The 225085-nt window shown below is 66.8% G+C and carries 221 protein-coding genes, 8 tRNA genes, 2 other RNA genes, 1 pseudogene and 1 riboswitch (2 of these 233 cut by a window edge); of the genes and pseudogenes, 84 read left to right on the top strand and 148 right to left on the bottom strand.

Annotated features, from left to right (window positions below; all coding sequences use genetic code 11):
- Window positions 1-38: the end of a DNA gyrase/topoisomerase IV subunit A gene (locus JOD62_RS00280; protein WP_204937356.1), read on the top strand. The gene continues 2407 nt to the left of window position 1, outside the view; only the last 38 of its 2445 coding nucleotides appear in the window; the start codon falls outside the window, past its left edge; the stop codon is at window positions 36-38.
- Window positions 39-62: 24 nt separating this feature from the next.
- Here the strand turns inward: JOD62_RS00280 and JOD62_RS00285 are convergent, their stop codons facing one another.
- Together JOD62_RS00285 and JOD62_RS00290 are read right to left on the bottom strand one after the other, a co-directional pair.
- Window positions 63-500 carry a GNAT family N-acetyltransferase gene (locus tag JOD62_RS00285; RefSeq protein WP_204937357.1) on the bottom strand — a complete coding sequence of 146 codons (438 nt, stop codon included), beginning with the start codon at window positions 498-500 and terminating at the stop codon, window positions 63-65.
- Window positions 500-2626 (bottom strand): DNA gyrase/topoisomerase IV subunit B, encoded by a 2127-nt coding sequence (locus JOD62_RS00290; RefSeq protein ID WP_204937358.1) that lies wholly within the window; start codon window positions 2624-2626, stop codon window positions 500-502. The genes JOD62_RS00285 and JOD62_RS00290 overlap by 1 nt, the downstream gene beginning before the upstream one ends.
- Window positions 2627-2807: 181 nt before the next feature.
- Between JOD62_RS00290 and JOD62_RS00295 the strand changes: the two genes are divergently transcribed.
- A complete protein-coding gene (locus JOD62_RS00295) occupies window positions 2808-3026 on the top strand; it encodes a DUF7455 domain-containing protein (RefSeq protein WP_204937359.1) in 219 nt (72 codons plus the stop codon).
- A 23-nt stretch (window positions 3027-3049) separates the two neighbouring features.
- Here the strand turns inward: JOD62_RS00295 and JOD62_RS00300 are convergent, their stop codons facing one another.
- The 6 genes from JOD62_RS00300 to JOD62_RS00325 all read right to left on the bottom strand — a co-directional run bounded on the left by JOD62_RS00300 (window position 3050) and on the right by JOD62_RS00325 (window position 9326).
- A complete protein-coding gene (locus tag JOD62_RS00300; RefSeq protein ID WP_204937360.1) occupies window positions 3050-4108 on the bottom strand; it encodes an alanine racemase in 1059 nt (352 codons plus the stop codon).
- Window positions 4108-4818 carry an alanine racemase C-terminal domain-containing protein gene (locus JOD62_RS00305; RefSeq protein WP_271171570.1) on the bottom strand — a complete coding sequence of 237 codons (711 nt, stop codon included), beginning with the start codon at window positions 4816-4818 and terminating at the stop codon, window positions 4108-4110. Before JOD62_RS00305 ends, JOD62_RS00300 begins: the two co-directional genes overlap by 1 nt.
- A gap of 52 nt (window positions 4819-4870) precedes the next feature.
- Entirely contained in the window at window positions 4871-5647 is a 777-nt protein-coding gene (locus JOD62_RS00310; RefSeq protein WP_204937361.1) for a type 1 glutamine amidotransferase, read from the bottom strand.
- Window positions 5644-6969: a MurT ligase domain-containing protein gene (locus JOD62_RS00315; RefSeq protein ID WP_204937362.1), complete on the bottom strand. Its 1326-nt coding sequence runs from the start codon at window positions 6967-6969 to the stop codon at window positions 5644-5646. Before JOD62_RS00315 ends, JOD62_RS00310 begins: the two co-directional genes overlap by 4 nt.
- Window positions 6962-8224, bottom strand: a complete 1263-nt coding sequence (locus JOD62_RS00320; protein ID WP_204937363.1) for an RNA polymerase sigma factor — start codon at window positions 8222-8224, stop codon at window positions 6962-6964. Before JOD62_RS00320 ends, JOD62_RS00315 begins: the two co-directional genes overlap by 8 nt.
- Before the next feature lie 169 nt (window positions 8225-8393).
- Complete coding sequence (locus JOD62_RS00325; protein WP_204937364.1) at window positions 8394-9326, bottom strand: proteasome assembly chaperone family protein; 933 nt, start codon at window positions 9324-9326, stop codon at window positions 8394-8396.
- Window positions 9327-9444: 118 nt separating this feature from the next.
- Between JOD62_RS00325 and JOD62_RS00330 the strand changes: the two genes are divergently transcribed.
- The 3 genes from JOD62_RS00330 (at window position 9445) to sucB (ending at window position 14098) form a co-directional block, all read left to right on the top strand.
- On the top strand, window positions 9445-10926 hold the full coding sequence (locus JOD62_RS00330) for a leucyl aminopeptidase (protein WP_204937365.1): 1482 nt from the start codon (window positions 9445-9447) through the stop codon (window positions 10924-10926).
- Window positions 10923-12296 carry a dihydrolipoyl dehydrogenase gene (gene lpdA, locus JOD62_RS00335; RefSeq protein WP_204937366.1) on the top strand — a complete coding sequence of 458 codons (1374 nt, stop codon included), beginning with the start codon at window positions 10923-10925 and terminating at the stop codon, window positions 12294-12296. Before JOD62_RS00330 ends, lpdA begins: the two co-directional genes overlap by 4 nt.
- Window positions 12297-12370: 74 nt before the next feature.
- Window positions 12371-14098: a 2-oxoglutarate dehydrogenase, E2 component, dihydrolipoamide succinyltransferase gene (gene sucB, locus JOD62_RS00340; RefSeq protein ID WP_204937367.1), complete on the top strand. Its 1728-nt coding sequence runs from the start codon at window positions 12371-12373 to the stop codon at window positions 14096-14098.
- 12 nt (window positions 14099-14110) lie between these two features.
- Here the strand turns inward: sucB and JOD62_RS00345 are convergent, their stop codons facing one another.
- Window positions 14111-15565: a hypothetical protein gene (locus JOD62_RS00345; protein ID WP_204937368.1), complete on the bottom strand. Its 1455-nt coding sequence runs from the start codon at window positions 15563-15565 to the stop codon at window positions 14111-14113.
- Window positions 15566-15746: 181 nt separating this feature from the next.
- Between JOD62_RS00345 and JOD62_RS00350 the strand changes: the two genes are divergently transcribed.
- Window positions 15747-16454 carry a DUF4191 domain-containing protein gene (locus tag JOD62_RS00350; protein ID WP_204937369.1) on the top strand — a complete coding sequence of 236 codons (708 nt, stop codon included), beginning with the start codon at window positions 15747-15749 and terminating at the stop codon, window positions 16452-16454.
- Window positions 16455-16522: 68 nt separating this feature from the next.
- Here the strand turns inward: JOD62_RS00350 and JOD62_RS00355 are convergent, their stop codons facing one another.
- On the bottom strand, window positions 16523-17707 hold the full coding sequence (locus tag JOD62_RS00355; protein ID WP_204937370.1) for a RimK family alpha-L-glutamate ligase: 1185 nt from the start codon (window positions 17705-17707) through the stop codon (window positions 16523-16525).
- Window positions 17708-17733: 26 nt separating this feature from the next.
- Here JOD62_RS00355 and JOD62_RS00360 point away from each other — a divergent pair, with 26 nt between their 5' ends.
- On the top strand, window positions 17734-18210 hold the full coding sequence (locus tag JOD62_RS00360; protein WP_239526498.1) for an ATP-dependent zinc protease family protein: 477 nt from the start codon (window positions 17734-17736) through the stop codon (window positions 18208-18210).
- Window positions 18211-18232: 22 nt separating this feature from the next.
- Here the strand turns inward: JOD62_RS00360 and JOD62_RS00365 are convergent, their stop codons facing one another.
- On the bottom strand, window positions 18233-18661 hold the full coding sequence (locus tag JOD62_RS00365; protein WP_204937372.1) for an RDD family protein: 429 nt from the start codon (window positions 18659-18661) through the stop codon (window positions 18233-18235).
- A gap of 122 nt (window positions 18662-18783) precedes the next feature.
- Here JOD62_RS00365 and glnA point away from each other — a divergent pair, with 122 nt between their 5' ends.
- On the top strand, window positions 18784-20208 hold the full coding sequence (gene glnA, locus JOD62_RS00370) for a type I glutamate--ammonia ligase (protein WP_204937373.1): 1425 nt from the start codon (window positions 18784-18786) through the stop codon (window positions 20206-20208).
- Window positions 20209-20346: 138 nt separating this feature from the next.
- The gene (locus JOD62_RS00375) at window positions 20347-20742 is read left to right on the top strand and encodes a hypothetical protein (protein ID WP_271171571.1); all 396 of its coding nucleotides are present in this window, start codon (window positions 20347-20349) and stop codon (window positions 20740-20742) included.
- Window positions 20743-20812: 70 nt separating this feature from the next.
- Here the strand turns inward: JOD62_RS00375 and JOD62_RS00380 are convergent, their stop codons facing one another.
- The 5 genes from JOD62_RS00380 to JOD62_RS00400 all read right to left on the bottom strand — a co-directional run bounded on the left by JOD62_RS00380 (window position 20813) and on the right by JOD62_RS00400 (window position 26588).
- Complete coding sequence (locus JOD62_RS00380; protein WP_204937374.1) at window positions 20813-21013, bottom strand: hypothetical protein; 201 nt, start codon at window positions 21011-21013, stop codon at window positions 20813-20815.
- A gap of 65 nt (window positions 21014-21078) precedes the next feature.
- On the bottom strand, window positions 21079-22002 hold the full coding sequence (locus JOD62_RS00385; RefSeq protein WP_204937375.1) for a diacylglycerol/lipid kinase family protein: 924 nt from the start codon (window positions 22000-22002) through the stop codon (window positions 21079-21081).
- A gap of 49 nt (window positions 22003-22051) precedes the next feature.
- Window positions 22052-25027, bottom strand: coding sequence for a bifunctional [glutamine synthetase] adenylyltransferase/[glutamine synthetase]-adenylyl-L-tyrosine phosphorylase (locus tag JOD62_RS00390; protein WP_204937376.1), 2976 nt, complete (start codon window positions 25025-25027; stop codon window positions 22052-22054).
- A 10-nt stretch (window positions 25028-25037) separates the two neighbouring features.
- On the bottom strand, window positions 25038-26375 hold the full coding sequence (locus JOD62_RS00395) for a glutamine synthetase family protein (protein ID WP_204937377.1): 1338 nt from the start codon (window positions 26373-26375) through the stop codon (window positions 25038-25040).
- A 3-nt stretch (window positions 26376-26378) separates the two neighbouring features.
- A complete protein-coding gene (locus JOD62_RS00400; protein ID WP_204937378.1) occupies window positions 26379-26588 on the bottom strand; it encodes an SPOR domain-containing protein in 210 nt (69 codons plus the stop codon).
- Between the two features lie 68 nt (window positions 26589-26656).
- On the opposite strand from JOD62_RS00400, the gene ppgK reads away from it, so the two are divergent.
- Window positions 26657-27400, top strand: a complete 744-nt coding sequence (gene ppgK / locus JOD62_RS00405; protein ID WP_204937379.1) for a polyphosphate--glucose phosphotransferase — start codon at window positions 26657-26659, stop codon at window positions 27398-27400.
- A 182-nt stretch (window positions 27401-27582) separates the two neighbouring features.
- On the opposite strand, the gene JOD62_RS00410 is transcribed toward ppgK, so the two are convergent.
- From JOD62_RS00410 to JOD62_RS00420, 3 genes are all read right to left on the bottom strand, one after another.
- Complete coding sequence (locus JOD62_RS00410) at window positions 27583-28350, bottom strand: class I SAM-dependent methyltransferase (protein WP_204937380.1); 768 nt, start codon at window positions 28348-28350, stop codon at window positions 27583-27585.
- A 327-nt stretch (window positions 28351-28677) separates the two neighbouring features.
- Window positions 28678-29036, bottom strand: an RNA gene (rnpB, locus tag JOD62_RS00415) — RNase P RNA component class A.
- A gap of 14 nt (window positions 29037-29050) precedes the next feature.
- Window positions 29051-30766: a bifunctional 3'-5' exonuclease/DNA polymerase gene (locus tag JOD62_RS00420; RefSeq protein WP_204937381.1), complete on the bottom strand. Its 1716-nt coding sequence runs from the start codon at window positions 30764-30766 to the stop codon at window positions 29051-29053.
- Between the two features lie 220 nt (window positions 30767-30986).
- Between JOD62_RS00420 and JOD62_RS00425 the strand changes: the two genes are divergently transcribed.
- Complete coding sequence (locus JOD62_RS00425; protein WP_204937382.1) at window positions 30987-31826, top strand: aldo/keto reductase; 840 nt, start codon at window positions 30987-30989, stop codon at window positions 31824-31826.
- Window positions 31827-31833: 7 nt separating this feature from the next.
- Here the strand turns inward: JOD62_RS00425 and JOD62_RS00430 are convergent, their stop codons facing one another.
- From JOD62_RS00430 to JOD62_RS00445, 4 genes are all read right to left on the bottom strand, one after another.
- Complete coding sequence (locus JOD62_RS00430) at window positions 31834-32565, bottom strand: zinc ribbon domain-containing protein (protein WP_204937383.1); 732 nt, start codon at window positions 32563-32565, stop codon at window positions 31834-31836.
- Between the two features lie 68 nt (window positions 32566-32633).
- A complete protein-coding gene (locus JOD62_RS00435) occupies window positions 32634-33236 on the bottom strand; it encodes a DUF305 domain-containing protein (protein ID WP_407666018.1) in 603 nt (200 codons plus the stop codon).
- An 84-nt stretch (window positions 33237-33320) separates the two neighbouring features.
- Window positions 33321-33737: a DUF6153 family protein gene (locus tag JOD62_RS00440; RefSeq protein WP_204937384.1), complete on the bottom strand. Its 417-nt coding sequence runs from the start codon at window positions 33735-33737 to the stop codon at window positions 33321-33323.
- Window positions 33738-33793: 56 nt separating this feature from the next.
- Window positions 33794-34192: a YchJ family protein gene (locus tag JOD62_RS00445; RefSeq protein WP_204937385.1), complete on the bottom strand. Its 399-nt coding sequence runs from the start codon at window positions 34190-34192 to the stop codon at window positions 33794-33796.
- A 46-nt stretch (window positions 34193-34238) separates the two neighbouring features.
- Here JOD62_RS00445 and JOD62_RS00450 point away from each other — a divergent pair, with 46 nt between their 5' ends.
- Window positions 34239-36467 carry a heavy metal translocating P-type ATPase gene (locus JOD62_RS00450; protein WP_204937386.1) on the top strand — a complete coding sequence of 743 codons (2229 nt, stop codon included), beginning with the start codon at window positions 34239-34241 and terminating at the stop codon, window positions 36465-36467.
- Here JOD62_RS00450 and JOD62_RS00455 read toward each other — a convergent pair whose 3' ends face one another.
- The 4 genes from JOD62_RS00455 to JOD62_RS00470 form a co-directional block, all read right to left on the bottom strand.
- Window positions 36468-37265 carry a thermonuclease family protein gene (locus JOD62_RS00455; protein WP_204937387.1) on the bottom strand — a complete coding sequence of 266 codons (798 nt, stop codon included), beginning with the start codon at window positions 37263-37265 and terminating at the stop codon, window positions 36468-36470.
- On the bottom strand, window positions 37262-37702 hold the full coding sequence (locus JOD62_RS00460; RefSeq protein WP_204937388.1) for a GNAT family N-acetyltransferase: 441 nt from the start codon (window positions 37700-37702) through the stop codon (window positions 37262-37264). Before JOD62_RS00460 ends, JOD62_RS00455 begins: the two co-directional genes overlap by 4 nt.
- A 53-nt stretch (window positions 37703-37755) precedes the next feature.
- Entirely contained in the window at window positions 37756-38259 is a 504-nt protein-coding gene (locus JOD62_RS00465; protein WP_204937389.1) for a hypothetical protein, read from the bottom strand.
- A 35-nt stretch (window positions 38260-38294) separates the two neighbouring features.
- Window positions 38295-38367 (bottom strand) — tRNA-Val (locus tag JOD62_RS00470).
- 170 nt (window positions 38368-38537) lie between these two features.
- Here JOD62_RS00470 and aceE point away from each other — a divergent pair.
- The 6 genes from aceE to JOD62_RS00500 all read left to right on the top strand — a co-directional run bounded on the left by aceE (window position 38538) and on the right by JOD62_RS00500 (window position 46161).
- Window positions 38538-41261 (top strand): pyruvate dehydrogenase (acetyl-transferring), homodimeric type, encoded by a 2724-nt coding sequence (gene aceE, locus JOD62_RS00475; protein WP_204937390.1) that lies wholly within the window; start codon window positions 38538-38540, stop codon window positions 41259-41261.
- A 6-nt stretch (window positions 41262-41267) separates the two neighbouring features.
- Window positions 41268-42491, top strand: a complete 1224-nt coding sequence (locus JOD62_RS00480) for a PucR family transcriptional regulator (protein ID WP_204937391.1) — start codon at window positions 41268-41270, stop codon at window positions 42489-42491.
- Between the two features lie 91 nt (window positions 42492-42582).
- The gene (locus tag JOD62_RS00485; RefSeq protein ID WP_204937392.1) at window positions 42583-43512 is read left to right on the top strand and encodes an ACP S-malonyltransferase; all 930 of its coding nucleotides are present in this window, start codon (window positions 42583-42585) and stop codon (window positions 43510-43512) included.
- Window positions 43512-44516, top strand: coding sequence for a beta-ketoacyl-ACP synthase III (locus tag JOD62_RS00490; protein WP_204937393.1), 1005 nt, complete (start codon window positions 43512-43514; stop codon window positions 44514-44516). Before JOD62_RS00485 ends, JOD62_RS00490 begins: the two co-directional genes overlap by 1 nt.
- A 70-nt stretch (window positions 44517-44586) precedes the next feature.
- Entirely contained in the window at window positions 44587-44835 is a 249-nt protein-coding gene (locus JOD62_RS00495; protein WP_204937394.1) for an acyl carrier protein, read from the top strand.
- Window positions 44836-44925: 90 nt separating this feature from the next.
- Window positions 44926-46161 (top strand): beta-ketoacyl-[acyl-carrier-protein] synthase family protein, encoded by a 1236-nt coding sequence (locus tag JOD62_RS00500; RefSeq protein ID WP_204937395.1) that lies wholly within the window; start codon window positions 44926-44928, stop codon window positions 46159-46161.
- Between the two features lie 141 nt (window positions 46162-46302).
- On the opposite strand, the gene JOD62_RS00505 is transcribed toward JOD62_RS00500, so the two are convergent.
- Window positions 46303-46821 carry a DUF3145 domain-containing protein gene (locus tag JOD62_RS00505; RefSeq protein ID WP_204937396.1) on the bottom strand — a complete coding sequence of 173 codons (519 nt, stop codon included), beginning with the start codon at window positions 46819-46821 and terminating at the stop codon, window positions 46303-46305.
- 228 nt (window positions 46822-47049) lie between these two features.
- A complete protein-coding gene (locus tag JOD62_RS00510; protein ID WP_204939996.1) occupies window positions 47050-47823 on the bottom strand; it encodes a hypothetical protein in 774 nt (257 codons plus the stop codon).
- A 182-nt stretch (window positions 47824-48005) separates the two neighbouring features.
- Between JOD62_RS00510 and JOD62_RS00515 the strand changes: the two genes are divergently transcribed.
- Both JOD62_RS00515 and JOD62_RS00520 read left to right on the top strand, forming a co-directional pair.
- Window positions 48006-50009 (top strand): DUF262 domain-containing protein, encoded by a 2004-nt coding sequence (locus tag JOD62_RS00515; RefSeq protein WP_204937397.1) that lies wholly within the window; start codon window positions 48006-48008, stop codon window positions 50007-50009.
- Window positions 50010-50038: 29 nt separating this feature from the next.
- Window positions 50039-51286: an alpha/beta fold hydrolase gene (locus JOD62_RS00520; protein ID WP_204937398.1), complete on the top strand. Its 1248-nt coding sequence runs from the start codon at window positions 50039-50041 to the stop codon at window positions 51284-51286.
- A gap of 206 nt (window positions 51287-51492) precedes the next feature.
- Here JOD62_RS00520 and JOD62_RS00525 read toward each other — a convergent pair whose 3' ends face one another.
- Complete coding sequence (locus JOD62_RS00525; RefSeq protein ID WP_204937399.1) at window positions 51493-51750, bottom strand: hypothetical protein; 258 nt, start codon at window positions 51748-51750, stop codon at window positions 51493-51495.
- 282 nt (window positions 51751-52032) lie between these two features.
- On the opposite strand from JOD62_RS00525, the gene JOD62_RS00530 reads away from it, so the two are divergent.
- On the top strand, window positions 52033-52308 hold the full coding sequence (locus JOD62_RS00530) for a hypothetical protein (protein WP_204937400.1): 276 nt from the start codon (window positions 52033-52035) through the stop codon (window positions 52306-52308).
- 85 nt (window positions 52309-52393) lie between these two features.
- Here JOD62_RS00530 and JOD62_RS00535 read toward each other — a convergent pair whose 3' ends face one another.
- From JOD62_RS00535 to JOD62_RS00555, 6 genes are all read right to left on the bottom strand, one after another.
- On the bottom strand, window positions 52394-52714 hold the full coding sequence (locus tag JOD62_RS00535) for a DUF7882 family protein (RefSeq protein WP_204937401.1): 321 nt from the start codon (window positions 52712-52714) through the stop codon (window positions 52394-52396).
- A gap of 292 nt (window positions 52715-53006) precedes the next feature.
- Complete coding sequence (locus tag JOD62_RS14965) at window positions 53007-53132, bottom strand: hypothetical protein (RefSeq protein WP_271171573.1); 126 nt, start codon at window positions 53130-53132, stop codon at window positions 53007-53009.
- A gap of 99 nt (window positions 53133-53231) precedes the next feature.
- Window positions 53232-53387 carry a hypothetical protein gene (locus JOD62_RS00540; RefSeq protein ID WP_204937402.1) on the bottom strand — a complete coding sequence of 52 codons (156 nt, stop codon included), beginning with the start codon at window positions 53385-53387 and terminating at the stop codon, window positions 53232-53234.
- Between the two features lie 153 nt (window positions 53388-53540).
- Window positions 53541-53614: transfer RNA gene (locus JOD62_RS00545), tRNA-Ile, on the bottom strand.
- 13 nt (window positions 53615-53627) lie between these two features.
- The gene (locus JOD62_RS00550) at window positions 53628-54164 is read right to left on the bottom strand and encodes a gamma carbonic anhydrase family protein (RefSeq protein WP_204937403.1); all 537 of its coding nucleotides are present in this window, start codon (window positions 54162-54164) and stop codon (window positions 53628-53630) included.
- Between the two features lie 21 nt (window positions 54165-54185).
- Window positions 54186-56300 (bottom strand): acyltransferase family protein, encoded by a 2115-nt coding sequence (locus JOD62_RS00555; protein WP_204937404.1) that lies wholly within the window; start codon window positions 56298-56300, stop codon window positions 54186-54188.
- A gap of 158 nt (window positions 56301-56458) precedes the next feature.
- Here JOD62_RS00555 and JOD62_RS00560 point away from each other — a divergent pair, with 158 nt between their 5' ends.
- Window positions 56459-56944, top strand: coding sequence for a Dps family protein (locus JOD62_RS00560; protein ID WP_204937405.1), 486 nt, complete (start codon window positions 56459-56461; stop codon window positions 56942-56944).
- 55 nt (window positions 56945-56999) lie between these two features.
- On the opposite strand, the gene JOD62_RS00565 is transcribed toward JOD62_RS00560, so the two are convergent.
- From JOD62_RS00565 to JOD62_RS00600, 8 genes are all read right to left on the bottom strand, one after another.
- Window positions 57000-57665, bottom strand: coding sequence for a response regulator transcription factor (locus tag JOD62_RS00565; RefSeq protein ID WP_271171574.1), 666 nt, complete (start codon window positions 57663-57665; stop codon window positions 57000-57002).
- Window positions 57662-59053, bottom strand: coding sequence for a sensor histidine kinase (locus JOD62_RS00570; protein WP_204937406.1), 1392 nt, complete (start codon window positions 59051-59053; stop codon window positions 57662-57664). Before JOD62_RS00570 ends, JOD62_RS00565 begins: the two co-directional genes overlap by 4 nt.
- 104 nt (window positions 59054-59157) lie before the next feature.
- Window positions 59158-60702: an amidohydrolase gene (locus tag JOD62_RS00575; protein ID WP_204937407.1), complete on the bottom strand. Its 1545-nt coding sequence runs from the start codon at window positions 60700-60702 to the stop codon at window positions 59158-59160.
- Window positions 60699-61340 carry an FMN-binding negative transcriptional regulator gene (locus JOD62_RS00580; protein WP_204937408.1) on the bottom strand — a complete coding sequence of 214 codons (642 nt, stop codon included), beginning with the start codon at window positions 61338-61340 and terminating at the stop codon, window positions 60699-60701. Before JOD62_RS00580 ends, JOD62_RS00575 begins: the two co-directional genes overlap by 4 nt.
- Before the next feature lie 38 nt (window positions 61341-61378).
- Window positions 61379-62869 (bottom strand): alanine/glycine:cation symporter family protein, encoded by a 1491-nt coding sequence (locus JOD62_RS00585; RefSeq protein ID WP_204937409.1) that lies wholly within the window; start codon window positions 62867-62869, stop codon window positions 61379-61381.
- A 112-nt stretch (window positions 62870-62981) separates the two neighbouring features.
- Window positions 62982-63977, bottom strand: a complete 996-nt coding sequence (locus tag JOD62_RS00590; protein WP_204937410.1) for an Fpg/Nei family DNA glycosylase — start codon at window positions 63975-63977, stop codon at window positions 62982-62984.
- Window positions 63977-64465 (bottom strand): ribose-5-phosphate isomerase, encoded by a 489-nt coding sequence (locus JOD62_RS00595; protein ID WP_204937411.1) that lies wholly within the window; start codon window positions 64463-64465, stop codon window positions 63977-63979. Before JOD62_RS00595 ends, JOD62_RS00590 begins: the two co-directional genes overlap by 1 nt.
- Window positions 64466-64501: 36 nt before the next feature.
- Window positions 64502-65698: a ferrochelatase gene (locus tag JOD62_RS00600; protein WP_204937412.1), complete on the bottom strand. Its 1197-nt coding sequence runs from the start codon at window positions 65696-65698 to the stop codon at window positions 64502-64504.
- Between the two features lie 185 nt (window positions 65699-65883).
- Here JOD62_RS00600 and pepN (JOD62_RS00605) point away from each other — a divergent pair, with 185 nt between their 5' ends.
- From pepN (JOD62_RS00605) to JOD62_RS00620, 4 genes are all read left to right on the top strand, one after another.
- A complete protein-coding gene (gene pepN, locus JOD62_RS00605) occupies window positions 65884-68427 on the top strand; it encodes an aminopeptidase N (RefSeq protein ID WP_204937413.1) in 2544 nt (847 codons plus the stop codon).
- A gap of 109 nt (window positions 68428-68536) precedes the next feature.
- Window positions 68537-69754 (top strand): mechanosensitive ion channel family protein, encoded by a 1218-nt coding sequence (locus JOD62_RS00610; protein ID WP_204937414.1) that lies wholly within the window; start codon window positions 68537-68539, stop codon window positions 69752-69754.
- Window positions 69751-70200: a globin gene (locus JOD62_RS00615; protein WP_204937415.1), complete on the top strand. Its 450-nt coding sequence runs from the start codon at window positions 69751-69753 to the stop codon at window positions 70198-70200. The genes JOD62_RS00610 and JOD62_RS00615 overlap by 4 nt, the downstream gene beginning before the upstream one ends.
- Window positions 70197-71861 carry an FAD-binding dehydrogenase gene (locus tag JOD62_RS00620; RefSeq protein ID WP_204937416.1) on the top strand — a complete coding sequence of 555 codons (1665 nt, stop codon included), beginning with the start codon at window positions 70197-70199 and terminating at the stop codon, window positions 71859-71861. Before JOD62_RS00615 ends, JOD62_RS00620 begins: the two co-directional genes overlap by 4 nt.
- Window positions 71862-71889: 28 nt before the next feature.
- On the opposite strand, the gene JOD62_RS00625 is transcribed toward JOD62_RS00620, so the two are convergent.
- Entirely contained in the window at window positions 71890-72549 is a 660-nt protein-coding gene (locus JOD62_RS00625) for a hypothetical protein (RefSeq protein ID WP_204937417.1), read from the bottom strand.
- 49 nt (window positions 72550-72598) lie between these two features.
- Between JOD62_RS00625 and JOD62_RS00630 the strand changes: the two genes are divergently transcribed.
- On the top strand, window positions 72599-73486 hold the full coding sequence (locus JOD62_RS00630; RefSeq protein WP_204937418.1) for an acyl-CoA thioesterase: 888 nt from the start codon (window positions 72599-72601) through the stop codon (window positions 73484-73486).
- Window positions 73487-73519: 33 nt separating this feature from the next.
- On the opposite strand, the gene JOD62_RS00635 is transcribed toward JOD62_RS00630, so the two are convergent.
- The 5 genes from JOD62_RS00635 to msrA form a co-directional block, all read right to left on the bottom strand.
- The gene (locus JOD62_RS00635; protein ID WP_204939998.1) at window positions 73520-74032 is read right to left on the bottom strand and encodes an acyl-CoA thioesterase; all 513 of its coding nucleotides are present in this window, start codon (window positions 74030-74032) and stop codon (window positions 73520-73522) included.
- A 10-nt stretch (window positions 74033-74042) separates the two neighbouring features.
- Window positions 74043-75722, bottom strand: a complete 1680-nt coding sequence (ettA, locus tag JOD62_RS00640; RefSeq protein WP_204937419.1) for an energy-dependent translational throttle protein EttA — start codon at window positions 75720-75722, stop codon at window positions 74043-74045.
- Between the two features lie 50 nt (window positions 75723-75772).
- A complete protein-coding gene (locus JOD62_RS00645) occupies window positions 75773-76294 on the bottom strand; it encodes a DUF6993 domain-containing protein (protein ID WP_271171575.1) in 522 nt (173 codons plus the stop codon).
- A 32-nt stretch (window positions 76295-76326) separates the two neighbouring features.
- Entirely contained in the window at window positions 76327-76854 is a 528-nt protein-coding gene (locus JOD62_RS00650; RefSeq protein ID WP_204937420.1) for a single-stranded DNA-binding protein, read from the bottom strand.
- Between the two features lie 131 nt (window positions 76855-76985).
- Complete coding sequence (gene msrA / locus JOD62_RS00655) at window positions 76986-77510, bottom strand: peptide-methionine (S)-S-oxide reductase MsrA (RefSeq protein ID WP_204937421.1); 525 nt, start codon at window positions 77508-77510, stop codon at window positions 76986-76988.
- 99 nt (window positions 77511-77609) lie between these two features.
- Here msrA and JOD62_RS00660 point away from each other — a divergent pair, with 99 nt between their 5' ends.
- A complete protein-coding gene (locus tag JOD62_RS00660) occupies window positions 77610-77882 on the top strand; it encodes a hypothetical protein (RefSeq protein ID WP_204937422.1) in 273 nt (90 codons plus the stop codon).
- Here the strand turns inward: JOD62_RS00660 and JOD62_RS00665 are convergent.
- The 3 genes from JOD62_RS00665 to orn form a co-directional block, all read right to left on the bottom strand.
- Complete coding sequence (locus tag JOD62_RS00665; protein WP_204937423.1) at window positions 77879-78508, bottom strand: LysE family transporter; 630 nt, start codon at window positions 78506-78508, stop codon at window positions 77879-77881. The genes JOD62_RS00660 and JOD62_RS00665 overlap by 4 nt on opposite strands.
- Window positions 78509-78609: 101 nt before the next feature.
- Window positions 78610-78685, bottom strand: a tRNA-His gene (locus tag JOD62_RS00670).
- A gap of 36 nt (window positions 78686-78721) precedes the next feature.
- Window positions 78722-79348 carry an oligoribonuclease gene (gene orn / locus JOD62_RS00675; protein WP_204937424.1) on the bottom strand — a complete coding sequence of 209 codons (627 nt, stop codon included), beginning with the start codon at window positions 79346-79348 and terminating at the stop codon, window positions 78722-78724.
- 57 nt (window positions 79349-79405) lie between these two features.
- Here orn and JOD62_RS00680 point away from each other — a divergent pair.
- Window positions 79406-79478: transfer RNA gene (locus tag JOD62_RS00680), tRNA-Arg, on the top strand.
- Between the two features lie 6 nt (window positions 79479-79484).
- On the opposite strand, the gene JOD62_RS00685 is transcribed toward JOD62_RS00680, so the two are convergent.
- A complete protein-coding gene (locus JOD62_RS00685) occupies window positions 79485-80516 on the bottom strand; it encodes a serine hydrolase domain-containing protein (protein WP_204937425.1) in 1032 nt (343 codons plus the stop codon).
- A 74-nt stretch (window positions 80517-80590) separates the two neighbouring features.
- Here JOD62_RS00685 and JOD62_RS00690 point away from each other — a divergent pair, with 74 nt between their 5' ends.
- From JOD62_RS00690 to JOD62_RS00715, 6 genes and pseudogenes are all read left to right on the top strand, one after another.
- Window positions 80591-81142, top strand: a complete 552-nt coding sequence (locus JOD62_RS00690) for a PadR family transcriptional regulator (protein ID WP_204937426.1) — start codon at window positions 80591-80593, stop codon at window positions 81140-81142.
- A 133-nt stretch (window positions 81143-81275) separates the two neighbouring features.
- Window positions 81276-81473, top strand: coding sequence for a DUF6458 family protein (locus tag JOD62_RS00695; protein ID WP_204937427.1), 198 nt, complete (start codon window positions 81276-81278; stop codon window positions 81471-81473).
- Window positions 81474-81537: 64 nt separating this feature from the next.
- Window positions 81538-81927, top strand: a pseudogene (locus JOD62_RS00700) (GNAT family N-acetyltransferase); the annotation flags it as partial.
- A gap of 96 nt (window positions 81928-82023) precedes the next feature.
- Window positions 82024-82398 (top strand): metallopeptidase family protein, encoded by a 375-nt coding sequence (locus JOD62_RS00705; RefSeq protein ID WP_204940000.1) that lies wholly within the window; start codon window positions 82024-82026, stop codon window positions 82396-82398.
- Window positions 82395-82703: an ATP-dependent Clp protease adapter ClpS gene (gene clpS / locus JOD62_RS00710; RefSeq protein WP_204937428.1), complete on the top strand. Its 309-nt coding sequence runs from the start codon at window positions 82395-82397 to the stop codon at window positions 82701-82703. Before JOD62_RS00705 ends, clpS begins: the two co-directional genes overlap by 4 nt.
- On the top strand, window positions 82700-83185 hold the full coding sequence (locus tag JOD62_RS00715) for a DUF2017 family protein (protein WP_204937429.1): 486 nt from the start codon (window positions 82700-82702) through the stop codon (window positions 83183-83185). Before clpS ends, JOD62_RS00715 begins: the two co-directional genes overlap by 4 nt.
- A gap of 3 nt (window positions 83186-83188) precedes the next feature.
- Here JOD62_RS00715 and JOD62_RS00720 read toward each other — a convergent pair whose 3' ends face one another.
- The 6 genes from JOD62_RS00720 to gatC all read right to left on the bottom strand — a co-directional run bounded on the left by JOD62_RS00720 (window position 83189) and on the right by gatC (window position 88863).
- Complete coding sequence (locus JOD62_RS00720; protein WP_271171576.1) at window positions 83189-83773, bottom strand: nucleoside/nucleotide kinase family protein; 585 nt, start codon at window positions 83771-83773, stop codon at window positions 83189-83191.
- Window positions 83757-84092, bottom strand: coding sequence for a hypothetical protein (locus JOD62_RS14775; protein ID WP_239526503.1), 336 nt, complete (start codon window positions 84090-84092; stop codon window positions 83757-83759). Before JOD62_RS14775 ends, JOD62_RS00720 begins: the two co-directional genes overlap by 17 nt.
- Before the next feature lie 51 nt (window positions 84093-84143).
- Window positions 84144-85397 carry a DNA polymerase IV gene (gene dinB, locus JOD62_RS00725; protein ID WP_204937431.1) on the bottom strand — a complete coding sequence of 418 codons (1254 nt, stop codon included), beginning with the start codon at window positions 85395-85397 and terminating at the stop codon, window positions 84144-84146.
- 138 nt (window positions 85398-85535) lie between these two features.
- A complete protein-coding gene (gatB, locus tag JOD62_RS00730; protein WP_204937432.1) occupies window positions 85536-87050 on the bottom strand; it encodes an Asp-tRNA(Asn)/Glu-tRNA(Gln) amidotransferase subunit GatB in 1515 nt (504 codons plus the stop codon).
- The gene (gene gatA, locus JOD62_RS00735) at window positions 87050-88567 is read right to left on the bottom strand and encodes an Asp-tRNA(Asn)/Glu-tRNA(Gln) amidotransferase subunit GatA (protein WP_204937433.1); all 1518 of its coding nucleotides are present in this window, start codon (window positions 88565-88567) and stop codon (window positions 87050-87052) included. Before gatA ends, gatB begins: the two co-directional genes overlap by 1 nt.
- Window positions 88564-88863: an Asp-tRNA(Asn)/Glu-tRNA(Gln) amidotransferase subunit GatC gene (gene gatC / locus JOD62_RS00740; protein ID WP_204937434.1), complete on the bottom strand. Its 300-nt coding sequence runs from the start codon at window positions 88861-88863 to the stop codon at window positions 88564-88566. The genes gatA and gatC overlap by 4 nt, the downstream gene beginning before the upstream one ends.
- Before the next feature lie 54 nt (window positions 88864-88917).
- Between gatC and JOD62_RS00745 the strand changes: the two genes are divergently transcribed.
- Together JOD62_RS00745 and JOD62_RS00750 are read left to right on the top strand one after the other, a co-directional pair.
- Window positions 88918-90621 (top strand): long-chain-fatty-acid--CoA ligase, encoded by a 1704-nt coding sequence (locus tag JOD62_RS00745; protein WP_204937435.1) that lies wholly within the window; start codon window positions 88918-88920, stop codon window positions 90619-90621.
- Window positions 90622-90666: 45 nt separating this feature from the next.
- Window positions 90667-92532 carry a DEAD/DEAH box helicase gene (locus JOD62_RS00750; RefSeq protein ID WP_407666019.1) on the top strand — a complete coding sequence of 622 codons (1866 nt, stop codon included), beginning with the start codon at window positions 90667-90669 and terminating at the stop codon, window positions 92530-92532.
- Window positions 92533-92596: 64 nt separating this feature from the next.
- On the opposite strand, the gene JOD62_RS00755 is transcribed toward JOD62_RS00750, so the two are convergent.
- On the bottom strand, window positions 92597-93130 hold the full coding sequence (locus tag JOD62_RS00755) for an AAA family ATPase (RefSeq protein ID WP_204937436.1): 534 nt from the start codon (window positions 93128-93130) through the stop codon (window positions 92597-92599).
- The gene (gene ligA, locus JOD62_RS00760) at window positions 93123-95441 is read right to left on the bottom strand and encodes an NAD-dependent DNA ligase LigA (protein ID WP_204937437.1); all 2319 of its coding nucleotides are present in this window, start codon (window positions 95439-95441) and stop codon (window positions 93123-93125) included. The genes JOD62_RS00755 and ligA overlap by 8 nt, the downstream gene beginning before the upstream one ends.
- 72 nt (window positions 95442-95513) lie before the next feature.
- Between ligA and JOD62_RS00765 the strand changes: the two genes are divergently transcribed.
- Window positions 95514-96362 (top strand): aminoglycoside phosphotransferase family protein, encoded by an 849-nt coding sequence (locus JOD62_RS00765; protein ID WP_204937438.1) that lies wholly within the window; start codon window positions 95514-95516, stop codon window positions 96360-96362.
- Here the strand turns inward: JOD62_RS00765 and mnmA are convergent.
- Window positions 96329-97426: a tRNA 2-thiouridine(34) synthase MnmA gene (mnmA, locus tag JOD62_RS00770; protein WP_204937439.1), complete on the bottom strand. Its 1098-nt coding sequence runs from the start codon at window positions 97424-97426 to the stop codon at window positions 96329-96331. The two genes, JOD62_RS00765 and mnmA, sit on opposite strands and share 34 nt — an antisense overlap.
- A gap of 10 nt (window positions 97427-97436) precedes the next feature.
- The gene (locus JOD62_RS00775; RefSeq protein ID WP_204937440.1) at window positions 97437-98612 is read right to left on the bottom strand and encodes a cysteine desulfurase family protein; all 1176 of its coding nucleotides are present in this window, start codon (window positions 98610-98612) and stop codon (window positions 97437-97439) included.
- A gap of 45 nt (window positions 98613-98657) precedes the next feature.
- Between JOD62_RS00775 and glgX the strand changes: the two genes are divergently transcribed.
- From glgX to glgB, 3 genes are read left to right on the top strand one after another with little or no spacing between them, the layout of a single operon-like run.
- Entirely contained in the window at window positions 98658-100760 is a 2103-nt protein-coding gene (gene glgX, locus JOD62_RS00780; RefSeq protein ID WP_204937441.1) for a glycogen debranching protein GlgX, read from the top strand.
- 51 nt (window positions 100761-100811) lie between these two features.
- Window positions 100812-102893 carry an alpha-1,4-glucan--maltose-1-phosphate maltosyltransferase gene (locus JOD62_RS00785; protein WP_204937442.1) on the top strand — a complete coding sequence of 694 codons (2082 nt, stop codon included), beginning with the start codon at window positions 100812-100814 and terminating at the stop codon, window positions 102891-102893.
- Window positions 102890-105082 carry a 1,4-alpha-glucan branching protein GlgB gene (gene glgB / locus JOD62_RS00790; RefSeq protein WP_204937443.1) on the top strand — a complete coding sequence of 731 codons (2193 nt, stop codon included), beginning with the start codon at window positions 102890-102892 and terminating at the stop codon, window positions 105080-105082. The genes JOD62_RS00785 and glgB overlap by 4 nt, the downstream gene beginning before the upstream one ends.
- A gap of 6 nt (window positions 105083-105088) precedes the next feature.
- Here glgB and JOD62_RS00795 read toward each other — a convergent pair whose 3' ends face one another.
- Both JOD62_RS00795 and JOD62_RS00800 read right to left on the bottom strand, forming a co-directional pair.
- Entirely contained in the window at window positions 105089-106024 is a 936-nt protein-coding gene (locus JOD62_RS00795) for a tetratricopeptide repeat protein (RefSeq protein WP_204937444.1), read from the bottom strand.
- Window positions 106021-107901, bottom strand: coding sequence for a glycosyl transferase (locus tag JOD62_RS00800; protein WP_204937445.1), 1881 nt, complete (start codon window positions 107899-107901; stop codon window positions 106021-106023). Before JOD62_RS00800 ends, JOD62_RS00795 begins: the two co-directional genes overlap by 4 nt.
- A 171-nt stretch (window positions 107902-108072) precedes the next feature.
- On the opposite strand from JOD62_RS00800, the gene JOD62_RS00805 reads away from it, so the two are divergent.
- Window positions 108073-109134, top strand: a complete 1062-nt coding sequence (locus JOD62_RS00805) for an AI-2E family transporter (RefSeq protein WP_204937446.1) — start codon at window positions 108073-108075, stop codon at window positions 109132-109134.
- Here the strand turns inward: JOD62_RS00805 and JOD62_RS00810 are convergent.
- The 9 genes from JOD62_RS00810 to rpsB form a co-directional block, all read right to left on the bottom strand.
- Window positions 109131-109850 carry an alpha/beta hydrolase gene (locus tag JOD62_RS00810; protein WP_204937447.1) on the bottom strand — a complete coding sequence of 240 codons (720 nt, stop codon included), beginning with the start codon at window positions 109848-109850 and terminating at the stop codon, window positions 109131-109133. The genes JOD62_RS00805 and JOD62_RS00810 overlap by 4 nt on opposite strands.
- Window positions 109847-110134 carry a hypothetical protein gene (locus JOD62_RS14780; protein WP_239526505.1) on the bottom strand — a complete coding sequence of 96 codons (288 nt, stop codon included), beginning with the start codon at window positions 110132-110134 and terminating at the stop codon, window positions 109847-109849. Before JOD62_RS14780 ends, JOD62_RS00810 begins: the two co-directional genes overlap by 4 nt.
- Window positions 110135-110146: 12 nt before the next feature.
- Entirely contained in the window at window positions 110147-110827 is a 681-nt protein-coding gene (locus JOD62_RS00815; protein WP_271171577.1) for an aggregation-promoting factor C-terminal-like domain-containing protein, read from the bottom strand.
- Between the two features lie 47 nt (window positions 110828-110874).
- Window positions 110875-111441 (bottom strand): DivIVA domain-containing protein, encoded by a 567-nt coding sequence (locus tag JOD62_RS00820; protein ID WP_204937448.1) that lies wholly within the window; start codon window positions 111439-111441, stop codon window positions 110875-110877.
- 2 nt (window positions 111442-111443) lie between these two features.
- Window positions 111444-112418 carry a phosphatidate cytidylyltransferase gene (locus JOD62_RS00825; protein WP_204937449.1) on the bottom strand — a complete coding sequence of 325 codons (975 nt, stop codon included), beginning with the start codon at window positions 112416-112418 and terminating at the stop codon, window positions 111444-111446.
- A gap of 6 nt (window positions 112419-112424) precedes the next feature.
- Window positions 112425-112979 carry a ribosome recycling factor gene (frr, locus tag JOD62_RS00830; RefSeq protein ID WP_204937450.1) on the bottom strand — a complete coding sequence of 185 codons (555 nt, stop codon included), beginning with the start codon at window positions 112977-112979 and terminating at the stop codon, window positions 112425-112427.
- Between the two features lie 75 nt (window positions 112980-113054).
- Window positions 113055-113771: a UMP kinase gene (gene pyrH / locus JOD62_RS00835; protein WP_204937451.1), complete on the bottom strand. Its 717-nt coding sequence runs from the start codon at window positions 113769-113771 to the stop codon at window positions 113055-113057.
- Between the two features lie 90 nt (window positions 113772-113861).
- On the bottom strand, window positions 113862-114689 hold the full coding sequence (gene tsf, locus JOD62_RS00840; protein WP_204937452.1) for a translation elongation factor Ts: 828 nt from the start codon (window positions 114687-114689) through the stop codon (window positions 113862-113864).
- A 44-nt stretch (window positions 114690-114733) separates the two neighbouring features.
- On the bottom strand, window positions 114734-115558 hold the full coding sequence (rpsB, locus tag JOD62_RS00845; RefSeq protein WP_204937453.1) for a 30S ribosomal protein S2: 825 nt from the start codon (window positions 115556-115558) through the stop codon (window positions 114734-114736).
- 298 nt (window positions 115559-115856) lie between these two features.
- Here rpsB and JOD62_RS00850 point away from each other — a divergent pair, with 298 nt between their 5' ends.
- Complete coding sequence (locus JOD62_RS00850; RefSeq protein ID WP_204937454.1) at window positions 115857-116405, top strand: murein hydrolase activator EnvC family protein; 549 nt, start codon at window positions 115857-115859, stop codon at window positions 116403-116405.
- A gap of 16 nt (window positions 116406-116421) precedes the next feature.
- Here JOD62_RS00850 and JOD62_RS00855 read toward each other — a convergent pair whose 3' ends face one another.
- From JOD62_RS00855 to JOD62_RS00895, 9 genes are all read right to left on the bottom strand, one after another.
- A complete protein-coding gene (locus tag JOD62_RS00855) occupies window positions 116422-117324 on the bottom strand; it encodes a tyrosine recombinase (protein ID WP_204937455.1) in 903 nt (300 codons plus the stop codon).
- A 21-nt stretch (window positions 117325-117345) separates the two neighbouring features.
- The gene (gene dprA, locus JOD62_RS00860) at window positions 117346-118524 is read right to left on the bottom strand and encodes a DNA-processing protein DprA (RefSeq protein ID WP_204937456.1); all 1179 of its coding nucleotides are present in this window, start codon (window positions 118522-118524) and stop codon (window positions 117346-117348) included.
- Window positions 118521-120050, bottom strand: coding sequence for a YifB family Mg chelatase-like AAA ATPase (locus JOD62_RS00865; protein ID WP_204937457.1), 1530 nt, complete (start codon window positions 120048-120050; stop codon window positions 118521-118523). Before JOD62_RS00865 ends, dprA begins: the two co-directional genes overlap by 4 nt.
- On the bottom strand, window positions 120047-120406 hold the full coding sequence (locus JOD62_RS00870; RefSeq protein ID WP_204937458.1) for a YraN family protein: 360 nt from the start codon (window positions 120404-120406) through the stop codon (window positions 120047-120049). The genes JOD62_RS00865 and JOD62_RS00870 overlap by 4 nt, the downstream gene beginning before the upstream one ends.
- Window positions 120407-120507: 101 nt before the next feature.
- The gene (locus tag JOD62_RS00875; protein ID WP_204937459.1) at window positions 120508-120834 is read right to left on the bottom strand and encodes a DUF2469 family protein; all 327 of its coding nucleotides are present in this window, start codon (window positions 120832-120834) and stop codon (window positions 120508-120510) included.
- A gap of 54 nt (window positions 120835-120888) precedes the next feature.
- The gene (locus JOD62_RS00880; RefSeq protein WP_204940003.1) at window positions 120889-121548 is read right to left on the bottom strand and encodes a ribonuclease HII; all 660 of its coding nucleotides are present in this window, start codon (window positions 121546-121548) and stop codon (window positions 120889-120891) included.
- Window positions 121548-122288, bottom strand: a complete 741-nt coding sequence (gene lepB, locus JOD62_RS00885; RefSeq protein WP_204937460.1) for a signal peptidase I — start codon at window positions 122286-122288, stop codon at window positions 121548-121550. The genes JOD62_RS00880 and lepB overlap by 1 nt, the downstream gene beginning before the upstream one ends.
- Window positions 122289-122407: 119 nt before the next feature.
- Window positions 122408-122755, bottom strand: a complete 348-nt coding sequence (gene rplS / locus JOD62_RS00890; protein ID WP_204937461.1) for a 50S ribosomal protein L19 — start codon at window positions 122753-122755, stop codon at window positions 122408-122410.
- 176 nt (window positions 122756-122931) lie between these two features.
- On the bottom strand, window positions 122932-123483 hold the full coding sequence (locus JOD62_RS00895; RefSeq protein WP_204937462.1) for an MFS transporter permease: 552 nt from the start codon (window positions 123481-123483) through the stop codon (window positions 122932-122934).
- Between the two features lie 104 nt (window positions 123484-123587).
- Here JOD62_RS00895 and map point away from each other — a divergent pair, with 104 nt between their 5' ends.
- Window positions 123588-124370 (top strand): type I methionyl aminopeptidase, encoded by a 783-nt coding sequence (gene map, locus JOD62_RS00900; protein ID WP_204937463.1) that lies wholly within the window; start codon window positions 123588-123590, stop codon window positions 124368-124370.
- A 28-nt stretch (window positions 124371-124398) separates the two neighbouring features.
- Here map and trmD read toward each other — a convergent pair whose 3' ends face one another.
- From trmD to rpsP, 4 genes are read right to left on the bottom strand one after another with little or no spacing between them, the layout of a single operon-like run.
- The gene (trmD, locus tag JOD62_RS00905) at window positions 124399-125100 is read right to left on the bottom strand and encodes a tRNA (guanosine(37)-N1)-methyltransferase TrmD (RefSeq protein WP_204937464.1); all 702 of its coding nucleotides are present in this window, start codon (window positions 125098-125100) and stop codon (window positions 124399-124401) included.
- A 14-nt stretch (window positions 125101-125114) separates the two neighbouring features.
- Complete coding sequence (gene rimM / locus JOD62_RS00910) at window positions 125115-125726, bottom strand: ribosome maturation factor RimM (RefSeq protein WP_204937465.1); 612 nt, start codon at window positions 125724-125726, stop codon at window positions 125115-125117.
- Window positions 125726-125956, bottom strand: a complete 231-nt coding sequence (locus tag JOD62_RS00915; RefSeq protein WP_204937466.1) for an RNA-binding protein — start codon at window positions 125954-125956, stop codon at window positions 125726-125728. The genes rimM and JOD62_RS00915 overlap by 1 nt, the downstream gene beginning before the upstream one ends.
- Window positions 125957-125962: 6 nt before the next feature.
- Window positions 125963-126391 carry a 30S ribosomal protein S16 gene (gene rpsP / locus JOD62_RS00920; protein WP_204937467.1) on the bottom strand — a complete coding sequence of 143 codons (429 nt, stop codon included), beginning with the start codon at window positions 126389-126391 and terminating at the stop codon, window positions 125963-125965.
- A 222-nt stretch (window positions 126392-126613) separates the two neighbouring features.
- Here rpsP and JOD62_RS00925 point away from each other — a divergent pair, with 222 nt between their 5' ends.
- Window positions 126614-127753 carry a glutamate--cysteine ligase gene (locus tag JOD62_RS00925; protein ID WP_204937468.1) on the top strand — a complete coding sequence of 380 codons (1140 nt, stop codon included), beginning with the start codon at window positions 126614-126616 and terminating at the stop codon, window positions 127751-127753.
- A gap of 1 nt (window position 127754) precedes the next feature.
- Here the strand turns inward: JOD62_RS00925 and JOD62_RS00930 are convergent, their stop codons facing one another.
- A complete protein-coding gene (locus tag JOD62_RS00930) occupies window positions 127755-128729 on the bottom strand; it encodes a sugar-binding transcriptional regulator (protein WP_204937469.1) in 975 nt (324 codons plus the stop codon).
- 100 nt (window positions 128730-128829) lie between these two features.
- Here JOD62_RS00930 and JOD62_RS00935 point away from each other — a divergent pair, with 100 nt between their 5' ends.
- Window positions 128830-130539 carry a glycerol-3-phosphate dehydrogenase/oxidase gene (locus JOD62_RS00935; protein WP_204937470.1) on the top strand — a complete coding sequence of 570 codons (1710 nt, stop codon included), beginning with the start codon at window positions 128830-128832 and terminating at the stop codon, window positions 130537-130539.
- Window positions 130540-130587: 48 nt separating this feature from the next.
- Window positions 130588-132102, top strand: coding sequence for a glycerol kinase GlpK (gene glpK / locus JOD62_RS00940; protein ID WP_204937471.1), 1515 nt, complete (start codon window positions 130588-130590; stop codon window positions 132100-132102).
- 3 nt (window positions 132103-132105) lie between these two features.
- Here the strand turns inward: glpK and JOD62_RS00945 are convergent, their stop codons facing one another.
- Window positions 132106-132975 (bottom strand): LysR family transcriptional regulator, encoded by an 870-nt coding sequence (locus JOD62_RS00945; protein WP_204937472.1) that lies wholly within the window; start codon window positions 132973-132975, stop codon window positions 132106-132108.
- 78 nt (window positions 132976-133053) lie between these two features.
- Between JOD62_RS00945 and JOD62_RS00950 the strand changes: the two genes are divergently transcribed.
- Complete coding sequence (locus tag JOD62_RS00950; RefSeq protein ID WP_204937473.1) at window positions 133054-133944, top strand: EamA family transporter; 891 nt, start codon at window positions 133054-133056, stop codon at window positions 133942-133944.
- Window position 133945: 1 nt separating this feature from the next.
- Here JOD62_RS00950 and ffh read toward each other — a convergent pair whose 3' ends face one another.
- Window positions 133946-135502 carry a signal recognition particle protein gene (gene ffh, locus JOD62_RS00955; RefSeq protein ID WP_204937474.1) on the bottom strand — a complete coding sequence of 519 codons (1557 nt, stop codon included), beginning with the start codon at window positions 135500-135502 and terminating at the stop codon, window positions 133946-133948.
- A 73-nt stretch (window positions 135503-135575) separates the two neighbouring features.
- Window positions 135576-135683: riboswitch (TPP riboswitch) on the top strand.
- On the opposite strand from ffh, the gene thiC reads away from it, so the two are divergent.
- On the top strand, window positions 135678-137414 hold the full coding sequence (thiC, locus tag JOD62_RS00960) for a phosphomethylpyrimidine synthase ThiC (protein WP_204937475.1): 1737 nt from the start codon (window positions 135678-135680) through the stop codon (window positions 137412-137414). It overlaps the preceding riboswitch by 6 nt.
- 45 nt (window positions 137415-137459) lie before the next feature.
- Here the strand turns inward: thiC and JOD62_RS00965 are convergent, their stop codons facing one another.
- A complete protein-coding gene (locus JOD62_RS00965) occupies window positions 137460-138041 on the bottom strand; it encodes a TetR/AcrR family transcriptional regulator (RefSeq protein ID WP_204937476.1) in 582 nt (193 codons plus the stop codon).
- Window positions 138042-138130: 89 nt separating this feature from the next.
- On the opposite strand from JOD62_RS00965, the gene lipB reads away from it, so the two are divergent.
- Together lipB and lipA are read left to right on the top strand one after the other, a co-directional pair.
- Window positions 138131-138772 (top strand): lipoyl(octanoyl) transferase LipB, encoded by a 642-nt coding sequence (lipB, locus tag JOD62_RS00970; RefSeq protein ID WP_204937477.1) that lies wholly within the window; start codon window positions 138131-138133, stop codon window positions 138770-138772.
- Window positions 138769-139797 (top strand): lipoyl synthase, encoded by a 1029-nt coding sequence (gene lipA, locus JOD62_RS00975; protein WP_204937478.1) that lies wholly within the window; start codon window positions 138769-138771, stop codon window positions 139795-139797. Before lipB ends, lipA begins: the two co-directional genes overlap by 4 nt.
- Here the strand turns inward: lipA and JOD62_RS00980 are convergent.
- Window positions 139785-140417, bottom strand: coding sequence for a flavodoxin family protein (locus JOD62_RS00980; RefSeq protein WP_204937479.1), 633 nt, complete (start codon window positions 140415-140417; stop codon window positions 139785-139787). The genes lipA and JOD62_RS00980 overlap by 13 nt on opposite strands.
- Entirely contained in the window at window positions 140417-140881 is a 465-nt protein-coding gene (locus JOD62_RS00985) for an SRPBCC family protein (protein WP_204937480.1), read from the bottom strand. The genes JOD62_RS00980 and JOD62_RS00985 overlap by 1 nt, the downstream gene beginning before the upstream one ends.
- A 217-nt stretch (window positions 140882-141098) precedes the next feature.
- Here JOD62_RS00985 and JOD62_RS00990 point away from each other — a divergent pair, with 217 nt between their 5' ends.
- Window positions 141099-142241 carry a calcium:cation antiporter gene (locus JOD62_RS00990; RefSeq protein ID WP_204937481.1) on the top strand — a complete coding sequence of 381 codons (1143 nt, stop codon included), beginning with the start codon at window positions 141099-141101 and terminating at the stop codon, window positions 142239-142241.
- A gap of 69 nt (window positions 142242-142310) precedes the next feature.
- Here the strand turns inward: JOD62_RS00990 and JOD62_RS00995 are convergent, their stop codons facing one another.
- From JOD62_RS00995 to smc, 3 genes are read right to left on the bottom strand one after another with little or no spacing between them, the layout of a single operon-like run.
- The gene (locus JOD62_RS00995) at window positions 142311-142811 is read right to left on the bottom strand and encodes a DUF2004 domain-containing protein (protein ID WP_204937482.1); all 501 of its coding nucleotides are present in this window, start codon (window positions 142809-142811) and stop codon (window positions 142311-142313) included.
- A gap of 47 nt (window positions 142812-142858) precedes the next feature.
- Complete coding sequence (ftsY, locus tag JOD62_RS01000) at window positions 142859-143731, bottom strand: signal recognition particle-docking protein FtsY (protein ID WP_204937483.1); 873 nt, start codon at window positions 143729-143731, stop codon at window positions 142859-142861.
- 30 nt (window positions 143732-143761) lie between these two features.
- On the bottom strand, window positions 143762-147289 hold the full coding sequence (gene smc / locus JOD62_RS01005; protein ID WP_204937484.1) for a chromosome segregation protein SMC: 3528 nt from the start codon (window positions 147287-147289) through the stop codon (window positions 143762-143764).
- Between the two features lie 533 nt (window positions 147290-147822).
- On the opposite strand from smc, the gene JOD62_RS01010 reads away from it, so the two are divergent.
- From JOD62_RS01010 to JOD62_RS01050, 9 genes are all read left to right on the top strand, one after another.
- Window positions 147823-148098: a hypothetical protein gene (locus JOD62_RS01010; protein ID WP_204937485.1), complete on the top strand. Its 276-nt coding sequence runs from the start codon at window positions 147823-147825 to the stop codon at window positions 148096-148098.
- A gap of 14 nt (window positions 148099-148112) precedes the next feature.
- The gene (locus tag JOD62_RS01015; RefSeq protein ID WP_204937486.1) at window positions 148113-149204 is read left to right on the top strand and encodes a GNAT family N-acetyltransferase; all 1092 of its coding nucleotides are present in this window, start codon (window positions 148113-148115) and stop codon (window positions 149202-149204) included.
- Window positions 149205-149357: 153 nt separating this feature from the next.
- On the top strand, window positions 149358-150056 hold the full coding sequence (locus JOD62_RS01020; protein WP_204937487.1) for an ABC transporter ATP-binding protein: 699 nt from the start codon (window positions 149358-149360) through the stop codon (window positions 150054-150056).
- On the top strand, window positions 150053-151378 hold the full coding sequence (locus JOD62_RS01025) for an ABC transporter permease family protein (protein WP_204937488.1): 1326 nt from the start codon (window positions 150053-150055) through the stop codon (window positions 151376-151378). The genes JOD62_RS01020 and JOD62_RS01025 overlap by 4 nt, the downstream gene beginning before the upstream one ends.
- An 82-nt stretch (window positions 151379-151460) precedes the next feature.
- Window positions 151461-151754 carry a hypothetical protein gene (locus JOD62_RS01030; protein WP_204937489.1) on the top strand — a complete coding sequence of 98 codons (294 nt, stop codon included), beginning with the start codon at window positions 151461-151463 and terminating at the stop codon, window positions 151752-151754.
- A gap of 6 nt (window positions 151755-151760) precedes the next feature.
- A complete protein-coding gene (locus JOD62_RS01035; RefSeq protein ID WP_204937490.1) occupies window positions 151761-152972 on the top strand; it encodes a hypothetical protein in 1212 nt (403 codons plus the stop codon).
- A gap of 9 nt (window positions 152973-152981) precedes the next feature.
- Window positions 152982-153530: a hypothetical protein gene (locus JOD62_RS01040; RefSeq protein ID WP_204937491.1), complete on the top strand. Its 549-nt coding sequence runs from the start codon at window positions 152982-152984 to the stop codon at window positions 153528-153530.
- Window positions 153517-154140: a hypothetical protein gene (locus tag JOD62_RS01045; protein WP_204937492.1), complete on the top strand. Its 624-nt coding sequence runs from the start codon at window positions 153517-153519 to the stop codon at window positions 154138-154140. Before JOD62_RS01040 ends, JOD62_RS01045 begins: the two co-directional genes overlap by 14 nt.
- Window positions 154137-154676, top strand: coding sequence for a hypothetical protein (locus tag JOD62_RS01050; protein WP_204937493.1), 540 nt, complete (start codon window positions 154137-154139; stop codon window positions 154674-154676). Before JOD62_RS01045 ends, JOD62_RS01050 begins: the two co-directional genes overlap by 4 nt.
- Here JOD62_RS01050 and JOD62_RS01055 read toward each other — a convergent pair.
- From JOD62_RS01055 to JOD62_RS01085, 7 genes are all read right to left on the bottom strand, one after another.
- Complete coding sequence (locus JOD62_RS01055; protein WP_271171578.1) at window positions 154673-155230, bottom strand: DUF6434 domain-containing protein; 558 nt, start codon at window positions 155228-155230, stop codon at window positions 154673-154675. The genes JOD62_RS01050 and JOD62_RS01055 overlap by 4 nt on opposite strands.
- A gap of 91 nt (window positions 155231-155321) precedes the next feature.
- The gene (gene mutM, locus JOD62_RS01060; RefSeq protein WP_204937495.1) at window positions 155322-156215 is read right to left on the bottom strand and encodes a bifunctional DNA-formamidopyrimidine glycosylase/DNA-(apurinic or apyrimidinic site) lyase; all 894 of its coding nucleotides are present in this window, start codon (window positions 156213-156215) and stop codon (window positions 155322-155324) included.
- On the bottom strand, window positions 156208-156900 hold the full coding sequence (gene rnc / locus JOD62_RS01065) for a ribonuclease III (protein WP_204937496.1): 693 nt from the start codon (window positions 156898-156900) through the stop codon (window positions 156208-156210). The genes mutM and rnc overlap by 8 nt, the downstream gene beginning before the upstream one ends.
- A 17-nt stretch (window positions 156901-156917) precedes the next feature.
- The gene (gene rpmF, locus JOD62_RS01070; protein WP_091036036.1) at window positions 156918-157127 is read right to left on the bottom strand and encodes a 50S ribosomal protein L32; all 210 of its coding nucleotides are present in this window, start codon (window positions 157125-157127) and stop codon (window positions 156918-156920) included.
- Window positions 157128-157129: 2 nt separating this feature from the next.
- Window positions 157130-157627 carry a YceD family protein gene (locus tag JOD62_RS01075; RefSeq protein WP_204940004.1) on the bottom strand — a complete coding sequence of 166 codons (498 nt, stop codon included), beginning with the start codon at window positions 157625-157627 and terminating at the stop codon, window positions 157130-157132.
- A 100-nt stretch (window positions 157628-157727) separates the two neighbouring features.
- Window positions 157728-158225 (bottom strand): pantetheine-phosphate adenylyltransferase, encoded by a 498-nt coding sequence (gene coaD / locus JOD62_RS01080; RefSeq protein WP_204937497.1) that lies wholly within the window; start codon window positions 158223-158225, stop codon window positions 157728-157730.
- Between the two features lie 19 nt (window positions 158226-158244).
- Window positions 158245-160416, bottom strand: coding sequence for an ATP-dependent DNA helicase RecG (locus JOD62_RS01085; RefSeq protein WP_204937498.1), 2172 nt, complete (start codon window positions 160414-160416; stop codon window positions 158245-158247).
- 22 nt (window positions 160417-160438) lie between these two features.
- On the opposite strand from JOD62_RS01085, the gene rsmD reads away from it, so the two are divergent.
- Window positions 160439-161020 carry a 16S rRNA (guanine(966)-N(2))-methyltransferase RsmD gene (gene rsmD / locus JOD62_RS01090; RefSeq protein ID WP_204937499.1) on the top strand — a complete coding sequence of 194 codons (582 nt, stop codon included), beginning with the start codon at window positions 160439-160441 and terminating at the stop codon, window positions 161018-161020.
- Here rsmD and thiL read toward each other — a convergent pair.
- A complete protein-coding gene (gene thiL, locus JOD62_RS01095) occupies window positions 161017-162021 on the bottom strand; it encodes a thiamine-phosphate kinase (protein WP_204937500.1) in 1005 nt (334 codons plus the stop codon). The two genes, rsmD and thiL, sit on opposite strands and share 4 nt — an antisense overlap.
- A gap of 22 nt (window positions 162022-162043) precedes the next feature.
- On the opposite strand from thiL, the gene JOD62_RS01100 reads away from it, so the two are divergent.
- Both JOD62_RS01100 and JOD62_RS01105 read left to right on the top strand, forming a co-directional pair.
- Window positions 162044-163078: a Gfo/Idh/MocA family protein gene (locus tag JOD62_RS01100; protein WP_204937501.1), complete on the top strand. Its 1035-nt coding sequence runs from the start codon at window positions 162044-162046 to the stop codon at window positions 163076-163078.
- 9 nt (window positions 163079-163087) lie between these two features.
- The gene (locus tag JOD62_RS01105; RefSeq protein WP_204937502.1) at window positions 163088-163582 is read left to right on the top strand and encodes a DUF3515 family protein; all 495 of its coding nucleotides are present in this window, start codon (window positions 163088-163090) and stop codon (window positions 163580-163582) included.
- 33 nt (window positions 163583-163615) lie between these two features.
- Here the strand turns inward: JOD62_RS01105 and JOD62_RS01110 are convergent, their stop codons facing one another.
- From JOD62_RS01110 to JOD62_RS01140, 7 genes are all read right to left on the bottom strand, one after another.
- Window positions 163616-164698, bottom strand: coding sequence for a D-alanine--D-alanine ligase family protein (locus tag JOD62_RS01110; RefSeq protein WP_204937503.1), 1083 nt, complete (start codon window positions 164696-164698; stop codon window positions 163616-163618).
- Window positions 164604-165734 (bottom strand): NAD(P)H-dependent glycerol-3-phosphate dehydrogenase, encoded by a 1131-nt coding sequence (locus tag JOD62_RS01115; RefSeq protein ID WP_204937504.1) that lies wholly within the window; start codon window positions 165732-165734, stop codon window positions 164604-164606. The genes JOD62_RS01110 and JOD62_RS01115 overlap by 95 nt, the downstream gene beginning before the upstream one ends.
- Window positions 165724-166491, bottom strand: coding sequence for a lysophospholipid acyltransferase family protein (locus tag JOD62_RS01120; protein WP_204937505.1), 768 nt, complete (start codon window positions 166489-166491; stop codon window positions 165724-165726). The genes JOD62_RS01115 and JOD62_RS01120 overlap by 11 nt, the downstream gene beginning before the upstream one ends.
- A gap of 3 nt (window positions 166492-166494) precedes the next feature.
- On the bottom strand, window positions 166495-167838 hold the full coding sequence (gene murA / locus JOD62_RS01125) for a UDP-N-acetylglucosamine 1-carboxyvinyltransferase (RefSeq protein WP_204937506.1): 1344 nt from the start codon (window positions 167836-167838) through the stop codon (window positions 166495-166497).
- Window positions 167839-167917: 79 nt separating this feature from the next.
- Window positions 167918-168514 carry a 3-isopropylmalate dehydratase small subunit gene (leuD, locus tag JOD62_RS01130; RefSeq protein WP_204937507.1) on the bottom strand — a complete coding sequence of 199 codons (597 nt, stop codon included), beginning with the start codon at window positions 168512-168514 and terminating at the stop codon, window positions 167918-167920.
- 1 nt (window position 168515) lies between these two features.
- A complete protein-coding gene (leuC, locus tag JOD62_RS01135) occupies window positions 168516-169979 on the bottom strand; it encodes a 3-isopropylmalate dehydratase large subunit (protein ID WP_204937508.1) in 1464 nt (487 codons plus the stop codon).
- A 182-nt stretch (window positions 169980-170161) separates the two neighbouring features.
- The gene (locus JOD62_RS01140; protein WP_204937509.1) at window positions 170162-171193 is read right to left on the bottom strand and encodes a TerC/Alx family metal homeostasis membrane protein; all 1032 of its coding nucleotides are present in this window, start codon (window positions 171191-171193) and stop codon (window positions 170162-170164) included.
- 252 nt (window positions 171194-171445) lie between these two features.
- On the opposite strand from JOD62_RS01140, the gene JOD62_RS01145 reads away from it, so the two are divergent.
- The 3 genes from JOD62_RS01145 (at window position 171446) to JOD62_RS01155 (ending at window position 173904) form a co-directional block, all read left to right on the top strand.
- Window positions 171446-172003 (top strand): RNA polymerase sigma factor, encoded by a 558-nt coding sequence (locus JOD62_RS01145; protein WP_204937510.1) that lies wholly within the window; start codon window positions 171446-171448, stop codon window positions 172001-172003.
- Entirely contained in the window at window positions 172000-173100 is a 1101-nt protein-coding gene (locus tag JOD62_RS01150) for a DUF4349 domain-containing protein (RefSeq protein ID WP_204937511.1), read from the top strand. The genes JOD62_RS01145 and JOD62_RS01150 overlap by 4 nt, the downstream gene beginning before the upstream one ends.
- A 582-nt stretch (window positions 173101-173682) precedes the next feature.
- Window positions 173683-173904: a hypothetical protein gene (locus tag JOD62_RS01155; protein ID WP_204937512.1), complete on the top strand. Its 222-nt coding sequence runs from the start codon at window positions 173683-173685 to the stop codon at window positions 173902-173904.
- On the opposite strand, the gene JOD62_RS01160 is transcribed toward JOD62_RS01155, so the two are convergent.
- The 4 genes from JOD62_RS01160 to JOD62_RS01175 all read right to left on the bottom strand — a co-directional run bounded on the left by JOD62_RS01160 (window position 173894) and on the right by JOD62_RS01175 (window position 178002).
- Window positions 173894-176953 (bottom strand): hypothetical protein, encoded by a 3060-nt coding sequence (locus JOD62_RS01160; RefSeq protein WP_204937513.1) that lies wholly within the window; start codon window positions 176951-176953, stop codon window positions 173894-173896. The genes JOD62_RS01155 and JOD62_RS01160 overlap by 11 nt on opposite strands.
- Window positions 176954-176976: 23 nt before the next feature.
- Window positions 176977-177612 carry a hypothetical protein gene (locus JOD62_RS01165; RefSeq protein ID WP_204937514.1) on the bottom strand — a complete coding sequence of 212 codons (636 nt, stop codon included), beginning with the start codon at window positions 177610-177612 and terminating at the stop codon, window positions 176977-176979.
- 105 nt (window positions 177613-177717) lie between these two features.
- Window positions 177718-177790, bottom strand: a tRNA-Glu gene (locus JOD62_RS01170).
- 139 nt (window positions 177791-177929) lie between these two features.
- Window positions 177930-178002: transfer RNA gene (locus JOD62_RS01175), tRNA-Glu, on the bottom strand.
- A 144-nt stretch (window positions 178003-178146) separates the two neighbouring features.
- On the opposite strand from JOD62_RS01175, the gene JOD62_RS01180 reads away from it, so the two are divergent.
- A complete protein-coding gene (locus JOD62_RS01180) occupies window positions 178147-178785 on the top strand; it encodes an MBL fold metallo-hydrolase (protein WP_204937515.1) in 639 nt (212 codons plus the stop codon).
- A gap of 7 nt (window positions 178786-178792) precedes the next feature.
- On the top strand, window positions 178793-179314 hold the full coding sequence (locus JOD62_RS01185) for a GNAT family N-acetyltransferase (protein WP_271171579.1): 522 nt from the start codon (window positions 178793-178795) through the stop codon (window positions 179312-179314).
- A 19-nt stretch (window positions 179315-179333) separates the two neighbouring features.
- Here JOD62_RS01185 and pepN (JOD62_RS01190) read toward each other — a convergent pair whose 3' ends face one another.
- Complete coding sequence (pepN, locus tag JOD62_RS01190) at window positions 179334-181820, bottom strand: aminopeptidase N (protein ID WP_204937517.1); 2487 nt, start codon at window positions 181818-181820, stop codon at window positions 179334-179336.
- A gap of 73 nt (window positions 181821-181893) precedes the next feature.
- On the opposite strand from pepN (JOD62_RS01190), the gene JOD62_RS01195 reads away from it, so the two are divergent.
- Together JOD62_RS01195 and JOD62_RS01200 are read left to right on the top strand one after the other, a co-directional pair.
- The gene (locus tag JOD62_RS01195; protein WP_204937518.1) at window positions 181894-183027 is read left to right on the top strand and encodes a PQQ-dependent sugar dehydrogenase; all 1134 of its coding nucleotides are present in this window, start codon (window positions 181894-181896) and stop codon (window positions 183025-183027) included.
- A gap of 39 nt (window positions 183028-183066) precedes the next feature.
- Window positions 183067-183585, top strand: a complete 519-nt coding sequence (locus tag JOD62_RS01200; RefSeq protein ID WP_204937519.1) for a YbaK/EbsC family protein — start codon at window positions 183067-183069, stop codon at window positions 183583-183585.
- Here the strand turns inward: JOD62_RS01200 and JOD62_RS01205 are convergent.
- Window positions 183582-184793, bottom strand: coding sequence for a trans-sulfuration enzyme family protein (locus tag JOD62_RS01205; protein WP_204937520.1), 1212 nt, complete (start codon window positions 184791-184793; stop codon window positions 183582-183584). The genes JOD62_RS01200 and JOD62_RS01205 overlap by 4 nt on opposite strands.
- 112 nt (window positions 184794-184905) lie before the next feature.
- Between JOD62_RS01205 and JOD62_RS01210 the strand changes: the two genes are divergently transcribed.
- The 3 genes from JOD62_RS01210 (at window position 184906) to JOD62_RS01220 (ending at window position 188242) form a co-directional block, all read left to right on the top strand.
- Window positions 184906-185403 (top strand): Lrp/AsnC family transcriptional regulator, encoded by a 498-nt coding sequence (locus JOD62_RS01210; protein ID WP_239526507.1) that lies wholly within the window; start codon window positions 184906-184908, stop codon window positions 185401-185403.
- A 66-nt stretch (window positions 185404-185469) separates the two neighbouring features.
- On the top strand, window positions 185470-187662 hold the full coding sequence (locus JOD62_RS01215) for an MMPL family transporter (protein ID WP_204937522.1): 2193 nt from the start codon (window positions 185470-185472) through the stop codon (window positions 187660-187662).
- A 22-nt stretch (window positions 187663-187684) separates the two neighbouring features.
- Window positions 187685-188242, top strand: a complete 558-nt coding sequence (locus JOD62_RS01220) for an AAA family ATPase (protein WP_204937523.1) — start codon at window positions 187685-187687, stop codon at window positions 188240-188242.
- Here the strand turns inward: JOD62_RS01220 and JOD62_RS01225 are convergent.
- The 8 genes from JOD62_RS01225 to JOD62_RS01260 all read right to left on the bottom strand — a co-directional run bounded on the left by JOD62_RS01225 (window position 188233) and on the right by JOD62_RS01260 (window position 197612).
- Window positions 188233-189831 carry a putative Ig domain-containing protein gene (locus tag JOD62_RS01225; protein ID WP_204937524.1) on the bottom strand — a complete coding sequence of 533 codons (1599 nt, stop codon included), beginning with the start codon at window positions 189829-189831 and terminating at the stop codon, window positions 188233-188235. The genes JOD62_RS01220 and JOD62_RS01225 overlap by 10 nt on opposite strands.
- Window positions 189832-189998: 167 nt before the next feature.
- Window positions 189999-190070 (bottom strand) — tRNA-Gln (locus JOD62_RS01230).
- Between the two features lie 104 nt (window positions 190071-190174).
- The gene (gene gltX / locus JOD62_RS01235) at window positions 190175-191680 is read right to left on the bottom strand and encodes a glutamate--tRNA ligase (RefSeq protein WP_204937525.1); all 1506 of its coding nucleotides are present in this window, start codon (window positions 191678-191680) and stop codon (window positions 190175-190177) included.
- A gap of 12 nt (window positions 191681-191692) precedes the next feature.
- Window positions 191693-192964 (bottom strand): MFS transporter, encoded by a 1272-nt coding sequence (locus JOD62_RS01240; protein WP_204937526.1) that lies wholly within the window; start codon window positions 192962-192964, stop codon window positions 191693-191695.
- A complete protein-coding gene (locus JOD62_RS01245; RefSeq protein WP_204937527.1) occupies window positions 192961-193737 on the bottom strand; it encodes a fumarylacetoacetate hydrolase family protein in 777 nt (258 codons plus the stop codon). Before JOD62_RS01245 ends, JOD62_RS01240 begins: the two co-directional genes overlap by 4 nt.
- A 75-nt stretch (window positions 193738-193812) precedes the next feature.
- Entirely contained in the window at window positions 193813-194913 is a 1101-nt protein-coding gene (locus JOD62_RS01250; RefSeq protein WP_204937528.1) for a branched-chain amino acid aminotransferase, read from the bottom strand.
- A gap of 73 nt (window positions 194914-194986) precedes the next feature.
- Window positions 194987-196033, bottom strand: a complete 1047-nt coding sequence (locus JOD62_RS01255) for a 3-isopropylmalate dehydrogenase (RefSeq protein WP_204937529.1) — start codon at window positions 196031-196033, stop codon at window positions 194987-194989.
- Window positions 196034-196073: 40 nt separating this feature from the next.
- A complete protein-coding gene (locus JOD62_RS01260; protein WP_204937530.1) occupies window positions 196074-197612 on the bottom strand; it encodes an MFS transporter in 1539 nt (512 codons plus the stop codon).
- Window positions 197613-197694: 82 nt separating this feature from the next.
- On the opposite strand from JOD62_RS01260, the gene JOD62_RS01265 reads away from it, so the two are divergent.
- Window positions 197695-198243 (top strand): TetR/AcrR family transcriptional regulator, encoded by a 549-nt coding sequence (locus tag JOD62_RS01265; RefSeq protein ID WP_204937531.1) that lies wholly within the window; start codon window positions 197695-197697, stop codon window positions 198241-198243.
- A gap of 95 nt (window positions 198244-198338) precedes the next feature.
- Here JOD62_RS01265 and serA read toward each other — a convergent pair whose 3' ends face one another.
- The 3 genes from serA to JOD62_RS01280 form a co-directional block, all read right to left on the bottom strand.
- Window positions 198339-199943 (bottom strand): phosphoglycerate dehydrogenase, encoded by a 1605-nt coding sequence (gene serA / locus JOD62_RS01270; RefSeq protein ID WP_204937532.1) that lies wholly within the window; start codon window positions 199941-199943, stop codon window positions 198339-198341.
- A 152-nt stretch (window positions 199944-200095) separates the two neighbouring features.
- Window positions 200096-200431, bottom strand: a complete 336-nt coding sequence (locus JOD62_RS01275; RefSeq protein ID WP_204937533.1) for a hypothetical protein — start codon at window positions 200429-200431, stop codon at window positions 200096-200098.
- Complete coding sequence (locus tag JOD62_RS01280) at window positions 200428-200913, bottom strand: hypothetical protein (protein ID WP_204937534.1); 486 nt, start codon at window positions 200911-200913, stop codon at window positions 200428-200430. The genes JOD62_RS01275 and JOD62_RS01280 overlap by 4 nt, the downstream gene beginning before the upstream one ends.
- A 73-nt stretch (window positions 200914-200986) precedes the next feature.
- Here JOD62_RS01280 and JOD62_RS01285 point away from each other — a divergent pair, with 73 nt between their 5' ends.
- On the top strand, window positions 200987-201925 hold the full coding sequence (locus JOD62_RS01285) for a hypothetical protein (protein ID WP_204937535.1): 939 nt from the start codon (window positions 200987-200989) through the stop codon (window positions 201923-201925).
- A gap of 67 nt (window positions 201926-201992) precedes the next feature.
- Here the strand turns inward: JOD62_RS01285 and ilvC are convergent, their stop codons facing one another.
- The 7 genes from ilvC to JOD62_RS01320 all read right to left on the bottom strand — a co-directional run bounded on the left by ilvC (window position 201993) and on the right by JOD62_RS01320 (window position 210689).
- Entirely contained in the window at window positions 201993-203021 is a 1029-nt protein-coding gene (gene ilvC / locus JOD62_RS01290; protein WP_204937536.1) for a ketol-acid reductoisomerase, read from the bottom strand.
- 42 nt (window positions 203022-203063) lie between these two features.
- The gene (gene ilvN / locus JOD62_RS01295; RefSeq protein ID WP_204937537.1) at window positions 203064-203573 is read right to left on the bottom strand and encodes an acetolactate synthase small subunit; all 510 of its coding nucleotides are present in this window, start codon (window positions 203571-203573) and stop codon (window positions 203064-203066) included.
- 3 nt (window positions 203574-203576) lie between these two features.
- Window positions 203577-205379: an acetolactate synthase large subunit gene (locus tag JOD62_RS01300; RefSeq protein WP_204937538.1), complete on the bottom strand. Its 1803-nt coding sequence runs from the start codon at window positions 205377-205379 to the stop codon at window positions 203577-203579.
- Between the two features lie 68 nt (window positions 205380-205447).
- A complete protein-coding gene (ilvD, locus tag JOD62_RS01305) occupies window positions 205448-207166 on the bottom strand; it encodes a dihydroxy-acid dehydratase (protein ID WP_204937539.1) in 1719 nt (572 codons plus the stop codon).
- Between the two features lie 9 nt (window positions 207167-207175).
- Window positions 207176-207973 (bottom strand): trehalose-phosphatase, encoded by a 798-nt coding sequence (otsB, locus tag JOD62_RS01310; RefSeq protein ID WP_204937540.1) that lies wholly within the window; start codon window positions 207971-207973, stop codon window positions 207176-207178.
- Window positions 207970-209379: an alpha,alpha-trehalose-phosphate synthase (UDP-forming) gene (locus JOD62_RS01315; RefSeq protein ID WP_204937541.1), complete on the bottom strand. Its 1410-nt coding sequence runs from the start codon at window positions 209377-209379 to the stop codon at window positions 207970-207972. Before JOD62_RS01315 ends, otsB begins: the two co-directional genes overlap by 4 nt.
- A gap of 71 nt (window positions 209380-209450) precedes the next feature.
- Entirely contained in the window at window positions 209451-210689 is a 1239-nt protein-coding gene (locus JOD62_RS01320; protein ID WP_204937542.1) for an MFS transporter, read from the bottom strand.
- A 247-nt stretch (window positions 210690-210936) separates the two neighbouring features.
- Between JOD62_RS01320 and JOD62_RS01325 the strand changes: the two genes are divergently transcribed.
- Together JOD62_RS01325 and JOD62_RS01330 are read left to right on the top strand one after the other, a co-directional pair.
- Window positions 210937-212121 (top strand): aminotransferase-like domain-containing protein, encoded by a 1185-nt coding sequence (locus JOD62_RS01325; protein WP_204937543.1) that lies wholly within the window; start codon window positions 210937-210939, stop codon window positions 212119-212121.
- Window positions 212122-212130: 9 nt separating this feature from the next.
- Window positions 212131-212349, top strand: a complete 219-nt coding sequence (locus JOD62_RS01330) for a hypothetical protein (protein ID WP_204937544.1) — start codon at window positions 212131-212133, stop codon at window positions 212347-212349.
- A gap of 6 nt (window positions 212350-212355) precedes the next feature.
- Here JOD62_RS01330 and JOD62_RS01335 read toward each other — a convergent pair whose 3' ends face one another.
- The 3 genes from JOD62_RS01335 to JOD62_RS01345 are packed head-to-tail and all read right to left on the bottom strand — an operon-like array spanning window position 212356 to window position 214980.
- Complete coding sequence (locus tag JOD62_RS01335) at window positions 212356-213540, bottom strand: acetyl-CoA C-acetyltransferase (protein WP_204937545.1); 1185 nt, start codon at window positions 213538-213540, stop codon at window positions 212356-212358.
- 11 nt (window positions 213541-213551) lie between these two features.
- Window positions 213552-214205 carry a CoA transferase subunit B gene (locus tag JOD62_RS01340; protein WP_204937546.1) on the bottom strand — a complete coding sequence of 218 codons (654 nt, stop codon included), beginning with the start codon at window positions 214203-214205 and terminating at the stop codon, window positions 213552-213554.
- Window position 214206: 1 nt separating this feature from the next.
- Entirely contained in the window at window positions 214207-214980 is a 774-nt protein-coding gene (locus tag JOD62_RS01345; protein ID WP_204937547.1) for a CoA transferase subunit A, read from the bottom strand.
- Window positions 214981-215089: 109 nt separating this feature from the next.
- Between JOD62_RS01345 and JOD62_RS01350 the strand changes: the two genes are divergently transcribed.
- The gene (locus JOD62_RS01350; RefSeq protein ID WP_204937548.1) at window positions 215090-215878 is read left to right on the top strand and encodes an IclR family transcriptional regulator; all 789 of its coding nucleotides are present in this window, start codon (window positions 215090-215092) and stop codon (window positions 215876-215878) included.
- Window positions 215879-215908: 30 nt separating this feature from the next.
- Here JOD62_RS01350 and JOD62_RS01355 read toward each other — a convergent pair whose 3' ends face one another.
- Together JOD62_RS01355 and JOD62_RS01360 are read right to left on the bottom strand one after the other, a co-directional pair.
- Entirely contained in the window at window positions 215909-216406 is a 498-nt protein-coding gene (locus tag JOD62_RS01355; RefSeq protein ID WP_204937549.1) for an FBP domain-containing protein, read from the bottom strand.
- A gap of 298 nt (window positions 216407-216704) precedes the next feature.
- Window positions 216705-216777: transfer RNA gene (locus tag JOD62_RS01360), tRNA-Lys, on the bottom strand.
- Window positions 216778-216873: 96 nt separating this feature from the next.
- Between JOD62_RS01360 and JOD62_RS01365 the strand changes: the two genes are divergently transcribed.
- Both JOD62_RS01365 and JOD62_RS01370 read left to right on the top strand, forming a co-directional pair.
- A complete protein-coding gene (locus tag JOD62_RS01365; RefSeq protein WP_204937550.1) occupies window positions 216874-217689 on the top strand; it encodes an inositol monophosphatase family protein in 816 nt (271 codons plus the stop codon).
- 6 nt (window positions 217690-217695) lie between these two features.
- Window positions 217696-218271: a hypothetical protein gene (locus JOD62_RS01370; protein WP_204937551.1), complete on the top strand. Its 576-nt coding sequence runs from the start codon at window positions 217696-217698 to the stop codon at window positions 218269-218271.
- Between the two features lie 12 nt (window positions 218272-218283).
- Here JOD62_RS01370 and JOD62_RS01375 read toward each other — a convergent pair whose 3' ends face one another.
- The 4 genes from JOD62_RS01375 to JOD62_RS01390 all read right to left on the bottom strand — a co-directional run bounded on the left by JOD62_RS01375 (window position 218284) and on the right by JOD62_RS01390 (window position 220026).
- Complete coding sequence (locus JOD62_RS01375; protein WP_204937552.1) at window positions 218284-218433, bottom strand: hypothetical protein; 150 nt, start codon at window positions 218431-218433, stop codon at window positions 218284-218286.
- 33 nt (window positions 218434-218466) lie between these two features.
- Complete coding sequence (locus tag JOD62_RS01380; RefSeq protein ID WP_204937553.1) at window positions 218467-218724, bottom strand: hypothetical protein; 258 nt, start codon at window positions 218722-218724, stop codon at window positions 218467-218469.
- Window positions 218725-218837: 113 nt separating this feature from the next.
- Window positions 218838-219524 (bottom strand): DUF6766 family protein, encoded by a 687-nt coding sequence (locus JOD62_RS01385; RefSeq protein ID WP_204937554.1) that lies wholly within the window; start codon window positions 219522-219524, stop codon window positions 218838-218840.
- Window positions 219525-219714: 190 nt separating this feature from the next.
- The gene (locus JOD62_RS01390) at window positions 219715-220026 is read right to left on the bottom strand and encodes a DUF7882 family protein (protein ID WP_204937555.1); all 312 of its coding nucleotides are present in this window, start codon (window positions 220024-220026) and stop codon (window positions 219715-219717) included.
- Window positions 220027-220155: 129 nt separating this feature from the next.
- On the opposite strand from JOD62_RS01390, the gene JOD62_RS01395 reads away from it, so the two are divergent.
- Together JOD62_RS01395 and JOD62_RS01400 are read left to right on the top strand one after the other, a co-directional pair.
- Window positions 220156-220308, top strand: a complete 153-nt coding sequence (locus tag JOD62_RS01395) for a hypothetical protein (RefSeq protein ID WP_204937556.1) — start codon at window positions 220156-220158, stop codon at window positions 220306-220308.
- A gap of 145 nt (window positions 220309-220453) precedes the next feature.
- Window positions 220454-221449 (top strand): serine hydrolase domain-containing protein, encoded by a 996-nt coding sequence (locus tag JOD62_RS01400; protein ID WP_204937557.1) that lies wholly within the window; start codon window positions 220454-220456, stop codon window positions 221447-221449.
- 21 nt (window positions 221450-221470) lie between these two features.
- Here JOD62_RS01400 and JOD62_RS01405 read toward each other — a convergent pair whose 3' ends face one another.
- Together JOD62_RS01405 and ssrA are read right to left on the bottom strand one after the other, a co-directional pair.
- On the bottom strand, window positions 221471-222250 hold the full coding sequence (locus JOD62_RS01405) for a siderophore-interacting protein (RefSeq protein WP_204940005.1): 780 nt from the start codon (window positions 222248-222250) through the stop codon (window positions 221471-221473).
- Window positions 222251-222418: 168 nt separating this feature from the next.
- Window positions 222419-222789: a transfer-messenger RNA gene (gene ssrA, locus JOD62_RS01410) on the bottom strand.
- A gap of 142 nt (window positions 222790-222931) precedes the next feature.
- Between ssrA and JOD62_RS01415 the strand changes: the two genes are divergently transcribed.
- A complete protein-coding gene (locus tag JOD62_RS01415) occupies window positions 222932-223600 on the top strand; it encodes an SIMPL domain-containing protein (RefSeq protein WP_204937558.1) in 669 nt (222 codons plus the stop codon).
- 201 nt (window positions 223601-223801) lie between these two features.
- Here JOD62_RS01415 and JOD62_RS01420 read toward each other — a convergent pair whose 3' ends face one another.
- Window positions 223802-225085: the 3' portion of a heavy metal translocating P-type ATPase gene (locus JOD62_RS01420; protein WP_204937559.1), read on the bottom strand. The gene runs 990 nt beyond the window's last position; only the last 1284 of its 2274 coding nucleotides appear in the window; the start codon falls outside the window, past its right edge; it ends in the stop codon at window positions 223802-223804.

Raw genomic sequence — 225085 nt, forward strand, 5'->3', positions numbered from 1 at the left:
ACGCGGTGATCGGATCCATCGGACGCACGATCATCTGAGCGTGCGGATGGTGTGCGCGGGCGTCAGCCGGTGCGCACCATCCACACGTCGATCCCGTCATCCTCGACAGCGACGAAACCGTGGCGTTCGTAGAGTGAGCGCGCGGGCGAGCCGCAGAGCACCTGGAGCCGCCAGATACCGGGCGTCTCCGCGAGCAGCGCCTGAAGCACCCGGGTTCCGATGCCGCGGCCTTGGACATCGGCGCGCAGATAGAACATCTCCAACCAGGTGCCGTCCGGAGCGGGACGAACGCTGACGGTGCCGACGACGCGGTCTTCGAGAACGATCATCCGCGTGCGCTCGGGCGCGAAGTAGTGCTCGACACGCTCGCGCGAGCGATCTTCATCCCAGATGCCGAGCCGATCCAGGTCAGCGTGTAGCACCTCGCGTTTGAGCGCGACGACGGCGTGCACGTCCTCCGGGACCGCCGCGCGCAGCAGAGGCGCGGAGTCGATGAGCATCAGGCGTCGATCGACTCGCGTGACAGCCTGTCGGACGAGTCGACGATGAACTCGCGGCGCGGTGCGACCTCGTTGCCCATGAGAAGTTCGAACACGCGACCAGCGGCTTCCGCGTCCTCCATGCGCACGCGGCGAAGAAGACGGCCCGACTTGTCCATCGTCGTCGTGGCCAGCTGCTCGGCGTCCATCTCACCGAGGCCCTTGTAGCGCTGCAGGGGCTCGTGCCAGCGCTTGCCCGCCTTGCGGAGCTTCGCCAGCAGGGCGTGCATCTCCTGCTCGCTGTACGTGTAGATCGTCTCGTTCGGCTTGGACCCGGGGTTGATGACGATCACACGATGCAGCGGCGGCACGGCGGCGAACACGCGTCCTTCTTCGATCAGCGGGCGCATGTAGCGGAAGAACAGAGTCAGCAGCAGGGTGCGGATGTGCGCGCCGTCGACATCGGCATCACTCATCAGGATCACCTTGCCGTAGCGGGCGGCGCTGATATCGAAAGAGCGCCCGGACCCGGCGCCGATCACCTGGATGATCGAGGCGCACTCGGCGTTCGAGAGCATGTCGCTGACCGACGCCTTCTGCACGTTGAGGATCTTGCCCCGGATCGGCAGAAGCGCCTGGTACTCGCTGTTGCGCGCGTTCTTCGCGGTGCCGAGGGCCGAGTCACCCTCGACGATGAACAGCTCGCTGCGTTCGACGTCGTTGGTGCGGCAGTCGACGAGCTTGGTCGGCAGCGTCGAGGACTCGAGGGCGTTCTTGCGGCGCTGGGTCTCTTTGTGGGCGCGAGCGGAAACACGCGCCTTCATCTCGGAGACGATCTTGTCGAGCAGCTGCGTCGCCTGGCTCTTGTCGTCACGCTTGGTCGAGGTGAAACGCTCCGCGAGCTCGGTGCGGACGACCTTCGCGACGATCGCGCGCACGGCGGGTGTGCCCAGGACCTCCTTCGTCTGGCCCTCGAACTGCGGTTCGGGAACCGTGACGGTCAGCACCGCTGTGAGTCCGGCGAGGACGTCGTCCTTCTCGAGCTTGTCGTTGCCGACCTTCAGACGGCGGGCGTTCTGCTCCACCTGGGCGCGCATCGTCTTGAGCAGCTCCTGCTCGAAGCCCTGCTGATGCGTACCGCCCTTGGGCGTTGCGATGATGTTCACGAACGACCGTGTCGTGGTGTCGTATCCGGTTCCCCAGCGGAGCGCGATATCGACGGCGCAGGTGCGCTCGACCTCGGTCACCCGCATCGAGCCGTCGGCCTGGAGCACGGGCACGGTCTCCGTGAAGCGCCCTTCGCCCTGCAGCCGCCAGGTGTCGGTGACGGGTGCGTCGGACGCGAGGTACTCGACGAACTCGCTGATGCCGCCCTCGTACAGGTAGGAGGTCTCGACGGCGGAGGCGACATCCGACGTCGTTTCACCCTCAGCACCGGCCGCGGCGCCGGCAGTACCTCGCTCGTCTCGGACCACGAGCTCCAGCCCGGGCACGAGGAACGCCGTCTGACGGGCTCGCGTCTCCAGCTCAGCAAGCTGGAAAGCGGCATCCTTCGTGAAGATCTGGCGGTCGGCCCAGTAGCGCACGCGCGTACCGGTGACGCCCTTCGGGGCCTTACCGATCACGCGCAGCTCGCTGCGCTCTTCGAACGGCGTGAACGGCGCATCCGGCCGCGGAGCGCCGTCATCCGCGAAGATGCCGGGCTCACCGCGGTGGAACGACATCGCGTAGGTCTTGCCGCCGCGGTCGACCTCGACGTCGAGTCGCTCCGACAGCGCGTTGACGACGGAGGCGCCGACACCGTGCAGACCGCCCGACGCAGCGTAGGAGCCGCCGCCGAACTTTCCGCCGGCGTGCAGTTTCGTGTAGACGACCTCGACCCCGGTCAGGCCCGTGCGCGGCTCGACATCGACGGGCACACCGCGACCACGGTCACGCACCTCGACGCTGCCATCGTCGTGCAGCACGATGTCAATACGTGTGCCGTTGCCCGCAACGGCTTCGTCGACAGAGTTGTCGATGATCTCCCACAGGCAGTGCATGAGACCCGGCGAACCGTTCGAGCCGATGTACATGCCGGGCCGCTTGCGGACAGCTTCCAAGCCCTCGAGAACCTGCAGATGATGGGCGGAATACTCGGACGTCACAATTCCCCATCGTATCGCCGTGAGCGGCCGTCGCACCTCCGACACTCCCCAGGGTGCGGGGCCTGGCCCGACTGCGGTACGCGGTGAGCGAAACACGCCGTCTTGCGGGCATGACTCCCAGCCAGGCGTGGTTGTATTGAGCACGGTTCCACAGCGATCCGATACCCGAGGAGGCAATGAAATGAACGCGACGACTGAACGAGAAGTACCGGCCGTTGAGCACCGCCTCACGGCCATGGACCGTTGCGATTCCTGCGGAGCGCAGGCGTACATCGCCGCGGTCGTCAATGGCAGCGAGCTGCTCTTCTGCGCCCACCACGGCCGCAAGTACGAAGAGAAGCTTCGCAGCGTCGCCACCTCGTGGCACGACGAGACCGCCCGGCTCTCCGAGGCCGTCTGAGGCGCGACGCCCCACCGACACCGCTACGCGCGATCGACGATTTCGTCGGTCGCGCGTCGCTGTATTCCGGGAGCGAGACGGGTCAGGATCTCCTCACCCACCGTGCCGATCGTCTCGGCCAGCGTCGTCGGCGAGGACTCCCCCGTGCGGCCCGGTCCGAAGAGCACGACCTCGTCACCGACGGCTGCCCCCGCCCAGGACGCGATACGCGTCGAAGTCAGCCCGATCGAGAGCAGTGCGCGCGCGCCGGCGGGAGTCCCGACCGTCACCCGCCCGCTCAGGCTGCTTGGAAGCCCGTCAAGGCTCCCGATTCCGACCGACACCCCATCACCGTCGATCGCGACGACGGGTGCGGTCAGGGAGGCCACCGGCGCGAGCTCGGCGATCTCCGGTCCGTCCGCTGAGCGCACGCCGTAGCAGAACGCACCGACCCGGACGAGAGAGCCACGCAGCTCGGGCCGCTCCCACGTCGCCGCAGACGCGGTGAGGTGCGTGTGCTCGAGAAGCGCGCCGAGCTCCTCGGCTTCGCGGACGGCGATGTGGAACAGCGCCTGCGCGGCGTCGTCCTCGGCGTCGCTGGCCTCCGCGAGGTGACTCCAGACGCCGACCAGGCGGACGCTGCCCGCACGCTCCGCCCCGAGTGTGCGACGGACGGCTTCTGCCCACTCGGCTGGGGCGATGCCATTGCGATGCAGTCCTGTGTCGACCTTGAGATGCACGCGAACGTTGCGACCGAGCCGCTCGGCGGCGGCGATCACGCGCTCAAGATACTCCATCGACCCCACACCCAGATCGATATCGCCGCGGATCGCCTGGGCGACCTCGTCATCCGCCGAGGTTGCCCAGGCGAACAGGCGCGTCTCTGGGCCGAGGGCCTCACGAAGGGCGAGGGCGGTACCCACGTCGTAGGTGCCGATCCAGCGCACGCCCGCGTGCACGGCCGTCTCCGCGGCCCAGTGCGCGCCGAGCCCGTACGCATCGTCTTTCACGACGAGCATGAGCTCCGCCGGCGCCGTGTGGGCGCGCAGCGCATCGAGGTTGGCGATGAGCTGCGAAGAACGCAGAACGATCGAAGGGGGCATCAGTCTTCCTCCTCACGCACGCACTTCTGGCCGACGACGCTCACGAGTTCTGCGACCGTGAGGCCGGCGATCTCGCTCCAGAGCGCAAGCTCTGTGCGCGTGCTTCCCCATCCCCCGAAGTACGTCGCCACATCCCCCGGCGCGACCTCGGTATCGCCGACATCTACCACGCACACATCCATCGCGATGCGCCCGACGATCGGCATGCGCACTCCATGGATATCGACATGCGCATGATTGCCCAGCGCACGCACGATCCCCTGCGCGTATCCGCCGACGACGAGCGCCAGGGTGGAGTCCTCGGAGGCCCGATGTGTATAGCCGTAGGAGACGCCACCACCTGCGGCGATCGGTTTGGTGGACAGCACACGTCCAGTCACGCGCATCACGGGGTCTGCACGAAGCACACCCTGTGCATCCGGCAGGCCGTAGAGCAGATGAGGGTCGAGATCTGGCTCCCCCGTCGTCGCGGCGTGCAGGCCGTGCTCGCGCAGCAGAGCCACGTCCGCCTCCGAGTCGACGAGCGCACCAGCCGCACCGGCAGCGCGCAGCGCCTGGGCGACCATGATCAGACCGTGCCCCCACGCATCGCGCCGAAGATCCGCAACTCCCCCACGGGGTGCGGCAGCGACCGCCTTCACGGCACCGCTCGCCAAAGATGTGCGGCTGATGACCGCGCGCGGCACGGCACTCTGGGAAAGCTCGCTCACAGCATCCAGCCTAACCGCCGGCGTTCCGCCCACTTCGAGACCCGTTCGAGGGTCAGACCTTCATGTAGGTGAATGTCTCCACGTCGATGCGCCCCTCGATCGCGCTGCGCGCCCCGGCGGCGAGCTCATCGAGAACGGCGTGGCCCGTCGCGGTCTCGTACACCAGACCGCGGCGTGCGGCAGCTGCACGCAGCAGCTCATCGGCCAGCTGCGGGTTCAGCGGAAGCACCGGCCCCTGCACATTCGTCGCGAAGGCGTTCTCGTGGCGGATCGTCTCGCCGCGGCGCGGTGCACCCTCTCGGCTCGAGTCGAGAATGAAGCTGCCGATCCCGGCGGTGACTTCGCCGTAGACCTCCGCCTCCGGGGCGAGCACCCACGTCGATGCGTGGTCCTCGAAGCCGATCAGTCGGCCATGGGGAGTCGTCGCGATGACATATCCCACACGACGATCGCGGGTGCGCTCTACGCGGAACGGCAGGACGCCCAGCCCCTCGACCGTCTGGCCGTCGAGAAGCTCAACGCCCATCGAGAGAAGCTCTGCACCCGCACCGACGGCGAGGACGACGACACCATCGGCGATCGCCGCGGCGAGGCCAGCGTGTCGCGCCTGCAGATCGGCGTGCACACCGCGCATGGCGGACAGCGGACCATTGCCGATCACGATGATGTCCGCGTCGGCAGGAAGCGGTTCACCGATTCCGACGCGCGTCGTCTGCACTGTGAGTCCTGCGCGTTCCGCACGCACCTCGAGGGCACGCACGTTGCCACGGTCGCCCGTGACACCCAGCTCCGCCGGATACAGCTGAACGATCTGCAGCACAGCACTCATCGGCGCGCGACCTCCTGATCACCGTGACCGAGGATCTTGCGCCCGATCATCATGAGCTCGTAGTTGACGAACCAGGTCTGGCGACCCGCGCGCGTCTCCGGCAGGGATCGCATGTGTGCGACAGCCTTCTCCATGTCAGGTTCGACCAGTCCGATCGGCACCCCGGCGTGCTCCAGCCGCAGCGCGAGCTGGTATGCCTTCTCGCCGGTGACGACGTCGACGTGGTCGAGGACGTCGAGATCGACGTCGTACAGCCACGACACGTCGGGCGTGCCCTCGTCGATAGCCATCAGGAGACGCTCGGGAGCGGCATCCTGCGCGTCGAGGTTCATCTGCAGACTCGGCGCGTTCTTGAACATCACGAACTCGACCTGCTCGCCGGCAGGGTCATGACGCAGCGGGATGACCTCGCCGCGCCCGTATGCCGGGGCCATCTGTGCGAAACCGCGCGCAGAGGCCTGTGGATCGAAATCAGCGCCCATGACGCGCGCCGCGACCGTCAATGCAGCCGCCGCATCCGCGGCATAGTGCAGCCCCTTGGCGGGAAGGGTCAGAGCGACCGGTGTCCCTGCGACATCCACAGTGATCTCGCGGCCGTTCACTTCGGTGACCTCCGCGAACGCGGCGTGCGCGATCGCCCCGGCGTCGCCGCTGCGCGTATCGGTCGCGTTGGCGAGGCCGTGGGCGGATGCCGCGACGATGTCCGCACCTACCCCGAAGAACGACACTTCCCCGCGCATCGCGGAGACGTCGATCTTGCTGAGGTACGGATCGTCGCGGTTGATCACGACGTGCTCGCTCGCGCGCGTCGAGGCATCCAGCATCATGTCGGCGACGCGCTCGGTCTCGTAGAACCGGTACAGCTGATCGACCTGGACATTCAGCGAGAGGATCACCGACGGCGACAGCAGATCGGCGAGATCTGCCGCATATCCCTCGTCAACCTCCAGCACGGCGACATCGGCGCGCACTCGGCCGGTGATCGTCGCATCCGCGAGCAGAGCGCTGGTGACGCCCTGCGGCAGATTCGCCCCCGTGGGGTTCGTGAACACGGTGAGTCCGTGCGCGCGCAGAACCTCGCTGACCATGTGCGTCGTCGTGGTCTTGCCGTTGGAGCCGAGCACGAAGACGACACCGCGCGGGAACTGGCCCGCGAGCGTCGGCAGCAGCGTCGGCGACAGCTTGTTGGTCAGGTAGCCGGGAAAAGCCGAGCCGCCGCCACGCAGACGCGTCGCGAAGCGGGCGAGCTTGCCCGCGAGCACAGGAAAGACGTAGCGGATGCCGGCCTGACGTGCTCGCGGGGTACGGCTCAGATCACTCAAGGTAGTCCCGCAGCGACTGCGAACGGCTCGGGTGACGCAGCTTCGCCATCGTCTTCGACTCGATCTGGCGAATGCGCTCACGCGTCACACCGAACGTGTCACCGATCTGGTCGAGCGTCTTCGGCTGGCCGTCGCCCAGGCCGAAGCGCATGCGGATCACGCCCGCCTCGCGCTCGGAGAGCGAGTCGAGCAGCTGCTCGAGCTGGCGCTGCAGCATCGTGAAGCCCACCGCGTCGGCCGGGACGACCGCCTCGGTGTCTTCGATGAGGTCACCGAACTCGCTGTCGCCGTCTTCACCGAGAGGCGTGTGCAGCGAGATGGGCTCGCGCCCGTACTTCTGCACCTCGACGACCTTCTCCGGAGTCATGTCGAGCTCACGCGAGAGCTCTTCCGGAGTGGGTTCGCGACCGAGGTCCTGCAGCATCTGACGCTGAACGCGGGCGAGCTTGTTGATGACCTCGACCATGTGCACGGGGATGCGGATCGTGCGCGCCTGGTCGGCCATCGCACGGGTGATCGCCTGGCGGATCCACCACGTGGCGTAGGTCGAGAACTTGAAGCCCTTGGTGTAGTCGAACTTCTCGACGGCACGGATGAGGCCCAGGTTTCCCTCCTGGATCAGGTCGAGGAACTGCATTCCGCGACCCGTGTAGCGCTTCGCGAGGGACACGACGAGGCGGAGGTTCGCGCCCAGCAGGTGGCTCTTAGCGCGCTGTCCGTCACGGGCGACCCACTGCAGGTCGAGACCCAGCTGGCTGTTCTTCTCAGCGTCCGACATCGTCGACAGCTTCTCTTCTGCGAAGAGACCTGCCTCGATGCGCATGGCGAGCTCGACCTCTTCGGCCGCGTTCAGCAGCGCGACCTTGCCGATCTGCTTCAGGTAGTCCTTGACCGGGTCGGCCGTCGCGCCCGTGATCTGGGTCGAGTAGACCGGCACGTCTTCGTCGTCGTTCGACGAGATGACGATCGCGCCCGTGGGCAGCGGCTCGGTGAAAGCGGGCTTCGCACCCTCTTCTTCGTCGTCTTCTACGACGTCTTCAGCCGGAGCATCCTCGTGGACCTCGTCGTCGTCCTTCTTCTTCCGCGTGGTCTTCTTGGGCGCGGCGGCCTTGGCCGGCGCCTTCTTCGCGGCAGCAGCCGTGGTCTTCTTCTTCGCCGCGGGCGCGGCGGCCTCAGCGGTCTCGTCGACGACGTCGACGGTGTCCGCGTCTGCGGCCTTCTTCGTCCGGGTGGTCTTCTTCGTGGCAGTAGTCACGTCTCGCCTTTCATGGGGGCTGCGCAAGCCCGTTCCATTTCGGACACTAGTAAGACCCTTGTCAAGTCTGTACGCCGGGACGACGAACTGATTGACAACGGGTCAGGCCTCCAGTATGACATACGCTCCGGCCCGCGGCGCACTCGACGAGAGAATCGGGGAAAGATTCTCAGCCGCGGCCGGACTTGTCATCGTCAGAGGACGGACGCGAGGCCAGGTAGCGCTCGAGTTCTGCCGCCAGTTCGTCGGCGCTCGGCAGCGATCCCTCGTCGAAGCGGGGCGCGGAGGTTTCGCTCGTGAGCCCCGACATGTAGGAGTCGTGGCGCTGCTCGAGGTTCTCCACCATCTGACGCAGCTCGTCGCTGGCTTCCACCTGTTCGGCCACGCGCGCCAGGAAGTCCGGTTCCTGACTCTGCACCTCATCCATGTTGAGCACGAGCCCCGTCGCCTTCATCAGGCGGTCACCCGCAGCGAGCACGGCCGCCGGATACTCGGTGTCGGCCAGGTAGTGCGGAATCAGCAGGACGAACCCGACGACGCGCATGCCCTGCTGCGCGAACCGATACTCGAGCAGGTGGCCCGCCGTCGCCGGAACCTGCGTGCGCGGGCGCCACACGGAATGCGCCGCGACGAGCTCTGCACGATTCCCGCTGACAGTCGTCCCCACCGGTCGCGTGTGCGGCACCGGCATCGCGATCGCATGCACCCACGACATGGATGCGACCTCATATTCGTCCGCGAGTTCGAGAACCGCGTCAGTGAAGGCGTTCCAGGCGAAGTCGGGTTCGTATCCCGAAAGGAGGAGGAACGGCTGGCCCAGCGCATCCGCCATCAGCGAGAGCTCGAGCCGGGCCGGACGAAAGTCGGTGAGGTGGTCGTGCTCGAAGGAGATGACCGGTCGACGCGCGCGGTAGTCGAGGAGAACGTCGTTCTCGAACACGACGACGGGGCGCGGAGATGCCGTCTCATGCAGGTGATCGATGAGGCCCGACACGGCAGAGCCGGCATCCGTGAAGCCCGTGAGCAACACGATCAGCGGCAGGCCGGACGGCACGACCGGAGCATTCGCCACGCGTTCGAAAAGGTCACCGGAGTAAGGCATACGCCCATGCTACGAGCACCAGCAGGCCCTGCGGCCCCTGACCGCTGAGAGCGAACACGACGCCGCACCGCACCGCGCGCCGAGCCATCCGAGGGACCCACGAACCTAAGATGGAGGCATGACGCTCCCTACCCTTGAGCTCTCACAAGGCGCTCTTGCGGATGCGAACGTGGATGCAGTCGTCCTCGTCGTCTCCGATCTCTCAGGTTCCTCGTCCGCCCTCGCACCCTTCGACCGGCTCGCTGCCTCGCTCAGCGGGATCGGCTTCACCGGTGCTGCTTCTGCATTCGTGCGCGTCCCCGCGCCGGATGTCACGGAGTTGCCGTTCGCCGTGGTCGGCGCGGGATCCTCGCCGGACGCACAGAGCGTGCGCGAGGCTGTGGGCGCTGCGGTGCGCTCGTTCACGGGCTTCAGCCGCCTCGGCGTGCTGCTCGTCGATGAACTCGCCCCGTTCGCGGATGCCGCCGCTGAAGGCGCGCTCCTGGGCGGATACCGTTTTGACGACTACCGCACCTCGGAAGAGAAGAAGCGCGCCGAGACCGTCGTGCTCTTCGCCAATGTGGCCGACGACGTGCTCACCCGCGCTGCGGCTGTCGCCGACGCGGTCGCGCTGACGAAGGATCTGATCAACACGCCCGCCGGATGGCTCGGGCCGGCCGATCTCGCCGATCGCGCCGTCGAGGCCGTCGCGGATCTCGACGACGTGACGATCGAGGTCCTCGATGAGCACGAGCTCGAGGCGCAGGGCTACGGAGGCATCCTCGGGGTCGGTCGCGGCTCGGTGCGTCCCCCGCGCATGGTGCGCGTGGACTATGCGCCCGCAGGCGCCACCTCGCATATCGCGCTCGTCGGGAAGGGCATCACCTTCGACACCGGTGGCCTCTGGCTCAAGCCCGCCGCCAGCATGGTCGGCATGAAGTTCGACATGGCCGGTGCCGCGAGTGTGCTCGCCGCGCTCCGCGCGATCGCGACGCTGCGCCTTCCCGTGCGCGTCAGCGCGTGGATGTGCATCGCAGAGAACATGCCCTCCGGCAGCGCGACGCGCCCCGGTGACGTGCTCCGGATGCTCGACGGCAAGACCGTCGAGGTTCTGAACACCGACGCCGAAGGTCGCCTGGTCCTCGCCGACGGCCTCGCCGCCGCAAGCCGCGAGAAGCCTGACCTGATCGTGGATGTCGCGACGTTGACCGGTGCGATCATCGTCGCCCTCGGCATGCGTCACACGGGTGTCTTCGGTGACGACGACAGCGTGCAGGAGATCCTCGATGCCGCGCACGGCGTCGGTGAACTCGCCTGGGCCATGCCGATGCCCGACCACATGGAAGAGGAGCTCAAGTCCCCGCTTGCTGACCTCGCCAACGTCAAGGTCGGAGACCCAGCGGCCGGCGCATCCTTCGCCGCGCTCTTCCTTCGTCGCTTCGTCGGACCCACCTCCGATGACGCCGATGCTCCGCGCATTCCGTGGGTGCACCTCGACATCGCCGGCTCATCCGAGCACAAGGGAAGCCCCTACGGCTACACCGAGAAGGGACCGACCGGTTCGATGGTCCGCACGCTGGTCGCCCTCGCGGAGGCCCGCGCGACAGGGAGCAACGCATGACCGCGCACACCTTCGACCTCGTGATCCTCGGCGGCGGCAGCGGCGGTTACGCCGCGGCCCTCCGCGCTGCGGAGCTCGGCAAGTCCGTCGCTCTCATCGAGAAGGACAAGGTCGGAGGCACCTGCCTGCACCGCGGATGCATCCCCACCAAAGCCCTGCTGCATGCGGCCGAGGTCGCAGAGAACGTCCGAGGCGCAGCATCCGTCGGCATCAGCGCCACGCTTGAGGGAATCGACCCCGCCGGCGTGCGCGCGTACCGCGAGGGCATCGTCGCCAAGAAGTTCAAGGGGCTCGAGGGACTCGTCAAAGCACGCGGAATCACCGTCGTTGCAGGCGAAGGACGCCTCGACGGTGAGCGCACTGTGCGCGTCGGCGACGACCTCTACACGGGCACCGATGTGGTGCTCGCGACAGGGTCGTACAGCCGCAGCCTCCCGGGCCTCGAGATCGGCGGACGCATCCTCACGAGCGAGCAGGCGCTCACGCTGGACGAGATCCCGCAGCGCGTCCTGATCCTCGGCGGCGGTGTGATCGGCGTCGAGTTCGCGAGCGTCTGGCGCGCTTTCGGAGCCGAGGTCACCATCATCGAGGCTCTCGACCACCTCGTGCCGAACGAGGACATCGCGCTCAGCAAGGGCTTGGAGCGCGCATTCCGACGACGCGGCATCACGCAGTCCCTCGGCATTCGCTTCCAGAGTGCTACGCAGACGGACTCTGCGGTCACGGTGACGTTGGAGAACGGCACGGAACTCTCCGCTGACTATCTGCTCGTCGCTGTGGGTCGCGGACCCGCCACCGCCGAGCTCGGTTTCGAAGAGGCCGGAATCGCGATGGAACGCGGATTCGTCGTGACCGATCCCGAACTGCGCACTTCTGTGCCGCACGTCTGGGCCGTCGGCGACATCGTTCCGGGACTCCAGCTTGCACATCGCGGCTTCCTTCAGGGAATCGCCGTGGCAGAGCGCATCGCAGGGCTCTCCCCCGCGATCGTCCCCGAGGCGCAGATTCCGAAGGTCACGTACTGCAGCCCGGAAGTCGCCTCGGTCGGACTCACCGAAGCCGGCGCTATCGCGGAGCACGGCTCCGAGGCTGTCGTCGCCTACGAGTACAACCTCGCAGGCAACGGCAAGAGCGAGATCATCGGCACCGGTGGTCTTGTGAAGGTCGTCCGCCTCAAGGACGGCCCCGTCCTCGGCGTCCACCTTCTGGGCGACCGCGTCGGCGAGCTCATCACCGAGGGACAGCTCGCCGTCGCCTGGGAAGCGCACCCCGAAGACATCGCTCCCCTGATCCATGCACACCCCACTCAGAGTGAGGCACTGGGCGAGGCGTTCCTCGCTCTCGCAGGTAAACCCCTGCACGCACTCTGAGTCGCACGAAACCAATAACGGCGCTGAGGTCACTACACTGAATGCGTCACGAACTTCTTGAAGGAGACTCTGTCATGAGCACATCCGTGGTCCTCCCCGCTCTCGGCGAGAGCGTCACCGAGGGTACGGTCACCCGTTGGCTCAAGCAGGTCGGTGAGACGGTGCAGGCAGACGAAGGCCTGCTCGAGATCTCAACCGACAAGGTCGACACGGAGATCCCCTCGCCCGTTACCGGCGTGATCGAGGAAATTCTTGTCGGCGAGGACGAGACCGTTGAGGTCGGCGCCCTGCTTGCGCGAATCGGTGACGGAAGCGGCGCTGCCGCTCCCGCCGCGGCGCCCGAGGCTGCGGCTCCTGCCGCTCCCGCGCCCGCTGCCGAGCCTGCACCCGCCCCTGCCGCCGAAGCAGCACCTGCCCCCGCTGCGGAGGCACCCGCTGCTCCCGCCGCATCCGGTGACAGCACGGACATCGTGCTTCCGGAGCTCGGCGAAAGCGTCACCGAAGGCACCGTCACCCGCTGGCTGAAGCAGGTCGGCGACACGATCGAGGTCGACGAGGCACTTCTGGAGATCTCGACCGATAAGGTCGACACCGAGATCCCCTCGCCAGTCGCCGGCGTGCTCCAGGAGATCCTGGCTGCTGAAGACGAGACGATCAACGTCGGTGCCGTCCTCGCCCGTGTCGGCAGCGGCGCAGCCCCGGCTGCTTCCGCACCGGCTGAGGCTCCGGCCGCACCGGCTGAGGCTCCAGCGGCTCCCGCTCCCGCACAGCCCGCGGCGTCGCCGGCCGCTCCCGCGCAGCCCGCAGCAGCACCGGCCGCTCCCGCGGCGCCTGCTCCCGCTGCGCCTGCGGCAGCACCGGCTTCCGCGCCGGCGCCTGCATCCACCGAAGCAGACGACACCAGCCTGTACGTCACGCCTCTCGTGCGCCGTCTGGCCGCGCAGCAGGGCGTCGACCTGAGCACGGTCAAGGGAACCGGTGTCGGCGGACGCATCCGCAAGGAAGATGTCCTGAACGCCGCGAAGAGCGCCCCCGCCGCTGCCGCTCCTGCTGCTGCCGCCGCTCCGGCGCCGCTCGAGGTCTCGCCGCTGCGCGGCACGACCCAGCCGATGTCGCGCCTGCGCAAGGTGCTTGCTGAGCGCGCTGTCGCGTCGATGCAGCAGACCGCACAGCTGACGACCGTCGTCGAGGTCGATGTCACGAAGCTCGCGGACTTCCGCGATGCGACGAAGGCATCGTTCCTGGAGAAGACGGGCGACAAGCTGTCGTTCCTGCCGTTCTTCGCCCTGGCTGCGGCCGAGGCACTGCAGGCGTTCCCGATCATCAACTCGACCGTCGAGGGCGACCAGATCGTGTACCCGGCGACCGAGAACCTCTCGATCGCGGTTGACACCGAGCGTGGCCTGCTCACGCCGGTGCTGCGCGACGCGGCGAGCAAGAACATCGCCGAGATCGCTCACGAGATCGCTGACCTGGCGAACCGCACGCGTCAGAACAAGCTGAAGCCGGACGAGTTGGCGGGTGGTACGTTCACGCTGACCAACACCGGCTCGCGTGGCGCGCTGTTCGACACCCCCGTGGTGTTCCTGCCGCAGTCGGCCATCCTCGGCACCGGCACGGTCGTCAAGCGCCCCGGCGTGGTGACCGTGGACGGCAGCCCGGCGATCTCGATCCGCTCGTACGTCTACCTCGCACTGTCGTACGACCACCGTACGATCGACGGCGCTGACGCTGCGCGCTTCCTCGGAGCCATCAAGGCTCGCCTCGAGGCTGCAGACTTCGCGTCGCAGCTCGGAGCGTAACCGCACCAGCCCTCATTGAGATGGCGGGTCCGCGACGTCGTAGACGTCCCGGACCCGCCATTTCTCGTCTGTCCGGATCATCACGATCATCTGGGATGCCCCATCGGCGGCGGCAGGGTCCCACCGTAGTGCGGCGAGATCTCCGTAGTCCTCCACGAGCGTGAGTGCGCCGTTGCCCGGTCGTGCGCGCAATGCGGAGATACTCTCGGGTGACGGGACGGCCCACACGTCAGCGCAGGACGGTTCGGACGGATCACCGCCCTCCGCGCAGCCCTGTGCCGGCGCGAGGAGCGCGGTGAGCGCGGCCAACGCATCGGTCTGCGGAGACGGTGACGCTGTGTTCGCTGCCTCTGCCGCTGCCTCCGCAGGCGCTGCACGCTCCGACTCATCCGCCTGCCCGAGTGTCGGAACTGACGTCGCCGCAACATCCGAATGCGCCACGGCGGTGGCACCGTTTGGCTCCGCTGATGGCCAGAGCGCGCCGCCCGCGATCAGCAGGACCGCCGTCGCGCCACCGACGACGGCGGGTTTTCGCCATCGGGGCGCGACGAGCGGCGCTGCCTTCTCGGGATTGCGCGTCCCCCACGCATCCCGATTCTCACCTGCAGGTCCCCGCGCGGCCGCTGTCCCCACAGCAGCACGACGCTCCCCTCGTTCCCGCAGAGATTCTCCCAACCGCGTCAAGCGCCTCTTCCAGCGCGTCACGAAGCGGGCATCCGCCTCGTCGTCCGCTGATGCTGCGAACGCGTTCACGAGACTCACATGACGGAACTCCGCGCCGGGTTGCTGCTCGTCGCCGAACACCTCGCGGACGGAGCGGGCCGCTGCCGGGGCGTAGACCGTCGTTCGGAGCGCGCGCGGCGCAGCGAGCTCGAAGAGCTCACTTTCCCAACGATCCCTCGCGGGAAGGACACGCCGCGCATCCGCCAGCGCTTCGCCCAACCTCTCGAGCAGCCGTGTCGCGGTGCGGTCGAGCTGCGTCTCGCGCACGACAGTGAGCACACGCACGCTGGCCACCAGGGCAGCGTCTCCGTCTCCGAGCACGAAGACCGGTCGCCCGGCACTCGTCAGCCACCAGTCGCCGCGAACAGAAGGGAGCTGCTCTCCCAGCTCGTCCAACCCGCGCAGCACGCTCGCCACCAGCGTGCTGACCTCCCCCAGGTCAATCGGCTCGCCTGCGGCACGGCGTCGTCCGAGGAAGACCGTCGCCCGTTCCGTGCACCAGGGCAGGAGCATGTCTTGGCCGTCTGCGCGTCGCACCAGGTCGAGCGGGGCAGCGACGTGCTCTGCTCCGGAGAGCCTCCACCCTTCCCATCCCCTCCGCGCCGAGGCATCCGCGCGCACACAGATGTCTTCGCCGGAGGAGACCAGATCCCCCGCGTACGGTCCCTCGCCGGGCGCAAGCGCGCGGATCAGGCGGTGCGCGCCGGCGATGAGCGGAACGGCGTCGTGATCGAGGTCGGTCATGCAGACAGTTCAGCGCCTCGACGCATCGCTAGGGCACGCATCCACGTGCTCGGTGGACAGCGTCACGGCACACCCTCCTGTGCAGAAATCCCATTTCGCCGGCTCCGTGTTCGCTGACAGCCTTCCGCGACGGGCCGGATCCGGCACAGCAGGCGGGCGCAGACTCGGTAGTCTTGACGTCATGGCAAAAGCACCCGCGCCTGAGAAGCGTCCTGGCTTCTTCTCGCAGATCTCCTCCCTGTTCCGGTTCACCCGCGAAGAGTACCCGTGGCTTCCGTGGGCGCAGATCGCGGTGCTGCTGTTCGGCATCGGCATCGGCCTCGTCATCGGCTACCTGATCCAGCCGGTCACCTGGTGGGGTGTGACGCTGTGGGGCATCACCGGCCTCATGCTCGGCATCCTCGCCGCTCTCTTCCTGATGACACGCCTGTCGACCAAGGCGATGTACAAGAAGATCGACGGCATGCCCGGTGCTACCGGTCACGTCCTCACGACGAGCCTCGGTCGCCACTGGCAGGCTCCTGACATGCCCGTCGGCGTGAACCCCAAGACGCAGGACGCCGTCTTCCGTGCCGTCGGCCGCGGTGGCATCGTCATCGTCGGAGAAGGTGCACGCGGTCGCCTCACCCGTCTCATCAACGATGAGAAGACCAAGGCGCAGCGCGTCGCGCAGGGCGTCCCCGTCAACGTCTTCTATGTCGGCCACGGCGACGACGAGGTCGAGATCGCCCAGCTGTCCAAGACCATCAAGAAGCTTCCCAAGGCGATCAACAAGCCGACCATGGCAGCTGTCATCAAGCGCCTCGAGTCGGTGTCGCAGTCGCTGTCGTCGCTGCCGATCCCGAAGGGCATCGACCCGCTCAAGGCTCGCGCACAGCGTCCGCGCTGACCGCGCGCCACACACGCACTGAGGAAGGCCCTGTCCGTACGGACAGGGCCTTCCTCATTGTCTCCCCGTCAGGAGAGCGGCTCTTTCGGCAGACGTCGCACCTTCGCGCGGCGACGGCGACGCTCCGGGATCATGGAGCGCATCTCATCGAGCTTTCCGAAGCACAGCAGACGGTCTTCCGCCTCGAGCACGACATGCTTGCGAGGGTTCGGGATGACGGTCACGCCGCGGTGCAGCGTAAGAACGGTGATGTCGCGCTCCCAGAGCCCCGACTCCCCCAGCGTCTTGCCGACGAGATCGGCACCGCCGTGGACGAGGAGCTCAGCGACGCCGTAACCCGTCGAGACCGTGAGGCGCTGGCGCACATCGATCTCGGGGAAGGCGACCTGGTTGGCGATGTAGTCGATGATCGCACCTGCGACATCGAGCTTCGTCGCCGTCTCGATGCCCTGAAGTCCAGGCGAGGAGTTGACCTCCATGACCAATGGGCCGTCGTCGCCCTCGAGCATGTCGACTCCGGCGACGCGCAGGCCCATGATCTGCGCGGAACGCACGGCCGCCTGCTCGTACTCGGGGTCGAGGGTCACAGGCTCGACTGTGCCGCCACGGTGCACGTTGGAGCGGAACTCGTCGCCGTTGGCGACGCGGCGCATCGCGGCGACGACGCGATCACCCACGACCAGGGCACGGATGTCGCGTCCGCGACTCTCCTGGATGAACTTCTGGATCAGCACGTTCTGCTTGGTCGAGTGCAGCGTCTCGATGATCGCCTCGGCGACTTTGACCTGCGGCGCGAGGATGACGCCGATGCCCTGCGTGCCCTCAAGCAGCTTGATGACGACCGGGGCTCCGCCGACACGCTCGATGGCGGGGCGCACGTCGGCACGGTTGCGCACGAATGCGGTCGCCGGCATCGCGATGTTGTGACGCGAGAGGATCTGGTTCGCGCGCAGCTTGTCGCGAGCACTGGAGATTCCATTGGCCGTGTTGGGCGTGTACACGTCCATCTGCTCGAACTGGCGCACCACAGCGGTGCCGAAGTAGGTGATCGAGTTGCCGATACGCGGCAGAATCGCGTCGTAGTCGCTGAGCTGGCGTCCTCGATAGTGCAGGTCCGGTTCATCCGCGGTCAGGTCGATCGCGAAACGCAGAGTGTTGAGAACCTTCACCTGGTGGCCACGCTGCAGCGCTGCAGCACGGAGACGCTGGGTGGAGTACGCCTGCGGGGCGCGGGAGAGGACGGCGAGCTTCACGGTGATTTCCTGCCAAGATGGTGCGTATGGATCAGACATCTCATTCAAGCACCCTTGTGGGGTGGCGTGAGTGGGTCAGCCTGCCCGATGCGGATATTCAGTGGGTGAAAGCCAAGATCGACACCGGCGCACGCAGTTCTTCGTTGCATGCGCACAACATCGTCGAGTTCGAACGCGACGGCGTGCCGTGGGTACGTTTCGATGTGCAGCCCTGGCAGCATGCAGCATCCGAGCACATCACGGTCGAGCGCCCGATCTTCGACCGTCGTGAGGTCCGCAGTTCCTCCGGTCACACGCAGAAGCGCCTGTTCGTCCTGCTCGACGTCGTGCTCGCCGGCGAGCGGGTCACGGCTGAGGTGACGCTGACCAACCGCAGCTCGATGGGCTTCCGGATGCTGATCGGCCGCGAAGCCCTGCGCCGCGGATTCATCGTGAACCCTGCGAAGTCCTACTTCGGAGAACGTCCGTCCAAGACACTCCGCCGCCGTAATCGCGGTCGCTGAGCCTCGTCGCGGCGCCCAGCGCTCAGGCGCGGATGAGCACCGTTCCCACAGCCTTGTCGTGCAGGCCGCGCTGGTCAGCATCCCAGATGACGGCCGGGATGACAATGACGATCAGCGCCGTGCGCACGATCGGCCGCCACAGCCCCACCCAGCCGCCCCCGAGCATCACGAGGCGCATGCCGAGGATTCGGTGCCCCGGGCTTCCGCCGACGGTCGGGATGAACAGGATCTGCAGCACGGCGAAGACGATGAGAGGCGACCAGAGCGAGGCACCCGCCTCCGTCGGCAGGGCGAACTGGTTGTACCCAAAGAAGGCAGTCGCGATCAGCGTCGCTGCGAAGTAGTCGATCGCGAGCGCCCCGATGCGACGGCCGGGTCGTGCGACGCTCCCTGGGCCGGTCTTCGGGAGTCCGAGGCGCTCACCGGGGAATGTACTCACAGATTCGGGCATGTCTCCCAGCCTAGGCGAGGGGATGTAACAAGCTGGAAACACAGCAGACACCTCCGGGCAATCGCCCGGCCATACTCTGCTCAAGGACCGAATGGTCGCCCCCGCAAATCAGGAGTTCATGCATGTTCAGCGATTCATCTGAAGTGCTCGCGTATATTCGCGAGAACGACGTCAAGTTCCTCGACATCCGTTTCACCGACCTGCCCGGTGTGCAGCAGCACTTCAACATCCCGGCCTCCACCGTCGATGAGACCTTCTTCGCCGAGGGGCAGCTGTTCGACGGCTCCTCTATCCGCGGTTTCGCGAGCATCAACGAATCCGACCTGCAGCTCATCCCCGACGTGACGACCGCGTACATCGACCCGTTCCGCGAGGCGAAGACCATCGTGATGGTGTTCGACATCTTCAACCCGCGCACGGGCGAGACCTACTCGAAGGACCCGCGTCAGGTTGCCAAGAAGGCCGAGAAGTACCTCGCCTCCACCGGCATCGCCGACACGGCGTTCTTCGCCCCCGAGGCAGAGTTCTACATCTTCGACGACGTCCGCTACGAGGTGTCGGCAGGCAAGAGCTTCTACTCGGTCGACTCCGACGAGGCAGCGTGGAACTCCGGCCGCAAGGAAGAGGGCGGCAACCTCGGCAACAAGACGCCCTTCAAGGGCGGATACTTCCCCGTCGCTCCCGTCGACAAGCAGTCCGATCTGCGCGATGACATCTGCCTCAAGCTCGAGGGCGTCGGCCTGCAGGTCGAGCGTTCGCACCACGAGGTCGGCACGGCCGGCCAGGCCGAGATCAACTACCGCTTCGACACGATGGTTCGCGCCGCCGACGACGTGCTGAAGTTCAAGTACATCGTCAAGAACACCGCTGAGGAGTGGGGCAAGACGGCGACGTTCATGCCGAAGCCCCTGTTCGGCGACAACGGCTCGGGCATGCACACCCACCAGTCGCTCTGGGCAGACGGCAAGCCGCTGTTCTACGACGAGAACGGCTACGCGCAGCTCAGCGACACCGCTCGCTGGTACATCGGCGGTCTGCTGAAGCACGCACACGCCGTGCTCGCGTTCACGAACCCCTCACTGAACAGCTACCACCGTCTGGTGAAGCACTTCGAGGCTCCCGTCAACCTCGCATACTCGGCGGGCAACCGCTCGGCCGCGATCCGCATCCCGCTGACGGGCTCGAACCCGAAGGCGAAGCGCATCGAGTTCCGTGTTCCGGATGCCGCATCCAACCCGTACCTCTGCTTCGCCGCGCAGCTGATGGCTGGTCTTGACGGCATCCGCAACCGCATCGAGCCGATGGAGCCGATCGACAAGGACCTCTACGAGCTTCCTCCGGAGGAAGCCAAGAACATCCCACAGGTGCCCAACTCGCTCCTGGACTCGCTCGAGGCACTCCGCAACGACCACGACTTCCTCCTCGAAGGCGGCGTGTTCACCAAGGAACTCATCGAGACCTGGATCGACTACAAGTACACCAAGGAGATCCTGCCGATGGCGCAGCGTCCCCACCCGTACGAGTACGAGCTCTACTACGGCGTCTGATCCCGTGGTCGGCGGCGGGCATAGCCTGCCGCCGACCACACGCAGAAGGGCCTGTCTCACTGCGGAGACGGGCCCTTCTGCGTGTGGTCATGAGCGAGGTCGTGGCCGTATCCCTGACCTCGCGTCTACGCTGGCTTCGTGAAGAGCCTGCGGATCCGCGCCGTCGACCTCGTCGACATCCTGGTGTACCTCGTCGTGCTCTCCCTGTTCGTTCAGCTCTTCCCGGAGGTCATCAGCGAGTCGTTCGTCGTCTCCCTGCTGACCGCGATTCTCCTCAAACTGGCGTTGGAAGCCATCGTGTGGGCGAAGGTGCGCATCGTCCAACGCATCAAGGGTGCTGACACCACACGCGGACGCCTCGTCGCCAGTGCGTCGCTGGTCGCGCTGAGCGCGCTGAGCAAGGCGCTCATCCTCTGGCTCACGGACGTCGTCCTCGGCGACAACGTTCATCTCGGAGGTTTCTGGTCGGTCACGCTCCTGGTCGTCGCTCTGATGGCGTGTCGGGCGCTGCTCCGGCGGCTCGTGGCGGACTGACCCGCCCCGTCATCACGCACAAGCCCGCCCCGCGAAACGCGGGGCGGGCTTGTGCGTGATGGTTCGCGGCTCAGGAAGCGCCGTAGCCGTCCTTTGCGTTGCGGCGGGTGGCGCCGCCGGCGGTGCGCATGACCCACGCGAGAGCGATGCTCACAAGCGCCAGGCCGGCGCAGAAGACGAGAGCCTGTCCCTGCGGGAGTTCGTGAGCGATGCCCATGCACCAGAACCCACCCAGAAACAGAACCATGAACAAGATGAAGCTACCGATCATCGCGGGACCCTCCTTAGGCTTCTCTCATAATCCCACGAATCGCGATGCGTCGTGAGCGCGCCTGGTCAGCGGACGAGAAGAGATGCCGCGCGCACTCCGACCTCGAAGACGCGCACCGCGCCGACTTCCTCACCGTCGATCTCGAACTGCTGAGGCTCGTCGAGTTCGACCCGCACCCGCGTGACCGATGCGTGGCTGGTGAACTCGGTGCTGACGGCCTCATCGGCACCGCCCAGCATTCGCTTGAGGCCGTTGTCCCACAGCAGCGATTTCGCCGTGTCGAGCCATCCGCGGACGCCCTCTGCACTGATCACGAGAACGTCGATGAGGCCGTCGTCGGGAACCGCATCCGGAAGCAAGGTGATGCCGCCCTGGATCATCCCGCAGTTGCCGATCAGCAGCGTGTGCACGGAGATGTCCTGAGATTCCTCATCGTCCAGGGCGATCTGGGCTCCGACGAGCTCTGTCGCTGCTGCCGCCTGGCCGAGTGCCTGCACGTACGCGAGCCAGCCCGCCTTCGCCTTCAGATCGTCGTCGGTCGCAGCGAGCATCTGCGCGTCGAGCCCCAGACCGACCATCACGAGGAATCCATGGACGCCCTCGTCATCCCCCTCGATGATGCGCACTTCTCCCACGTCGATGGTGTGCCCTTCTGCCGCCGCAGCGTGCTCGACCGCGGCGCGCACATCGCCGAGGGGCACGCCGAGGTTCCGCGCAAGCAGGTTGCCGGTTCCCCGCGGGATGATCGCGAGCGCCACATCCGTGTCCACCAGCGCCTCCGCGACGGCCCGCACCGTGCCGTCACCACCGGCGGCGTAGACGACGGCACAGCCGACGCGCACGGCCTCCTCCGCCATGCCGCGACCGGGGTCCTGCTCGGTGGTCTCCCACCAGCGCACGTCCTCACCGGCATGGACGCTCTCGATCGCCGTACGCAGTTCCGCCTCATCGACTTTCGTCGGATTCCAGATCACGCCCATCGTCGTCATGCTCCCAGCCTTGCCGGAGCGATCCCGGATGTCCAGCAGAACGACCGCGCTATCCGTAGAAGAGGGCCTCGAACGCGCGCCGTGCCCGTCGGGTCACTCGGAAGTACTCTTCTTCGAGCGCCGTCGCCGAGCGGTCCGGATACCCCAGAATTCGGGCGATCGCGTCCAGCTGACGTCGGTCCGCGGGAAGGATGTCACTCGTCTGCCCGGTGAGCAGGGTGATCGCCGAGCGCAGTCTGCTCGAGAGAAGCCAAGCGTCGCGAAGCATCGCCGACTGCTCTTCTGGGATGAGATCGTGCGTGGTCGCGACGTGCAGCGCGTCCAACGTGGACGTCGTCCGCAGACCAGGAATGCGGTGGGCATGCTCCAGCTGAATGATCTGGACGAGCCACTCCACGTCGCTCAAAGTGCCGGGACCGAGCTTCAGGTGACGCTTCGGATCCGCCCCCTGCGGCAGCCGCTCCCCCTCGACACGAGCCTTGATCCGCTTGATCTCACGAAGTCCCGTCTGCTCGACCTCGGCGGGATAACGCACGCTGTCGGCGAGCGTCATGAATCGGCCGATGAGGGTGTTGCTCCCCGCGATCCCCCGCGCACGCAGCAGCGCCTGCGCTTCCCACGACAGGGACCAGCGCCGGTAGTACTCGGCGTAGGCGTCGAACGTGCGCACGATCGGACCGTTGCGCCCCTCGGGTCGCAGGTCTGCGTCGAGCTCCAGCGGCACGCGGTGGTCGGTCAGATGCTCACGCAAGCCTGCGACGATCTGTGCGGCGAGTTGGCTCGCCCGCTCGGACTCGACGTCGTTCGGCTCGTAGACGAAGAGGATGTCGGCATCGGAGCCGAATCCGAGTTCGGCACCGCCGAAACGCCCCATCGCGATGATCGCGAAGTCGAGGCTGTCGTCTTCGGGCTCGACGACGTCGCGATACACAGCTCGGAGCGCCGACTGGATCGTCGCCTGTGTGATGTCGCTCAGCGCTGTCGCGACCTCCTCGACGGTCAGCACGTCTAGCACGGCACCCATGGCCGTACGCAGCAGTTCCCGGCGTCGCAGGGCCCGCACGGAGCGCACGGCGTCCTTCAGCACGCTGTGGCGCGTTTGGATCGCCCTGGCCTCCTCGTCGAGCGCTGCACGGCTGCGTGGGCGCAGCAACTCGGGACTGTCGAGCCAGGCGACAGACTCGGGCGTCCACTCCATGAGTTCGCCGACGAAGCGCGAAGTCGACAGCAGTCGTGTCAGGCTCTCGGCTGCACCGGCGGAGTCGCGCAGCATCCGCAGGAACCACGGGGTGTCCCCGAGACGCTCGCTGATGCGTCGGAAAGCGATCAGCCCGTAGTCAGGGTCGCTTCCGTCAGCGAACCATCGCACCATGACCGGCATGAGGTGTCGCTGGATCGTGGCCTTGCGACTCAGTCCGCTCGTGAGGGCGCCGATATGGCGCAGCGCGCCAGCAGGGTCGCGGAAGCCGATGGCCGCGAGACGATCGTGTGCCTGCTCGGTCGAGAGGGTGCGCTCTTCCTCGGGCAGCCCCGCGACCGCGCTCAGCAGCGGGCGGTAGAAGAGGCGGGTGTGGATGTCGCGCACCTCACGGCGGATCGACTCCCAGCGGTCCCAGATCGCGGAGCCGGATTCGGCCAGGCCTGTCGCTCGGGCGAGGATGCGCAGCCCCGCGTCGGTGCGCGGCATGAGATGCGTACGGCTGAGCTCGCGCAGCTGCAGACGGTGCTCCATGAGTCGCAGTCGGCAGTAGTCCTCGGCGAACGCGCTCGCTTCGGCGCGGCCGATGTACCCACCCGCGACGAGCGCGTCCAGGCTCTCCAGGGTGCCCCTCGTGCGCAACGTCTCATCCGTCAGACCGTGGACCAGCTGCAGCAACTGCACCGTGAACTCGATATCGCGGATGCCTCCGGAGCCGAGCTTGATCTGGTACGGCGCATCCTCCGGATCGATGTGCTCCGTGACGCGCTCGCGCATGCGCTGCACGCTGTCGACGAAGTCCTGACGCGCCGCGCTCGTCCAGACCTTCGACTGCACCTGGCGGATGTACGCCGCCCCCAGTTCTTCATCGCCAGCGAGCGGTCGGGCTTTGAGGAGCGCCTGGAACTCCCAGCTTTTCGCCCAGCGGTCGTAGTAGGCGACGTGCGAGCTGAGCGAGCGCACTAGCGCCCCCTGCTTGCCTTCCGGGCGCAGCGCCGCGTCGACCTCCCAGAGCGGCGGCTCGATCTCGAAGCCCGAGAGCACGCGCATGGTCTCTCGGGCGAGCTTCGTGGCGATATCGACCGCGGATGCCTCGTCGAGCACGCTCTCGTCGGTGCTTCCGCCCACGAAGATGACATCGACGTCGCTGACGTAGTTCAGCTCGCGCGCACCGGCCTTGCCCATGCCGATCACGGCCAATTGGGCGTTCGCGACCTTGTCTGCGGCAACGGTCTCGGAGACACGCGCACGCGCGACGGCGAGTGCGGCTTCGAGCGCGGCCCCTGCGATGTCTGCGAGTGCTGCCGACACCTCGCGGATGAAATCGGCCGGCGCGGGATGCAGCAGGTCGATCGCCGCGATCTGCGCCAGACTCCGCCGGTAGGCGATGCGCAAGGATTCGACCTCATGCTCGTCGCCGGAACGTGCACGTCCGTCAACGGCGCCGACCGCGTCGAGAAGACGGCGGCGCAGCTCCTCCGGCCCGGGCAGTGCGTCACCGGGGTCGGCCAGAACCTGCAGCTCCGCGGGGTGCCGCACGAAGAAGTCCGCGAGTCCCGTGGAGGCACCGAACACACGCCAGACCGTGCGCCGCGCGCTCTCATGCCGCCAGAGCGCCTGCAGGGGCACCGCATCGCGACGCGCCACGTGCAGCATGGATCGCACCGCGGCATCCGGGTCGGCCGCATCCGCGCCCTCAAGCAGCGTCGCGCGCGGGATGTCCAACAGCGTCGACAGCTCGTCCAACGCGGACGATGCGGCGCTCAGCTCCGCGAAACCAAGGCGCGCAAGCGCCGACAGCGAGACCGATCCGTCGGGCCGGGCCATGCTCCTCCGCTCAGAGCAACTCGAGGTTGCTCTTCAGTTCGAACGGCGTGACCTGTCCGCGGTACGCCTCCCACTCACGACGCTTGTTCAGCAGGACGTAGTTGAACACCTGCTCCCCCAGCGTCTCTGCCACGAGCTCCGAGCCCTCCATGAACTCCAGAGCATGATCCAGGCTCGCTGGCAGCGCGGCATAGCCGAGGGCACGACGTTCCGCATCGCTCAGCGACCAGACGTTGTCTTCCGCCTCGGGCGGAAGCTCATAGCCCTCTTCGATGCCCTTGAGACCGGCGGCGAGCATCAACGCGTACGCGAGGTAGGGATTGGCGGCGGAATCCAGGGCGCGGTACTCGACGCGCGTCGACTGCCCCTTGTTCGGCTTGTACATCGGTACACGCACGAGTGCGGACCGGTTGTTGTGCCCCCACGTGACGAAGCTCGGTGCCTCGTCGCCACCCCAGAGACGCTTGTACGAGTTGACGAACTGGTTCGTCACGGCGGCGATCTCGTTCGCGTGACGCAGCAGCCCCGCGATGAACGAGCGCCCGGTCTTGGACAGCTGGTACTTCGCACCCTCTTCGTAGAACGCGTTGACGTCGCCCTCGAACAGCGACATGTGGGTGTGCATGCCACTGCCCGGGTGGTCACTGAGCGGCTTGGGCATGAACGTCGCGTACACGCCCTGCTCGATCGCGACCTCCTTGATCACGGTGCGGAACGTCATGATGTTGTCGGCCGTCGTGAGCGCGTCTGCGTAACGCAGGTCGATCTCGTTCTGGCCGGGGCCACCCTCGTGGTGGCTGTACTCGACCGAGATGCCGAGGTCTTCCAGCATCCGCACGGAACGGCGGCGGAAGTCATGCGCTGTGCCGCCGGGCACGTTGTCGAAGTATCCCGCGGAGTCGACGGGCACCGGGCCGTCCGGACCGTACTGGGACGACTTCAGCAGGTAGAACTCGATCTCCGGGTGGGTGTAGAACGTGAAGCCAGCGTCCGCCGCCTTCGCCAGTGTGCGCTTGAGCACGTGGCGGGGGTCAGCGACCGCCGGCTGCCCGTCGGGCGTCGTCAGGTCGCAGAACATGCGCCCGGTCGGATCGATCTCACCACGCCACGGGAGCGTCTGGAAGGTCGTGGGATCCGGCTGCGCGAGCAGGTCCGATTCGAACGAGCGCGTCATGCCCTGGATCGCCGAGCCATCGAAGCCGATGCCCTCCGCGAACGCGCCTTCGACCTCAGCCGGCGCGATCGCGACGGACTTGAGTGTGCCGATGACGTCGGTGAACCAGAGACGTACGAACTTGACGCCGCGTTCTTCGATCGTCCGAAGGACGAAGTCGCGCTGCTTATCCATGTATCAGGCCTTGTCGCTTTCGGTAGAGCCCCAGTTGTCGGACTGTGCTTCGTCTTCGGCCCAGGCACGCGAGCGTTCCCGGATGACCTCGGGGGCGCGCGCTGCCTCTTCTGCCGTGGCGAAGGGTCCTGCGCGATCGACCGCGGGCGATTCCAGGCCGAACTCGACCTCGCCGGTGGTCAGGTTGTACCAGTACTTCTTGTCGTCTGACACGGTGTGACTCCTTCCTCGCGTGTTGACACGATCCTATTGCGTGATCCGACGCTCGGTAGGCTGAGAGCATGGCAAAAGCGATCGGCGTAGACATTGGCGGAACCGGCATCAAGGCGGGCATCGTCGATCTCGACCGCGGCATTCTCGATTCCGAGCGTGTGCGCGTTCCCACCCCCAAGGGCGCATCGCCCGCAGACGTGCTCGTCGCGGTGAAGACCGTGCTCACCGAACTCGGCGTGAGCGACTCGGATCTGCCCCTCGGCGTCGCCTTCCCGGCGATCGTGAAGTACGGCAAGACGCTGTCGGCGGCGAACGTGTCGCAGGACTGGATCGGCTTCGAGGCGGAGCGCTTCTTCGAGAACGGTCTGGGCCGCAGCATCCACTTCGTCAACGATGCGGATGCTGCCGGTGTCGCCGAGGTGCGCCACGGCGCCGCACGCGGCGCACGGGGCCTCACGATTCTCACGACTCTCGGCACCGGCATCGGCTCGGCATTTCTCTATGACGGCGTCCTGCTGCCCAACACCGAGCTCGGCCACCTGGACTACGAGGGCCGGGCGATCGAAAAGGTCGCCGCTTACTCCGCCATGGACCGCGAGAATCTCAGCTGGACGGAATGGTCCGAGCGGCTCCAGGTGTTCTACAAGCATGTCGAGTTCCTGTTCAGCCCCGACCTCTTCGTCGTCGGCGGCGGAGTCTCGAAGCACCCCGAGAACTTCCTGCCCCTGCTGAAGCTGAACACGCCGATCGTCGCCGCCGTGCACCGTAACTCGTCCGGCATCATCGGGGCGGCATCCCTCGCCGGGGACTGAGCCGCGACCGCGCGACCGCATCCGTGGAACTGACCCGATGACGGCAACGTCGGCGTGAACTCTCCGCGTTCACGCTCGCTGCGATGCCCCAGAGGACTTCCGCTTGAGAGATCGCGGTCAGGTCGCGTTGCCACTGGTCTTCTCACGGGGTCAGCAGCATGAGACTGTTCTGAAACGGTGTACTACTTGGTGGCTACGATGGTCGCGACGGTCGTCTCTGCGGTGATCGCTGTTCCATGCTGGTAGTCGCCGTGCAGTTGCACGTCGGTGAAGCCGCAGAGCTCCAGGAGCGTGCTCATCTCGTGGTGGCCCCAGAATCTGAGCACGAAGTGCTCCAGCTGCGCTTCGGTGAGGGTGCCGTCGACCCATCGCTCGTATCGTAGCTGCGATGTTCGCACTTGGTCAGCAGGGGAAACGCTTTCGACGAGCTCGCTGAGTGTGATCAGCCCGTCGTCGATTGCCCAGGAACGTGCACTGGGTGAGGTTTCGAAGAGTCCGCGGAGCGAGTCGAGGTCGAAGATGAGTCGCCCGCCGGGCAGGAGTGCGCGATGGACACGCTCTAAGGTGTCTCGGACTTCTTGCGGGGACGTCACCAGCTGCAGCGATCCGGCCGGGATGATGACTGCTTCAAAGGCCTCGACGGCATTGATGTCGCTAAACAACCCTGCGCCGATCGGCGCGTGCACACCCGCGGCTGTCGCGGCCCGCTCACAGAGTCGTCGCATGTCGGCAGACGGCTCGGTGCCTTGCACGGCATGACCTTTGCTGGCAAGAGAGATCAGCATGCGACCGTTGCCTGCTGCCGGCTCGAAGATCAGCCCTGAGGTGTCTTTCAGCAACTCCGTGTACAACTCGATGTCTCCGAAGGAACGCCCGACCGGCTTGTCGAGTTCGTAGACGACTGCGGCGAGGTTGCGGTAGGCACTGGCGGCTTGATTCGTCGTCTGCACGCTCGCTACGCTACCAAGCGCCGCTGCTTCGAACGAGTCGGGCCATAGCAATCACTGGAACTACTCCTGCACTTGACTTGGCACAGCGTCTGTCCACGTGCTCACGAAGACCAAAGGTGCTCCTGTTCAGCCCTCGCCGTGCACAAGGTTGAACGGCCGAAGCGACGACCTGCCCCGCAGCGACCTACCCAATGATCGCAACCCGCCGTCGCTCCCGAAACTCCGATTGTTGAGTTCTCGCACGCTCCCCTTTAGGGCCGAAGTGAGTCGTCGCCAATGACTCGAGCGCAGCAAACATATAGGAACTGCTCATCAGAGGAGAAAAAGCGAATGGGCCGGCCTGTACGCCGGGTTCTGTTCCGGGGTTCACGCCCCTTCGACGGCCATCTCTCTCGGCGACACGTTGCCGTGCCGCTCTAGCGGTCTACCCGAGGACTCGGCGAGCCGCGTCATCATCCTCTGTCTGACCTTGCTCCGGACGAGGTTTACCTAGCGGGGCATGTCACCATGCCCCCTGGTGGGCTCTTACCCCACCCTTTCACCCTTACCGGGACGAGCCCGGCGGTCTTCTCTCTGTGGCACTGTCTCGCGGATTTCTCCGGGTGGGTGTTACCCACCGCCCTGCCCTGTGGAGCCCGGACGTTCCTCGGTGCGGTTGCCCGCCACGCGACCGTCCGGCCGACCCATTCGCCTGTTCAGTCTACGGCCCCTTGGCCGCCGATTCCGCGATCCGCAGGTCGAGCGGGATGTCGATCGCGAAACCGGGAAAGAGGCGACGTGTGGCGGCATCCGCCGCATCGCGCACGGCCTGCGCCGCGTCCTCAGCCTGCGTCTTCGGTGCGTGCACGATGATCTCGTCGTGCAGGAAGAACGCGAGATGCGCGTGATCTCGGAAGTAGGGGCCGGATGCCTCGGCGGGAACGTCCGCGATCGGCAGCGCTGCGAGGCGGTGGCGGATCTCCGCCAACCAGAGCAGCGCCCATTCGGCGGCAGTGCCCTGGACCACGAAGTTGCGCGTGAAGCGTCCGCGATCACGGGCACGGCTGTTCGCGCGTCTCTCCTCGGCGCCACCCGCGTTCGGGTCGCTCGCAATGGACTGACTCTGCCGCCACTCCGTATCTGGGCGCGGGGTGCTGCGGCCGAGGAGGGTGCTCACGACTCCGCCGCGCTCCCCCGTGCGCGCTGCGTCGTCGACATGAGCCATCGCACGAGGAAAGACGGTGCGGAGCCGCGGTGCAAGGCGTCCGCTGTCACCGGTCGTCGCTCCGTACATGGCTCCGAGCACCGCGTACTTCGCCTCCTCGCGGGTGTGCACAACGCCGGAGCGGACGATGCCTTCGTACAGATCAGACCCCTGCCCCGCGGCCGCCATCGCTGTATCCCGTGACATCGCGGCCAGCACCCGTGGCTCGAGCTGGGCGACATCAGCCACGATGAGCGTCCATCCGGGATCCGCGCGGACGGCCGGACGCAGCACCCGGGGAATCTGCAGCGCACCCCCACCGGCTGAGGCCCAGCGCCCCGTCACGACACCGCCGGTGAGGTAGATCGGACGGAAACGCCCATCGCGCACCCACTCCGTCAGCCATGTCCAGCCGTTGGCGGTGAGCAGACGTGCCATCTTCTTGTAGGCGATGAGGGGTGCGATCGCGGGATGCTCGTGCTCGCTCAGCTCCCAGCGGGATGTGGATTCGACCAGAATCCCCGCCCGGTGCAGAGCGCGCAGCAGCCGTGTCGGGCTGTCGGGGTTGAGAGTCTGATCGTCGAGGTCTATGCGAATCTGCGCGGCCAGGGCCGCCATCCGCCGCGGGCGTGTGTCACCCATCGTGCGTTCGCCGAGCATTTCGACGAGGATCTGCTCATGCGCGGCGCGATCCCAGGGCAAGCCTGCGGCCGTCATCTCTTCTGCGATCAGGGAACCCGTGGACTCCGCCGCACACAGCAACGACAGACGACTGTCGGGCGCCGCACGTAGCGCCTCCTGCTGCCGCCGTCGCTCCGCGAGCATCTCCGCCAGGTCAGGACCGCTGTCCGTGCTGTCATCGACGAAGGAGAACAGCGCCGGCGCATGGGGCTGCGCCGTCGGCTCCTCGCGGATCCACCGTGATGACCCCGACAGGGGTGACGGGAGCGCCGCGGTATCGCGCAGGATCGCGTGACACAGCAGCAGATCCCACGCGCGGCGCAGCCGGACGCCATCGTCCAGCAGTAGCGGGTACACGTCATGAAGCGTGCGGACGATCCAGCGCGGCGACGACTCCTCCTGCGCGCGGACCCAGCGCGTGAGCGCTGCATCCGCGATGGATTCCTGCCCGAGTTCCGCGTCCTCGGAATCCAAATATGCGGCCTGCCAGGACCCGTCGTCGCCCGGGGCGAGCACGATCGACGCGGTGCCCGGCGGCGTATCTGAGGTCATCGCCGCATCCGACAGGGGCCGAGGCGGGAACCCCAGGGGACACGGCAGAAAGGCATAGGTCGAAGATATGCCTCACCACCGACGTTCCGCGCATCGTAGGGAGCTGTGGCGGGAGGCGCGCATGTCACTCTGTGTCGCTGTGTCATCGCTTCGTCACACTTTCGTCATATCCCCGGGTTAGCGTGGGAGCCACCGCTAGAGCGTCTCGAGAGGAGATCCCATGTCTGAGCGCTCCCCCTTCACCGCCCACAACGGCTTCACCCTGCCGTCGCAGGGGCTCGGCACGTACCAGTTGCGCGGCGAGGCCGGCGCGGATGCTGTGCGCGCCGGAATCGAATCGGGCTACCGGCTCATCGACACGGCATTCAACTACGAGAACGAGGGTGCGGTCGGGTGGGGTATCGCCGGTGCTGCCGTCGAACGCGGTGAACTCGTCGTGACGACCAAGCTCGCCGGACGCCACCACGAGCGCGCGCGGGCCCTCGTGTCCATTGAGGAGAGCCGGCTCCGACTCGGTCTCGATGCGATCGATCTCGTCCTGATCCACTGGCCCAATCCGCGGATCGACCGCTATGTCGAGGCCTGGGCCGCGTTGATCGAATCCCGCGACAACGGGCAGGTCCGCCAACTGGGCGTGTCCAACTTCCTGCCGGAGCACCTGGAGCGGATCGAAGATGCAACGGGCGTTCGCCCGGTCGTGAATCAGCTCGAGATCCACCCGTACTTCCCTCAGGAGGACGCCCTCACCTACCACCGGGAACGGGGAATCATCACGGAGGCGTGGAGCCCCCTCGGGCGTGCGCGCGAAGTGCTCGATGAGCCTGTGATCCACGACATCGCCGCCGCGCACGGACTCACCCCCGCGCAGGCCGTACTCGCCTGGCACAGTTCACGGGGCGTCGTCGCGATCCCGAAGTCGGCGGATCCTGCGCGCCAGAGTGCGAATCTCGCCGCCGCCGAGGTGCGACTGAGCGACGACGAGATCGCGGCGATCACGGCTCTCGGACGCGCGGACGGACGCCTGTTCGACGCGGATCCCGCCACACACGAAGAGCTGTGATCCGCGCCTAGAGTCCGGACTCCTCCGTGCGGACGAGGATCGCGTTGCACTCGGGGCAGGACACGATGTCGTCGGCCGCCTGCTGACGGATGCGGTTCAGGTCGATGCCCGAGAGCACGATGCGGCACCCCTCGCACATGCCGGCGCGCAGCAGTGCTGCACCGGCGGTGCGCGTCGCACGGCGCTCGTAGTCGCTGAGCAGAGCCGGCGGCAGCTCTGCCGTGAGAGCAGCACGATCGCGGGCGAGTTCGCCGTGCTCCTTCTCCGCGGCGGCAATGTGCGCCTTCGCCTCGGTGGACAGCTGCGCCCCCTCGGCCGTCGTCACATCAATCAGCGCCTGCTGCGCGGCGACAGCGGCCTCGGCGTCTTCGACGCGGGCCATGACCTCCAGCTCGGCATCCTCCAGCTCGCGCTGACGGCGTGCGAGGCTGGCGAGCTCGTGCTCGAGGGCCACGGCGTCTTTGGGATTCGTCGATGCGGCCAGACGGGCCGCATCGCGCTCTCGACGCTGTTCGACGACCTTCACGTCGGACTCGATGCGCCCCAGTTCCGTCCTGGCGTCGTCGCGAGCACCCGTGGCGACAGTCAGCTCCCGAAGCTGCTCCTGGCGGATCGCCATGAGCTCACTCACCCGGGCTGCCTGCGGCGGGTGGGAGCGCGCGTGCTCGGCCTGGGCGGTGCGTCGATCGATGTCGGCGACGTCGAGGAGGACGCGCTGGTGTTCCGGGTTCGCTTTCACGATTCAAACTTACGCCAGGATGCTGCGACGCGCCGTGAACGGCCGCGTCGCAGCATCCGTCCAAGGTTCTACAGCTGGGTCAGAAGATCGCGCATCGTGGCGATCTCAATCTGCTGCGCGTCGATGACCTCCTGCGCGAGGGCGCGGACATCCGGATCTTCACCGTTCTCGACGGCGACCTGCGCCATCTCGACGGCGCCCTCATGGTGCACGATCATCTGCTCGAGGAACAGGCGTGCCGCATCTGCGCCGTTTGCCGCCTCCAGGTTGGCCATGTCCTCGGCGGACATCATTCCGTCACCGTGGTCCATGCCGGCGTGTCCGTCAGCGCGCACACCCCACTCCGTGAGCCACGCGTTCATACGCTCGATCTCCGGTCCCTGTGCTGCCTTGATCTCCTCGGCCAGCGTGCGGACCCGCTCGTCGACCCCCTCCTTCTCGAGGATCACGTCGCTCATCTGGATCGCCTGCTCATGGTGCGGGATCATCATCGTCACGAACATCTGATCCGCCGCGCTGACCGGCGCAGGCGAGACCGATGACGAATCACTCGTGTGATCCATTCCGGGCATTCCCCCTGTGTTCGCACAGCCGCTGAGTCCCAGTGCGAGGGTCAGCGGTAGCGCCGCGAGCAGGGCGAGGCGGGCATTCTTGCGGTCGATCATGGACATCGTCGTTCTTCTTTCTGCTGTCGTATGAGAAACGTCCCGAAGGACGGTGCGTCTGCCCGATCTGGACAACCGGGCGGATGCTTCTCAGGTCCGCAGTATCGAGAGTTCCGTGAGACTCGGCGCGACAGGATGTCTCTGGGTGGCGAACAGCTCCATACGTGGGGCCAGCATCGGCGCAGCGATAGTGAGGAGTGTCGGCGTGGTCCGCGCCCGGAGCAGCACGAGCAGGGCAAGCGCAAGGACGCAGGTCATCATGACCGCATCACCGTGGTGGGGTGCTGGAGCATCCGTCAGCGGCGGCGGCCCGCCCGCCTCCGCCACCGGAGACAGCGGGGCATCGACGGCCATGTGTGCCGGGGCGTCCCCGTGCGACATGGTGTCCGGTGGCGCGGCCATCGTGTGCATGCCGAGGAGTCCGGCGATCAACAGGGGTACGGCGAGCACCAGCAGGAACCACGCGCGTCGTCCGCGTCGCGGTGTCAGGTCTCTCGCCAATGCCATTGCCGTTCACGCTCCGCGAGCGAGGATACCCCACCCGGGTAGGCGGGTGCCGCGATTCACAGGTCGCTGTGAACCCCATCGACGTAGAACCATTCCCGGCCCTCCCGCACGAACCTGCTGCGTTCGCGCAGACGATGACGCTGCCCCGTCTCCTCGTACATCGCCACGAACTCGACGACGCCCTCGCGGTCGAACGGACCGCCGGCGACCGTGTCCACGATCGCGAGACGCACCCAGGTCGCGTCGGGGTCGAGCTCCAGATGCGCGGGACGAGTCGACGCGTGCCAGGTGCGAAGCAGGTGTGCGACATGACCGCGCGAGAACGCCGTGTAGCGCGAGCGCATGAGCGCCTCGGCTGTCGGCGCAGTTCCCCCGTCAAGGAAGGACCCGCAACACGCCGAGTACGCGTCACCGCGTCCGCACGGGCAGCGCTCCTCAGCGGGAGGTGTCGACATGAAGGCCTTTCGGAATACCCCTATGGGGTATATGGTTGCTGTCATCATGGATGACTCAACGAAGGATGATGCACCCACCGTACCCGCTGCGCAGCACGCTCATGCGGCACACGGGGAGCACACCAGCCACGACACGCATTCGGAGCACGGCGGCCCCGAAGGCCACGGCACTCATCACGGACACAGCGCGCCCGGCGAGCACGACGCGCATGCGAACCACTCGGCGCATGCGGGCCACGCGACGCAGGAATCTGCTGGCGGCCATGACGATCACGCCTCGCACGGCGGGCACGGCGGGCACGGCGACCATGTCGGGCAGTTCCGTCGCCTGTTCTGGGTGATGCTGGCGCTCGCCGTACCCGTCGTCGCCTTCTCGCCCATGTTCGCGATGCTGGTCGGCTACTCCGTGCCGGATAACCCTGTCATCGCCTGGATTCCTCCGGTTCTGGGCACCGTCATCTACCTGTGGGGCGGGCGCCCCTTCCTGACCGGGGCCGTGCAAGAACTCCGCGCACGCAAACCGGGGATGATGCTGCTGATCGCTCTCGCGATCACCGTGGCGTTCATCGCCTCGTGGGGCGCGACGCTCGGCATCCTGCATCACGAGCTCGACTTCTGGTGGGAACTCGCGCTCCTCGTCGTCATCATGCTTCTCGGCCACTGGATCGAGATGCGCTCACTCGCCGACACGACGTCCGCACTCGACTCTCTGGCGGCGCTCCTGCCGGACGAGGCGGAGCGCGTCGTCGGCGACGGGCTCGAGAAGGTCGCACCCGCAGATCTGCGCGTGGACGACGTCGTGCTGATTCGTCCGGGCGGGCGCGTGCCCGCGGATGCTGTGATCACCGAGGGTACGGCCAGCATGGACGAGTCGATGATCACGGGCGAGTCCCGGACGGTGACCCGCAGCGTCGGCGACACGCTCGTCGCAGGTACCGTCGCAACCGACTCGGGCGTGCGGGCCCGTGTCACGGCCGTCGGCGAGGACACCGCGCTGGCCGGAATCAGTCGCCTCGTCTCCGAAGCGCAGCTCTCGAGCTCGCGCGCCCAGCGCATCGCCGACCGCGCCGCCGGCTGGCTCTTCTGGTTCGCGCTGATCGCGGGCGTCATCACGGCGATCGTCTGGACAGCGATCGGGATGCCGGATGCCGCCGTTGTTCGCACGATCACTGTTCTCGTGATCGCCTGCCCGCACGCGTTGGGCCTGGCGATCCCTCTGGTGGTGTCGATCGCCACGGAGCGCGCGGCACGCGGCGGCATCCTGGTCAAGGATCGCCTGGCTCTGGAGCGCATGCGCAGCGTCGACACCGTGCTCTTCGACAAGACCGGCACGCTCACCGAAGGCGCCCCCGCCGTCACCGAGATCGCCGCAGCCGAAGGCTTCACCGAGGACGAAGTGCTGCGCCTGGCCGCCAGCGCCGAACATGACTCCGAGCACCCGCTCGCCCGCGCGATCGTGCAGGCTGCAGCGGATCGTTCACTGGCACTCGCCGCGTCACGCGGGTTCACCTCGAACCCGGCCGAAGGTGTCCGCGCCGTCGTCGACGAGAAGGTCGTTCATGTCGGCGGACCGAAGATGCTCGCGAACGAGAGTGCGCACGAACTTCCCATCGCCGACGAATGGCGCACGACCGGCTCGATCATCCTGCACGTGCTGGTCGACGGCGCCGTAGCGGGAGCCCTGCGGCTGGCGGATGAGATCCGCTCGGCGTCCCGCGATGCCGTCGCCGCACTGCACAAGCGCGGGGTTGAGGTCGTCATGATCACCGGCGACGCAGAGGCGGTTGCCGCGTCCGTCGCCGCGGAGCTCGGCATCACGCGCTTCTTCGCCGGAGTCCGACCGGAAGATAAGTCGCAGAAGGTCGGCGAGCTCATCGACGAGGGGCGTGTCGTCGCGATGGTCGGCGACGGCGTCAACGACGCCCCGGCCCTTGCGCGCGCCGACGTCGGCATCGCGATCGGCGCGGGAACCGATGTCGCAATTGCGTCGGCGGGTGTGATTCTCGCCAGCGATGACCCGCGATCGGTGGTCTCGGCGATCGACCTGTCGCATGCCAGCTACCGCAAGATGACGCAGAACCTGTGGTGGGCGGCCGGATACAACCTGCTCGCCGTGCCGCTCGCCGCGGGAGTGCTGGCACCGATCGGGTTCATCCTCCCGATGTCGGTCGGCGCGGTGTTGATGTCGCTGTCGACGATCGTGGTCGCCCTGAACGCGCAGCTGCTGCGCCGGATGGACCTGCGCCCCGAGCGCATCAGCGAAGAGGTGCGCTGACTACTCGCAGGCCAGCCCGTCGCGGTCACCGTCGCCCTTGTTTCCTGTGCCGAATGCGAACCACTCGTAGATCGCGGCCTGCGCGGGATCATCACGGCTGAAGGGACCGACGGGGTGGCCTGCGGCGTTCTTCTTGAGGCGGCCACACGAGGTGTACTGGTACCACCAGCCCTCCTCGGCAGCGGCTCCAGCGATCGGCTCCGGGGCATCGACCGGAGGCGGCGGCTGAGCCTGGCACCCGAGCGGCACCACCACGCCCGTGGCATCCCGAATCGCCGTCTGTGCCGCCTGATAGCTCACCTCGTTCGGATGCATCGGATAGCCGTCACGGGAGTCAAATCGTGCGACCGCGTGCCCCGCCTGCAGTTGGACCAGCCCCAAGTCGGCACCGGCTTCGGTCGCGACGTAGCGAAGGAGGCGGTCGTAGCGATCACGGTCGTTCTGCCCCTCAGGACGAGTGAGGGTGAGCGGAGCGCCCGCTGTCACTGCCATCCCGATCTGCGCGGATGCTTCGCCGTAGCCGCACTCACCGCGTTCGGGCGTATCGATGCCGATCAGGCGCACCGTGCCCACGCTTGTCTCGATCGTGTCGCCATCGATCACGGAGACGAAGGTCGCCGAGACCTGCGCCGACGCCGTTTCGGGGTGAGGATCCGGCTGTTCTGAGACGACAGCCTGCACCCGGTCGAGCAGTGAAGGCGCACCCGTCACGATGATGATGGAGCCGATGAGGCCGATCGCCAGCACACCGCCGAGAATGTGAAGCGGGCGGATCTTCCTCCCGCGGCGACCCGTCACAACGCGATTTGGTAGTGCACGAAGCCGGTATCGGACGCGACCCGGTCGTAGAGCGCCCGCGCGGTCGCATTCGTGTTCTGCGTCAGCCAGTAGACCTTCGCGCAGCCCGCGTCTTTGGCCCAGTCAGTGACGTGCCCGATCAGCGCATGCCCTGCGCCCGTGCCGCGCGCGTCGGGCGCGACATATAGGTCTTCGAGGTAGCAGTACTCCCCTGCCGACCAGGTCGCGGGGTGCGTGAGCCAGTGCACGATGCCCAGTGCAGAACCATCGTCTGCGCGGGCGATCGCACCGTGGATGGTGTCATCCGCGACCAGACGGTCGAAGGTGAGGGCCGTCTGCTCGGGTGAGAGGGTCGCTTCGTAGAAGGCGAGATACCCCTCCCAGAGCGACAGCCAGTCGGCACGATCATCAGGACCGATCGGAGCAATGCGCAGCATCCGGCGAGTCTATGGTTGCCCGCCGACATCCGTGGAATGTATGACGAGGCCCATCACCGCAGGCCGTCGGCGCAGGTGCTCCCCGCGCGCGCCGTCCACCACAGCTCGTACTCCGGCCCATTTCCCGCGTCGATCGTCCACGGCGGAAAGCGGACGAACCGGTCCATCGCCAGGCCCCACGACGCATCAGCGCGCGTCGAGCGGGGGTGGTCCGCGGGCAGTTCATCTTGTGTAGTCCACGCGTCGGCAGGGTGCTGCTTCGCCCATTCGTAGATGAGCTGCCCGGTACGAGACCAATCTCGTTCGTTCATGCTCTCGGCGGTGGAGGCGGGCATGGGCAGGCGGTGCGGCGTGCGGTAGTCGTAGGTGCAGGAGTACGTTCGCCCGTCATCTCCGACGTAGCTCAGCGCGATCGTCACGTTCGTGGCGAGGTCGAGCCGCAACGCAGGAACGAGCAGCGCACCGCCGACGACCACGGCGGTCGTGGCGCCCGCGATCAGCCATCGCGCGCGCCGCCGTCGTCGCGCCTGCGGAGTTGACGGAGATTCAATCGACATCAGACTCATGCTAACGAGGAGAGATGCTGGGGAAGTGGGCCCTACCGGGATCGAACCGATGACATCCACGGTGTAAACGTGGCGCTCTACCAGCTGAGCTAAAGGCCCTGGTGCATTCAGTGTAGCGGTCTCTCCCCGCCCTCTTTGCGTGATGCACGCGACCTGCGCGCAGAGGGACGCTAGGCTGTCGACAGCACGCGTTGTGCAGAGTCGACAAGGCTCCCCGCGTCGCTTCCCGTTTCCTTGGCATGACCTGCCAGCATGACGAAAGGCTCCACGTGACTGTTCACGACCAGGATCCGTACTCGCAGGGTCCGCTCGACAGCGACCCCGAAGAGACCACCGAATGGCAGCAGTCGCTCGACGAACTCGTCGATGCGAAGGGACACGGCCGCGGCCGCGAGATCATGCTGAGCCTGCTCAAGCGCTCCAAGGAGCTGCATCTGGGCGTGCCGATGGTTCCCACCACGGACTACATCAACACGATCGCCTCCGAGAACGAACCCGAGTTCCCCGGCGACGAGGAGATCGAGCGCCGCTACCGCTCCTGGATCCGCTGGAACGCTGCGGTCACGGTTCACCGCGCGCAGCGCCCCGGCATCGGCGTCGGCGGTCACATCTCGACCTACGCCTCCTCGGCCTCGCTCTACGAAGTCGGCTTCAACCACTTCTTCCGTGGCGCAGACAACCCCGGCGGCGGCGACCAGATCTTCATCCAGGGTCACGCCTCCCCCGGCATCTACGCGCGTTCCTTCCTCGAAGGACGCCTGGACGAGAAGCACCTCGACGGCTTCCGTCAGGAGAAGTCCAACGCCTTCGGCATCCCCTCGTATCCGCACCCGCGCCTGATGCAGGACTACTGGCAGTTCCCGACCGTGTCGATGGGTCTCGGCCCGATCAACGCGATCTACCAGGCGATGTCCAACAAGTATCTCGAGAACCGCGGCATCAAGGACACCTCGGCGTCGCACGTCTGGGCCTTCCTCGGCGACGGCGAGATGGACGAGATCGAGAGCCGCGGCCAGCTTCAAGTCGCCGCCAATGAGGGTCTCGACAACCTCACGTTCGTCGTGAACTGCAACCTGCAGCGCCTCGACGGACCGGTCCGCGGCAACGGAAAGATCGTTCAGGAGCTGGAGTCGTACTTCCGCGGCGCCGGCTGGAACGTCATCAAGGTCGTCTGGGGCCGTGAGTGGGATGAGCTGCTCGCCCTCGACACCGACGGTGCGCTGCTCAACCTGATGAACAACACCCCCGACGGTGACTACCAGACCTACAAGGCCGAGTCGGGCGCGTACGTGCGCGAGCACTTCTTCGGCCGCGACGAGCGCGCCGCAGCACTGGTCAAGGACTACACGGACGAGCAGATCTGGGGTCTGCGCCGCGGTGGCCACGACTACCGCAAGGTCTACGCCGCATTCAAGGCAGCCGTCGAGCACAAGGGCCAGCCGACCGTCATCCTGGCGAAGACGGTCAAGGGCTACGGCCTGGGCCCGTCCTTCGAGGGCCGCAACGCGACCCACCAGATGAAGAAGATGACGCTCGAGAACCTCAAGACGTTCCGCGACGCCATGCACATCCCGATCACGGATGCTCAGCTCGAAGAGAACCCGTACCTGCCTCCGTACTACAACCCGGGCGCGCAGGACGAGACGATCCAGTACATGCTCGAGCGTCGCAAGAGCCTCGGCGGATTCCTGCCGGAGCGCCGCTCCACGCACGTCGGCCTCACGCTTCCGGATGACGCGGCATACGCGCTCCCGAAGAAGGGCTCCGGCACACAGGAGATCGCCACCACGATGGCCTTCGTCCGCCTTCTGAAGGATCTCCTTCGCACGAAGGACTTCGGCCACCGCATCGTCCCGATCATCCCGGATGAGGCGCGCACCTTCGGTATGGATGCGTACTTCCCGACCGCGAAGATCTACAACCCGAACGGCCAGCACTACACGTCGGTCGACCGGGAGCTGCTCCTTGCATACAAGGAGAGCCCGCAGGGGCAGATCGTGCACGTCGGAATCAACGAGGCGGGTGCGCTTGCCGCCTTCACTGCGGCCGGTACGTCGTACGCGACGCACGGCGAGCCGCTCATCCCGATCTACGTCTTCTACTCGATGTTCGGGTTCCAGCGCACGGGCGACGCCCAGTGGGCCGCCGGCGACCAGATGGCACGCGGCTTCATCGTCGGTGCCACCGCAGGACGCACGACGCTGACCGGTGAGGGCCTGCAGCACGCGGACGGTCACTCGCACCTGCTCGCGGCCACGAACCCCGCGACGGTGTCGTATGACCCCGCCTACGGGTACGAGATCGCCCACATCGTGCGCTCTGGTCTGGAGCGCATGTACGGCGGCCAGCACGAAGACCCGAACGTCATGTACTACATCACCGTCTACAACGAGCCGCTTCTGCAGCCCGCTGAGCCGGAAAACGTCGACGTCGAAGGCATCGTCCGCGGTATCCACAAGGTGTCAACCGGTGAGGGCAACGGGCCGCGCGCCCAGCTCTTCGCCTCCGGCGTCGGACTCCCCTGGGCATTCGAGGCACAGGAACTGCTGCAGAAGGACTGGGGTGTCACGGCAGACGTCTGGTCGGTCACCTCGTGGACCGAACTGCGCCGCGACGGCCTCGCCGCCGACGAGCACAACTTCCTGCACCCCGAGGCCGAGCCGCGCACCGCGTACCTCACCGACAAACTGCAGGGTGCAGAGGGTCCGGTCGTCGCCGTGAGCGATTTCATGCACGCCGTGCAGGACCAGATCCGCCCGTGGGTTCCTCAGCAGTTCGTCACCCTCGGTGCCGACGGCTTCGGATTCTCCGACACGCGTGCCGCTGCCCGTCGCTACTTCAAGATCGACGGCCCGTCGATCGTGGTGCGCACGCTGCAGGCCCTCGCGAAGGAGGGCAAGGTCGACCGCGCCCTGGCCGCGCAGGCGATCGAGAAGTACCGCCTCCACGATGTGAACTCCGGCACCAGCGGCAACGCAGGCGGCGAGAGCTAAGCATTCGTGACTGACACCACATCCGCGTCTCCGGATAAGGCGGCAACCCTCACCTGGTTGCGCCGTATCTCCGGTGATCTCGCCACCGCAACGCTCCAGCGCCTGGAGGATTCGCTGCCGTGGTACGCGGAGATGCCGCCTGCGCGACGATCGGCCGTCGGCCTCGTCGCGCAGGCGGGCATCACGTCGTTCATCCAATGGTTCGACGATCCCACCTCCACCCCGTGGATCGCCGCGGACATCTTCGCCGCGGCACCCCGTGAGCTGCTGCGCAGCGTGAGTCTGCAGCAGACTCTGCAGCTCATCCGAGTCACCGTCGAGGTGACGGAAGAGCGCGTCGCCGGCCGTGGCGAACACGTGCGCGAGGCCATCCTGCTGTATTCGCGGGATGTCGCCTTCGCCGCCGCAGACGTCTACGCGCGCGCCGCCGAGGCCCGCGGTCTCTGGGATGCTCGCCTCGAGGCGCTCGTCGTCGACTCGATCCTCACGGGCGAAGCCGACGAGGAGCTTCCCAGTCGTATCGCAGCGCTCGGCTGGCACGGCCACGGCGAGGTCTGCGTCATCGTCGGCACGACTCCCCCGCAGTTCGACATCGACCTTGTCCGTCGCACCGCACGAAAGCTCGCCGTCGACGTCCTGGTCGGCGTGCAGGGTTCCCGTCTCGTCCTCGTCGTCGGACGCGCACGCCTGGCCGGCCGCCCCGAGGAAGACATCGACGACGAGCTCTCCTTCACCGAGATCGCACAGGCCCTCGAGCCCTCGTTCGGTCCTGGCTACGTCGTGCTGGGTCCGGCTGTCGCCGCACTCGTCGACGCGAGCCAGAGCGCCCGCGCAGCGCTGGCCGGCTTCGCCGTGGCGCGTTCCTGGCGCAGCGCACCGCGTCCGGTCGAGGCGGACGATCTGCTCCCCGAGCGGGCGATCGCCGGGGACCCGCTGGCGAAGCAGACGCTCATCGAACGGATCTTCCGCCCGCTGCAGGCGCATTCGACAGATCTCATCTCCACTCTGTGGAGCTATCTCGACAACGGCCGCTCTCTTGAGGCGACGGCACGCGAGCTGTTCGTCCATCCGAACACCGTGCGCTACCGGCTCAAGCGCGTGAGCGAAGTCATCGGCTGGGACGCCACCGGACCGCGCGAGGCGTTCATCCTGCAAACCGCGCTCGTGCTCGGTTCCATCGGAACGGCAGAACCCGTGCGTCGACGTCCGATGAACCGACGCCCCCGCTGAGCGGGCACACTGTTCGACACCCACAACGGATTTCGAGATTCTTGTGAGGGTTGTGCCACCCTCCGTGTCGATTCGTTGGCAGACTAGACGGGTGATTGTCGTCGTATGCCCTGGACAGGGCTCACAGACTCCCGGTTTTCTCGCACCCTGGCTCGAGCTCGAAGGAGCGGCCGAACGACTCGCCGCGTACTCGGATGCGGCGCAGGTCGACCTCGTGCAGCACGGCACAGTGTCGAATGCAGACACGATCCGTGACACGCAGATCGCGCAGCCGCTGATCGTCGCTGCCAGCCTTCTGGCGTGGCACGCTCTCGGCGCCGCCACCGCACAGGCGGGTGGCGTCGCAGGGCACTCTGTCGGCGAGCTCGCCGCTCTTGCCGCCACCGGCGTCGTGTCCGACGAGAGCGCGCTGCGGATCGTCGGCGTTCGCGGCCGCGCGATGGCCGATGCCGCCTCGCGCGAACAGACCGGAATGAGCGCCGTTCTCGGCGGCGTCGAAGCCGACGTGGTCGCGTTGCTGGAGTCGCTCGATCTGACACCCGCGAACTACAACGGCGGCGGACAGATCGTGGCCGCTGGCGCGCTCGACAAGCTCGCCGCGCTTGCTGCCGAGCCGCCGCGCGGAGTGCGCGTCGTCCCTCTCCAGGTCGCCGGCGCGTTCCACACGCGCTACATGGCGTCTGCGCAGCCCGTGCTCCAGGCCGTCGTCGACGAGATCCCGGCGGCGGAGATCACAGACCCCGCGCTCCCCCTCTGGACCAACAGCGATGGTTCCACCGTCGCCGCCGGGACGGAGGCTCTGCAGCTCATCGTTCGTCAGATCGCCTCCCCCGTGCGCTGGGATCGCTGCATGGCGTCCTTCGCGGAGGCCGGCGTCACGGGTATCGTCGAACTCGCGCCTGCGGGCGCGCTCGTCGGGCTCGCCAAGCGCGCACTGCGTGGCGTTCCCTCGGTCGCGGTGAAGACTCCCGAAGATCTTCCCGCCGCTCTCGAACTGCTCAACGCCGGAACGGAATCCTGATGTCTCAGCCCACGCTCACCCAGCTCCAGGGGCCCGCATACACGCGCATCTACGCGTACGGCGCCGCGCGCGGTGAGATCGCCGTCCCCAACGACGACCTCGTCGGCCCGATCGACTCGAGCGACGAGTGGATCCGCCAGCGCACCGGAATCATCACTCGCACCCGCGCGGTTGCGGAGACCGACGCGATCGATCTGGCCAGTGCGGCCGGTGCCGAGGCCATCGCCACCGCGGGGATCGACCCGTCCGAGGTCGACCTGGTCATCGTCGCGACGATCAGCAACCCCAAGCAGACGCCGTCGGTGTCGGCGATCGTCGCCGACCGGGTCGGCGCGAACCCCGCGGCGGCCTACGACATGAATGCGGCGTGCGCGGGCTACGCCTACGCCGTCGCACAGGCAGACGCACTCATCCGCGCAGGAGCCGCGCGTTACGCACTCGTCATCGGCGCGGAGAAGCTCTCCGACATCGTGGATCCGACGGATCGCAGCATCTCGTTCCTCCTCGGCGACGGCGCAGGCGCCGCCCTCATCGGCCCGAGCGAGACCCCCGGCATCGCGCCGGCTGTCTGGGGATCGGACGGCTCGAAGTCCGATGCTGTCGGCATGAACGCCACCCTCACCGATTTCCGCGACGGCAAGACCGAATGGCCGACCCTGCGCCAGGAGGGACCCACCGTTTTCCGCTGGGCCGTGTGGGAGATGGCTAAGGTCGCACGCGAAGCGCTCGACAAGGCCGGCATCGAGGCGTCCGACCTCGCCGCCTTCATCCCCCACCAGGCGAACATGCGCATCATCGACGAGTTCGCGAAGCAGCTCGGCCTCCCGGAGTCGACGGTCGTCGCTCGCGACATCGAGACGACCGGCAACACCTCGGCCGCATCGATTCCCCTGGCCAGCCACCGCCTGATGCAGGAGCACCCGGAACTCAGCGGCGGTCTCGCCCTGCAGATCGGCTTCGGCGCAGGACTCGTGTTCGCCGCACAAGTCGTCGTGCTCCCCTGAGTGCGCGCGATCGTTCCCTAGACTGTTTCACTGTTCCGACAACTCACCCCCGTAAGAAAGAGGAAAAGCCATGGCTTTCACCAACGATGAGGTCCTTGCTGGCCTCGCAGAGCTCGTCACCGATGAGACCGGCATCGACGCATCCGAGGTCGCCCTCGAGAAGTCGTTCACCGATGACCTCGACATCGACTCGATCTCGATGATGACGATCGTCGTCAACGCCGAGGAGAAGTTCGGCGTCACCATCCCCGACGACGAGGTCAAGAACCTGAAGACCGTCGCGGACGCCGTCAACTTCATCGTCGCCGGCCAGGAGTAATCCTCCCGAAGGATGCCACGCCCGCACCTGCGGGACGTGGCATCCTCGCCCTCAGCCACCCTCTCCCGATCTCGACAAGGATCATCTGCAATGACCAAGCGCATCGTCGTCACCGGTATCGGCGCATCGTCCGCCATCGGCGGCACCGCTCCCGAAAACTGGAGCAACCTGCTCGCAGGCATGTCCGGCGGACGCACCCTCGAGCACGACTGGGTGGAGAAGTACGACCTTCCCGTCACCTTCGCCGCCGAGGCGATGGTGCGCCCCGAAGAGGTGCTGCCCCGTCACGAGGCCAAGCGTCTCGACCCCTCCGCGCAGTTCGCCGTCATCGCCGCGCGTGAGGCCTGGGAAGACGCGGGCTCTCCCGAGGTCGCTCCCGAACGCCTCGGCATCGACTTCGCCACCGGGATCGGCGGCCTGTGGACGCTCCTGGACGCCTGGGACACCCTGCGCGAGCGCGGCCCGCGTCGCGTCATGCCGCTGACCGTGCCGATGCTCATGCCCAACGCGGCAGCCGGCAACCTCTCGCTGATCTTCGGCGCCCGCGCATACGCGCAGACCGTCGTCAGCGCCTGCGCTTCGAGCACCGAATCGGTCCTCAGCGCCTACAAGCACCTGCAGGAAGGACTCGCAGACGTCGTGATCGCCGGTGGCGCGGAGTCTGCGATCCACCCGATCACCATGGCCTCCTTCGCCTCCGCGCAGGCGCTCTCGCGCCGCAACGACGACCCGGCGACCGCATCGCGTCCCGGTGCGATCGACCGTGACGGCTTCGTCATGGGCGAGGGCGCGGCCGTCATGATCCTCGAGACCGAAGAGCACGCGAAGGCTCGCGGCGCCAAGATCTACGGCTATGTCGTCGGTGGTGGCGTCACGGCTGACTCGTACCACATCACAGGCAACGACCCCGAGGGTGCGGGCGCGGCCCGTGCCGTGGAGATGGCGCTGCAGATGGCAGGACGCTCCGCCGACGAGGTCACGCACATCAACGCGCACGCGACCTCGACTCCGGTGGGAGACCCCAACGAGTACGTCGCCCTCAAGCGCGTGTTCGGTGACCGCCTCGACGAGATTCCCGTCTCAGCGACCAAGGCCTCCACGGGTCACCTGCTCGGTGGCACCGGAGCACTCGAGGGCATCTTCACGCTGCTGGCGCTCCGCGACCGCGTCGCTCCGCCGACGATCAACATGACCACACCTGATCCGGCTGTCCCGTTCCGCCTGTCGGGCACCGGTCAGCAGCTCGGCAGCGGCGACCAGCTCGCGATCAGCAACTCCTTCGGCTTCGGCGGACACAACGCTGTCGTCGCTTTCGCGAGCGCCTGACCTCAGAACCACAGCGAAGGCCCCGTCCCGAGAATCTCTCGGCACGGGGCCTTCGTGCTGTGGGCAGTGATTCGCTTTCCCATCGGCCGGGGGTCTTCACCGGCCATCGGTAGTCGCGCCTCACTGACCCAAGTCTGGGGATCACCCGACCTTGTGCAGCCAGACGACGCGCGCATCATCACTGGCGTGGCGGAACGGCTCCAGCTCGTCGTCCCAGGCGGACCCCAGCGCGACACCGAGTTCGCGCTGCAGTTCGGTGGCGTCGCCCGCGGCGATCTCCATCGCGTAGCGAATTCGATCCTCGCCGATGACGATGTTGCCCGCCGCATCCGTCTGCGCATAGTGGATTCCGAGATCCGGCGTGTGCAGCCATCGGCCGCCGTCGCTGCGCGGCGTCGGGTCTTCGGTGACCTCGAAGCGCAGATGCTCCCAGCCCCGAATCGCCGTTGCGAGAGCGGCTCCGGTGCCCACCGGACCATCCCAGTAGAACTCCGCGCGCTGGGCACCGTCGAGAACCGGCTGGGGTGACCAGTCGAAGTTGACGGCGCGCCCGATGGCGCGACCAACCGCCCACTCCAGATGCGGGCAGAGCACACGAGGTGCGGAGTGGATGTACACCACTCCTCGCGCCTGTGCGTGGCGCGTTGTTTCCGTCGCCATAATCTCTCCGTTTCTTCAGGTGCGTCTTCCCCTACGACCTGAACCACGAAGTGGCGAGCTATCCGGTTATGCGCCTATTGTCACCCAGGATCGACGAAATCACAAGGGTGTAACTTTTGCGCACGCGGGCTGCTCCTCCCGTGGAGCGACGAGGCGCAGCATCCGCGCAGAGAGCAAAAGCGGCCCCGACGCGATGCGCGCCGGGGCCGTGTGAAGAGAAGCGGAGTCTCAGGCCTCGCTCATGGCGAGCTTCGCCTGCTGACCCTTTGCTGCGTAGTACGCGGCGCGGGCAGCGTCGCGGCGCGCCTGCTCCTCGTAGCCGGCGTCCAGGATCTCCTGGGCGACCTCGTAGTTCTCGACATCCTGCGTGCCGTTGTACTTCTCGATGTAGGCGTCGAGCTCGGGGCCCGACTCCCACGAGGTGATCAGACAGTAGCGCGGCTCGGTGCCGTTGTGGGTCGCGGCGTGCCACAGGCGCTGCGTGTCGACGATGAGCTGAGCCCCCGCCGGAAGCGCGATGCGGTATTCAACGCTCGGGTCGGTGCGGTTCTCGCGCAGGACGAAGTAGCTGTCCTTGTCATCGGTGAGGTTGAAGAAGCCGCGAACGACCCAGCCCGTGCCATCCGGGTTCAGGCGGTTGTTGTCGTCCTGGTGAAGGTTGTACAGGCACTCACCGTACGGAGTGGGCTGCAGCTCGATGACGCGGCAGCGGCCGACGTTCGCACCCGGCTCCTGTGCGCGACGCGTGAGGATCGGAGCCTTCTCGACCTGCGAGTCGATCCAGACACCGTCCTTGTCGGTGCGCGGAGGCACGTGGTTCCAGAAGCCGTTGCACTCGATCTCGCCCTTGGCCGAGGCCAGCGGCGAGAAGCGGGTGTCACCCGAGGACTTCCAGTCGACATACTCGATGTCGAGCCATTCCTTGGGGTCGAGCTCCTGGTTGTAGCTGTCGAGAACGACGAATCCCTTGTCCTCGAGGGCTGCGGACTTGATGTATCCCATGATTGAGGTCATGTCCTTTCATAAGGGGCCAGCACGTTTTAACAGGCCCTTCTTAGGTAAGGCTAACAGCCGCCGCTGAGGCGACCCCAGAGGTTCGCCGTGAATAACCGAATAGACTTTGAGAGGCGTCTCGCGCGGTTTCGGCGCGGACTCCACAGCCGTCGGGAGGGCGAAGCAGGAGCATGAGCACAGCCACTAACGTCGAGGCCGTCGCCGTCAACACGATCGAGTGGTTGTCCGCACCGCAGACGACGATCGTCGTCCCGGTCTACCAGCGTCAGTATCGCTGGGACATCGGCGGGTGCGAGCAGCTCCTCTCCGACATCCGCACCGTCGCCGCTTCCGCCGACGATCACCGCCACTTCATCGGCTCGATCCTCTCCGCGCACGATGACGCGGATGCTCCGGAAGATCTGATCCTGATCGATGGACAGCAGCGCATCACCACGCTCATGCTGCTGGTCGCGGCCCTGCATCACTCCGTGCGGGACACGGACCCGACCATGGCCGCAGAGCTCGAACGTGTGCTGGTTCGTCAGGATGACCCCGATCGCACGAAGCTGCGCCCTCACGAGGCCTGGGCTGACATGTTCGAGTCGGTCGTGCTCGACCGGGTCGACAGCACCGTCGATCGCGAATCCCGATTCGATGACAACTACGCCTTCTTCCGCAGCCAGGTCCACGCCGACGAGGCGCCCCGCATCTGGGCGGGACTGCAGAAGCTCGAGCATGTCTCGATCACGCTGGGCGCGGCGGCGAACGCACAGCAGATCTTCGAGAGTCTGAACTCGACAGGTGAGCCGCTGCGTGACCACGAACTGATCCACAATTACGTGCTGATGGGCCTTTCGCACGCCGAACAGCGCGAGATCGAGCATGACTACTGGCTACCGATCGAACGCAGCACGGGCGAGTCGATCGGCGCGTTCTGGCGTCACTTCCTCATCATGACGACGGGCCGTGAGGTGACGTCGGTCGGCGAGCACGGCGTGTACAGCGCGTTCCGACAGAGCTTCCCCGGCAGCGATGTCGACGCGCTTCGCGTGCATGCGAGCCTGTGGCGCGACCACGCCCGGGTGTACTCCATCCTGCTCGACCCGTCCACCGCGCCGGATCCCGAGATCGCCCAGCAGCTCGCTTACGTGAGCACATTCGGCCGGGCTTCCTCCCCCCTCGTGATGAGTGCCTATCGGGACTACGAGACCGGGATGCTCACAAAAGAGCAGCTGATCCGCACTCTGGAGCACCTGCAGTCGCTCCTGCTGCGCCGGACGATCGTGGGCGTTCCGACGGATCGCCTGATCGCTCGACTCTGCCGCGCACGGGCAGTGGGCGAAGAAGAGCTCGTGCAGGCCATCGCCCGGATCACGCCGTCCGACGAACGCATCCGCGTCGCTCTGAAGTACACGGAGGTGCCGCACGCGACCTACGTCCTCGGTCGTCTGGAAGGCGTGTCGGACCCGAACGGCTTCGACGTCGAGCACATCGTGCCGACGGCACCGTCGGACTCCTGGTCGGGAGACGGCGTACGTCCATGGGGCGAGCTCAGTGAGGACGAGCAGAACAGTCATCGCGCGCTCGCGGTCACGCTCGGCAATCTCACGCTGCTGGAGCAGAGCCTCACGGAACGCGTGTTCGGTGAATCGTTCCCCGCGAAAGCACAGGCCTATGCGCGCAGCGGCGTCGAGGACACGCGGATGCTGCAGCACGAAGCATCCTGGGGCACCGCAGCGATCGCAGCACGCACCGCACAGCTCACCGATCGGTTCATCGAGATCTGGAAGCGTCCGGCGGTCACCGTGATCGATGACGACGGCCTGACACCCATCCTCGACGCGCGTCGCCACCGCGGCTGGCCGGCCGGATGGGAGCGAGAGTTCGACTACATCGAGTACCGCGGCGAGCACTGGGAAGTCCCCGACGTGAAGTACTTGTTCAACCGGGTCTTCAAGCGCGGCTGGGCGGACAATCGCGCAGCCGTGCTGGCCTACAGCGAACAGCGCGGTGGGCCGATCTACGATGCCAAGGCCTGGAACGGTCATTGGGACCAGCTCGACGAGTCGCACTTCCTCTACATGGGCTGGGATTCGCAGTACATGATGGCCGCCGTGCAGGGCGTCCTGGAGGCATCCGGGATCGCGGCGGAGGTCTTTGTGAAGTACTCCTACATCGGCGATGTGATGTGACCTCTCACCTGTCGGCGTAGGCTCGGAGTATGACGACCGTGGTGCGCCGAATGCAGGATCTGACCGTCGAGGAGCACACGCTCACCCTTCCGCTGGTCTGGGCGGATGCATCCGACACCCGAACGATCGACGTGTTCGCCGCGGTCGTGACGCGTGAGGGCGGCGAGAACCTCCCCTATCTGGTGTTCCTGCAGGGCGGTCCCGGTCACGAGGCCCCGAGGCCGTTCCACTCCCCCTCAAGTCCGATGTGGCTGGATGCGGCGCTCGCGCACTACCGTGTCGTGCTGCTGGACCAGCGCGGAACCGGCCGATCCACGCCTGTCGGTGACGATCTGCTTCAGCAGGGCAGCGCCGCGGCCGCCGAGTACCTGACGCATCTGCGCGCCGACGCGATCGTGCGAGACTGCGAGGCGTTCCGCGCCCACCTCGGCGCCGACACCTGGAACGTGCTGGGGCAGTCCTTCGGCGGGTTCACGACACTGTCCTACCTGTCCACGGATGCGGCGTCGCTCGACAACGTGTTCATCACGGGTGGCTTGAGCGCGATCGGGCGCCAGCCCGACGATGTCTACGCGCTCTGCTACGACAAGATGCGCACCGCGTCCGAGAAGTACTACCGCCGGTTCCCGGAGCACCGTGACGCCATGCGCCGCCTCGTCGACCTCGCAGCCGCCGGGGAGATCGTGCTGCCGGACGGCGAAGTCGTGTCGGTGTCTCGCCTCCGATCCGCAGGTTCTGCGCTCGGGACGAACGATGGGTGGCAGACGCTCTGGTCGCTGCTGGAGCTCGATCCCCGCTCGAATGCGTTCCGGTACGACCTGCAGGCAGCGATGCCGTACGACGGCCGCAACCCGCTGTACTTCGCCTTCCACGAATCAAGCTACGCCGACGGTCACGCCACGCGCTGGGCTGCGGAGCGCACCGAGCCGGCTGATTTCGCCGCCGACCCCACGCTGTTCACGGGTGAGCACATCCGACGGGAGTGGACCGAGACGGTGCCGGCGTTCCAGCCGTGGCGCGCCGTCGCTCTCGAGCTCGCAGAGTTCGTCTGGCCGCGCATGTACGACCGCGACGCGATCGCCGCGTCCGGCGCGCACGGAGCCGCCGCCGTCTACGTGAACGACGTCTACGTGCCCTACGAGTTCTCGATGGAGACCGCTGCACTGCTGCCCGATGTGAAGCTCTACGTCACGAGCGAGCACGAGCATAACGGCCTGCGGTCCGGCCCCGTGCTCGAGCACCTCATCGATCTCGTTCACGGGCGACGGGTGCGCTGACCGCGGCATACCTGCAGGGCAGGCAGGACGTCAACCCGTGATGGCTGGGTTTTGAACCCGTTGCAGCGACGTGCCAACGCAGTACTCCCCCGGAGACACGGGGCAGGACTGATGCTAGGCGGAGTTGACACACTACCTCTCCGAGCGCATCCCATTCGATGCGGTAGTCGGGTATTCCCCCTTCTCGCCTCTGGAGTCGGACACGCTCATGCCGACAACAAGTGCGTCTGATCCTCGCTCGCGTAGAAGCCCCGAACTTCCTCAAGGACATCTAGCACGAATTGATAGGTGATCGAGAGGGGAAGGTCGCGAAGCCACACCACATCGACAAGGCTCTCTTCGACGAGACGGACGCATGCGATCGTGCATCTCAGGTCGGTGGGTCCGTAGCGGTTGTCAAGGATCAGCCATTCATCCTCGGTGACCTGGCGTGACTCGAATCGAGGGACAGTGGTCGCGCTCATGGTCGTGCTCCGTTTCGTTGCCCCCACGATCGTTCATACCGGCCTCGAAGGCGAGCCCCTTGACGGCAATGCCATTCGCGCGTAGGGCAAGCAGCCCGAAAAGGAACGGCATCGGGACCGATGGGCCGGATCCGCGGGCGCCGTAGAGAGGGCCCATCTCCTGAGACGAACCGCTCCATGCTCGGGCGCATCGCGATTGCGCGCCGACGACGACTCGTCTTCCAGATCAGAGCAATGACCAGAGCCGTCCCTAGGACCCCGACCTCTCCTAGGCTTAGAGACATGCTGTCTGCTGTGATCCGCCCTGTTGAAACTGTCGCTGTCGAAGTCTCAGGAGGCTCGCTCGCAGAGGTCTATCAGCACCTCACCGCACAGACGCCATCCGGGTTCGATCTCGCGAAAGCACCCGTGAACATGGCAGCCGGATCATCGGATCTCACGGCAGTGGGCACCTTCACGCGCGTTGACGGGACGAAGACCATCGAAGCAGCCGACATGGGCACGCTCAAGGCGCTCGTGCCAGACGGATGGCGAATGCTATGCGTGTGGCGGAGCTGAGCATATGGACGAGACGGGCGATCATGTCGACGTCGTTGCCGTCCCTCAGAGCCGACTCTGAACAGGGACATGAGCCGCGGTGCTCCTAGGCGTCAGGTTCGGGGGTGGCGAGGATCTCGTCGACGAGCGCGATCCCCCCTGTCGAGTTCACGGAGTTCATGAGCTTCTCTATCCAGCGGGGATTGATCTGCGGGGACTCCGTGCCTTCGAATGTGAAGCGCAGCGGAATAGACGGGTGAATCCAGATCGTAGAGCGCCCTCCGTCCTCACCCTCGAAGTGCTCCCAGGACAGGGTGAAGCTCTCCTGTCGTCGCAACTTCGTCGCGATCACGATCTTCAGATGTGCGAGCGCGCGATCCTCGATGTGGATGGGCTCGACGGCGTTGCCGTAGTACAGGGTGGCCATAAGGGCAACGATAGCCCCGTCTCCTCTCCTCGGTATCCAATTGTGGATTGGAAGGCCCCGCCCCGGAAACGTGGAACGCGACGTCAGGGCGGGGAACCGTCCGATCAGAGCCGACCCCAACTGGCCGATGTGCGTCCCCTTCGGATGCGGCTCTGCTGCAGACGATACGTCCGGCCTGTCCGCCGGCTCACCCCGTGGCGTCTCCGTCAACGATGAAGTATCCTGCGCCGCTCGCCCAACGATGAAATGCCCCTCACCCCGAAGAAGTGTGAGGGGCATTCCCTATCGGCCCTTAGTTCTTGTCCCCGCGTCCGGCGACGTCGCGGATCTTGCTGCCTGCCGACCGCACAGTCGACTCCACAGCTTCGGTCATGTCGTCGACCTTGTCTTCCACGGCATCGACAACTCTCTTCGTCAACTTCGACGCACTTTCTGACGCGGACTTGATGTGGTCTCCAACGGACATGATTCCTCCTCGAAATCTCCGACAGGTCAAACGTGAGCCTGCACGGCAGAGCTACGGCTTGCGGCGACCACGAACGACCCCAAAGGCCGCCGTGCCGACGAACAGAATGATTCCGATGATCGCCAACCACACCAGGCTCTCGAAAGCGAAACCCACGACAGCAAGCGCCGCCCACACAACGAGCAAGATGATCAATACGGGCCACATACTCTGACCGTACGCCTATAGCTGCGCAATAGATACGGGTCTTCAAAACGACAAGTTTCGTGCACGTTGCGCCAGGACACTCGATATCGACGCCGGGCTCTTCGACGACGACATCGACGATGTCGGAAAGCGTCCGCGCGAGCGCGCTCTAGGTAGGGCGGGCGGGACTTGAACCCGCGATCGTTGGGTTATGAGCCCACTGCCTTCACCAGCTTGGCCACCGCCCCGTACGCACCGAGCCTACAGTGACAGCGCCTGCTCGTGCGCGGCGACGTGCCCGCGATAGATCAGGGCGTTGTCGAGAAGTCCCTGTCGTTCCTCAGCCGTCAGCTCCCGGCGCACCTTGCCCGGGATGCCGGCAACGAGTGAGCCATCGGGGATGACAGCTCCCGCCATGACGAGTGCGCCGCCGGCGATCAGACACCCCGCGCCCACCACGGCACCGGAGAGAACGACGGCGCCCATGCCGATCAGTGAGCCGTCACCGACCGTGCAACCGTGCACGACGGCGTTGTGACCGATCGACACGTCATCCCCGATCACGACGGGGTGACCCCGGTCGACGTGGATGGAGACGTTGTCTTGCACATTCGACCCGGCGCCGATCGTGATCGTGTCCGAATCTCCGCGCACGACCGCGTTGTACCAGACGCTGCTGCCTTCGCCCATCGTCACCGCACCGATCACGCGCGCACCCGCGGCGAGAAAGACGCTCTCGTGCAGCGCCGGTGTTCTGGTCGGCAGCGCGAGAATGCTGGCCTGGGGGTCCACAGTCATCGTGGCGTCCTTCCGTCGGTGTTACTGCACGCCGTCATCGATCGCTCGGCGCAGCGCTTCGGTGTACTGCGGTTCGAGCGTGCGCACGAAGGTCACCGTCAGGTGGTCCTGATCGCGGTACACGTTCGCGCCGCCGACCACGGGCGAGCAGGAGGAGCCGTCGCAGAACACATCCGTGAAGTCGAGCAGCGTCACGCCCTCGGTCGCTGCTGCGGCCGCACGCAGCGGATCCTTCTCGACGAGGACTTCGGCGCGGTCGCCGGCGCAGCGTGCGGCATCGCGGGTGCGCAGACACTTGTTCGGGTCGGTCTCCCAGACGGGGTTGTCGACGACGGTGATCACGGGAACACCGCGGCTCGTCATCGTGCTCCACGCTTCGCGGTAGCCCGCGACAGCGGCATCGTGCTCGGAGGCGTATCCGGCGGAATCGAAGGGCGTGTTCGAGATCGCTGCGGTGAACACCGCATCGAAGTCGTCGGCGGCGAGCTTCTCGCCGACCGCCGCGCGCCAGTCGTCACAGGCAGCTCCGAATGCGCCGTCGGTCGACAGCGAGGTCGTGTTCCACGGGCAGGCGCCCTTGAAGTAGGTCGTGAGGCGCCATCCCTCACGCTCCGCGATGGCGGCGAAGCTGTCGATCAGCTGGAACGCGTGGCTGTCTCCGACGAGAGCGATGTGAGGAGCATCCGCGTCCTTTGAACCGAACTCACATCCCACCGGCGTCGCGTCGTTGAGCTGAACGAAGCAATCGGTACGGGCCGGGCTGTCGACGTTCGCGAAGTTCGGCGACGGGAGAATCTCATCGCTCGTCGTGCCCGCGCACGAGGGGTCCAGCACGGATGCTGCGCCGAAGCAGGCAGGCGGGTTCTCCTGCACCTTCTGGATCGCGGCGATGCCCTGCTGGTAGGTCGAGGCATTCGCGGCCCATCCGGCACCGGCGACACCCGCGACGAGGACCATGGCAGCGAGAGAGGCGAAGAGCGTGACACGGGGACGGCGGCTCGTGAGCACCTTCCACGAGCGCGCCGGGTCTTCGACGAAGCGCTTGGTGAGCCAGGCGAGAAGGAAGCAGATCGCCAGCAGCGCCACGCGGTGGTAGATCGTGAGACCCCAGAAGGGCACCGTCGGTGCGATCACGATCAGCGGCCAGTGCCACAGGTACAGGCTGTACGAGATGTCGCCCGTGAAGCGCATCGGAGCGATGGCGAGGAGACGGGTCGGGTACCACCAGCGATCGGTGTTCGAGGCGGCGATGATCGCCGCGGCGCCAAGAGTCGGAATTGCCGCCATGTAGCCAGGGAATGGTGTGCGCGCGTCGAAGGCGAATGCCGTGTAGAGCAGGGCGAGGATGCCTCCCCAGCCGAGCAGGAAGCTCAACCAGGCATTGCGCACGCGGAGAGCCGGCACGAGCGCGAGGATCGCTCCGACTCCGAACTGCCACATGCGGCCGAACGTCACGAAGTACGCCGGCGCGGGGTTGGTGATCGTGTAGATCACGTTGAAGACGAAGGACGCGAGCGTCACGATCGCGATCGCGACGATGACCGCCTTGAGACGCGCGCCACGGAACCACTTCACCGCGATCCAGGCGGCCAGCAGCATCATGAGCGGCCAGATCACGTAGAACTGCTCTTCCAGCGAAAGTGACCAGTAGTGCTGGACGGTCGTGGGGTTGCCCGCGTTCGCGAGGTAGTCCGCGGAGTTGAACGCAAGGAACCAGTTCTCGACGTAGAACGTCGAGGCGATGATCTCCTTCAGCTCTCCAGGGAGGAAGGATGTGGGCATCAGGTATGGCGTCGACACCGCAATCGCACACACCATCAGCACGAGCAGCGAAGCCGGCAGGAGACGACGCGCGCGGCGTGCCCAGAACTGTCCGAGGTTCACACGGCCTGTCGCGGTGAGTTCGCGCATCAGGTGCGCCGTGATCAGGAATCCGGAGATCACGAAGAAGATGTCGACACCGACGTATCCTCCGCTGAGACGGCCGGGCCAGAAGTGGTAGATCACCACGAAGAGCACGGCGATCGCGCGCAGTCCCTGCACGTGCGGGATGAAGCGCGAGGCATCGGGGGCCGTCGAGGAGCGAGAGCGCCGAGTATCCGCGGCGGTCACGCCAGTCTGGGGGGAAGAATGCACCCTTCGACGCTACTGCCTGCACCTGTGTGCAGTGACGCACCACACCCGTTTCCGCCCGCGCAGCGTGCACGTTTAGCGTTGCCTCAGCTTGCTTGCGCAATAAATCCAGCTGAGTAGCGTTGTACCTGACCACAATGGGCTGCAGCAAAGGAGAACTCATGAGCAAGGCACAGACCACCCCCACCACGGCCAGCGACCCGACGGTGGCAGCCGCGGCCGCGCAGTTCCTGTCTCCTGTCGTCCTCGGCCTCCAGGCGCTCACCGTCAACGGCAAGCAGGCGCACTGGCACGTCCGTGGCGCGAACTTCGTCGGCGTGCACGAGCTGTTCGACCAGATCGTTGCCAACGCCGGTGCATTCGCTGACTCCGCGGCGGAGCGTATCGTCGCACTCGGCCTTCCGATCGACGCGCGCCTCGCAACCGTCGCAGAGAAGACCGCCGCAACGAGCGTGCCCGCAGGCTTCACGAAGTCGGATGAGCTCGTGAGCAACGTGATCGCCGACATCGACGCGATCCTCGTCGACGTCAAGGCCGCCATCGAAGGCCTTGACGAGATCGACCTCACAAGCCAGGACGTCGCGATCGAGATCATGCGCGGACTCGAGAAGGACCGCTGGTTCCTCGTGTCGCACATCGCCGCCTGATCGGCAGACAGCGAAGCGGCCCTCCCCCGCGGGGAGGGCCGCTTCGCTGTCTGCGCTAGGCCGTGCGCTGCAGGTACGCGAGTACGGCGCGAACCCGGCGATGGTCGTTGCCGGAATCCTCCAGGCCGAGCTTCGTGAAGATGGCGCTGATGTTCTTCTCCACCGCGCCGACGCCGATGAAGAGCGCCTGTGCGATCGATCCGTTGCTGCGGCCCTCTGCCATCGCCGCGAGAACATCGCGCTCACGGGGAGTGAGCATCGCCACGGGGTCGGGCCCGGCGAGCACGAGCTGCTGCACGACGAGCGGATCCAGCACCGTTCCGCCTGCGGAGATGCGCTGCACAGCATCGGTGAGCTCATCGAGTGACGCGACTCGATCTTTGAGCAGGTACCCGACACCTCCCTCCCCGGCGCCGAGGAGCTCGCGTGCATAGACGCCCTCCACATACTGGCTGAGGACGAGGACTCCCACATGCGGAAGCGCAGCGCGCACCTCCAGCGCCGCGCGAACGCCCTCGTCGCGGAAGGTCGGCGGCATCCGCACATCCACGATCACGACATCCGCCGCGTTCTCACGCACGCGCGCGACGATATCGACCGCGTCACCGTAGGCTCCCGCGCTCGTGAGTCCCGCCTCGTCGAGAAGCCGGATGAGCCCCTCGCGGAGCAGCAGCGAATCCTCGAAGAGGGCGACGCGCAACGAACGAGGCGGGGAGGTCACGTCTCCACACTAGAGCGGACCGACGCCTCGGTGAGCGGGATGCGCAGCGCCACCGATGTCGTGCCGCCTTCCGGGCTCACGATGCTCATCGCGCCGCGCATTCCCTGCACACGCTGGGCGATGCCCTGCAGCCCGTGGCCGTCCTCGATACGTGCTCCGCCGCGACCGTCATCCTGCACTGTCACGTGCACCTCGCCCTGCTCCTCGACAGCGCTCAGCGCGACGCTCGTCGCCCCCGAGTGCTTCGCGACGTTCGTCAGGAGCTCGGCCACGACGAAGTACAAGTTTCGAGCGACCTCCGGCGTCGCGCGATCGGTCAGCGTCGGATCGATCTGCGTGGTGACCGGTACCGGCGATGTCTGTGCGAGTGCTTCGAGAGCAGGTACCAGACCGCGATCCTGCAGAAGGGGTGGGGCCATGCCTCCGGCGAGGGCGCGCAACTCGTCGAGCGCCGAGCGCGCGTGCACCCTCGATTCTGCGGCCAATCGGGCAACGGCTTCCGCATCTCCCGCGGCGGCTCGTCGTTCGATCGCGGCGAGGTCCATCTGCAGCCGCACAAGGCGCTGCTGCGGCCCATCATGGATGTCACGTTCCAGGCGACGAAGGGCGGTGTCCTCGGCCTGCAGCGCAGCACCGCGCGAGGCGTCGAGCTCCGCGACCTGAGCTCCGAGATCATCGGATGCCCACCGCCCCAGCATCGCCACGGCGGTCCGCCGCTGAAGGTGTGCAAGACCACGCAGGACCAGCGGCAGCGTGAGCGCGAAGATCACACCGACCACGAGATAGATGAGCGACGTCCACAGATGCAGGTCGCGGGTCACATCGATGTCCATGCCAAGTCGTGAATACACCCAGGGCACCCAGATCAGGCGCGATTCGTCTTCGCTCTCCGGAAGGAAGCGGCCCCAGAACCAGTACGTGGGCCCGCCGATGCTGAGCACGACCCAGGGAGCCGCGATCGCGAACCCGATGAGCGCTGTAATGGGACGGACGAGTACCGCGTGCACCAGCGCCGACCAGTAGTGTCCGTTGCGCATCGGCTGCAGGACACGCGCGAAGAAGGTGGCGGCGCGGGGCTCTCGTCGCCATTCGGGCTCCGCGAACGTCGGGAGGCCGGTCATCCGAAGGAGCGCACGGTCGCTGATCGCGAAACCGCGTGCCACGTACAGCGCGACCGCGATGAGGGGCAGTCCGATGACGAGCACAATCGATCCGACGCCCACCAGGAAGAGGGTGATCGTCGCGACCAGCCCCGTCAGAGCCACAGGAAGAGCGACGATCATCAGGTAGAGCGTGGTGCCCGGAGCATCCCTCCAGGCACGCGCGTATCCGTGCCTGACGCGCCTTGGGGCCGTCGCGGTGTCGGGGTGGATCTGAACTGCACTCACAGATGAATCCTCTCGCGGAACGCCGAACCTCGGCGATTCTCTCTCCAGAATCGCCGAGCGGCCCCGCACGAGCCAGGGCGGAGGCTTCCGAATGCGTACGGGGGTTATCCCCCGTATGTGCGAGCGCTGTGATGGGTGATGCGCCCCGCCAGAAGAGTCGTGCGCACCGGCATCGTCCGCAGCTCGTCTCGAGAGGCGTGCGCCGGGTCGATGTCGACGAGCACGAGGTCGGCCGCACCGCCCAGACGCACTCCGCCGTTTCCGGCCGTTCCTCGATGCGCGCTCGCCCGCAGCGCGGTCTCGATGTCGAGGCGCTCCTCCGGATGCCACGGCGCGCGGTCATCACCGGTGCGATGTACGGCGGCCGCGATCGCGTGCCACGGATCGAGCGGCGACACCGGGGCATCCGACCCGAGCTGCACGTCGATCCCGGCGGCGCGCAGGCTCCCGAGCGGGTAGCCGATCGCTTCCTGCGTCGCCCACAGGCGATCGGCGGCATCGCGATCATCGATCGCGTGCTGCGGCTGCACGCTCGCGGTGATGCCGAGACTTCCCATGCGTCGCAGATCGGCGTGACGAACGAGTTGGGCATGCTCGATCGTGCCCTGAGCGCCGGTGGCGCTGAAAGCGTCGAGTGCGTTCGAGAGTGCGCGGTCGCCGATCGCGTGGACGGCGACGCGGATGCCTGCTGCCGTGGCGCGCAGTAGCAGGGCGTGCAGTTCCTCCGGCGGTACCGTGACGATCCCGTGGTTGTGCGGATCGTCGCTGTACCCGTGGAAGCACGCGGCCGTGCGCGTACCCAGCGAGCCGTCGCTGATCACCTTGAGCGCGCCCACGCGGACGAGACCGGTGCGGTCGCCCTCGAGCGGATCATCCGACCGGAAACCCGACCGCACGGCACGCTCGAGGTCTGCGGGGTAGACGGCGAACTCCACGTGCTGCGTGTCGAAGCCCGCAGCGGTGCGACGTGCCCAGGCATCCGCGTTCCACGCCATGTCGAAGTCCACGAGCCCGACGACTCCGCGCGCCGCCGCCCTCCGGGCAGCCTGCAAGACGGCAACGTCTGCCACGGCGGGATCGGCTGCATTCAGCCGTCGTGAGATCTCAAAGGCGTCCGCCTCGCGCAGCACACCGTCCGGCGCCTCCTCTTCGGAGAATCCCTCGCGACGCAGAGCCGCACTGTTGAGCCACACGCTGTGCACGTCTGCGTTGATCAGGTAGGTCGGCACATCGTTCGTCGCGGCATCCAGCAGCGTGAGCTCCGGAGCATCCGCCCACAGCACATCTCGATATCCGCTCCCGACACGGCGCCCATCCGCCTGCACAGGCGCATGGGACATCTTCTGCGCTGCGTCGACGGCGGATGTGACATCCCGCAGCGGCACACGCTCCGCAGCCAGCGCCCACTGCACCATGTGCACGTGGTGATCCCACAGGCCTGGGAGCACCCAGGCGCCGCGGCCATCGATCACCTCGCCGGCATCGAGCGTGGTGTGCCGCGCGCGCCAGCCATCGAACGTCCCGTGCGGGGCGATATCGGCGACGCGTCCTCCGGACAGCAGCACATCGACCGGCTCGTCACCGAACGGCAGCAGGTGCCGATCTGCACCGGCGACGCGCACACCCTGGAGCAGAGACGCTGCCGTCATGCCTGCGCCGTCCGACGCTGGTCGTGTGCCCGCCGCATCTCCGCCGCGAGTGCGGCTCTGGCCTCGGAACCGTCCCTGCCGAGCTCGAAGATGACGTTCTCAATGGTCTCGTCCGACTTGTTCTGGCTCAGCTTGCGCTTGGCCACGACCCGTGTCGGCGTCAGGCGGAAACCGACCGTGCCCGCCGCCAGCCTCGTGATGAACGCCTCGTCGTTCGGCGCCTGCCACATGCCCCGGGGGTTCTCCTGCCCTGCTTCGAAGTGAGCGACCAGGTCCTCCAGCACCCGAAGGTTCTCCTCCGGGCTCAGGATCTCCGGCCGTCCACTCAGGTGCACCGAGACGTAGTTCCATGTGGGCACTGCCGCGACATCTCCATACCATCCCGGCGAGATGTACCCATGCGGCCCTTGGAACATGACCAGCAGCTCCCCTACCCCCAGTCCCAGGATCAGGTCGTCCGGCCTCCCCACGTGTCCGACGACGGTCAGGTCGTCGCGCTCCGGGTCGAGCAGGACCGCGTAGTGCGAGGCCTGGAGACCCTCCGCTGTCGTGCCGACGAGCGTCGCCCATGGATGCTGCGCGATGATTCGGCGCAACTCGGTGAGATCGGTCATCGCGAAGCTCGGATTCTGGCGCATACGTCCAGATTAGAGCGGACGCGCCGCCCGGGCTCCGCCTACCCGCGACGCCGAGAACTCTGCACGACCGGAATCGCCTGTGTCTTCCAGTCCTCCCACCCTGGGCTGCCCTGCATGAACGCATCGATCTCCGCGGGAGTCGCCCGCAGCTTCGGATCGTTGTCGAGGTACTTCTTGGTCTCGCGTGCCACGAGCCCGGAGAGAATCAGGAGACCGATGAGGTTCGGCAGCGCCATGAGACCGTTCATGATGTCGGAGAACGCCCAGACCACACCCAGTTGCACCGTGCAGCCGACGAAGACCACGAGCGAGAAGATGATCCGGAACGGCATGACGGCTCGCCGTCCGATGAGCCGCTCGATGTTGCGCTCCCCGTAGTACGACCATCCCAGGATCGTCGAACCGGCGAAGAGCACCAGACCGATCGTGACGATGTAGTGCCCCCACTCGCCCGGGAGCCCATGTGAGAAGGCCGCGCCCGTCATGAGCGCGGGACTCAGCTGCTCGCCGGTCTCCGGGTCGATCTGATTCCACGTGCCGGTCGCGATGATCACGAGGCCCGTGCAGGTGACGACGATGATCGTATCGATGAAGGTCTGGGTCATCGAGACGAGCCCCTGACGCACCGGGTGACTGGTCTTCGCCGCGGCGGCCGCGATCGCCGCGGACCCCATACCCGACTCGTTGGAGAAGATGCCGCGCGCGACGCCGAACTGCACGGCGATGATGATCGCCGAGCCCGCGAAGCCGCCGACGGCGCTCGTTCCGGTGAACGCCTCAGTGAAGATCTGCGCGAATGCGGCCGGCACAGCGCCGATGTTCGCGATCAGGATGTACACCGCGCCCAGCACGTAGAAGATGATCATGACCGGAACGAGGCCGGCCGTCACCTTGCCGATGGACTTGATGCCGCCCACAAGGACGAGCATGGCGAAGACGGTGAGAACGATGCCCGTGATCCACGTGGGAACCTCGAAGCTCGCTTCGAGGTTCTGCGCGATGGAGTTTCCCTGCGTCATGTTCCCGATGCCGAAGCAGGCGATCACCGCGAAGACCGCGAACGAGAGTCCGAGCACCTTGCCGAACGGACCGGGGATCCCGCGTTCGAGGTAGTACTGCGGCCCGCCGGACTTCTCACCGGCATCATCCGTCTTGCGGAAACGCACCCCGAGGAAGGCCTCCGAGTACTTCGACGCCATGCCGAGCAGACCGGTCACCCACATCCAGAAGAGCGCGCCCGGGCCACCGATTCCGATCGCCGTCGCCACACCGACGATGTTTCCCGTGCCGACCGTGGCGGCCAGCGCCGTCGTGAGCGCCTGGAACTGCGAGATGTCGCCGTCCGCGCCCGGGTCCTTCCGTGTGATGAGCCCCAGACGCAGGGCGGAGCCCAGACGGAGGAACTGCAGACCGCCCAGACGGATGGTCAGGTACAGGCCTGTGCCGAGAAGCAGCGGAATGAGGAAGAACGGCCCCCAGACGATACCGCTCAGCGTGTCGAGGACGGATTGAAGGCCGGAGAGATCCATGAAGCTCCTGTCGTTGCCACTCTGCATCGGACGCGCCCATCATAGGCACACGCCGGAAACAGGAACGGACAGCGACGCGGGGCTGCCCCAGACCGCGCTCAGCGCATCCGGGTCATGCCTGGCAGGAGGGGCACCAGTAGAGCTTGCGTGCGCCGATCTCCTCCAGCGCGATCTCTGTGCCGCACACGCGACAGGGCAGCCCTGCACGGTGGTACACCCAGTGCCGGTCGTCACGGTGGGCCATGGCCGCCCGATACTCGTCCGGGTTCAGATCGTCCATGGTCATCATCTGACCGGTCTCCACGCCGATCGAGAGCAGACGAACCCAGTCACGCCACATCTCGCGCACGACCGACTGCGGTACCGCCTTGCCCGGCATATGCGGGTTGAGTCGCGCGCGGAACAGCATCTCCGCGCGGTAGACGTTGCCGATTCCGCTCACGACCGCCTGATCCATCAGCAGCAGCGCGATCGGGGTGCCCTTCTTGGCGACGGCGCGAACGAAACGCTCCTCCCCCTCGGCCGGGTCGCCCACGAGCGGATCCGGTCCGAGCTTCGCGACGCTGGCGAGCATCTCCTCCGGGGTCTGCAGCACGCATGCGGTGGGTCCGCGCAGATCGGCGCAGGTGATGTCGGTCAGCAGCCGAAGCCGCACCTGGCCGACCACAGGAGGCGGCCACGTGTCGTCGTCTTGCAGTCCCGTGGTCTGCTCGGACATCCGCACATGCACGCGCGTCTTTCTAGGAGCTCCGATCGACGCGAGCGAGTTCTCGCCGGCGTCATCCAGGATCTCGTCGTCGACGATGGTGCCGCGCTGGTTGGTCTGTCCCATGCGGCCGTTCGCAGCAGCGATCGTGGGATCCACGAGGATCTCTCCGGAGAAGTCCCAGGCACCGTAGAGGCCGAGGTGCACGCGCAGCCAGACATCGCCCTCCACCTCGAGGAACATCTGCTTGCCCACGGCCTGCACTTGCTCGACGGTCCGCTCGTTGAGCACAGCGGCACCCTCGGCGAATCGGCCCTGCGGACTCGACGCCTGCACGGGCTTTCCGACGAAGTTGCGCGCGAACTGTCGGGCGATGCGGTGGACGGAATGGCCCTCGGGCACTATGACGCTCGCGGGTCGGGAACCAGCGAGCCGTCGCGCTCGAACGCGGCGATCTGGCCGATACGTCGTACGTGGCGCTCATCCCCGGGGAAGGGCGTCGCGACGAAGGTGTCGATGAAGGATGCCACCTCGTCGAAGGAGTGCTGGCGCGCACCGATCGCGATCACGTTCGCGTCGTTGTGCTCGCGGGCGAGTTCAGCGGTCGCAAGGCTCCACACGAGGGCCGCGCGAATGCCTTCGACCTTGTTCGCGGCGATCTGCTCACCGTTCCCGGAGCCTCCGAAGACGACCCCGAGCGCCTCGACACCCGCCGCCTGGTCGGCGACGACAGCCTGTGCGGCGCGGATGCAGAACGCCGGGTAGTCATCGAGAGCGTCGTACTCGATGGGCCCATGGTCGATGACCTCGTGGCCCGCAGAGGCCAGGTGGTGCTGCAGCTGGGTCGAGAACTCGAGGCCCGCATGATCGGTGGCGATGTGGATGCGCATGCCTCTCATCCTACGATCGCGCACGGGCCAGACCACTCAGGGCGCGACGCCGGCGACCGCAGGCTTGAATCCGGCGCGAACGTTCTCGCAGCATCCGGGCCGGCAGATGTCGAAGCTCGGCGTCAGTGTCGTCACGCGCTGGCGCTCGGCGACCGGGCGACCTTCGAGGCGCTCCTCGATGAGGTCGACGATTCCATCGACGAACGCGGGCGAGACCCCGGGCGTCGGCGTACGCGCAAAGAGAAGCCCCGCCTCGGATGCCGCCTCCGCAGCCTCTGTGTCGAGATCCCAGAGCACCTCCATGTGGTCGCTCATGAATCCGACAGGCACGACAGCCACCGCGCGGCGACCACGGGCAGGAAGCTCCGCGATGACGTCGCAGACGTCCGGCTCCAGCCACGGCTGCGACGGGGGGCCGGAGCGCGACTGGTAGACAAGCTCCCACGACGCATCCGCTGCCGCAGGAATCAGGTCGCGCACCTGCGCCATCGTCCATGCCGCGACCGCCTCGTGCTGCGCCGCGTAGGCGCCGCCCTCGCCCCAGTCGATGTCGCGGGCACCAGAGCGCTCGGCATCGGTCGTCGGAATGCTGTGGGTCGAGAACAGGACCTCGATGTCGGCCGGCGCGATGCCTGCCTCGAGGAATCCCTCGATCGATGCGCGCACACCCTGCACGAATGCGTCGACGAAGCCCGGGTGGTCGTAGAACGGGCGGATCTTGTCGATCGTCACGGTACCCGCGAGCCCTGTCTCCTCGATCACGCCTGCGAGATCCTCCCGGTACTGCCGGCAGCTGGAGAAGGAGCTGTACGCGCTCGTCGCGAATGCGAGGAGCGTCGTGTCGCCGGCATCCGCAGCCTCCGTCACGACCTCGGCGAGGTACGGTGCCCAGTTGCGATTGCCCCAGTACACGGGAAGATCGATGCCCCGCGCCTGCAGCGCCGTTTCCAGAGCGAGCTTCAGTTCACGGTTCTGCGCGTTGATCGGACTCACCCCACCGAAGTGACGGTAGTGATGGGCGACCTCCTCCAGCCGCTCGTCCGGAATCCCCCGGCCACGCGTCACGTTGCGCAGGAAGGGGATCACATCGTCCTGTCCCTCCGGGCCACCGAAGCCGGCCAGGATGATCCCGTCGTAGGCGACGGGGGTCTGGACGTACCCCTCCGCAGAGCGGGCGGCCTCGGAACCATAGAGAACATCAGCAGCAGAGTGCGCAGCATCACGATCAGTCACGTCTTGATCGTCGCATCCGTTCCTTTCACTCAGCCGAATGCGCGCCGCACGCGCGCCGCGGTGAGCTCTCGAAATCGCTCGCCGACGGCACCCGCGAGGCTCTGGCGTAGGCTTACCTGGTTGCGAACCGCCGCCAGCAGCGCGAAACTTCACCGCAACACCCCTCACCCCTGGGAGTCTGAGCAGTGCCTGGAGAGAACCTCACCCGCATCGAAGCGCAGGAGCGCCGCGCGATCATCGACACGCAGTCGTACGAGATCGCCCTCGACGTCACGAAGGGAGCGGAGGTCTTCGGATCCCGCAGCGTCGTCCGCTTCACGGCGACACCCGGTGCGTCGACCTTCATCGACCTGATCGCCGGCGAAGTCCGCGAGATCACCCTGAACGGCGAGTCGATCGATCCGTCGACGGCCTTCGCCGACTCGCGCATCGCCCTCACCGGCCTTGCCGAAGAGAACACGCTCATCGTCGACGCCGACTGCCTCTACACCAACACCGGTGAAGGTCTGCATCGATTCGTCGACCCCGTCGACGGCGAGGTCTACCTGTACTCGCAGTTCGAGGTGCCCGACTCGCGTCGTGTCTTCGCCGTCTTCGAGCAGCCTGACCTCAAGGCGACGTTCCAGTTCACCGTCACCGCGCCGTCGGCGTGGAAGGTCATCTCCAACTCCCCCACCCCCGAGCCGATCGTCCACGACGGAGCATCGACCTGGGGCTTCGCCGCGACGCCGCGAATCTCCTCCTACATCACGGCGATCGTCGCCGGCCCGTACGAGGCCACCTTCTCCGAGCTCACCAGCGCCTCCGGCCAGATCGTGCCCCTCGGGGTCTACGGCCGCAAGAGCCTGTGGCAGCACATCGACGCCGACTACATCTTCGACAAGACCCGCGAGGGCTTCGCGTACTTCGAATCGAAGTTCGGTGTGCCGTACCCGTTCGCGAAGTACGACCAGATGTTCGTGCCTGAATTCAACGCGGGCGCGATGGAGAACGCCGGCGCGGTCACCTTCACCGAGACCTACGTCTTCCGCAGCAAGGTCACCGACGCCGTCAAGGAACGCCGCGTCGTCACGATCCTGCACGAGCTCGCCCACATGTGGTTCGGCGACCTCGTCACCATGAAGTGGTGGAACGACCTCTGGCTCAACGAGTCCTTCGCCGAGTGGGCGTCCACCATCGCGACCGCCGAAGCCACCGAGTGGACCGAAGCGTGGACGACGTTCAACGCCATGGAGAAGACCTGGGCGTACCGCCAGGACCAGCTCCCCTCGACGCACCCGATCGTCGCCGAGATCAACGATCTCGAAGACGTGCAGGTGAACTTCGACGGCATCACCTACGCCAAGGGCGGCTCCGTTCTGAAGCAGCTCGCTGCCTGGGTCGGCATCGAGGAGTTCTTCGCAGGTGTCTCCGAGTACTTCAAGAAGCACGCCTGGGGGAACACCGAGGTCTCCGACCTGATGGTGGAACTCGAGAAGACCAGCGGCCGCGACCTCTCGACCTGGTCGAAGAAGTGGCTGGAGACGGCGGGCGTGAACACGCTCTCTCCCTTCATCACCGAGGCTGCGGATGGCTCGATCTCGCGTTTCGCGATCACACAGACCGCTCCGGCGGACTACCCCACGATCCGGCCGCACCGCCTGGGCATCGGCTTCTACAACCTCATCGAGGGCGAGCTCACCCGCACGCACTACGTCGAGATCGACGTCGACGGCGACCTCACCGAGGTCTCGGAGCTGCACGGACTCGCCCGTCCCGATCTCGTCCTGCTCAACGACAACGACCTCGCCTACGCGAAGATCCGCCTCGACGACCGTTCGCTCGCCACCGCGATCGCGCACCTCGCGGACATCAGCGACCCGCTCGCTCGTTCGCTCGTCTGGGGCGCCGCCTGGGATCAGACGCGCGATGCTGAGAGCGCAGCGTCGGACTACATCGATCTCGTTCTCGGCAACATCGGCCGCGAGACCGAGTCGACGACGGTGCGCACCACCCTGCTGCAGCTGCAGCTCGCGGCCAACCAGTACGTGACGCCCGAATCCCGCACGGCAGCCCGCGAGAAGGTCGCAGATGGCCTGTGGGCGCTCGCAGAGGGCGCAGAGGCCGGAAGCGACAGCCAGCTGCAGTTCGTCACCGCGTTCGCGAACGCCCTTGTGACGCCGGAGCACGCGGCCACCGTGGGGGCACTGCGCTCCGGTGAGACGACCCTGCCCGGTCTCGAGATCGACACGGATCTGTCCTGGCAGCTGCTGGCCGGTCTCGCCACGATCGGCGCCACGGATGCAGCGACGATCGACGTCGCCCTCGCGGCCGACAACACCGCGAAGGGCGGCGAGTTCGCGGCGCAGGCACGTGCCTCGCTGCCGACGGCGGAGGCAAAGCGCGTTGCCTGGGCGTCGCTCATCGAGAAGGACGACGCACCGAACACGATCGTCCGCGCGGCGGCACTCGGCTTCGTGCACCCCTCCAGCGTCGACGTGCTCGGTGAGTTCGTGCCCGCCTACTTCGACATGCTGCTTCCGATCTGGAACACCCGCACGTACCAGATCGCGCAGTACCTGATCGTCGGCCTGTACCCGAAGTCGCTCGCGAACATCGAGCTTCGCGACGCGACCCGTGCGTGGCTGGCGGCGAACCAGGACGCGGCTCCCGCGCTGCGCCGTCTCGTCAACGAGAACCTCGCCGACGTCGAGCGTTCGCTCGCCGTGCAGGCCCGCGACGCCGACTGACGTCCTCTGACGAGCACGCTGGGCCGTACGGATCAACCCGTGCGGCCCAGCGTTTTCTCATGCTTCTCCCCCGCCGTTCCCCAGGAGCCCCTCGATAGGATCGGAAGCGATGATCATCACCGCGACCGAAGAGCCTGTTCCCGTCGATCCGACGGCGCCTGTCGACGAATGGGCGCCGTTCTTCGTGACGCTCGCAGAAGTCGGGTGGCGCGCACTCTGGATCGCTGTCGTCATCGTCTCGTGCATCATCCTGTCCTATGTGCTCCGCGTCGTGATCCGCCGCGTCGTGCACCGCATCGTCGACAGCGCGAAGAACAAGGCGCAGGTCACCGACACCGTCGCCTTCGAGCGCTCGCCGCTCGCGGATATGCGTCTCGTCCAGCGCACACGCACGCTCGGCACGATCCTGCAGAACATCGTCAACGTCACGCTCGTGGTCGTCGCCCTCGTGCTCGTCGTCAACATCATCGATAACACTCTGCTGGGCTCGCTCACGTTGCTGACGGCGGCCGTCGGCGCCGGCCTCGGTTTCGGCGCCCAGAACATCGTGAAAGACGTGCTGAACGGCATGTTCATCGTCGCCGAGGACCAGATCGGCATCGGTGACGTCGTCGATCTCGGACTTGCCTCCGGCGTCGTCGAGTACGTGAGTGTCCGTATCACACAGGTCCGCGATGTGAACGGCACGCTCTGGTACGTGCGCAACGGCGAGGTCACCCGCATCGGAAACATGTCGCAGGGCTGGGCGCGGGCGATCGTCGACCTCGGCGTCCCGCCGGAATCAGACGTCGCCGAAGTCGAAGCAGCACTTCTCACCGCGGCACAGGGACTCGCGAAGGACTCCAAGTGGCGCACCCGCATCATCGAGAAGCCGGAGATCTGGGGGCTGGAGTCCGTCACCGGTGATGCACTCGTGATTCGCGTCGTGATGAAGACGCGCGCAAACGCGAAGGATGACGTCGCGCGCGAGCTGCGGATGCGCCTACGCGCCGCCGTCACCGACATGGGCCTCGCGGTCCCGAGTTTGAACTCTGTCGAGCTCACCGGCCAAGAGGGTGCACGGCGCGTCCGAGGGGCGAATCCGCCGCACACCCGTCCGACCGCCGTCACGGGCGTCTCCCCCACGCCCGAGCGTGGCATCTGGCGCCGCAAGTCGACACCTGCTGCGCCCACCGCCGAGTCCAGCCCCGCGCCCGCCCCCGAGCCGAAGCCCCGCGGCGGCGGCATCACCCCGGCGCTCACCAAACCCATCGAGACATCGCCCGAGAAGTCCTCGAAGAGCGCGAGACCGCGCGCCCCGCGCACGAAACCCGAGGAGCAGAGTTGACGTTCTACGACGAGGTCGGCGGCTACGACACCTTCGAGAAGATCGTCGACGTGTTCTACCGCGAGGTCGCCCTCGATGAGGTACTCCGTCCGATGTACCCGGAGGAAGACCTCGGGCCGGCGGCCGAGCGCTTCACCCTGTTCCTCGTGCAGTACTGGGGCGGACCCGGCACCTACAGCGAGCGACGCGGACACCCGCGTCTGCGGATGAGGCACATGCCCTTCCACGTCAACCCCGACGCGCGTGATCGCTGGCTTCGTCATATGCGCACCGCCCTGGATGAGGCGAAGCTCTCGCCCATGCACGACGCGACGTTCTGGGACTACCTTGAGCGCGCTGCTCATGCCATGGTGAATACACTCGAACCCACGGGCATCGGACCGGCCCCCGACGGCCGCACTACCCTGGAAGCCCGCGCACGTCAGGAATCAACGGAGACCCCATGACGCTCACCCCCACCCCCCACACGACCGACGTTCTCGTGATCGGCTGGGGGTTGGCGGGATTGGTCGCCGCCGGTGAGGCTCTCGCTGCCGGCCGACGGGTCGTCATCGTCGATCAGGAGACGCGCACCGATTTCGGCGGCCAGGCATGGTGGTCGTTCGGCGGACTGTTCTTCATCGACTCCCCCGAACAGCGCCGCATGGGCATCCGTGACTCTCTTGAGCTCGCCCGAGAGGACTGGTTCGGCAACGCCGGATTCGATCGCGACGAAGATGCCTGGCCGAAACGCTGGGCCGAGGCGTACCTGCAGTTCGCCTCCGGCGAGAAGCGTGCCTGGCTGCGCGAGCGCGGCGTCGGGTTCTTTCCCGTTGTCGGCTGGGCGGAACGCGGCGGATACGGCGCGATCGGCCCGGGCAACTCAGTCCCGCGCTTCCACATCACCTGGGGTACCGGGCCCGGCATCCTGGCGCCCTTCATCGCCGCCGCCGAACAGGGCGAACGCGAGGGTCGGCTCACAATCCTCGCCCGACACCGCGTGACCACGCTGACCACGACCGATGGAGCTGTCACCGGAGCATCCGGAGAGATCCTCGAAAGCAGCGCGACGGGCCGCGGCGAGCCCTCCTCCCGACAGGTCGTTGGCGCATTCTCTGTCGACGCCGGCGCGACGATCATCTCGTCGGGCGGTATCGGCGGCAACCACGAGCTCGTCCGTGCGGCGTGGCCCTCCCGGCTGGGCACCGCGCCCTCGCACATGCTGACGGGAGTGCCCGCCTATGTGGATGGCTCGATGCAGGCCGTGAGCGCGGCGGCAGGAGCACACCTCATCAACGGTGACCGCATGTGGCACTACGTCGAAGGCATCACCAACTGGAACCCGGTGTGGCCGTCACACGGCATCCGCATTCTTCCCGGGCCCTCGTCGCTCTGGTTCGATGCGACAGGCAGTCGTCTGCCTGTGCCGCTCTTTCCCGGTTTCGACACGCTCGGCACGCTCGCGCACCTCCGGCAGACCGGCCACGACCATTCCTGGTTCGTCACTTCGCGGCAGATCGTCGAGAAGGAGTTCGCGCTCTCGGGCAGTGAGCAGAACCCCGACCTCACTGGCAAGGATCTCGGGCTTCTCGTGAAGTCGCGGCTCGCCAAAGGGCCGACCGGTCCCGTGCAGGCGTTCCTCGACGAGGGTGAGGACTTTCTCGTCGAGGACGACCTGGAAGCCCTGCTCACCCGCATGCAGCAGGCGCCCGGCGGCGAGCTTCTCGATATCGAACGCGTGCGACGCGAGGTCATCGCCCGCGACCGGGAGATCGAGAACGACTTCACCAAGGACGCCCAGATCGGGATGCTCCGCTCGATGCGCAACTATCGGGGAGACAAGCTCATCCGGACAGCCTCTCCCCACCGTCTGCAAGATCCCTCGGCGGGTCCGCTGATCGCGGTGAAGCTGCACGTGCTCACCCGCAAGTCGCTCGGCGGCATCGAGACAGACCTCGACGGCCGGGCTCTGGACTCAACGGGATCGGTGATCCCAGGACTCTTTGCTGCCGGCGAGGCCAGCGGCTTCGGCGGTGGTGGCGTGCACGGGTACCGAGCGTTGGAGGGCACGTTCCTCGGCGGATGCCTCTTCTCCGGCCGCCAGGCAGGTCGCGCCGCCGCGCGCTGAGCCCGTCAGGCGCCGCGCGCTGAGCCTGTCAGGCGCCGGTGTCGCGGACGGCGGTCAGGCCCATCGCTGCCGGCCCACGAGACAGCACGTGTCCGCGGGAGAGGCTCACTCGCGTCCATCGCCCGGATGTCGACACACGCGCCTCCTCTTCGCCGGAGATGAAGCCGAAGACATGCGCGGCGAAGGCCACGCCGCGCGGAAGCCCCCGGAGGTCCTCGTCGGGCTCACCCCAGATCGCGGCGCGGAGCGCCCGCACCGCTTCTTCCCCCGAGCCTGTTCCGGCGCCGCGGGCCACGGCGGAGATCCCCCACTGGGCGCGTTCGGCCAGCGTGGCCGCGGCGATTCCTCCCTGATACGACCAACCACCGCGCGGCGGCGAGACGCCGGCCCACGCGGGCGACAGCCCCATCTCGGGGAGCGTCAGCATTCGGTCGTCGTCAGCAGCCGTCAGGCTGTCGACGACGATGTCGCACTCGAGTTCGGGGTCGGCGTGCACGATGCGCATCGCCAGAATCGTGGGCGTCGCGTCGAAGAGTCCGTTCGGTGCCAGGGCCGCGGCGGTGAGCGCGAGCACGCCCTGCGCGCCCTGCAGCCGCACGCCCTCGTCGGTGGCATGCGTGGCGCGTCCGACGAAGGTCAGAACGTCGCGAGCAGTGTCAGAATCGGCGAGCACGAGAGGCAAGGGCACGCGTTCTAAACTACCAAGGAGGCGGCAGCACGGTCGCAGAAGGAGCGAAATGAGCGAAGCGACCGCGGCGCAGGCATCCGTCGATCAACTGCTGGCCGTCCTCGACCTCGACGCAGGGCAGGCCCGCACGACGGAAGACATCTTCACCGGCGTCTCGCACCCGATGCCGACCGGACGCGTCTACGGCGGACAGGTGCTCGCGCAGACACTCATCGCCGCGGAGCGGACCCTTCCCAAAGAGCGCGCCGTGCACTCGATGCACGGCTACTTCCTGCGCCCGGGCGATGCCTCACAGGGTCTTACGATCGCCGTCGACCGCATCCACGACGGACGCTCGTTCTCGACTCGCCGTTCGCAGGCATATCAGAACGGTGTGCCGATCTTCTCGATGATCGCGTCGTTCCAGGACGAGGATCCGGGTGTCGAGCACGCCGAGCCGATGCCGGAGGGCATCCCGGATCCGGATTCTCTGCTGCCGGACGAGCAGCTCGTCGAGGGCGCGCACCCCTCAGCGATCCGCCTGCTGCGCGATCGACCCGCGGATGTGCGGCACGTCGACCCTCCGATGTTCCTCGAAGCCGCGGAGGATCGCACTCCCCGCCAGAGCGTCTGGATGCGGATGCGCGCCCCGCTGCCTGACGATCCACGGCTACACAGGGCCGCCCTGGCGTATCTCAGCGACATGACAATCCAGGAGTCCATCCTGCGCGCACACGGCGTCTTCTGGAACCTTCCCGGCTTGAAGGTCGCAAGCCTCGACCATGCGATGTGGTGGCATCGCCCTGCCCGCGTGGACGAGTGGCTGCTGTACGTGCAGGAGTCGCCCAGCGCGCGGGGCGGGCGCGGCCTCGCCAAGGGACGGATCTACTCCCGCGACGGCGCACTCGTGGCTTCGGTTGCGCAGGAGATCATGATCCGCGTTCCCGAACCGGCCTGAGCAGGCCCGGCCGCGCACCGCGGGCCCTCCAGGTCAGCGGTGCGCGTAGACGATGGGGTCGCCGAGGTACGGCGTCCAGACGTCACGCATCTCCGGTGTGAGACGCGTGGGGCGGCCGCTCTTGGCGTCGACGAGCACGATGATGGCGGTGGAACGCGCGTAGAGGATTCGTTCGGCCAGCGCCGGCGCATTCCAGACCTCGTAGCAGACCTCGACGCTGGAGCCGCCGAGTTTGCCGAACCACATCTGCACTTCGAGCGGATGCCGCTGATAGGGCACGGGAGCGAGATACTCGATCTCCTGCCGGGCGATCAGCGTGAGCACGCCTTCGTCGAGCCCTGATGCGAGCACGGCCGTGGTCGGCGCCTCTTCTCCCTCTGCGGGGCTCCAGAAGGCACGGACGCGCGCCTCCTCGAGCAGTTTCAGCATCGAGGTGTTGTTGACGTGGTTGAACGCGTCCAGGTCGCCCCAGCGCAGCTGGATCGGAATGTGCAGGCGGACGGGAACGGCGGTCCCGGCATCGTGGGATGCCGGGACCGCCGTGATGTCGATCTGGTCAGTCACGAGTCAGCTTGCGGTGCGCGGTGCGGTGCGGGCGAGCTGCCTCGGGGCCGAGACGTGCGATCTTGTTCTCCTCGTAGGCCTCGAAGTTACCCTCGAACCAGTACCACTGGTCGGGCTTCTCGTCGGTGCCTTCGTAGGCGAGGATGTGCGTCGCGATGCGGTCGAGGAACCAGCGGTCGTGGGTGATGACCACGGCGCAGCCGGGGAACTCGAGCAGCGCGTTCTCGAGCGAGCTGAGGGTCTCGACGTCGAGGTCGTTGGTCGGCTCGTCAAGGAGCAGCAGGTTGCCACCCTCCTTGAGCGTCAGCGCCAGGTTGAGACGGTTGCGCTCACCACCGGACAGGACGCCGGCCTTCTTCTGCTGGTCGGGCCCCTTGAAGCCGAACTTCGAGACGTAGGCGCGCGAGGGCACCTCGACCTTGCCGACCATCATGATGTCGAGTCCGTCGGACACGACCTCCCACAGCGTCTTGTTCGGGTCGATGTTCGCACGCGACTGGTCGACGTAGCTGATCTTGACCGTTTCACCGATCTTGAGGTCGCCGCCGTCAAGGGGCTCGAGGCCGACGATCGACTTGAAGAGCGTGGTCTTTCCCACACCGTTCGGGCCGATGACGCCGACGATGCCGTTCGGCGGAAGGCTGAAGCTCAGTCCGTCGATGAGCGAACGGCCATCGAAGCCCTTCTTGAGGTTCTTGGCCTCGATGACGACGCTTCCGAGGCGCGGCCCCGGCGGAATCTGAATCTCTTCGAAGTCGAGCTTCCGGGTGCGATCCGCCTCGGCCGCCATCTCCTCGTAGCGAGCAAGACGCGCCTTCGACTTGGTCTGGCGGCCCTTGGCGCTGGAGCGAACCCATTCGAGTTCGTCCTTGAGGCGCTTGGCGAGCTTCGCGTCCTTCTTGCCCTGGATGTCGAGGCGCTCGGCCTTCTTCTCCAGGTAGGTCGAGTAGTTGCCCTCGTAGCCGATGAGACGACCACGGTCGACCTCTGCGATCCATTCCGCGACGTTGTCGAGGAAGTACCGGTCGTGGGTGATCGCGATGACCGCGCCCTTGTACGACTTGAGGTGCTGCTCGAGCCAGAGCACGCTCTCGGCGTCGAGGTGGTTCGTGGGCTCGTCGAGGAGCAGCAGATCGGGCTTCTGCAGCAGGAGCTTCGCCAGCGCGACACGGCGCTTCTCACCACCGGAGAGCGGCGCGATCGCGGCGTCTCCAGGGGGCGTGCGGAGCGCGTCCATCGCCTGCTCGAGCTGGGAGTCGAGGTCCCATCCGTCCGCAGCGTCGATCTCTTCCTGCAGCGTGCCCATCTCGGCGAGCAGAGCGTCGAAGTCTGCATCCGGGTCGGCCATCTGCGCCGAGATCTCATTGAAGCGGTCGAGCTTCGCCTTGATGGCGATGCCGTCCTGGATGTTCTCCAGGACCGTCTTCGTCTCGTCGAGCTCGGGCTCCTGCATCAGGATGCCGACGCTGAAACCGGGCGTGAGCTTGGCCTCACCGTTGGACGGCGTGTCGAGACCCGCCATGATCTTGAGGATCGTGGACTTACCGGCACCGTTCGGGCCGACCATACCGATCTTCGCTCCGGGCAGGAATGCCATCGTCACGTCGTCGAGGATGAGCTTCTCGCCCACCGCCTTGCGCGCACGCACCATCGAGTAGATGTACTCTGCCACCGAAAACGCTCCTTCTGTTGGCGAACCGACTCTCCAGCCTACCTGTCCTGCTACCAGTCGATCGGCAGGGTCTCTCCCACAAGGCATCGACCTTCTGCGAGTTGACTCATCACGGTCGTGACCGGTTCTCCCGTGGAGGGGCCGACCTGACCCACGAGACACTCCTTCTCTCCCCAGCGCACGGAGAACTGCAGGCTCTCCGCAGGGTTCCCGACCGTCGATGTATCGGGCGTGACCTGCATCGCCTCTCGGGCGAATCCTGCCGCAGTGAGCGCATCGACGTACGCGCGGCTGGACACCGGCTCTGGTCCCGTCCACACCTGTTGCACGACTGCCGTGAAGAACGGCAGATTCTGAGCAGCCGTGCCCTCCGGCTGCAGGGCGGGTGCCGCGGTAACCTCGGACGCGCTCGGTGACGGTGATGCTTCCGGAGCGACGCTGGCGGACGGAGGCGCGGTCGAGGGCGCCTCTGGCGATGTGCATCCCGCCAGGACCAGCGTTCCCATCAGCGCCGCAGCGACAGCGACCGACGACAGTGGGCGTCGACGACGCATCGTGGAGTTTCGGATCACGCCACGAGTCTAGGCGTCGACGCCCGTCCGTCTCAGAAGGGCACCTCTGCTGGCTCGCGCTCGCCTCCCGCTGCGTCCTGCGTCGTGTCGAGAGCGAGCGGCACGTTGTCGTCCGATCGCGGCACCGCCCATGCGTCGTCGTCAGTATGGGCGGCGCTGTCCGACGTCTCGTCATTCTCGTTCTGGTCGTCGGCAGAGCGCTCACTCCGCGAGCGCGCATAGCGCACCGTGCCGAAGCGCAGGTCGGGCCCGATCGTGTCCGCCTCGAGATCCACGCTGGTTCCGCGTCGCCCGTTGCTCTCCCAATCGCGAACGCGCAGCTTGCCGCTGACGATCACGCTGTCGCCTCGCGCCAGCGACAGCTTGCCGTTGTCGGCGAGGCGTCGGAACGCCGAGACGCTGTACCAGTTGGGGTCGGTCTCGACCCACTGGCCCGTCTTGTTGTCGAAACGGCGATGATTGCTGGCCAGCCGGAAGTTGAGAATGCTCACACCGCTGGGGGTGATCGTGTGCTGCGGATCGGAGGCGATGTTCCCCACGATCGTCAAGAGGTCGTTCATGCTGTGCTCCTGTGTCTGTCGGTGTTCCGATGACACTCAGCGTGACGCCCCGCACAACGCGCTTCTCCCCCATCCACAGCATCTGTGGAGGACACAGCGGGCGCGGCGCCCGTGGAGAAGACGACGAAGGTTCAGACCTCGAGGTACTCAGCGAAACGCGCGCGCACCTTGTTGACCTTCGGGACCGCGACGGCGAGGCAGTACCCCTGCGTCGGGTTCTTTGCGAAGAAGTCCTGGTGGTACTCCTCCGCCGGGTAGAAGACGGTGAGCGGCTCCATCGTCGTGACAGGTTCGCCGTCCCAGACATCCGCGGCCCGCGCACGCGCCGCGGCGAAGACAGCCTCCTGCTCGGCGTCCTTGGGGAACATTGCGCTGCGGTACTGCGTGCCGATGTCGTTGCCCTGACGGTTCAGCTGGCGGGGATCGTGCATCGTGAAGAAGGCGTCCAGAATGACGTCGCCGGGGATGACGTCGGGATCGAACGTCACCGCGACGGCCTCTGCATGACCGGTGGTTCCGGTGCACACCGCCTCATAGCTGGGGTTCTCGGTGGACCCGCCGATGTAGCCCGAAACCACGGACTCCACACCACGCAGCGGCCGATAAGCAGCATCCAGACACCAGAAGCATCCGCCCGCCAGTACGTAGGTCTCCATCAGTTCCCCTTCTCTCGGTATCTCCACGCTACGCCGGTTTCGGCCCCTCAGGGCGAATGTCCGAGGCCCCGTTTAGCCTCGGCGCGAAAGGAGAATCCGATGATCCGCACACACACCACCCTTCACAGCCCCAGCGACGCACTGACGCTCACGCCCGCGCTGCGCTCTCCGAAAGAGCATCTCGTTCGCGCCGCCGAGAACCTCTGGCGCGTGCACGACGCCCACGATCGCATCATCGGACATCTCCGCACACTCTGGCACCCGCTCGGCGTGCGCTACCGCGCCGAGCGCCTGCATCTCGCGACCGGAACCTTCCGCTCGATCGGCGAGTTCTGGTCACCCGATGACGCTGTGAGCGCGCTGCGCGGCTAGTGCACGAACAGCAGCAGGACGGCAACGCCGATGAAGAGAACGCCGAAGACGCTGTTCAACACTCGCTGACCACGCACCGTCGCCGTCAGGCGCCGGAATGGCCGCGCCGCGGCCGCGAAGAACCCCCACATCACGATGACGTCCACGATCATCACGGTCACAATGAGAATGACGTACTGCGGCAGCTGCGGCTGGTCGAGCCGCACGAACTGAGGCACGAAGGCCAGGAAGAAGACGATGGCTTTGGGGTTGAGCAAGTTGACCCAGAGGCCCCGGCGCAGCATCGACCAGGCCCCTTCCGGGTCGCGGATGAGCTGACTGCCGTCCAGCACGACGGCGGTCGGCCTGCTCAGCAGCATCCGCACCCCCAGGTACACGAGGTAAGCGGCACCGAGATAGCGAATCGTCTCGAAGAGCACCGGTGACTTCGCAACGAGCAGGCCAACCCCGGCGGCGACGATGATGACGTGCACGATCAGGGCGAGCTGCTGGCCGATCACGCCCCAGATGGATCGACGCCATCCCTCATTCAGAGAGTTCGACATCGTGTTGATCGCGCCCGCCCCTGGCGTGAAGCTGATCACCAGGCACGCTGCAAGCAGCGACAGCCATGTCGTCCAGGTCATTCGTTCAGTGTATTCGCGCGAATACGCCGCCCATGCACGACGGGGCGGCGCGGTGCATCAACGCCGAAGGGCCCGAGCATGACGCTCGGGCCCTTCGTAGGTGGGGTGAGTAACGGGACTCGAACCCGCGACATCCGGCACCACAAGCCAGCGCTCTACCAGCTGAGCTATACCCACCATGTGCCCACCTCAGCGGGCAACAACAAGAGTCTATTACACGTTTGAGGCGAACTCTGACACAACGGTCTGCGACAGCTGTTTCGCATCATCGGACGTGGGCCCCGGCTCGGGCACGAAGACCGCGCGACGGTAGTACTGGAGCTCACGGATCGACTCGAGAATGTCGGCCAGCGCCCGGTGCCCGCCGTCTTTTGCCGGCGCCTGGAAGAAGACGCGCGGGTACCAGCGACGCGAGAGCTCTTTGATGCTCGACACGTCCACGTTGCGGTAGTGCAGCCACTGATCGATGTCGGGCATGTACTTCGCCAGGAACATCCGGTCGGTACCGATCGTGTTGCCGGCGAGCGGAGCCTTGCGCTCCTGCGGCACGAACCGGCGGATGTACGCGAGCACCTGCTCCTGCGCCTCGGCCAGGCTCACACCGCCAGGAATCTCGTCGAGCAGACCAGAGGTGCGGTGCATCTCGGTGACGAAGTCATTCATCTGCCCAAGGGCTGTTTCGCTCGCCTTGATCACGATCTGAAAGCCCGGGTCGAGTGGCCGCAGCTCGAAATCTGTGACGACGACGGCGATCTCGACGAGCTCATCGACGCTGAGATCGAGTCCCGTCATCTCGCAGTCGATCCAGACGAGGCGGTCGTTTTCTGCCGAGGAGATCATTCCGCAATCCTACTCAGCACGCCGACATCGCCCGGATCCGCTACCGTAGAAGCGCCCGCCTCCGTAGCTCAGGGGATAGAGCAGGAGCCTTCTAATCTCTTGGTCGCAGGTTCGAATCCTGCCGGGGGCACCCGTCCTACCTTGTCAGTTCCTGCGTGACGCTGATCACCGTGCGCACTCCTCTGGCCATCTCCGAAGTCGAGTGCATGTTCAGCGCCAAGTGCGTGCCACTCGCCTCATCGTGGAAGAGATAGGTCGAGAGCGATCCGATGTGCCCTCGCACTCGCGGCAGGCCACGGAGCAACGGAGAGAAGCCGCCGAATCTCAGCTCCATCATCCCGACACCGTAGTGGATGCCTGGACGCACACGATTGCGCACGTCGCCCATCAGCCCACGATGGGCGGCAGATACGAGCGTGCCGTCGTGCAGAGCGCGACTGAAGTCGAGGAAGCCCTGAGGAGTGGCTGCGACACCTCCGCCGGCCCAGCCGATGCTCAGCGCGTTCTTCTGGCTGACGTCGACGCTCCCCAGATAGCACGGACTCAGGCGCGCGTTGCGCAATGGCCAGCCGGGCAGGAAGGAGTCCGCCAGCCCCGCACGATCGAGCACTCGGGTTTGCACCGCATCCTCATATGGGCGCCCATCTCGCTCCTCAATGAGACGGCCGAGAACGGCAAACCCTGTGTCGGAGTAGCGGAACCGCTCTCCAGGACGAGCGAAGGGACGCTGCCGCTCTCGTGCGAAGTCGAGAAGTTCAGAGGGTTGCCACACACGGTCCAGATCAGCGCGAAGCACCTCCCGAAAGGATGGCCCCGAAATGCTCCTGCCCTCGTAGTAGTCATCCGCGCCAGACTCGTGACACAGGAGCTGCAAGATCGTCGGCGCCGGGGCATCGGCGTGAAACAGGCCAGCGATCTCCTGGGATCCCACATGCCGATCGATACCGTCGTCCAGCCGGATATGCCCCTCCTCGACGAGCTGCAGGACGGCGACGGTGGTGTAGAGCTTGCCAATGCTCGCGCCGTGAAAGGGAGTCACCTGGTCGCCATAGGTATAGACATCGTCGCCACGTTGCACACGCAACTGGGGTGCTCCGAGCGCCCCGCGTCGACGGGTGAGCCTGTCAAGGCGACGATCGAGACGTCGTGCAAGATCGGAAAAGGTCATGGCGGGGCTCCTGCTCCTCAACTGATAACATTACTTCTCGTAATATAGCGTCAAGAAATATTGAGGGAGACTTCATGTCATTCGTCGTGCTCGGCTTGCTCATGATCGTGGGACCGCAGACCGTCTACACCCTCAACAAGCTCTTTCAAGAAGGCGTCTCGCTCTTCTACTCCGCGAGTCTCGGATCACTGCGCAGCGCCGTCACCCGACTCCTCGACGAAGGACACGTTGCCTGCGAGGAGTCCACCAGCAATGGCCGCGCAAAGAAGACCTACTCGATCACTCCGAGCGGCCGCGCCGCGTTCCAGTCCTGGATGACGGCTCCGATCACGGAGCGCGACCTGCAAACCGCCGCACTTGCGCGGTTGTACTTCCTCGGTGCCATCGAAGACTCCTCTACCCGCAGAGGCATTCTTACGGGGATCGCAATGCGCGCCGCAGCCGATCACGCCCGCCTCACCCAGCTCGCGACCCTGGTGGATGCGACCTACATTCCTGAGGAATACGCGGATCTCGCGTTCTACCAGCGCCAGACACTCGAATTCGGCCTGCGCACTTTCTCGTTCGGCCATGAGTTCTTCTCTGCACTCCCTGATGCGGCGCCCACGACTCCTCGTACCCCGTAACGCCCATTACCGTTCTCTCGCGCGTCGCGATACCCCCTTGTCGCGAGATGCTGCTCTGCGCCATGCTCATCAGCAGCCCGCTCACCACGCGCGGACACTCGGCCTCTTGGCCGCATGGGAAAAGGAGCAGCACATGGGAATCGGATCGGGAATCGTCCTCTTCGTCCTCGGGGCCATCCTCGCCTTCGCGCTCAACGTCGAAGTGGACTGGATCAACCTCGACCTCGTCGGCTACCTGCTGATGGGCGCCGGATTCATCATCTTCCTCATCTCGCTGGTGCTGTACTCGCGTCGCCGCACCACGAACACGCCGCCGGACATCATCGAGTAGACACTCGCGACGCTCTGCGCGGACGGCGGTCGAGCGCACCTCTGCGCTGGGTAGCATCGAAGATATGGCTACCCACCTTCGGCCGGCGTCCGCGCGGGATCTTGAACACCTCGCTGAAATCGAGCGTGCTGCGGACCAGCGCTTCCACGCGCTCTTCGGCGACGTCGGATGGGACGCTGCTTCCGGTGACGAGCGTGCCGCCCATCCCGGTTTTCTTCTCGTCAGCTCAGAAGAGCCGGATGGGCCCGCCGTCGGCTTCGTGCACGTCATCACGGCGGAAGAGATCGCGCACCTGGAGCAGCTCTCCGTCCATCCACACAACGAGCGACGCGGACACGGCACAGCGCTCCTGCAGGCCGCCGTCGACGAAGCAGCACGACGCGGCTTCGCGCACATGACCCTGCGCACGTACCAGGATGTGCCGTGGAATGCGCCGTTCTACGAGCGCCACGGTTTCGTCGGCTGTGCGACACCACCGGGCGACTTCTTCGAGGCGCTCATGACCGAGGAACGACGTCACGGCCTCAGTGATCTCGGGCCGCGCATCACGATGCGTGTTGACCTCACTCCCCCCGCGCTGAACATCGACGCCGAAGCCTTCGAAGCGATGGTCGTCGAAGAACTGGACAGACTCCCGGACGAGATGGTTAAGGACCTGGAGAATGTGGTCTTCGTCGTCGAAGATCGCCCCGAAGACGGCTCTCTCGATCTTCTCGGCCTCTACGACGGCCTCGCCCTCACCGAGCGGGGAGGCTACGGCATGGGCGAGCTGCCCGATCGCATTGTGCTGTACCGCGAACCGCACCTCGCCCAGTGTGCGACGGAAGAGGAGCTGCGCGACGAGATCCACACGACTCTCGTGCACGAGATCGCGCACTACTTCGGGATCGACGATGAGCAGCTGCACGAGATGGGGTGGGCATGACACCCCTGGCTTCCATGCCCACGGTCGTGCCGGACGTCGAGGAGGACCTCGATCTGCAGGCCGCGCCTGACCATCCGTGGGAGCTCGTCGTCTGGGACGACCCCGTCAACCTCATGAGCTACGTCGTACGCGTGTTCCGCACCTACTTCGGCTACTCGCGAGAACATGCGACACGCCTCATGCTCTCGGTGCACAACGACGGGCACGCTGTCGTCGCGACTGGTCCACGCGAACCCATGGAGGCGCACGCACAGGCCATGCACGATTTCGGGCTCTGGGCCACCGTCCGAAAGGCCGCCCAATGAGCGACACGCTGATGCTTCCGATCGCACACATCGAAGCGCGCAACCTGATCGACCTCATCGACCAGTTCACTGAGCTGCTCGACGATCCGGACGCCCACGCTGACCCCGGTGTGCAGAGGTTGACGCCGATCCTCTACCCAGACGACATCGCCGCGTCCGACGCGTTCGCAGCACTCACGAGCGACGATCTGCGCGGGCGCCGAAAAGCGGATGCGCACACGGTGCGCGCCTCGCTGTCCGCAGCTGCATCCGATCCCCTTGAAGAGGGCCATGAACTGGTCCCGGTGGATCTGGAGATCGACGCCGCAGGGCTGGATTCATGGATGCGCACGCTCACCGCACTGCGGTTGGTGATCGCCGAACGCCTCGGGATCGAGACCGAGGCCGATCACGACCCCAACGATCCGCGCTTCGGAGTCTACAACTGGCTGGGATACCGCCTGGAGACGCTGCTCGATGCTGCGGAGGAAGCGGGGATCTGAGCCCTACGGCACGTCGATGACGATCGTCGCGAGGCTACGCGGGTCGTCGCGGCGGATGTGGCGCTCTTCCTGACGAGCCCAGCGCTCCCAGTGCGGCCGATACGTGTCGCCGTCACGAGTGAGAGCGCGCGTGCGACGCACAGCATCCGGAGACTCCACCCACACCCGCACATCCGCGAGGCGTGCCGAACGAGGCGTGAGGATGCCGCTGCCCTCGACGATCAGTCCGCGATTCGGGTCGACCGCATGGCTCTCCGCGTACTCACCGGCCACCCAGTCGAACCGCTGCCACGTGCTGTGCAGACCACGTCCGTGTGGATGCAGGATCAGCTCGCGCGCACGCTCGGACCCTTCGTCGAGACCGTCCCAGCCTGGATAGATCGAATCGAGGGCGATCGTCTGCGCGGGGGCGAGCAGCGGCCACGATTCGGACAGAAGCCGCGCGATCGTCGTCTTTCCGGCGCCACTGCGCCCGTCGATCACGACGACGGCGTTGGAGGCAGAGACCTCCTCGACGGCCGCGCGCACACGCGCGACACCGACCTCGATCGCCTCCCGAACCGGGTCTCGACTACTTCTTGAGTGCACGGATGATGCGCGCGAGCGCACGCCCAGTGACCCACACAAACGGCACAGCGACCGCCAGCAGCGAGACGAAGTTCGGCTCAAAGCGCAGGCCCTCTTCGCGACGGACATACACTCCCAGCGGAATCGCGACGCCGTATCCGCCCGCGCCTTCACCGCTGCCGGTGCCGTCCGGGCCTTCACCGCTGCCGCCACCGAAGCCCGAGACCGTCAGGGCGACGGGCGCGAATGCCGCACCATCCACCTCCTGGGTCTCGGCGTAGGCGCTCTTCACGCCGAAGGCTGCGGCATTCTTGCCAAGCTCAAGTGCAATATGAGGCATGCCCCCACGCTAACCCACGGTGCGCCTCGCCGCTACGACGAGACACCATGATCAGTCGAGACCGTGGGCTCTCGGATGCTGCGGGGCGCCACGCCCCTCCCCTGTTCCGACGTGCCGTGCGCGCGTGATCATGCGTGCACCGAAGCGAGCGCGCGCATCGTCGAGCGCGCCCTCGATACGCCGCCATTCGGCATCGTCGTCCCAGAGCGCGCTCACGCCACCGGACTCGCGAAGTCGTTCCGCGCGCACGCCGATGAGCCGCACCGGGTCACGGCGATGCACATGCTCAAGCAGTCCCTGGGCGTGCTCTCCCATGCGCTGCCCCACAGAGGTGGGCTCACTGAGCGTCTGTGAGCGCGTCACCGTGGTGAAATCAGCAAAGCGCACCTTGATCGCGACAGCGCCCGCCTCCCAGCCTGCCCGCCGCAGGCGCGTCGCGACGCGGTCGGCGAGACGCAGCAGTTCCGAACGCAGGAACTCTCTGTCGTCCACGTCGTGATCGAAGGTCTCTTCGTGCCCGATGCTCTTCTCGACGCGGGTCGTCTCCACCTCACGCGCGTCTTCTCCTCGGGCAAGAGCCTGCAGTCGCACAGCGGATGCGGCGCCCACCGCACGTTCGAGCACGTCCGGAGCAGTCAGGCGGACATCGGCGATCGTGCGGATCCCCCGGGACTCGAGCGCTTCGGCGGCCTTGGGACCGACACCCCACATCGCACGCACCGGACGCGTGTCGAGGAAGCGCTGAGTCGCGGCCCCCGGAATGATAAGCAACCCGTCGGGTTTGGAGAGTGTCGACGCCATCTTGGCGACGTGCTTCGTGCTCGCGACACCGACGCTGCACGTGATCCCGACCTCGCTCTGCACCCTTCTGCGAATCAGCTGAGCGATCTCGCCCGGCGACCCCCAGAGCCGGCGCACGCCCCGCACATCGAGGAATGCCTCGTCGATCGACAGTGGCTCGACGAGCGGGGTGATGGACTCGAAGATCTCCATGACGTTCGCGGAGATCTCTTGGTAGCGCGGAAAATTCGGGGGCACGATCTTCGCGTGCGGACACAGACGCAGGGCCTGGCCGACCGGCATCGCCGCCCGAACACCGAAACGGCGCGCCTCGTACGACGCGCTCGACACGACCGATCGCCCGTCGGGAGCGCCGATGATCAGAGGAAGTCCGCGCAAAGAGGGGTCGTCGAGCACCTCCACAGCGGCATAGAACGCATCCATGTCGACGTGGAGGATTCCCGTGTCGGTATCGTCCGCTCCCGGAGGCGAGACGATGCGCCCACTGCCGTCACCGCGTCCCATGCATCCATTCTCCTCGGCCCCACCGACATTGCGCCGCCCTCACGTGCAGAGACCCCGCTCCACCGCCGTATCCGGAGCTGCCGACATCAGCAGCTCCGGATACGAGCGGGGAGAACGGGGTCTCGAAAGCAACAGCTCTTACTGCGCGGCACGCTCCAGGACCAGCTCACGGACGCGCGCGGCATCCGCCTGGCCCTTCATCGCCTTCATCACAGCGCCGATGACGGCACCTGCGGCCTGCACCTTCCCGTCCTTGATCTTGGCGAGCACGTCGGGCTGGCTTGCGAGCGCCTCATCGATCGCCGCGATCAGCGCACCGTCGTCCGAGACGACCGCGAGACCGCGGGCGTCGACGACCTCCTGCGGCGTGCCCTCACCGGCGATGACGCCTTCGAGCACCTGGCGGGCGAGCTTGTCGGTCAGCGTTCCCGCGTCGACGAGGCCCTGCAGAGCGGCGACGTTCGCCGGGCTGATCAGGTCGGCAGCGGCCTTCTCCTGTGCGTTGGCGAGGCGGGTGATCTCACCCGTCCACCACTTGCGAGCTGCGGCAGGAGAAGTGCCCGCGGCGATGGTCGCCTCGACCTCGTCGAGCAGACCGCCGTTGCGGACATCCTGGAATTCGAGATCAGTGAACCCCCAGTCCGCCTTCAGCCGGCGACGACGAGCGATCGGCTGCTCCGGCAGAGCCGCACGCAGCTCTTCGACCAACTCACGCGACGGCTGCACGGGGAGCAGGTCGGGCTCCGGGAAGTAGCGGTAGTCATCGGCATCCGACTTCGGGCGACCCGGCGAGGTCGTGCCCGTGTCTTCGTGCCAGTGACGGGTCTCCTGCGTGATCGTTCCGCCGTCGGCGAGGATCTGCGCCTGGCGCTGGATCTCGTAGCGCACGGCGCGCTCGACCGAGCGCATCGAGTTGACGTTCTTCGTCTCGGTGCGGGTGCCGAGCTTCTCGTCTCCTCGGCGACGCAGCGACACGTTCGCATCGCAGCGCAGGTTACCGCGCTCCAGACGAGCCTCCGAGATGCCGAGGCCGCGCACGATGTCGCGGATCGCGGCGACGTAGGCCTTGGCGTACTCGGGCGCGCGGTGCTCGGCGCCGAAGATGACCTTCGTCACGATCTCGACGAGCGGCACACCGGCACGGTTGTAGTCGACGAGCGAGTACTCCGCCCCCTGGATGCGACCGGTGGCCCCACCCATGTGAGTGAGCTTGCCCGCGTCTTCTTCCATGTGTGCACGCTCGACGGGGATGGTCACGAGCGTGCCGTCCTCGAGCTCAACCTCGACAGACCCCTCGAAGGCGATCGGCTCGTCGTACTGAGAGATCTGATAGTTCTTGCCCAGGTCCGGGTAGAAGTAGTTCTTGCGCGCGAAGCGGCTCGACTCGGCGATCTCGCAGCCCAGTGCGAGACCGAGGCTGATCGACGAGCGCACGGCCGTCTCATTGACGACGGGGAGTGAGCCGGGCAGGCCCATGTCGACGGGCGCGATCAGCGTGTTCGGCTCGGCCGCGTGGTACTTCTCATTGGCCGGGTTGGGGGCATCCGAGAACATCTTGGTCTCGGTGTTGAGCTCGACATGCACCTCGAAGCCGAGCACGGGCTCGAACAGCTCAAGGGCCTTGTCGTAGTCCATCAGCTTGACGGCGGCCATCAGCGCTTTCCTCCCAGGAGCTCGGGGGCACGGTTCAGCAGTGGTCCACCCCAGGCGTCTTCGAGCACCGTCTCCAGAGCAGCGCCGACGCGGTAGAGGCGTGCATCTTCACGCGCAGGTGCAAGGAACTGGATGCCGACGGGCAGACCGTCATCGGATGCGAGACCCGACGGGATCGAGATGCCGGGGACGCCCGCGAGGTTCGCGGGGATCGTCGTGACATCGTTGAGGTACATCTGCAGCGGGTCGTCGAGACGCTCGCCAAGACGGAACGCCGTGGTCGGCGCCGTCGGTGTCGCGATGACGTCCACCTGCGCGAAGGCGTTCGCGAAGTCCTGCTGGATCAGCGTGCGCACCTTCTGGGCGCTGCCGTAGTAGGCGTCGTAGTAGCCCGCAGACAGTGCGTAGGTGCCGAGGATGATGCGGCGCTTGACCTCGGGACCGAAGCCCGCGTCGCGCGTCGCCGACATGACGTCTTCCACGGTCGGGGTGCCGTCGGGCGTGACGCGGAGACCGAAGCGCACCGAGTCGAACTTCGCCAGGTTGCTGGATGCCTCAGCCGGAAGGATCAGATAGTAGGCGGCGACCCCGTACTCGAAGTTCGGGGCTGAGATCTCGACGATCTCTGCGCCCTGCGCCTCCATCTTCGCGAGCGCGTCACGGAACGATGCGGCCACACCGGGCTGGAAACCCGAATCGGGCAGTTCGCGGATGACGCCGACCTTGAGTCCCTTGAGCACGTCGCCCCGTGCGCCCTCGCGGGCGGCGGCGGCGAACGACGGCCACGCGTCCGGGATCGACGTGGAATCCTTGGGGTCGTGCCCACCGATGATGTCGTGCAGCAGACCGGCGTCGAGCACCGTGCGGGTGACGGGACCGACCTGGTCGAGGCTGGAGGCGAGCGCGATCGAGCCGTAGCGGCTGACACCGCCATAGGTGGGCTTGACGCCCACGGTGCCGGTCACGTGCGCGGGCTGGCGGATCGATCCGCCCGTGTCAGATCCGAGCGCGAGGGGCGCCTCGAACGCGGCGACGGCCGCAGCCGATCCACCACCGGAACCGCCCGGGATGCGGTCGAGGTCCCAGGGGTTGTGCGTCGGACCGTAGGCCGAGAACTCCGTCGACGATCCCATCGCGAACTCGTCCATGTTCGTCTTGCCGAGCGGCACGAGGCCGGCAGCGCGCGCACGGGCGACGACGGTCGCATCGAACGGCGACATGTATCCCTCAAGGATCTTCGAGCCGCTGGTCGAGGGCTGATCGGTCGTGACGAGCACGTCCTTGATCGCGATCGGGACGCCAGCGACCGGGCCGAGCTCTTCGCCCGCGGCTCGACGACGATCGACATCGGCAGCAGCCGCGAGCGCACCCTCGTGCACGTGCAGGAAGGCGTTGACCTGAGGCTCGACGGCGGCGATGCGGTCGAGGTGCGCCTGTGTGGCCTCGACACTCGAGACCTCGCCGGCGGAAAGCTTCTCGGCCAGCTCTGCAGCTGACCAGCGGATGATGTCGCTCACTGCTCTTCTCCCAGAATCGCGGTCACGCGGAAGCGCCCGTCTGCCGAGTCCGGCGCGTTCTGCAGCGCCTGCTCCGGGGTCAGCGGCTGGCCGACCACATCGGGGCGGAAGACGTTCTGCATGGGGATCGGGTGGCTCGTCGCAACGACGTCAGCGGTCGCGACCTCAGACACCTTGGCGATGTTGTCGACGATCGCGTCGAGCTGCCCGGTGAGCTGAGTCACCTCCGCATCGTCGAGCTGGATACGCGCGAGCACGCCGAGATGACGCACGAGTTCAGGGGTGATTTCAGACACCGCCCCAGTCTACTCAGCGCACGTGCTCCTCCTGTCGCGGAATAGGCTGGTCACATGACGACGACGTACGACCCGCCTCGCCCCTGGATCGCCAGCTACGCGGCGGGTGTGCCCTCGGATCTCGCCGAGGTGACCGGCTCACTGATCGACATCGTCGACGCCTCGGTGCGCGACTATCCGGATGCTCCGGCGTTGGAGTTCTTCGGTCGGACGACGAGCTACCGGGACATGCAGGAGGCCATCGACCGCGCGGCCGCCGGTCTTCGTGATCGCGGTGTGCGCGCTGGCGACCCCGTCGCGATCGTGCTGCCCAACTGCCCCCAGCACATCATCGCGTTCTATGCCGTCCTCCGGCTGGGCGCCGTCGTCGTCGAGCACAACCCGCTCTACACCCCCCGCGAGCTGCGCAAGCAGTTCGAAGACCACGGCGCGACGCACGCGATCGTGTGGAGCAAGGTCGTCGAGACCGTGCAGGAATTCCCCGATGACCTCGCGGTGCGCAACCTCATCTCCGTCGACGTCACCCGCGCGATGCCCTTCGCGACGCGCGTCGCGCTCCGACTCCCCATCGCAAAGGCCCGCGAGTCCCGCGCCGCGCTGACGACCGCCGTGCGCGACGCCACATCGTGGGAGACGCTCCTCGCGTCCGAGCCGCTCCCCGCCTCGCATCCGCGTCCGCAGACAGACGACCTCGCGATCATCCAGTACACCTCGGGAACCACCGGCACCCCCAAGGGCGCGTCGCTGACACACCGCAACCTGCTCGCCAATGCCGCGCAAGCGCAAGCCTGGGTTCCCTCGATCACGCGGGGGAACGGATGCGTCGTCTACGCCGTACTCCCCATGTTCCACGCCTACGGGCTGACCCTGTGCCTCACCTTCGCCATGTCCATGGGCGCCCGTCTCGTGCTGTTCCCGAAGTTCGACCCTGATCTGGTGCTTGCCGTCATGAAGAAGCATCCGGCCACCTTCCTGCCGCTCGTGCCGCCGATCGCCGATCGTCTGCTCGCCGCAGCGAAGGAGAAGGGTGTGTCACTCGCGGGCACCGAGGTCGCAATCTCCGGAGCGATGGCACTGCCGCACGAACTCGTCGTTCCGTTCGAGAAGGCCTCCGGAGGGTTCCTCGTCGAGGGCTACGGACTCAGCGAGTGCTCCCCCGTGCTCATGGCCAACCCGGTCGCCGACAACCGCGTGCCGGGAACCGTCGGTCTTCCCCTGCCCGGCACGGAATGTCGGGTCGTCGACCCGGAGAACCCCGCCGTCGATGTCGAGCCGGGATCTGCGGGCGAACTCATCGTGCGTGGACCGCAGGTGTTCTCCGGCTACTACGGCAAGCCGGAGGAGACCGAAGCGGTCTTCGTCGACGGCTGGTATCGCACCGGCGACATCGTCACGATCGACGACGCCGGCTTCGTGCGGATCGTCGATCGCATCAAGGAGCTCATCATCACGGGCGGCTTCAACGTGGCTCCGACCGAGGTCGAGAACGCCCTGCGCCAGCACCCTCAGGTGATCGATGCCGCCGTCGTCGGCCTGCCGAGCGAGCATTCCGGCGAGGAGGTCGTCGCCGCGATCGTCGTCGAATCCGGCGCGGACATTGATGTCGAGGCGATCCGTGAGTTCGCCCGTGGCATCCTGACGCCCTACAAGGTCCCGCGCCGTCTCTTCGTCGTCGACGAGCTGCCCAAATCCCTCATCGGGAAGGTGCTGCGTCGACAGGTTCGCGAGCGCCTGCTCGCCCTCACGACCGGTTCCTGACCGCACGGACAGCAGAGAGGGTCTTCGGAGCGCTACCCTTGGGAAGTGACCCCTGAAGATGCAGTGCAGACCGAAGACCCCTCGGTGACCCCCGTGACCCCCGGATTCGAGGAGCTCGGCATCACCGGGTCTGTCCTCAAGGCCATTCGCGATCTCGGCTACGAGACGCCATCGCCCATCCAGGCGGCGACCATCCCGACGCTCCTGTCCGGCCGCGATGTCGTGGGCATGGCGCAGACCGGAACCGGCAAGACCGCAGCGTTCGCGCTGCCTGTCCTCGAGCGTCTCGACGTCTCGCAGAAGACGCCGCAGGCCCTCGTCCTCGCTCCCACGCGTGAGCTCGCCCTCCAGGTCTCGGAGGCGTTCGAGGCCTACGCGACCCACATGCGCGGTGTGCATCTGCTGCCCGTGTACGGCGGCCAGGGATACGGCGTCCAGCTGTCGGCGCTCCGCCGCGGCGTGCACGTGATCGTCGGCACGCCCGGACGCATCATGGACCACCTCGCCAAGGGCACCCTCGATCTGTCCGAGCTCAAGTACCTCGTGCTGGACGAGGCCGACGAGATGCTCAAGATGGGCTTTGCGGAAGACGTCGAGCAGATCCTCGCCCAGACGCCCGTCGAGAAGCAGGTCGCCCTCTTCTCCGCGACGATGCCGCCGCAGATCCGCCGGCTCGCGCAGCAGTACCTGCGTGACCCGGAAGAGATCACGATCAAATCCAAGACCGCGACGAACACGAACATCACCCAGCGCTACCTCGTGGTGTCGTACGCGCAGAAGGTCGATGCGCTCACCCGCATCCTCGAGGTCGAGAACTTCGACGGCATGATCGTCTTCGTTCGCACCAAGAACGAGACCGAGACGCTCGCCGAGAAGCTGCGCGCCCGTGGCTACTCTGCAGCCGCCATCAACGGCGACGTCCCGCAGGTCCAGCGCGAACGCAGTGTCAACCAGCTCAAGGACGGCAAGCTCGACATCCTCGTCGCCACTGATGTCGCCGCTCGCGGTCTCGACGTCGAGCGCATCAGCCACGTCGTCAACTTCGACATCCCCACCGACACCGAGTCCTACGTGCACCGCATCGGCCGCACCGGGCGCGCCGGGCGCACGGGTGACGCGATCAGCTTCATCACGCCGCGCGAGCGCTACCTCCTGAAGCACATCGAAAAGGCCACACGCCAGCAGCCGACACAGATGCAGCTGCCGAGCACAGAAGACGTCAACACGACCCGCCTCGCGCGCTTCGACGACGCGATCACCACAGCGCTCGCTGAGACGGCACGCATCGAGAAGTTCCGCGATGTCATCGCCCACTACGTGCGCAACCACGACGTGCCCGAGGCCGACGTGGCCGCTGCCCTCGCGGTCGTCGCACAGGGCGACAAGCCGTTGCTCCTCGACCCGGCGGACGACCCGCTTGCCCGCGCGGTGGAGTTCGACAACCGTCCGCCGCGTGAACGCAACGACCGCGGGGACCGCGGAACGCGTGAGCCGCGCACCGAGCGTCGCGGACGTGGCGACTACACCGCGTACCGCATCGAGGTCGGTCGTCGTCACCGCGTCGAGCCGCGCCAGATCGTCGGGGCACTCGCGAACGAGGGCGGCCTCGGGCGTGACGACTTCGGAGCGATCAACATCCGCCCGGACTTCTCCGTGGTGGAGCTTCCGACCAACATGGATCCTGCGGTCCTCGACAAGCTGCGCGACACCCGCATCTCGGGTCGACTCATCGAGATCAAGCCCGACCGCGGACCCGGCGCACGTCGCAGCGGTGGCCGCGAGGGAAGCTACCGTGACGGCGATCGCGGCGGTGACCGATACGGCGAACGTCGTGAGCGCCCGCGCTACGACCGTCCCTCGCGTGACGGCGGCGACGACCGCCCGGCACGCAAGCCGCGCCACAAGTACTGACTCCCCCGGTCCCCGCGCGGACAAGGAGTGAGGGCCGCACCGATCCGGTGCGGCCCTCATTCCTTCACGCGTGCGTATCGGATTCCAGCGTCTGTCTCACGTGCGCAGCGAGTCGCCCGATGTCGACCGGCTGCGACGTATCGACGTGAAGCGTCGTGAGTCCGGTGATCGGTGCGGCGACGCGCGCTGCAGCTTCCCAGTCGTCGATACGTGACGCGTCATCATGCACCGCATGCCGCACCCTCGTGAGGAATCGCTCGCGCATCACCTCATGTGGCGCCGAGCACCAGAGCTCGATTCCGCGCGGGGCACCCACCGATTCCCAGCCGCGGCGGAACCACTCTTCGTCGCGTCCCGTGAGCCAGACGGACTCGACCATCACCGTGCCGTCCAGCATTCCGACGATCCTCCAGAGTGCGTCGGTCGCAAGCGCACCGATGCTGCGCGTCGGCAGCGAAACGCTCACCGCATCGCCCAAGGCTTCCTTGATCGCATCCTTCGCAATCAATGGCACGCCGAGCGCTGCGGCGAGAGGCCGGGCGAGCGTCGTCTTGCCTGAACCGGCCATGCCGTTGATGACGATCAGTCGATCAGGCATCCAGCGCGTCGGGCCCTTCGGTGACGAGCACGTGGAACTGGGCGGCGTCGAGGATCCGGACCCCCAGCTCTTCGGCCTTCGCGAGCTTCGATCCCGCGCCGGGACCAGCGGCGACGAAATCTGTCTTCTTCGAGACACTGGATGCCGCTTTGCCGCCGGCCTTGATGATGGCCTCCTGCGCACCCTCGCGGGTGTAGCCGTCGAGCGAGCCAGTTGCGACGACGGTGAGGCCGTCGAGCACACCGCCTTCAGCGGTTGCGGCACCAGGCCCGGGATGACCGGGCGTGGCCCACTGCACGCCGGCATCCGCCCACTTCTGGATGATCTCCTGGTGCCAGTCGACCTCGAACCAGTCGAGGAGCGAATCCGCGATGATCCCGCCGACGCCCTCGACCGCGGCAAGCTCATCCCGCGATGCGGCACGGATCGCATCCAGCGAGCCGAACCACTGGGCGAGTGCACGCGCGGCGACCGGGCCCACGTGCCGGATGTTCAACGAGACCAGCAGGCGCCAGAGCTCCTTGGTCTTCGCTTTCTCAAGCTCAGCCAGCAGCGTGATCGCTTGAGACGACGGCTGGGGGCCTTCGAGCCCCGACTTCTTCTCGGCGGAGGTCGGGTTGCGACGGAAGGGCGCACGGGTCTTGACGATCCCGTCTTCGTCCTGCTTCGGAAGACCCGTCTCCGCGTCCCGCACGAAGAGCTCGATCGGCACAAGCTGCTCCAGAGTCAGTCCGAAGAGCCCGGCTTCCGTTTCGAGCGGCGGAACAGCGGGGGACGTCGGCTGCGTCAACGCCGCGGCTGTGACCTCTCCGAGCGCCTCGACATCGAGCGCGCCGCGTGATCCGATGTGCTCGACGCGCCCGCGCACCTGCGCAGGGCAGGAGCGCGCGTTCGGGCAGCGCAGGTCGATGTCACCCTCTTTCATGGGACGCAATGTCGCGCCGCACTCCGGGCACTCGGTCGGCATCACGAACTCGCGCTCGGTGCCGTCGCGCTTCTCGACGACAGGACCGAGGACCTCGGGAATGACGTCCCCAGCCTTGCGCAGCACGACTGTGTCGCCGATCAGCACGCCCTTAGCCTTCACCACGTCTTTGTTGTGGAGCGTGGCCTGACGGACGACGCTGCCTGCGACGTGCGCGGGTGCCATCACGGCGAACGGCGTCGCGCGTCCGGTGCGCCCCACGGAGACGACGATGTCGAGCAGCGTGGTCTGCACCTCTTCGGGCGGATACTTGTAGGCGATCGCCCAGCGCGGTGCGCGACTCGTCATTCCGAGCTCATAGTGCAGCGCGAGCTCATCGACCTTGACCACGATGCCGTCCAGCTCGTGCTCGATGTCGTGCCGGTGCTCGCCGAAGTAGGCGACGAAGTCGGCCACCTCGTCGATCGTGTGGCAGACCTTGGTGTGGGGGCTAGCCGGAAGCCCCCACTCGACCAGAAGGTCATAGACCTCACTCTGCGCGGCGACCGGAGGATTCGGCCACGCGCCGATGCCGTGCACATAGAGCGCGAGAGAGGCGACGCGCAGCAGACCCGCTTCGAGCTCGAGGCCGTCTTTCTTGTCGAGTTGCTGTCGGAGTCCGCCACTCGCCGCGTTTCGCGGGTTCGCGAACGAGGGGAAACGCCTCGCGGCTGCTGCACGTGCCTTCTCTTCGTCGAAGGGCTGCTTGCTGCCTGTGCGCGCCTCCCAGCGGATCAGGGCGTCGGCGTAGGCGCGCTCACGGAAATCGGCCTGCGCTGCATTGAGCCGCTCGAAGGCGGCGACAGGGATGAACACCTCGCCGCGCACCTCGACGATCTCGGGGTGTCCTGTGCCAGCAAGTCGCTGCGGGATCTCAGGCAGACGCAAGGCGTTCTCGGTGACGATCTCGCCCACACGCCCGTCGCCGCGGGTCGCCGCGGAGGTCAGCACACCGTTCTCGTAGCGGAGGTTGATGGCGAGGCCGTCGATCTTCAGCTCGGTCAGCCAGGCGACATCGCGCCCCGCCGCGGCCCGCGTCTTGGCGGCCCAGTCACGCAGCTCGTCGAGCGAGAAGACGTTGTCGAGGCTCAGCATCCGCTCGGCATGCTCGATCGTGTCGAGTCCCGTGGCCTGTGCCGCGCCCACCATCTGCGTGGGTGAGTCCTGTCCCTGAAGCTCGGGGTGGAGACGCTCCAGCTCTTCGAGCCGGTGCATCCATCCGTCATAGGTGGCGTCGTCGACGACGGACGTATCGCGCCCGTAGTACGCGTCCTTCGCCTCGAGGATGCGAGTGGTCAGCTCGTCGGCCTCGACACGGGCGTCTTCCAGTGAGATGTAGTCCGGCACTCTGCAAGTCTACGAGCGGGCTCCGACATCGCCAGGGCGCCGCAGGCGCCCTCCGCCGCATACAGTGGCATCGTGACGACCCACACCCACGAGCTGACGTTCACTGCGACCGAGGCGCGCAAGCGATACCGCACGTGGTCTGATCGGGAGCCCGACCGTGAGTGGGCCTGTCTGACGGTTCTCGCGGAGCATGCGCCGGGTCTCGCGCCCCGCCCTCTGCGCCGCGGGAGGCTCGACGGCGCACCCACGATCGTCATGGAGCGACTCGCCGGCGAACCCCTGGGGGCCACTCCCCTGAACGGCGCGCAGACGACAAGCCTGGGGCGCGCACTGCGACGACTGTACAGCGTGCCACTGTCCGCCGCGCAGGCGCTCGACCTGGGAGAACGCCGCCTCGGCCCCTCCTCACTCAGGACCGAGCTGCGCCAGTGGGCGACCGGCCCCTACGATCTCAAGGAATGCCAGCACCCGCAACTGGTCGAGCGTGCACTGCGCGCCTCACGACAGTGGCTGGCAGACACACCCCAGGTCCCCGCACAGCTGTCCGTCCTCGGCATCGCAGATCTCAACCCCGCGAATGTTCTCTGGGACGGCAGCGTCTGTCGTCTCGTCGACTTCGAGGACGGCGGCCTGTCCGAACCCGCGTTCGAGCTCGCCGACCATGTCGAGCACCTCGCAGGTCGCGATGTCTACGACGCGGACACCCTCGTCGAGGCTGTCGGACTCACGAAGGACGAGAAGGAGCGCTTCGCCCATTGGCGGTGCCATTGGGCGATCTTCTGGCTCCTCATGCTGCTGCCAGGTAACAGCGGCTTCCTGCGAAATCCCCCGGGTACAACCGAAGCGCAGGCCGAACGGGTGCTGCGGATGCTCGCCGACGAACCGGGTCAGACGCCGGCGGGGACCGCCGAGACCGTGTGATCGATCGTGAACTGCCCCAGCACGCGCGTGCCGACGTAGATCACGGCCGACTGCCCAGGAGCCACGCCGTCCAGCGGCGCCTCCGGAATCACCCGGACTCCCGTCTCCGTCACGGAGGCGACCGCAGGAACGGGCTCCGCGTGTGCGCGGATCTGCACATGGCAGGCGAACTCGCTCTCCGTCGGGGCGGGACCAGCCCAGGAGAACCGCTCCCCCGAGATCTCCGCGATCGCGAGGGCTTCCTTGGGCCCGACGACGACGGTGTTCGACACGGGACGCACCTCGAGCACGAAGCGCGGCTTGCCGTCGTCCGCCGGGATGCCGAGCTTGAGTCCGCGACGCTGCCCCACCGTAAACGCGTGCGCGCCCTCGTGTGTGCCCACGACCGCGCCCGTGCGATCCACGATCTCGCCCTGCTCCGCACCGACCTTCTCCGCCAGCCACCCGCGGGTGTCTCCGTCGGGAATGAAGCAGATGTCGTGACTGTCGGGCTTCTGGGCGACGCTCAGACCGCGCGCCTCCGCCTCGGCGCGCACAAGCGCCTTGGAGGGCGTGGCACCGAGCGGGAAGTAGGTGTGTGCGAGCTGGTCTGCGTTGAGGACGCCCAGCACGTAGGACTGGTCCTTCGCCGCGTCGGAGGCGCGGTGCAGCTCGAGGCCGCCCTCGCCGTTCACGAGTGTGGCGTAGTGGCCGGTGCAGACGGCATCGAATCCGAGCTCGATCGCCCGCTCCAGGAGAGCCGCGAACTTGATCTTCTCGTTGCAGCGCAGGCAGGGGTTCGGCGTGCGACCGGCTTTGTACTCGGAGATGAAGTCTTCGATGACGTCGTCGCGGAAGCGCTCCGAGAAGTCCCAGACGTAGAACGGGATGCCGAGCAGATCAGCCGCGCGACGAGCATCCATCGCATCTTCGATCGTGCAGCAGCCACGGCTGCCGGTGCGCAGCGTGCCGCCCGCTCGCGAGAGCGCGAGGTGCACGCCGACGACCTCGTGCCCCGCCTCGACCGCACGTGCCGTCGCCACGGCGGAGTCCACGCCACCGCTCATCGCCGCCAGAATTCGCATGGATACCAGTCTACGAGCGTGAACCCGTGCGGGACCCGGATGCGCGGGCATAGGCATCCGCGATCACCGCGAGCACGCGCTCGATATCGTCCGCCGTCGACGTGTACCCCAGCGTGAAGCGCACGACGCTTCGGGCATCCGCTTCCGACCGACCCAGTGCCTGCACGACGTGCGATGGCTCCGCCACCCCCGCCTGACAGGCCGATCCTGCAGATGCCGAGATGCCCGACTGATCGAGCAGGAAGAGCAGGCTCTCACTCACGGCGCCGGGAAAAAGAAGATGCACGTTGCCCGGGATCCGGTGCTCGGGATCTCCCAGCAGTTCGACCTGAGGAATGCGCGCGCGGATGCCATCGGCCAACGCTGTTCGCAGGGCAGCGAGTCGTGCGGCCTCCAGTTCACGCTCGGCCTCGGCCTCTTCTGCGGCCACGGCGAAGGACGCAGCACCGGCGACATCCTGAGTTCCGGGCCGCAGCCCGCGCTGCTGGCCGCCACCGTGCAGGAGCGGTGCGAGCCGCGCACTGCGCGCGACGACGAGCGCACCCGTGCCGACCGGGGCGCCGATCTTGTGTCCGGCGACACTCAGCGCCACGAGGCCCACTCCCCCGGGCGCTGCACCGCGCAACTCTCGGAACGACACCGGCAGGTGTCCGAAGGCGGCGACGGCATCCAGGTGGAAAGGCACATCGTTCTCGGCGGCCGAGCGACTGAGCCCGCCCGCATCGTTGACGGTGCCGACCTCGTTGTTCGCGAGCAGCGCCGTTGCGAAGGCCGCACCGGGCAGTGCCTCAGCGAAGGCGTCAACGCGAATGTGTCCCTCGAGATCCAGCGGAACGGAGCGAACCTGCGAACCCGTCGCGGCGAGCGCTATCACCGTGTCGAGTGTGGCGTGATGCTCGCCATCCGGCATCACGATCGCGTCGCGTCCCTCTGCGCGCTGTCGCCAGAGGCCCGTGAGCGCAAGGTTGATCGCCTCGGTTCCCCCCGAAGTGAAGACGACTTCGATCGGCTCGCAGTCGAGCACGGCGGCGATGCGCTCGCGAGACTCTTCCAGCAGGCGGCGCACGGCCTGCCCCGCACCGTGCGTCGACGAGGCGTTCCCGACGATCGCCTGCGCCTCCAGCCAGGCGTTCGCCGCGCCGGGCCGGAGCGGTGTCGTTGCCGCGTGGTCGAGGTAGATGGTCACCCTTTCGATGTTACGGCGACTCCCCCGACGTTTATGCTGTCGTCCATGTGCCCCCATGCCCCCGCGACGATTCCCGACGACGCACGCCGGGAGGCGCTGTGCTCGCTGTGCGGCTCGGCGTTCGATGACCTGGGTGTGCGCGTCGTCGACGGTGTCGGCACGCTGCGGGTGTGGTCCAGCAACGCCACCGGTCTCGACCTCGTGCTCTTCGACGGCGCGGACGTGGACTGGGCGATCGCGGAACTGCGGTTCGAACAGGTGGGCGAAGGGGTCTGGGAGGTGCGCTCTCCGCAGCTCCATGTCGGAAGCAGGTATGCGATCAGGGTGACGGGTGCGCAGGGCGGCGGCAACTCGTTCCGACCGCACACGAACCTCATCGATCCGTACTCCCGCGGGCTCGTCCGTGCCGGCGGGCAGGATGACTGGCGCTCGGTCGTCGTCGACGACTCCTTCGATTGGGATGGCGCGCAGAAGCCGCGCACGCCGTTCGCGGACACCGTGATCTACGAGGGGCATGTCAAGGGCATGACCAAGCGGCATCCCGGGGTTCCTCCTGCACTGCACGGCACTTACGCGGGTCTCGCGCATCCCGCGATGATCGAGCACTTCTCGTCTCTCGGCATCACCGCCGTGGAGTTGCTGCCTGTGCACGCGTTCGTCTCCGAGCCCTGGTTGCAGCAGCGGGGTTTCCAGAACTACTGGGGTTACAACACCCTCAACTTCTTCACCCCGCATGCCGCTTACGCGACGACCGAGGCACGGCGATCGGGTCCGGATGCGGTGCTCCGCGAGTTCAAGGGGATGGTGAAGCTCCTCCACGAAGCCGGTATCGAGGTCATCCTCGACGTCGTGTACAACCACACCTCCGAGGGCGGTCCGAACGGTCCGCGCACCAGCCTGCGCGGCATCGACAACGCCCGCTACTACCGCCAGCTCGCGGACGGCGAGTACGTGGACACGACCGCGTGCGGCAACACACTGAACACGTCGACGGATGCGGCGGCGCGACTCGTCCTGGATTCGTTGCGCTACTGGGCAGAGGATCTGCAGGTCGACGGCTTCCGGTTCGATCTCGCCACGGCGCTCGGGCGCGATGCGACGCACACCTTCACGGCGTCGCATCCGCTGCTGCAGGCCATCCGGACCGACCCGTTGCTCGCCGAGACCAAGCTCATCGCGGAGCCCTGGGATGTCGGAACCGGTGGCTGGCAGACGGGCAACTTCGGCCAGGGCTGGCACGAGTGGAACGACCGCTATCGAGACCGCGTGCGCAACTTCTGGCTGAGCGACATCGACTACGCGCGTCGCGCGTCCACCGCGCCCGTCGGCATCGGAGGCTTCGCCACCCGCCTCGCCGGATCATCGAACACCTTCTCGAGTGAGCGCGGCCCGCTCGCGAGCGTGAACTTCGTCACCGCACACGACGGCTTCACGCTCCGGGATCTCGTCTCGTACAACGTCAAGCACAACGAGGCCAACGGCGAGGAGAATCGCGACGGCGCCGAGATGAACCGCGCCTTCAACCACGGGGCTGAGGGCCCTACGCAGGATCCCGTGATCGAGGCGACGCGGCGTAAGGCGATGCGCAACCTGATGGGGACGCTCCTGCTCTCGGCGGGTGTGCCGATGATCACCGCGGGCGACGAGACGGGACGCACACAGCAGGGGAACAACAACGCCTACTGCCACGATTCGCCGCTGACCTGGCTCTCCTGGGAGCACGAGGAGTGGCAGGAGTGCCTACGCGCGCACGTGGCCACGCTGACCCGACTGCGACGCGAGAATCCCGCTCTGCGCCCTGCGCGGTACGCGCGGCTGGGCGAGGAGACACCCGGCGCGAGTGAGATGTCATGGTTCGACCAGTCCGGCACGACCATGTCGATCGAACAGTGGACGGATGCCTCGCACCGCACGCTCCAGTACCTGGCGGTCGAAGACACCGGCGAGAATCCGAACCGCGTGCTTCTGATCGTGCACGGCGTCGAGAGCGCGATCGATGTGACGCTGCCGACGACCTCTGATGCGACCCGCTATGTCTCCCTGTGGTCCAGCGCGGACGAGCGTCCCAGTGCTGTCGAGAGCGTGCATGCGCCCGGTGACGTGATCGCTGTGCCGGGAACGTCCATGCGCCTGTTCCGGGTGGAGTGAACACTCCGTTTTCACTCCCCGCGGAGCGCCCCGGAGAGGTAGGTTCAGGGTGTGGCCGTACGCACCGCTTCTCGTCCTGCTGCAGCGACTCTTCGGAGCCCTGCAGAGATCCCTCTGCGGGCCGCTGGCTCCGCTGACTCTCCTCTGCGAACGCCTCGCATCCCCCTGAGCGACGCACAACCTTCGGCCCCCGGCGGTTTCGCGCCGAAGGCCTTCGCCGGCGAAGTGGTGCCGTTCCGGGTCGTCGCATTCCGTGAAGGGCATGATCTCATCGGCGTGCACGTGCGGCTGCGCGATGCCGGAGGTCACGAGAGTCTGCACCGCCTGCGGCCGCTCGCCGATGGGACGGATCGCTGGGAGGCGCTCATCGCGATCGACGCCACGGGCACCTGGTCGTTCCGCTTCGAGAGCTTCGCCGACGACTTCGCAACCTGGGCCCATATGGCGCAGGTCAAACTCGCTGCCGGCGTGGATGTCGATCTCACGCGGATGCAGGGCGGCGAGCTGCTCGCGCGTGCGGTCACGGAGCGCACGCGTCCCACCGCCGAGCGTTCGCGGATCAAGAAGTACGCGGCGCTGCTTGCGAACGCGGATGCCAGCGCAGACAGCATCCTCGCAGTCGCCGACGACCCGGCCCTGGCGTCCGTGTTCTCGCAACGGCCGCTCTCGTCTCTCGAATCGGCGGGCGACTGGCATCAGCTGCGGGTCGAACGGGAGCGCGCCGGTGTCGGAGCCTGGTATGAGTTCTTCCCCCGTTCCGAAGGCGCACGGCTTCGCGCAGACGGCACGATCGCCAGTGGCACCTTCCAGACCGCAGCCGCTCGCCTCCCCGCTGTCGCGAAGATGGGCTTCGATGTGCTCTACCTGCCGCCGATCCACCCGATCGGACGCACGCATCGCAAGGGCCCGAACAACACACTCATCACCGCTCCGGGAGATCCCGGTTCACCCTGGGCGATCGGTGCGGCCGAAGGCGGCCATGACACCGTGCATCCCGACCTCGGCACGCTCGACGACTTCCGTGCGTTCGTGCGCACGGCGAACGACCTCGGAATCGAGATCGCGCTCGACCTCGCACTTCAGGCCTCGCCCGATCATCCCTGGGTCGCCGCGCATCCGGAGTGGTTCACGACGCTTCCCGACGGCACGATCGCCTATGCGGAGAATCCGCCGAAGAAGTACCAGGACATCTACCCGCTGAACTTCGACAACGACCCCGAAGGCCTTGCCGCTGAGGTGCTGCGCGTCGTCGAGCACTGGATCACACAGGGTGTGCGGATCTTCCGCGTCGACAACCCGCACACCAAACCGCTGCAGTTCTGGGAATGGCTCATCGCCACGGTGACGGCCCAGCACCCGGGCGTCGTCTTCCTCGCGGAGGCGTTCACGCGTCCCGCTCCTCTCCGCGCCCTCGCTGCCGTGGGCTTCCAGCAGAGCTACACCTACTTCACCTGGCGCAACACGAAGACCGAGCTGGAGGAATTCCTCACCTCCCTGGCTTCCGACACCGCCGACTACCTGCGCCCGAACCTCTTCGTGAACACTCCCGATATCCTCACCGAGTATCTACAGTTCGGCGGACGCGCCGCGTATCGGATCCGTGCGGTGATCGCCGCGACAGCTGCGCCGCTCTACGGTGTGTACGCCGGATACGAACTCGTCGAGAACATCGCGCGCCCCGGGTCGGAAGAGAACATCGACAACGAGAAGTACGAGTACAAGATCCGCGACTGGGCCGCCGCAGAGAGGAGCGGTGACTCGCTGGCCCCGCTCCTGCAGAGACTCAACGAGATCCGCCGTGCACACCCTGCGCTACGGCAGCTGCGCAACCTCGCCATCCATTGGAGCGACGACGACGCGGTGCTGGTGTACTCGAAGCATCTCGACGCCACGTTCACCGGCACGGGCCAGGATGACACCATCATCGTCGTCGTGAACGTCGATCCTCATTCGGTGCGGCAGACGACTGTGCACCTCGACACCCGCCTGTGGGGTGTGGAACCCGGTGACCCCTTCGAGGTCGAAGACCTGCTCACCGGTGCGGTCTGGCAGTGGAGCGATCACAACTACGTCCGGCTCGACGCCTTTGCCGAACCGGCACACATTCTGCGAGTAAGGGAGCAGAGATCATGATCAGCATGGAGTCCTCCGTCTTCGAATCCGTCGCCGCGGGTACTCATCACGATCCGCACGCGCTGCTCGGCGCGCACCCTCACCTCGACGCCGTCGGTCGACCGGGCACCGTCATCCGCGTCCGACGTCCGCTCGCGGAGTCCGTGACCGTCCTTCTCGACTCCGGCGTCACCGTGCATCTCGATCACATCGAAGGTGGCATCTGGGAGGGTCTCCTGACCGGCCCCGCCGGGCGCTATGACGTACTCACCCATTACGCGGACGGTGCGGAGTGGCGCGCGGGCGACCCGTACCGGCATGCGCCGACGATCGGCGAACTCGACCTGCACCTCATCATCGAAGGCCGGCACGAACGGCTTTGGGAGGTGCTGGGCGCACACCCGCGCGTGATCGACGGTGACGCCGGCACCGCCTTCGCGGTGTGGGCGCCGAACGCTCAGGCGGTGCGCGTCGTCGGCGATCACAACGATTGGAACGGCGAACTGCACTCGATGCGATCGATGGGGGCCAGTGGCGTCTGGGAGCTCTTCGTTCCGGGCGTCGAGGTCGGAGCCCGCTACAAGTACGAGATCCGCACCCGCGCCGGTGAGTGGATTCTCAAGGCGGACCCGCTGGCGCAGCTCGCGGAGACGCCCCCGGCCACCGCATCCGTCGTGACGCGGTCCGAGCATCTGTGGCGGGATGGCGCATGGATGACCCGTCGAGCAGCCACGCACGCCGTCGGACAGCCGCTGTCGATCTACGAGGTGCACCTCGGATCCTGGCGCCCGGGGCTCGGCTACCGCGACCTCGCGGACGCCTTGATCGAGCACATCACCACGACCGGGTTCACGCACGTGGAGTTCATGCCCGTCGCGGAGCATCCCTTCGGCGGCTCCTGGGGGTACCAGGTGTCGGGCTACTACGCGCCGACGCGTCGGTTCGGCGACCCCGACGATCTGCGCTATCTCATCGATCGGATGCACCAAGCCGGCATCGGCGTCATCCTCGACTGGGTTCCGGGGCACTTCCCCCGCGATGCGTTCGCCCTCGCACGTTTCGACGGCGAACCGCTCTACGAGCACCCCGATCCGCAGCGCGGTGAGCACCAGGACTGGGGCACGCTGATCTTCGACTACGGGCGCGCAGAAGTGCGCAACTTCCTCGTCGCCAACGCGCTCTACTGGCTGGAGCAGTTCCACGTCGACGGGCTCAGGGTCGACGCCGTCGCATCGATGCTGTATCTCGACTACTCCCGGAGAGATGGCGAGTGGACCCCGAACGTGCACGGTGGACGCGAGAACCTGGAGGCGATCCACTTCCTGCAGGAGGTCAACGCGACCGCCTACCGCAAGCATCCGGGGATCCTGATGATCGCCGAGGAGTCGACGAGCTTTCCCGGCGTCACCTCGCCCACCGACCGGGCAGGTCTCGGCTTCGGCTTCAAATGGAACATGGGCTGGATGAACGACTCGCTGGAGTACATCGCGCGAGACCCGCTCTACCGCGGCCACCACCAAGGCGAGATGACCTTCTCCTTCGTGTACGCCTTCGGTGAGAACTACGTTCTCCCGATCAGCCATGACGAGGTCGTGCACGGCAAGGGCAGCCTGCTCAGCAAGATGCCCGGGGATGCGGCGGCGAAAAGAGCGAACCTCCGCGCCTTCCTCGCGTACATGTGGGGGCATCCAGGAAAGAAGCTGCTGTTCATGGGTCAGGAGTTCGGACAGCTCTCCGAGTGGGCCGAAAGCCGGAGCCTCGACTGGTGGCTGCTGGACCAGCCCGCCCATGCGCAGCTGCAGAGCTTCGTGGGCGAACTCAACCGCTCCTACCGCGCGCACGCGCCGCTCTGGGAGCGCGACAACGACGGCCACTGCTTCTCGCGACTCGGGGGCCCCACTTGGGACGCCAGCGTGATCGCCTTCAGCCGCCGCGACGCGCACGGTGGCAAGGTCGTCGTCGTCAGCAACTTCGCCGGCGTCGCCCACACGGGCTTCGCCCTCGATCTGCCCCTCTCGGGCACCTGGCGGGAAGTCCTCAACACCGATGCCGTCGAGTACGGCGGCTCGGGAATGGGCAATCTCGGCTATGTGTACGCGCACGAAGAAGACAACGGCACAGCGCGAGCCACGCTCACTCTGCCGCCGCTGTCCACGCTGTGGCTGCGCTACCAGCGCGATCCGCACGTGCCTTCGCCGACGCGGTCGTGAGAAGGGTCAGAACAGAAGCGAGGTGAGGCGCTGGCGGGCCTGGCCCACACGCGGGTCTGCCTCGCCGATCAATCCGAACAGTTCTACGAGGCGCTCGCGGATGCGCGTGCGGTCGTCAGCGGATGCCGCGGCGAAGAGATCGAGAAGACGACCGAAGGCATCACCGACGTGGCCGCCTGCGATGTCCATGTCGGCCACCGCGAACTGCGCGTCGACATCCTGAGGTGCGTCAGCTGCGGCGGCGCGCACTGCACCGAGATCGAGCCCCTGCGTGCGGTGCAGCAGACGAACCTGGCCGAGACCCGCCCGTGCGTCTTCGTCCCGGGGGTTCTCCGCGAGGGCCTGCTCGTACGCGGTGATCGCCGCGGCATAATCGCCAGCCTCGATCGCCGCGAACGCAGCCGCATGCAACGGGGGCATCGGAGCCTCATCAGGCTCCGCAGACGCATCCTGCTCTCCTGCCGCAACCGGAACGGTGCCAGACACGCCGTGCTGCGCGGCGAGCTCGAGAAGCTGTCCGAAGACCTGGCGGACCTGCTCTTCAGGCACTGCTCCCGTGAACAGCGGAACGGGCTGACCGGCGACCAGTCCGACCACCATGGGGATCGACTGCGCCCGGAAGCTCTGCGCGAGCTGCGGGTTCGCGTCGACGTCGACCTTCGCCAGCAGCACGCGGCCGGCGAGTTCGGTGACCACCTTCTCGATGATCGGGCTGAGCTGCTTGCACGGACCACACCACTCGGCCCACAGATCTACGACGACCGGCACGCGACGGGACAGCTCGAGAACCTGTCCGAATGTCGCATCCGTGACATCGAAGACAAGCGGGAGTGCCGCTTCGCCGTCGGGCGCGGAGACCGGTGCCGAAGACGGCGCAGGACGGTTGCGCAGCGATGACAGGTCGACGGCGCCACGCAAAGCGGCGGGCGAGATCTCACTCACGGGATTACCTCCACAGACAGAAGCTCCTGCGACACCGCAAGGAGCTGCACCTGCGCGCTGGACCCCTGCGCAGGCACCGAGAAGAAGAGCTGCATGCCGTAGGTGGTCACGAAGCCCTTGGACGACGATTCGACACCCGTGAGCGCCTTCGCCGGCGCGTTGTTGCCCACACGGATGTCCACGCCCTCCTGCGTGGGGACGATCGACTGCGAGTCCTTCAGAGAGACCGCGACGATCGCACCGCTGTCGATGCTCGCCAGCGCCATCGGCACATCACCGGTCGGCGAGAGGTCGAACGACATCGCAGACGTCGTGGCGGCGTTCGCATCGGCGAGTGCCTGCACGATGGCGGCTCGGCTGTCGCGAATCGTCGTCGCGAAGTCGTGGACGCCCTTGTCGAAGAGCTCGTAGGCGGGGCTGGCCTCATTCTCGTCCACGACGCTCGCGAATGCCTCTGCAAGCGCATCAGGTGCGACGACGAGGAATGGCGAGTCCGGCGGGGTCAGCTTGGCACCGAGCCATGCCGGCGGAAGATCGGGCAGTTCCGCGGAGGCCTGCATCTCTGCGAGATAGGTGATCTTGTAGTTTGACCACGGGTTGTCCTGCGTCATCGTGAGAATCACCGGCGGCACCGTCTCGTCGCTGCCTGCCTCGGCGAGCATGAGCGTCGTGCGGGGCCAGCCGTCGAAGGCCTGCGGGACCAGGATCCGGATCTTGTCCGAGGGGATGGCAGAGGGGGCCACGTACTCGGGCACCGAAGCGCGCACGAGGTAGTCCGTCTGACGCTCGGCCAGCGCGGATCCCGTCAAGCGCGTCGCGGCCAACTCGGCGTTGAGAGTTTCGTCTGCCTCTGCGACCGTGGCCGAGAGGTTCTCGAGCACGCGTGCCGCCTGCGCTTCTGTCATCACCGGAGCCTGCTGGTCTTCCGGGGTCACGACCGTCGCGGTCGGCGATGGTGATGGCGAGGATGCCTGCTGCGGCCACGCGTCCGGGGTGCATCCGGCCAGCATCGCGGTGGTGACGGCGAACACCGGCACGGCGAGCAGAGCCCGGCGACGCGGGAGCCGCGCCCGGTTCTGCTGGGTCTTGGCGCCGGAGTCGGTCTGGCCCTCGCCCGTCGTCGACGCGCCCTCCTCCAGCTCAGCGTTGTCGCGCGCGACGTCGATCGGCTCCGTCGGGGGCAGCGGCGGCGGCCCCTTACGGCGTGGCCCGCGCCCACGGCGGGAGTGGCGGATGGCGAGGACATAGAGAACGAGACCGGCGGCCATGATGATGCCACCCGCGACCATGAGCGGACCGGCGAAGGGCGTTCGGTTCTCCAGCGGCCACGACAGGATCACATCACTCGGAGCGTCCTCCGTGCCGTCGCTCGCGAGCAGCACGGAGACGCCCTCGGGAATCTGCATCCGCTCGATGAGCGAGCCCTCGTCGCTGAACTCCGTCAACCAGAGGTCTGATCCGGCGGGGTTTCGCCCCTGCTCTTCGGCAGCGTCATCGGTCGCCGCGGCGTCAGCGGGTTCCTCCGCAGCGGGGTCCTCTTCCACCGGAAGGATCGACGCCGGGATCACCGTGCTCGAGATTGTTCCGTCCTCGTCGATGGAGACGCGGTTGTACTCGACATCCGCGAGCCAGGCTTCGAGATCGGCAGTGCGCGCCTGGGCGAGGAACACGGTTCCCGACCCCCGGGCGATCACAGTCTGCTCACCGGGATGCGAGCGCAGCACATCACCGTCGATCAGCCTGTAGCGCTGCGGTTCAGTGACGCTCAACTCTGTCTGCTCTGCCTTCGGGCCGAGGAAAACGGTTCGCTGCGCGATGCCCGCTCCAATCAGCAGCGTGGCCAGCACGAAGGCCACAACGGCCCACACAAAACGCACGAATCAACTCCTCCGTGATTCCCAGACGTCAAACTCGGATATCACTCGACATTTCAGACTATCGAAACGACCTGTGTAAAACCCATACGGTTGCACTGTTCCGGCGATGCGTGGCGTCACACGGTCGTCGACGGCTCTACGCTGGCTGAACATCATTCGTCGAGGAGAACCATGAAGTTCCACAACCCGTTCCGCACCGCGCTGGTGGCGACTCTCGGCGTGGGCCTCGGGATCATGCTTATCGGCAGCGTGCAGACGCTCTCGACCGTGCTTCTCTATGTCGGCACGGCGCTGTTTCTGAGCCTTGGCCTCGACCCGCTCGTCTCCTTCCTCGAACGACGCAAGCTCCCCCGCTGGGCTGCGGTGCTCGTCACGATCCTCGCCGTGCTTGCGGGGTTCGCGGGGATCATGTTCATGATCGTCCCCATCCTCGTGGACCAGATCTCCCAGCTCGTGGACCAGATCACCAAGATCATCGAGAAGGGCACGTTCGAAGAAGACCTCGCCGCCTGGCTGAAGGACGTCTTCCCGAACCTTCGCGTCGAAGAGGTGATGGCGTTCGTGCAGGACTGGCTCGCGACGAATCTCGCCGACATCAGCGAGACCGTCGGTCAGGGTGTGCTGAGCGCAGGAGGCGCATTGATCGCCGGCCTCATGGGCGCATTCATCATCCTGATCCTCACGATCTACTTCACCGCGTCCACGCCTTCCCTCAAGGCGGCCGTCTACCAGCTGGTCCCCGCGTCCAAGCGGGCACGATTCATCGACCTCTCCGAGCAGATCACGGCCTCCGTCGGCTACTACGTCATGGGCCAGGTGACGATGGGCGTGATCAATGGTGTGCTCAGCGCGATCTTCCTGTCGATCATTCAAGCCCCGTTCCCCGCGGTTCTCGCGGTCGTCGCGTTCTTCTTCTCCCTCATCCCGCTGGTCGGCACCCTGACCGGTTCGACGATCATCGTGCTGCTCTGCCTGCTTCCCGGGCTCGGCTCTCCGGCGACCGCTCTCGCCGCGGGAATCTACTACCTGATCTACATGCAGATCGAGGCGTACGTGATCTCGCCACGCGTGATGAATCGCGCCGTGTCTGTTCCGGGAGCCGTGGTCGTCATCGCCGCGCTCGCAGGCGGTTCACTGCTCGGCCTGCTCGGGGCGCTCATCGCGATCCCTGTTGCCGCCAGCATCCTGATCATCTACCGTCAGGTGCTGATCCCCCGGATGAACGACCGCTAGGCCGGGGGCCACTCCGTCGGAAGCGGCAGAGCGGCAGCGTTCACCGCGGCCACGATCTCCGTCATCACGCGACGGGTCTGCGACTCCCCCACCCACAGGTGTCGCCCGCCCTCGACCGGAATCAGCGTCGCGTGTGGAATCGACGCGAAACGCTCGGCCGCCTCCTCCGGACGCAGATAGTCATCCAGCTCCGGTACGAGGATCACGACATGCCGCGGATCGTCGCGCCAGGCTCCAACCTCATCCGCACTGGCGCGATGCAACGGCGGGGAGAGCAGGATGATCCCCTCGATCGCGTGCTCACGTCCGTACTTGAGCGCGAGCTCAGTGCCGAACGACCACCCGACGAGCCAGGGGCGCGGCAGCTCACGCTCCGAGACGAATGCCATCGCCGCGGCCACGTCGTGGCGCTCCGCAGTACCACCATCGAAGGCTCCATCGCTCGTTCCGCGAGGAGATGACGTCCCCCGGGTGTTGAAACGCAGCACGGCGAGGTCGGCCAGCGCGGGCAGTCGAGCAGCCGCCTTGCGGATGATGTGCGAGTCCATGAATCCGCCCGCGGTCGGGAGCGGATGCAGAGTCACCAATGTCGCTGTCGGCACGGCGTCCTGAGGCAGGGCGAGCTCTCCGACGAGCGTCAACCCGTCCGCAGTCCGCAGCGTGACGTCCTCGCGCCGAGCAGGCAGCTCGAGCGGACCCCGGATCGCGATCGTCATGACGTGCGCCAGCAGTGGGTGTGCCAGTGCCGTCGCGCGGAGAGATCTGCGGCATCACCGAGGACACCGTCGGCGCGCCATGCGACAAGGTGTGCGACCCCGACCGCCACACTCATCGCGCACCCAGGACAGACGTAGGATTTCTGCGCCTGCGCAGCAGACACCGGCTGCACGAACCACTCTCGTCCCTGACGCACCTCTGTGCGCTTCCACCCCGCGATCAGGCGGTCGAGCGAATCGTCAGAGGAAGAACGCTCCGGGCGTCGACGATGAGAGCGAGGCATTGCAGGAAACCATTACCACCAGTGGTTGCTGATCCAGAAGTCGTACGCTGCAGCCCAGCTGCCGTAGCGACCCGTCGCGTAGCCGTTGGCCCAGCGCAGATTGTCGATCGGATCGTAACCGTTGCCCGGGACCTTGCTGCACGGGAGCGCCTGGACAAGACCACATGCCCCCGAGCTGCTGTTCGTGGCGTTGGGGTTCCAGCCGCTCTCTTTGCTGACGATGTAGTCGACGTAGCCCCAGTTGCCCGAGTCGATGCCGGCAGCGGCCATCCACTCCGCAGGCGCACCACCGCCGGTGTAGTAGACCGGTCCGCCTCCGCCACCGCCCGAGTCAGGCTGAGACGCCGGAACGGGCTCAGGTGTCGGTGTCGGCGTCACGTAGACCTCGAAGAGATCACGCTGCACTGCGACGGCGTCCGAGCCTTCGATGGTGATCGAGATGTCCTCCACCTCGTCGGCAGCCAGCGCGTAAAGCGACTGTGCGGCTTCTGCGGAAGGGGGCGACGACAATGCGAGACCGGTCGGCGCGATCACTGCAACAGCGAAACCGACGACCGCGAGTCCGGCGAGAACGCTCGCGACGCCGCGTCGGTGGGTCCAACCTGTCGTCGGCGAAGGGTTCGCCGACGCACTCGAGGTGGATCGAGTGAGCGCCGTCGACGCGCGCGTGATCTGATTGTTATCGGGAGTCACAGTGTGCCCAGCTTACCCACGCGAATCTGAATCCTCCATGGGAATCGTCATCGAACGGCCAGAAGCACGTCGATTGTGGCATCCAACAGGGCGTCGACCTGCTCCTCACGGTAGCCGCCGCGCTGCATGCGGAATGCCGTGGAACGCACTTGCTCCACCGTGAGCGTCTGCCCATCACGCAGGAACCGCACGATCTTCTCTGCCACATGATCGACTTCGTCGATGCGGTAGCCGAAGGTCAGCGGGCCCGAACGAGCGAAGCGTTTCTTCTTCGGTCGGGCGAGGTGGTCCAGAATCAGCTGCGCCTCACCGCGGGCGCGATCCACCCAGACGCCAGCACCGGCCCGGGCGACCGCCGCGGCGCGCTCCCGCTGCGCGAAAGCGTCCTCGACACGTGCGAGCGCTGCGTCCACATCGGAGATGCGATAGCCACCCTTCACCAGGGGGAAAGACGCCTGTCGTACCCCGGCGGAATCGAGCGGGGCACCCTCGCCGTCAAAGCTGGACTTCGCTCGGCGAAGGAACACGTCCACCGCTGCGCGTTGGTAGCCCTTCTCCCGACCTTCCGTCACAGGAAAGGGCGCCGAAGCCGCACGGCTGTTCGAGTCAGTCATGGTCACGATACCGCCAGAGGAGAAAGGACAGCGTAGAGAGTGAGCGCCGCAACCGCGGACGGCAGGATGCTGTCAAGTCGGTCCAGGAATCCGCCGTGGCCGGGAAGCCAGGAACTCATGTCCTTGATCCCGAGGTCGCGCTTGAGCATCGACTCGCCGAGATCACCGAGCGTCGCGGTGCCGACGAGCACCGCGCCGAAGACGAGCCCGGCCCACCACGGCAGGCCCAGCAGGAACATCGCCAGCAGCACTCCGGCCAGAAGCGAGAAGAACACCGCACCCGCAAAACCTTCCCAGGTCTTCTTCGGGCTGATCTTCGGAGCCATCGGATGCTTGCCGAAGAGCAGGCCGGACGCATAGGCGCCTGTGTCTGCGACGACGACCACCACGATGAACGAGAGAACCCACCATTCGCCGCCGTCCTGCCGCAGCAGGATGAGCGTGATACCCGCGAGGAAAGGAACATAGACCTGGACGAACCCGCTGACGAGCGCGTCGGTGAGCACATCGCCATAGGTGCGGCCGTCACGGGCGATCATCTGCGCCAGCAGACGCCAGATGATCACGAGGGCGATTGCGAAGAACAGCGTGACCCAGGTCAGCCACAGCTCCGCGAAATACGCCGCGAAGACGAGGAGCGCGCCGGCGATCTGCTGCGGGACGACATCGATGCGACGCCCGCCCGCGCGCAGTGCTCGCGACAGCTCGAAGATCGCGAGCTGCGATCCGGCCACCGCGAAGAACAGGAACGCCCACTTGACGAAGATCAACGAGACCAGCAGAAGTCCGCCGATGAGCAGACCGATCAGGGTCGCCAGGATCAGATCGCGACCCGTTCGGGCCTTGATCCGCTCGTTGGCCTGATCCAGCTGATCGCGCGCATGCGACACGTGCGTGCCGATCTCGTCCCGCGCAGCGCGCCACTGCGCATGCAGTGCGTCTTCGCGGGGCGCCTCGTCATCGGGGTGCGTGGACATGTACCGTCACACCTCGAGGAGTTCTGCCTCTTTGCGCTTCAGCGCCTCGTCGATGAGATCAACGTGCTGACGGGTCAGAGCGTCGAGCTCCTTCTCGCCGCGCGCGATCTCGTCTTCACCGAGCTCGCTCTTGAGAGCGTCCAGCTCGTCCTTCGCCTTGCGGCGGATGCCACGGACGTGAACCTTCGCGTCCTCGCCCTTCGACTTCACGAGCTTGACGTACTCCTTGCGACGGTCGGCCGTCAGCTCAGGCATCGTGACGCGGATGAGATTGCCGTCGTTGGTCGGGTTCGCGCCCAGGTTCGGCATGTCGCGGATCGCCTGCTCGACGGCCTTCAGCGCCGACTTGTCGTACGGCGTGATGATGAGCGTGCGCGCCTCCTGGTTGGCCAGCGAAGCCAGCTGACCGATGGGCGTCGGGGTGCCGTAGTAGTCGACGAGGACCTTCTGGAAAAGCTGGGGGTTCGCGCGTCCTGTGCGCACGGTGGCGAAGTCTTCCTTCGCCGCCTCGACTGCGCGGTTCATACGAGCGGTGGTGTCTGCAAGGACGTCCGCGATCACGGTGACTCCTATCGTCAGGATGTTCTGAATAGTCTAGTCGGGCGACCCTGTCGCCCCGGTGTGCGCGCGCGTCGCTCAGGCGGTGACGAGGGTGCCGATCGGCTCCCCCAGCAGCGCGCGCGTGATGTTGCCGGCAGGCTCCATGCCGAACACGCGCATGTTCATGCCGTTGTCCATGCAGAGGCTGAACGCCGTCGAGTCGACGACCTTGAGACCGTTCTGCAGAGCCTCGCGGTAGGTGACGGTGTCGATGCGCGTGGCCGAGGCATCCTTGTTCGGATCGGCCGTGTAGATGGCGTCGACGCCATTCTTGGCGACGAGCACCTCGTGCGCGCTGATCTCCAGCGCACGCTGTGCGGCGACCGTGTCGGTCGAGAAGTACGGCAGACCCGCTCCCGCGCCGAAGATCACGACACGCCCCTTCTCCATGTGGCGCTCCGCGCGCAGCGGGATGTAGGGCTCCGCGACCTGCGTCATGGCGATCGCCGACTGCACGCGGGGCTCTGCACCTGCCTGCTCGAGGAAGTCCTGCAGTGCGAGAGCGTTCATGACGGTGCCCAGCATGCCCATGTAGTCGGCACGACCGCGGTCCATGCCACGCTGGCTGAGCTCAGCACCGCGGAAGAAGTTGCCACCACCGACGACGACGGCGATCTCGACCTGGTCGGTGGCTGCCGCGATCTCGCGGGCGATCTGGCTGACGATGTCGGGGTTCACACCCAGCTGTCCACCGCCGAAAGCCTCACCGGAGAGCTTGAGGACGACGCGGCGCCGCTCTGTGGTCTTCGTCATGGTTGTGTTCCTCTCGTCGCAATAAAAATACCGTGCTGTGCGCACGAAGAAGGGGTTCGGATCAGAAAGATCCGAACCCCTTCGTGTGAGCTACGCGCCGACCTTGAAGCGCGCGAAGTCGGTCACGGTGATACCGGCGTCCTTCGCGACCTGGGCGACAGAGAGCTTGTTGTCCTTGGCGTAGTCCTGCTCGAGGAGCGAGACCTGCTTGACGAACGCTGCGACACGCCCCTCGACGATCTTCGGGAGAGCCGCTTCCGGCTTGCCCTCGTTGCGAGAGATCTCGGTGACGATCTCGCGCTCCTTCTCGATCTCTGCTGCGGGGACATCCTCGCGGCTGAGGTAGGTGGGGTTCGCGAACGAGATGTGCTGCGCGATGCTGCGAGCGGTCTCAGCGTCGTCACCCGAGTAGGCGACGACGACACCGATCTGCGGCGGCAGGTCCTTGCTGGTGCGGTGCAGGTACACCGAGAGGTTGTCACCGGTGACGGTGCGCACGCGACGCAGCTCCACCTTCTCGCCGATGATGGCGGCCTCTTCGGAGATGAGCTGCTCGACGGTCTGGTCGCCCGCGGGAGCGGCCAGAGCGGCCTCGGCCGAGTCGGCCTTGGCAGCGGCGACAGCGTCGGCGACCTTGTCTGCGAGCGCACCGAAGCGCTCGTTCTTCGCGACGAAGTCGGTCTCGCAGGCGAGCTCGATGATCGTCACAGCGCCATCCTGCTCACGAGCAGCGATCAGGCCCTCGCTGGTGGAACGGTCAGCGCGCTTGGCGTTGCCCTTCGCACCCTTGAGGCGCAGGATCTCGACAGCCTTCTGGAGGTCACCTTCCGCCTCTTCGAGAGCGTTCTTGGTGTCAACCATTCCCGTGCCGAGCTGCTCACGCAGAGCCTTGATGTCGGCGATGTTGAAGTTGGCCATGTGTGGTGGCTCCTTGCTTCGTTTCGTTGTGCGTGTGGGTGGGATTACTTGGCGTCAGCGTCCGCTGCGACCTCGGCCTCAGCGGCCGGTGCCTCAGCAGCCTCGGCCGGAGCCTCGGTCGATGCCTGAAGCAGTTCTGCTTCCCACTCAGCGAGCGGCTCAGCGTCGCCGGCCGGGTTGTGCTTCTCCTGAAGGCCCTCAGCGGCAGCGTCAGCGATGATGCGCGTCAGCAGCGAGACCGAGCGGATCGCGTCGTCGTTGCCGGGGATCGGGTACTGGAAGTCGTCCGGGTCGGCGTTCGTGTCGAGGATGCCGATCACGGGGATGCCGAGCTTCTTGGCCTCGTCGATCGCAAGGTGCTCACGCTTCGCGTCGACGACCCACAGAGCCGAAGGGGTCTTCGTGAGGTTGCGGATACCGCCGAGCGACTTGTGCAGCTTGTCGAGCTCGCGCTTCTTGAGCAGCAGCTCCTTCTTGGTGAACGGCGACGACGCGGGGTCGTCGAAGTTCAGCTCTTCGAGCTCCTTCATGCGTGCAAGACGCTTGGAGACCGTCGAGAAGTTGGTGAGGAGGCCACCGAGCCAGCGCTGGTTGACGTAGGGCTGGCCGACGCGCGTCGCCTGCTCTGCGAGAACTTCCTGCGCCTGCTTCTTGGTGCCGACGAAGAGGATCGTGCCACCGTGGGCGACGGTCTCCTTGACGAAGTCGTACGCCTTGTCGATGTAGCCGAGCGACTGCTGCAGGTCGATGATGTGGATTCCGCTGCGCTCGGTGAGGATGAAGCGCTTGCCCTTCGGGTTCCAGCGACGGGTCTGGTGTCCGAAGTGAACGCCGCTGTCGAGCAGCTGGCGGATGGTAACGACGGCCATGGTCGTTCTCCTTCTCTGTGGCGCAGTGCGCCGTAGGGTTGTCACGTCGATCGGTTGATCGTTCGTCCTGGTGCCCGACGCACTCCCGCCCTGGAAAGGGACCGCTGGGAGGTGATCGCCACGTAAACGCTGTGGGCACGCGTAGTCACCTCGAAGTCGAGATGCGGTGACAAGTGTATCAGTGCGGGGCCTGCTCGCCGCGCACGCGCTTCCTGCACAGTCGCGCGATTCACGGGGTTGCGCACGGGTCGCGCGGATGTGCTCCGCGGGCACCTGCGGGGACGAGAACATCCTCTGCATGCCCTCGCTCGTCCGTCACCATCGTCTGCTGTCCGTCACGCTGCTGGTCACCGTGATCGCGCTCGCGTTCTCCCCGCACGCGACCGCCGCCCCTGCCGATGCGCCACGCGCCCTGGAGGAGTTCGACCGCGACTGGTCCTGGCCGCTCCTCGGAACACGCGTCGTCGTCGAGCCGTTTCGTGCACCTGCGCACGCGTACGGGCCGGGACACCGCGGCATCGACATCGCGCCGAGCACCGATGCCGCCGTGCATGCACCTGCCGACGGGGTCGTTGCGTTTCGCGGCGTCGTCGTCGACCGTGCCGTGCTCACGATCGACCACGGCGACGGACTCGTGTCCTCGTTCGAGCCGGTCCTGAGCGCCGTGAACGCGGGGACGGTGGTCAGCGAAGGCGAGCTGCTGGGAACGATCGACGTCGGCGGTCATGCCGCTGCCGGAACGCTGCACGTGGGTGTGCGCAGTGACGGGGTCTATGTGAATCCGATGCTGCTGTTCGGCGGCGTGCCGCGCGCGATCCTTCTTCCCTGCGGACCAGGAGGATGCTGAGCCTCGGCGGGAGTCCTCAGGCTCGAGGGTGGGCGAGCTTGTAGGCGGCGGCGATGCGCTCCGCGGAGACGTGGGTGTAGATCTGAGTCGTTCCGAGGCTCGCATGGCCGAGCATCTCCTGGACGGCTCGCAGATCGGCGCCTCCGTCGAGCAGGTGCGTGGCCGCCGAGTGACGGAGCGCATGCGGTCCCACGGCGGCGGCACCGATCCGCGGGCCGAGCGTGCGCGCGACCAGCTCGTACACCGCCCGTGGTCCCAGTTCGCCTCCACGCACACCGCGGAAGATCGCCGCGCTGGGACGCGCCGTGCGCGCCAGCAGGGCGGGCCGGCCACGGCGAAGGTAGGCGTCGAGGGCCTCCCGCGCGGGGCGCCCGAAGGGAACGACGCGCTCTTTCCCCCCTTTGCCCAGCACACGGGCGGTCGAACGATCGAGATCGAGGTCGTCGACGTCGAGACCGCAGAGTTCGGACACGCGGATGCCCGAGGCGTAGAGCAGTTCCAGAATCGCGTGGTCGCGCAGCGCGATCGCATCACCCCGGGCTGCGTCTTCCCTCATCTCGGCGAGGAGGTCGTCGAGCGTGTCGGCGGTGGCCACCCGGGGAAGGGTGCGCGGACGTTTCGGCGACACCAGTCGGATACTCGGATCGGCGTCGATCAGTTTCTCGTCATGTGCCCAGGCGAAGAAGGAACGCGCGGTCGCCGAACGACGAGCGAGCGTCGCCCGAGCATCTCCTCGTTGCGTGGCCTGCCAGAGCCAGTCGCGCAGCTCTTCCAGTCCGATCTCCGCGACCGGAAGATCCCCCATCGTCGCGCCCAGGTCGGCGAGATCTGAGCGGTACGCGCGCACGGTCGCCGCTGAAAGACGACGCACCTGAGCGAGGTGGGTCGTGAAGCGAGCGGATGCTTCAGAGAGGCGCACCCTTCCAGGATGCCGTGCCGGCTACACGCGCCGCCACCCGCCCGCGCCACGCTGCACCGTGCCCTCCAGCATCAGAAGCCCGAGCAGTGCCTCCACACGCTCGATCGAGAGTCCCGATCGCCGAGCAAGGTCCAGCGGCTCCCGCGGAGCGCGCGCGCTGAGTGCGTCGCCGAGACGCACAAGCTCCGCATCGTGCGGTCCGCGCGGAGGCACCTGCGCTGCCTCTCCGAGCCCGTGCGACAGTCCCATCAGCTCGACGACATCGTCGACCGAGGTCACACACCGCGCGTCGTACTCACGGAGCAGTCGGTGACAGCCCATCGAGGCCGCACTCGTGATCGATCCCGGCACTGCTCCGAGCGGTCGCCCCAACGAGGCGGCGTGCCCTGCGGTGTTCAACGAACCGCTGCGCGCTCCTGCCTCGACCACCACGGTCGCATGTGCGGCCGCCGCGATCAGCCGGTTGCGCGCGAGAAAGCGCCACTTGGTGGGCGCGGTCCCGCAGGGAACCTCGCTGAGAACGGCACCCGTTCCTGCGACGCTCTGCAGCAGTTGCGCGTGCCCGGCGGGGTACGCACGATCCACTCCACCTGCAAGGAAGGCGACGGTGTCTCCCCCGGCGCGCAGCACTGCCCGATGCGCCGCCCCGTCGATGCCATAGGCGCCGCCGGAAATCACGAGGAAGCCACGATCGGTCAGCCCGCCGGCGAAGTCGGCAGCGACATGCTCGCCGTACGCGGTCGCCGCACGCGCGCCGACAATCGCGACGGCGCCGTGCGCACGCCCAAGCGCGCCAGCGTCCCCCCGCACCCACAGCACGTGCGGGGCGTGACCGTCGAGGTCATCAAGCCCCGCCGGCCAGGCGGCATCTCCCGGCAGCAGCAGCTGCGCCCGGCATCGCAACGCCGCGTCCATGGCCGCGCGGATCAGCGCAGTGTCCCACCGCGGGAGCCAGCGCTTCCGGCCATCTCGCACGGCGCGATGGTGTTCTTCTTCCGCGTCTCCGCCGAAAGCCAGTTGCAACGCCTCCAGCGGTCCGCACTGCGCGACCAGTGCTCCCGCAGTGCCGTCACCGGGCTCGGTGAGGACGCCCCAGGCCACGCGTGCGATGACGTCGTCGAGCGGACGATCGGGGCGCAGCGCGGCGGCCGCTCTCCGAACATCGTCGTCTTGCAGGACCGCCTGCGGCGCGGGTGTCATAGAACGAGTCCCTTCTTGAGAAAGAGCGCGCGACCGACATGTTCGATCGCCGGCATCGTTTCGCCGTCGAGGTCGGCGAGCGTCCACGCCAGACGCAGAACGCGGTCGTACCCGCGCAGTGTGAGCGAACCACGCTGAAGCGCCAGGTCCAGCGCCGCCCGGGTGTCACGCTCGAGTCGGTACTCCCCTTGACGGAGCCACGATCCGGGGATCTCCGCATTCAGACGCCAGGGAGTCCCTGCCCACCGTTCACGCGCTCGGGAGCGGGCGAGCCGAACACGATCCTGCGCCTCCGCCGTGCTCACCAGCCCCTGGCCGAGCGCCGGCGCATGGATCGAGGTCACCCGCGTCACGTGCACCGCGATGTCGAGGCGGTCGCGGAGCGGACCGGAGAGCCGAGCGGCATACCTCCGGATCGCAGACGGCGGACAGATGCACTCTTCCCCCGCGACGCCGTAGAGACCGCAGGGACAGGGGTTTGTTGCGAGGATCAACTGAAAGCGGGCAGGAAAGGCCGCGATGAAACCCGCTCTGTGGATCTCGATCGTGCCCGATTCCAAGGGTTGACGCAGCGCATCCAGTGCCACACCGGAGAACTCCGCCGCCTCATCGAGGAACAGAATCCCCCTGTGCGCCCGCACGATCGCGCCGGGCCGGGCCTGGCGGGTGCCGCCGCCGACGAGCGCGGCAAGAGATGCGCCGTGGTGCGGCGCGACGAAGGGTGCCTCTCGCCCCAGCGCCTGAATCGGCTCACCCGCGAGCGAACGCACGGCCGCCACCTCGAGAGCCTCCTCCTCATCGAGCGCCGGCAGAATTCCGGGCAGGCGGCGCGCCAGCATCGTCTTACCGGCGCCCGGCGGGCCACTCAGCAGCATGTTGTGACCGCCGGCTGCCGCGACCAGCAGCGCCGACACCGCTTCAGGCTGACCGACGACCTCACTCAGATCGGGTGGCGCCGCCGCAGGGGCGGGCATCTCGGCAAGGCGGATCGGCTCGACATCCGGGACGTCGACCTCCGCGCCGTGAAAGGCCGCAACCTCGCCGAGGCATCCGTACCCGCGCACGTCGATCCCCGTCACCAGCTCGGCTTCGCGCAAGTTCGCGTGCGGCACGATCACGCGCCCGAATCCGGCCTCCCGCGCCGCGCGCACGGCAGGCAGAACACCGGACACCGGACGGAGGCGCCCATCCAAGCCCAGCTCGCCGATGTGCACCGTACGAGCGATGGAAGCCGCATCCATCGCGCCCTCGGTCGACAACGCGGCGACCGCGATCGCGAGATCGAACGCGGAACCGTGCTTGGGCAGACTCGCGGGCGACAGGTTGACCGTGAGTCGCCGATGCGGAAGCTCGATCCCACTGTTCTTGCACGCGTTGTGGACGCGACTGACCGCCTCGCTCAGTGCGCGATCAGCGAGACCCACCAGCGAGAATCCGGGCGTCTGATTGGAGAGGTCGGCCTCGACCTCGACGAGGTGCCCTGCGATGCCAGAGAAAGCGACCGCCCAGGTGCGGGCCGTGGTCATCGAAGATCCTCGAGATGCTCGATCGTTCCGCGTGCAGGGTCCGCGCCGATGATCCCGATCACGCCCAGTCGCAACGGGCGGGCACCACCGCCCGGGTTCGTCCCCGCCCAGGCATAGGCGAGACGCCACATCCGCTCCCGTTTGCGTGCGTCGATCGCGTCGAAGGGGTGACCGAAGGCGATGCTCGTCCGCGTCTTGACCTCGACGAAGCTGACGACACCATCGCGCGTCGCGATGATGTCGATCTCGCCCTGCGCGCACCGCCAATTGCGCTCGACGATGCGGTACCCACGCGCCGTCAGGTAGGAGGCTGCGCGGTCTTCTCCGGCGCGTCCCAAGTCGTCTTTCCGTGCCATGCCACCATGCTCGCGGGGCGGCGCAGAGCAGAAACCGGCGAAAGCGGGAATGCCGGAGAATCCAGATTCACGCTCGGATGTGCAGAACTCGCGTCAGCGGTTCACTCTCCGTCGAGTGACAGCTCCTGCGGAAGCTCGAACTCGCGGCGCGAGAGCTCCTCGACGTTGACGTCCTTGAACGTCAGCACACGCACCGACTTCACGAATCGATCGGCGCGGTAGATGTCCCACACCCAGACATCGGTCATCGCGACTTCGAAGTAGAAGTCGTGCTCGGTGTCGCGGCGCACGACGTTGACCTCGTTCGCGAGGTAGAAGCGACGCTCGGTCTCGATCACGTACTGGAACTGGGAAACGACGTCGCGGTACTCGCGGTACAGCGCGAGCTCCAGCTCGCGGTCGTAGTCGTCGAAAGCTTCGTCATCCATGGTTCTTCCATCCTAGAAGACCTTTGCAGGCAGCGGAGGCCGCCGCCAGGCAGGTCAGAAAAGCGTCGGGGCGTCAGCAATCGCCCAGGAGGCCCGGTGATACGGGCTCAATCCACCGGCGCGGATCGCATCCCGGTGCTCTTGACTCGCGTACCCCTTGTTGCGGTCCCATTGATACGCCGGATGCTGCGCATGCAGCTCCTGCATGAGAGTGTCCCGGGCGACCTTCGCGATCACCGAGGCAGAAGACACCGACGCGCAGTCGCGGTCACCCTTGACGATGGAGCGCACCGTGAGCCGTTCGGGGTGCACGGCGGAGACATAGTCATGGTTGCCGTCGAGGATGATGAGCGTCGTGCTCAGGTCGACCCCTGACGCACTCACTGCGAGAATCGCACGTGACGCAGCGAGCCCGAGCGCGCGCATGATGCCGACCTGATCGATCTCAGCCGCCGAAGACCAGCCGATGCCACTCCCCTGCACCCACGCCTCCGCACGTGCGGCGACGTCAGGGCGACGCTTCTCCGTGACGAGCTTCGAGTCGCGCAGTCCCTCGGGCACCCGGTGACGTGCGCCCGCAGCATCCATCAGCGCAGCACCCACGGCAACCGGTCCTGCCAGGGCACCGCGCCCCACCTCATCGAGCGCGATGATCGTCGTGTACTCGCGGAGCAGCCGACGCTCAAGCGTCAGCGTGGGGCTGACCACGGCCATCATTCCGGATCCTGCACGCCGTTGAAGACGGAGTGATGTCCGTCGATGCCGCCGATGCGCTCGAACGGCCACGTGATGATGAAGGCGCGTCCGACCACGTTCGGCAGGGGGACGAAGCCCTCCGTGGGCTGCTCCTGGTGGAACCGGGAGTCCTGCGAGCGGTCACGATTGTCGCCGAGCACCCACACCGCATCATCCGGCACGGTGACGTCGAAGTCGACGTTCGAGGCCGCGGTGTCGCCGGGGGGCAGCTTCAGGTAGGCGGACTCGTCGATCGGCGACCCGTTCACGGTGATCTGCCCCAGCGCGTTGCAGCAGACCACGTGATCACCGGGGAGACCGATGACCCGCTTGACGAGATGGTCATGAGAATCCGGCGCGGCGATTCCCACGAGAGCGAGCAGCCACTCCCCTGCCTCCACGAGCGGCGGGCGCGGCGGAACCTGCGGCGCCGGCGGCAGCCATCCGCCCGGATCCTTGAACACGACGACGTCGCCGCGCTCGTACCCGGTCCAGCGAGGGGTGAGCTCATCGACGAGGATGCGATCCTTCACGAGGAGGGTGTCCTCCATCGAGCTCGACGGAATGAAGAAACTGCGCACGACGAACGTCTTGACCAGGAACGACACCAGCACGGCGATCACGACGATCACCAGGATGTCCCGGAGGAAGACGAGCCACCCTCGATGCGAGGCCTTCCGGCGGAGTCTGCTCCTGGTGGCGGCATTCTCGTGTGTCATCGACGTCCTTCACGGGGAAAACTGCCGTCCGCACGACGACACCTCCCAGGTTCGCATATCTTCCCGAAAACACAGCACCCCGAGACATCGTGTCCCGGGGTGCTGAAAGAGTCTGCGACTTAGCGGTCGCGCTTCTCCTTGATCTTGGCCTTCTTGCCACGGAGGTTGCGCAGGTAGTAGAGCTTCGCGCGACGAACGTCACCGCGGGTGACGACCTCGATGTGGTCGATCACCGGGCTGTGCACGGGGAACATACGCTCCACGCCCACCTGGAAGCTGATCTTGCGGACCGTGAAGGTCTCGCGGACGCCATCGCCCTGGCGGCCGATGACAACACCCTGGAACACCTGGATACGCGAACGCGAACCTTCGGTGATGTTCACGTGCACCTTGACGGTGTCGCCGGGGAAGAACTCGGGAATGTCGGAACGGAGCGAAGCCGCGTCAACGACGTCGAGGATCTGCATGATCGTCTCTCTCTGCACTCGCCACAGGTCGGATGCATGGGTAAGGATTGGTACGTGGAGTGTGCTGTACGGCGCAAGTGCGTCCGCGGGCTCCCCTGAGGCAGAGCCGGGTCACGGCACAAACAACCATTCTGCCACGAATCATCAGACCGCACCAAAACGGTGCTTCCCTCAGGCTACGGCGATGGCCGAGAGGGGTTCTGCGGGTCCTCCCGCACCTCGGTGATCACGTACACATCGTGACTCTGCGCGCGGTTGCCCGTCGGCGCCGGGCGCTCGCCTGCGGGGGACCCGAAGGGCGCCTGCGATCCGGATGGAGGCACCCAGGCGGTCTCCGTGATGACGACGCTCCCGCGACCGCGGGCTTCGTTCCACAGCTGCGCGAGAGAAGACCAGAACAGGGCGATGAAGACGACGATCGCGCCCGCCAACGCCCATCCGAACCAGCCCTGCGGGAAGCATCCGACCGCGATGACGAGCGCATGCCACACCGCAAAACCGAGCACGTCGAGCCAGGACACCGCGCGCTCTGCGCGCACCGAAGGGCGCGCACGAACGAGAAGCGTCAGCACGATCTGCCCGATGAGCACCGACGGCACCGCCATCAGCAGCACCCAGACGAATGCCCAGCCGCCAGCCTGGAAGATTCCCCAGCCGATGAAGAGCCACAGCGGCAGCACCGCGGCCGCCGGGAACAGCCAGCGGAAGAACGCCTTTCGCAACCACATACCGTGATGCTACGACGCCGAAGCGCCCATCAGGCAGGAGTTCGCTGTGAGCATCCTTCGAGCGCGCATCAGGGAGAATAGAAGAGACGAGAGGAATCCCCCTGATGATCGAACTGCGCACCCCTGCCGAGATCGAAGAGATGCGTGCGGCCGGACGCTTCGTGGCCGAGACTTTGGCCACCCTGCGCGACGAAACCAAGGTGGGCACGAATCTTCTCGCCATCGACCGCCGTGCGCACGAGATGATCCGCAAGGCGGGCGCAGAGTCCTGCTACATCGATTACCACCCTTCCTTCGGCGCAAGCCCCTTCGGCAAGGTCATCTGCACCTCCGTGAACGACGCCGTCCTGCACGGACTCCCCCACGACTACACGCTGCGCGACGGTGATCTCGTCACTCTGGACTTCGCGGTCTCCGTCGATGGCTGGGTCTCCGACTCCGCCGTGTCCTTCATCGTCGGCACGCCGCGCGACGAGGATCTGCGCCTGATCGACACGACCGAGCGCGCACTGGATGCGGCAATCGCCGCCGCCACGGTCGGAAACCGCATCGGCGACATCTCGGCGGCGATCGCGGAGATCTCCCACGGTGAGGGCTACTCGATCAACACCGACTTCGGCGGACATGGCGTGGGCCGCACCATGCACGGCGACCCGCACGTCGCCAACGACGGCCGCGCCGGACGCGGTTTCCCGCTGCGCGCCGGCCTCGTCCTCGCGCTCGAGCCCTGGCTGCTTGCGACGACCAACGAGCTGTTCACCGACCCGGATGGCTGGACCCTGCGCAGTGTCGACGGGTCACGAGGCTCGCACTCCGAGCACACCATCGCGATCACCGATGACGGACCGATCATCCTGACGGATCGTTCGTTCCTCGGGGTCAAGTAGCAGACGCTGCGGGCTCGGCCTGCGCGCGTCAGTCTGCGAGCAGGTCGGGGCGACGTCGCCGCGTGCGTTCGAGTTGCTGTTCCGCGCGCCATTTCGCGATCGCGGCATGGTTGCCGCTCAGGAGGATCGGCGGCACCTCGCGTTCACGCCAGCTCGACGGCTTCGTGTACGAGGGGTACTCCAGGAGTCCGTCCTCATGAGACTCCTCGACAAGGCTCTCCGGGTTTCCGACGACCCCGGGCACAAGGCGTCCGATCGCCTCGATCATCGCCATCGACGCGACCTCTCCGCCGTTGAGGACATAGTCGCCAAGGCTGATCAGACGCACTTCGCCGATCGTGTCGGCGTACTCGAAGACGCGCTCGTCGATGCCTTCATAGCGGCCGCAGCCGAAGATGAGATGCGAGCGCGTGGAGAGATCGCGCGCCGTCGCCTGGGTGAAGACCTCACCGGCCGGCGACGGGAAGATGATCGTCGGTCGCGGCGCGGCCGCATCCGCCTCTGTCGAGACCAGCTGGTCGAGCGCAAGCCCCCACGGCTCGGGCTTCATGACCATGCCTGCACCACCGCCATAGGGCGTGTCGTCGACCGTACGATGCCGGTCGAACGTCCAATCGCGAAGATCGTGTACGTGCATGTCGAGAAGGCCCGACTCCCGGGCCTTGCCGAGCAGCGAGAGCGCGAGTCCGTCGAAGTACGACGGGAAGATTGAGACGACGTCGATGTGCATCGGGGCTCCTGGTATCAGTCGGAGTCGCCGGATGCCTCAGCTGCGGCGCTCGCGTCAGGGGTGTCGTCCGCCTCGGGAAGCTCTTCGAAGAGTCCGGGCGGGGGCGTCACGATCACGCGGCCAGCCGCAAGGTCGACGGTCGGAACGATCGCGGTGACGAACGGCACCATGATCTCGTTCTCGCCGACACGCACGATCAGCAGATCCTGTGCGGGGAAGTGATCGACGCGCGCCACGCGCCCGATGACGACATCATCGCGAACGACGTCGAGACCGACGAGCTGGTGGTCATACCACGCGTCGTCCTCCGCCTGCTCGGTGGCGTCGTCCTGGTCGATCCACAGGATCGCCTTGACGAGCTCTTCCGCGGCTGTGCGGTCGTCGATGCCCTCAAGGAAGACGACGGGGTTGCCGTTCATGAGGCGGTACTCGCGAACGGTGATCGTCTTTCCGTGCCACGGAGATGCCTCGGGCACCTGCAACGTGAACTCCGCCCCGGGGACGAATCGGCCCGCGGGATCATCGGTGTACAGCTCGAGCTTCAGGGCGCCCTTGAGCCCATGCGCTTTGACAAGACGACCCACGCGCAGCTGGTTCTTGCCCCCTGCGCGTTCCTGTGCGGCCATCAGTCGTCCGCTACATCGATGCGCACGCGACGCCCGTCGGCCAGGGCCGTCAGCAGCGTGCGCAGTGCCTTTGCGGTGCGGCCGCCGCGCCCGATCACACGCCCACGGTCATCGGGGTGCACGCGCACCTCGAGAAGGTCGCCGCGAGGCGACGTGGAAGCGGTGATGTGAACGTCATCCGGGTGATCGACGATCCCCTTGACGACGTGTTCGAGCGCGGCAGCCAGCACAGCGGATTACTCTGCGTCTGCGGCGGGAGCCTCAGCGGCCTCCGCGTCGACGGGAGCCTCGGCCTCAGCCGGGGCTTCCTTCTTCTCAGCCTTGGGCTTGATGACCGACTTCTTGGCGGCGTCTGCCGTGAACTCAGCCTTGGCCTCTGCGACCTGAAGGGTGGACTTTGCGTCCTTGTCACCCTTGAACTTGCCCCAGTCGCCCGTGATCTTGAGGATCGCGGTGACCTGCTCGGTCGGCTGCGCGCCCACCGACAGCCAGTACTGTGCACGCTCCGAGTCGACCTCGATGAACGAGGGCTGCTCGGTGGGGTGGTACTTGCCGATCTCCTCGATCACGCGACCGTCGCGCTTGGTGCGCGAGTCGGCGACGACGATGCGGTAGTACGGCGCACGGATCTTGCCCATGCGCTTGAGACGAATCTTGACAGCCACGATTCTCCTGAATGTGTGAAAGAGATGTTGAACCGATCGCCTGGAGAGTGGGGTGCACACCCGGCGGAAGCTCTGAGGAGGATGGACATGCTGGATAGAGGGTCGAGCATGCCGTCCGACCCTCTATTCTGCCATGTTCGGCGGCGTCTCGCGAAACGCGGCGCGCGGCGGCATTCCGCGCAGACACTCTGCGCACACAACCACGCGTGCCAGACTGTGCACGTGACGATCCCGTTCGCAGAATCCGCGCGCTCGACTGTTGGCATCGAGTGGGAGATCATGCTCGCCGATCCGATGACCGGAGACCTCGTCGACCGAGCCCCTCAGCTTTTGACGGCGCTCGAGGAGCAGAGTGCGGACGCGCGCCATACCGTGACCGGCGAGCTCCTCACGAACACGATCGAGGTGACCAGCGGCGTCGGAGAGACCGTCGCCCAGGCGGTGGGCGATATCGCCGCAGCGATCGCGGAGGTTCGCGCGGCCACCGAGCCCGCCGGCATCGCCCTGCTTTCCGCGGGAAGTCATCCCTTTGCGCAATGGTACGACCAGCGTGTGACCGACAAGACGCGCTATCACACGCTGATCGAGCGCACCCAGTGGTGGGGGCGCAACATGATGATCTGGGGTATCCATGTCCACGTCGGCGTGGAGGACAAGCGCAAGGTGATCCCGCTGATCAACGCACTCAGCACCTACCTGCCCCATCTGCAGGCACTCTCGGCGTCGAGCCCGTTCTGGGCGGGCGAGCGCACCGGATATGCGTCGAATCGCGCACTCGTCTTCCAGCAGCTGCCGACGGCCGGTCTCCCCTGGCCGTTGCGCACCTGGGAGGACTTCGAGTCCTACCTCGATGACATGCAGCGGACGGGTGTCATGGCCGACGCCACGGAAGTCCGCTGGGACATCCGTCCGGCGCCGCGCTGGGGCACGATCGAGGTGCGCGCGTGCGACGGGATGTCGACGCTCCATGAGCTCGCCGCAGTCGCCGCCCTCGTGCAGGTCCTCGTCGAGCACCTGTCCCGTCAGCTGGACGACGGCCACACGCTGGAGGTGCTGCCACCCTGGTTCCACCGTGAGAACAAGTGGCGGGCGGCCCGCTACGGGCTCGACGCGACGGCGATCATCGCCGCGGACGGCACACAGCGCCCGGTCCGCGAGCACCTCGGCGCACTCGTCAGCGAACTCGCGCCGATCGCAGACGATCTCGGGTGCGGCGCCGAACTCGCATCGATCCGCACGATTCTCCAGGACGGCGCGAGCTACGCGCGCCAGCTGGCTGTGGCGGACGCCACGGGCGATCTGCGCACTGTCGTGCAGCATCTCATCGACGAGTTCCGTTCGGACCGACTGATCGGCGGCTGACTCAGCCCTCCTCCGACAGCCGTCGCGCCAGCCCTTCGTCCAGGACGACGTCGGTCACCAGATCCGCGGCGATCGCAGCCCGCAGGCTCGCAAGCTTAGGAAGCCCTGCGACGACGCACACTCGCCGGGGCACGCGACGCAGCCGACCGAGATCCGGTCCGGTCGCGCGAGCGTTCAGGCGGATGCCCTGCCAACTGCCGTCCGCACGGAAGAACACGGTCGCGAGATCGCCGATCGCTCGGTCCTCCCGAAGACTGCGGTAGTCCTCCTTGCCCAGATATCCGCCCATGTAGACGTGGCTGGGCACTTCCGCCTCCGGAGACCCGAGGCCGAAGATCGCCACGTCCATCTGGGAGTGCAGCTGCAGCACGCGGCGCGTGCTGCGCTCCCGCCACATCGCCTCTCGCGTCGCGGGATCGTCGAAGAAGGCAGGCACCGGGAACTGCTGAACCTGCGCGCCGAAGGCGCTTCCGAACCGCTGCAGGATGTCACTCGCGTACTCGACGCCGCTCGTCTGCGGGTTGGCCGCGCCGTTGAGCTGCACGACCGTGGTGTTGTGCGTCTCCTTGTGCGTGAGCCCGCGGCTGACGGCACTCAGAGTGGAACCCCAGGCGACTCCCACGACCATGTTCGAATCGATGAACTGCGACACCAGCCGCCCCGCGGTCAGTGCCACGCGCTCCAGCCGCTCCACCTCGCTCACGATCTCCGGCATGGGCACGACGTGCGCGGCGATCCGGTAGCGGTCGCGCAGACGCTGCTCGAGCATGTCGACCCGCTCGACCGGAGAGTTGATGCGGATGTCGACCAGGCCGCTCTCGCGCGCGAAGCTGAGCAGTCGCGACACCGAGGATCGAGACGTGCCGAGCTCTCGGGCGATTGATTCCATCGTCCGATCCTGCAGGTAGTAGAGCTGCGCCGCGGTGAGCGCGGCGATCAGCTTCTGGTCCCTCGGCGGGCTGTCAGTCGCGGGCATCGCATCCTCCTCACGGCGATCCTTGCACATTCGTGCAATGAAGTTGCGCATATCTCCGGAGGTCGGAAGGCTGGAGGCGCACGCGACCGAGGAGAGAGTTATGCCTGCCCCTACCCCACCCACTGGCCTGCGCGACGAGGTGCGCGCTATCCGCGACGCCGGTCGCACGAGTGTGCTCGTGATCGGCGCAGGAATCAACGGCATCTCCACGTTCCGAGAGCTCGCCCTGCAGGGCGTCGACGTGGTGCTCGTCGAGCGCGACGACTTCGCATCGGGAGCCTCCGCGGCATCCAGCCACATGATTCACGGCGGCATCCGCTACCTCGAGAACGGTGAGTTCCGTCTCGTGAAGGAATCCGTGCAGGAACGCAACGGCCTGCTCAAGATCGCGCCGCATTACGTCAAGCCGCTGCAGACCACGATCCCGATCTACTCCACGTTCTCCGGCATCCTGTCGGCCCCGCTGCGGTTCCTCCGGCACGGCGGAGGCAAGCCCAAGGAACGCGGCGCGTTCCTGATCAAGGTCGGCCTGACGATCTACGACACCTTCTCGCGCGACGGCGGCAGCGTCCCGCGCCACCGCTTCCTCGGCCGCCGCAAGTCGCTCGCCGAGCTGCCCGCGCTCGACCCGGCGATCAAGTACACCGCGACCTACTATGACGCGTCGATGCACGACCCTGAGCGACTCGCACTCGACGTTCTCCAGGACGGACGCGCCACGCACCCCGGCGCGCTCGCGGTGAACTACGTCGAGGCCGTGAGCCGCGACGGACGCACGGTGACCCTGCACGACCGCGAGTCCGGCGAGACGTTCTCGATCACCGCCGACGTGGTGGTGAACACCTCCGGCCCGTGGACAGACCTCACCAATGCCGCCCTGGGCACCCAGACACGGTTCATGGGCGGCACGAAGGGCTCGCACATCGTGCTCGACCACCCCGAGCTACTCGCCGCGACGCGCGGGCGGGAGATCTTCTTCGAGCACAGCGACGGTCGGATCGTGCTGATCTACCCGCTCAAGAACCGGGTGCTCGTGGGCACCACGGATATCGACGCGGACCCCCGCGAGCCTGCGATCTGCACGGAGGAGGAGGTCGACTACTTCTTCGCACTCATCCGGCATGTCTTCCCTGCGATCCCCGTTTCGCGGGAGCAGATCGTCTACCGCTTCTCCGGCATCCGCCCGCTTCCTCGACACGAGGACACCGCACCCGGCTTCGTATCCCGTGACTATCGGATCGAGGTCGATGAAACCGGTGAAGCACCGCTCGTGAGTCTCGTCGGTGGCAAGTGGACGACCTTCCGCGCGCTTGGCGAGTCCCTCTCGGATGTCGTCCTGGACCTCATCGGCCGCACCCGCACGGTATCGACCGCCGGTCGCGCGATCGGCGGCGGACGGGACTACCCGCGCACCGCATCCGCGCGCGCCACCTGGATCGCAGCGAACCTTCCCGGAGCAGGTGGTCGGGCCGAACAGCTGCTCGCCCGCTACGGCACCCGGGCCGCCGAGGTCTGGCGCATCGTCTCCGAGGACACCGATGAGCCGCTCGCCGGCGGTGTGGTGTCCACGCGGGAACTGGCATGGATGGTCGACAATGAGATGGTGACGCGACTCGCCGATGTCGTCTTCCGCCGCACGAACCTCGCGTTCACCGGGCATGCGGATGCCTCGGCGCTGACGGAACTGGCCGACGCACTCGCACCGCTGCTCGGCTGGGACTCCGTGCGCCGCGATCACGAGATCGAGGACACGCTGCGCCTGCTGGCGACGCAGCACGGGTATCAGGCCGCCGGGCGCGCACACGCGTAGCAGGCAGCCCCGTCTCTGCCCTCTTCAACGGTGAACCAAGGAGCGCTCATGGCCGACTACATCCTCGCGATCGACCAGGGAACGACGTCGACCCGCGCGATCATCTTCGACCGATCGGGCGCGCGCGTCGCGACCGGCCAGAAGGAGCACGAACAGATCCTGCCGCAGGCCGGCTGGGTCGAGCACGACGCGACCGAGATCTGGTCGAACACCCAGGAGGTGATCGGGCTCGCACTCTCGCGTGCGCATCTCACCCGACACGACATCGCCGGAATCGGCATCACGAACCAGCGCGAGACCACCGTCGTCTGGGACCGTCACACCGGCGTCCCCGTGTACAACGCGATCGTCTGGCAGGACACCCGAACCCAGGCGATCGTCGATCGACTGGCCGCGGATGGTGGAACCGACCGGTTCACCCCGATCGTCGGGCTTCCGCTCGCCACGTACTTCTCCGGGACGAAGATCACCTGGATCCTCGAGAACGTCGATGGTGCACGCGAGAAAGCCGACGCGGGCGATCTGCTCTTCGGCACCACAGACTGCTGGGTGCTCTGGAACCTCACCGGCGGCGCCGACGGCGGCGTGCACGTCACGGACGTCACCAACGCGTCGCGCACGATGTTCATGGATCTCAAGACGCTGGAGTGGCGCGACGACATCCTCGACGTCTTCGGTGTCCCGCGGAGCATGATGCCGGAGATCCGCTCATCGTCAGAGGTGTACGGCACCGCTGAGAGCAGCTCGCTTCTGCGCGAGACCCCGATCGCGGGCATCCTCGGCGATCAGCAGGCCGCGACGTTCGGTCAGGCTGCCTTCGCGGCCGGCGAGAGCAAGAACACCTACGGCACCGGCTGCTTCCTGATCTTCAACACCGGCGAGGAGATCGTTCACTCCGAGAACGGGCTGCTGACGACGGTCGGCTACAAGCTCGGTGACGCTCCTGCGCACTACGCCCTGGAAGGCTCCATCGCCGTCACCGGGTCGCTCATCCAGTGGCTGCGCGACCAGCTGGGCATCATCCAGACCGCTCCCGAGGTCGAGGAACTGGCTCGGCAGGTGGAAGACAACGGCGGCGTCTACATCGTCCCTGCCTTCTCTGGCCTGTTCGCCCCCTACTGGAGGTCGGATGCACGCGGGGCGATCGTCGGGCTCACCCGCTTCGCGAACAAGAGCCATATCGCGCGTGCCGCTCTCGAGGCCGTCGCGTTCCAGACACGCGATGTACTCGACGCCGTCAACGCGGATGCCGGCGTCGATCTGAGCGAGCTGAAGGTCGACGGCGGGATGGTCGCGAACGACGAGCTCATGCAGTTCCAGGCCGACATGCTCGGTGTTCCGGTCGTGCGGCCGGTCGTCGCGGAGACGACAGCGCTCGGCGCGGCGTACGCGGCGGGCCTCGCGGTCGGATTCTGGCGCGACCTCGACGAGCTGTCCGCCAATTGGCAGGAAGACCGTCGCTGGGAGCCCCAGATGAATGCTGCCGAGCGTGACCGTCAGCTGCGCCTGTGGCGTAAGGCCGTCACGAAGTCGATGGACTGGGTCGACGAGGACGTCCGGTAGGTCTCACTCCTCGTCGAGCACGGCCAGAAAGGCTTGCGTCACCGTGCGGGCCGCAAGTTCTGGCCAGACCACGTACTCGATCCGCACAGGGCCATCGCTGACCGGAACCGTCACGACGCCGGGCACCTTCGTCGCCACCGCATCTGCGACGAGGGACACGGCGAGACCCGCGGCGACCAGTCCGAGCAGATGCTGCGCACTGTCCATCTCGAAGGCCACGTCTCGGGGCAGCTCGGCGGCCGCGAAGGCGGCATCGCTCTGCGCTCTCCCCGACGTTCCCGCGGGGAAGTCGGCGAACACCGCATCCCTCAGATCCGAGAGTGCGAGCTGTGCGCGAGTCGCGAGCGGGTGACCGGAGGGCAGCGCCGCGACCAGACGCTCCCGCCGCAACAGCCGCGAGGCGACACCTAGGGGCTCCACGTGCTCCCGAAGGCCCAGGAGTCCGACATCCAGGTCGCCCTGCCGCACGGCGCGGCTGATCTCGTCGCTGTTGCCCACCTGGAGCTGCACGCGGGCGTGCGGATGCGCATCACGGAAACGCACGAGCACCCGTGGCACGTCCACAGCCACCACGGTCGGAATGACGCCGAGGCGAAGTGTTCCCGTCACACGTCCGGCGACGGCCGTCGCATCCTCCACCGCTTTCTCCGCGGCCGCCAGCGCCACGCGTGCCGACGCGACGAACGCCTCCCCGGACTCCGTGAGGCGCACGCTTCTGCTCGTCCGCGCGAAGAGCCGTTCGCCGATCGTCCGCTCGAGTGCCGCGATCTGGTGGCTGAGCGCCGACTGCGTGACGTGACAGCGTTCGGCGGCTCGAGTGAAACTCCCGGTCTCCGCGACCTCGACGACGTATCTCATCTGCTGCAGTTCCACGGATACATGATCTCTCCTCATGAAAGAGATGACAACAATGCGTTGTACTCATCGCCAATCGACAGCGAGGCTGAACATATGAACCGCGCCTCCACGATCGCTCTCACCGCGCTCGCCCCGATCACCTGGGGCACCACGTACCTTGTGACCACGGAGATGCTTCCAGCGGGACATCCGCTCTTCGCCGCGCTCATCCGTGCACTGCCTGCGGGCCTCATCGCGCTCGCGATCGGCCGCGCACTGCCCCAGGGCACGTGGTGGTTTCGGGCCGGAGTCCTCGGCATCCTGAACATCGGAGCCTTCTTCCCCCTGCTCTTTCTCGCAGCGGAGAGGCTCCCGGGCGGCGCCGCGGCGGCCGTGGCCGGGGTACAGCCCCTGATCCTTCTGCCTCTGGGAGCGCTCGTGCTGCAGGATCGCCCCCGCATCACCGCAGTGATCGCCGCAGCAGCAGGAACGACCGGCGTCGCCCTCATCGTGCTCGGACCGGCCTCACGCCTGGACACGCTCGGCATCGTCGCCGCGATCGCGGGCGTCGGCGCGACGGCTGCAGGCATCATCCTCACGAAGAAATGGGGACGACCTCCGCGCGTCGGTGCGGTCGCCTACGCAGGATGGCAGCTCACGGCAGGAGGATTGTTTCTGCTCCCGCTGACACTAGGGTTGGAGGGTGTGCCGCAGACGATCGATACCCCTGCGGTCGTCGGCTACGTGTGGCTCGCCGCTGTCGGCGGATTCGCCTCGTACACCCTGTGGTTCCGTGGAATCCAGCTGCTCCCGGTCGTGATCCCCGGGCTGCTCGTGCTTCTCTCGCCCATCGTCGCCACCCTGCTGGGCGTCTTCGTCGCGGGTGAGTCGTTCACCATCATTCAGGGCCTGGGGCTGGCACTCGTCGCCGCAGCTCTCATCGCCGGACCGTTCGCGGCGCGGCGGTCATCCGCACACGCGGCGCTGGTCGCCGCACGCCCCTGAGTCAGTTCTTCCCGAAGAGCTTCTGGATCTCGGCGAGGTCGGCCTCAGTCGGCGCCTTGGCTCCGCCGAGACCGAAACCCGAACCGGTCGGCGTGGAGGCCGCCGCGATACCGGAGTTCTCGGCGGCGCGCTTGGCGGGGTTGCCCGAGCGGGATGCACCCTTGCTCTTCGCCCCCTTCTTTCCGCGCTTCGCCGAGGCACCGGGGCGCCCCATTCCGGGCATCGGGCCCATACCGGGGATGTTCGGGGTGCCGCCGCGCGCGACCGTCTTCATCATCTTCGCGGCCTGCTCGAAGCGGGCGACGAGCTGATTGACGTCGGTGACGGTCATGCCCGAACCACGGGCGATGCGCAGACGACGCGAACCGTTGAGAACCTTGGGGTTTCGGCGCTCCCCCGGCGTCATCGAGCGGATGATCGCCTCGGTGCGGTCGATCTCGCGCTCATCGAAGTCGTCGAGCTGCTGCTTCATCTGCCCCATACCCGGGAGCATCCCGAGCATCTTCTTCATGGAGCCCATCTTCTTGAGCTGCTGCATCTGCTCAAGGAAGTCCTCCAGCGTGAAGGTCTCGGTCGCGAGCTTCTCGGCGAGCTTCTCCGCCTCGGCCTCGTCGAAGGCACTCTGCGCCTGCTCGATGAGGGTGAGGATGTCACCGAGGTCGAGGATGCGACTCGCCATGCGGTCGGGGTGGAAGGGCTCGAGGTCGCCGAGGGCTTCACCGGTCGACGCGAAGATGATCGGGCGGCCGGTGACGGATGCGACCGAGAGCGCGGCACCACCGCGCGCGTCGCCGTCGAGCTTCGACAGGACGACGCCCGTGAAGTCGACGCCCTCCTGGAAGGCCTTCGCCGTGTTCACGGCGTCCTGACCGATCATCGCGTCGATGACGAAGAGGACCTCATCGGGCTGCACGGCAGCGCGGATGTCAGCGGCCTGCTTCATGAGCTCGGCGTCGACACCGAGGCGACCGGCGGTGTCGATGATGACGACGTCGTGCTGGTGGCGACGGGCGTGCTCGACGCCGTCGCGGGAGACCTTGACGGGATCGCCGATGCCGTTGCCCGGTTCCGGCGCGTAGATCGTGGCGCCCGCCTGCTCCGCGACGACCTGCAGCTGGTTCACGGCGTTCGGACGCTGGAGGTCAGCGGCGATGAGGAGTGGGGTGTGTCCCTCGCCCTCGAGCTGCTTCGCGAGCTTTCCGGCGAACGTCGTCTTACCGGATCCCTGGAGACCGGCGAGCATGATGACCGTCGGCGGGGTCTTCGAGAACTCCAGACGGCGCTGTTCACCGCCGAGGATCGAGATGAGCTCTTCGTTGACGATCTGCACGACCTGCTGGGCCGGGTTCAGAGCCTTGTTGACCTCATCGCCGAGTGCGCGCTCGCGCACCTTGGCGGTGAAGTCCTTGACGACGGCGAGCGCGACGTCAGCGTCGAGCAGCGCACGACGGATCTCGCGGACGGTGCCGTCGACGTCAGCCGGGGTGAGCTTGCCCTTCGTGCGCAGGTTGCGGAAGGTCTCGGTAAGCCGATCGGAAAGCGTGCCAAAGGTAGCCATGGTGCTTCTGATTCTAGAGGAGCATTCGGCCGGTCACGGAGTCCGGGCTCGGCGCGACGCCATGCTAGCGTGCCTGTGACCACACGGGGGCCCACGCATGGGCTGAGATCGGGCTGACGCGGCCTGCGACCGTCGAACCTGTCCGGGTAATGCCGGCGAAGGAAGTGAGCCTCATATGAGCACGTCTGTTGCGTCCCGTTCTCTGTCTTATGTCGCGGATGTGGAGCACGACATCCGCGTTCCGGTGACGGAGATCTCCCTGGACGATTCGCCCGGCGGCGAGCCCAATGCTCCCGTGCAGGTGTACCGCACGGCTGGCGCCGGAAGCGATCCGCTGGTCGGCCTGCCGCGACTCCGGGCCGAATGGATCGAAGCGCGCGGCGACACCGAGAGCTACGCGGGTCGCGAGCGCACGCTGCTCGACGACGGTCGCGCGGCGGTCCGGCGTGGAAGCGCGTCGGAGGAATGGCTGGGAGAACGCCCCGTGCCGCGGCGTGGCCGAGAGGGCAGGCGTGTCACCCAGATGCACTACGCCCGCCGGGGGCTGATCACTCCCGAGATGCGCTTCGTCGCTCTGCGGGAGGGCTGCGATGTCGAACTCGTGCGCAGCGAGATCGCGGCGGGCCGCGCCATCCTGCCGAACAACATCAACCACCCCGAGTCCGAACCGATGATCATCGGCAAGGCGTTCCTCGTGAAGATCAATGCGAACATCGGCAACTCCGCCGTCACGAGTTCGATCGCAGAAGAGGTCGACAAGCTGCAGTGGGCGACCCAGTGGGGCGCGGACACCGTCATGGATCTCTCGACGGGCGATGACATCCACACAACGCGCGAGTGGATCATCCGCAACTCCCCCGTTCCGATCGGCACGGTGCCGATCTACCAGGCGCTCGAGAAGGTCGACGGCCAGGCGCACAAGCTCACCTGGGAGATCTTCCGCGACACGGTCATCGAGCAGTGCGAGCAGGGCGTCGACTACATGACGATCCACGCCGGTGTTCTGCTGCGCTACGTGCCTCTGACGGCAGATCGCGTCACCGGAATCGTCTCCCGCGGCGGCTCGATCATGGCCGGATGGTGCCTCGCCCATCACCAGGAGAACTTCCTCTACACGCACTTCGATGAGCTGTGCGAGATCTTCGCGCGCTACGACGTCGCCTTCTCGCTCGGCGACGGGCTGCGCCCCGGATCCGTCGCTGACGCGAACGATGCCGCCCAGTTCGCGGAGCTCGACACCCTCGCCGAGCTCACAGCCCGCGCGTGGGAGTACGACGTGCAGGTCATGGTCGAAGGTCCGGGACACGTGCCGTTCCACCTCGTGCGCGAGAACGTCGAGCGTCAGCAGGAGCTCTGCAAAGGCGCTCCCTTCTACACGCTCGGACCGCTGGTCACCGATGTCGCCCCGGGCTACGACCACATCACCTCCGCGATCGGCGCGACGGAGATCGCCCGCTACGGCACCGCGATGCTCTGCTATGTCACCCCGAAGGAGCATCTCGGGCTGCCGAACAAGGACGATGTGAAGACGGGCGTCATCACGTACAAGATCGCCGCCCACGCCGCAGACCTCGCGAAGGGACATCCGGGAGCGCAGGAGCGCGACGACGCGCTCTCCAAGGCGCGCTTCGAGTTCCGCTGGCGCGACCAGTTCGCGCTCTCGCTCGACCCCGACACCGCGGAGGCGTTCCACGACGAGACCCTGCCCGCGGAGCCTGCGAAGACCGCGCACTTCTGCTCGATGTGCGGGCCGAAGTTCTGCTCGATGCGCATCAGTCAGGACATCCGCAAGGAGTTCGGCTCGGCCGCCGATCAGACGACGATCGCCGCCCGCGAGGGGATGCAGGAGAAGAGCCGTGAGTTCCGCGCCACCGGCGCCCAGGTGTATCTCCCGACCCCTGCCGTGCGTTAGCCGCAGCATGGCTGATCCGCGCCGCCGGTAGGACAGCGGCGCGGGTCAGCCCCAGGGAAGATCGTGGATGCTTCTCAGGGCTTCGTCGAACTGGGCTTCCAGCGACGCGTGCCCGGCGCCGCGCTCTGCCCAGACCCGCAGCGAGGAGAGGACGGCCGCTGCGATCGCGGCTCCGAGAATGTCAGAGCGAATCGCTCCGATGCCCGAGGTGCGCGCGGCGGCCGAGACGGCCGAGGCGATGCGCGCGTGGCGCAGGCCGGTGTCACGCAGCAGCTCGTCTTCCAGCCCCATGGCGGCCGCATTGCCGAGCGCGAGGGTCAGCGGATCAGGGGCGAGATCGGTGAGCACCGGTTCCAGTGCGGCACGGACACGCGGACCGTCTGCATCCGCCCCCAACGCATTCAGAGCGGCCAATGCGACGTCGATGCGGGCATCGAGACCCGACCACAGCACATCGCTCTTGCTGGCGAAGTAGTTGAAGAAGCTGGAGCGGCTGACGCCGGCCCGCTGCGTGATGTCGGCGACGGAGGTTGCGTCGTAACCCTGCTCCAGAAAGAGCTCACAGGCTGCCTCGGCCAGCGTCTCGCGTGAGGACGCGCGGGGTCGCCCCGTTCGTGCGTTCGTCATACCGCTAACGTACTGCGCCTGCGTCGACATCCACCTGCGCAGATGTATTCTTAGACGCGGTTCAACAAATCCGGTTCTAAGGAGCGCGCATGCTCGACATCGTCACCGCGGGCCTGGCCCCGCATTTCGTGCCGTACCTCGACGGGTGGGCCCTGCAGCGAGATGTGCACGCGCAGGTCGTCGCCGGAACCCGGCCTGACACCCTTCTCCTCCTCGAGCACGACGCCGTCTACACCGCAGGCAAGCGCACCGAGTCGCACGAGCGTCCGCAGGACGGCACACCGGTGGTCGACGTCGACCGTGGCGGAAAGATCACCTGGCATGGCCCGGGTCAGCTCGTGGGCTACCCGATCGTGCGGCTGCCTGAACCCGTCGATGTGGTCGCGCACGTGCGGCGCCTGGAGCGGATCCTCATCGACATCCTTGCTCCGCTCGGCGTCGATGGCTACCAGGTCGACGGGCGCAGCGGCGTATGGGTGCGCCGGCCGCTCTCCGAAGACAAGGTCGCAGCGATCGGCGTGCGCGTGCAGCGCGGTGTCACGATGCACGGCTTCGCTCTGAACTGCAACAACACCCTCGCCGGGTTCCGCGGGATCATCCCGTGCGGCATCACGGATGCCGGGGTCACCACGATCAGCGAGATCATCGGGGCAGACCTCGCACCTGCAGATATCGCAGATGCGGTGTCGTCGGCCTTCGCGACCGCCTACGCGACGGAGGCGGCAGCATGAGCGGATGCGGCACCCCTGTGGCATCCGGATCCTCCCCCGCCACGGCACCCAACGGACGCAAGCTTCTTCGACTGGAGATCCGCAACGCCGAGACACCGATCGAGCGCAAGCCCGAATGGATTCGAACGAAGGCGAAGATGGGCCCCGAGTACACGGCGCTGCACTCGCTCGTGAAAGACGAGGGCCTCCACACGGTCTGTCAGGAAGCCGGCTGCCCCAACATCTACGAATGCTGGGAAGACCGCGAGGCCACGTTCCTCATCGGCGGCTCCCAGTGCACGCGCCGCTGCGACTTCTGCCAGATCGACACCGGCAAGCCCGCAGACTATGACACCGACGAGCCGCGCCGCGTCGCCGAGAGTGTGACCCGCATGGGTCTGAGGTACGCCACGGTCACCTGTGTCGCGCGCGACGATCTTCCCGACGGCGGTGCCTGGCTGAACGCCGAGACCGTGCGCCAGATCCACGCACAGAACCCGAACACGGGTGTCGAACTGCTCGCCACCGACTTCAACGGGGATCCCACCCTGCTTGACGTCGTCTTCGAGGCGCGACCTGAGGTGTTCGCGCACAACGTCGAGACCGTTCCCCGGGTGTTCAAGCGCATCCGCCCGGCGTTCCGATACGAGCGCTCACTCGACGTGATCACTCAGGCGCGCAACGTGGGCCTCATCACGAAGTCGAACCTGATCCTCGGCATGGGCGAGGAGCCGGAAGAGGTGGTGCAGGCGCTGAATGATCTGCATGACGCCGGATGCGACATCATCACGATCACGCAGTATCTGCGGCCCTCGCCGCGGCATCTGCCGGTCCAGCGCTGGGTCAAGCCTGCGGAGTTCGTCGAGTTCAAGGAGGAGGCCGAGCGGATCGGCTTCCTTGGCGTGCTCGCCGGTCCGCTCGTGCGCTCCTCCTACCGTGCTGGCCGACTCTGGGCCCAGTCGATGGCGTCGAAGGGCAGGGAGATCCCGGCCCACCTCGCCCACATCGCCGAGGGCGCCGAACAGGGATTCGCTCAGGCTGTCTGAGCTGGCTCCGTCGTCGCGGGGAACGGATCCGCACGAAGAAGCCTGGCAAGATGCGAGGCGTTCGCGGCGGCGGCCGCACACGCGATGCGCACCTTGTCCGGGGTCGTATCGAGGTCGATGAAGTCGGTGCCTGACATCGCCTCGCCGTTCCAGTACACACCGCCCTGCGCGGGGACGACGAAACCGACGTCGGAGAGCGCCTGGGCGATGATCCCCACGATGTGATGCGCGCCGTCCTCGTTGCCCACCACCACCGGAATCACAATCCGGTCATAGAGAGACGGACGGCCCTCGGCGTCCGTCTCGGAGAGCTCTGCGTCCAGCCGTTCGATGACGCGCTGTGCGACGCTCGAATGCTGGCCCACCCAGGTGGGCGTCGCAAGGATGAGGATCTGCGACTCCAGCACGCGCTTCAGGATCTCCGGCCATTGATCGCCGTTTCCCATGTCGCGCTCGACACCGGGATGGATGGAGTGATCCACCACACGTAGCGACTCCACCGTGCAGCCGCGATCGCGGAGTTCTGTCGCGACCACGCCAGCGAGCGCCTCCGTGCTCGACGGCGCCGGTGAGGGTTTGAGGGTGCAGTTCAGGATCAGCGCGCGCAGGTTCTCCGTCATCACTTCTCCTTCGCGTCATTGATCGACCCGCGCCATTCGCCGCTCGCTGTGCCGCGCCGCTCCATGAGCTCTTTGAACCGGGCCAGGTCGTGCTCCGCAGCGCGCTCATCGATATTCAGGGCAGCGCCGACCTTCTCGACGAACCCCTCGGGAACCCACCCCATCGTCAAGGAGACGCGTGTGCCGTCCGGCACGGCCTCGAACTCCACCTCGCCGGTGTGCGTGCGCTCCCCCAGGCTCTGCCACCGAATCCGCGAATCCGGGATCTGCTCCGTGATCTCTGCATCGAACTCGTGTTCCACGCCTCCGATCTCCACACGCCAGCGCGTGCTCGCATCGCTCTTCTGCTCGATGTGCTTGACCGTCGACATGAATGTCGGAAACTCCTCGAACTGCGTCCACTGGTCGTAGACCTCACGCAGCGGAGCATGGACCACCGTCGTCGCCGTCACTTTCGAGATCATCTTCTTCTCCTGTTCCTCGTCGAGCGACCGACGCTACGCGCGGTCCTTCCGGCACACACCGGGGTTGCGCATCGACGCACACCGACCTACCCTGACCGACCCACGGTGCACAGCAACTGCCGAGGCGCCGGCGATAGACTCGAGCGAAGGATCTCGGCGGGACGACCCGCCGTCAGGACCACGTGCAGGGACGACCCCGCAGAACAGGCACTCGTTCGTGAACACCTCTCTTCGGAGCATCCTGACACCCGGCGTGATCGTCCGCCTTGCCCTCGGCTGGGGTGCCTTCGCCGCCCTGCTGCTCGCACAGCCGCTCCTCGCGGGGCCTCTCCCGGGCCCGGCGCTCGTCGTCGCGCTCGTCGCGATCGTCGCCATCATCGTGGTCTGCGCCTTCGGCGTCGTCACGGAGGCGGAGCACCTGGCTCACCGGCTCGGCGATCCCTACGGAACCCTCGTCCTGACGCTGTCGATCGCGCTCATCGAGGTCATCCTCATCTCCGCCGTCATGCTCGGCCCGGGCGAGCACGCCACGATCGCGCGCGACTCCGTCATGGCCGTGTCGATGATCATCCTGAACCTCGTGATCGGTGTCGCACTGCTCATCGGCGGGCTGCGCCACCGCGACCTGCGAGCCAACAGCACGGGGGTCTCGACCTACCTCGCGATGCTCGTCGTGCTTGCGATGCTCGCCTTCGCCCTTCCCGGCCTCATCGGCGAGGGCGACGCCTACACGATCGGCCAGGCGATCCCGATCATCGTCGCGACCGTCGTGCTCTATGTGTTCTTCCTCGTCCGTCAGATGGGAGCGCAGAAGTCCGACTTCCAGGAGATCTCATCGCGGTCGGATCGCCTCGTCGCGCCCGAACGCGTGGTGCGACCGTCCGTCACCCACGTGATCGCCGAGCACCGCGTGGAGCTGCTGGCGCGCATCGTCGTCCTCGTGCTGACCGTCGTTCCCATCGTGCTGCTCTCGCACGACATGGCCGTCCTGCTCGATGACGGTCTCCACCGCATCTCCGCACCCGTCGCCCTCTCGGGGATCCTCATCGCCATGATCGTGTTCCTTCCCGAGACGCTCACGGCAATCCGTGCCGCCCTCGCCGGCGAAGCCCAGCGGGTGAGCAACCTCTGCCACGGCGCTCTCGTCTCCACCGTCGGACTGACGATTCCGGCGGTGCTCACGATCGGCCTCCTCACCGGACAGCAGGTCGTGCTGGCCGAGAACCCCACGAACCTCGTGCTTCTCGGCGTCACGTTGCTGCTGACGCTGGCGACGTTCAGCGGCACGCGCGTGACAGCCCTGCACGGCGCGGCGCACCTCACCGTCTTCTTCGTCTACGCGCTCACGGTCTTCGCATGACGCAACCTGGCCGGGGTCCGAGCGTGACGCGAGGATCCCGGCGAGCAGCGCAGAAATGAGGCAGGTGGGCTAGTCGGCGCTCATCACCGAGAGCACCGTCGCGTCCGAACCGAAGTTCACGAGCAGCACGTCTTCGGTCTCGTCGCCGTCCAGTGCGTACTCCAGCACCGCGAACGGCTCCGATCCGCCATGCTCATCGGCGAGGATCGTCATGCTCATGAGACGAAGCGAGCGGATGATGTCGACGGCCGCGTCACCGCTGACGTCGACCAGCAGGTCGACGAGTTCGTCACCGTGCGTCTCCTGCTGCTGCAGCACGTACTCAGTGACCTCACTGGTACGGTCATCGACCTCGGCGAGCATCGCACGACGCGCGACGGCGTCGATATTCTCCAACCCGGCGATCAGGCCTGCTGCGATGTCGAGGGCATCCTGAGACACGTCGTCCTGGTCGGGCGCCGTCAGGTCGACGGTGACCGCCTGGTCGCCGAACTCCACCGTCTCAGACCAGAAGATCGATCCGTCTGGACCTGATGACAGCAGTCCGAAGAAGTCATGCTCGATTGCCATACCGCTATGAAACCAGTCTCTCTCGCATCTGGGTAGCCCAGCGTGGATCAGTCGACGAGCGCCGACACGAAAACGTGCGGCGTGAAGCCGGTGAGATCGTCGATGCCCTCGCCCTGGCCGAGGAGCTTGACCGGGATGCCCGTGCGCTCCTGCACGGCAAGGACGAATCCGCCCTTCGCGGATCCGTCGAGCTTCGTCAGCACGAGACCCGTGACGCCTGCGTGCTGAAGGAACGCCTCAGCCTGCATGACACCGTTCTGACCGGTCGTGGCATCCAGCACGAGCAGCACTTCGCTGATCGGCGCCTGCTTCTCGATCACGCGGCGGATCTTCGTGAGCTCATCCATGAGCCCGCCCTTGGTGTGCAGGCGACCGGCGGTGTCGACGATCGCGATCTCCGTGCCGTTGCGCTGCGCGAACTCGATCGTCTGAAAGGCCACAGACGCCGGATCCTGCCCCTGCTGCTGCGGTCGTACGATATCGGCGCCGCCGCGCTCTGCCCAGGTGGCGAGCTGATCGACAGCGGCGGCGCGGAACGTGTCGGCCGCGCCCACGACGACGGTGCGCCCGTATCCACGAAGGAACTTGGTGAACTTGCCGATCGTCGTCGTCTTGCCCACTCCGTTGACGCCGACGACGAGCACGACAGCGGGTCGCTCAGTGAGCTTCAGGGTCGTGTCGAACTTGGCGAAGTGCTCTTCGAGGGTCTCGCGCAGCATCCGCTGGAGATCCTTGGGATCGGTCGTGCGGTACCGCTCCACCTTCTCGTGCAGCTCGTCGAGGATGCGCTCGGTGATCTCCGGCCCGAAGTCGGCCGTCAGCAGCGCCGCCTCCAGGTCCTCCCACGTCGTCTCGTCGATCGTGGGTTTGACGAACATGCCGCGCAGCGCGCGACCGAGGGACCAAGACTTCTCCGCCATGGCTCCAGCCTAGGCGGTCAGCCCGATCGTTCAGCCCACCGTGGCGCGGTCTCCGACCCGCTGACCCACCACGGCGGAGACGCCATCCTGTCGCATGGAGACACCGTAGAGCGCATCGGCGATCTCCATCGTCCGCTTCTGATGGGTGATGACGAGCAGCTGCGAACTCTCCCGGAGCTGCTCGAACACGGTGAGCAGGCGTCCGAGGTTCGCGTCGTCAAGCGCCGCCTCGACCTCATCGAGGATGTAGAACGGGCTCGGTCGGGCCTTGAAGATCGCCACAAGAAGTGCGACCGCGGCGAGCGAGCGCTCACCACCGGACAGCAGTGAGAGCCGCTCGATCTTCTTCCCGACCGGCCGCACCGACACTTCGATGCCCGTCGTCAGCATGTTCTCCGGATCAGTCAGCGAGATGCTGCCGGATCCGCCCGGGAACAGCAGGGGGAAAACCTCGCCGAATGCGGTGCGGGTGTCTTCGAACGCTGCAGCGAAGATCGTCTCCATGCGCTCGTCGAGGTCGGCGATGATCGTGAGCAGGTCCTCGCGCGTCTGCGTGAGGTCCGCAAGCTGCTCGGTCAGGAAGGCATGACGCTGTTCCAGAGCCGCGAACTCCTCCAGAGCCAGCGGATTCACGCGTCCGAGCTGCGCGAGCTTGCGCTCGGCCTCTTTGAGGCGGCGCTCCTGCATCCGGCGGTCGAAGGGGATCGCCGCGTCCTCAGTCTCGTCGTCGTCCGCCGGATCACGGGGAACAAGCTGGTCCGGCCCATATTCCGAAATGAGAATGTCTTCGTCGAGAGCGAGCTCGGATGCCACGCGCTCCAGCAGACTCGTGAGGTGGAGCTTCTTCTCATGAATCTGCAGCTCGAGACCGTGGACGCTCTCGGTCAAACCGGAGAGACGTTCCCGAATGGCACTCTCCTGTCGCCGCAGACCGATCAGCTCCTCGTTCTGCGCCGACCGCTCTGCTTCGGCGGCGCTCAACGCGATGCGCGCCTCACTGACGGAGCGATCGACGGAATCGAGCACGCGCGGCAGCTCTTCGGCAACCGCCGCCGCAACCTCGCGCTGCGCACGTCGCACGACCGCGCGACGTGCCGCCTCGGCCGCCGCTTCCCGCTCGCGCTCCCGCTGGCGCTCCATCGTCCCGACTCGGTTCTGCGCGGAACGCACCCGCTCGCGCAGGGTCTCGATGTCCAGTCGTGCACGCATCTCAGCCTCGCGGGCCTGCTCCAGCGCCTCCAGCATCCCCTCACGAGCGGATGCGTCGAGCTGAGGGCGCGGGGTGGCTTCCGCCTCCTCGAGAGCTGCCTTCGTCTGCGCCGCGGTCGCTTCGGCCTCCGCAACGGACGCCTGCGCCTGCGCGAGTCCCGTCTCCAGGCGTTCGCATTCGGCGACCGACGACTCGTGCTGGACGATCACACGATTGAGCTGCTCCGCGTGAGCGGCCAGAGCCGCATCGTGTTCGCGAAGCGTCCGCAGCGCATCCGCCGACGACGCGCGTGCGCGGTCGAGCGCCTCGCGCGCATCGGCACGGGCATCGCGGAGCGCATCGATGATCACGTTGACCTCGGCGAGGCGATCCTGGGCGGCGTCACGCTCGGCGGCCAGCTCAAGCCGTGAGCGTTCACCGCCGGCACCCGAGTGAAGGGTGTATTCGGTCAGGACCTCGCCAGCACGCGTCACGATCGTCGTGAGCGCCGCCTCGTCGTCGGATGCCGCCGCATGAGCGGTCCGCGCCGCATCGAGGTCGTCGGCGATGAGGACGTGCGAGAGGATGCCGAGCACGCCGTCCGGCGCCGTGACTACCTCGTGTGCGGCGATCGTGCCCTCCACCGGCGTACGGCGGTCGCGAACGCGCGCGTTCGCGACGACGATCTCGAAGGATCCGTGTCCGTCCCGGCTCGTATCCGCTGCGAGAGCGAAGGCGTCATCCACGTGCTCGACGAGCACGCCCTCCGCGAGCGATCCGAGCACTGCGGCGATCGCTGCCTCGTAGCCGGCACGCACCTGCACCGCATCACCCACGAGCCCGCGCACGCCGGCGCGGCCGCTCTGTGCGATCTCCGCGGCGTCGCCGGAGATCGCGAGTGCGCTGGAGAGCGCGGATGCCTTCGCTGTCAGCGCCTCCGCCTCGCGTTCCGCTGCATGCAGTCGCTCCCGGATGCCCTCCTGCTCCGCCTCCATGGCGACGACCTGTGCCTGAGCACGCTCATACGCCTCGGCATGTTCGGCGGCGGTGCCCTGCGGCGCTTCGCCGTCTTCGATGAGCTCGCGGGCCTCCGCGGCCTCGCGGCGTCTCGTGTGGGCAGCCTCGAGAGCGTTCTCCTGTCGCAGCACGGCGCCGCGCACCGCCGCAAGAGCGGATGCTGCGGCGTCTGCCGTTCCTCGCAGGGTGTTGATGCGCATGTCGTGCGCCGAGACGAGGGCGCTCTGCTCCGCGATGTCGACGTCGAGCGCATCGAGCTCCGCGCGAGCCCGCTGCACCTCGCGTGTCGCGTCCTCCGCCGCATCCTGGGCGTCGCCGAGTCCCGATGAGATGGCGGTGATCTCGTCCTTGGCCTCATCGATCATCGACTGCGTGACGGTCACAGCCGCGACGGCGGCATCGTCCTCCTCGCTGCCGAGCAGCGCGAGGCGCTGGTTCGCGAGCGTGTAGAGCCCGCGCATCCGCTCCTGCACCTGCTCCAGACCGAAGGCGACACGTCGTGCCTCATCGACGGCCGCAGAGCTCTGCGACTGCTCGATGCGGGCGATGTTCGCACGCATCTGGTCGGATTGCTCGGTGAGCACGAGGCGCTCGGCATGCCGCGCCTGCTCGGTACGCGTGTGATCAGCCAGCGCTGTGCGCAGGGCGACGACGTCATCCGCGAAGATCCGCGCTTTGGCGTCGCGCACGACCGCGGCGATGGTCTGCGCCTCCCGCGCGATCTCCGCCTGGCGGCCGAGCGGTTTGAGCTGGCGACGGATCTCCCCGGCCAGATCGCTGAGTCGCGTCAGATTGGCCTGCATCGCATCGAGCTTGCGGAGCGTCTTCTCTTTGCGGCGTCGGTGCTTGAGGATCCCCGCCGCCTCTTCGATGAAGCCACGCCGATCTTCGGGGGACGCCTGCAGAACCGTATCCAGCCGCCCCTGCCCCACGATGACGTGCATCTCCCGACCCAGGCCCGAATCGCTCAGCAGCTCCTGCACATCCAGCAGGCGGCATCCCTCGCCGTTGATCGCGTACTCGCTCGATCCGTTGCGGAACAGTGTGCGGCTGATCGTCACCTCGGCGAACTCGATCGGCAGTGCGCCGTCGCTGTTGTCGATCGTGAGCTGCACTTCGGCGCGGCCCAGGGGTCCGCGCGTCGAAGTGCCGGCGAAGATGACATCCTCCATCTTTCCGCCGCGGAGCGTCTTCGCCCCCTGCTCCCCCATGACCCAGGCCAGAGCATCGACGACGTTCGACTTACCCGATCCGTTCGGGCCCACGATGCAGGTGACGCCGGGCTCGAAGGCGAAGGTCGTCGGCTGTGCGAACGACTTGAAGCCCTTCAGCGTCAGGCTCTTCAGGTGCACGCGGGCGCCTGTCGTCGGGGTAAGATCACGCCCTCACGCTACCGGACACGCCGGATGAGACCCACCGGAAACGCTCGAATCTGCGCGAACTTCAACCAGAGTGTTGACCACGGCGCAAAACTTCCGCTAGCGTTACAACCCGCATCGCCAAGAAAGGAGGCCACCGACATGATGAATCCAGCACATATGGGCACAACGCCCGCTGACTCCGCGACGTCCTACCGACGTTCTGCGTTCTCGGTGAACCTCCGCGGCGATATCGCGACGGCGTAGCCGACTCCTCGCATTCCTGCGCGCTGCACGCTTCTTCGTGCTCGTCACGCACCTGCGATTCCTGCCTCTTCGGCATCCCCAGGCATCCTCTGCCACCGGTGCGCATGCACATCCGCATCCGCCCGGGCTCCGGCTCCGCCTCCCATCCTCTTTCCGGCCTCTGCTCGGCGACGACCTTCTCGGCGTCCTCCCGTCAGACGGCTCATGAACGCACGGATGAGGGCGCAGCATCCACCCCATCACACCGAAAGCGAATCATCGTGAACACCACCCTGTCGTCCCGCGCCGCGGACGTCACCGTACATTCCCAACCCTCGTCGGTCGTGCTTCCGGACGCCGCGCAGCTGCGCGCCCTCTCCCTGGCACACCGACTGTCCCTGCGCCTGGCCGTCTGGCTGCTCGTCCGCGCCGCTCGTGAGGAGCGCACGGCTGAACGGCTCAGGGAACTCGCACTCTCCGAACAGCGTCGACGCGCGCTGCTCGAGGAGTACCAGGCAACCGCGCTGTACTACAGCGTTCCGCTGCAACTGCGCTGATCGAAGGAGCAATCATGACAACGACGGACACGAATGCGATCGTCATCGCACCGTTCGTCCCGCCGTCCGCACCACACGGCCCGGATGCCGCCGAGCTCCACGAGCTCGTGGCCCTGGACAACGCGGTGTGCCTCTCTGACTCGGGAGGCGATCACCTCCGTCAGACCGCAGAGGAGATGCTGCCCGGATGGCTCGACCAGACCGACCGTCTGCGGCGGGGCTTCATCGCCCGCCGCGGCGGTCGGCTCGTCGGCGCCCTCCTGATGGGCTTCGCCGCGGAGACCGGCTCGGTCGCCGGCGAGTTCGACCTGCTGATCGAGCCGGGCCAGTGGGGACAGGGCATCGAGGATGCCCTTCTCGACGTCGGCGAGGCCGAGGCGCGGGCGCTGGGTCGCACGAGTCTGCAGGCATGGTCGCTGCACCCTGTCGCCGAGGACGCCGAGCCCTACGTCCCGCGCACCGGCTGGGGCAGAGCGACCCGCACGGATCTGGCACGCTTTCTCGCCTCGCGCGGCTACGAGCTCGAGCAGGTCGAACGCAACAGCGGCTTCGATCTGCGCAACTCGCTCGAGATCGCGACGGCGGCATATGCACGCGCAGAGGCCGCCGCAGGCGACGACTACCGTGTCGTGGCGTGGACGCTCCCGACGCCGGCCGAGCTTCGTGCCGGTTTCGCGGCGATTCTCTCCCGTCTCGCGACCGACGTGCCCAGCGGCGATCTGGTCATCGACGAGGAGGCATGGGATGAAGGACGTGTGCTGCGCCGTGAGGCGAGGCTCGCCGCAGCCGGATCTCTGGTCTCCGTCGCCGCCGTCGAGCATGTGCCCAGCGGCGCGCTCGTCGCCTACAACGAGCTCCTGATCGGTGAGGATCGCTCTGGTGTGACACACCAGTACGGCACGCTCGTTGCGAAGGAGCACCGCGGGCACCGCCTCGGGATGCTCGTGAAGGCCGCGAACCTGCTGCGTTGGCGTGAGCTTGCCCCGCAGTCGCCGCAGGTCTCGACGTTCAACGCCGAGGAGAACCGCCCGATGCTCGACATCAACGAGGCGATCGGCTTCGTGCCGCTCTCGTATGCCGCGGCCTGGCAGCGAGCCCTCGTGTGAGTCGCTCGCAGCCCGGACGCCACGTCTGCGCGTGCACTGTCGCGTGGCATCCGTGCGCCGGACGCAGAGGTCATCCGCGAGGATGACCTCTGCGGGGCTGCTTCATTCTGGCGAGCGATGACGAGAGATGCGGACGCGGACGAGGCTGGGAGCATGAGTTCTTCCGTCATCACCGCAACCGGCCTCCGCAAGTCCTACGGCACGACCCGCGCACTCGCCGGGGTCGATCTGCGCATCTCTCCCGGCGAGTCTGTCGCGATCATGGGTGCCTCCGGATCGGGGAAGACGACGCTGTTGCACGTGCTGGCGGGAATCATCACTCCCGATCAGGGAAGTGTCACCTTCACCCCGGCGCAGGCAGGCGTGCACATCGAGGTCACGGCGCTGAACGATCGCGAGAGATCGCGACTGCGCCGGGAGCGCTTCGGCTTCGTGTTCCAGCAGGGTCTCTTGATCCCTGAGCTCACGGCGATCGAGAACGTGGCTCTGGCGTCGATGCTCACCGGGCACTCCCGTCAGGAGGCGGAGCAGCTTGCCGGCGCCTGGCTCGCCTCTCTCGGACTCGCAGGCATGGAGCTGCGCCGGATCGGCGAGCTCTCCGGCGGTCAGGCGCAGCGCGTGGCCATCGCTCGCGCACAGGTCACGGGCGCGGAGGTCGTCTTCGCCGACGAGCCGACGGGGGCTTTGGACTCCGCCACCTCGACAGAGGTCATGGATGCGCTGCTGTGGTCGACAACGGGTCAGGGTCGCACGCTCGTGCTCGTGACCCACGATGCGCAGGTCGCGGCACGCTGCTCGCGCACCGTCACGGTTCGCGACGGACTCATCGTCGCGCAGGAGGTGGCCGCATGAAACTCTCCGTCCTGCGGATGCTGCTGCGTCCGACCCCCGGAAGCATGGGCGTGCTCGCGCTTCCTGTGATCGCATTCGCCGTGGTGACGGCGCTGATCCTCACGGTGATCGGTGGCGCTCAGGCGTTCTGGTCCTGGACGGATGAGTATGCGATGCTCTACCAGTCGCTGGCGGCGATCGCGGTCGTCCTGCTCGTAGTCCCGTTGAGCACGCTGGGCGCTGCTGCGGCACGCCTCTCGGCCCGCCGTCGGGACGAGAAGCTCTCCACTCTGCGCCTCCTGGGCGTCACAGCATGGGGTGTCGGCGTGCTCACGGTCATCGAGTCCACGCTGATCGCCCTCACCGGGGTGCTCGCCGGCGTGCTCGGCTCGCTCGCACTCCTGCCGGCGGTAGCGCTGATCCCGTTCCGCGGAGAACCGCTCGGCATCGAGGCGATCGCGCTCTCGCCGATGATCATCCTCGCGGTCGCCGGCTCGATCGTCGTGCTCGCGGCAGTGAGCGCGATCATCGCACTGCGCCAGGTGGTCATCTCCCCGCTCGGCGTGCGCATGCGAGCGACGACGGGATCTGTGCACTGGATCCGCGCGGTGATCGTCGTGGCGCTCCTCGCCGCAGCGTTCCTCACGATCAAGCTGGCGCCGAGCGTGGTGTCCAGCGCGATCATGCTCATCGTCGTGCTCGCCGGAGTCTTCGGCGTTTCACTCGCGGTGCTCAACGTGATCGGACCGTGGGTGCTCAAGGTCATCGCGAACGGTCAGGCGCGTCGCGCCGCGACTCCAGAACGTCTGCTGGCCGCCCGGATGGTGCTTGACTCCCCCAAGGCGGCCTGGCGTCAGGTGAGCGGAATCGCGATGGCAAGCTTCATGGCTGTCTTCGCGGGAACGGGCGCGGCCCTCATGAGTTCGATGGCCAGTGACACCGCGACCGCCGCCGACCTCGCTCTTGCCACCGACATCCGTACGGGTGTGATCATCACCCTCGTGGGATCGTTCGTGATGGTCGCAGCGTCCGTAGGGGTGACGCAGGCGTCCGAGATTCTCGATCAGCGGCCGCTGCATTCGAGCCTGCACTATCTGGGCACGCCGATGCAGACCGTGGATGCGGCGCGGCGCCGCGCGATCATGTCGCCGCTGCTGATCACGGCACTCGGATCGGCGCTGTGCGCCGGAGTACTCGTCTTCCCGCTCCTGGGGATCGCGATGATCACGGCCCCCATCTCACTGCTCACGATCGCCACCGTCGTCACTGCGGGCATCGGAATGGTCTGGCTCAGCACCCGTGTGACTCGCCCTCTGCTCGCTCGTTCCTTCGCGACGGCCTGAGGGTCGCGTCAGGATGGGTATTCCTCCCCACTGCGTGATCGACGGTGCTCGATTAGGTTGAAGGGAGGAGGTCATACTCACGATGGACGTACTGCTCGACCGCGCTCGCCTCACTGAGGCGCGTGACACATTGAAGGCCGCGAAAGACGCCTTCGACAGCGCCGCGAAGATCAACGACAACCTGGAGGCGGCCATCGACCGTCCCCACGGCAAGTCCAAGCTTCGTGACCGCGTCGGATGGTTCGAGGCGAACTGGGCGGGCAACCGGGATGAGCTCACGGAGATGATCGAGAACGTGCACAAGGGGCTCGATTCGATCGTGACCGGCTGGGACGAATGGGAGGCCGACGCGGTCGCCTCCATGGAAGGGAAGTAGACGACCATGTCCTACTACTCCCCCTCGACCGGCCGCGAACTGGTGCAGTTCGCCGGCTCACCGACGACGATCGGCACAACCGCCGAGCAGTACAAAACGCTCGGGACCGCCATGATCACGACGGCCACGACGCTCCGCGACATCACGGAGTCTCAGGTCAGTGCGGGCACCGATCGGCTGAAGGACGATGCGGAGAAGCTCGAAGGAGATCTCCGGAAGGCCGGCGTCCGCTACCAGAAGACAGGTGAGGCGCTGACACCGTATGCGACGGCACTCGAAGATGCCCGCGCCTGGTTCACCGCACACAGCGCTTCGGTGATCGCCGCGGAGAAGCGCTATGTCACGGCGCAGAGCACGCAGCAGACACTCCTCTACTCGCCGACGTATGGCATGGAGGAGGCGGAGGTGAAAGAGCACGGCGAGAAGCTCGGCGACGCGGCGGCCGAGCTCGAGAGCGCCGAGACCGACCGCGCGTCCGAGTGGCGGGCCTTCGACTCGGCCTACGACCTGTGGGATGCCGCATTCGAGACCGCGGCCAACGGCGTCTCCGAGGCGATGGACAAGGCCGACAACGACGACGGCAAGTGGGACTGGATCGCCGACGCTCTCGGCGTGCTGGGCTACGTGCTGATCGTGCTCGCCGTCGTCGCGCTCTTCGTCGTGACGAGCCCGTGGGCAGCGATCCTCCTGGCGACGACGATCGCGCTGTCGGCGGTGCATCTTGCCGGCAACATCTACCTCTACGCGAACGGCAAGGCCTCGCTGTCCGATGTTCTCTGGAGCGCCGTAGGACTTCTCACAGCGGGAATCGGAGGCTTGGCCTCGCGCTCGCTCCGTCTCGCGACAGCCGCGAACGGGGGCGCCGACGTGCTGCAGGCTTCCCAGAGCGCTTCCCGACTTCCGGTGTTCGCCAATGGCGTGCGCATGCAGTCGATGCCCACGATCGGCGCAGCCTGGAAGCATCCGTTCTCTGTGCTCATGCGCGGTAACGAGTGGGGTGTGCTGAGCCAGTGGGGCCCGGAACTCGCCCAGTGGACGGCATCGACCGCAGGCCGCAGCGGAACGATCGCATCCGCCTGGGCGGACATGATCGTGACGACGGCTCCCAAGGTCGGCGGCGCAGGATGGACGGCCGTCGGGTCCTGGGTGACGGGCATCGGCGCCGGACTCTACAGCGCGCCGGACAACCCGTGGTACGTGCCGTTCGGGCGCCCGTAGGCTGTTTGCATGCCCTTCTCTTCTTTGCATCCCCTTCGCACGAATGCACGGGCACTCCCGCGCACGCTCGGCGTGCTGCGGCTGGTCGCGATGGTGGCGACGATCGCCACCGCGCTGCAGTGGATCGTCCCCGCCGGCGCACGCCTCATCTTCAATGCTGGGCGCGTCTACTACAGCAATGAGCCGTTCTCCCTCTGGGGTGAGGTCCTCCCCTGGCCGGTTCTCTCGGTGCCCGCCTGGATGACCATCAGCACCGTCACCATCGCCTGTGTCGCAGCATTCCTGTACCTCCTGCTCGGCGGCACTCAGGTACGCAAAGACGTTCCGTTCACCGTGATCGTGGTCGGCGGGTTCGCCGTGCTCTTCCCGCTGGCGATCGCGACGTTCGATCCCGATCCCACCGGCGTCATCAGCACGCCCGGCCCCGACGGTTACCCCATCGGGTGGCACTGGCTCGCGAGTCCACTGAGCCTGTTGGTCGTTCTCGGCGCGATCTTGGGACGCAATCGTCGCCCGCTGTCCTCCGAACAAACGCGGGGCGCCCGTGTCGCTTCGTGACGAATTGATCGGCGCAAAACCCGTCGCGCCTGAGCCCCGCGGATACACGCTGCTCGTTCCGCCCGACTGGGGGCGCTTCGGGGCTGACAACGCGGGACGCGATGAACTCCTGGCTCTGCTTCGAGCGCGATTCCAGGCCGTCGGCCGCCCCGACCTCTATGGTCAGATGCACGCGTCCGTCACCCAGCAATGGCAGCGGATGCGCCAGCGCGGCGGCCTGGAGCTGTTCATGCCCGTCCAGCCGCATGCGGCGGAGGGCTCCACGCCCATGAGCATCCTGACGGCTCCGTGGATCACCCAGGGCGGCTCGTTCGCCGACGATGTCGCACAGCGCGCGCACGTGGCGAACGGAATCGAGACGCTGGATTCCGGCGACGGCTCGGTCGTCTTTCGCTGGGAGAGTGAGCGTCGCGGCAGCGATGACTTCGCGGGGGTCATCACCCGGGAAATCAGCTATGTGCGCCCATTCCCTGGCGAGGACCCTCGCCGCGGCATCCTGATCATGGCCTCGATCGTGCACCCCGGCGAGGAAGAGGCGGGCGCTGCGCTGACGGCGTTCACTGCGCTCGCCGATTCGATCGTGTCGACGTTCGTCTGGCGGTACGCGTGAGAGAGGATCTGCCGTTCGGCTGGCTCGCCGTGCCCTTCAGCGTCGATCCTTCCGAGGCCCCCGCTCTGGCGCGGGCGCTGCTCACCTCGCTCGCCTCAGCCTCCCCCGAGGTGATGCACACGCCCGAAGCGGAAGAGCTCATGGTGGCCGCCATCACACGCCTGCCCGTGCGGTCGGAGACGCAGGCACGGGTGTGGCATGTCCTGGGTCCCGACGCAACCGGACTCTCCGCGGATCTCAGTGTCGCCGACCCGATCGATGATCTGGAGAGTGACATCGGGAGCCCCTTCAAGTCGGTGCTTCTGCAGCGTCGGTTTCCGACCGATACCGGCGTCATGACCCTCGCTCTTGTGGCCCCAGACGTCCATGCGCAGCCCCTGCTGCTGCTCCGTGCGCAGCGCGTCCTCGAAGGGCGACGTCTCATCGCCGACATCCTCAGCGACGATCCGGGATTCCTCGGCCGGGTGGCTGGAGACGCCGCCGCGCTCGTCGGCGCGAAACTCGCGGAGCCTGGGGCGAACGCCGACGCATCCTAGACGCGGCCGCGCTCCTCGACCGGGGTGTTCCGGTAGGCGCGCCATGCGTCGAGAAGCTCTTCACGCGATGCCTCCGGGTGAGCGGCATGCCAGCTCCGCGTGAACCGGTTGTACTCGAACTGCTCGTCGATGCTCGTGACGCCCTGACCGCGCGTGCGGTGCCAGTGGTCGAGCGCGTCCTGCATCGTCGTGGTGCCGTCGGATGCCACGAAGAACGCACGCATCTCGGCATCGAAATGAAAGCTGGGACCGATCTGAGAGACCATCCAGCCGCGGATCACCTGACTGCAGCGCTGCCCGACGGGAATCACCGTCTCCGCAGTGAGCACGCCTGCGAGCTGCGGCCCGCTCGCACGACGCGCAGGCGTCGGCTCGACGAAGGATCTCCCCGCGAGAGATGCCGCGATCCGCGCCGTCAGAAGCGCCTTGCTCCCCGTCGCGCGCACATCGCGGTCGCGAGCGAAGGCCTGGAGCTCTTCCTTCAACCAGTACCACCGCAGGAACTCCTGCTCCGTGAGCTCGGCGGTCAACGGGGGTCGGGCGGAAGAACTCACCGGCACACTGTAGCGCCACTTCTCGCTATCGAGCGATCAGCCTTCTGGGCGTCGGCAGCTCCGGTGTCCAGATCTGCATGAGATACCCCCGTCAGCGCCGGCGCTGGCAGCGCGGGCAGTAGTGGCTGGAACGGTTCATGAACGCGTCGCGCCGAATCTCTCCACCGCACCGCGCGCAGGGCTTGCCGGTCTGCCCGTAGGCGTTCAGCGAGTGCGCGAAGTACCCGGCCTCGCCGTTCACATTCACGTACTGCGCGTCGAAGCTGGTGCCGCCCTCTGCCAGGGCCTTCTGCAGAACGGCGCGCACCTCGACGAGCAGTCGCCGCACCGCAACGGTCGAGAGCGCGGACGCGAGAGTCTCGGGATGGATGCGCGCCGCCCACAGCGATTCGTCGGCGTAGATGTTGCCCACACCGCTGATCAGGTTCTGGTCGAGCAGCACGCGCTTGATCGCGCTCGAACGACGACGCAGGGCCGCCCGGAACAGGTCGTCGTCGAACGCAGGATCCAGCGGATCGCGAGCGATGTGCGCGACCTGCGTCGGAATGAGCGCAGCATCCGATCCGTAGCCGGCGGGCCGCGCATCGGGCGTCGGCACCAGCTGGTCGATCGCGAGCGATCCAAAGGTGCGCTGATCGGCGAAGACCACGGCCAGTTCGCCATGACGCGGATGCTCGATGAACAGCCGCACGCGCTCGTGGCGCTCGGGAGCGGCATCCGGAGCACGCAGCAGAAGCTGACCGCTCATCCCGAGGTGACCGACGACAGCGGAGGAACCGCCGACCAGGGGCATCCAGAGGAACTTGCCGCGCCGCACAACCGCGTCGACCGTCGCACCCTCAAGTCGGGCCGCGAAGTCGGCGGATCCCGGAAGATGACGTGTGAGTGCCCGCTCATCAAAGACGCTGACGGCGCGGACCACGGACCCCGACATGGCGGGAGCGAGTCCGGCGCGAACGACCTCGACCTCAGGAAGTTCAGGCACGGTTGTTGATGGCGTGCCAGGCGCTGAGGGCGGCAGCCATCTCGGCGGTCTTCTTGCTCGTCCCGTCGCCGTTCGTCATGACGTCACCGACGACAACCGTCGCTGTGAAGCGGCGATCATGATCCGGACCGCTGGCGACGACGGAGTACTGCGGCGGAAGGGAGCCGACACGGGCAGCGAGCTCTTGAAGGCTCGTCTTCGGATCCATCGCGGCGCCGTACCGCTCGGGATCGGCGAGCAGCGGCTGGGTCAGCCGCAGAACCAGATCGGTCGCAGCATCCGGACCGGCAGACAGGAAGGTCGCGCCGATCACGGCCTCCATCGTGTCGGCCAAGATGGAGTCCTTGTCACGACCGCCGGTCTGCTCCTCTCCTCGTCCGAGGAGAAGATGGTCGCCAAGGCCGATGCCACGGGCCACCTCTGCCAGAGCGAGGGTGGAGACGACGCTCGCCCGGCGCTTCGCGAGCGCTCCTTCGTCGAGGTCAGGCAGGGTCGTGAAAAGCATCACGGTCACTGCCTGGCCCAGAACGGAGTCGCCGAGAAACTCCAGGCGTTCGTTATGGGGAATACCACCGTGCTCGTACGCGTACGAACGGTGGGTCAACGCAAGAGTCAGCAGCTCGGCGTCAATACTGACGCCGAGCTGTGCTGTGAGAGCCCTCGTCCCCTCTGGGAGCCCTGTCACGTTGTACCAAACGTCTCTCAGACGTCGGCGACCTTGCGGCCCTTGTACTCGAGGAAGAGCTCGGTGCCCTGCGAGTCGGTGACGACCTTGGCCTGGTGCGGACGGCTGTAGACGACCTCGCCGTTCTCAATGGTCTTCACCAGAGCAACGGGAGCGGCCTTCCACTGCGCGCGACGCGAGCGGGTGTTCGAACGGGAAACCTTGCGCTTCGGGGGGTTACCAGCCATGGCTAACTACCTTCTGTGTTCTCGGGCGCACGGCGCTCTGCCGTCGTCCCTTGGTCTGTGATCTGCTGGAGCGCGCTCCATCGAGGATCGATGGGAGCCGCGGCATCCGCGCCTTTTCCTTCTGTCAGCTTCTCGCCGGTCTCAGGGTCGAGACCAAGGCAATCCGGCTGACAAACCGGCTGAAACGGGAGCGACAATACGGCCGCGTCCCTGACCAGAGTTTCAAGATCCACGTGGTCGTCTTGAACCTCGAAGTCAGTTGCTTCCTCTCCAGGATAGGCGAAAAGCTCTTGAATCTCGACTTCGACAGGCGCGGAGATCGGTTCAAGACAGCGACCGCACTCTCCGGAGTACGTCGCCTCGGCCGTTCCTGTCACGAGAATGCCCTCGTGGACGGACTCCAGGCGGACGTCGAGGAGAAGCTCGCTGTCTTTCTCGAACGCCACGATTCCCTCGCCCCAGCGCTCGCTGAGCGTGATGTCGAGCTCGTGCTCACGCATCTCACCGGGCTTGCGGACGATGTCGCGCACGGGGATCACGAACGGGCTGTTGAATCGGGTCTTCACCCCACCACTGTATCCGTCCGGAGTGGGAAGAGGCTCAGAGTCCGCGGGCTCCGGTGTCGAGGAACGTGGCCACTGCCGGCGGAACGAACGGCGAGACATCGCCGCCCAGCGAGGCCACCTGACGCACGAGGGAGCTCGAGACCAGCGCGTGCCCCGGGTCGGGCAGCAGGAACACCGTCTCGATGTCGGCGAGGTGGCGGTTCACGATCGCCATCGGCGTCTCGTAGGCCACATCGATCTGGGAGCGGATGCCCTTGACGAGCACTCCTGCGTTGACGTCACGCGCATAGTCGACGAGCAGTCCCATGCTCCACGAGCCGATGATGATGTTGCCGCCGATGCCGTCTTCGTCGATCGACTGCTCCAGGAGCGAGAGTCGTTGCGCGATCGGAAGCATCGCCTCCTTGCCCGGGTTGTGCACGACGAGCACGTGCAGCTCGTCGTAGAGGCGGGCGGCGCGACGAATCACGTCGAGATGACCCAGCGTCGGGGGGTCGAAGGAACCCGGGACAACGGCGATCCGGTTGCTCATGCATCCAGCCTAGGACACGCTAGTTCTTCGCCAGCGCCGCGCGGTCTTCGTCTGTGACGCGCCGCGCGATCGCCTCGCGGAGCCCCGGATGCTGCGCGAGCGCCGGATCCTCTGCCAAGAGCCGCTCCGCGAGCTCCCGAGCGCGGGCGATGAGTCCCGCGTCCTTCACGACGCGCAGCAGCCGCAGCGAAGAGCGCACGCCCGCCTGCGACGACCCCAGCACGTCGCCCTCACCGCGCAGCTCAAGGTCCACCTCTGCGAGCGCGAAGCCGTCCAGCGTCGCCGCGACGGCCTCGGTGCGATCGCGGGCGAGAGTGCCCTCCTCCGCCTCTGTGACGAGCAGGCAGAGTCCCGGCACACCGCCGCGGCCCACGCGTCCCCGCAGCTGGTGCAGCTGCGAGACTCCGAAGCGATCTGCGTCGAGCACGATCATCGTCGACGCGTTGGGCACATCGACACCGACCTCAATCACGGTCGTCGCAATGAGCAGGTCGATCTCTCCGCGAGCGAAGGCCTGCATCGTGGCATCCTTCTCGTCGGCAGGCATCTTGCCGTGCAGCAGTGCGCGCCGCAGGGTCCCCAGCCGCGGGTGCGTAGCCAGAGCCTCCTCCAGCTGCACGACACCCCAGCGCGGCCCCGTGCCGGTGTCATCGCTCGGGGGAAGGGATCCGGGCTCGGCCGTCTTCTTCGTCGTGTCGATCGCGGCGCACACGGCGAACACCTGGCGGCCCTGCGCGATCTCCTCCGCCGCGCGCTCCCACACGCGGGCGAACCATCCGGGATGCTCCGCCAACGGCGCCACGTGGCTCTCGATGCCCGCGCGCCCCGCGGGCATCGTGCGGATGACCGACGTGTCCAGGTCGCCGAAGACCGTCATCGCGACCGTGCGCGGAATCGGCGTCGCAGTGAGGACGAGCGCGTGCGGGCTGGAACCCTTCGCTCGCAGCGCCTCGCGCTGCTCGACGCCGAACCGGTGCTGCTCGTCGACGACGACGAGCCCCAGATCGGCGAACGTCGTCTTGTCGCCCAGGAGCGCATGCGTGCCGACCACGATCAACGCCTGCCCGGAGGCGACCCGCAATGCGGCTTTACGTCGATCAGCCGCCGGCATCTGCCCTGTCAACAGAGTCGGCATGACGAGCGGCGCCAATTCGGGGCCCAGCATCTTCGTGATCGAGCGCAGGTGCTGCCCGGCGAGCACCTCGGTCGGCGCGATGAGGGCGGCCTGTCCCCCGGATTCGGCGACCTGCAGCATCGCACGGAGCGCGACCAGGGTCTTGCCTGATCCGACTTCGCCCTGCACGAGACGGTTCATCGGCCAGGTGCCGACCAGGTCGGTCGCGATCTGGTCGCCGACGATCTGCTGATCGGGCGTCAGCTCATACGGCAGGCTCGCGTCGAAACGCTCCAGGAGCCCACCCGAGGCTGCCGGGCGGGCTGTCGCGGCCAACGCGCGCACGGCGTCACGCTGCTGCAGCAGCGCCGTCTGCAGCACGAGCGCCTCATGCATGCGCAGCGTTCGCACGGCCGGATCGATGTCGTTGCGGGTGCGCGGCCGATGGATCTGCTCCAGCGCGACGCGTGCGCGAAGCAACTCCTCTGCCTCTCGCACAGTCTCCGACAGCGGCTCCGGCACGTCCCCGAGGCCATCGAGCGCGCGGCCGATGAGCTTCGCGATCTGCCAGGTCTGCAGTGTCGAGGTCGCCGGATAGATCGGAATCGGCACGTTGGCGCGGGCGTCCGCGCTGCGCCGCGCATCCGCCTCATCATCGAAGAGCTCGTACTCCGGATGCGTGAGCTGGGTCGCATTGTGGAACAGGCTCACCTTGCCGGAGAAGACCCCCCGCCGACCGTTGGCGAGTTCTTTCTGCCGCCACTCCGCCTGCCCGAGATTCTTCGCGAAGAACGTCAGCGACATGCGCCCGACGCCATCGCCGATGGTGACCTCGAGCATGGCTCCCGCGCGGTTCCGCATGCGTCGAACCGTCGATGACAGCACCTCGGCGACGATCGTGACCATCTCGCCCTGCGGGAGTTCGCGGATCGGCGTCAGCTCACCCGGATCGGCGTAGCGCCGGGGGTAGTGCGCGAGCAGATCGCCCACGCTCTGCATGTGGAACGCCCGATCGAGTGTCTTCGCGGGGCCAGCACCCAACGCCTCGGCAAGCGGGGTGTCGAGGCTGAAGGACATGCTCAAAGTCTAGGGTTGTTGCGTGACGAGAATCATCTCCGGATCCGCTGGCGGCGTGCGACTGGACGTGCCGAGCGCCGGCACCCGCCCCACGAGTGACCGCGTGCGGGAATCGCTGTTCGCCGCACTCGAATCCGCGGATGCCATCGACGACGCGCGGGTCCTCGATCTGTACGCCGGCTCGGGGGCGCTGGGACTCGAAGCGCTCAGCCGTGGGGCCCTCAGCGCCGAACTCGTCGAGCGCGGACGCCCCGCCGCCGCGGTCGTCCGGAAGAACATCGACCGTGTGCTCGCGTCGCTGCGTGCCCAGGGCACCGGTGATCGGACCGCACGCGTCCACGAGAGCGCCGTGCACGCATTTCTGCAGCGCACCACGGGCACATTCGACCTCGTGTTCTGCGATCCGCCCTATGACATCGACGATCAGGCGATGAACGCCGACCTCGTCGCACTCGCGCCGCATCTGGCCCCCGACGCACTTATCGTCATCGAGCGCACCCGCCGCGCGAGCACGCCGGACTTCGCCACCGCTGGACTCGAAGAGATCCGCGACAAGACCTACGGCGACACACGCATCTGGTGGGCCGTGCCCCGCGCCGTCTAGCCCGCGGTCGCGTCCCAATCACGGTACGGATCCCACCCCGCGGGGTCCGCCGCGATGCCATCGCACGTGACGGGCGCATCTTCGCGCGGCGGCTGGACGACACCGATCGCACGGAACCCGGGCGGCAGCGGACCGTCGGATGGGAACGTCGCCAGCAGGGCGTGGTCTTCGCCCCCGGCCAGCGCTCGGGCCGGATCCGCCCCGAGCGCGCGGCTCTCCAGGGCGATCGTGACGGCGGATGCCGCAGCGAGGCGCCCGGCGTCGATCGCAAGACCGTCGGACACATCCATCATCGCGGTGGCGCCGGCGATCGCCGCGAGCGGGCCCAGTCCGATCGGCGGGACTGGGCGCAGCTGCGCGTTCAGCGCGAGGCGCTCCCCCGCGGCAAGCTGCGCGGGATCCACGGGGACAGGGTCATCCCCGTCCCGGAACCTTCCGAACAGCACGGCAAGTCCCTGGGCGGCCTGCCCGAGTTCACCGGCGACCGCGACGACATCGCCGACCTCAGCACCCGCACGCGTGACAGGCCGGCGCCCTTCGAGATCGCCCATCGCCGTGACGGCGATCGTCAACACCGATGACACGGTGAGGTCTCCCCCGACGACGGCGCAGCCCGGCGCGAGAGCGGCACAGGCATCACGCAGGCCGTCCGCCATCCCCTCCACGAACGACACCCGCAGATCACGGGGTACCGCGAGAGCGACGAGCAATGCGGTCGGGCGGGCGCCCATGGCGGCGACATCCGCGAGGTTCACCGCCGCCGCCTTCCAACCGAGGTCATAGGCGCTGGACCACGCGAGGCGGAAGTCCGGCCCGTGCACGAGGGTGTCGGTGGTCACCACGACAGACCCCGATGGCGCGGCGATCACGGCAGCATCGTCGCCCGGCCCGAGCAGTGCGTGCTCTGCGGCGGGCGTCCGCGCCAGGATCGCCCGGAGAATGTGCCCCTCCGAGACATCGCCGATGCACGGATCGTCTGCAGGGCTCACGGAATCAGGCATCCTCCCACGCTAGCCTGTCGGCATGCCCACACCGCTGACCGTGCCCCCTGCCGCGTTCGAACTCCGTGCCGCGCCACGTCTGCGGTGGGGCATCATCGGCCCCGGCGCGATCGCCCGTGACTGGACGCGCACCGTCCATGCTCACACCGACCAGCGGGTCGCCGCAGTGGCATCGCGTTCCGCAGGCAAAGGCCGTGCCTTCGCCGCGGAACACGGCATCGAGCGGGTGCACACCACGGTCGATGCGCTCTGCACGGATGACGAGATCGACGTGATCTACATCTCCTCGCCGCATCCGCTCCACCGCGAACACGCTCTCGCCGCGATCGCCGCAGGCAAGCCGGTGCTGATCGAGAAACCCATCGCCATGTCCGCGGCCGAAGCGACGGAGATCGCGGATGCTGCGCGGGCTGCGAACGTGTTCGCGATGGAGGCGATGTGGTCCCGCTTCCTTCCGCAGATGCGCCTCGTCGATGACGTCCTCAGATCGGGCGTGCTCGGGCCGCTCCGCCATGTCAGCGCGGAGTTCAGCAGTCGCGCGACCTTCGATCCGCACAGCAGGCTCTTCGATCCCGCTCTCGGCGGGGGCGCGCTCCTCGACATCGGCGTGTACCCGCTGTGGTTCACGACCTGGGTGCTCGGCGCCCCGCACCTCGCGCATGCCTCGGGCTTGCATGCTGAGACCGGTGTCGACTCCGACGCCACCGTCCTCCTCCGCGCTGCAGGGGCCACCGCGGTGGCCCGCACCAGCGTGCTGGCAACCGCGCCGCACCGTGCAGGACTCTTCGGCGAGAACGGACGCCTCGAGCTGGATGCCCCGTTCTGGTCGCCGAGCGGACTCACCCTCACATTGCAGTCCGCGCGCGGCGACCTCGAAGTGAGTCGCTGGACCGACCCCACGTCCCTGCGCGGCCGCGACGGACTCGCCTACCAGGCGGTCGCCGTCGCCGAGCATCTCGCCGCAGGAAGGACGGAGGCTCCGGAGCATCCGCTCGCCACCAGCATCCGTGTGATGCGACTCATCGACGAGGCCCGAGCTCTCATCGATGCCGGGTAGCCTGGAAGCATGTCGCGCACTACCCGGTGGATCACCGCCAGCCTCGTTCTCGCAGGCGCTCTTCTCGCCACCGGATGCTCGTCCACCGTCGCGCTGAAGCCCGCTCCTGACGCGAACAACCCGCTGTGCGCCGACGTCATGGTGCGCCTGCCCGACGGCATCAGCGACCAGGATCGCCGCTGGACGGACGCGCAGGCCACCGCCGCCTGGGGCGATCCGACCTACTCCGTCCTCATGTCCTGCGGCGTGGAGGTCCCCGGCCCCAGCACCATGCAGTGTGTGACGCTCGGAGGCACCGACTGGCTCGTCGACGCCACCGACAACCCCTGGATGCGCATGACCAGCTACGGACGTGAACCCGCCGTGCAGCTGTACGTCAACAACGAGGTCATCAGCCCGGACACCGTGCTCGAGGCGATCGGTCCGCGAATGTCGTCGATCCCCGTCACCGCGAAGTGCACGGCGCCGGACGTCCCGATCGACGAAGGCGGCGACGGCGCCTGACGCCGGAGCGACAGACGTCCGTCACCGCGACGTTCAGCGGCGCAGAGCCGCTTCGACGAGCTCAGTGATCAGGTCGCCGTAGCTGAGACCCGAGGCGATCCAGCACTTCGGGAACATCGAGATCGGCGTGAAGCCCGGCATCGTGTTGAGCTCGTTGACGATCAGGTCACCGTCCGTGGTGAGGAACATGTCGACGCGGGCGAGTCCGCGTCCGTCCATCGCCTCGAAGGCGCGCACGCCGACGTCCTGAATCGCTGCGACCTCGGCGTCCGTGAGCGCCGCAGGGCACACGACATCCACGCCGTCGCCGCCGAGGTACTTGCCCTCGAAGTCGTAGAACGCGCGGGAGGTGAGCACGATCTCGCCGGGCAGGGAGGCACGGACGCCCTCGGCGCTGTCGAGGATCGCGACCTCGATCTCGCGGCCGGTCACCCCGGTCTCCACGAGGACCTTGTCATCCTCGGCGAAGGCGATCGCCAGCGCAGCATCCAGCTCCGACAGGTCATCGACCTTCGAGACGCCGACGCTCGAACCGGCACGTGCGGGCTTGACGAACAGCGGCAGCCCGAGGTCTGCGATCTCCGCGCGCAGCGTCTCGGATGACGTCGTCCACTGTCCTCGCCGGATGGTGACCCACGGCGCGACCGAGATCCCGGCCGACTGCAGCACGACCTTCATGAAGTGCTTGTCCATGCACAGGGCGGAATCGAGAATGCCGCCCCCGGCGTACGGCACCTCGAGGGTGTCGAAGTACCCCTGGATTGTGCCGTCTTCGCCGTGCGGTCCGTGCAGGATCGGCAGCACGACATCGATCTCGCCGAGGCCCTCGACCGAGCCGTCCGCGCGCACGACGCGCAGCGTGCGGTCGCCGCCGGGCTCCGGCCACAGCACCCGGGTGCCGTTGTCGACGACCTCCGGCAGATGCGCCGCGTCGAGCGGGAACTTCGCCGGGTCGTCGTCCTCGAGAACGAACGCCCCCTCGCGGGTGATCCCGACCGGGATCACCTCGTAGCGGTCGCGATCAATTGCCCCCAGCACTCCGCCCGCCGTTGCGGAACTGATCGAATGCTCGCTGGAACGCCCTCCGAAGAGCACCGCCACCGTCTGCTTGTCCATTCTGGGTCCTCTCCCCCTGCGGGGTGTCGTCGTCGGTGGTCAGATGCGGTGCGATGTCGCGAGGGTTCATGGTGCCGTCGAGCACGCGCTTCACCTGCTCCACGATCGGCATGTCCACCCCCGCATCACGCGCGAGCTGCAGCACCGGAGCCACCGAGGCGAGCCCCTCCGCTGTCTGATTCATCTGCTTGACCACGTCCTGGTAGCTGTATCCCTGCCCGAGCAGGCGCCCCGCCGTGTTGTTCCGGCTGAGCGGTGACTGGCACGTCGCGATCAGGTCGCCCAGGCCTGCGAGGCCCTGCAGGGTCTCGGGCTGAGCGCCGTTCGCGACTGCGAAGTCGGTCATCTCGACCAGACCGCGCGTGATGATCGACGCTTTCGTGTTCTCGCCGTAGCCGACACCGTCGACGATGCCGATCGCGACCGCGATGAGGTTCTTCAGGACGCCGCCGAACTCGGTGCCGATCACATCCGTGTTGACGAAGGTGCGGAAGTAGCGGTTGCGGGCCGCGCGCGCGACGATCTCCGCCGTGTCCTGACTGACCGAGGAGATCACGGCGGCCGTCGGCTGTTCGCGCGCGATCTCGAGAGCGAGGTTGGGCCCGGACGCCACAGCGATGCGCTCAGGATCGCAGCGGAGCTCCTGTTCGATGACCTGACTCATGCGCAGACCCGTGCGGCGCTCGACGCCCTTCATCAGGCTCACGACCCGAACGTCGGAGTCGGCGAGGATCGGACGCAGAGCCTTCAGGTTCTCGCGCAGCGACTGACTGGGCACCGACAGGTAGACCTGGTCGACGCCGTCGAGAGCCATGGACAGGTGGTGGGTCGCCGTCATGGACCGGGGCAGATTGATGCCCGGCAGGTACTGCGAGTTGCGCTTGGCCTCTGCGATCTCCTGAGCCTGTTCCGGTCGACGCGCCCACATGGTGACGTCCGCGCCGCCGTCAGCGAGGATCTTGCCGAAGGTCGTGCCCCAACTGCCCGCGCCGATCACGGCGACGCGAGGGCCCGAGGCTGCTGGTTTACGACTCAAGGCGGCCTGTCTCCTTCTGCCCGTGTGCGCTCGGATTCCACCGTTCGGCGGGAGCCTTCTCACCGCGCAATTCTTCCAGCAGCGCCGTCACAGCCGCCATCAGACGCTCCGTGGCCTCAGTGATCGCAGCTCCCTCGTTCGCGCGGGCACGGAGGTCCGACAGGTCGATCGGCTTTCCGATCAGCACCTGAACCGGCTTACGCGGAGGCCAGAGCTTCAGCCCCTTCTGGTAGCGCCCCATGATCTCCTGGGTGCCCCACTGCGCCATCGGGATGAGTTCGATCTCGCCCGCCAACGCCAGACGAGCAGCACCGGACTTTCCTCGCATGGGCCACAGGTCAGGGTCACGGGTCAGCGTGCCCTCGGGATAGACGATGACGCCGCGCCCGTGCTCGACGAGCTCTTCAGAGTGCCGAAGCGTCTCTTTCGCGGCCGACGCGGACGAACTGCGCGCCACGGGGATCATGCCCGTGGCGCGCAGCGCCCAGCCGAGCACCGGAACCCGGAACAGGCTCTCTTTCGCCATGAATCGCGGCTGACGTCCGAGACGCCACACGGCGACCGCGACGATGAGCGGATCGAACTCCGAGTAGTGGTTCGGGCCGAGCACATAGGCGCCCTGAGCAGGCAGATTCTCTCGGCCGCGGATCTCGATCTTCGCGAAGTACGACACGAGCGGCACCACGACCGCCGCCAGCGGCCAGAATGCGCTCGGCTTCGACCGCTCGCTGCGCGGCTTCTTCTTCGATGCGGTCATGGCTCAGCCGATGACGTCGAAGTCCGCGCCCAGGGCTTCGAGCTTGCCCAGGAACTTCTCGTAGCCACGGCTCAGGATGTCGACACCCGAGACCTTCGACTCGCCCTGTGCGGTGAGCGCCGCGATCACGTGGCTGAATCCGCCACGGAGGTCGGGAACGACGATGTCAGCGGCGTGCAGCGGCGTGGGGCCTGTGATCACGGCCGCCTGCTCCAGTGGACGGTGGGGCACGCGGCGCGGGCCGTCCTGGAGTCCGTGCGGGTGCACGACGATGTCGGCGCCCATCTTGACGAGTGCCTCAGTGAAACCCAGACGGTTCTCGTAGACCGTCTCGTGCACGACAGAGCGACCGTGTGCCTGCGTGAGAGCCACGACGAGAGGCTGCTGCCAGTCGGTCATGAAGCCGGGGTGCACATCGGTCTCGACGATCACGGGCTTGAGCTCGCCGCCGCGGCGGAAGAGGATGCCGTCCTCCTGGACGTCGAACCAGCCGCCGGCCTTGCGGAAGACGTTGAGGAACGTCAGCATCTCCTGCTGACGAGCGCCGCCGACGAAGATCTCGCCGTCGGTTGCGAGCGCCGCGCTGGCCCACGACGCGGCCTCGTTGCGGTCGAAGATCGACCGGTGGTCGTAGCCGCGCAGCTCGTCGACGCCCTCGATGAGGATGACCCGGTTGGGCTCGTACGAGATGATGGCGCCCATCTTCTGCAATACCGCGATCAGGTCCATGATCTCGGGCTCGATGGCCGCGTTGCGCAGCTCGGTGACGCCCTTCGCGCGGACGGCCGTCAGCAGCACCTGCTCGGTGGCCCCGACGCTCGGGTACGGCAGGTGGATGTTCGCACCGTGCAGGCCCTGTGGTGCCGAGAGGCGGATGCCGCTGGGCTGCTTCTCGACGATCGCGCCGAACTTGCGCAGGGCATCGAGGTGGAAGTCGATCGGACGGTCGCCGATGCGGCAGCCGCCCAGGTCAGGGATGAACGCCTGGCCCAGGCGGTGCAGCAGCGGACCGCAGAACAGAATCGGAATCCGTGAGGCACCGGCGTGCGCGTCGATCTCTTCGAAGTGCGCCGACTCGACGTCGCTCGGGTCGAAGACAAGTGCTCCGGGCTCATCGCCGTCGGTGACGCGAACACCGTGCACCTCGAGCAGCGAGCGAACGACGGCGACATCGCTGAGATCCGGAACGTCGCGCAGCGTGCTGACCGTCTCTCCGAGCAGGGTGGCCACCATCGCCTTGGTCGCGAGGTTCTTCGCGCCCTTGACATCTACACGTCCGCGCAGCGGGCGTCCTCCACGAATCGCGAGAACGTCGCCAGACGGGGTGTCGATCAGGGGTGTCGTCATTCCAAAAGCCTCACTTCATCAGACGGACAGCGGCGGACGCCGCACGGGGCAACATGCCCCAGCCCCACGCGATCGTGTCTCAGCGGACAGGAAGAGTGCGTGGCCGCCACGACTCGCGACGGGCCTCGAACTGCGCGATCTTGTCTTCGTTGCGCAGGGTGAGCCCGATGTCATCGAGCCCTTCGAGGAGCCGCCATCTAGTGTAATCGTCGATCTCGAAAGGAGCCTCGACATCGCCGATTCGCGCGGTGCGCTCTTCGAGGTTGATCGTGATCGAGCGGCCCGGTTCGGCGTCGATCGCGGCCCAGATGCGCTCGAGATCCTCTTCTGTCACGGTGGCGGCGAGCAGGCCCTGCTTGCCCGAGTTTCCGCGGAAGATGTCGGCGAAGCGGGTGCTCAGAACGACCTTGAATCCGTAGTCGCGCAGCGCCCACACGGCGTGCTCGCGGCTCGATCCGGTCCCGAAGTCAGGTCCGGCGACCAGCACGCTCGCGCCCTGGAACGCCTCCTGGTTCAGGACGAAGTCGGGGTCCTGGCGCCAGCCGGCGAACAGCGCGTCGTCGAAGCCCGTCTTGGTGACGCGCTTCAGGTAGACCGCGGGGATGATCTGATCGGTATCGACGTTGGATCGCTTCAGCGGGGCGGCGACACCGGTGTGCGTCGTGAACTTCTCCATGTCAGGCCTCCACTCCGGCCGAAGCCAGTTCCAGGTCACTCGGGCTGGACAGCGTGCCGCGGATCGCGGTGGCTGCGGCGACGAGCGGCGACACCAGGTGCGTGCGGCCTCCCTTGCCCTGTCGTCCTTCGAAGTTGCGGTTCGAGGTGGATGCGCAGCGCTCCCCCGGGGCCAGCTGGTCGGGGTTCATTCCGAGGCACATCGAGCAGCCCGCGAAGCGCCATTCGGCTCCGAACTCGGTAATGATCTTGTCGAGGCCCTCCGCCTCGGCTTCCAGACGCACACGCGCGGAGCCGGGGACGACCATGACGCGCACGCCATCGGCCTTCTTCTTGCCCTTGACGATCGAGGCGAATGCGCGCAGGTCTTCGATGCGACTGTTCGTGCACGATCCCATGAACACCGCGTCGACCGTGACGTCCTTGAGGGGCGTTCCCGGCGTCAGATCCATGTACTCCAGCGCGCGCTCGGCCGCGGCCCGCTCGTTGGGATCGGCGATCTGCGCGGGGTCCGGGACACTCGCCGACAGCGAGCTGCCCTGACCGGGGTTCGTTCCCCAGGTCACGAACGGCTCCAGCTCGTTCGCATCGATGAAGACCTCCGCGTCGAAGACGGCGCCCTCGTCGGTGGGCAGTGTCTTCCAGTACGCGACGGCGTCGTCCCAGTCCTGTCCCTGCGGCGCGTGGTCGCGCCCTTGGACGTAGTCGAACGTGGTCTGATCCGGCGCGACCATGCCGGCGCGGGCACCGGCTTCGATCGACATGTTGCAGATCGTCATGCGGCCTTCCATCGACAGCGCGCGGATAGCGCTGCCGCGGAACTCCAAGACGTATCCCTGGCCGCCGCCGGTGCCGATCTTGGCGATCACGGCGAGGATGATGTCCTTCGCGGTGACGCCCGGGCGCAGCGCGCCGTCGACGTTGATCGCCATGGTCTTGAACGGCTTCAGCGGCAGGGTCTGCGTCGCCATGACGTGCTCGACCTCGCTCGTGCCGATGCCGAAGGCCATCGCGCCGAATGCGCCGTGGGTCGAGGTGTGCGAGTCGCCGCAGACGACCGTGATGCCGGGCATCGTGAGGCCGAGCTGCGGGCCGACAACATGGACGATGCCCTGTTCGGCATCGCCCAGGGAGTGCAGGCGGACGCCGAACTCCTCGGCGTTGCGGCGCAGCGTCTCGATCTGCGTGCGACTCGTGAGGTCGGCGATCGGCTTGTCGATATCCAGCGTCGGGGTGTTGTGGTCTTCGGTGGCGATCGTCAGATCGACACGGCGCAGCGGCCGCCCCTCGGTGCGCAGGCCGTCGAAGGCCTGCGGGCTCGTGACCTCATGCACGAGGTGCAGGTCGATGTAGATGAGGTCGGGCGTGCCGTCTTCGCCCTTGACGACCAGGTGGTCGTCCCAGACCTTCTCGGCAAGCGTGCGGGGGCGGTCGGCAGAGCGGATGCCGGATGCATCGGTAGTCATGTGTCGCTGTCTCCTGGGTTCACGGTTCGGCCCATGCAGGACGCCGCGACGAGGAAGGCCTAGATCGAGGTCTCGTCGCGGCCGCTAAGGAGAAGGGCCCGCCGGTGCATGCCGGTCAGTTTACACGCTCGCGAACACCGCGAACGCCGCAGGGCACGGCGACGCCGTGCCCTGCGGATCATTCAGACCTCGTCGCGAAGCGCCTTGCCCTGCTCCGAGGGCTCGACGACGGGTTCGCGCTTCTTGTCACGAGAGGACGCGATGAGGCTCGCGACGGTCGCGATTCCCATGGCGGCGACGATGACCGTGAGCGAGAGCCAGATCGGGATGTCCGGTGCCCACTCGATGTGCTGGCCTCCGTTGATGAACGGCAGCTCGTTGACATGCATCGCGTGCAGCACCAGCTTCACGCCGATGAAGCCGAGGATGACCGCGATTCCGTAGTGCAGGTAGCGCAGGCGGTCGAGCAGGTCACCGAGAAGGAAGTAGAGCTGACGCAGACCCATGAGGGCGAAGATGTTCGCCGTGAACACCAGGAAGCTGTTCTGCGTGATGCTGAAGATCGCCGGAATCGAGTCGATGGCGAACATGAGGTCGGTCACACCGATGGCCACGAACACCATGATCATGGGGGTCCACATGCGCTTGCCGTCGACGACGGTGCGCATCTTCGTTCCGTCGTACTCGTCGCTGATGTCGATGCGGCGGCGAAGGAGGCGGATCAGGAAGTTCTCGCGCTTGACCTCGCCGTCGTGGTCACCTTCGGGCATCGCCTGGCGGATGGCGGTCCAGATCAGGAAGGCACCGAAGATGTAGAAGACCGGCGAGAAGTTCTCGATGATCGCGACGCCCGCGATGATGAAGAGACCGCGGAGCACCAGCGCGATGATGATGCCGACCATCAGCACCATCTGCTGCAGACGACGGGGCACCGCGAACTGCGCCATGATCAGCACGAAGACGAAAAGGTTGTCGATCGACAGGCTGTACTCGAGGGCCCAGCCGGTGAGGAACTCGCCTGCGAACTGTCCGCCGGCGATGAAGTAGAGCAGCCCGGCGAAGGCGAGAGCCAGAGCGACGTAGAAGCCCACCCAGAGGCTGGATTCCTTCGTCGAAGGAATGTGCGGGCGGAGCTTGATGAGCATGAGGTCGGCGATGAGAATCACGACGAGCACGACGAGTGACGTGATCTCGAACCAGACGGGGATATTCACGGGCGCGGAGCACCTTTCGAAAGGGGTCGGTAACGGGCCGAAAGTCTCTCCCCCGTGATGACACGGCACGCGCCCGGGTGCACTACAACGAGCACCGTGATGACGAACGCGCAGAAGTGGGATACTCCCTCTCGCCCGTCAAGGATACCGGTCGCCGCTGGGCCGCGGTGAACCGACCTGATTCGGGCGCGGCGTGAGACGATTCGAACAGAGTGGACACTTCTCCGATGAGAGACACCGAACGGAGCGGGGATGCCAGAGACACTGACCGACGCCGAACTGGTCGCACAGGCCGCGGGCGGAGACGATGATGCCTTCCGGCAGCTCTATCGCGCTTACATCCGCCCTGTGTACTGGATCGCGCATGGCATCGTCGGCACCGCCGCCGATGCGGAGGATGTCGCACAGGAGACGTTCGTCGTCGCCTGGCGCAAGCTCGGGGCGCTCCAGTTGGAGAGCGAATCGCTGCTGCCCTGGCTGGCGACGATCTGCCGCTTCCAGGCGGCGAATCGCCTGCGGCGCCAGCGCAGAGATCGTGCACATACGGCGGATGCTGTCGACGAGACGATCGCCGACACGGTCGACGTCGAGCAGCAGGTGATCAGCGCGGCGCTCGCGGAGCGCATCGCGGCCGAGTTGCAGACGCTCACCGAACTGGATCGCGAGATCTTCCGCCTGTGCGCCAGCGAGGGCTACGCCTACCAGGCGGCAGCCGCTGAGCTGGGCGTCAGTCATGGCGTCGTTCGCAACCGTCTCTCCCGCGTTCGCACCCAGCTGCGCGGAGCTGTGAGAGAAACGGAAGAAGCATGAACACCTCGCACCCTGAACTCCCTGCTCTCTCGGAGGAGACCATCGCTCGCATCGAGCAGAGCGTGTTCACTACGATCGCGGAGGAGCGCGCGTCGGCACAGGCGGATGCCGTGCCGAAGGATGCGCGCGCTGCGCGGTCACGCGCTCGCAGGCGCGGATGGCTCACCGCATCCGGAGTAGCCGCCGCGTTCGTCGTCGGCGCCGTCGTCTCGCCCGCCCTGATCACCGCGTCGACGGGATCGCTCATGTCCGCAGGGTCGGCGTCGAGTGAGTCCGCGATCGCCCCAAAGCTCGAAGGCGCAACGATGCCTGAGGGCCTCACCCTTCTTGATTCGACGGCAGATATGTCGGCGGCGAGCCCCGAGGCACCGCGGGAGATGATCACCTCCGCCTCCGCGACTGTGCGTGTCGACGACATTCAGAAGTCAGCGGAGGAGATTGCCGCGCTCGCGACTCGCCAGGGCGGCTTCGTGGAGAGCAAGAACATCGGATCGTCCGGTGTCGTCGCCGACCAGTCGATGCCTGCTCCGCGCACGGATGACTATGCCTGGATCAGCATCCGGGTGCCGTCTGACACGTTGAACGAGACGATCGCCGAGCTGGAGAAAACTGGTGAGGTCATCGCCAGCTCCAGTAACGCCACGGATGTGACGGCGACCGCGATCGACCTGCGCGCGCGGGTCGAGGCGACGCGCGCGTCCGTGCAGCGGCTGACCGAGCTGATGGCGCAGACGGGGACGGTCGGAGAGCTCATCGAGGCCGAGGTCGCGCTCACGGACCGACAGGCGCAGCTCGAGTCGTATGAGCAGCAGCTCGCGGATCTCGAGACGCAGGTCGCGATGTCGTCGCTGCAGGTCGAGCTGACGCGCACGGCTACTGTGACCGAACCCGATCCGGCAGGTTTCGGCGACGGGCTCTTCGCCGGCTGGAACGGACTGCTGCTGACCCTCAATGCGCTGGTCGTCGCCTTCGGGTTCCTGCTCCCGTGGCTCGGCGTCGGCGCAGTCGCCGCGCTGATCGTCTGGGCGATCGTCCGGACCCGCCGCGCACGGCGCACACATGCCGCACCGGCGGGGCCGGCTGCGCCGACGGAGTAGTCCGACCCATCTGCGCCGGGCGCGGTGAACACCGCCGCCCGGCGCGGTCGGCACGTCGAACATCTCTGTCGCGCAGGTCCGGGCGGGGGCCGCCACAGTGTCAACCGGGGCACAGCCGTCGGCACACCAGCCGCTGGTCCCATCGAGACGACGATTCCCGCCCCGATACCACCCGGTGTGACACCGGCGTACTGCGCCCAGCCCGCAGCATCCGTGATCGCCGAATTCCTGCGCGCACAGGCGACCACACCCCCGCGCAGCACTGTGCGTCGACTGTTCGGGGCTTCTCCGCTCTCCGGCGATTCCCGCCCCTGGTACCGGGGCGCCCTCGGCGAACTCGCGGTCGCGCAGCGCCTCGCGACACTTGACCCTGCGTGGACGGTTCTGCATGCCCGCCGATCGGCACGCGCGGCAGCGACATCGATCACGTCGTGGCAGGTCCCGCCGGCGTCTTCACGATCAATACGAAGTTTCACGAGCGTGCGACGGTCTGGGTCGGTTCGCGCAGACCCCTCGTGAACGGGCAGAAGACCGATCATCTGCGCAACGCGCGGTACGAGGCGACGCGAGTGGCCCGGATGCGTGCGCAGCGCATCGGCACGTCCGTGCCGGATGCGTGCGGTCATCGTCCTCGTGAACCCGCGCAGACTCACCATCCGCCAACAGCCGGAGGACGTGACCGTGCTCACCTCCGCACAGCTCACGCCCTGGCTCGGGGGCGCTGTGCGGCGCCCTCCCGGTGATGCTGATGGGCGCATGGAGCATCCTGATCCGATGATCCACGCGCCCGCGCTCACAGCGTGAACTTCCACTTCTTCGTGAACAGGTTCAGACGAACGCCGATCGCGAAGAGCTTGAGATTGACGAGATCCCACTTGAGCAGCGTCAGCTTCACCTGGCCGGTGATCCCGATCGCCAAGTACACCTGCACCTCCGCTTCGACCTCACGAGGCGGCAGCAGCGTCGTCGCTGCTTTGCCCTCCACGCCGGCTTGCGCGCTCACCCCGAGGTCGGGGCCGGCGAAAGAGTAGATCCGGCTGCGATAGGTCCCCTCAGGTCCGACAGCGATCCCACCCTCGAGCGAGATCTCGGTCGACGACCCCAGCTTCTGCAGCGAGGGAGTGACGTACTTCGTCGGGGTGTCGTTCTTGACACGTTCAATGCCCTTGGCCGACGAGTACGTGAATCCGAACCGGTCGACCCGCTCGAGGCCGACGGCAGGAATCGCCACCTCGGCCTTGAGCTTTCCGGTCACCGCGATCGCGAAGTTCAGGCGGTTGGTGATCGCGATCGGCACGCCCAACACCACGAAGACCGATGTGGGGAGTGCGACCTCGGCGACGTCGAGACGGAAGTTCAATTTGCCTTCCGCCTCGAAGAACGCCCGCAGCGATGCATTGGCCTTGAACGTCGACGTCACCACGTTCGTGAACTCGACGATCTTGATCTTGCTCTTCCAGACCGCCCACTTGAGGTCCATCTTCACCTTGAGCACGAAATCGAGGCTCAGCGTGACCTCGCCGCCGGCCGTGATGCCGATCGCCGCACGGGTGTCGAGTTGACGGGCCTGCGCCGCGTCGAACTCCCACGGCTCAAGGTGCGTCGCGTTGATCACCTTGGGCTTGCCGTTCTCGAGCCCGAACAGGATGTTCGCATCGAGCCCCGTGGACCACGTGCCGTGCAGGTCGATGCCGAGGCGCGACGACGGGCAGGCCGTCGACGGCGATGCGGTGAGATTCACAGTCGGATGCCACTCGCCGTTCTCGTCGATCTCCTCACCGACCGGCTCCTGGCCGTCGGATCCCGCCTGACGGCACTGGGTCTCGAAGTCCGCCGGATCGATGTCGAAGTCATCGGCACCGAGGGTGAGATCGACGTCCTCGCCCGTGCGCAGTTCGGCATTGGTGCCGGCCGTCATCGCGGAGCTGCCTTGTGCGATCTCATAGTCGTCGACGCTGACCTCGGGACCGACGGTTCCATCCGCACTGACCGGCGCGTATGTTCCCTCGATGAGCGTGTCCGGATCAGCGGCGGTGGCCAGCAGATCCGTCACCTGGATAGGCGAATCTTCGCCGTACTCGATCGTCTCGTCGATGTCGGTCTGGAAGAACGCGTCGTTCAGCTCGGCGTCCGTGAGCGAGACGACCCATTCGCCGTCGATGACGTCCAGGTGTGAGACTCGTGCGAACAGCCCGGATTCCGCACCCACGACGGGTCCGCTCACCAGGATCTGTCCGGGCTCCAGGTCAGGGCGGGATACGAAGGCGACCGTGTTCTCGTCGATCGCACGGAACTCGGGGTTCGCGGGATCGAGGTTGTACGTGCGCACGTCAGGAGAGACGACCTCGTCATCCGCGTCGGCGACGTCGAGCGTGATCCGCACCTCGTCCTCGTCCCTGGCTCGCGTGGGGTCAGCTCGATCGAAGACGCGCGCGACGTAGGTGAAGTCACCGTCCTCGGGCGCAAGGGTGCGCAGGCTCCACGTGATCTTGTCACCGTCGTAGTCCAGCTCTGCGTTGGCGATGAAGCCCACGGAGGGCGAGCTGATCTCGACGCGATCCACGGCGTTGGGCCCCGCGGTGACGACGCCCTCGATCCGGAAGAACCCGGTGTTACTGATGTCCAGGCTGTCGAGGTCTCGCGGCGCCGTGATCGTGATCGTGGCGGCCTCATCACCCTGCGCTTGCTCGGGATCGCCCAGGAAGCCACCCAGCGTCTGCACCGTGAGCGTGGCTGCGCCACGGCGAGGGGCTACGGATGCCTCATCCTGGTCGACCGGGACGAGCGCGAGCTGCGGGGCTGACGCCGCCTCACGGTCGACCGCGACGCCGGATGCACGGCCGGACAGAGGATGCTCCCAGGCGAGCGTCGTCGTATCAGCGCGCGTACCGGCGGTCGCGCTCACGAGTACGAGTGCGTAGTCGATGTCTCCATGGTCCGCGGCGTCGAGCGACAGCGGAGCATACGGAGTCGCCCGGCCGGAGACGGGCGCACGATTCTCGGTCGACAGCACATAGCTGCCCCGGAAGTTCGCATTCGATGCCCCTTCGACGGCCTCGACGACCCAGCCGAGTACCGAAGCGCGCAGATCCCCCGTGCCGCTGCGCAGGGTCGCGCTGACACCGCCCTGCATATCCGCGTCGACGACGGTCGTGACGATCGAGCGCCCCGCAGACAGAGCGAGCTGCTGCCCGTCGCCGAGGAACAGAACGTCATCCGTGGCTACCGTGACGTCGACCGAGACGTAGACGCTGCGGGCCTCGGTCGGCACTCCCCCGTCACCCGTCACGCCGAACCAGATCGGTGTCGTCGAAAGGTATGTACCGCCGTGTGAGACCGTCGTGTCCGCGCGGAGAACGGGTTCTGCCAGTGCGATCGTCGCGCCCGGCGAATTCTCCAGCCCGCCCATGAACGCGAGCGCTTCCACACGCACGGGAACGTCTGCGCGGTCGGCCGACAGCGAGATCTCCCCACCTGTCACGGGCAGCAGCAGTGTCGTCGAGGTCGTCACGCCGGCCGGCGCGAAGAGCACGTCGGTCCTGCCGGCGGTCCGCACAGTCGCGTCGGCGGACGGTTCCTGCACGGTCACCCGGACGAGAGCTGAGCTGTGCGCGCGTGCCAGGGAACCGAGATCGATGCGCTGCGCCGGGTCGTCCCCTAGCGGAATACCCCGCCCCACGACCGAGTCGCGAACCGGGATCTGATCGGGTGCCACAGCGAAGCGGGGCGCCTGCACGCTCTGCACCATCTGCAGGTTCTCGCGCTCATCACCGGTCGCGGCCGCTGCAGGGACCGCGGTGAGGCCCACGCTTGTCAGCGAGACGACGACGACGCCCGCGACCGCGGATGTCATCCGCGCATTCCAAAACCGCGCCATCAGCTGTCGCCCTCGTTGTTCGAGCGACGGCGTCGCGCAATGATCAGCGCTGCGCCCGCGATGACTGCGATGATGGCGGATCCGACGATCCACAGGGCAGGCGCCACCCCACCGGTCAGCGCGAGAGGGCCGGAAGAGCTGTCTCCCCCGCCGCCACCGGATGAGTTGCCGTCCGACGCACCGTCTCCCCCGTGCGGCGCGGTCTCGAAGTCCGCCCAGTTCGTCCAGCGTTCCTTCGCGCCTGCGGTGGGTGCGGCAAGACGCACGTCGCGGACGACCACGGAGTCGAGTACCAGCCCTGACGCGTCCACGAACGTCACCACGACGTCGGCATAGACCGCAGCGCTCACGGCGACGCGGAGTTCCAGTGCACCCGGCGCGGCCGGTGCCTGCGCGGTGGCACCGAAGGGCGTGGCTGCGACGGACGTGGTCGCCCATGTCTGGCCGGCCGCGCGCACCTCGATCGCGCGGACCCCGGATCGCGACGCGTCGCTCTCCAGGTCAACCCAGACCGCGGTCGTGTGGACGGGCGCGGACAGTGCCGGTGGTTCAGCGGCCAGCGCCGACGATGGTGCCCCGACGAGCGCCGTCACGAGTCCTATGACCACGGCAGGTCTCCAGAATGTCCTCTTCACGCGAACCAGAATAGTGGATGCCGTCCAAAGATGGACACACACCAATCGCGAATACTCCGAAAATGACGAAAGCCCTCGGAGAACCGAGGGCTTTCGTTTGTGTTGTGACCCCAGCGGGATTCGAACCCGCGTTACCGCCGTGAGAGGGCGGCGTACTAGGCCGCTATACGATGGGGCCGTTTCGACAACCGTACAAGTATGCCATGCGCACAGAGCTGTCACCAAAACGGCACGGCGTCGGCGCGTCGATCAGCGTGGGCAGCCCCACTCAGGAACGAAGAAAGCCTCCGGAATGATCCGGAGGCTTTCTTGTGTTGTGACCCCAGCGGGATTCGAACCCGCGTTACCGCCGTGAGAGGGCGGCGTACTAGGCCGCTATACGATGGGGCCGTTTCGACAACCGTTCAAGTATGCCACGGCCGTTCGACAGCCACCAAATCGACGCCACCATGCCGCATCCCGGGTGTGTCATCGCCTCCCAACCTGCACCAGAAGGGAGTTGCCGCGGGCATCGCGCGGAGGTTGACTGGCCGTATGCGCCTCACTAAGCACGAACATGCCGCTCTCCGCATCGAAGAAGCCGGAGAGACCCTGCTGATCGATCCCGGGGTCTACACCTTGCCCCTCGACGGTCTCCACCACGTCGTCGGCGTCGTCCTCACACACGAACACCCCGACCACTGGACCTCCGCGCATCTCGACCGCATCATCTCCTCGGCGCCGGGAATCCCCATCTATGCACCGGAGGGTGTCGCCAAGGCCGTCTCCGGTCATGCCATCACGGTCGTCCATCCCGGTGACACGGTCACGGCGGGCGGCTTCACGCTCACCTTCTTCGGCGGCGCACACGAGGTGATCCATCCCTCGCTTCCCGAGATCGACAATGTGGGTGTCCTCGTGAATGAGCGCCTGTACTACCCCGGTGACTCCTACGCGGTTCCGGAGGGGGTCGCCGTGGACACTCTCGCCGCTCCCCTGGGCGCGCCATGGCTGCGCATTCGAGACGCGATGGATTTCGTGCTCACGGTCGCACCCCGTCGCGCCTTCGGCACCCATGACATGACGCTCTCGGAGATCGGCCGCGGCATGCACCGTGCACGCCTACAATGGGCGACTGAGCAGAACGGCGGAGAGTTCTTCACACTCGACCCCGGCGACACCCTCGACATCTGAGACGACAGTGAACCCTTCGAAGCGAGTTCTTCCCGAGCCCACCGAGCGGCTCCGATTCCGAGAGATGACTCCCGCGGATCTCGACAGCATGGCGGCCATGCTCGCGGACCCCTCCGTCATGGCCTTCTACCCCGCTCCGAAGACCCGCGACGAGTCCGCGGACTGGATCGCGCGGATGCGGGCGAGCTACGCGGAACACGGCCACGGTCTGTGGATCATCGAGACCCACGACGGAGAGTTCGTCGGCGACTGCGGTCTCACCTGGCAGTCGTACAACGAGAATCCGGTGCTCGAGGTGGGCTATCACGTGCAGGCGGGACAGCAGCGCAAGGGCTACGCGACGGAGGCCGCTCGCGCCTGTCTGGAGCTCGTGCGCCAGGAGTTCGCGCCGACCCTCCTCACGGCGATCATCCACCCCGACAACGTCGCCTCACGCGGCGTCGCCGAGAACCTCGGAATGACCCACATCGCCGATGACCACGCGCATCCGTGGATCGTGCGCACCGTCATGGGGATGCAGGTCACCTAGCCCTCAGCGATGGCGCGGCTCAGAGCGCTCCCTGCACACGCAGCGCGCGCTCCCGGTGATCGCGCTGCTCGATGACGAGTCGGCGCAGCGCCGCGGGCGCATCGGGATGCTCCGCGAGCCACGCATCGACGAGCGTCAGCGTCGGCGTCGCGGGGAACAGCCCCACAACGAGGCGCCGGGCGATCTCGATGCTCCGTGCCTGCCACGCGGGGATGATCCGCGCGAAGTAGTCCTCATCGAACTTCGCGATCAGGTCGCGACGTCCGCCCGCGCGGAATCCGCTGATCGTGGCATCGAGGTGGTCGTTGCTGAGCGTGAGGTCGTTCCACGCCGAGCTCCACGCGGCGTCCCGGACGGCGGCCGTCGGCACGGCGGCGCGCGCGTGGAGCGCTGCGGTGCGCCCGCTGGCGGTGTCGTCGCTTTCGAGCTCGCGCACGACATCCGCCTCGGTCGTGTCACCTGTGGCAGCCAGCGCGGTGAGCAGCAGCCAACGCAGGTCGGCGTCGAGGGTGAGCCCCTCCGGCGCTGCAGCCGTGCCCGACAGCAGCGCACGGATCTCATCCGCCCTCCCGGGGGAAACCTCTGCGGCCTCCGCCATGGCTCGTGCCCAGACGAGCTGCGCACCGCTGCCCGGTGCCGCACCGTGCAGTCCGTTCCAGGTCGTGTCGAGCCAGGCGGCGAGCGCCTGGGGGCTCAGCGCCTCGGGCAGGTAGGCGCGTGCGGCGAAGGAGGCGTTGGCGAGAAGGCCGGCGAGAACACCGACATTGGTCTCGTGCTGCGCGTGCGCGCCGACGATGGACAGGTACTGGATGACGGGGAGCTCCCCGTCGCGGGTGGCGTTCCAGAGCGCTGACCAGACGAGGCCGCGGGCGAGTTCGTCGTCGAGCGTTGAGAGCGCTTCGTCGACAGTGTCGAGCGAGCGGTCATCGAGACGCGCTTTCGCGTAGGTGAGGTCGGCATCGTTGATGAGCACGAGGTCGGCGTCGCCGGTGTCGAGGGGCGTCGATTCGTCGAGGATGTCGAGTCCGATCCGCTCGCGCAGCGTCAGCGTTCCGTCGACCAGATCGTAGAGTCCGACCTGCACCCGATGCGGGCGAGGCTCCGTCTGGTGCAGCACCGTGGCGCCCGAGGCATCCTGAGCGAGTGAGAGCGTCGACATGCCGCTCGTCTCGAGCCACGCCTTCGACCAGTCGCGAAGGTCGCGGCCGGAGGCCTGCTCCAGTTCGATGAGAAGGTCGTCCAGAGTCGTGTTGCCATACGCGTGCTTCACGAAGTAGCGGCGTGCGCCCTCGAAGAAGGCGTCCTCCCCCACGAACGCGACGAGCTGCTTGAGCACGGAAGCGCCCTTGGCATAGGTGATGCCGTCGAAGTTGAGCTTGGCCGCTTCGAGGTCAGTGATGTCGGCGACGATCGGGTGCGTGGTCGGCAGCTGATCCTGCGTGTACGCCCAGGCCTTTCGACGGTTGGCGAACGCCACCCAGGCGTCGGTGTACTCTGTCGCGGCAGCGGAGGCGTGCGATCCCATGTAGTCGGCGAAGGACTCCTTGAGCCACAGGTCATCCCACCAGCGCATCGTGACGAGATCGCCGAACCACATGTGGGCCATCTCGTGCAGGATCGTGTTCGCGCGCCCCGACTTCTGCGCGCGCGTGGATGCGCCGCGGAAGATGTACGCCTCGGTGAAGGTGACGAGCCCAGGGTTCTCCATCGCACCGATGTTGTACTCGGGCACGAAGATCTGGTCGTACTTGCCCCAGGGGTACGGGAACGCGAAGGCCTCGTGGAAGAAGTCGAGCCCCTGCTTCGTGACGGTCAGGATCTCGTCGGCGTCCAGATGAGGGGCGAGTGAGGCACGGCAGAAGACGCCGAGTGCGATCTCCCCGGCCTCTCCTGTCCAAGTGTCCTGCACACGGTGGTAGGGCCCTGCGGCGATGCAGGTGATGTAGCTCGAGAGCGGAAGCGTCGGCGCGAACTCGACGATCTGCGTTCCGGCGGCGAGCGCGGTGTGCGCAGGGCTCTGGTTCGAGAGCACGTGCCACCCTTCGGGCGCGGTGACGACGAAGGTGTAGCGGGACTTCATGTCGGGCTGTTCGAAGCACGCCATGACCCGGCGGGCGTCGGCCGGCTCGTAGTGCGTGTACAGGTAGGTCTCGCCGTCCACGGGGTCGACGAAACGGTGCAGCCCCTCGCCGGAACGGCTGTAGAGACCGGATGCCTCGATCTCGACGGTGTTCTGCGCCGCCAGGCCGTCCACGACGATCCGTGCGCCGTCATAGGCCACAGCCTGCTCGATGCCGTTCACGACCACTCGGGCCACCCGCTCGCCGATGAAGTCGATCCACGTCGTCGTGGTCGTGGCGTCGAACTCGAGGGTGGTGCGCACCGGGAAAGTCGCCTGGTCCTGGTCAGGGGCACCGGTGAGGTCGAGCTCGACGCGGATGCTGCGTGCCGTGACGGCCGCGGATCGCGCGGCCGTCTCTTCGCGAGTGAGGTTGGCAGTGGTCATGTCCTCATCGTTTCATGGACGGTCGATGTATGAGGCCCGTGCGCGATCGGCTCCCGCGTGGCATCCTCGTCCTATGGTCAGGCGCACCGTCACCGCGGGGACCGCCGTTCTGCTGGCGATCTCGCTGACGGCGTGCACCCCGGCGGCACCGCCGTCTCCCTCTCCGTCGGTGACGAGCGCACCCGCCCCGACACCCACGGGAACGATCACACCGACACCGACGCCGACTCCCCCGCCGACGGTGTGGCCATCGGGCGCGGTCTCGACGATCGTCACGAATCTCGACGCCCCGTGGGGCATCGCCCAGGCCCGCGGGTTCACCTTCGTGAGTGAACGGGATACCGGTCGCATTCTTGCGATCACGGACGGCGGCGTGGTGAGCGAGATCGCCACGCTCACGGACGTGCAGCACGGGGGCGAAGGTGGGCTCCTGGGGCTCGCCGCGGATGACGAAGCCCTCTACGCGTACTCCACCGCGGGGGACGGCAACCGGGTGCAACGCTTCCCGCTCACCGGCACCGCCACGGCTCCCGCTCTCGGGGAGCCCTCGACCCTGCTCAGCGGGTTGCCGTCGGCGCGGAACCACAACGGAGGTCAGCTCGCGTTCGGCCCCGACGGAATGCTCTATGTGAGCGTCGGCGACGCGGGAGATCCGGATGCGGCACAGGATCCGAGCTCGTTGGCGGGCAAGATCCTTCGACTCATGCCCTCGGGCGAGGTGCCGGGCGACAATCCCTTCCCCGGGTCCTTCGTCTACAGCCTCGGCCACCGCAACGTGCAGGGCATCGCCTGGTCTGCGGACGGACGGATGTTCGCGAGCGAGTTCGGCCAGGACACCTGGGATGAGCTCAATGAGATCCTCCCAGGCGCGAACTGCGGCTGGCCCGTCGTCGAGGGAGCCGGCGGAGATGCACGCTTCGTCGATCCGCTCCGGCAGTGGCCGACCGATCAGGCCAGTCCGAGTGGACTCGTCGCGGTCGAGGGTTCGCTGATCCTCGCGAATCTGAGGGGGCAGTCGATCCGCGTGGTGCCGGTGTCGGATCCCGCGTCCGAGCAGACGTTCTTCCTGGGCGAGTTCGGGCGCATCCGTGCGGTCGCCCCCGCCACGCAGGGTGTTCTGTGGTTCCTGACGAACAACACGGACGGCCGCGGCAGCCCCGGCGCCGACGATGACCGCCTCCTCGCCGTCGTTCTTGCACCGGGCTAGAACGTCGCGCCGCTGCGCAACTCATGCCACGATCGAGGCATGAACACTGAGGCTCCTCTCCACGCCTACATCGTCGACGCCAGCGCCCTCAGCGAGAAGAGCCGCCGGGTGCATGACGATGTGCGCGCTGCGGGTGTGGAATCACCAATTCATGAGCTGCCCGCCTCCGCCCATACCGCGGTGGCGGCCGCCGCAGCGCTCGGCTGCGACGTCGGCGCGATCGGCAGCAGTCTGCTCTTCCTCGTCGACGAGGAGCCGCTCCTGGTGATGACGAGCGGACGCCACCGCGTCGACACCGAGGTGCTCGCCGCGGCGATGGGCGCCGAGCAGGCGAAGATGGCGCCCGCGAAGCTCGTCAAGGAGCTCACCGGTCAGGTCATCGGCGGAGTCGCCCCCGTCGGGCATCCGGCGCGCATCCGCACCGTCGTCGATGACGCGCTCCGTGCGTACCCCACCGTCTGGACCGCCGCGGGCGTCGCGAACACTGTCATGCCGATGACGTTCGAGAACCTCGTCGCTCTGACCGACGGCACGGTCATCACTGTTGCGAACGACTAGCGCGCGGCGGTTGTCCCGGCGACCGACGTCGCAGCGGCCGCGGCCGCCTTGTGGAGCGCCTGTGTCAGATCGTCGATGAGATCGTCGGGGTGCTCGAGCCCGATCGACAGCCGCACGATGTCCGCGCCCGGACGCGCCTCAGCGGCGACGGGGCGGTGGGTGAGCGCTGCCGGATGTTGGATGAGGGAGTCCACGCCGCCCAGGGACACCGCGTGAGTGAAGAGCTCCACCCCGGAGGTGAGAGCGGATGCCGCCTCGAATCCGCCACGCAGACGCACGGCGATCATCGCACCGCTGCCCCGCATCTGCCGCGCGAGCAGTGCGCGCTCACCGTCGCGCATGCCGGGATAGAACACCTCGAGCACTCCGTCCTGCGTCGACAGCCACTCGGCGATCGTCTGCGCCGTCGCCTGCTGCCGTTCCAGACGAATCGGGAGGGTCGCAAGACCACGGTGCAGCAGGTACGCCCCCAGGGGATGCAGCAGAGCCCCTGTGATCGCACGCACCCGACGCAGCGCCTCGGCGGTCTGCTCGGAGCAGGCGATCACACCCGCGATGACGTCTCCATGCCCGCCGATGTACTTGGTGGCGCTGTGCATCGACATCGCCGCGCCCAGATCCAACGGGTTCTGCAGCAGCGGAGTCGCGAAGGTGTTGTCGACCAGCACCGGAACCACGCCGGCCTGCGCGACGACCTCGGCGATGTCGACCAGATCGAGTGTGGGATTCGCCGGGGTCTCCAGCACCACGAGGCCCGTCTCGGGGCGGATGCTCGCAGCGACCTCGCCGGGGGCGCAGAATGTCGTCTCCGCACCGAGGAGACCCGAATCCAACAGGTGGTCGGTGCCGCCGTAGAGCGGACGCACCGCCACGATGTGCGGTTTTCCGACTGCGGTCGTGTGCGACAGAATCGCGGCGGTCAGCGCCGCCATGCCCGAACCGAAGGCGACCGCGGCATCTGCGTGCTCCAGTTCGGCGAGCGCCTCCTCGAACCGGGCGACCGTGGGGTTCCACAGCCGGGCATAGACGTTGCCACCACCGGCCAGAGGGTGACCTCCTGTAGCCATCGACTCATAGGAGTCACCACCGTGTTCGATATCAGGCAGCGGGTTCGTCGACGACAGATCGATCGGGGCGGCGTGCACGCCGAGGGCTGCGAAGTCGGTGCGTCCGGCATGAACGGCGATGGTCTCAGGGCGCAAAGTCATAGCTCCAGGATGCGCCGATTCACTGATCTTCTCTAGTTCTCTTGCTGAACACACAATGATCGATCAAGATTTTGCAGGACCAGTGAAATCTCACAACCCGAGAGGAGTGCCCTTGCCCACCCAGCAATCCCCCACGAGCGGCTCCCCCGTCGACGACCTCGATCTGCGCGTTCTCGCCGCATTCGCTCAGACCCCGGACACCACCGTCAAAGCACTCGCGCAGGCGCTGCGCATCCCCGAGTCCACGTGCGCCTACCGGCTGCGGATGCTGCGCGAGCGCGGCATCATCGAAGGGCTCCGCGCACACCTGGACCTCGCTGCGCTCGGGCACCCGGTGCAGGCGATGATCCGCGTCCGCTTGGGAAACCACAGCAAGGCCGGAGTGGAGGCGCTTTTCGACGACCTCGTGCACACCGCGGGCGTGCTCCAGGTCTTCCATATCGCTGGCGCCGACGACTTCCTCGTGCACGTGGCCGTGCGCGATGCTGCCGCTCTGCGCGACATCGTGCTGGAGGAGATCACGATCCACGAGGTCGTGCGCGCCACGGAAACGCAGCTCGTGTTCGAGCTCCGCGAGGGCGTCGGCGTGCTGCCTCGCGCACAAGGGTGAGCACATAGCGGTCAAAATTTTGCTAACTTATCTAGCGATATCTTCACCATCGCAGAAGGATTCGGCATGAACGACTCGACGGCGTCCCACACGCGACGCGAAGCCCGTACCCACCGGGCTCCGCGCTGGATCAGAATCCTCCTGCCCGCCATCCTGATTCTCGTGTGGTTCGCGGGGGCCAGTATCGGCGGTCCCTACTTCGGCAAGGTCAACGAGGTCTCCTCCAACGACCAGACCACGTATCTGCCATCCAGCGCGGATGCCACCCAGGTGCAGGAGCGTCTGGGTGACTTCCGCGACTCCGATGAGATTCCCGCCGTGGTCGTGATCGCCGACGACACCGCACTGAACGATGCCGCCGTGGAGAAGATCAGCGACGCGGTCGCCTCCCTTCCCGACACCGTTGAAGGAGTCGGCAGCGATGTCTCACCGGCGCTCCCCTCCGAAGACGGTCTTGCGGTGCAGATCTTCGTACCCATCGACTCCAGCGCCGATCTGCGCGACGCGGTCAACGCGATCGGTGACGAGATGCGCGCCGCCGCGCCGGACGGGGCCGCCGTGCACGTCACAGGGCCCGCTGGCTTCACCGCCGACCTCGTCAATGGCTTCTCGGGCATCGACGGGCTGCTGCTGGGCGTCGCGCTGCTCGCCGTATTCCTGATTCTGATCGTCGTCTACCGTTCGCTGCTCCTGCCCGTCGCGGTTCTCTCCACGAGCCTGTTCGCCCTCACCGTCGCGCTGCTCTCGGTGTGGTGGCTGGCGAAGGCGGGGATCCTTCTGCTCTCGGGGCAGACGCAGGGAATCCTGTTCATCCTCGTGATCGGCGCCGCCACCGACTACTCGCTGCTCTACGTCTCGCGCTACCGCGAGGCCCTGCGCGTCAACACCGACAAGTGGACCGCGACGATGGAGGCGATCCGCGGCTCCTTCGAGCCGATCATCGCCTCCGGCGGCACCGTCATCGCCGGACTCCTCTGCCTGCTGCTCAGCGACCTCAAGTCGAACAGCACGCTCGGCCCCGTGGCATCCATCGGGATCGTCTTCGCGATGCTCGCTGCCCTCACCCTGCTGCCCGCCATCCTCTTCGCCTTCGGCCGCGCCGCCTTCTGGCCGCGCCGTCCACAGTACGAGCCTGAGGTCGTCGCCGCCGAGAACGGCATGCCCACGCGGGGCATCTGGGTGCGCCTGGCCGAGTGGATCCGTCGGCGCCACCGCGCGATCTGGATCGTCACCTCGCTGGTGCTGATCGCCGGCGCCGTCGGTGCAACGCAGCTGGACGCCGACGGCGTCCCCGCCTCCGACCTCGTGCTCGGCGCGAGCGACGCACGCGACGGCCAGCAGGTGCTCGGCGAGCATTTCCCCGGCGGATCCGGAAGCCCGGTGTACGTCATCGTTCCCGAAGCCGATCTTCAGGACGCCACCGACGTACTTCTCGCGCAGGACGGTGTGGACAGCGTCTCGGTGCTCGCTGCCGACTCCCCCAGTGGCACCGTCCCTGTGACCGCGGACGGCATCACGGCCTTCGGCCCTCCGGGAACACCCGCCCCCGCCCCCACCGTGGCCGACGGCGACGTGCTGCTCCAGGCGACGCTCACGAATGCCGCGGATTCCGACGCGGCCGCCGACACCGTACGCGACCTGCGCACTGCGCTGCACGAAGACATTCCCGGTTCGCTCGTCGGCGGTGTCACCGCGACGGCGATCGACACGAACGACGCATCCATCCACGATCGCACCCTGATCATCCCGATCGTTCTGCTGGTGATCCTGGTGATCCTGATGCTGCTGCTGCGCTCGATCCTCGCCCCGATCCTGCTCGTCCTGACGACCGTGGTGTCGTTCGGCACCGCGCTCGGCGTCGCGGCCCTCCTGTTCACGCACGTGTTCCAGTTCCCGGGCGCCGACCCGGCGGTGCCCCTGTTCAGTTTCGTGTTCCTCGTTGCCCTCGGCATCGACTACAACATCTTCCTGATGACGCGCGTGCGCGAAGAATCTCTGAAACACGGCACCCGTGACGGCATCCTGCGCGGACTCACGATCACCGGAGGTGTGATCACCTCGGCCGGCCTCGTGCTTGCGGCGACCTTCGCCGCGCTGTCAGTGATCCCGATCCTGTTCCTCGTGCAGATCGCCTTCATCGTCGCGTTCGGCGTGCTGCTCGACACGTTCATTGTGCGTTCCCTGCTCGTGCCGGCGCTCACCTACGACATCGGACGAGCGATCTGGTGGCCGTCAAAGCTGGGACGGGGCAGGGAGTAGCGCGCGCCGGTAGTCTCCCGCTATGCGCGTCGTCGTCTCCGGGACCCATGCGAGTGGCAAGAGCACACTGATCTCGGACTTCGCCACCCGGCATCCGGAGTTCACGGTGCTTCCGGACCCTTTCGAACTGCTCGATGAGTCGTCAGACTCTCCCAGCGTCGCGATGTTCGCAGCGCAGCTGCGTCGTGCCGCCGACCGCCTGACGGAAGAGCACGACGGTGCTCCCTTCATTGCCGAGCGTGGCCCGCTGGACTTCCTCGCCTACCTTCGCGCGATGGAGACGCTGAGCGGTGCAGCACTCGATGAGGACGCGCTCGAGCGCGCGACGGCGCTCACCGTTCACGCGATGCGCGCCGTCGACGTGCTCATCGTGCTGCCGCTCAGTGCCCGCGATCCGATTCCCGTGGGAGAGGAGGAGAATCCGGAACTGCGCGAGGCGATGGATGCCGCGCTCCTCGACCTCATCGACAGCCCTGACGTCCTCGATGCCAGCATCACCGTAGCCGAGCTCTCCGGCGCCCCGGGGACGCGGCTCTCGGCGCTGGAGGCTCTCCTGGCCGCGGGCCCGCGTCACCCCTGACGACGACGCCCGACGAGGAAAGTCACCGCACCGGCCACGATGACCACAGCACCGACAGCACCCGCGAGGATTAGCGGGGTCGGATCGATGCCGCTCGCGGCCAAGGAGGGTGTCTGCGATGACGCTGGAGTAGGCGAAGGCGTGATGACCGGCGAGGCGGCGATGACCACACGGAATTCCTGGGTGTCACGGCCCGCGCTGTTGATCGCGGCGACCTCCCAGGTGAAGTCGCCCGCTTCTGAGGGGGTTCCGGTGATCTTCCCGGTCACAGCATCGAGCGTGAGGCCCGGGGCGAGCGCCCCGCTCACGACCTCAAAGGTCGGAGCTGGAACACCGGTCGCCGCGACCGCGGCCTCGTAGGCAGTCCCCACCTTGCCGTCCGGGAGCGCAGTGGTCGTGATGTCCGGCACCACCGTCAGCGGCGCAACGGAGATGTTGAAGGCCCGGGTGTCTGTCCCGGCGCTGTTGGTCGCCGTGACGCTGAAGCTGAATTCGCCCGGCGCCTCTGGCACGCCCGAGATCACTCGGGAGAGCGGATCGAACGCAAGACCCGGAGGCAGCTCCCCCGCCGACACGACGACAGAAGGCATCGGCTCACCTGTGACCGCGATCGCAGTGATGTAGGGAGAACCGACCGTCGCGGTCGGCACCCACGCCGTGTGAATCATGGGAGCGATCTCCGTGGAAGCGAAGCCGCGCACGACCGTGACGCTGTTGCCCCCGTGGAACGACGTGAACAGAAAGTCACCCGACAGCACATCGATGTATGAGCCGACCACCCCTGTGAGACCCGAGAGGAACGGGCGCTCGGTGTCCAGCACTGGCGCGCCCACCCCATCGACTTCGTAAGCGGAGACGGATTGATTGCTGTAATTCGCGATCAGCATGCTGGGTGCCGGGAAAGCCGCCGATCCGTCCGGTACATACACGACGCCCTCGGCTCCGGATGGAACAGCAGGGCCCGGCGTCGCCGTCGCGCCCAGAGTGACTGTCCCGTCCCCGTTCGGCGTGAACGGGAGAGTGTAGAAGCCACCCTGACTGAATGAGAGGACGCGAAGCGCACCCGAACCACCGAAGGACACCGGAGTGAAAACGAAGGACCCCACCGATTCCGGGATGCCCGTGCCCGCGAGATCATCGATCCGAGCGGGCGCCGTCTGACCAGGCAGGATCTGCCCGATCTGATGCGTGGGATACGCGGTGAAGAAGAGCGTCTGTGTTCCGGGCATGTAGGCGAGCCCACCGTCGATGTACGGGGCATCCGCGTACAACGTGCCGGGGCCCGCGAAGCCGATGACCTCATCCGTGACCGGGTCGCGCTCGATCGGGACCGCGTAGATCGCACCGTTCGCCGTGTTCGCACTGCCTCCGACCAGAAGGACGTTCGGATCATCGACCTTGATCGTCACGCCACCGAGCGGCAGGGGCACGCCCGCGGGCTGGCCGAGATCAAGGAGGGTGTAGTCGTCGACGAAGTCCGGCCCCAAGGCCGTCGCGGCCTGGCTCGGCTGCGGCGGTGAGACCACGAACAGTCCCATAGCGACCACCAGTGACAATCCAGCGATGCTCAGCGCACGACGCACAGCCATCCCCCTCCCCTGCGGAACACAACTTGATCGAGAGACTACGGGAGTCCCGCAGGTCAGGTCGAGAAGATGACGCAGAAATGTTGCGCCCGTCCGGGGAGCACGCACCGCGGCCGTGCACCAGCGCCGGGGAACAAGAAAACCCCCGCCTGAGCGGGGGTTGTTTCTTGCTGGGGTACCTGGACTCGAACCAAGAACAACAGAACCAGAGACTGCCGTGTTGCCAATTACACCATACCCCATGGGCGAAACCGGAGTCTCGCACCGAGAGACAAGCCTACCCGAGCGGGGCCGGAACACCAAAACGCGGTGATCCGACGCGCCGCTCGGGCGCGTCGTCTCTGCGTCAGCCAGCCAGCTGTGCGGAAAGACCGCGCAGTCGGCGCAGCGACTCGTCCTTGCCGAGCAGCTCCATCGACTCGAACAGCGGAGGCGACACACGGCGTCCGGTGATCGCGACACGAGGCGGACCGTAGGCGACGCGAGGCTTGAGCTCGAGAGTGTCGATCAGAGCCGCGGAAAGAGCATCCTGGATCTTCTCCGTCGTGAACTCGTCCACAGGCTCGAGAGCTGCGACGCAGGCGTCCAGCACCTCCCACGCATTGGCGGGAAGACCCTTGAGCGCGTCCGCCTCGTACGCGACGTCATCGGTGAACAGGAAGCCCACCATGCCGGGCACGTCACCGAGCAGCTGCACGCGCTCCTGCACGAGAGGGGCGACACGGAACGCCATGACCATCTGCTCTCGCGTGGGCTCGTCGAAGAGTCCGGCGGCAGCGAGGTACGGCAGCGTGCGCTCTGCGAAGTCCCGCTCGCCGAGCATCCGGATGTGGTCGCCGTTGATCGACTCGGCCTTCTTCTGGTCGAAGCGCGCCGGGTTCGGGTTCACGTTGACGATGTCGAACGCCGCCACGAACTCCTCCAGCGAGAACACGTCGCGGTCGTGACCGATCGACCAGCCCAGCAGCGCGAGATAGTTCAGCAGGCCCTCATGGATGAAGCCGCGATCGCGGTGCAGGAACAGGTCGGCCTGCGGGTCGCGCTTGGAGAGCTTCTTGTTGCCCGTCTCCCCCAGCACCAGCGGCATGTGCGCGAAGCGCGGCACGAACGTCGTGACACCCGCGTCGATGAGTGCTGCATACAGTGCGAGCTGGCGCGCCGTCGACGGCATGAGGTCTTCGCCGCGCAGCACATGCGTGATGCCCATGAGCGCGTCATCGACGGGGTTGACGAAGGTGTACAGCGGGATGCCATTGGGGCGCACGACCACGAAATCCGGGAACGAGCCCGCCGGGAAGGTGACCTCTCCGCGGATCAGGTCGACGTAGGTGAGGTCTTCGTCCGGGACGCGCAGACGCAGTGCGGGCTGACGCCCCTCCGCCTTGAAGGCCGCCTTCTGCTCGTCGGTGAGGTCACGGTCGTAGTTGTCATAGCCGAGCTGCTTGGCGCGACCGGCAGCCTCGTTGCGGGCGTCGATCTCCTCCGCCGTCGAGTAGCTCTCGTAGAGCGCGCCGGTAGCGACGAGCTTCTCGATCACACCGCGGTAGATGTCGTGACGCTCGGACTGGCGGTACGGCGCGTGGGGACCGCCGACCTCGACGCCCTCATCCCAGTCGATCTTGAGCCAGGTCAGGGCATCGACGAGCTGACGGAAGCTCTCTTCGCTGTCGCGGGCGGCGTCCGTGTCTTCGATACGGAAGACCATCTTGCCGCCGGTGTGGCGGGCATAGGCCCAGTTGAACAGCGCGGTGCGCACCATGCCGACGTGCGGCAGGCCGGTCGGCGAGGGGCAGAAGCGGACGCGCACGTCGGCGCCGCTCGCGGTCGTGGTGAGGGGATGCGGAGTAGCCATATCCCCTCAATTCTAGGCCGAGCGGCTCGCGCGGATGCGTCGCACGGCGAACGGCGTGAGCGCCACGATCGCAATCACGAAGACAGATTCGGCGATCGCGAGCCCCGCATACCCGAAACCGCTCAGCACGACGCCGGCCAGCGCAGCGGCTGTGGCGGCACTCAGGCTCATGATCGAGTCGCTGAGGCCCTGCCGCCTGGCGCGTGCGCCCACCGGAGTGACCTCGGTGAGCAAGGTGGCGCCGGCGACGGTCGCGGCGCTCCACCCGAGCCCGAGAAGCGTCAGCGCGACGATGACGCCCCAGGCCTCACCGCTCACGAAGATCGCGAAGAGCAGGGATGCTGCCAGCAGCGCCTGCCCGAGCAGAATGGTGCGCACGCGTCCCCATCGATCGGCCAGGATTCCGAAGAGCGGTGAGAGCGCGTACATCCCACCGACGTGGAGCGCGATGGTCACGCCGACGAGCGCGGTCACGTCGGTCGTCGAGGTGCTCGCACCGTGCTGCGCGTGCACCATGTGTGAGAGGTGGATCGGCGTCATGGCCATCACCGATGCCATCACGACGTGCGAGCCGGCGACGGCGAACATCGCGTACCGCGCAACCCAGGGGCGGTCGATCCCCGCATCGAGCGCAGGTCCGCTCCCGGCGTCGCGCGCACGCGCCTGCGCGGTCAGCAGCGGATCGGGGCGCAGTGCGACGAGGTAGAGCGTCAGGGCGGCGGCCTGCGCCACGAAGGAGAACAGGTAGGAGCCGGTCAGCGGCGGCATCCCGATCAGTGCACCGAGCTGCTCGCCGGGCGTCAGCATCAGCGGCGCCGCCACGGCACCGATCGTCGTCGACCACACCACGACCGAAAGGTCGCGCCCCCGGTGCTTCGGGCTCGCGAGATCGGTGGCGGCGAAACGGGACTGGAGATTTCCGGCATTGCCCGCGCCGATCATGATGATGCCGACAAGAAGCAGGGGGAACGAGCGCAGCGATGCCGCACCGACGACGACCATGACGCCGAAGAGAGCGAACAGGTTGCCCGCCGTCAGCGAGAAGCGCCGACCCCAGCGGCCGGCGGCCCTGCCCAGAGGAATCGCTGCAGCTGCGGCGCCGAGAGTCACGCTGGCGGTCGCGAGGCCTGAGAGCGCGTCGTCCCCGGAGAGGTCTGCAGCGAGCAGCGCGCCGAGGGAGACCGTGGCACCGAACGCGATGCCGCCCAGAATCTGCCCGAACGAGAGCACCGCGACGATGCGCTTCTGCGCCGCGGCGAGCTGCGCATCCGTGAGGATGGTCACGGCAGGGGCAGAGCGTCGCGCACGGGGTTGCGCAGCGTACCGATGCCCGAGATCTCGACCTCGACCACGTCGCCCGCCGTGAACTCGCCCACACCCGCCGGTGTACCCGTGAGAATCACGTCTCCCGGAAGCAGCGTGAATGCAGCGGATGCGTGTGCGATGATCGCCGACACCGAGTGGATCATGTCGGTGAGGGGCGCGTGCTGGCGCTGCTCACCGTTGACACGCGTCGTGACGGTGGCATCCGCGAGCTCGAACTCCGTCTCGATCACCGGGCCCAGGGGACAGAAGGTGTCGAAGCCCTTCGCTCGCGACCACTGGCCGTCCTTGCGCTGCAGATCGCGCGCCGTCACATCGTTGGCGACCGTGTAGCCGAACACGTAGTCGAGGGCCTTGTCGGCGGGGACGTTCTTCGCGATGCGTCCGATCACGACGGCGAGCTCACCCTCGTGCTCTGTGCGCTCCGAGATCAGCGGGCGCACGATCGTGTCGCCGGTGCCGATCACCGCGGTGTTGGGCTTCAGGAACAGCAGCGGCTCGACGGGTGCTTCGCCGCCCATCTCCGCGGCGTGGTCGTGATAGTTCTTGCCGACGCAGACGACCTTCGAGCGCGGGATCACCGGCGCGAGCAGGGCGACGTCGGCGACGGGAACACGCTCCCCCGTCGTCTCGTAGCCTGCGAACATCGGATCTCCGGCGAGCACAACGAGCTCGTCACCGTCGAGGATGCCGTAGCGGATCGCGTCGTCGTGGCTAAAGCGTGCAATCTTCACAGAACCAGCCTAGCCAGTTCATACGACGACGGCCCCGTCTTCCGCAGAAGCCGGGGCCGTCGTACCGTCCTACGCTCAGCCGTCGAGGCGCACGAGCCAGCCGTGCTTGTCCTCGCGACGCCCGTACTGGATGTCGGTGAGTTCCTCGCGCAGCGACAGGGCAAGCTCGCCCGTCGGCTGCACATCTTCGAAGCCATCGCCCTTGAGGACGCCGATGGGCGTGACGACGGCGGCGGTGCCGCAGGCGAACACCTCGACGATGTCGCCGGATGCCACACCGTCGCGCCACTCCTGCAGCGGGACGGGGCGGCGTTCGACCGTGAGTCCGCGGTCTTCGGCCAGCTGCAGCAGCGAATCGCGCGTGATGCCCTCGAGGATGCTGTCGGAAGCCGGGGTGACGACGCGGCCGTCCTTGAACACGAAGACGACGTTCATGCCGCCGAGTTCTTCGACGTTGCGATCCTGGTCGAGGAACACGACCTGATCGCAGCCTTTCGACGCGGCCTCTGCCTGGGGCAGCAGGCTCGACGCGTAGTTGCCACCGGTCTTCGCGGCTCCGGTGCCGCCCTTGCCTGCTCGGGTGTAGTTCTCGGACAGCCAGATGCTGACCGGCTTCACACCGCCCGAGAAGTAGGAGCCTGCCGGCGAGGCGATCACGTAATAGGCGACCTTCTTCGCCGCACGGACACCGAGGAACGCTTCCTTGGCGAACATGAACGGCCGGAAGTAGAGGCTCTGGTCGGCGCCCGACGGCACCCACGCCTCGTCGACCGCGATGAGCTCGCGCAGTGACTGGATGAAGTACGAGGTCGGGAGCGCCGGGAGCGCCAGGCGCTCGGCGCTCTTGCGCAGGCGCGCGGCGTTGCGGTCGGGGCGGAACGTGTAGACGCCGCCGTCTGCGTGACGGTAGGCCTTGATGCCCTCGAAGATCTCCTGGCCGTAGTGCAGCACGGAGGCCGCCGGGTCGAGAGGAATCGGGCCGTACGGCTGGACGCGCGGACGGTGCCATCCGCCCTTCTCCGACCAGCAGATGTCGACCATGTGGTCGGTGAAGACGGTGCCGAAGCCGGGGTTCTTGAGAACCTCCTCACGCTCGGCCGCCGACTTCGCAGCAAGGTTCTTGGTCACGGCGAACTCGATCGGCTGCACTGCCTCGTCGGTCTCGGTGATTGTCATGGTTCTCTTCCCGTTCTCCCGCAGATCTTGCGTTCTCAGATTACGCCTGGCGGCTTGTGGTGTCAGGCGTGGGTCACAGTCGCTCGGCGATCGCCGAGCCGATCTCGCTCGTGGTGCGCGCGGTTGCGTCGCGCTCGACGATGTCGCTCTCGGCCGCCGCGGTCACGCGAGCGGCCTCGGCGGTCAGTCCGAGGTGGTCGAGCAGCAGCGCAACAGAGAGGATCGCCGCCGTCGGGTCTGCCTTCTGCTGCCCTGCGATGTCGGGCGCGGAGCCGTGCACGGGCTCGAACATCGAGGGGTATGCCCCCGAGGGGTTGACGTTGCCAGAGGCCGCGAGACCGATGCCTCCGGTGACGGCACCGGCGAGGTCGGTGAGGATGTCGCCGAAGAGGTTGTCGGTCACGATGACGTCGAAGCGCTCGGGGTTCGTCACAAGGAAGATCGTTGCCGCATCGACGTGAAGGTAGTCGACCGAGACTTCGGGGTGCTCCGCCGCGACAGCGTTCACGATGCGCTGCCACATCCCACCGGCATGCACGAGCACGTTGGTCTTGTGCACGAGCGTCAGCTTTCCGCGACGCTTCGCCGCGAGAGCGAAGGCATGACGCACCACGCGTTCCACGCCGTATGCCGTGTTCACCGACGTCTCGTTCGCGACCTCGTGGGGGGTGCCGGTGCGGATGGATCCGCCGTTTCCGACGTATGGTCCCTCGGTGCCCTCACGGACGACGACAAAGTCGATGTCGCCCGGCGCGGCGAGCGGCCCCGATGCTCCGGGGTACAGCTTCGACGGACGCAGATTCACGTAGTGGTCGAGCTCGAACCGCAGCTTGAGCAGCAGCCCGCGCTCGATGTTCGCGTTCTTCAACCGGGGGTCTCCCGGCACGCCGCCGACGGCGCCGAGGAGGATCGCATCGTGCGCGCGAATCGCGTCGAGGTCTTCGTCGGTAAGCGTGTCGCCGGTCGCGAGGAAGCGCGCTGCCCCCAGCGAGAAGTGCGTCTTGTCGAACGTGACGTCGCTCTGTGCGGTGACGGCGTCGAGAACCTTCTCGGCCTCGGCGATGACCTCAGGACCGATCCCGTCTCCGGGAATCACCGCAAGTTTGACGACGCGTGACATTGCACTCCTTGACTGGGGCGCGCGTCGACGCCGGGATGCGTCACTGAACGCGCGCGCGTCTCCCCAGCGTAGCGCCCGCGATGACCCCGGCGATCACGACGAGACCCGCACCGATCAGCGACGTGATCGTCACACCGGAGCCGAACGCCTCCGCCGCAGCCGTCCAGATCGCGCTCCCCAGAGGTTCGGGGGTCTCTCCCGCAACCACATACGCGCCCGCGAGCGTCTCCGAGGCCCTCGCCGCGGCATCCGGAGCGACGCCCTCAGGCAGGACGAGCGCTCCTCGATAGAAGGCGGTGATGATGCCGCCGAGGATCGCGGTGCCGAGGACAGCGCCGAGCTCGTACGCGGTCTCGGAGACCGCGCTGGCAGCCCCGGCCTTCGCCGGAGGGGCGTTGGTGACGATGAGCTCGTTCGAGATCGTCTCGGCAGCGCCGATGCCGATCCCGAGCACGACGAAGGCGATCACCAGGGGAAGCGCGCCGTGCGCATGCGTGCTGGCGGCCACGATCAGATATCCCACGACCGACAGGGAGAGCCCCACGGGGACCACGATCTGCGGCGAGACTCGCCGGGAGATCGGCACCACGGCAAGTCCTGCCACGATCATCGCGGCCATGCCGGGCACGAGCGCGAAGCCCGCCTCCATCGGCGACATTCCCAGCACCAGTTGCAGATGCTGTGAGACGAAGTAGAGGAAGCCGACGAGCGCGATCACGCTGAAGAGGTTCACGAGGATGGCGCCCGAGAAGGAGCCGCGTCGGAAGAGCTCCATGTCGAGCATCGGGTTCGCCGAAGCGAGCTGGCGACGCACGAACAGCACGCCCATCGCGATGCCGAGCAGCAGCCAGGCGGCAGCGAGCACGGTCGGGCCGTCAACGGCGAACTGCTTGATCGCATAGACAACCGGCAGCATGGTGGCCATCGAGAGGGCGATGCTGAACGGGTCGATGCGTCCCGGGTTCGGATCGCGGCTCTCCGGGAGCAGAAGCGGTGCGGCGATCAGCAGCGGGATGAGCACGGGAACGGCGAGGAGGAACACCGAGCCCCAGGAGAAGTGCTCGAGGAGGAAACCGCCGACGATCGGGCCAAGCGCGGAGCCTGCCGAGAACGCCGACGCCCAGACGGCGATCGCCAGGCGACGCTGGTCGCGGTTGCGAAAGATCGACCGCAGCAGCGAGAGCGTCGACGGCATCAACATGGCGCCGAAGAAGCCGAGCAGAGCACGCGCAGCGATCAGGAGCTCTGCCGTGGGAGCGAAGGCCGCGAGTGCGGAGATGGCCGCGAAACCGATCGAGCCGATGATGAGCATCTTGCGTCGCCCGAAGCGGTCACCCAGTGTTCCCATCGTGACGAGGAGGCCTGCGAGCACCAGCGGATACACGTCGATGATCCAGAGCTGCTGGCTGCTCGTGGGCGCCAGCGAGATCGCGATCTCGGGCAGCGCGAACGCGAGCACGGTGTTGTCGACCGACACGAGCAGCACGGGGAGCATGAGCACCGCGAGGGCCGCCCATCCCCGGGCTCCGACACGTGGGGCATCCGCCTCGATCGTCTCGTTCGTGGCCGTGTGCGACATGACAAACCTCTCAGTAACTAAACCGTCCGGTTGGTATAGTAACAGGGGAATCGCTGATCATGATCTGAGCAGAGGAGCAACGATGGCTCGTCCCCCACACGCACGCGAGCGGGTGCTCGACGCCTTCGAGGCACTTCTCATCGCCGAGGGCGAGCGCGTCGCGACGCTGGATGCCACGGCCAAGCGAGCCGGGGTGTCGAAAGGCGGACTGCTCTACCACTTCGCCACGAAGGAAGAGCTCGCGAACGCCATGATCGCCCGGCTCGACGCGCTGCTCACAGAAGACGTCGCACAGATGCGCGCAGCCCCCGAAGGACCGATCGTCTACTTTCTCCGCACCTCGGTTCTGCACAACGACCCACTCGATCGCGCGATCGTCGCCGTGTCTCGACTCGCGCAGGGAGATCACACGTACGCACGGGACATCCTGCACTCGGCGCGCGCCCGGTGGGCGGAGTGCATCCGTCCGCATGTACGAGACGAGGCCTCACTCGATCTCGTGCTCCTCGTGAGCGACGGCCTCTACTTCAATAACGTGCTCGATCTGAACAGCCTGCAGAACGCCGTGCCCCGGGGCGCCCAGCTCGACGCTCTCGTCGAGCTGGTGCTGCGGAGCACGGCGCCTGAGTGACCGTGCGGGAGAGCTCACCGAGACGACGACGCTCCTGATTCCCGGTCGCGGAATGCGATCTCGGTTATCAGGAGCGCCGTCACCGGTGCGAGAGGTCAGGCCTCGGTGATCTCGATCTGACGGAAGAGGTCGGCCTCGATCGCCGCACCCACCTCGTCGATGAGCGCCTCCGACACGGGCGAGTCGAGCGTGAGGATGCTGAGCGCCTGTGCGCCTGCGGCCGCACGAGCGATCTGCATGCCGGCGATGTTGATTCCCGCCTCGCCGAACTTCTGGCCGTAGACGGCCACGATGCCCGGACGGTCGGTGTAGAGCATGACGACGTGGTGCTTCTCGATCGGAAGCTCCACCGCGTGCTCGTTGATGCCGACGAGCTTCGCGATCTGCTTCGGACCCGTCAGCGTGCCGGAGACCGACAGCTGAGACCCGTCCGAGAGCGCACCGCGCAGCGTGATGACGTTGCGGAACTCTTCGCTGATGTCGTCCTGGACGAGACGCACGGCGATACCACGCTGCTCCGCCAGCAGAGGCGCGTTCACGTAGGAGACGCTCTCGCTGACGATGTTGGTGAAGAAGCCCTTGAGCGCGGCGAGCTTGAGCACGCTCACGTCGTAGTTGTTCAGCTCACCGTGCACCTCGACGTCGAGGCTGGTGAGCGGCGACTGTGCGAGGGCGGCGAAGATCTGACCGAGCTTCTCGACGAGCGGAATGCCCGGGCGCACGTAAGGGTCGATGATGCCACCCGCGACGTTCACGGCGTCGGGAACCAGGTCGCCACCGAGGGCGAGGCGGACGGAGCGGGCGACCGAGACACCGGCCTTCTCCTGCGCCTCTTCCGTGCTCGCTCCCAGGTGCGGCGTCACGACGACGTTCGGCAGCGACAGCAGCGCATGGGCGGTGCCACCTTCGACGGGAGGCTCCGAGGTGAAGACATCGAGTCCTGCGCCTGCGATCTCGCCGGAGACAAGCGCCTCGTGCAGCGATGCCTCGTCGATCAGGCCGCCGCGGGCGACGTTGACCACGAACGCGGTCGGCTTCATCGCCTTGAACTGCTCGGCACCGATCATTCCGGTGGTCTCGGGCGTCTTGGGCATGTGGATCGTGAGGAAGTCGGACTCGGTGACGAGTTCGTCCAGCGAGAGCAACTGCACGCCGAGCTGCTGCGCGCGGGCGCTCGTGACGTAGGGGTCATATGCCACGACGCGCATGTCGAAGGCCTGCAGACGCGCGGCGACGAGCGCGCCGATCCGGCCGAGGCCGACGATGCCGACCGTCTTCTCGAAGAGCTCTGCGCCCGTGAACGAGCTGCGCTTCCACTGGCCGGCGGCCAGCGAGCCGTGCGCTGCCGGGATGCGGCGAGCCAGGCTCAGGATGTGGCCGACGGTGAGTTCCGCCGCGGAGATGATGTTCGAGGTGGGCGCGTTGACGACCATCACACCGGCGGTCGTGGCCGCCTTGATGTCGACGTTGTCGAGCCCGACGCCGGCACGGGCGACGACCTTCAGCTGCGGTGCGTGGCTGAGGGCCTCCGCGTCGATCTGCGTCGCCGATCGGACGAGCACGGCGTCGGCTTCCGCCAGTGCGGCGAAGAGTGCTTCGCGGTCGGTGCCGTCGACGTTTCGGACGTCAAAATCGGGCCCCAGGGCATCGATCGTGGCAGGAGAGAGAACTTCAGCGATGAGCACAACAGGCTTCGGCACAGGGATTCCTTCGGGGCAGCGCGACATGGCGATTGGGCCGATGCGCCGCACACCATCGGGGGCGCGATCGGGATCAGTCTACCCGCGGCCGGATGCCGGCTTTGGCATGTGACAGCCACAGCTCGGCATCCGTGCGCGGATGACGAGGGACGTCAACCGAGCAGTGCGTCGAGGTTCAGGGAGGTGTATCCGACGACGTTCAGCCAGAAGACAGCCACGAGACCGAGACCTGCGAGCAGCACAAGCGACTGCTCCCCCGCGTTGCGCCGGCGCGTCAGGGCGACGCCGACCGCGAACACGAGCATCGGGAAGATGACAGCGAACAGCAGGGTGAACCAGCCCATCGCATTCAGCCCGAGGCCGGCCAGTCCGATCAGGTGAGCGACGGCGTTCCAGACCGCGTATGCGTAGAAGAGGCCTGTCGCTCCGAGCACGATCCAGGAAAGCCAGCGTGGCGTCCCCGTCGACGTCTGTGCGGTGTCGGTCATGATCCGAATGCTCCCATCAGGACGAACGGCCACGGCACGAGAAGAACTGCACCGGCCAGGAGCGCCAGCAGGCGGGCCCAGGATGCAGCGCCTCGCGTCAGCACCCAGGCCGCAATGAACCAGAGCGCGGGTGCGAGCACTGCCAGCCACATCCACGGAACGTACATCGCATCCGTGACGACGAAGCGGGCGAAGGCCTGCAGTCGCGCTCCGCCGATCGCCCAGCCGATCGAGTAGAGCAGATAGACACCGCCGACGACGCCGAGCGTGAGCAGCATCGCGGTGCTCATCCCGGCCGGATCGTTCGCCTCGACCGCCTCGTCTGCGACGACGACCGGCTCAGATGCGGATGCCTCCGTGAAAGCGGTCTGCGCCGCCGCATCCGCTCGGTCATTCGCCGGAGCCGAGCCACGTGGCTCCGGCCGCGCCGGACGCGCGTCGTCGCCCTCCCAGCGGAAGGCCTCATCGGGATCAGATGTCATAGTCCCAGCGTACCCACCCTGGTTTCCGCTCCCCCACTAGGATCGGGGAAGCACTCAGGGGGAAAGGAAAACCGTGACTGAGCAGCGCAAGAACAACGTATCCAGCGAGGCTGCAACCTCAGAGCCTCCCGCTAACTGGAAGCCGACCGCCGAGGCCAAGGCGAAGGCCACGCAGTTCCGCTGGATCGCCGCCGTCCTCTGGGCCGTCGCGATCATCGGCGAGGGCGTCGCCATCTTCTGGCTTCTGCGTCAGCGGGAGTTCGTCGGAGAAGACGGCCAGCTCGTCCGCGACCCCGACACCGGCCTGCTGCAGGAGCAGGGTGTCACCGCGACGTTCCCGCAGTGGGCGTTCATCGCGCTTCTCGTCGCGCTCGTCGTGATCGCCGCACTGTCGATTACCGGCTCCCTGCTCTGGAAGAAGGCCAACCGCCTCGATCCGGCCCGCAAGTCCGAGTCCACGCGCTTCTTCGTGCAGAATCAGCTCGGCGCGATCATCGCGATCGTCGCCTTCCTGCCCCTCATCATCCTGATCTTCCTGAACAAGGACATGGACAAAGGTCAGAAGACCACAGCGGGCATCATCGGCGTCGTCCTCGCCGCCGCCGCGGTCGTCATCGGCGTCGACTTCAACCCGCCCTCGGTCGAGCAGTACACCGCCGACCAGTCCACGGTCATCCAGCTCCTCGGCCAGGACGAGGTCGTCTGGGTCGACGGCGGTCAGGTGTATCACGTCTGCGAGACCGTCCCCGCGATTCAGACGGGCAGCGAGATCCGCACCGGCACGACGGCAGAGGCCATCGCCGCAGGCAAGATCCGCCTGACGTTGCAGTTCCCGTCCGAGCTGCGCGCCTGCGACCTCGCCGTCCCGGAGAACGCGGATGAGATCACCGCAGCTCTCAAGGAGATCCAGGCCGGCAACGTCGACACCCTGCTGCCTGCCCCTGTCTGGGCAGACCCCGCGGATGCGCCGATCGACGTTCCGGACGCCGCCGCGGAGCCCGCGACGAACTGAGACCGAACACAGAAGAACCGGCCCGGTGCGAACTGCACCGGGCCGGTTCTTTCTGTCTGCCGTCAGATCAGCGTGCGGCCGAGCCCTCGACGTAGTCCTCGTCGGTCTGCTTCCAGGCGAAGAGCGAGCGCAGCTCACGTCCGGTCGCCTCGATCGGGTGACCCTGCTCCTTCTCGCGAAGGGCGAGGAACTCCGGCGCACCGGCGTCCTGGTCCTCGATGAAGCGCTTGGCGAAGGCGCCGGTCTGGATGTCCGTGAGGACCTCCTTCATGCGCTCCTTGACACCGGCGTCGATGACGCGCGGGCCCGAGACGTAGTCACCGAACTCTGCCGTGTCGGAGATCGACCAGCGCTGCTTGGCGATGCCGCCCTCCCACATGAGGTCGACGATGAGCTTGAGCTCGTGCAGCACCTCGAAGTAGGCGATCTGCGGCTGGTAGCCCGCCTCGACGAGCGTCTCGAAGCCGGCCTGCACGAGGTGGCTCATGCCACCGCAGAGCACAGCCTGCTCGCCGAACAGGTCTGTCTCGGTCTCTTCGGTGAACGTGGTCTTGATGACGCCGGCGCGGGTGCCACCGACAGCCTTCGCGTACGACAGTGCCGTCGCCCAGGCGGTGCCGGATGCGTCACGCTCGACGGCGATGATGTCCGGGATACCGCGGCCGGCGACGAACTCGCGACGAACCGTGTGGCCCGGCGCCTTCGGGGCGACGAGGATCACGTCGACGCCCTCAGGCGCGTCGATGTAGCCGAAGCGGATGTTGAAGCCGTGCGCGAAGGCCAGCGTCTTGCCCGCGGTCAGCTTGTCCTTGATCGACTCGTTGAAGATCGTGCGCTGGTGCTGGTCCGGAGCCAGGATCATGATGAGGTCGGCCCACTCCGCAGCATCCGCCACGTTCTTGACCACGAAGCCCGCCTCTTCTGCCTTGGCGATCGACTTCGAGCCGTCCTTGAGCGCGATGACGACCTCGACGCCCGAGTCGCGCAGGTTCATGGCGTGGGCGTGGCCCTGCGAGCCGTAGCCCACAACGGCGACCTTCTTGCCCTGGATGATCGACAGATCGGCGTCTGCATCGTAGAAGATCTCGGTGCTCACTTGTGTTTCTCCTTGCTAGTGGTGTGGAAGTCTTTGAGGATTTCAGCCGCGCAGAACGCGCTCGGTGATGCTCTTGCCGCCGCGGCCGATCGCGAGCAGGCCCGACTGGGCGAGCTCCTTGATGCCGAAGGGCTCGAGCGCGCGCAGCAGCGCGTCGACCTTGCCCTGGTCGCCGGTGACCTCGATGACGAGGGCATCGGGTGCGTAGTCGACGACCGAGGCGCGGAACAGGTTCACGACCTCGAGCACGTTCGAGCGCGTCGCGTTGTCGGTGCGGACCTTGACCAGCATGTGCTGGCGCTGCACTGACGAGCTGGGCTCGAGCTCGACGATCTTGATGACGTTGACGAGCTTGTTGAGCTGCTTGGTCACCTGCTCGAGCGGCAGTTCATCGACATCGACGACGACCGTGATGCGGGACAGTCCCTGCACCTCGGTCACGCCGACGGCGAGGGATTCGATGTTGAAACCACGGCGGGCGAACAGCCCGGCGACGCGAGTGAGGAGGCCGGGGCGGTCTTCGACCAGCAGGCTCAGCACGTGAGACGGCATGACTTAGATCTCCTCATCGAACGAGGGCGAGTGATCGCGCGCGTACTGGACGTAGCTGTTGCTGACGCCCTGCGGAACCATGGGCCAGACCATCGAATCCGCACTCACCACGAAGTCGATCACGACGGGACGGTCGTTGGTCTCGAGGGCGAGCGTGATGGCCGCGTCGACCTCTTCTTCCTTCTCCACGCGAATCGCGAGGCAACCATAGGCTTCGGCGAGTTTCACGAAGTCGGGAATGCGGATCGTGTCATGGCCCGTGTTCAGGTCGGTGTTCGAGTAGCGACCGTCGTAGAAGAGGGTCTGCCACTGGCGCACCATGCCGAGCGACGAGTTGTTGATGATCGCGACCTTGATCGGGATGTTGTTGATCGCGCAGGTCGCGAGCTCCTGGTTGGTCATCTGGAAGCATCCGTCGCCGTCGATCGACCAGACCACGCGGTCGGGCTCGGCGACCTTGGCACCCATGGCCGCAGGGACCGAGTAGCCCATCGTGCCGGCGCCGCCGGAGTTCAGCCATGAGTTCGGACGCTCGTACTTGATGAACTGCGCGGCCCACATCTGATGCTGCCCCACGCCCGCAGCATAGATGCCCTCGGGTCCGGTGAGCTCGCCGATGCGCTGGATGACGTACTGAGGGGCCAGCAGGCCATCGGTCGTCGGTGCGTAGCCGAGCGGGAACTCCGCGCGCAGACCGTCGAGGTAGGACCACCACTCCTCGGTGTTGGGCTTTCCGCCGTCGATCGCGCCGCGGTATGCCGTGTCGAGGTCGATGAGCACGTCGCGCACATCGCCCACGATCGGCACATCCGCCGTGCGGATCTTCGAGATCTCCGCTGGGTCGATGTCGACGTGGATGACCTTGGCGTTGGGAGCGAACAGCGCCGCCTTGCCGGTCACCCGGTCATCGAACCGGGCGCCGAGGGAGACGAGGAGGTCAGCCTCCTGCAGAGCCAGCACTGCCGGAACGGTGCCATGCATGCCGGGCATGCCCAGGTGCTGCGGGTGCGAGTCCGGGAAAGCACCGCGCGCCATGAGCGTCGTGACCACGGGCGCGCCGGTCGACTCGGCGAGCTCGAGCAGCTCGGCCGAGGCGCGTCCGCGGATGACGCCGCCGCCGACGTACAGAACGGGCTTTTCCGCCGAGGCGAGCAGCGCCGCTGCCGCCTGGATCTGCTTGCCGTGCGCCTTGGTCACCGGACGGTAGCCCGGGAGGTCGATCTTCGGCGGCCAGATGAACGGCACCGTCTCCTGCTGCGCGTCCTTCGTGATGTCCACGAGCACGGGGCCGGGGCGACCCGTGCCGGCGATCTCGAATGCCGCCGCGATCGCGCCGGGAATCTCGGAGGCGTCCTTCACGAGGAAGGAGTGCTTCGTGATCGGCATGGTGATGCCCACGATGTCTGCCTCCTGGAAGGCGTCCGTTCCCATGAGCGTCGAGAACACCTGTCCGGTGATGGCCACCATCGGAACAGAGTCCATGTAGGCATCGGCGATCGCCGTGACGAGGTTCGTCGCACCGGGGCCGGAGGTCGCGATGCAGACGCCGATCTTGCCGGAGGCGGATGCGTAGCCCTCGGCGGCGTGACCTGCGCCCTGCTCGTGGCGAACGAGGATGTGACGAAGGTCGGAGGAGTCCATGAGCGGGTCATAGACCGGAAGGATCGCGCCGCCGGGGAGACCGAACACATCGGTCACACCGAGCAGCTCGAGCGAGCGGACAACGGCCTCAGCACCGGTGAGTTCTGGCGCGGAAGCGGGACGAGCTGGTGGCCGTGGAACGGCCGGAGCGGAATCAGGAGTCATGGGGAGATATTCCTTGCGATCTGTGATCTGACGACAACGCGGCGCTCACGAAGAGCGGAGCGGTGGAGTTACCCGGTCGTGGCGCCTTCAGCGGCGGAACGCACGAGTCGGGAGTACTTGGCAAGAACGCCACGGGTATAGCGCGGAGGAAGCGGCTCCCAGCCAGAGCGGCGGGAGCTCAGCTCGGCCTCGTCGATGAGTAGATCGAGAGAGCGAGCCGCGATATCGACCCGAATCAGATCACCATCGCGCACGAATGCAATGGGACCTGCGTCCACTGCTTCGGGTGCTATGTGGCCGATGCACAGGCCGGTTGTGCCGCCTGAGAATCGTCCGTCCGTCAAGAGTAGTACATCTTTTCCGAGCCCCGCGCCCTTGATGGCCGCGGTGATGGAGAGCATCTCGCGCATACCCGGACCGCCCTTGGGGCCTTCGTAGCGGATGATGATGACGTCGCCCTTGTTGATGGTGCCCTCGGTGAGCGCATCCATCGCTGCGCGCTCGCGCTCGAACACGCGGGCGGGACCCTCGAACACCTCTGCGTCGAAGCCAGCCGTCTTCACGACCGCGCCCTCGGGCGCCAGGGATCCCTTGAGGATCGTGATGCCGCCGGTGGCGTGGATCGGGTTGTCGAGCGTGCGGATGACCTCGCCGTCGAGCGGGTCCGGGTTGATCGCCGCGAGGTTCTCGGCGAGCGTCTTGCCGGTGACCGTCAGCACGTCTCCGTGCAGCAGGCCTGCCTCGAGCAGCGCGCGCATGAGAACCGGGATGCCGCCGTGACGGTCGACGTCGGCCATGACGTACTTGCCGAAGGGCTTCATGTCGGCCAGGTGCGGCACGCGGTCGCCGATGCGGTTGAAGTCGTCGAGCGTCAAGTCGACGTCGGCCTCGCGGGCGATCGCGAGCAGGTGCAGGACGACGTTGGTCGATCCGCCGAGCGCCATTGCGACCGTGACGGCGTTCTCGAACGCCTTCTTGGTGAGGATGTCGCGTGCGGTGATGCCGAGGCGCAGCATGTTGACGACGGCCTCGCCCGAGCGGTGCGCGTAGTAGTCACGGCGGCGGTCTGCCGAGGGCGGTGCCGCCGAGCCGGGAAGGCTCATACCGAGAGCCTCCGCCACAGACGCCATGGTGTTGGCGGTGTACATGCCGCCGCAGGCGCCCTCACCCGGGGCGATCGCGCACTCGATGCGCTTGAGGTCTTCCTCGCTCATCGTGCCGGCCTTGCAGGCGCCGACAGCCTCGAAGGAGTCGATGATCGTGACTTCCTTCTCGGTGCCGTCCGAGAGCTTGACCCAGCCCGGCGCGATGGAGCCGGCGTAGAGGAAGACAGCGGCGAGGTCGAGGCGAGCCGCAGCCATGAGCATGCCGGGGAGCGACTTGTCACAGCCTGCGAGCAGCACAGACCCATCGAGGCGCTCGGCCATCATGACGGTCTCGACAGAGTCGGCGATGACCTCACGCGAGACGAGCGAGAAGTGCATGCCCTCGTGGCCCATCGAGATGCCGTCGGAGACGGAGATGGTGCCGAACTGCAGCGGGTAGCCCCCACCGGAGTGCACGCCCTCCTTCGCGCCCTGCGCGAGACGGTCGAGGCTCAGGTTGCAGGGAGTGATCTCGTTCCAGCTCGACGCGATGCCGATCTGGGGCTTCTCCCAGTCCTCGTCGCCCATACCGACAGCGCGGAGCATTCCGCGGGAGGTCGTGGCTTCGATGCCGTCGGTGACGACACGACTGCGGGGCTTGATATCGATGGGCGCGCTTGCAGCAGGATCATGCGGGGACATGAACGAAGTCTATTGCGCCCTGGCCGCCCGCTCGTGCGCGATGACACTGAGGACCTGAGCGATCTGTTGTGGGCTGTCCACACGAAGGGTCGCGGCGGTCTCGCCCTCTCCGACACGGATGCCGAGATCGCCGGGTCCGAGAGCGCGAATCGCGTCTTCATCGGTGACGTCATCCCCCGCGAACAGGATCGCGGTCGGCTGATAGCGCGCGCGGAGCGTCGCGATCGCGGCGTCCTTGCCCTCGCTGCGAGAGGCGTACTCGAGGATGCGGTCTCCCTCGCGTCGGCGCCAGCCGTCCGTGTGTGCAGCGAGCGCGGCATCCACTGCCGCGAACGCCGCGCGCTCGGCGGCGAGCGAGGCACGCCGCCCATGAATGCCGACGCCGAACGTCTTGGGTTCGAAATGGACGTCGGGATGCTCCGTGAGGATGCTGCGCACGATGCGACCGATCTCCTCGCGGCGCTCGCGCTCCTCGACGGTCTCGATCGGGCCGCGCTCTCCTTCACCCGGATACCAGTACTGCGCACCGTGCGAGCCTGCAAGCACGATCTGCGAGTCGTCGGCATGTTCGGAGATCACGCGCAGGTCGCCGAGGCTGCGGCCCGACACGAACGCGACGATCGTGTCGGGAAGGACGGTGAGTGCACCGAGGGCGGCGGCCGCCTCGGGGATGGCGCGCGCCGCCATGGGCTCGGCCACGAGCTCGGAGACGGTTCCGTCGAAGTCGAGCGCGATGACGAGTCGCTCCGTGCGTGCGAGCGTGAGCAGCGCAGCATCCGGGTCCGCGGGATTCCAGGTGCGGGTCATTGAGAGCTGCTCACTGCGGCGAGCGCGTCGAGGAAAGACTTCGACCAGGCGTTGACGTCGTGTTCGATGACGCGCTTGCGCAGCGCCCGCATTCGACGCGACTGCTCGGCGCGGGGCATGTTCACGGCGACCATGATCGCTTCCTTCAGCCCCTCGATGTCGTGGGGGTTGACGCGCACGGCCGAGCGCAGCTCATCCGCAGCTCCGGTGAACTCACTGAGGACGAGCACTCCCCTGTTGTCGGCGCGGGTGGCGACGTATTCCTTCGCGACGAGGTTCATGCCGTCGCGGAGTGCGGTGACGAGCATGACGTCGGCCGCGAGGTACAGGGCGACCATCTCTTCACGCGGGAATCCCTGGTGCAGGTAGCGGATGGCGGAATGCCCGACGGTGTCGTTGTCGCCGTTGATGCGACTGACGAGCAGTTCGATCTCGTCGCGCAGGTGTACATAGGCGTCGACGCGCTCTCGGCTGGGGCTCGCGACCTGGATGAGCGTGGCATCGTCCACGGTGAGATCGCCCTGTGCGAGCAGTTCGCCGTACGCCTTGATGCGGTGACGGATGCCCTTGGTGTAGTCGAGGCGGTCGACGCCGAGCAGGATCCTCTTCGGGTTGCCGAGGCTTTCCCGGATCTCGGCCGCGCGGGCCTGGACGTCGGGTCGCGCGGCGAGCTCGAGGTAGGGCGTCGTGTCGATCGAGATCGGGAACGCCTTCACCAGGACCGAGCGGGCGGGCGCGTCGTTCTGCGGCACCGCGACCGTGGAGGCTTTCACGTCGTAGCGCAGGCGCCGCTTGACCGCCGCGGTGAAGCTCGCCGCGTCCTGCGCACGCTGGAAGCCGATCACGTCGGCTCCCAGCAGCCCGGAGAGCACTTGATCACGCCACGGAAGCTGCGCGTAGATGTGATGAGAGGGGAAGGGAATGTGGTGGAAGTAGCCGATCGTGACGTCCGGGCGTAGGGCGCGCAGCATCTCCGGAACCAGCTGCAGCTGATAGTCGTGCACCCACACCGTGCCCTGTGGAGCGACGGCCTTTGCTGCGGCACGGGCGAAGCGCTCGTTGACGGTGCGGTACGCCTCCCACCACTCACGGTGGAACTGCGGCGGCGCGATCACATCGTGGTAGAGCGGCCAGATCGTGTCGTTGGAGAAGCCCTCGTAGTACTCGGCCACCTCCTGCGCGCTCAGGGTGACCGGGATGAGGCGAATGTCGTTCGCAGTGAAGGGGGCAAGCTCGAGATCAGCCTGTCCAGCCCATCCGACCCATGCTCCGTCGACCCCGTGCATCACCGGTTCGAGCGCAGCCACCAGGCCACCGGGCGATGGCCGCCAGATGTCTTCCCCGTCGGGGCCCTGCACACGGTCAACGGGCAGACGGTTGGCTACGACGACGAACTCAGCGGCCATTTAGGCTCCTCACCTCGGCTGTTGTTTCACTTCAGGCTATCGAGGTGGCGCCGGTCGGGCGACTCAGGGTGTCATGCAACATGTGCGCGCGGGTGAGCGCGTACGAACCAGTTGACGATGCCTGCGACGAAGGCGATGCCGGCGGCGATCATCGGCAGCGTCAACGCAGCGGCGACGCCGTACTGCTCGGCGAGCGAGCCGGTCACGGCGGCGCCGAGCGACTGCCCCACGATGATCGCCGACCCCAGCATCGTCATCACCGTGGCCGAACGGCCCAGCGGACTGCGGGATGCTCCGAGGCTGTACTGCGTCACGAGCGTCGGTCCGATTCCGATGCCCATGATCGCCAGCACCATCGCCATCTGGCCGGTGGTCTCAACGGTGCCGAGCAGCAGCGCCCCGCCGAAGAGGATGCCGGCGAACGTGATCCAGCGCGCGCGAAGGGTGAAGCGCGCCGGGAGCCACGCGACGCCGAGCGCGAGCACCGCGGAACCCACGCCCATGACGCCGTACAGGAGCCCGGCCTGTTCGGGCTCGCCGCGGACGTCCATGAACGCGGTCAGCGACGTCAGCATGGTGCCGAAGAAGATCCCTACGCCGAAGATGCCCAGCACGACGATCAGCAGACCGGGGCGGAAGAGCTCCGCGACCGATGATGGTGCGCGCCCCTGCGCGTCCCGCTCGATCGAGACGTAGCTGGCGCTCGGGTGCAGCGCGAAGGCGCCCACGAAGAGCAGGGTGAGCGCGGCCGCGCCGACGAGCGGCGCCCAGGGGGCGAGGAAGGACGCCAGGATGCCCACGATGAACGGGCCGAAGACGAAGACGGTCTCGTCGGCCGCGGACTCGTAAGCCATGGTGCCGGAGAGCGTGCGCGCGCGCCGCTCCTGCGGCATCCGCTCGGTGATCATGGTGACGAGTCGCGAGCGCGACAGCGGCGACACCTGGGGCGCTGTCGCGCCGATGCCGAAGGCCGCCGCGAGAACAAGTGCATCGACGGCCGTCGAGTACACGACGAGGGTGAACACGATCAGCATGGTCGCGTTGGCGACGGCGAGGATGCTGAGCACGATGCGCTGGCCGAAACGGTCGGACGCGGCACCCAGGAACGGCCCGAAGCAGGCCGTGCCCACGCCGACGGCCGCGGAGGTGAGTCCGCCCAGCGTGAGGGAGTCACGCGACGAGACGACGACGGTCAGGACGCCGACGACCATCATCGCGAACGGAAGGCGCGCGACGAACGCGATGACGAAGTACGGCCACCCCGCGAGGCGCAGCAGGGTGGTCTCGGGAACGGATGCGGTTGATGTCATGGCTCTGCTCCTACGGAAGCGGGCTCGGGTGCCGCCGCTTTCCGTCAGGGGTGCTGACGGCCGGTAGATACACAACGGATCATGACGGTCCGGATGCTTCTGCATGGGCGCCTGGGCGCGCAGACCGTGACTTCCATGATAGCGCCGTCAGCTGGTCAGGTGCTGAAACACGGGCGATCGCCGTGCGGCGTCTGCTCTATCGTGTAACGCACCGCGATCCGCTTTCCGCCTCCGACGAAGGCCGCCGATGCTCATCTCCCCCGCTCCCCTGCCGCCGCGCTCGCAGCGTGTCTCCTCCGCCAAGCCGTCGCCGGTCCGCGACCTGCTGGCACTCACCCGCCGTCCCGAGGTCATCTCCTTCGCCGGTGGTCTTCCCGCCCCGGAGCTCTTCGATCTCGACGGCATCCGGGAGGCGTATGACGTCGTGCTCGGCCAGCCGTCCTCACTGCAGTACTCGATGTCCGAAGGCGACCCCGCGCTACGCGCCGAAGTCGCCGCGGGCTACACCATCGACGGGCTTCCGACGGAGGCATCCGACCTTCTCGTCACGACCGGCTCGCAGCAGGCCCTCGGCCTGCTGGCGACCGCGCTCCTGGACCCGGGCGACGTGATCTTCGTGGAAGACCCCTGCTACCTGGCTGCGCTGCAGACCTTCGCGCTGGCCGGCGCCCGCGCCATCGCTGTGCCGTTCGCCGAGGATCAGCTCGACTTCGACGCGCTCGAACGTCTGCTCGCCGTGCATACGCCGAAGTTCTTCTACACCGTCCCGACGTTCCAGAACCCGACCGGGCGCACGTACACGCCGGAATCACGTGCACGTCTCGCACAGCTTGCGATCCGCCACGGCTTCCGCATCATCGAGGACGAGCCGTATCGTCAGCTTCGCTACAGCGGCGATCCCGTCGCGTCCATGGCGACGCTCGCCCCGGACCATGTCATCTGTCTCGGCAGCTTTTCGAAGGTCATCGCCCCGGGGCTGCGCCTCGGGTGGGTGCGGACGACCCCCGACATCCACCCGGCCGTGGTGATCGCCAAGCAGGCAGCCGATCTGCACACCTCGACGATCGATCAGGGCGCCGCCGCGCACTACCTCGCGTCGGGCCGCGGGCGCACCGCACTCGGACACATCACACGGGCGTACGCCGCGCGACGCGACGCGATGCTCGACGGTCTCGCGGAGGCGCTTCCCGACGGCAGCACGTGGAACCAGCCTGACGGGGGGATGTTCGTGTGGGCGCGGCTTCCCGATGGGTACGACGCGACCCCCGCACTGACGCGCGCGCTTGATCACGATGTCGCTTTCGTGCCCGGAGCACCGTTCTTCGCGGAGTCTGCGGACGAACGCTCTCTGCGACTGTCCTTCACCACCTACGAGCCCGCGCGTATCCGGGAAGGGCTGCAGCGGCTGGGCGCGGCGCTTCAGGCCGGGTAGCGTAGGCCCATGCGCAACTACCTTTTCGGAAGCGGCCTCATCAGCGCGGTCACCAGCGGCGTCGCGCTGCTGCGCGGGTCGAAAGACACCCCGTTCACCTGGCGCGCCGTGCTCGCCTGGATCAGCTGGGGCATCTCCGTCGCGCTCGTCATCGGGGCGATCGTCGACATGCGACGCGAGCGTGAGAGCGAAGCCGTCGCGCGGATCGCGGAGAAGAAGCGCCGCTGATCCCCGTCAACGGGTGAGGATCAGCGCCTCACCCTGACCGCCGCCGCCGCAGAGACTGGCGACGGCGACCCCAGAGCCTCGCCGGGCGAGCTCATGCGCGAGGTGCACGACCAGACGGGTGCCGGATGCACCGATCGGGTGCCCCATCGCGATCCCCCCGCCGTGCACGTTCACGATCTCCGGTGAGAGTCCCAGCTCCTCCTGCGAGCGTGCGACCACAGCACCGAAGGCCTCGTTGATCTCGACGAGATCCAGGTCGGATGCGTCGATGCCCTGCTTGTCGAGCGCACGCCTGATCGCACGCGCGGGCTGCGCCTGCAGCGAGTTGTCGGGCCCCGCGGTCTGACCGTTTGCGCCGATCGTCGCGAGCACCGGCCACCCCTGCGCCACGGCGTGGGCGCGGGTCGTCACCACGACGGCCGCGGCGCCGTCGGAGATCTGCGAGGAGTTCCCGGCGGTGATCGATCCGCCATCGGCGAATGCGGCTCGAAGGCCTGCGAGCGTCTCCATCGTGGTCTCGGGACGGATGCCCTCATCCGTCGTCAGCAGAATCGGCTCGCCCCGCCTCTGCGGTACCGTCACGGGCACGATCTCCGCAGCGAAGACGTCGGCTTCGTGGGCAGCGGCCGCGCGCTGGTGCGAGCGCGCAGCGACCGCATCCTGAGCCTCGCGGGTGAGTCCGAACCGCTCGTTGTGGCGCTCGGTCGATGCACCCATGCTTTCGTTGTCGTAGGCGTCGGTGAGGCCGTCGTAGGCCATGTGGTCGAGCACCTCGACGCTGCCGTAGGTCCAGCCGTCGCGCGACCCCGGAAGCAGGTGCGGCGCGCGCGTCATCGACTCCATGCCGCCTGCGACGACGGTGGCAGCGTCACCGCAGCGGATCATCCTGGCTGCGTCGATGATCGCCGTGAGGCCAGACAGGCAGACCTTGTTGACCGAGTGCGCCGGGACGTCCCAGCCGATGCCTGCACCGATCGCGGCCTGGCGCGCGGCATTCTGCCCGGATCCTGCAGCCAGCACCTGACCGAGGATGACGGCGTCGACTGCGGCCGGGTCGATCGATGCCTGCTCCAACGCGCCACGGATGGCGAACGCCCCCAGCTGGGGCGCGGTGAACGATGCGAGCTGGCCCTTGAGTCGGCCCTGCGGAGTGCGCGCGGCGGCGACGATGACGATGTCGGTGTCAGTCATTGGATGCTCCTTCAGCGGCGCGCCGTCAGCGCGTCAGAGATGATCAGTGGCGGTTCGGTGGCGGCGACGACGTCGTCCACGCTCACCCCGGGTGCGGTCTCCACGAGTACCAGCCCATTGTCGGTCACGTCGATGACCGCGAGGTCGGTGATGATGCGATCGACCACGCCGCGCCCGGTGAGCGGCAGCGAACAGGCGTGCACGATCTTCGCGCTGCCGTCCTTCGCGACATGCTCCATGAGCACGATCACGCGGGCCGCGCCGTGCACGAGGTCCATCGCGCCGCCGGGGCCCTTCACCATCTTGCCGGGGATCATCCAGTTCGCGAGGTCTCCCCCGGCGGACACCTGCATGGCGCCCAGAATCGCCGCGTCGATCTTCCCGCCGCGGATCATGCCGAAGCTCAGCGCCGAGTCGAAGAAGGCAGCCCCGGGCAGTACCGTGACGGTCTCTTTCCCGGCGTTGATGAGGTCCGGGTCGACAGCATCTTCACGGGGATAGGGACCCACACCGAGGATGCCGTTCTCTGACTGGAGGACCACCGTGACATCGGCGGGCACGTAGTTGGGAACCAGCGTGGGAAGCCCGATGCCGAGGTTCACGTAGGAGCCGTCCTGCAGCTCCGCCGCCGCGCGGGCGGCCATCTCGTCTCGTGTCAGTGCCATGTCAGGATCCTTTCGCCGCGACGGTGCGGCGCTCGATGCGCTTGGGAGCGTCGGGGCCGACCTCGATGATGCGGTGCACATAGACGCCGGGGAGATGCACACAGTCCGGGTCGAGTTCACCGGGCTCGACGAGCCGCTCGACCTGCGCGATGCAGACCCGACCGGACATCGCCGCGAGGGGGTTGAAGTTGCGCGCGGCCTTGTTGAAGATCAGGTTGCCGTGCCGGTCTCCGAGCGCCGCGTGCACGAGCGCGAAGTCCGTGGTGATCGCTTCCTCGAGGACGAACTCCCGGGCCTCCCCCTCGACGGCGAAGGTGCGCACGTCCTTCGCCGGAGAGGCCACGGCGACGGAACCATCCGCGTTGTAGCGGCGCGGAAGCCCGCCCTCCGCTACCTGGGTCCCCACTCCGGTCTGCGTGTAGAACGCGGCGATCCCGGCGCCCCCGGCGCGCAGCTTCTCGGCGAGTGTCCCCTGCGGCGTGAGCTCGAGCTCCAGCTCTCCCGTGAGGAACTGCCGTTCGAACTCTCTGTTCTCCCCTACGTAGGACGACGTCATCTTCCGGATGCGCTGCGCTCCGAGCAGAACGCCGAGACCCCAGTCATCCACCCCACAGTTGTTGCTGACGATGCTGAGTTCCTTCGTGCCCTGCGCAAGCAGCGCCTCGATGAGCGCGATCGGATTGCCAGAGAGCCCGAAACCGCCGACAGCGAGGGATGCGCCATCAGGGATGTCAGCGACGGCATCCGCCGCGCTCTGCCACTGTTTGTCGATCACCCGTTGCTCCTTTGCCATCGTGACGCCTGTTCTCAGCATCGCCGTCCGGCGCATCGCACATGGAGCCATGTGTTGCCATGTGGACATTCACGGAACTATCGTCCACATTATGGAACGCCAGAACCGCGTCATTCCCGGTGCCCAGGCCATCGCACGCGCGGCACATCTGCTTCGTCTGGTCACCTCGAGCGGCACGAACGGCGCCGCGCTGCACGACCTGGCGCACACGGCGGGCCTCACCCGTTCGACGGCGCACCGCCTATTGAGCGCGCTGCGCGCCGAGGGCCTCGTCGACCGGGACGAGGAGAGCGCCAGGTGGATGCCAGGACCTGAACTCTTCCTTATGGGAACAGTGGCCGCGGCACGCTACGACGTCACCCCGCTCGCTCGAGACATCGTGCGCTCGCTCGCCGTCAAGACAGAAGAGAGCGCCTTCTTCTCCGTGCGCCGCGGCGACGAGACCGTCTGCCTGCTTCGCGAGGAGGGCGCGTTCCCCATCCGCTCCTTCGTGCTCAGCGAGGGTCTCCGGTTTCCGCTGGGCGTCGCCAGCGCCGGGATCGCGATCCTCGCCTTCCTGCCTGACCACGATGTGGATGCGTACCTCGACCGGCATCCTGAACTCAGCGAGCAGTGGGGCCGGCCCCATGGCGAGACCGCGCTGCGCACCCGGCTCGCAGAGACGAAGGAGCGCGGCTTCGCGATCAACCCGGGGCTCATCGTCGAAGGCAGCTGGGGCATCGGGGCCGCCGTCTTCGATCGCGCAGGCCGCCCGGACTGGGCGCTCAGCCTCACCGGGGTCGAGTTCCGCTTCGGCCCCGACCGGATGGCTCACCTCGGTCGCACGCTCCTCGCGCACGCACACGAGCTCTCCGCACGCATCGCGAATGCGCGACGTTGAAGCGGGCGACCCACGGGCCGCCCGCTTGCCTCAGCCCTGCACGTCGTCGAGAACCGCGCCGACAAACGCTGAGACATGCTCCTGCAGGCGCAGAATCCGCAGGTCGCGCGCCAGTTCGCGGTCGTACCCCTCGTAGGCGAGGGGCGGCAGCATCCGCACCGACCGGCAGCAGCCGAACTCCGCGCAGATGAGGGTGCCGACCGTGTCTCCCTTGCGCCCCGCGGCCCCCGCCTTGCGTGCCGCGTACAACTGCACGTCGTTGCGGAGCGTGACATCCTCGCACCAGGAGCACAGCGCTCGTGCGAGCACCCGCTGCTCGGCTCGCTGCAGGATCACCCCGGTCAGAACGTCGTCGCGCCACACCACCACGTAGGCGCGGCGCGGCAGCTTGGGATCCACCCAGCCGAGGAAGTCGAGACGTTCGAAATCGATGTCCGCGAAGTTCACGGGCAGCTGAAGATCTGTGGTCTCTTTGCGGGTGGCGTTGCGGAAGGATGCGCGAATGGCGCGCTCGTCGATGGGACGCATGAGTGAAAGTGCTTTCCGAATGGCCGCGATCGCGGCGAGTCAATGAGAGAGGTGGCGTCTCGCGCAGATGCGAGGCCGGGCAGGCGAGATCGCCGGCGACGGGAGTTCCGCCTCCGGCTCATGGTCAGCCTCTGCCCGCGGCGCTGTAAGCGCCCGCGACTCCGCTCCGCGCCCCGAAGGCGCTCATCAACGACAGCATGGGCTGATCGTATCGCGCATCGCTGCGTGCGCGAGGAGTTCGCGCGTCTAGAAAGCGAAAAAGCCCCGAAATCTGGCGAGAGATTTCGAGGCTGATCCGTGCACCCCCAGGGACTTGAACCCTGAACCCACTGATTAAGAGTCAGTTGCTCTGCCGATTGAGCTAGAGGTGCGTGGCCCGGTGTTCCCCGGCCGAGAAACAACGTTACCAGCAGATTCTCACGACGCGAAATCGAGGTGTTCATCGGCGAGCCGTCTATCCTGAAGGGGTGACTTCCTCCCCCGACACCACCGTTCTTCGGGGTGACCTCGACCTCGCGCTGCGGCTCGCTGGCGCGGCGGACGCGCAGTCCCTCCCCCGCTTCGATTCGGCCGATCTGGACGTCTCGCTCAAGGCAGATCGCTCACATGTGACGGATGCCGACCTTGCCACGGAACGTGCGATTCGCTCGCTCCTGGCGACCGAGCGTCCCACTGACGGGATCTTCGGCGAGGAGTACGGCAGTGAGGGAGACACCCACAGACAGTGGATCATCGACCCGATCGACGGCACCGCGAACTTCCTCCGCGGCGTCCCGTTGTGGGGAACGATGATCGCGCTCGCGGTCGACGGCACTCCAATTCTCGGTGTCGTCAGCATGCCCGCGCTGGGCCGCCGCTGGTGGGGGCTCGTCGGCGAAGGAGCCTGGACGAACGCCGATGCGACGCCGCGCAGCATCCGGGTGTCTAATGTCTCGACATTGGATGAGGCCAGTGCCAGCTTCCAGAGCATCGCACAGTGGGACGAAGCCGGGCGTCTTCCCGCGCTCGTCGCGCTGAGCCGCCGTGTCTGGCGTGACCGCGCCTACGGCGACGTCTACTCGTACATGATGCTCGCCGAAGGCCGTCTCGAGATGGTCGCCGAGTTCGACGTCAAGGAGTACGACATCGCCGCGGCAACGGCCATTGTGAACGCGGCCGGTGGCCGAATGACGTCCTTCGACGGTGATGAGACGATCTCAGCGCTCTCGACACTTGCCACCAACGGGGTGCTCCATCAGGACTTCCTCGATCTGCTCCATTCGCCCCCTCCCACCACGGACTGATTCTCTATGCCCAGTCGCTCGATCTCTCGACCACTGCTCGCGATCGCGGCAGCCGGAATGCTCGCGGTTGTCACGGCGTGCGCTCCGTCTCCGGCGGCTCCTGAGAAACCGGATGCTTCGCCCGCGCCCGTCGGCACGCCCAGCGAGGCACCGGTGACGCCCGCTCCGGAAACTCCCACGGCCGCGCCGACGTGCGAGACCCTCATCTCGCCGACCACCGTGGACGCGTTGACCGCCGAGGGCTGGACCGTGGAGAAGCGCGAGTTCACGATCGCCGGCGAGGTCATCGCCGATGGCATGCAGTGCTTCTGGGCCGACTTCGCCGTCGCCTCCGATCACGGGCAACTTTACGGCTGGGCTCCGATCTCGACCGAGCGCGCGAAGACGGCGATCGACACGCTCATCGCTGAGGGCTGGTTGCGCGAAGACAGCGACCGCGGTGTGTACATCACGGTCGATCCGAAATTCGCATTCGCCACGGATGAAGAGGGGTACGGAATGACCTACCTCTTCGGTGATGGCTGGGTCACGCTCTCTGACACCAAACAGGGACTTGTGCTGATCGAGGCTCCGCAGCAGTAGACCCGAGGTCGGTCATTCTGGCCGCTCGTCGCGCTCTTGGCCCTCGCCCTTGGCGGAGGTCTCGTCTTGGTCTTCGTCAAGCCGCTCCGGTGCGCCGCCGGAGGCCGTGTCAGCCTCTTCGTTCTCGCCGGGTGTCCCCTGCGTGTTCTGCGGATCACTCATGATGCAACTCCTCTTCTTCCTCGGAGCGATGCTCTACACCGCGTGCAGATGCTTGTGCTCCTCGTGGACGTAGAAACGACGGATGTCCTCCAGGACATCGAAGACGGTCTGGTAGCACCCCGCGAGCGGCAGGTCGCGCAACCACACCACATCGACAACGCCGTCCTCGACTCGGTAGACGCATGCCACCGTCCCGCGGAGATCGTTCGGACCGTAGCGGTGATCCACGATGAGCCACTCATCGTCTGTGACCTGTCTCGATTCGAACCGCGGGTCTATCACTCTGTCCATGTTGTCTTCCCTCCGCCTGTGGCTCCCACCCTGCGCTCCGGACGGAAGTCCCACTACTCCCTTGACGGGAGTGGTCCGAATGTCTATAGATGGTCTTCGAGTCTGGCTCCGTGCTACTCCGCTTCAATGCTGCTCAGGTGATGCGGCGCACCGACAGGCTTGGACTCGCTTGACCCACGTTGGCGCAGATAGATGCTGAAGACCACCATCGCGCCCACCGCGAGGAACTCCGATTGCCAGTTCTGCAGTGTGCGATTCCAGAAGTCTGGCGAGGCGACGTACTCAACCCACGTGACCGGCGATACCCCGTGTTGCGCGTTCTCCTCGTTGGCGACGACCTGCCCCGCCACAGACTGCGCGAACCAGGAGAAGAAGAAGATCCCGGTCATCAGCAGAAGCAGCGAGTTCGAGTACAGCCAGAGACGAACGCCGCGGGATCGTGCCCATTCCGGCGAATCACGACGGGCATGCGCGCCGACGAGTTGCTCCTTGTCGCTGCCGACTCCTTCATTCCCCGGCTTCTTGGACTCCGGAGAACCACGCTGAATCAGCCAGACCGTGCCAAGGATGAAAAGCGTGAACTGGAGGAACTCTGACTGCCAGTTCTCCGCGACATCCACAAGAAAATCTGAGGACGTGACGAAATCCAGGTAGCCCACCGGTGATTGATCGTGCTGCAACCGCTCTTCGTTCATCGCGGCGAGCCCGGCAAGGGACTGCCCGACCAGGGCGGCGGCAAATGCCAGGAAGAAGGCAAGGCTCAGACCGTTGTCGCGCAACACCCGACGCACGGCGCTCATCTCCCTGCCAGAGGCAGAAGGATCATCGCCGCAAGCCCTGCCGCGATGACTGTGAGCCACACCCAGAAGACCACGCGAACTGGCCTGAGATCTGCATCCATCACACGTCCTCCCCGATCCTCATCGATTCGCCTCGATGAGGAGAGTGGATCGCGTCGGAGACGCGCGGACGAGCCCCTTGACTTCCGTGTCAGCCGTTCGATACCACCGTGCCGTCAGACAGCTGAACACCACCAGTGGCGTTGACCGTGTCGGTCAGCGCCTTGATCCATTCGGGGTCGAGGACAGGCCCGACCGGCTCGTCAAAGACGAAGCGGAGCGGGATGGCGGGGCTGAGCAGGATCGTCGAGCGGCCGGGCGCATCCTCCGCAGCGTGCTGCCAGGTGAGCGTGAAACTCTCCCGGCGCCTCAGCTTGGCGACGATCACGATCTTGAGGTGCGCGAGCACAACATCATCGATCCTGATGGGCGTCCGGGAATCGTCGTAGAAGAGCTGTCCCATAGGCCGAGACTAGCCCTATCGCTCCGCAGACGGGGAGCGATTATCGAGAGCCTGTCTGGACTTGTCAACGGGGGCCGGCTACCGCCGACCTCCGGGCAGACTTGTGCCCCGCCAACGAAGGAGGACACCATGACAGACTCACACACCGAGCGAGATGACCAGCGCGCTGTCAACGCCGAGGGCACCGATCCGGACATCGTGACGGACCCGGATCCGGAAGAACGCGAAGACCAGCAGCGGAACCCGGAGGAGCGCGACGACGACGCATCGATGGAGAGCTGAGTCGCACCCCGACGCCGCCCTTGCGCCAACACGCAAGGGCGGCGTCGCCTCTGCGGGGCGGTGACTGCGCGATGACTCGGCTGCCGCAACGATGGCCACTGCACCCGTTTGGCACCCGCAGAGTCACGCCGCTAGCGTGAGTTTCATGCCCACGGATCCGATCTCTGCCCTTCACAATGCCGCGCTGCGGACCGGATTCAGCGGAGTCATCCGCATCGATCGTCCCGGCGAAGACGTGTTCGTCGAGGCGTATGGGTTCGCAGATCGCGCGCGCCGACAGCGGATGACCATCGCTCATCGATGCGGACTCGCCAGCGTGTCGAAGGGGTTCACCGCGCTGGCTGTGGGAGCCCTCATCGATGACGGTGTTCTCTCCTTCGAGAGCCGCGCTCGTGACATGCTCGGCGCAGATCTTCCTCTCGTGCATGACGACGTGACGGTCGGACATCTCCTCGCCCACACCTCGGGCATCGGGGACTATCTTGACGAAGCCCATGGCGAGATCACCGACTACATCTTCGATCGCCCGCTGCATCTCTTCGACTCGACGGAGGCATTCCTGCCGGTACTGGACGGCCACCCCCAAGTGAGCACCCCCGGCTCGGGCTTCACCTACTGCAACAGCGGGTTCGTCGTTCTGGCGCTGGTAGCCGAGCGCGCATCCGGGGTCCCCTTTCATGAACTGGTATCGACGCGGGTTTTCGCGCCGGCCGGGATGGCCGACACCGGCTATCCCCGAGCAGACGAGATCGCAGGCGACATGGCGCTCGGTTATCTGGACGAGCGCGGTGACCGAACGAACGTGTTCCACCTCCCCGTTCGCGGCAGCGGCGACGGCGGCGCGTTCACCACAGTCGCCGATCTCGCACTCTTCTGGACGGCACTGTTCGCGGGCAAGGTCGTGTCGGACTCCACTCGGGATTCGCTGACGAGCGCTCTGAACCACGTGCCGAGCGAGCGGATGCGCTATGGGCGCGGTTTCTGGCGCGGGTGGGAATCCGATGCCGTGATCCTGGAGGGGTACGACGCGGGCGTGTCCGCGCGCACCTGGCACGATCCGTCGTCCGGCGTCACCGGCTCGATCATCGCAAACACCTCAGAAGGCGCGTGGCCCGTCATCGCTGCGCTCGACTGGTCCTGAGTGCAAGCCCCGGTCGTCGAGTTATGCGGGCGTGAAGATCTGACCGACGGGCTCGCGCTTTTCGGCCTGGAAACGGTCTTCGGTGCGTCCGCGAGCCCAGTAGCCCGAGATCGACACCTGTGCGCGTTCGAGTCCGCGCTCATCGAACAGCACACGCCGAAGTGACTTCATCGACTCGCGCTCCCCATGGACGAAGACGTCGACGCGCCCCTCCTTCCACGCAGCACCTCGCACTGCGTCGGCGAGCTGGTCGACCCCGTGTTCGGGGTCGATGATCCAGTGCACCTCGACTCCATCCGGCGCGTTGAGCGGAAGAATCGCGTCCTCCGAGCTGACCTCGATGTAGGCGATGCCCACTGCATCCGCCGGTAGAGCGTCCAACGCTGCGGCGATCGCGGGTAGTGCTGCCAGATCTCCGGCGAGGAGGTACCACTCGGCGTCCGGGTTCGGCGCATAGCCGCCGCCAGGACCGAGCAGACTCAACGTCGCGCCAGGGCCAGCGTTCGCAGCCCACGGCCCCGCCAGGCCCTCATCTCCGTGGACGACAAAGTCAACGTCGAGGGTGTGCGCGACGTGATCGACGCGTCGGATCGTGTAGGTGCGCGTCACGGGGCGCGATTCCGGTGGCGGCGTCGTGAACATCAGCTTCACGTACTTGTCGGTCTCGACGCGATCTTCGAAATCAGCGAACCCTGCCCCACCGAACGTCACGCGCACAAGATGCGGACTCAGCGTCTTCGTGGCGACGACCTCAAGCTCGATGCTGGGGCGGGTGGTGCGGGGCGAGGTGCGTGATGAAATGGCCACCTGCCCTACGCTACCCGCGAACCTTAGGTAAACCTAACCATCTTCAACACGTGCGGCAACATCCGGGGCTGACGCGCCATCCACCTACCGAGCGGAACGAAAGAAACCCCGCGATCTCTCACTTTCGTAAGGGATCGCGGGGCTCTCCACAGTGACAACGGTTAGTGGAGCTGGGGGGAATCGAACCCCCGTCCAACGCTGAGTCTCCGCGTCTTCTCCGGGCGCAGTCTGTGAAAGCGTTCTGCTCGGCTCCGACCTTTGTCACAGACACCTAAGTCGACAAGCCCAGCCTGGGAGAAGTCCCACGTGACGTCCAGACGCCATCACGCAGCAAGATTCCTAGATGACGCCAGGATCCGTATCGGAATCACATACGGCCTGACGGACTATCGGGCTCGCTTATGCAGCGAGGGCGAAGTCAGTGCGCTTGGAGTTGGCACTTATTGTTTTTGCAGAGATCGTTTACGAGATAACCCTGCATCCTCGGCCCGCTTCTCGTGGATTCACAGGCGCTGTCGAAACCGATCAGCCCCGTGGTCTTCTTTCGAAGGAACCGTTGTCACTCTGTGGATTTATCAACTCGGATGCCGCGTGGCTTCCGAGCATCTCAGACTACAACGTTCCCGCCACCAAAGCCATTCCCGTGCTTTCACCGTGCTGGCGTAGAGTCGCGGCATGAGCGATGTCACCATCACCGTCCGAGGCGAGAACGAGGTGCGCGTCGCACCCGAACGCGCCACCATCCAGGCTGTTGTTCGCGCCGAAGGGCCCGACCGCGCAGCCGTGGTCGAGACAGCTCTGCGACTGGCAGAGCCGCTGCGTGCCAGCATCACCGAGCGAGTCGAAGCGGAAACGATCGCGGAGTGGTCGAGCAAGCGACTGTCCGTGCGCGCCGAGCGCCCCTGGAACAACGAAGGCAAGCGCCTTGCGCCGGTGTACTACGCCAGCGTGGACTTCACCGCGACGTTCGTGGACGCCTCGGAGCTGTCCGTCTGGGTCTCCGACGTCTCCCCCTGGGAGGGCATCGAGATCGGCTGGGTGAACTGGCATCTGACACCGGAGACCCGCGCACGCGTGGAGCGTGAGGTCGCGGCCTCAGCGGTCGGCGTCGCGGTCGCGCGAGCGACGGCCTATGCCGAAGCTCTCGGGCTGGAGAGCATCACCCCGTCGGAGATCGCGGATGTCGGTCTCATCTCGAGCGGGCAGCCCTCCCCCACGGCTCCGATGATGATGAAGGCACGCGGCGCCGCGTTCGCCTCGGCCGACTCCGCGCCTGTGATGCAATACGAGCCCGAGGACATCACGATCAGCGCGACCGTCGAAGCGCGATTCTCGGCGCACTGACGTCGAAGAAGCCCGCCCGGTGCGAACACCGGGCGGGCTTCTTCACGCGCTCAGGAGGCGCAGCAGGAGGAGCCGGAGGTGACCTCAGCGCTCGCTGCCTGAGCAGTGGTGCTGCAGCAGCTGGCCTCGGCCGCGACAATCGGAAGCTCGGTGACAGGTGTGTTGCTCATGGGTGGTTCCTTTCGGTGGAGGGATGGATGTTCAGGCGGATGTCTTCGCAATGCTGCGGAAGCCCCGCAGACGAAGGCTGTTGCCGACGACGAACACGCTGGACAGCGCCATAGCCGCGCCGGCGAGCATCGGGTTGAGAAGCCCCAGTGCCGCAATCGGAATGGCCGCCACGTTGTAGGCGAAGGCCCAGAAGAGGTTCGATTTGATCGTGCCGAGGGTTCTGCGCGAGAGACGGATCGCATCGACCGCGCTGCGCAGGTCGCCGCGCACGAGTGTGATGTCGGATGCTTCGATCGCGACGTCCGTCCCCGTGCCCATGGCCAACCCGAGGTCAGCCTGCGCGAGAGCAGGGGCGTCATTGACGCCATCGCCGACCATTGCGACGACCTTCCCTTCGCTCTGGAGGCGTGTGACGACCGCGACCTTTTCCTGTGGCAGGACCTCGGCGATCACCTCATCGATGCCCACCTCGGCGGCGATTCGCTGAGCGACCGCGCTGTTATCGCCGGTGAGCAGCACGGGCGTGAGCCCCAGCGCCTTCATCTGGGCGATCGCCTCGGCGCTGGTGGGTTTCACAGTGTCAGCGACGACCAGGACCCCGCGAGCAGCGCCGTCCCAGCCGACGGCCACGACTGTCTTACCGTCCGCTTCCGCCGCGGCCTTGGCCCGTCCGACCTCGACACTCAGGTGCTGTGACCAATCGGAGAGCAGGCTCTCCCGACCGACGAGCGCGGCACGACCCTCGACGATGCCCTGAACGCCCTTGCCCTCGATGTTCGCGAAGCTCTCGACCTCGGGGAGCCCGCCCAGTTCCTGCGTCGCGGCTTTCGCGATCGCCTGAGCGATCGGGTGCTCGGAGGCGTCCTCCAGCGCTCCGGCGATGCGGAGGAGCTCCTCGCGCACCGTGCCTTGCTCGACGATCACGTCGACCAGCGTCATCTTGCCGCTCGTCACAGTCCCCGTCTTGTCGAGAACAATCGTGTCGACCTTCCGCGTGGATTCGAGGATCTCCGGGCCCTTGATCAGGATGCCCAGTTGTGCTCCGCGACCGGTGCCGACGAGGAGCGCCGTCGGCGTCGCCAATCCCAGAGCACAGGGGCAGGCAATCACAAGCACGGCGACGGCGGCGGTGAAGGCCGCGGCGACCGGGAAGCCGGCGCCCAGCCATCCGCCGAGAGTGATCGCCGCGATCACGATCACGATGGGCACGAAGATTCCGGAGATGCGGTCTGCAAGGCGCTGCACCTCGGCTTTGCCGGTCTGCGCGTCCTCGACCATCCGCGCCATCTGCGCGAGCTGCGTGTCCGAGCCGAC

It is taken from the genome of Microbacterium keratanolyticum (assembly GCF_016907255.1).
GTDB lineage: Bacteria > Actinomycetota > Actinomycetes > Actinomycetales > Microbacteriaceae > Microbacterium > Microbacterium keratanolyticum.

Coding starts and splice junctions, on each gene's coding strand:
- JOD62_RS00285 (WP_204937357.1), bottom strand. CDS start 500: ATGCTCATCGACTCCGCGCCTCTGCTGCGCGCGGCGGTCCCGGAGGAC.
- JOD62_RS00295 (WP_204937359.1), top strand. CDS start 2,808: ATGAACGCGACGACTGAACGAGAAGTACCGGCCGTTGAGCACCGCCTC.
- JOD62_RS00300 (WP_204937360.1), bottom strand. CDS start 4,108: ATGCCCCCTTCGATCGTTCTGCGTTCTTCGCAGCTCATCGCCAACCTC.
- JOD62_RS00310 (WP_204937361.1), bottom strand. CDS start 5,647: ATGAGTGCTGTGCTGCAGATCGTTCAGCTGTATCCGGCGGAGCTGGGT.
- JOD62_RS00325 (WP_204937364.1), bottom strand. CDS start 9,326: ATGCCTTACTCCGGTGACCTTTTCGAACGCGTGGCGAATGCTCCGGTC.
- JOD62_RS00330 (WP_204937365.1), top strand. CDS start 9,445: ATGACGCTCCCTACCCTTGAGCTCTCACAAGGCGCTCTTGCGGATGCG.
- lpdA (WP_204937366.1), top strand. CDS start 10,923: ATGACCGCGCACACCTTCGACCTCGTGATCCTCGGCGGCGGCAGCGGC.
- sucB (WP_204937367.1), top strand. CDS start 12,371: ATGAGCACATCCGTGGTCCTCCCCGCTCTCGGCGAGAGCGTCACCGAG.
- JOD62_RS00345 (WP_204937368.1), bottom strand. CDS start 15,565: ATGACCGACCTCGATCACGACGCCGTTCCGCTCATCGCCGGCGCGCAC.
- JOD62_RS00350 (WP_204937369.1), top strand. CDS start 15,747: ATGGCAAAAGCACCCGCGCCTGAGAAGCGTCCTGGCTTCTTCTCGCAG.
- JOD62_RS00360 (WP_239526498.1), top strand. CDS start 17,734: ATGGATCAGACATCTCATTCAAGCACCCTTGTGGGGTGGCGTGAGTGG.
- JOD62_RS00365 (WP_204937372.1), bottom strand. CDS start 18,661: ATGCCCGAATCTGTGAGTACATTCCCCGGTGAGCGCCTCGGACTCCCG.
- glnA (WP_204937373.1), top strand. CDS start 18,784: ATGTTCAGCGATTCATCTGAAGTGCTCGCGTATATTCGCGAGAACGAC.
- JOD62_RS00380 (WP_204937374.1), bottom strand. CDS start 21,013: ATGATCGGTAGCTTCATCTTGTTCATGGTTCTGTTTCTGGGTGGGTTC.
- JOD62_RS00385 (WP_204937375.1), bottom strand. CDS start 22,002: ATGACGACGATGGGCGTGATCTGGAATCCGACGAAAGTCGATGAGGCG.
- JOD62_RS00390 (WP_204937376.1), bottom strand. CDS start 25,027: ATGGCCCGGCCCGACGGATCGGTCTCGCTGTCGGCGCTTGCGCGCCTT.
- JOD62_RS00395 (WP_204937377.1), bottom strand. CDS start 26,375: ATGGATAAGCAGCGCGACTTCGTCCTTCGGACGATCGAAGAACGCGGC.
- ppgK (WP_204937379.1), top strand. CDS start 26,657: ATGGCAAAAGCGATCGGCGTAGACATTGGCGGAACCGGCATCAAGGCG.
- JOD62_RS00420 (WP_204937381.1), bottom strand. CDS start 30,766: ATGACCTCAGATACGCCGCCGGGCACCGCGTCGATCGTGCTCGCCCCG.
- JOD62_RS00425 (WP_204937382.1), top strand. CDS start 30,987: ATGTCTGAGCGCTCCCCCTTCACCGCCCACAACGGCTTCACCCTGCCG.
- JOD62_RS00435 (WP_407666018.1), bottom strand. CDS start 33,236: ATGTCCATGATCGACCGCAAGAATGCCCGCCTCGCCCTGCTCGCGGCG.
- JOD62_RS00440 (WP_204937384.1), bottom strand. CDS start 33,737: ATGGCATTGGCGAGAGACCTGACACCGCGACGCGGACGACGCGCGTGG.
- JOD62_RS00445 (WP_204937385.1), bottom strand. CDS start 34,192: ATGTCGACACCTCCCGCTGAGGAGCGCTGCCCGTGCGGACGCGGTGAC.
- JOD62_RS00450 (WP_204937386.1), top strand. CDS start 34,239: ATGGATGACTCAACGAAGGATGATGCACCCACCGTACCCGCTGCGCAG.
- JOD62_RS00460 (WP_204937388.1), bottom strand. CDS start 37,702: ATGCTGCGCATTGCTCCGATCGGTCCTGATGATCGTGCCGACTGGCTG.
- JOD62_RS00465 (WP_204937389.1), bottom strand. CDS start 38,259: ATGTCGATTGAATCTCCGTCAACTCCGCAGGCGCGACGACGGCGGCGC.
- JOD62_RS00490 (WP_204937393.1), top strand. CDS start 43,512: ATGTCTCAGCCCACGCTCACCCAGCTCCAGGGGCCCGCATACACGCGC.
- JOD62_RS00495 (WP_204937394.1), top strand. CDS start 44,587: ATGGCTTTCACCAACGATGAGGTCCTTGCTGGCCTCGCAGAGCTCGTC.
- JOD62_RS00500 (WP_204937395.1), top strand. CDS start 44,926: ATGACCAAGCGCATCGTCGTCACCGGTATCGGCGCATCGTCCGCCATC.
- JOD62_RS00505 (WP_204937396.1), bottom strand. CDS start 46,821: ATGGCGACGGAAACAACGCGCCACGCACAGGCGCGAGGAGTGGTGTAC.
- JOD62_RS00510 (WP_204939996.1), bottom strand. CDS start 47,823: ATGGGATACATCAAGTCCGCAGCCCTCGAGGACAAGGGATTCGTCGTT.
- JOD62_RS00515 (WP_204937397.1), top strand. CDS start 48,006: ATGAGCACAGCCACTAACGTCGAGGCCGTCGCCGTCAACACGATCGAG.
- JOD62_RS00520 (WP_204937398.1), top strand. CDS start 50,039: ATGACGACCGTGGTGCGCCGAATGCAGGATCTGACCGTCGAGGAGCAC.
- JOD62_RS00525 (WP_204937399.1), bottom strand. CDS start 51,750: ATGAGCGCGACCACTGTCCCTCGATTCGAGTCACGCCAGGTCACCGAG.
- JOD62_RS00530 (WP_204937400.1), top strand. CDS start 52,033: ATGCTGTCTGCTGTGATCCGCCCTGTTGAAACTGTCGCTGTCGAAGTC.
- JOD62_RS00535 (WP_204937401.1), bottom strand. CDS start 52,714: ATGGCCACCCTGTACTACGGCAACGCCGTCGAGCCCATCCACATCGAG.
- JOD62_RS00540 (WP_204937402.1), bottom strand. CDS start 53,387: ATGTGGCCCGTATTGATCATCTTGCTCGTTGTGTGGGCGGCGCTTGCT.
- JOD62_RS00550 (WP_204937403.1), bottom strand. CDS start 54,164: ATGACTGTGGACCCCCAGGCCAGCATTCTCGCGCTGCCGACCAGAACA.
- JOD62_RS00560 (WP_204937405.1), top strand. CDS start 56,459: ATGAGCAAGGCACAGACCACCCCCACCACGGCCAGCGACCCGACGGTG.
- JOD62_RS00575 (WP_204937407.1), bottom strand. CDS start 60,702: ATGACGGCAGCGTCTCTGCTCCAGGGTGTGCGCGTCGCCGGTGCAGAT.
- JOD62_RS00580 (WP_204937408.1), bottom strand. CDS start 61,340: ATGCGCCAGAATCCGAGCTTCGCGATGACCGATCTCACCGAGTTGCGC.
- JOD62_RS00585 (WP_204937409.1), bottom strand. CDS start 62,869: ATGGATCTCTCCGGCCTTCAATCCGTCCTCGACACGCTGAGCGGTATC.
- JOD62_RS00595 (WP_204937411.1), bottom strand. CDS start 64,465: ATGCGCATCCACATCGCCACCGATCATGCGGGCCTCGAGTTCTCGACC.
- JOD62_RS00610 (WP_204937414.1), top strand. CDS start 68,537: ATGATCATCACCGCGACCGAAGAGCCTGTTCCCGTCGATCCGACGGCG.
- JOD62_RS00620 (WP_204937416.1), top strand. CDS start 70,197: ATGACGCTCACCCCCACCCCCCACACGACCGACGTTCTCGTGATCGGC.
- JOD62_RS00630 (WP_204937418.1), top strand. CDS start 72,599: ATGAGCGAAGCGACCGCGGCGCAGGCATCCGTCGATCAACTGCTGGCC.
- JOD62_RS00650 (WP_204937420.1), bottom strand. CDS start 76,854: ATGAACGACCTCTTGACGATCGTGGGGAACATCGCCTCCGATCCGCAG.
- msrA (WP_204937421.1), bottom strand. CDS start 77,510: ATGGAGACCTACGTACTGGCGGGCGGATGCTTCTGGTGTCTGGATGCT.
- JOD62_RS00660 (WP_204937422.1), top strand. CDS start 77,610: ATGATCCGCACACACACCACCCTTCACAGCCCCAGCGACGCACTGACG.
- JOD62_RS00665 (WP_204937423.1), bottom strand. CDS start 78,508: ATGACCTGGACGACATGGCTGTCGCTGCTTGCAGCGTGCCTGGTGATC.
- orn (WP_204937424.1), bottom strand. CDS start 79,348: ATGATCTCCTCGGCAGAAAACGACCGCCTCGTCTGGATCGACTGCGAG.
- JOD62_RS00685 (WP_204937425.1), bottom strand. CDS start 80,516: ATGACCTTTTCCGATCTTGCACGACGTCTCGATCGTCGCCTTGACAGG.
- JOD62_RS00690 (WP_204937426.1), top strand. CDS start 80,591: ATGTCATTCGTCGTGCTCGGCTTGCTCATGATCGTGGGACCGCAGACC.
- JOD62_RS00695 (WP_204937427.1), top strand. CDS start 81,276: ATGGGAATCGGATCGGGAATCGTCCTCTTCGTCCTCGGGGCCATCCTC.
- JOD62_RS00705 (WP_204940000.1), top strand. CDS start 82,024: ATGCGTGTTGACCTCACTCCCCCCGCGCTGAACATCGACGCCGAAGCC.
- clpS (WP_204937428.1), top strand. CDS start 82,395: ATGACACCCCTGGCTTCCATGCCCACGGTCGTGCCGGACGTCGAGGAG.
- JOD62_RS00715 (WP_204937429.1), top strand. CDS start 82,700: ATGAGCGACACGCTGATGCTTCCGATCGCACACATCGAAGCGCGCAAC.
- JOD62_RS14775 (WP_239526503.1), bottom strand. CDS start 84,092: ATGCCTCATATTGCACTTGAGCTTGGCAAGAATGCCGCAGCCTTCGGC.
- dinB (WP_204937431.1), bottom strand. CDS start 85,397: ATGGGACGCGGTGACGGCAGTGGGCGCATCGTCTCGCCTCCGGGAGCG.
- gatB (WP_204937432.1), bottom strand. CDS start 87,050: ATGGCCGCCGTCAAGCTGATGGACTACGACAAGGCCCTTGAGCTGTTC.
- JOD62_RS00745 (WP_204937435.1), top strand. CDS start 88,918: ATGACGACGACGTACGACCCGCCTCGCCCCTGGATCGCCAGCTACGCG.
- JOD62_RS00755 (WP_204937436.1), bottom strand. CDS start 93,130: ATGCCTGATCGACTGATCGTCATCAACGGCATGGCCGGTTCAGGCAAG.
- mnmA (WP_204937439.1), bottom strand. CDS start 97,426: ATGCGAATTCTGGCGGCGATGAGCGGTGGCGTGGACTCCGCCGTGGCG.
- glgX (WP_204937441.1), top strand. CDS start 98,658: ATGTGCCCCCATGCCCCCGCGACGATTCCCGACGACGCACGCCGGGAG.
- glgB (WP_204937443.1), top strand. CDS start 102,890: ATGATCAGCATGGAGTCCTCCGTCTTCGAATCCGTCGCCGCGGGTACT.
- JOD62_RS00805 (WP_204937446.1), top strand. CDS start 108,073: ATGAAGTTCCACAACCCGTTCCGCACCGCGCTGGTGGCGACTCTCGGC.
- JOD62_RS00810 (WP_204937447.1), bottom strand. CDS start 109,850: ATGACGATCGCGATCCGGGGTCCGCTCGAGCTGCCTGCTCGGCGCGAG.
- JOD62_RS14780 (WP_239526505.1), bottom strand. CDS start 110,134: ATGCCTCGCTCTCATCGTCGACGCCCGGAGCGTTCTTCCTCTGACGAT.
- JOD62_RS00820 (WP_204937448.1), bottom strand. CDS start 111,441: ATGACTGACTCGAACAGCCGTGCGGCTTCGGCGCCCTTTCCTGTGACG.
- JOD62_RS00825 (WP_204937449.1), bottom strand. CDS start 112,418: ATGTCCACGCACCCCGATGACGAGGCGCCCCGCGAAGACGCACTGCAT.
- pyrH (WP_204937451.1), bottom strand. CDS start 113,771: ATGACGAAGACCACAGAGCGGCGCCGCGTCGTCCTCAAGCTCTCCGGT.
- tsf (WP_204937452.1), bottom strand. CDS start 114,689: ATGGCCAACTTCAACATCGCCGACATCAAGGCTCTGCGTGAGCAGCTC.
- rpsB (WP_204937453.1), bottom strand. CDS start 115,558: ATGGCCGTCGTTACCATCCGCCAGCTGCTCGACAGCGGCGTTCACTTC.
- JOD62_RS00850 (WP_204937454.1), top strand. CDS start 115,857: ATGCCCTCGCTCGTCCGTCACCATCGTCTGCTGTCCGTCACGCTGCTG.
- dprA (WP_204937456.1), bottom strand. CDS start 118,524: ATGACACCCGCGCCGCAGGCGGTCCTGCAAGACGACGATGTTCGGAGA.
- JOD62_RS00865 (WP_204937457.1), bottom strand. CDS start 120,050: ATGACCACGGCCCGCACCTGGGCGGTCGCTTTCTCTGGCATCGCAGGG.
- JOD62_RS00870 (WP_204937458.1), bottom strand. CDS start 120,406: ATGGCACGGAAAGACGACTTGGGACGCGCCGGAGAAGACCGCGCAGCC.
- JOD62_RS00875 (WP_204937459.1), bottom strand. CDS start 120,834: ATGGATGACGAAGCTTTCGACGACTACGACCGCGAGCTGGAGCTCGCG.
- JOD62_RS00880 (WP_204940003.1), bottom strand. CDS start 121,548: ATGGCCGTGGTCAGCCCCACGCTGACGCTTGAGCGTCGGCTGCTCCGC.
- lepB (WP_204937460.1), bottom strand. CDS start 122,288: ATGACACACGAGAATGCCGCCACCAGGAGCAGACTCCGCCGGAAGGCC.
- rplS (WP_204937461.1), bottom strand. CDS start 122,755: ATGCAGATCCTCGACGTCGTTGACGCGGCTTCGCTCCGTTCCGACATT.
- JOD62_RS00895 (WP_204937462.1), bottom strand. CDS start 123,483: ATGTGGTTGCGAAAGGCGTTCTTCCGCTGGCTGTTCCCGGCGGCCGCG.
- map (WP_204937463.1), top strand. CDS start 123,588: ATGATCGAACTGCGCACCCCTGCCGAGATCGAAGAGATGCGTGCGGCC.
- trmD (WP_204937464.1), bottom strand. CDS start 125,100: ATGCACATCGACGTCGTCTCAATCTTCCCGTCGTACTTCGACGGACTC.
- rimM (WP_204937465.1), bottom strand. CDS start 125,726: ATGGCCGCACAGGAACGCGCAGGGGGCAAGAACCAGCTGCGCGTGGGT.
- JOD62_RS00930 (WP_204937469.1), bottom strand. CDS start 128,729: ATGCCCGCGACTGACAGCCCGCCGAGGGACCAGAAGCTGATCGCCGCG.
- JOD62_RS00935 (WP_204937470.1), top strand. CDS start 128,830: ATGCCTGCCCCTACCCCACCCACTGGCCTGCGCGACGAGGTGCGCGCT.
- glpK (WP_204937471.1), top strand. CDS start 130,588: ATGGCCGACTACATCCTCGCGATCGACCAGGGAACGACGTCGACCCGC.
- JOD62_RS00950 (WP_204937473.1), top strand. CDS start 133,054: ATGAACCGCGCCTCCACGATCGCTCTCACCGCGCTCGCCCCGATCACC.
- ffh (WP_204937474.1), bottom strand. CDS start 135,502: ATGGCTACCTTTGGCACGCTTTCCGATCGGCTTACCGAGACCTTCCGC.
- thiC (WP_204937475.1), top strand. CDS start 135,678: ATGAGCACGTCTGTTGCGTCCCGTTCTCTGTCTTATGTCGCGGATGTG.
- JOD62_RS00965 (WP_204937476.1), bottom strand. CDS start 138,041: ATGACGAACGCACGAACGGGGCGACCCCGCGCGTCCTCACGCGAGACG.
- lipB (WP_204937477.1), top strand. CDS start 138,131: ATGCTCGACATCGTCACCGCGGGCCTGGCCCCGCATTTCGTGCCGTAC.
- lipA (WP_204937478.1), top strand. CDS start 138,769: ATGAGCGGATGCGGCACCCCTGTGGCATCCGGATCCTCCCCCGCCACG.
- JOD62_RS00980 (WP_204937479.1), bottom strand. CDS start 140,417: ATGACGGAGAACCTGCGCGCGCTGATCCTGAACTGCACCCTCAAACCC.
- JOD62_RS00985 (WP_204937480.1), bottom strand. CDS start 140,881: ATGATCTCGAAAGTGACGGCGACGACGGTGGTCCATGCTCCGCTGCGT.
- JOD62_RS00995 (WP_204937482.1), bottom strand. CDS start 142,811: ATGGCAATCGAGCATGACTTCTTCGGACTGCTGTCATCAGGTCCAGAC.
- ftsY (WP_204937483.1), bottom strand. CDS start 143,731: ATGGCGGAGAAGTCTTGGTCCCTCGGTCGCGCGCTGCGCGGCATGTTC.
- JOD62_RS01015 (WP_204937486.1), top strand. CDS start 148,113: ATGACAACGACGGACACGAATGCGATCGTCATCGCACCGTTCGTCCCG.
- JOD62_RS01020 (WP_204937487.1), top strand. CDS start 149,358: ATGAGTTCTTCCGTCATCACCGCAACCGGCCTCCGCAAGTCCTACGGC.
- JOD62_RS01025 (WP_204937488.1), top strand. CDS start 150,053: ATGAAACTCTCCGTCCTGCGGATGCTGCTGCGTCCGACCCCCGGAAGC.
- JOD62_RS01030 (WP_204937489.1), top strand. CDS start 151,461: ATGGACGTACTGCTCGACCGCGCTCGCCTCACTGAGGCGCGTGACACA.
- JOD62_RS01035 (WP_204937490.1), top strand. CDS start 151,761: ATGTCCTACTACTCCCCCTCGACCGGCCGCGAACTGGTGCAGTTCGCC.
- JOD62_RS01040 (WP_204937491.1), top strand. CDS start 152,982: ATGCCCTTCTCTTCTTTGCATCCCCTTCGCACGAATGCACGGGCACTC.
- rpmF (WP_091036036.1), bottom strand. CDS start 157,127: ATGGCTGGTAACCCCCCGAAGCGCAAGGTTTCCCGTTCGAACACCCGC.
- JOD62_RS01075 (WP_204940004.1), bottom strand. CDS start 157,627: ATGCGTGAGCACGAGCTCGACATCACGCTCAGCGAGCGCTGGGGCGAG.
- coaD (WP_204937497.1), bottom strand. CDS start 158,225: ATGAGCAACCGGATCGCCGTTGTCCCGGGTTCCTTCGACCCCCCGACG.
- JOD62_RS01085 (WP_204937498.1), bottom strand. CDS start 160,416: ATGTCCTTCAGCCTCGACACCCCGCTTGCCGAGGCGTTGGGTGCTGGC.
- thiL (WP_204937500.1), bottom strand. CDS start 162,021: ATGCCTGATTCCGTGAGCCCTGCAGACGATCCGTGCATCGGCGATGTC.
- JOD62_RS01100 (WP_204937501.1), top strand. CDS start 162,044: ATGCCCACACCGCTGACCGTGCCCCCTGCCGCGTTCGAACTCCGTGCC.
- JOD62_RS01105 (WP_204937502.1), top strand. CDS start 163,088: ATGTCGCGCACTACCCGGTGGATCACCGCCAGCCTCGTTCTCGCAGGC.
- JOD62_RS01110 (WP_204937503.1), bottom strand. CDS start 164,698: ATGGACAAGCAGACGGTGGCGGTGCTCTTCGGAGGGCGTTCCAGCGAG.
- JOD62_RS01120 (WP_204937505.1), bottom strand. CDS start 166,491: ATGACCGCATCGAAGAAGAAGCCGCGCAGCGAGCGGTCGAAGCCGAGC.
- murA (WP_204937506.1), bottom strand. CDS start 167,838: ATGACGACACCCCTGATCGACACCCCGTCTGGCGACGTTCTCGCGATT.
- leuD (WP_204937507.1), bottom strand. CDS start 168,514: ATGGAGAAGTTCACGACGCACACCGGTGTCGCCGCCCCGCTGAAGCGA.
- leuC (WP_204937508.1), bottom strand. CDS start 169,979: ATGACTACCGATGCATCCGGCATCCGCTCTGCCGACCGCCCCCGCACG.
- JOD62_RS01145 (WP_204937510.1), top strand. CDS start 171,446: ATGCCAGAGACACTGACCGACGCCGAACTGGTCGCACAGGCCGCGGGC.
- JOD62_RS01150 (WP_204937511.1), top strand. CDS start 172,000: ATGAACACCTCGCACCCTGAACTCCCTGCTCTCTCGGAGGAGACCATC.
- JOD62_RS01160 (WP_204937513.1), bottom strand. CDS start 176,953: ATGACATCCGCGGTCGCGGGCGTCGTCGTCGTCTCGCTGACAAGCGTG.
- JOD62_RS01180 (WP_204937515.1), top strand. CDS start 178,147: ATGCGCCTCACTAAGCACGAACATGCCGCTCTCCGCATCGAAGAAGCC.
- pepN (WP_204937517.1), bottom strand. CDS start 181,820: ATGACCACTGCCAACCTCACTCGCGAAGAGACGGCCGCGCGATCCGCG.
- JOD62_RS01195 (WP_204937518.1), top strand. CDS start 181,894: ATGGTCAGGCGCACCGTCACCGCGGGGACCGCCGTTCTGCTGGCGATC.
- JOD62_RS01200 (WP_204937519.1), top strand. CDS start 183,067: ATGAACACTGAGGCTCCTCTCCACGCCTACATCGTCGACGCCAGCGCC.
- JOD62_RS01205 (WP_204937520.1), bottom strand. CDS start 184,793: ATGACTTTGCGCCCTGAGACCATCGCCGTTCATGCCGGACGCACCGAC.
- JOD62_RS01215 (WP_204937522.1), top strand. CDS start 185,470: ATGAACGACTCGACGGCGTCCCACACGCGACGCGAAGCCCGTACCCAC.
- JOD62_RS01220 (WP_204937523.1), top strand. CDS start 187,685: ATGCGCGTCGTCGTCTCCGGGACCCATGCGAGTGGCAAGAGCACACTG.
- JOD62_RS01225 (WP_204937524.1), bottom strand. CDS start 189,831: ATGGCTGTGCGTCGTGCGCTGAGCATCGCTGGATTGTCACTGGTGGTC.
- gltX (WP_204937525.1), bottom strand. CDS start 191,680: ATGGCTACTCCGCATCCCCTCACCACGACCGCGAGCGGCGCCGACGTG.
- JOD62_RS01250 (WP_204937528.1), bottom strand. CDS start 194,913: ATGACAATCACCGAGACCGACGAGGCAGTGCAGCCGATCGAGTTCGCC.
- JOD62_RS01255 (WP_204937529.1), bottom strand. CDS start 196,033: ATGTCACGCGTCGTCAAACTTGCGGTGATTCCCGGAGACGGGATCGGT.
- JOD62_RS01260 (WP_204937530.1), bottom strand. CDS start 197,612: ATGTCGCACACGGCCACGAACGAGACGATCGAGGCGGATGCCCCACGT.
- JOD62_RS01265 (WP_204937531.1), top strand. CDS start 197,695: ATGGCTCGTCCCCCACACGCACGCGAGCGGGTGCTCGACGCCTTCGAG.
- JOD62_RS01275 (WP_204937533.1), bottom strand. CDS start 200,431: ATGACCGACACCGCACAGACGTCGACGGGGACGCCACGCTGGCTTTCC.
- JOD62_RS01280 (WP_204937534.1), bottom strand. CDS start 200,913: ATGACATCTGATCCCGATGAGGCCTTCCGCTGGGAGGGCGACGACGCG.
- ilvN (WP_204937537.1), bottom strand. CDS start 203,573: ATGCCGTCTCACGTGCTGAGCCTGCTGGTCGAAGACCGCCCCGGCCTC.
- JOD62_RS01300 (WP_204937538.1), bottom strand. CDS start 205,379: ATGACTCCTGATTCCGCTCCGGCCGTTCCACGGCCACCAGCTCGTCCC.
- ilvD (WP_204937539.1), bottom strand. CDS start 207,166: ATGTCCCCGCATGATCCTGCTGCAAGCGCGCCCATCGATATCAAGCCC.
- otsB (WP_204937540.1), bottom strand. CDS start 207,973: ATGACCCGCACCTGGAATCCCGCGGACCCGGATGCTGCGCTGCTCACG.
- JOD62_RS01315 (WP_204937541.1), bottom strand. CDS start 209,379: ATGGCCGCTGAGTTCGTCGTCGTAGCCAACCGTCTGCCCGTTGACCGT.
- JOD62_RS01320 (WP_204937542.1), bottom strand. CDS start 210,689: ATGACATCAACCGCATCCGTTCCCGAGACCACCCTGCTGCGCCTCGCG.
- JOD62_RS01325 (WP_204937543.1), top strand. CDS start 210,937: ATGCTCATCTCCCCCGCTCCCCTGCCGCCGCGCTCGCAGCGTGTCTCC.
- JOD62_RS01330 (WP_204937544.1), top strand. CDS start 212,131: ATGCGCAACTACCTTTTCGGAAGCGGCCTCATCAGCGCGGTCACCAGC.
- JOD62_RS01335 (WP_204937545.1), bottom strand. CDS start 213,540: ATGACTGACACCGACATCGTCATCGTCGCCGCCGCGCGCACTCCGCAG.
- JOD62_RS01340 (WP_204937546.1), bottom strand. CDS start 214,205: ATGGCACTGACACGAGACGAGATGGCCGCCCGCGCGGCGGCGGAGCTG.
- JOD62_RS01350 (WP_204937548.1), top strand. CDS start 215,090: ATGGAACGCCAGAACCGCGTCATTCCCGGTGCCCAGGCCATCGCACGC.
- JOD62_RS01355 (WP_204937549.1), bottom strand. CDS start 216,406: ATGCGTCCCATCGACGAGCGCGCCATTCGCGCATCCTTCCGCAACGCC.
- JOD62_RS01370 (WP_204937551.1), top strand. CDS start 217,696: ATGCCCAGTCGCTCGATCTCTCGACCACTGCTCGCGATCGCGGCAGCC.
- JOD62_RS01375 (WP_204937552.1), bottom strand. CDS start 218,433: ATGAGTGATCCGCAGAACACGCAGGGGACACCCGGCGAGAACGAAGAG.
- JOD62_RS01380 (WP_204937553.1), bottom strand. CDS start 218,724: ATGGACAGAGTGATAGACCCGCGGTTCGAATCGAGACAGGTCACAGAC.
- JOD62_RS01385 (WP_204937554.1), bottom strand. CDS start 219,524: ATGAGCGCCGTGCGTCGGGTGTTGCGCGACAACGGTCTGAGCCTTGCC.
- JOD62_RS01390 (WP_204937555.1), bottom strand. CDS start 220,026: ATGGGACAGCTCTTCTACGACGATTCCCGGACGCCCATCAGGATCGAT.
- JOD62_RS01395 (WP_204937556.1), top strand. CDS start 220,156: ATGACAGACTCACACACCGAGCGAGATGACCAGCGCGCTGTCAACGCC.
- JOD62_RS01400 (WP_204937557.1), top strand. CDS start 220,454: ATGCCCACGGATCCGATCTCTGCCCTTCACAATGCCGCGCTGCGGACC.
- JOD62_RS01415 (WP_204937558.1), top strand. CDS start 222,932: ATGAGCGATGTCACCATCACCGTCCGAGGCGAGAACGAGGTGCGCGTC.